This is a genomic window from Clostridiales bacterium (assembly GCA_025757645.1).
Taxonomy (GTDB): domain Bacteria; phylum Bacillota; class Clostridia; order Oscillospirales; family Oscillospiraceae; genus CAG-103.
In genome coordinates, this window is the sequence record CP107216.1 from 729780 (window position 1) to 960465 (window position 230686).

Consider the following 230686-nt stretch of genomic DNA (forward strand, 5'->3'; position numbering starts at 1 on the left):
GAGGACGTCAAGGCCAAGAAGGCCGCTGCAAAGGCTGCGAAGAAAGAAGCAAAGGAGGCTGCTGCAAATGGCTGAAAAGACTGAAAAGAAATCCGGCGGCGGCCAGATCATCAAACTCGCGCTCGTGCTCTTTGCCGTGTCCGCCATCATGGCGCTGGCCCTCGGTCTCGTCAATGAGCTGACGAAGGACACCATCGCCATGCGCGCGGCCGAGACGACCAAGAAAGCATATGCCAACGTCCTCGCGGCCGACGAATACACCGAGCAGGCCGATTTTGAGAACGATGGCACCATCACCAAGCTCAGCACCGCCACCACCGGCGGCCAGCAGGCCGGCTACGTCGCCGAGACCACGTTCTCCGGCGCGCAGGGCATGATCACCATGGTCGTCGGCCTGGACGATGATTATAACTGCACCGGCGTGTACGTCACCAAGCACTCCGAGACCTCCGGCCTCGGCGCCAAGGCGGCGGACACGAACGAAGGTGCCTGGCGCGACAACCTCGTCGGCCAGGGCGACGGTATGAAGCTTGCCAAAGACGGCGGCGACATCACCGCCATCTCCGGCGCGACGATCACGTCCCGCGCTGTCGTTACCGAAGTGCAGACCGTCATCAACGCGGCCAAGTCGCTGGGTTAAGGAGGGCTGAAACATGAATATCAAACAACAGTTCAAGGAAGGCCTCATTACCAATAACCCGGTCCTCGTGCAGCTCATCGGCATGTGCGCCACCATGGCCATCACGACTAGCCTCTTCAACGGCATCGGCATGGGCCTGTCCGTGCTCGTCATTCTGACCTGCTGCAATGTGGTCATTTCCCTCATCCGCAAAGTCATTCCGAACGATATCCGTCTGGCCATCTTCGTGCTGGTCATCGCGGGCTTCGTCACCATCGTTGACCTGCTGCTGCAGGCCTACGTTCCCGCGCTGAGCGCGTCCCTGGGCGTGTTCATCCCGCTGATCGTTGTTAACTGCATCATCATCGGCCGCGCCGAGGCGTTCTGCCAGAAAAACCCCGTCGGCCCGTCGTTCTTCGACGGCATCTTCCAGGGCCTCGGCTACACGCTCGTGCTCATCGCCATGTGCGTCATCCGTGAGCTGCTCGGCAAGGGCTCGTTCGGCACCGGCATCATCAACACCATCGACGGTGTCATCGGCACCGGCAACGGCATTCAGATCTTCCCGTCCGAGTACGGCGCGCTCGTGCTCACGCTCCCGATCGGCGGCTTCATCACCCTCGGCTGCCTGATTGCGCTCATGCAGTACGCGCTGCGCAAGTCTGCCGAGAAGAAGGAAGCCAAGGAAAAAGCGCTCGCAGCGCAGGAAAAGGAGGCGGCATAACATGAGTTCTACGACCAGTATTTTTGCCATCATCCTCAGCGCCGTGCTGACGAATAACTTCATCTTCTCGCAGTTCCTCGGCTGCTGCCCGTTCCTCGGCTGCTCGAGCAAGATCGACACCGCCGCCGGCATGGGCCTCGCCGTCACGTTCGTTATGGGCCTGGCGTCCGCCATCTGCTGGCTCGTCAACTGCCTGCTCGTCAAGCTCGGCTTGGGCTTCCTGCAGACGATCGCTTACATCCTCGTCATCGCCGCGCTCGTGCAGTTCATCGAGATGTTCCTCAAAAAGTCTATCCCGTCCCTGTACTCCGCGCTCGGCATCTACCTGCCCCTGATCACCACCAACTGCGCCGTGCTCGGCGTCGTGCTGCTCAACACGCAGTACAGCTTCGGCTTTGTGCAGAGCGTGGTCTACGGTGTGTTCGGCGGCCTCGGCTTCATGCTCGCCATCTGCCTGTTCGCAAGCGTGCGCGAGAAGCTCGAGTTTGCCGACTATCCGGAGAGCTTTGAGGGCTTCCCGATCTGCCTCGTCTCCGCCGGTCTGCTGGCCCTGGCTTTCATGGGCTTCTCCGGCATGAAGATCGGCTAAGGAGGGCTGAAATATGGATTTTACTTTGATTCTCGAAGGGATCGCCGTCCTCGGCATCATGGGCGCTGTTTTCGGCGCGCTGCTGGCGTTCGCCGCTAAAATCTTCCATGTGGAAGTTGACCCCAAGCAGGAGGCCGTGCGTGAGTGCCTCGCCGGCGCCAACTGCGGCGGCTGCGGCTACCCCGGCTGCGACGGTTATGCCGCTGCGGTCGCGGCGGGTCAGGCTCCGGTCAACTGCTGCGTCGCCGGCGGCCAGGAAGCTGCCGACAAGATCGCTGCGATCATGGGCGTCTCCGCCGGTGCGGAGGAGAAGATGGTCGCGTTCGTGCCGTGCTCCGGCGCGGAGGGCGTCGCCGTCAAGCGCTTCAACTACAAAGGGCCCCAGGATTGCCAGGCTGCCATGCTGTTCGGCGGCAAGAGCAACAAGGAGTGCCGCTTCGCCTGCATCGGCCTCGGCAACTGCGCCAGAGCCTGCAAGTTCGGTGCGATGCACATCGTCAACGGTGTTGCCAAGGTCGACCGCGACAAGTGCGTCGGCTGCATGGCCTGCGCTGATGCCTGCCCGAAGAAAATCATCGAGAAGGTGCCGTATAAGCAGGCTGTGCTCGTCGGCTGCCGCAATCAGGACAAGGGCGCCGTCACGCGCAAGATCTGCGACGTCGGCTGCATCGGCTGCATGAAGTGCCAGCGCGAGTGCCCGGCAGAAGCCATCAAGATCGAGAACTTCGTGTCCACGATCGACTATGACAAGTGCGTCGGCTGCGGCCACTGCGCCGATATCTGCCCGCGCGGCATCATTAACCTTATGGATCTGGTCAAGCAGTAAGCTGCCGGCCGGTCAAAAAACCAACAGACAGACGGACATTTCGGTGTCCGTCTGTTTTTTTGCGCACGGGAGTGCCGAACGTCCCTTTTCCTGCGGCGCGCGATGTGTTACAATAGAAAAAATACGCGCAAGGAGGCTGCCATGTACCAGACCCGACCCGATGATTACGCTGCGTTCCGGTGCCTGGCCGGGGCATGTCCGCAGACGTGCTGCGCCGCGTGGGAGATCGTTGTCGATCCGGACGCGCAGGACGCTTACCTGCGCCTGCAGCATCCGCTGGTGGCAAAGCTGCGGCGCGTGCTGCGCGTAGACAGCGAGGGCGATACGTACTTTGCGCAGACGGACGGGCGCTGCCCGTTTCTGTGTGCCGACGGCCTGTGTGAGCTGCAGCGCACGCTCGGCGAGCAGAGCCTGTGCCGTACGTGCCGGGATTTTCCGCGCTGGGAGGTGCTGCTGTGCGACCGGGTGGAGCAGGGGCTATCACCCGCGTGCCCGGAGGCCGCGCGGCGGCTGCTGGAGCGCTCCGCGCCCCTGCGCTTTGTCTCCGCGCCGCTGCCGGACGACGGGTATGTGCCCGGCGCGCGTGAGCGGCGGCTGACGGCCGCCGTCACGGCGGTACGCGACCGGGTGCTTGCGCTGCTGGCGCGGCCGGGGCACACGGCGTATGAAAATCTCGCGGCCGCGCGCGCTTTCGCGTGCGCAGCGCAGCGCCTGCTCTGCCGGCACCGCATCACGGCGCTGGCCGCCGGGGATGTGCCGGGGGTGACGGTCGATGCAGCGCCGGAGCCCATGCCGCCGGCGGCGCTGGCGGCGGCGTTCGCGTCCCCGGAGCCGCTCGATGCCCGCTGGCCGGAGCTGCTGCGGCGCGCGGCGGCGCTCCCTGCCTGCCCGCCGCCCAGAATGACGCCCATGCAGCAGACATGCCTCGCGCAGACGATTGTCTGGCGGCACGGCATGGACGCGCTCGACGACCGTGACGTGGCCTTTCCCGTGCGGTATGCCGCGGCGACGCTGCGGCTGCTCGACTGTCTGGCGGCGGTGAGCGGCTGCACGGACGCGCAGCTCGTCGTGCTCGTCACGCGCGAGGTGGAAAATGACCCCGAAGCCCTGTCCCGGCTGCGCGCCGGGCTAGAACCAAAAATGAATGCTCAGGAGGCACTCGACCATGAAAAAATGTGATTGCAAGATCATGAACACCCTCGGCAAGTACCAGAAAATCTGGCCGTGGATCGGCGTGGCGGGCTACGCCATCGACGGCGCGGAGGCCGTGCTCAAGCACACGAAGTGGGGCAAAGCACACTACAAGCTGCGCATGCTCATCCACGGCGCGGGCGCGGGGCTGCTGTGCCTCGGCGCGGGCGTACACACGGTGCAGGCGTTTGCAACGGGCAAGACGGACGTGCCCGCCGTCGTCAGCGGGTCGGTCATCGGCTCAGGCATCCTCGGCCTGAACTACACGCACGCCGCGGCCAAGAAAATCGGCCCGAAGCAGGCGCGCGTCATGCACCGCGTGTTCTGCGGCGTGACGGGTCTCGGCATGGCGATGCACATTTTCGCCGTCAAGCAGCCGAAGGAGTAAGATACGCGGGGAAGAAAGCAGACCGCAGCCGCAGCGGAACTGACCGCTGCGGCTGCGGTTGTGCTGCGCGCGGATGTGTGGTAAGATGAGACACAGCGCGCCGGGAGGCGGAATTTACGGGAGGAATGACCATGACTGAGAAGGAGAAAATGCTGCGCGGGATGCTATATGACGCCGACGACAGCGCGCTCTGCGCCGACCGCGTGCGGGCCAAGGAGCTGTGCCATGCCTACAATCAGCTGCGGCCCTCAGACGCGGCCGGGATGCGGGAGCTCCTCCAGCAGCTTCTGGGGAAAACGGGCGAGACGTTTTGCGTGACGGCCCCGTTCTGGTGCGATTACGGCTACAACATCCGGCTCGGGGAGCACTTTTACGCCAACCACAATCTCGTCATTCTCGACTGCGCCGCGGTGACGTTCGGCGAGCACGTGTTCGTGGCGCCGAACTGCGGGTTTTACACGGCCGGCCACCCGATCGACGCCGAGTGCCGCGAGCGGGGGCTGGAGTATGCTTACCCAATCACCGTGGGCGATCATGTGTGGATCGGCGGCGGTGTGCAGGTCATGCCCGGCGTCACGATCGGGAGCAATGTCGTGATCGGGGGCGGCAGCGTCGTCGTCAAAGACATTCCGAGCGATTCGGTCGCTGTCGGCAATCCGTGCAGGGTCATTCGGCCGATCACGGAGGCGGACAAACAGACCTGCTGGGACAGATAGCGCGCGGCTGCATGGCAAGAGGAACGCAGGACGCAAATCAAAATGCAGAGGCCAGACAAAATGCAAAAAGAAAAGCGGTTTGAGATCGTATATCAGGAAGGCGGCTTTATGAGCGCAAAAACGATCTATGTGGACAAAGAGACCGGCGTGAATTATCTCTTTATCGTCAGCGGATATGCGGGCGGATTGACGCCGCTGCTGGATGCAGAGGGGAAACCCGTCGTCACCCAAGAAACGGCTGACTGAGAAGATCGCGCTTTCTTGTCCGGCGCGAAGCGGCGCTTTGATCGTGCGTACACAAACCCCCGCCCGGCGTGACCATTCGGTCACGCCGGGCGGGGGTTTCTTTGATGGGCCGGGGCTCACCCGGTGGTGACATAGCTGCCGGATTCCGGCGCCTTGGCAAGAAACGGCACGAAGCGCGTCGCGGCGTCAAAGCTGCTGTCGGCCGCGATGGCGCTCTGGAGCGTGGCGACGTTATCGGCCGAGGCGAACACGCACACGCGGTCAAACAGCTTCGGGAACACCGCCATGTCCTGCCCGGACTGCGCGGCCCTGCTTTGCAGGATGGAGTCCGCGCTCACGACGGCGCTCACGCGCAGGCCCGTGGCGGCCAGGTTCGCGCGCAGGTACTTTGCCAGCGACACGACCGCGTCCGTGCGCGAGGGCGTGCCGCTCTGGGACGCATATTTGACCTCCGTGTCGGACAGCGGCTGCTGCAGGTACGAGAACGTGACCTCGTCAAAGCCCAGGTCGTGCAGCTCCTTGCAGAGGCTGACGAGGTAGGTGCGGATGAACGTGTTGTACGGGTCGACCCAGCCGCCGGAGCTGTCGGTGTACTCGCTGCCGGACGCGGTCTGCAGCGCGGTGGCGGCGTAGCGTTCGGCCATGAGCGTGTCGACGCACGTGCTCACGACGGCGACGAGGTAGATGTTCTGCCCCTTGACGGTCTGGATCGCGTCGGCAAGCTCGGCCGTGCCGTTGACGCCGTAGGCCGCGGCATCCGAGACGCCGGACTTCCAGCTCAGCGTGCCGCCGGGGGCTTTCATCTGCAGCACGAGGGCGTTGCCGCCCGCCGCCTTCACGGCGGAGGCCGCGCGCGTGAGCCCGTCGGGCGTGATTTTGTCGGCCGTCAGATACTGCCCGTGCAGCTCGGTGAGGCCCTTGCCCGCGTCGGAGACGATGCCGGAATAGTCCGGGTCCTCGAGCACGAGCTCGGTGTCGACCGTCTCGGGCTGGCCGCTCTCGGTGACGGGGGCGGCCGTCTCCATGATGGGGAAGACGACGTGCAGAGAGCCGTCGCTGTCATAGACAATGTATTTCTGGCCGGCGAAGAACAAAATCACCGCCAGCACGATCAGCCCGGCGAGGATCCACAAGATCACCGGCCAGGCCTTGCCCCGGCTGCGCCGGGCGCGGTAAACGTCGTTGCGATGGGCGCGCATCGGCACACCTCCTTTGGGTCAGGCGGCGTCAGCCGCGGTTTTCAATGTCGCTGATGAGGGCGATGCGGCGCGCGTGGCGGCCGCCCTCAAACTCGGTGTTGAGGAACGTGTCCACGATCTTGAGCGCGAGGCCCGGGCCGAGCACGCGCGCGCCCATGGCGAGGATGTTCGCATCGTTGTGGCGGCGGGTCATCTCGGCGGAGTAGCAGTCGCCGCACAGGGCGGCGCGGATGCCCTTGACCTTGTTGGCGGAGATGGAGATGCCGATGCCGGTGCCGCAGATGAGGATGCCGCGCTCGCACTCCCCGCCCGCGACGGCGCGGGCCACGGCCTCGCCGTAGATGGGGTAGTCGCAGCTCTCTTCGCTGTACGTGCCGAAGTCCTTGTAGGCAAGGCCCAGCTCGTCGAGATGGCGCATGACCTCCTGCTTGAGGGCAAAACCGCCGTGGTCACATCCGATCGCAATCATAAACAATACCTCGATTTCTGTAATTTCCCCGGCGTTAAAACGGCCAGTCCGGGAGCCATTTGAGCACATTCCATGCATAGTCGCGCGGGATCGTCACGCCCGTGAGCACGGGGTAAAACAGCGCGAAGAGCACGCCGTTTGCTGCCGTGAAGGCATACACGATGCCGAGATAGCCGCGCTGCCGCAGCCGGTCGAACACGTACCCGAGTGCGAGCACGAGAAAGAGCGTCGCCGCGAAGTAGTGGTATTCGAACGTCAGGCGTGAGATGAACACCCACGGCAGCACCTGCGCCAGATAGCCGACGAGGAGAAACAGCGCCGTGCGGTCGCGCTTCGCCGCGCGGTATGCGAGCACCGGCAGCGCCAGCAGTCCGCCCCAGCACAGCAGGGGATTGACGAACGCGCCGATGGTCGACACCGTCCCGTCGCCATACGACAGGTAGTAGAGGATCGGCCGCAGGTCGAGCAGCCACTGCCACCAGCGCGAGGAATACGGATGCGTGGCGACAAGGCCGGAATGATAGGTAAACATGAAGCGCTGGTTTTCCAGCACGATGGCGGCGTATTCGCGCGTGAAGTACATGCCCGCGCCGTGCAGGCCGCGCGCCGCGCCGTAGGGGTAATAGCTCGCATAATAGATCATGCCCGGCACGAGCACGAAAAACACAAGGCAGAAGCCGATGTTGCCCAGCAGGCGGCGGAGATACCGGCGGCCGTCACCGGCCCGGTGCGCCTGCACGCCGGCAAAGATCCAGTGCAGCGCCCAGAGCACGCCGAGGCCCGCCCCGGCATAGAGACACGTCCACTTCGTGGCCGCGCCGATGCCGAACGTGACGCCGCAGGCGGCGAGGTGGCGCAGCCGCCCCTCCGTGAAGTACCGGTACAAAAACAGGTACATGAGCAGGATGAAAAACGTCGCAAAGCTGTCGATCGTTGCAATGCGCGTCTGCGTCAGGTGCATGAAGTCGAACGCCAGCAGCGCCGCGCCGCACAGGGCCACGCGGTCGTCGCGGAACATCCGGCGCAGCAGATCCCACATCAGCGGCAGCATGGCCACGCCGAAGAGCGTGCCCATGAAGCGCCAGCCGAACGGCGTCATGCCGAAGAGCACGATGCCGAGCGAGAGGATCTCCTTGCCGAGCGGCGGGTGCGAGACTTCATACGGATACACGCCGCGCAGGTGCTCATAGGCCGTGCGCGCGTGGTAGATCTCATCAAAATACGTACTGTTGTAGTACGTGGACGCGGCGGGCACGGTGTCCGCTTCGTCGCAGAGCGCGTCCGCGCTCGCAGGGCCGGTGATGGCGCGCACGCCGATGCGGCTGCCCTGCGGGTCGTAGAGTGCGAGCTCGCCGAGCTCCACGTGCGCGCTCGCCGTGATGCGCACATAGGCCGCCGCTGCGGGCGCAGTGTCGGCCATTTCCGGCTGAAGCCACTTGAAGAGGTCGGCGTAGCCCTGCGGCATCGTGCCGGCGGGCGTGAAGGTCACGCCGTCGGTCGAATAGGCGAGGGTGTATTCGCCGGTCGACAAACCGGGGTAGTACCACACGGCGAAAATTTCACTCTCGCGCTCGAGCGCGAGCACGGCGGATTCCCCCGCCTCGAACGAGCAGAACTGCTGCGGGTCGCGCGCAGAGCCGAGGCTAAAGAACGCTGCGACGGCGTACACCGCCGTCAGCGCCGCGATGCCAAGCCCGCCGCGGCGGCCCGTGCGCCGGGGGATAGGGCCGCGTGCGGGCAAAACCAGATGCGCCAGCAGCGCGAGCGTGAGCGTGATGGCGGCTGCGAGCAGAATGTACCGGAGCGCTGCCATACGCTGCCCCTCCCTTCGCCGGAATGCCGGATGGTCTATATTATAGTACAGCGCGGCGGCCCTGTCCAGAAAAGAATCCGCCGGAGGGGCGGCAGCACTTGACAACTGTCCGGAATAAAGTTAGAATAATGTGATTATATTTTTGGCGGCGGATGGAGCGCCGACACGAATATCGTTATGTTCCCGGCGGGTGCGCTTGATGGCCCGCCTTTTCCAACTTGAAAAAATATCGTAGAAAAAATCTGAAGAAACGGAGGATCACAATTTCATATGTCGTTACCAATAGCACTCGGTTGTATCATCGCAGCGCTTGTGGTTGGTTGTATCCTTGGCGGACTTTACCGCAAAAAGGTCTCGGAGCGCGAGATTGGCAGTGCGGAAGAGAAGGCCAAGCAGATCATAAATGATGCCTATAAGAGTGCCGAGAGCAAGCGGCGCGAGACCCTGCTCGAGGCCAAGGAAGAGATCCACAAGAGCCGGACGGAGTACGAACGCGAGGTCAAGGAACGCCGCGCGGAGCTGCAGAAGCAGGAGCGCCGCCTCCAGCAGAAGGAGGAGACCCTCGACCGCAAAACGGACACGCTCGACAAAAAGACGGACGCCCTCAACCAGAAGATCGCCGCGATCGACACCAAGCAGAATGAGATCAATCAGCTCAAAAAGACCCAGATGGAGCTGCTCGAGAAGATCTCCGGCTATACGGTCGAGGAGGCCAAGGCCTTCCTCATCAACAGCCTGAAGGACGACGTCGTGCATGAGCAGGCGCTCATGGTCAAGGAGGTCGAGGCCCAGTACAAGGATGAGGCCGATACCCGCGCCCGCGAGATCATCGCCACCGCCATCCAGCGCTGCGCCGCCGACCATGCCAGCGAAGTGACCGTGTCGGTCGTGCCGCTGCCGAACGACGAGATGAAGGGCCGCATCATCGGCCGCGAGGGCCGCAACATCCGCGCCATCGAGACGCTCACCGGCTGCGACCTCATCATCGACGACACGCCCGAGGCCATCACGCTCTCGAGCTTCGACCCCGTGCGGCGCGAAGTCGCGCGCATCGCGCTCGAAAAGCTCATTCAGGACGGCCGCATTCACCCCGCCCGCATCGAGGAAATGGTCGCCAAGGCCCAGAAGGAGGTCAACGCCACCATCAAGGCCGAGGGCGAGCGCGCCGTTTTCGAGACGAACATCCACGGCCTGCATCCCGAGCTTATCAAGCTGCTCGGCCGCATGAAGTACCGCACCAGTTACGGCCAGAATGTGCTCAACCACTCCATCGAGGTTTCGCACATTGCCGGCCTGCTCGCTGCCGAGCTTGGCGTCGACGTGGCCACCGCCAAGCGCGCCGGCCTCCTGCACGATATCGGCAAGGCCATCGACCACGAGGTCGAGGGCAGCCACGTGACCATCGGCGTCAACATCGCCCGCAAGTACAAGGAGTCGGAGGAAGTCATCCACGCCATCGAGGCCCACCACGGCGACGTGGAGGCCCACACCGTCGTCGCCTGCCTCGTTCAGGCGGCCGACGCCATCTCCGCTGCGCGCCCCGGCGCCCGGCGCGAGAACATCGAGAACTATGTCAAGCGTCTCGAAAAGCTCGAGGAAGTCACCAAGAGCTTCCCCGGCATCGCCAACTGCTTTGCCATTCAGGCCGGCCGCGAGATCCGCATCATGGTCAAGCCCGAGGAGGTCTCGGAGGATCAGATGGTGCTGCTCGCGCGCGACATCGCCAAGAAGATCGAGGACGAGCTGACCTACCCCGGCCAGATCAAGGTCAATCTCCTGCGCGAGACCAAGGCCATCGACTACGCGAAGTAAACCAGATCCCGAATCCCCAACGCCCGCCGGATATCCGGCGGGCGTTCGTGCATTTGCTGCCTTTTGGCGGCGGTGGGCGCAAGTGCCGGTTTCCCAACAGATGCATCAAAAAATCCATAAAAAACGAATCTGTTACAAAAAGGAAAGAAATACTTGACAAAAACGGTCGATTTATGGTAATATTTTTCTGGAACTGATAAAAATTGTTCAAAAACACGAAAGGAGAGTAAAATTCATGATTTGGGATTGCCCGTTTTGCTTCCTCGGATGGCTGCATGATCAGTGGGGCTGGGACCACGAAATGGCCGAGAAGTTCAGATCCATGTGCCCGAACAAGTAATTCATTTTTTGTGTGCTGTTAACCGGTAGCACGCTGTCAGCCCGCCCGGGGCTGAGCCAACCTTACGAGGCCTGACGCTTTGCGTCAGGCTTTGTTTTTTTGCCCGGTTTGACAGCCCGCGCGCGGGTGTGTAGAATGGGCGCAGAGACCGAAACGGACGGGCGGGGAGATGCGATGAAGCAAAAGTGGCATAAACTCTATGACAATACTGCGACTTACTATATATTTGGCATAGTCATGCTGATATTCGGGTCATTAACGGCGCTGAACATTTGGATATACAGGGAATGCAATGTTGTTTCAGAAAAAATCGCACTTATGCTTATATTAGATGTTCCAGGGGCAGCATTTTTCATCTTGGCGAATAAGCCGCAGGCATTCAGTCGATTTTTAACGCGCTGCAGCTTTGATGCCGAAGGCATCCATTGCCGGAGCCCGCGTTGGGGGCGCTTTACGCTTCGGTGGGATGAAATTCGTACATATGGCTTTGGCGTGAATTCATTTTCGTACATGTCTGCATCATTTTTGCATTTCTCACGGAACGAGGTGGAGTATGTGCCGAAAAACGGCATGGAGCTGCTGCGGATCGGCCGTGACCGGATCATTTTTCAGTATCGGGAGTCCATCTGGGCGGCGCTGACGGAGTATATGCCGAAGGACATGATCAAGCGGCTGGACGATGTGATCCGCAATGAACGCGGCGGGCATTTCCGGCGCAGGCCCGGCGCGTGAGCGGGCGAGCCTGCTGCACCGTGGATAGAGAAGAAAGCAGACAGCAAAAAATCCGGCGCCCGCATCGCGGGCGCCGGATCTTGCTTTGTCTGTTGTTTTGCAGGGGCAGGGGGGAATCAGTACATACCGCCCATGTCCGGGGCAGCCGGAGCGGCCGGAGCGGCCTTCTCGGGCAGGTCGGCCACGAGGGACTCGGTGGTCAGAACCATGGAGGAGACGGACGCGGCGTTCTCGAGCGCGCTGCGGCAGACCTTGGTCGGGTCGACGATGCCGTTTTCGATCATGTCGCCGAAGGTGTCGTGCGCGGCGTCGTAGCCGTAGTTGACGCTCTTGCTCTTGCTGACCTTGTCGAGGATGACCGCACCCTCAACACCGGCGTTGGCCGCGATCTGGCAGATCGGGGCGCGCAGAGCGGCTGCGATGATGTTCGCACCGGTCTTCTCATCGCCGGAGAGCTTGGCAGCGGTCGCCTGTGCGGCCTTGCTGGCCACGACATACGCCGTGCCGCCGCCGGCCACGATGCCCTCTTCGACGGCTGCGCGGGTCGCGTTGAGCGCGTCCTCGATGCGCAGCTTCTTTTCCTTCATCTCGGTCTCGGTTGCAGCGCCGACCTTGATGACCGCAACACCGCCGGACAGCTTTGCCAGGCGCTCCTGCAGCTTCTCCTTGTCGTACTCGGAGGTCGTCGTCTCGATCTGGGCGCGGATCTGTGCGATGCGGCCCTGAATGTCGTCCTTGGCCCCGGCACCCTCGACGATGGTCGTGGTCTCCTTCGTGACCTTGACCTGACGCGCGCGGCCCAGCTGAGCCAGCGTGGTGTCCTTGAGCTCCATGCCGAGGTCGGTCGAGATGACCTGGCCGCCGGTCAGGATGGCGATATCCTGCAGCATTTCCTTGCGGCGGTCGCCGAAGCCGGGGGCTTTGACGCACACGCAGGTGAACGTGCCGCGCAGCTTGTTGAGGATGATGGTGGCCAGCGCCTCGCCCTCGATGTCGTCGGCGATGATGACGAGCTTCTTGCCCGCGTTCAGCACGGCCTCGAGCACCGGCAGGATCTCCTGAATGTTCGAGATCTTCTTGTCCGTGATGAGGATGAGCGCGTCGTCAATGACGGCTTCCATCTTGTCGTTATCCGTGACCATATACGGGGTGACATAGCCCTTGTCGAACTGCATGCCCTCGACGACCTCGGAATAGGTCTCGGCGGTCTTGCTCTCCTCGACGGTGATGACGCCGTTCTGGCTGACCTTCTCCATCGCCTCGGCGATGAGCTGGCCGATGTGTTCGTCACTGGAAGAGATCGCGCCGACACGCGCGATGTCGCTCGTGCCGCTCACGGGCTGGGAGTTCGTGCGGATGGCGTCGACAGCCGCGTCGGCCGCCTTCTGGATGCCGCGGCGCATAACCATCGGGTTCGCACCGGCGGCCAGGTTCTTCAGACCCTCGCGGATCATCGCCTGCGCCAGAACGGTGGCGGAGGTGGTGCCGTCGCCCGCGACGTCGTTGGTCTTCGTGCTCACTTCGCGGATGAGCTGCGCGCCCATGTTCTCAAACGGGTCCTCGAGCTCGATCTCTTTTGCGATCGTCACGCCGTCGTTCGTGATCAGCGGAGCGCCGAACTTCTTGCCCAGCACCACGTTGCGGCCCTTGGGGCCGAGGGTAATCTTGACGGTATCTGCAAGCTGATCCACGCCGCGCTGCAGCGCCTTGCGTGCTTCTTCACCATAAATGATCTGTTTTGCCATAATGATAGCCTCCTAAAATCAAAGCGGTTGGATTACTCGACGACAGCCAGAATGTCGCCCTGACGCACGATGGAATATTCCTCGCCGTCCACTTTCACGGTGGTGCCGGAGTACTTGCCGACGATCACGCGGTCGCCCGCGGCCACGGTCATCTTCACTTCGTTGCCGTCCACCATGCCGCCCGGGCCGACTTCGACGACCTCGAACATCTCGGGCTTCTCCTGCGCGGATGCTGCCAGGATCAGGCCGCTCTTGGTCTTTTCCTCTGCCTTGAACTGCTTGAGGATCACACGGTCTGCCAACGGTTTGAGTTTCATAATCTATATGCCTCCTAATATTGAATACAAAAAAGCGATGCGTTAGCACTCAATTCCTCGGAGTGCTAACGCATCATACTATACCACAATTTTTCGGATTATCAAGCCCCTGGCGAAATTTTTTTGTAAACGTTTTGTGACCGCGTTTTTTCGTCAGGCGTGGACAAATTCGCGCGTCTCGTGGCCGCCCGTGGTCTCGGGGTGGAAGAAGGCCATGTTCGCCGGCACGAGGAAGTTCACGCCGCCGGGGATGAGGTCGAAGTTTACGTGCTTGCTCCAGAGCGCCTCACCGTCGATGTTCACGACGAGATCCTGCTCGCTGTCGATCTCAAGATGACCGCCCTCGAGATGGGTGATGAATTTTTCCAACTCACGGTAGCGGCCCTTGGCGTACTTGCCGACGAGCCGGATGAACTGCAGGCGCGACACGTCGCGCACGACGAGAAACTCCAGCTTGCCGTTATCTGGCCGGGAGTCGGTGATGGGGTTGAAGCCGCCGCCGTAGAACCGGCCATTGCACGCGCAGATGAGCGACGTGCCTCCGCTGTAGTCCATGCCGCAGCCGCGCACGGTCAGCGGCTGGGCGATGCCCTTGAAGAGGTTGGCCACGACGGACAGCACATAGCTGTCGTGATATTGGTGCACCTCGGTGCCAATGCGCGCGTCGATGCCGACGGAGCAGATGTTGACCGCGTAGCGCCCGCAGCACTCCATCACGTCGAGCGGACGCACTTCGCCGCGCACGAGATCGCTCAGGTCGAAAAAGCGGTCCTTTTCCTCGCCGAACATTTTGATGAAGTCGTTGCCCGTGCCGCAGGGGAAGTGGGTCACGGCGACGTTATCGTGCCCGACGGCGCCGTTGACGCACTCGTTGAGCGTGCCGTCGCCGCCGCAGGCATATACCCGCAGCTCCTCGCCGGAAGCGGCCTCGGCCTTGATCTTCGCGCACGCATCCATGGGCGCGGTCGTGATGTAGACCTCATAGGCGTCCGCGCTGCCCTCGAGCGCGAGGCGCGCCTGCTCGGCCACGTATTCATGCCGGTCCTTGCCGCCGGCGACGGGGTTGACGATGAACAGATGTTTCATAGCTCCATTCCTGCACTTTCGACAAAATAATACCATTACTATACCCCGGTCGGCGGGGACGCGCAAGAGGGGAATCGTGAATATTTGCGATTTTTTAACTACCGGTGTGAAATATATGCGGCCGTGCGTCGGATATGCGGCTTCACACGTCTTTCGTGTACTGGAACAGGTCACAGCGGAGCGTGCCGTTGTAGAGCTTGCGCTTCTTGTCTGCCGGGCGGCCGAACGCGCGCTCAAACTCCGTGTGCGAGCTCAGCAGGTAGAGCCGCCAGTGCTCCGTTTTGGCATAGGCCGCGCCGAAGGCGGTGTAGAGCGCCTCGGCCTCGCGCTTTTCCATCAGGCGCTCGCCGTAGGGCGGATTCGTGACGATAACGCCGCGGTCGGTCGTGCGGTCAAATTCCCGCGCGTCCGCCACCGCGAAGGTGATGCAGTCGTCCACGCCGGCGCGGCGGGCATTGTCGCGCGCCATGGCGACGGCGCGGGGGTCGATATCCGAGGCAAAGATGTGATACTCGCCGTGAAACTCGCGTGCGCGCGCTTCCTCGCGCGCCTGCGGCCAGACCCCGGCCGGCAGCCACGCCCACTGCATGGCCGCAAAGTCGCGGCTCAGCCCCGGTGCGCGGCCCTTGGCGGCCAGCGCCGCCTCGATGGCGATGGTGCCGCTGCCGCAAAACGGGTCGCAGAAATCGCCCCGGCCGCGGTAGCCCGCGATGTCCACGAGCGCGGCGGCCAGCGTCTCGCGCAGGGGCGCGGCCACGTGCGCCGGACGGTAGCCGCGCTTGTGCAGCGGCGTGCCGGTCGTGTCGAGATAGAGCGTGGCCGTGTCGTGCACGAGCGAGAACTGGATCTGGTACAGCGCGCCGGTCTCGGCAAACCACGTCACATGATAGCGCTGCTTGAGCGACTCGACGACGGCTTTTTTGATGATCTTCTGGCAGTCGGGCACGGAGTGCAGCGCCGACTCCAGACTGTAGCCCTTGACGGGGAAGGCCGCGTCCGCGGGCAGGTACTGCGCCCACGGCAGGGCCTTCACGCCCTCGAAGAGCGCGTCAAACGTCGGGGCGGGGAAGCTGCCCAGCTCGAGCAGCACGCGCTCGCCGAAGCGGCAGCGGAGGTTCATGCGCGCGATGTCCGCGTCCGTGCCCGTGCAGCGCACGCGGCCGTTTTCGGGCATGACGCCGCGCAGGCCCATGTGGCGCAGCTCGTTGCCGAGCGGGCCCTCGAGCCCGAACAGGCACGGCACGCACAGTTTGTGCTCAGGCATCGGGCGTGTCCTCGGTTTCGTCAGATTTTTCAGGCTCGGCCGGGGTTTCCGGGGCTTCCGGTTCGGCCGGGGTTTCCGCTTCCGGCTTGGCCTCGGGCGTTTCCTCCGGAGCGGTCTCCGGCTCGGCTGCGGCCTCCGGGGTCTCCTCCGGTGTGGTTTCCGGGTCGGCCGGGGTCTCAGGCGTCATGTCCACGAGCTCGAACGTGATGTCCGGCAGCTTCTGCTCGTCATACTTGCCGCAGAGGATGCGGATGAACACGACGATGGCATAGATCAGGCAGGCAACGGCCGCGACCGTCAGCCCCTCGACCCAGCCCTGCGGGATGCCGCCGACGTAGTCCACGCGCACGATGGCGTCGGGCAGGTAGTCGGCCGCGTCGTCACTGTCGCCGATCGCGCCGATCTTCTGCAGATAGTCATGGTTGTCCGTGTACCAACTGTAGATCTCGGACGAGACGGCCTCCGGCATGGCCTTGACCGTGCCGGTGACGCGGATGAAGCTGTCGATGGAGTAGCTCTGGCCCTGCAGGACGCTGGTGGTCGCATTGGCAATGGTCTTGACCGAGGCGTCCCACCGCGCGGGGAAGCGGAAGGCCACGAGCTGCCCGCCGATGGGCACGACGGCGTACTGCGCGCTGCCGCCGGCGGGGTCTTCGAACGTGTCGAGGATGAAGATGATGTCGTGCTGCACGAACGTGCCGGGGTCGGCGTCGAACGTGCCTTCGATACTCTGCGCGCCCTTAGCGATACGGAACACGCCGAAGCCGGAGGCCGCCAGCAGCACCACGGCCGCCAGCACGCCCGCGATGCCGCGCCAGAGCGCGTGACGCCAGCGTGCGCCATGCTCGGCCTTCTGCGCGGGGGCGGCTGTTTCCGGGGCCTCTGGGGCCTTCGGTGCTTCCGTGCCTTCCGAAGCCGGGGCGGTTTCCGGCTGGGTAGTCTGTTCGATGTTTGTGGTTTCCGGCGCGGCCGTATCGGGGGCCTGCTGAGCCGGGGTCTTGTTTTCGTCCATGAGGAACTCCTTTCTCAGATCGTGGCGGCGGTGTCAAGCATGGCGTCGAGCACGCAGCAGGCGAGCGCGGCCTCCATGACCGGGATCGCCCGCGGGGCGAGGCACGGGTCGTGCCGGCCGTTGATGCGCAGCGGCGTCTCCTCCATTGTGGCCAGGTCGACCGACGGCTGCTCGCACGCGATCGACGGCGTCGGCCGCAGGGCCATGCGCACGACGAGCGGCATGCCGTTGGTGATGCCGCCGTTGATGCCGCCGGCATTGTTCGAGGCCATGGTGATGTGCCCGTTTTTCAGGCGGATGGGGTCGTTGGCTTCGCTGCCGCGCATTTCGGCGAGGGCGAAGCCGCGGCCAAACTCCACGCCCTTCACGCCGGGGATGGCATAGAGCATGCCGGCGATGCGGCTCTCCATGCCGCCGAAGAGCAGCCCGCCGACGCCGGCGGGTACGCCCGTGACGACGCACTCGAGCTCGCTGCCGACGGAGTCGCCGGCGCTGCGCGCGTCGAGAATGGCGCGCTTCATGTCAAAGTTCAGCTCCCTGCCCGTCGCCTGGCCGACGCGCACGGCGTTGGCCGTGATCGTGATGCCGCGGCGCTCAAGGATCTGCCGGCAGACTGCTCCGGCGAACACGAGGCAGGCCGTGAGCCGGCCGCTGAACGGGCCGCCGCCGCGCAGGTCGGCGTGGCCGCCGAAGCGCACGGTCGCAGCGTAGTCCGCGTGGCTCGGGCGCGGGATCTCCGGGTGGTAGGCCGCACTGTTCTGGTCCTTGTTGCGGAAGATGGCCGAGATCGGCGCGCCGGTCGTCACGCCGTTGAGGATGCCGCTCATCACGAGCGGATCGTCCGTCTCTGAGCGGTGGGTCGTCAGGTCGGACGAGCCGGGGGCGCGCCGGCGCATCTGGATGCGCACGGCGTCCATGTCGATGGCCTCGCCGGCCGGGACGCCGTCGAGCACGACGCCGATCGCCGGGCCGTGCGACTCGCCGAAGATCGTCACTTTTACGCGTTCGCCATAGGTATTCATGCGTTTGCCTCGCTGTTCGTTCAAAATAAAGGATACAGATAACCATACAACATTTTTCCGGTCTTGTAAATGCCTTTTGCGTGCGCGCGGGGGTCATGGGCGCGCGGATTTTACAGATTGGACATGAAAACGCCGTGCCGGTTGTTTTATAATAAGAACAAATTGTGAAAATGATACCCGGCGCGCAAGTGCGCCGGCGAAGGAGGCAATATCACATGAGCCAGAAAGTGCTCGTCGTGGAGGACGACAACAACATCGCAGAGTTGCTGCGTCTGTACCTGCAGAAGGACGGGTTCGAGGTCTCACACGCGGCCGACGGCGGCAAGGCCGTCGAGATGGCCAAGGAGATCCAGCCCGACCTCGTGCTGCTCGATATCATGCTGCCCGTCATGGACGGCTGGCAGGTCTGCCGCGAGCTGCGCAAGACCATGAAAATGCCCATCATCATGCTCACCGCCAAGGGCGAGACCGAGGACAAGGTCTCCGGCCTGGAGATGGGCGCGGACGACTACATCGTCAAGCCCTTCGAGGTCAAGGAGCTGCTCGCGCGCGTGCACGCCGTGCTGCGCCGCACCGGCGACGACGGCAAGCCCAAGAGCAAGAAGCTCACGTTCGACAAGCTCGTCATCAACCTCGACTCCTATGAGCTGATCGTCGACGGCAAGAAGATCGACACGCCGCCCAAGGAGATGGAGCTGCTGTACCACCTCGCGGCGACGCCCAACCGCGTCTACACCCGCAACCAGCTGCTCGACGAGGTGTGGGGCTTTGACTACTTCGGCGACAGCCGCACCGTCGACGTGCACATCAAGCGCCTGCGCGAGAAGCTCGAGGGCGTGTCCGACAAGTGGGCGCTCAAGACCGTCTGGGGCGTGGGCTATAAGTTCGAAGCGGAAGAGACGTAAGTGAAGAGTATTTATTTCAAAAACTTCGCCGCGACCGCCGTCATGGTCATGTTCAGCTTCCTCATCCTCGGCACGGCGTTCGTGTTCCTCGGCCGCAGCTATGTCATCAGCGAATACCGCGACAACATGGTCTCCAACGCCGAGGAGGTCAGCCACGCCGCGCAGGCGCTTGTGCGCGACGGCGAGCTCTCGAACTGGGACCTGCGCATGGTCATCAGTACCCTGGCGCAGTCGACCGGCAACCACATCTTCATCACGGATACCGATGGGACGATCGTGTCCTGCTCGTGCCGCAACATCGCCTGCGAGCACCTCGGCCGCTCGGTCGGCTCGGCGCAGCTGACGCAGCTGCGCAGCGACGGCAAGCTCAACCTCATCACGAACCTCGGCGGGTTTTATGCCTCGCCGCACTACGTCGTCGCGCAGCCAATCACCATCGGCACGGACGCGCGCGTGATCGGCTACGTGTTCGTGGCCACGAACAGCGCCACGATCATCGACGGCTGGCGAACGTTCGTGTGGGTGTTTCTCGCCGCGTCTGCCGCCGTGATGATGATCGCGCTGCTGCTCTCGCTCGTGACGAGCAAGCGCATGGCTCAGCCGCTCGACGAGATGGCAGTCGCGGCCAAGAAGTTCGCCCACGGCGACTTTTCCGCCCGCGTCACGGACGACGGACGCACCGACGAGGTCGGCGCGCTCATCTCGGCCTTCAACACCATGGCCGACTCCCTTGAGACGAGCGAGCAGCGCCGCAACGCCTTCATCGCCAACGTCTCGCACGAGCTCAAGACCCCCATGACCACCATCGCCGGCTTTGCCGACGGTATTCTCGACGGCACGATCCCCAAGGATCAGGAGGACAAGTACCTCGCCACCATCGCCGACGAGACGCGCCGGCTCTCGCGCCTCGTGCGCAGCATGCTCGACATGTCGCGCCTTGAGAGCACGGGCGAGGATCTGACGCGCCGGCGCGAGTTTGACATCTCGGAGAAGATCGTCAGCACCATGCTCAGCTTTGAGGCGCGCGCCAACGACAAGCAGCTCGACGTCGATCTGCAGCTGCCCGAGGACTCCATGCCGGTGCTCGCAGACCCGGACGCCATCACGCGCGTGCTCTATAACCTGATGGACAACGCCGTCAAGTTCGCCGCGCCCGGCAGCACGCTGCGCGTCTCGCTCTGGAAGTCGGAGGGCAAGGCCTACGTCTCCGTGCGCGACCACGGCGAGACCATCCCGCCCGACGACCTGCCGTTCATCTTCGACCGCTTCCACAAGTCCGACCGCAGCCGCAGCCTCGACCGCGACGGCGTGGGGCTCGGACTGTACCTGGTCAAGAGCATCCTCGACGCGCACGGCGAGGACATCGCCGTCACGAGCCGCGACGGTGTGACGGAGTTCGTGTTCACGCTCACGCTCGCAAAGCCCGCGCCCAAGCCTACCGCCAAGCCCGAGAGCACCGGCCGCCGGGGCGGGCGCAAGAGTTCATGATTTGTTCGCGGAATTCATAAAATGTTTGTTTTCCATTCATAAGCAGCACAAAATCACGTGCTATCATCAAATCGTTCCTTGGGAGGGACACCACAATGTACGACAACGTCCGCAAACCGGAGTCCGACTGGTATGAGGCCGGCTACACCGCGCCCCGCACCGATGCCGCAGGCACCGGCTGCTACGACTCCTACTGGAGCCCGTCGCAGGCCGCCGCGCCGAAGAAAAAGCCCCATCAGGGGCTGAAGATCACGATGATCATCCTCGGCGTGCTCGTACTCATCATCGCGTCCTGCTATGTGTTCGCCGGCCGCGGCCGGGATTCCATCTCCGTCGACGGCGATCCGGGCCAGCACGGCAGCGTGACGCTCCCCCGCGAGGACACGGACGATGACACCACCGTCACCGGCAAGAATGAGCTGCCGACCGCGCCGACCGACCCCGGCGTGACCATGACGCTCCAGCCCGCCGGGGGCAGCGCGCTCACGCTGCAGAGCGTGTATGCCAAGTGCCTGCCGTCCGTCGTCGGCATCCATGCCGACATCCGCCGCGGCGAATACAGCACCGGCACGGGCATCGTGCTCACGGCCGACGGCTACATCGTCACGAATACGCACGTGCTCGACGGCGCCAAGGCCGTCACCGTGACGACCTCGGACGGTACCGAGTACACCGGCAAGCTCGTCGGTGCGGACGCCGTGAGCGACATCGCCGTGCTCAAGATCGAGGCGCAGGGCCTCACGCCCGCCGAATTCGGCGACTCCAGTTCCCTGCAGGTCGGCGACGACGTCGTGTCCATCGGCAACCCGCTCGGCGAACAGCTGCGCTGGACGATGACCAACGGCATCATCTCCGCCATCAACCGCGACATGGTCTATAACGGGCACAGCATGACGCTCCTGCAGACCAATGCCGCCATCAACGAAGGCAACTCCGGCGGCCCGCTCATCAATATGTATGGGCAGGTGATCGGTATCACGAACATGAAGGCCCTGTCCACGGGTGTGGAGGGCATCGGCTTTGCGATCCCGACCGCGTCCATCCGCCCGATCGTCAATGCGCTGCTCGCAGACGGCCGCGTTTCAGGCCGCGTGAGCATCGGCATCACCGTGGGCGCTGTGTCTTCCGCCGCTTCCGAATACTACGATCTGCCCGATGGGCTGTATATCAGCGCCGTCGCCGAGGGCTCGGACGCCGAAAAGCAGGGCATCCAGTCCGGCGATATGCTGTTGGCCGTCAACGGTCAGGCCGTGACCACCACCTATGATGTCAGCGCCGCGAAGGACGGGCTGAAGGTGGGCGACACCGTCACGCTGACCATCTACCGCGACGGCAAAACGTTCGACGTCGACGTCAAGCTCGTCGATACGAACGACATCTCTTAATTTGCTAGTTTCTCCCTCCTCATATTCTCCTCTCTATTGAACGAACCCCAGATGGGTAAAACCATCTGGGGTTTGTTCTATATTTGTTAGGATGGTGCTGCTGCGTTGCGGAATTGAGCAGCGGGGAAGCCCGAGGGGGCAAGGCCCGCCTCGGGTGGAATGACACGCGCTTGCGCAGCAAGCCGACGAACCCCAGATGGGTAAAACCATCTGGGGTTTGTTCTATGTTTGGGTAAAAATGATGCTGCTGCGCTGTGAAATTGAGCCGCAGGGGAAGGCTTTCCAGATCCGGACCTTCCGGCGTCCACGGTGATGCACTGCACCCCGTCACGCCAGCACAGCCGTGAAGCAGTGCCACTCCTCGAGCGTGTCGTGCGCCGTGACGGTGAAGCCCGCGCGCGTGAGCGCGGCGGCCACCTCGTCCTCGCGCCCGTCGATGATGCCCGAGCACACGAACGTGCCGCCCGGGGCGAGAAACGCCGGGGCGAGCGCGGCCAGCGGGATGATGACGTCGGCCACGATGTTCGCCAGCACGATATCATATCCCGTGCCGAGACGGCGGCGCAGACCGGCGTCGGCAAGAATGTCGCCCGCGCAGACGGTGAACTTGTCGTCATAAAACCCGTTGAGCGCAGCGTTGGCTGCCGCGACCTCCGGGGCTTTGGGGTCAATGTCGCAGCCGGTGACGTGCGCGCAGCCGAGCAGCAGCGCGCCGATGCCGAGAATGCCGCTGCCGCAGCCGAGGTCGAGCACCGTCTTGTCCACGCCGGCGCAGTGCTCGAGCGCGGCGAGGCACATGCGCGTCGTGGCGTGGCTGCCCGTGCCGAAGATGAGGCCGGGGTCGAGCCGCAGCGGCAGGCGGCCGTCCGCCGGCGCGTCGAGCCACTCGGGCACGACGACGAGCCGTTCGCCTGTCTCGATTGGCTGATAGTACTGCCGCCAGTTATTTTCCCAGTCGCTGTCGCGCACGGTTGCGGTCGTCAGCTCACGGCCGATACCGGCGCGGATGGCGGCCAGCTGCGCGCGGCCGTCGTCATCGTCGGCAAGGTAAAACTTGATGCGCGACACGCCGCGAAACTGCGCCTCGAGCGCGTCGTCCACATAGTCCCAGTACTGATGGTTCTGCTCCAAAAACTGCTGAAAATCCGTCTCATCCTCCACGACCATGCCGCCCGCGCCCAGCTCGGCCAGCTGCGCGCAGACGTCGTCGATCTCGTCGCTGCGGGTGGGGACGGACACTTCGATCCATTGCATTGGGCATTGCCTCCTTTGTGCGTTTTCCTGCGCCGATGATAGCACAGCGGGGCCGGGAATGCAAGAACGCGAAAAAGGTCCCTGCGGCAATGCCGCAGGGACCTTATGGGATCGGGATGCTGCTTACTCCGCTTCGTCGGAGATGAGGCCGTAGCCGCCGTTTTTGCGCCGGTAAACGACCGACACGGCGCCGTCGGCCGCGACATCGCGAAAGACGAAGAACGTGTGCTCGAGCAGGTCCATCTGCAAGATCGCTTCCTCGACGCTCATGGGCTTGATGGGGAAGCGCTTGCGGCGCACGACCTCGAACGCACCGGCCTCGACCGTGTCGTCCGCGGGGACGTACTCCGGCTGCACCTCGCGCTCAAACGCGCCCTCGCGCAGCTTTTTGGCCAGGCGGGTCTTGTTCTTGCGGATCTGGCGCTCGATCGTCGCCACGGCGGAGTCGACGGAGGCGTACATATCGCTCGTCGTCTCGTGGGCGCGGAAGAACGTGCCGTTGTTCTTGATCGTGATCTCGGCCGTGAAGCGGCCGCGCTCCGTGCTGAAGGTGACGTTTGCCTCGCTTTCGGTGCGGAAGAGCCGGTCGATCTTGCTGACCTTTTTCTCCGCGTACGCACGCAGGGAATCGGACGGGGCCATTTTCTTTTCGATGAACGTGAACTTCATAAAACGCCACTCCTTTCAGGTTTTCCACTCCGGGTCGCCCCGGATCTGTTGACTACAGTGTAACCGGTTTTGCGGCAAAAAGAAAGGGACATTTTGTGAATCTTTTTCCATGACCGCATCGCCGGTCGTCTTGGCGTTGGCCGGGCCTCAGCCCTTCTTGGCCTCTGCCTTGGCGAGGAACTTGTCCGCCATGATGAGAAAGCGCTCGTGCGTGCCCTGACCGATCGGGCCGGCGTCATCCTCCGCCGTGACGCGGAACACGAGGCGGCGGCGGTCGACCTCAACGAGCTCGGCCCTGGCCGTGACGTGCATGCCAACGGGCGTCGCTGCGTCGTGCGACACGTCGAGCTTCGTGCCGACGCTGCTCTGGCCTTCCTCCAGGCCATCGGCAATGGCGTTGCAGGCGGCGTTTTCCATCAGGGCGATCATATACGGCGTGGCGAACACCGGCAGCGCGCCGGAGCCGACCGCGGCCGCGGTATTTTCAGGCGTCACGACGGTCGAAGCAGTGCCGACGGCGCCAACGGAAATGGACATCGGAAATCTCTCCTTTACCTTTATGAGTACCCCCGGCTGACGGCTGGGGGTAAGGGTAGTTTAACATGGATTCCGGAAGAACGCAACCCAAATTGCGCGCCCGCGCCCGGCCCGTGTTAACGTTGTGTCATTCCTTGCAGGACGGTGGGCGCGGTGCTATAATATAAAATTGTCCGATCGGGCCATTTCCGGCCGGGCGCGTCCCGCCGAAGCCATCGGCGGAGATCATTTGGCTTCCGCCATCGCCATTGGCGGAGCAGGGAGGAAAAACAATGAAAAACACCGAAAAAACCATGGACAAGATCGTCGCTCTGTGCAAGAACCGCGGCTTTGTGTACCCCGGCTCCGAGATCTACGGCGGCCTCGCCAACTCCTGGGACTACGGCCCGCTCGGCGTGGAGCTGAAAAACAACGTCAAGCGCGCCTGGTGGCAGAAGTTCGTGCAGGAAAACCCCTACAATGTCGGGCTCGACTCCGCCATCCTCATGAACCCGCAGGTCTGGGTGGCTTCCGGCCACGTGACGACGTTCAATGACCCGCTCATCGACTGCAAGTCCTGCAAGATGCGCCACCGCGCCGACAAGCTCATCGAGGGCTGGCTGGCCGAGAACCCCATGCCCGACGTGAACGTCGAGGCCATGACCAACGACGAGATGGTCGCCTTCATCCGCGAGCAGAAGATCCCCTGCCCGGGCTGCGGCAAGAGCGACTTTACCGATATCCGCAAATTCAACCTCATGTTCAAGACCCACCAGGGTGTGACCGAGGACACGGCCGCCGAGGTGTATCTGCGCCCCGAGACCGCGCAGGGCATTTTCGTCAACTTCAAGAACATCCAGCGCACGACGCGCCGCAAGATCCCGTTCGGCGTCTGCCAGATCGGCAAGAGCTTCCGCAACGAGATCACGCCGGGCAACTTCATCTTCCGCATCCGCGAGTTCGAGCAGATGGAGCTCGAGTTCTTCTGCGAGCCGGACACTGACCTTGCGTGGTTCGACTACTGGCGCAGCTTCTGCCACGAGTGGCTCAAGGGCCTGAATATGCACGATGAGAACCTCCGCCTGCGCGACCACGAGAAGGAGGAGCTGAGCTTCTACTCCAAGGCCACGACCGACTTTGAGTATCTGTTCCCGTTCGGCTGGGGCGAGCTCTGGGGCGTCGCCGACCGCACGAATTACGACCTGACCCAGCACCAGAAGTTCTCCGGTCAGGACATGGACTATTTCGACCAGGAGAAAAACGAGCACTACATCCCCTACGTCATCGAGCCGTCGCTCGGCGCGGACCGCGTGACGCTCGCCTTCCTGTGCGAGGCGTATGACGAGGAGGTCGTGGACGCGGCCAAGAACGACACCCGCGTCGTCATGCACTTCCACCCGGCGCTCGCGCCGTTCAAGTGCGCGGTGCTGCCGCTGTCGAAAAAGCTCTCCGAGCCCGCGACCGAGCTCTACCACAAGCTGCAAAAGCGCTTCATGTGCGACTATGACGAGGCAGGCTCGATCGGCAAGCGCTACCGCCGCCAGGACGAGATCGGCACGCCGTACTGCGTGACGTTCGACTTTGAGTCCGCAGAGGACGGCTGCGTGACCGTGCGCGACCGCGACTCCATGCAGCAGGAGCGCATCCCCATGGAGCAGCTCGAGGACTACATCGCCGCGCGCATCCGGTTTTAAACCATGCCGAAGATCGTCCCGCCGCCGGACCCGACCGTGAAGGAAGAGCCCGGCGCGCAGATCGCCCGCTGGCTCGGGCCCGTGGGCGGCGGCTTCGTGCTGCTGCTGTCGGTGCTGATGATCGTGTTTTGCCTCACGCGGGGCGCAAATCCCGTGCCGGGCTACACCCCGCCGCACGACAGCGAGTACTACGCCCAGCACCTCGACGAGCTTGCGCAGGAGCTCAATGAAAATGTCCTGCCCGTGCTCGACGAGACCGCGCACGCCGAGGTGGGGGAGGACACCGTCACCGTCACGGCGTCGGAAAAGGAATACGTGCCCGTGCGCGGCGCGGTGCTGAAGTTTTACGATGCGGCGCTCTTTACATTTGAAAAAGCAAATCAGAATTAGAGAAAAGGAAGAATCAACATGAAACACGGATTTATCAAGGTTGCAGCGGCTGCTCCCGAGATCCGGGTAGCAGATCCGATGTTCAATGCGGATGCCGTCATCCGCGCCATGGACGAGCACGCACGCCTCGGCGTGAAGGTGCTCGTGTTCCCGGAGCTGACGCTCACGGGCGCTACCTGCGGCGATCTGTTCTACCAGAACACCCTGCTCGCAGGCGCGGCGGCCGCGCTCGAAAAGGTCGTCCAGGCGTCCGAGGGCAAGGACATGCTCGTGTTCGTCGGCTTGCCGGTCGCGCAGGGCGCGAAGGTGTATGACGCGGCGGCTGCCGTGTGCAACGGTGAGCTGCTCGGCGTCGTGCCGGCCAGCTGCCCGGGCGACAAGCACTTTGCCCTGCCCGGCGCGCTGCTCGACGACATTCAGATCGGCTCGCTCGGCCCGGTCGATTTCCACCCGCAGCAGCTGTTCCAGCACAGCGCAGTCAGCGAGCTGAACGTCGCCGTGCTCGTCGGCGCGGACGTGTCCGCCCCGGTGTCCCCGGCCGTGCGCCACGCGCTCGCCGGTGCGACCGTGCTCGTCGAGATGGCGGGCTTCCCGATGGCGACGGACTCCGCCTGCCGCGTGACCACCGCCGCGCGCGCCGAGAGCGCGAAGCTGCACGCCGGCGTCGTGCTGGCGGCTCCCGGCTTCGGCGAGTCGAGCACCGACGCGACGTATTCCGGCCTGTGCCTCGTCGCCGAGGACGGCAAGGTGCTCGAGAGCGCCGAGGACGGCTGCTCCGACGTCGTGACGGAGCTGGACGTGCAGCTGCTCATCGCCGCGCGCCGCAAGGACGCGACCTTCACCGGCGATGCTGCGTCCTACGTCGTCACCGAGTGGGGCGAGGGCGTGGAGGAGACCGTACTCACCCGCCCGTTCGGCAAGTACCCCTACCGTCCGGACGACCCGGCCGATTACCACGCCGCGGCCAAGCGCCTGCTGCACATGCAGGCAGCCAGCCTCGTGCGCCGCATGCAGTATGCCAATCTCAAGCACCCGGTCGTCGGCATTTCCGGCGGCGTGGACTCCACGCTCGCCGTCATCATCTGCGCCGAGGCCGTGAAGATGATGGGCCTGCCGGCCGACTACGTCACCGCCGTGACCATGCCGTGCTTCGGCACGACCGATCGCACGAAATCCAACGCCATCATCGTGTCCGAGCAGCTCGGCGCGACCGTGCGCGTCATCGACATCGGCGAGAGCGTCATGCAGCACTTCAAGGACATCGGCCACGACCCCGAAAACCGCAACGTCGTGTACGAAAACTCGCAGGCGCGCGAGCGCACCCAGATCCTCATGGACGTGGCCAACGGCTTTGCCGACGGCGGCATCCATGTCGGCACGGAGGACATGAGCGAGTTTGCCGACGGCTGGTGCACCTACAACGGCGACCACATCTCCATGTACGACGTCAACGCCGGCTCGACCAAGACCATGGTGCAGATGGTCGTGCGCTACGTCGCCGAGACGACGGACGACAAAGTGCTCGCCAAGGCCCTGCTCGACGTGCTCGACACGCCGGTCAGCCCCGAGCTGCTGCCCCCGACGCGCAACGGCGAGATCGCCCAGAAGAGCGAGGACTCCGTCGGCCCGTACAACCTCCAGGACTTCTTCCTGTACTACCTGGTCGATCACGGCTTCGCGCCCGAGAAGGTGCTGCGCCTGGCCGACATCGCCTACGGCGACGAGTTTGACCATGCGACGCTCAAAAAGTGGCTGCGCAGCTACTGCCGTCGCCTCTTCAGCCAGCAGTTCAAGCGCTCCTGCCTGCAGGACGGCCCGACGCTCAACGGCTTCAGCTTCTCGCCGCGCACCGGCTTCAGCATGCCGTCCGACGGGTCGGATGCCCTGTATCTGGCGACCGTGGATGCGCTGAAGTGATCCCGTCATAAAATTTTGTCATGGGCGGACGTGCAAACTTTGCGCGTCCGCTCTTGATTTTTTGTGCCGGATTGGGTAAGATACTCCTGCGCTATATCCCGCCCGGAGCGGGAACAGCAGCTTAGGAGGTATAAAAAATGAACAACAGCAATGGTAAGACCCGGCGTCTGGCTGGGCTTGCACTCTTCACCGCCATCGTCGTCGTGCTGCAGCTGCTCGGCAGCTTCATTAAGGTCGGCCCGTTCGCCGTGTCGCTCGTGCTGATCCCGATCGTGGTCGGCGCAGCCGTTTACGGCGTCAGCGCCGGCGCGTGGCTCGGCTTCGTGTTTGGCGTCGTCGTCACGATCGCCGTCGTCACCGGCGCCGATCAGGGCGGCTACATCATGTTTTCCGCGCGCCCGGTCATGACCGTGCTCGTCTGCCTCATCAAGGGCACGGCGGCAGGTTATGTGGCCGGTCTGCTCTATCGCGCCATCGGCAAAAAGCACCCGCTCGCGGGCGTCATCGTCGCGGCCGCGGCCGCCCCGGTCGTCAACACCGGGCTGTTCGTGCTCGCCATGGTGCTGTTTTATCAGCCGCAGCTGCAGGCATGGGCCGGCGGCACGGCTGTGGCAACGTATGTCGTTACGGGTCTCGTGGGCGTGAACTTCCTGCTCGAGCTGGGCGTGAACCTCGTCCTGAGCCCGACCATCACCCGGCTGATCGCGGCCGGCAAGAAAGGCCCGGTGGACTGATATGCTGCTGGCTCTGGACGTTGGCAATACGAATATTGTGATCGGTTTTCTCGACGAGTCCGGCATCCGCAACATTGCCCGTCTGGAGACCGACCGCGACAAGACCGCGCACGAGTACGCCATCTCGCTGCGGCAGGTGATCGAGTTTTCCGGCATCGCGCCGGAGAACATCGACGGCGCGATTTTGTCGTCCGTCGTGCCGCCGATCAACGGCGCGCTCATCGCCGCCGTGCGCATGATCGCGGGCATCCGCCCGCTCGTCGTCGGCCCCGGCATGAAAACGGGGCTGAACATCGCGCTCGACAATCCCGCCACCATGGGCAGCGACCTCGTCGTCGGCGCGGCCGCCGCGCTGGCCATCCACGACCCGCCGCTGATCATCATCGACATGGGCACGGCCACGACCATGACCGTCATCGACCGTGAGGCGCGCGTGCTCGGCGGGGCGATCATCCCCGGCGTGGGCATCTCGCTCGAGGCGCTCGCAAACGGCACGTCGCAGTTGCCGCACATCTCGCTCGACGCGCCGAAAAAGTGCATCAGCACCGACACGGTCGAGGCCATGCGCTCCGGCAGCGTCTACGGCACGGCGGCCATGCTCGACGGCATGATCGAGCGCATGGAGGCCGAGCTCGGCGAGCCCGCCGCCGTCATTGCGACCGGCGGCCTCGGCGGCTGCATCATCCCGTACTGCCGGCGCGAGATCACATACGACAAGAACCTGCTGCTCAACGGCCTGTGGGCCCTGTATCAGAAAAACAAGCGCAAGCGTTAAGTGCGCGCACCGACGCGGCGGCGTCACGGAGCTGTTTCCGTGACGCCGCTGTTGTTTTCCCGCCGCGGCGCGCCGCAGGAAAATCGACCGGAATGTCCCTTGACCGTTTCCGTGATTTCGGATATGATAGATAGATAACAACACGAAAGGAGGTGCGCGCGTGCGCAAAGACTGGTTTGAGGACGACAATGAGATCCGCCTGCTGCACCGCGGCAAGCGCCGGCTGCTCGACATTGTGTTCGGCCGTACGATGGTCATCACGCTGCTGCTCGTGCTGCAGATCGCCATCATGGTGCTCGGCGCGCACTATCTCGGCCGCTACTACCCCGCGCTGACGATCGTTTTGCGCGTGATGAGCGTCGCGGTCATCATCTACCTCGTCAACAAGTCCGGCAGCGCGACGACGAAGATCACCTGGATCATCCTCGTCATGGCGCTGCCCGCGTTCGGCGTGCTGCTGTACCTGTTCGTGCAGCTCGATATCGGCCACCGCTACGCCAACCGCCGCGTGCAGGAGAGCATCCTGAGCACCGTGCAGTACGTCCCGCGCCAGACCGAGCTCATGGCCCGCCTGCGCACCGAGCTGCCCGAGGTGCACAACCTCGCCGAGTACACGCTGCGCTCCGGCGACTACCCCGTGTATGAAAACACTGCCGTCACCTACTACCCCATGGGGCAGGACAAGATCGGCGCGCTCATCGAGGCGCTGCAGTCGGCCGAGCACTTCATTTTCCTTGAATATTTCATCATCGAGGAGGGCGACGTCTGGGGCCGCATCCTGAAGATCCTGGAGGAGCGGGTGCGCGCCGGCGTCGAGGTGCGCGTGCTCTATGACGGCACGTGCACGTTCTACCGCCTGCCGTACGGCTATCCCAAGCGCATGGAGGCGCTGGGCATCCGCTGCAAGATGTTCGCGCCGCTGCGCCCGCTCGTGAGCACGTATTACAACAACCGCGACCACCGCAAGATCGCCGTCATCGACGGGCGCGTCGGCTTCACCGGCGGCGTGAACCTCGCCGATGAATATGCCAATCTCGTGAGCGTCTACGGCGTGTGGAAGGACACGGCCGTGCGTCTCGAGGGCGAGGCCGTGCGCTCGCTCACGCTCATGTTCCTGCAGATGTGGGGCATGGACGAGCGCGAGCCGGACACCGATTCCTACGGCCGCTATCTCAATGTGCCCCTGCGCCCGCTGCCGGGCGCGGGCGGCTACGTCCTGCCGTATGCCGACAGCCCGCTCGACGACGAGCGTGTGGGCGAGTGCGTATATCTCGACATTCTCAACCACGCCGAGCGCTATGTGCGCATCTTCACGCCGTACCTCATCCTCGACGAGACGATGGTCATGGCGCTCACGTTCGCGGCCAAGCGCGGCGTGGACGTGGAGCTCATTTTGCCGCACGTGCCGGACAAGAAGTTCGCCTTCGCCCTCGCCAAGGGGCACTACCGCGAGCTGCTCGACGCCGGGGTGAAGATCTATGAGTATACGCCCGGCTTCGTGCACGCGAAGGTGTTCGTCAGCGACGACCGCAAGGCCGTCGTCGGCACGATCAACCTCGATTACCGCAGTCTGTACCTGCACTTTGAGGACGCGGTGTATCTCTATGACTGCCCGTGTATCAAGGACATCGTGGCGGATTTTGACGCCACACGCGCCCAGTCGCAGATCGTCACGCACGGCGACCTCGCGCGCATCCCGCTGCACACGCGCATCGCGGCCGCGCTGCTGAAGCTTGTCGCGCCGCTTATGTAAGCGGTTGTTTGAAGGAAAGGGGAACATCATCATGTCAAAATGCTATCTGCTGTTTGCCGAGGGGTTTGAGGAGTGCGAGGGTCTCGTCACGCTCGACATCCTCCGCCGAGCCGGCCTGGAGGCATACACGGTGTCCATTCAGGACGCACACACCGTCGTCGGCGCGCACGGCGTGCCCATCACGTGCGACCGCACGCTGCCGGAGCTGCTGGCAGCGCCGCCGGAGCTTGTCGTGCTCCCGGGCGGCATGCCGGGCACGACGAATCTGGCCAAGAGCCCGGCCGTGGAGGCGCTCGTGCGCCGCACGCTCGAGCACGGCGGCCGCGCGGCCGCCATCTGCGCCGCGCCGAGCGTGCTCGCGCAGTACGGCCTGCTCGCCGGACGGCGCGCCACGTGCTACCCCGGCTTTGAGAACCGGTGTACCGGCGCGCACATGGTCGATGCCGACGTCGTTACCGACGGGCCGATCACGACCGGCCGCGCCCTCGGCGCAGCGATGGCGTTCGCGCTCGAGCTCGTGCGCCTGCTCACCGACGAGCAGACCGCCGCGCGCACGGCCGAGGAGATCGTCTGGCGCACGTGACGGTTGACAACGCGCGCGCAAGTGCGTAAAATAGACAGGATAAAACCATCGTGAGGTCGCCGTCATGGATGAACTGAAACTCATCTTCGCCAGCAACCTGATCCGCCTGCGCACGGCCGCGGGCATGACGCAGGCCGAGCTCGGCGAACAACTGAATTATTCGGACAAGTCGATCTCCAAGTGGGAGCGCGGCGAGGCCATTCCCGACGCGGCCGTGCTCAAGCGCATGAGCGAGATCTTCGGCGTCACGGTCGATTATCTGCTCGACGAGCACGATGCCTGGCAGCCGGCACCCGATCCCGCCGACGTGCGCGACCGCAGCCACGCCTCCATCATTCAGGTCGCTCTCACGGGCATCGTCACGCTGGCGGTGCTGGTGTTTGTGGTGCTGTGGCTGTGGCTGGGCAAGGTGGAGTGGGTCGTGTTTCCCTGCTTCGTGCCGGCGGCGCTCATTACGTATCTTGTGCTCAACAGCGTGTTTTTTAACGGACGGGGAAACCTTTATGTCGTGCTCGGCCTTGTGGCGAGCGTGTTCGCCGTGGGCTACCTCGTGCTGCTGCGCTTCGGGATGAATTTCTGGCAGCTTTTCCTCATCCTCATCCCGGCGGAGGCCGTCGTGTATTTCAGTTTCAACATCCGCGCAAAGCATTGATATTGCAGACATTCTATGATTTGTAGAGTGCGTCTTTCGGGGCGTAGAGCAGGGCAGGGCCGTGTTCTACGCCCCGGTTCCATTTTGTAGGTTGCGCAATGCCGGCACGGCAGGTATGATACCACCATATTCATGTTGAGAAGGAATCACACCTGCCCGCCCGACGGGCAAATCGAAGGATGCAAAGGAGACCGACAAAATGGCCGATTTCGTACTGAGCTGCTGCTCCACCGCCGACCTGACCAAGGAGCATTTCCAGCAGCGTGACATTTCGTATATCTGCTTCCACTATGCGCTCGACGGCGTGGATTACCCGGACGATCTGGGCGAGACGATGCCGTTTGACAAGTTTTACGCCGCCATGGCAAACGGCGCCGAGACGCGCACCTCTCAGGTGAACATCTCGGAGTTCGTGGACTATTTCACCCCGTTTCTCGAGCAGGGCAAGGACATTCTGCACGTCTGCCTGTCCTCGGGCCTGTCCGGCGTGTCGAACTCGGCGGAGAACGCTGCGCGCATCGTCCGCGAGCGCTATCCCGACCGGAAGATCTACATCGTTGACTCGCTCGGCGCGTCCTCGGGCTACGGCCTGCTGATGGACCGCCTGGCTGACCTGCGCGACGAGGGCGTGTCCATCGACGGCGTGCGCGACTGGGCCGAGGCGCACAAGCTGGAGCTGCACCACTGGTTCTTCTCCACGGACCTGACGTTCTATGTCAAGGGCGGCCGCATCTCGAAGGTGGCCGGCGTGTTCGGCGGTCTGCTGGATATCTGCCCGCTGCTGAACATGGATAACCTCGGCCGGCTCATCCCGCGCTCCAAGATCCGCGGCAAGAAGCGCGTCATGAAAGAGATCGTTGCCCGCATGGAAGAGCATGCGCAGGGCGGCCTCGACTACTCCGGCAAGTGCTACATCTCGCAGTCGGCGTGCTATGACGACGCGCGCGCCGTGGCCGACGAGATCGAAAAGAAGTTCCCGAAGCTCAACGGGAAGGTCGAGATCTACAGCGTCGGTACCACCATCGGCAGCCATACCGGCCCGGGCACCGTGGCCCTGTTCTTCTGGGGCGACGAGCGCAAGGACTGATTGGTCGATAAATTCCCCCCTTTATTTTTCCCATCCCAAACAAAATCCCCTGACCGTTTGGTCAGGGGATTTTGTCGTGTTTGGGCTGGAACTTGCGGCGCTGCCGGTCAGATCTTCGGCACGGGCGTCGGGCGGGCATCGTCCCAGACAGTCTTGGTATCGAACAGGTCGTCGAGCAGATTCGACTGGTAGTACATCCGGTAGCCGTCGATGTTGCGCCGGCCCTGACGGACATACCCGTCGTGGATCTGCACCCAGTGCTCGGCCGAGTCCACGTTGCAGAAATAGCGGAAGCCCAGGCCGTAGAGCGTGTCAAACTTTGCGCCCTTGTAGGCCTCCACGCCGGCAATGTCGCTGCCGAAGGGGTAGAGCAGCACGTCGGTCTCGCCGATGACGGCCGCAATCTGATCGTTCCACTTCTGCGCGTCGCTGGCCAGACGCTCGGGCGAAATGTCGCCGTAGGTCAGGTGGCCGTAGCTGTGGCTGGCGATCGTGTAGCCCTCGGCGCGCAGGGCGTCGGCCACGGCGCGCGCGTCCGTGCACGCCTGCGCAAAGGCCTCGTCGCCGAGCTTTTCCTTATAATCATTGCTGATGCGGTAGCCGAACGCGCCCTGATACCCGGTCACGGCGATGGTCGCGCGCGCGCCGCGATAGGAAAAGTCCGGGTGCTGGTCCAGGAAATCATCCAGCAGCGGCACGAGGTCGTAGCTGCCGTAGAGCGTCTGGCCGTCGGCGTCTACGTATTCGCACGTGAGCTTGCCGTCTTTCACCAGCAGGCGCGAGGCAAAGCCGTCGCCGCCTTTGTCGGGCTTGCCGTCGCTGTCGCTGTCGGTCATATATTCGTAGTAGCACACGTCGTCCTGCGATAGGACGATGGGCTTTTTCCCGGCGGGGAGGTAGATGTCGCCTGCGACGTATTTCGTCGAGCCGTCGGCCTGCTGCTGCGGCCCGGCGACGTCGTGGATGTCCACGAGCACGAAGCCCCGCTCGTACAGGCTCTGCAGCACGGCGTTGAACTCCTTGATCGTGGCCATGAACTGGTTGTAGCCGCCCTGCTCGGGGTCGCCGTCAAAGGCGCGGGCAGTGTCCGCGATGAGCGTGTGGAAAAAGATGTGCGGAATGGTCGTGGGGTCAGCGTAGCGCACGGCCTGCGCCTTCTGCGCCTCAAAATCGGCCTTGGCCTGCTGCAGCTCCGGCACGTTCTCCCACCCGGCAAAGCCCGTCACGGCGGCGATGGCCTTGTCATAGTCATACTGCGCGGCGAGGTGCTTCGCCTCCGCGAGCACGGTGTCCTGCTCCGTGACCTGCGCGGTGGGCGTGGCCTGCGCGGCGGGATCGTTTTTGGGCGCGCGGTCATGCCGGCTCACGAGCACGAGCACCAGCACGGCCACCAGCACGATCACGACCAGCACGGCCGCGAACACCAGCGTCGACTGGCTCGGGCCGCGGCGCTGCGGCGCGCGGCGTCTGGCCGGGCGCGGCCGGTCGGCCGCGTCCGGCTTCGGCGTGTGTGCATCGCTGTCGGGCCGCGGGGTGCGGCGGGGGTCGGTTGTCTGCATACGAAGTCACCTCCGGGAGACCATTCGGTTTCCGAAAATCTGTTAATTACTGCCTTTACTATACGCGCTCCGGCGGGCATTTTGCAAGCGTGCGCGTAAAATTCAGAATTGTTAAGGATCGCGCCCGGCCGGTTGTTACCCGGCGGGCGTGATGTCTTTGAGCGTGCCTTTGTTCGTGATCTGGCTGTAGGAGAACGACAGGTGGAACGTGCCGTCCGGCTGCGTCTCAACGACGGCAAGCTGGTCGGCCGAGCACTTGACGTGCAGCGCCGTGCCGCCCTTCGTCACGGTCAGCAGACCGCCGTCGTCGGTCGCGGCGTACTGGTCGATGGTGTAGTCCCCAGTGCCGGACACGCGGTTCATCCCCACGAAGCCGCCGTAGGTCAGCAGACCCAGAATGGCGACGATGACGATGATGCGGATAATGGTGATGACGGTTTTCTTCATGCGCACACCCCCTTTCCTGCCAGTGTAACAGGCCGGGCGGCATTTGGCAAGTACCCGTTGAGAATTCCGCTTTACAAGACACGATGTCTGGCATATACTATTCTAAACTGGGTAGGCAGCACCATGCGCCGCCCGACGAGAGAATCCGAGAAAAGAGAGAAAAAGAGAAAAATGAATCTGTCCGTTGTTTTTGCCAAGATGGCCATGCTGGTTCTCATCATGCTCCTTGGCTACCTTTGTGCGCGCATCGGCATCACAGGGCCGGAGTTTAATAAGCGCGTGACGCCGCTGGTGATGAACGTCCTGCTCACGGCGACGATCCTCAATTCCGTGCTGAGCGTGCCGGATTTCACCGGCCGCGACATTGTCGATTACGTCCTCGTGCTGACGGCTGCGACCGTTTTGCAGATCGCCGCGGCGTGGTTTCTGCCGCGGCTGCTGCGCACACGCGGCGAGGACGTGGGTGCGACGCGGCTCGTGACGGCGTTTGGCAACGTGGGCTTTGTGGGCCTGCCCGTCGTCGCGGCGATCTTTGGCGATGAGATGGTCTTTTTCGCCTCGCTGGCGAACATCCCGTTCAACCTCGCGCTCTATTCCATCGGCGCGGCGCAGCTCTCTGGCGGCGCGGGCGCGCGCTTCGACTGGCGCAAGGTGCTCAATATGCCCGTCATTGCGACGCTGCTGTCGGTCGTGCTGCTGCTCTCGCGCATCCATGTGCCCGCCGTCATTGCCGACACGATCTCCACGCTCGCGGGCGCGACGATCCCGCTGTCGATGCTCATCATCGGCACGTCGCTCGGCGCGATCTCCGTGCGCGCCGCGCTCGCCGACTGGCGGGTCTACGTGGTGTCGGCGGTGCGGCTGCTCGTGTGCCCACTGCTGACGTGGTTGGTGCTGCGGCCGTTTGTCAGCGGCGCGCTGCTCGGCATTCCGGTGCTTCTCGCGGCGTGCCCGTCGGCCATGGTCGTCACGGCGCTGTGTCTGCAGTATGACCGGTCGGATGCGTTCGCGTCCAAGTGCATTTTTCTCAATACGATCCTGTCCGCCGTGACGATCCCGCTGCTGATCTGGCTGCTGTTCTGACCGGCGCGTGGGTGCTTTTTTCGCTGGTATTGTGCCCCTTGACTCCCTTGTGCAAAGGGAGCTGGCAGCCGTCAGACTGACTGAGGGATTGATAAATCGGCCCTTGCATGGATTTGTATTTACAACCCCTCCGTCAAAAATCTTCGATTTTGCCACTGCCCCTTGCACAGGGGAGGCATTGCCGAACGGCAATGTAGAATCCTACTCCCGCATATTCCTGATCGGAGGTTTTCCCCATGATCGATCCTTTGATGTTCATTGCGCTGCTGCCGGCCGTTGTGCTGGTGGTGTATATCTACCGAAAGGACCGCACGGACAAAGAGCCGCCGGCCCTGCTCGCCAAGCTCCTGGGCTACGGCGCGCTCTCGTGCCTGCCGGCCATCGTGGTCGAGCTCATCCTCAGCGCCGTCATCGAGCGGCTGAACGTGCGTAATGTCTACCTCGGCTATTTTCTCGAGGCGTTCGTCGTCGCGGGCCTGACGGAGGAGACGTGCAAGTTCCTCTTCCTGCGCACGACGTGGCGCAGCCCGGCGTTCGACTATCAGTTTGACGCCATTGTCTACGCCGTCATGGTCGCGCTCGGTTTCGCCGCGTTCGAGAACGTGAAGTACGTCTACAGCTATGGCTTCGCCACCGGCCTCGTGCGCGCGGTCACGGCCGTGCCCGGCCACGCGATCTTCGGCGTGTTTATGGGTTATTTCTACGGCTATGCCAAGCTCTCCGACTACTGGGGGCGCGATGAGGACAGGAAGGCCTACCTTGCGCTGAGCGTCGTCGTGCCGATACTGCTGCACGGGTGCTACGACTTTCTGGCTTTCGCGCAGGAGGGCGACAGCCGCTTCACGCTGCTGTTTTATGCGTATCTGATCGCGCTGTACGTGTTCGGCATCCGGCGCGTGAACCGCTCGTCACGCGACGACCGCCGCGTCACGCGCGAGACGGTGTTTGACTATTTCCGCCGCATGCAGTACCCCCTGCCGCCGCAGTACCGCGACCGGAACGACGACTTCTGGCGCTGAGCGGCGAGCAAATGCAAAGCCGCCCCTGTCGAACATGACAGGGGCGGCTTTTTGTTATTCTGCGTCCACAAACTGCCGGAACGCCGTCGGCAGCGAGATCTCCTCGCGCAGCTCGTCCGGCGTGGCCCAATGGTAGCGCGGCGGCATGGCCGAGCACTCGAGCGTGTAGCAGCGCATCGTCCAGACGATGTGCGTGAAGATGTGCCTGCCGTCGCGCGCGCTGCGCAGCCGCACATCGCCGAGGCCCTGCCCGCTGGCGTATTCGCCCGCCTGCCGCTCGTCGAGCAGGCCCGGCGTGTTCGGCAGCTCCCAGAGCCCGGCGAGCAGGCCGTGCTCCGGCCGCCGCTCGACGGCGAGCCGGTCGCCGCAGCGCAGGCAGAACACGGTGTAGTCCTCGGCGCGCTTGGCGCGCTTCGGCGCCTTGACCGGCAGGGCAGCCGCCGTGCCGTGCGCACGGGCGAGACACAGCGCTGCGATGGGGCAGACCTCGCACTGCGGCGCGCGGTTCGGGCCGCAGACGGTCGCGCCGAGCTCCATGAGCGCCTGCGTGAAGTCGCCGCAGTGCCCGGCGGGGTAGCACGCGCTCAGCGCCGCGGTGAGCGCGGCCTTGTGCGCGGCGGAGTCGATGGGCGTCGCGTCGTCGAGCACGCGCGCGCACACGCGCAGCACATTGCCGTCCACGGCGGCGGCCGGCCGCTCAAAGCAGATCGAGGCGATCGCCCCGGCCGTGTATGGGCCGATGCCCGGCAGGGCCAGCAGATCCTCCACCGTGTCGGGCCAGACGCCGCCGCGCGCCGCGACCTCCTGCGCGCAGGCCTGCGCCTTGCGCGCGCGGTTATAGTACCCCAGCCCCTCCCAGAGCTTGAGCAGCTGCGCTTCCGGCAGCGCCGCGAGCGCGAACACGTCCGGCGCGGCCGCGAGAAAGCGCGCGTAGTACCCGCGCACGGCCTCGACGCGCGTCTGCTGCAGCATGATCTCTGAGAGCCACACGTGGTACGGTTCGCGGTCGGCGCGCCAGGGCAGCGTGCGTGCGTGCGCCTGAAACCAGACGAGCAGCGGCTGTACCGTCTGGGAAAGTCTGTGCGTGTCCATGGCTGCACCTCCCGAAAAAAAGTCTGCGCCCATTATAGCAGAAATCCCGCGGCGCGCAAAGCCCGTATTTGCCCGCCGCATTGCCCCAGTGGTGCGCAAAAAACCGGCCGCAGTGTGCACTGCGGCCGGCTTTCTATGTTATTTACTCAGCGTTTTTTCTTGCTGCCGAAGATGCCGCTGCGTCCCTCGCTGACCGATTCGTTCATCGCGTCGGCATAGGCGCGCAGGCGCTCCTTCTGCTCGGATGTCATGTTCTTCGGCACGGTGACCGTGATCGTGACGAACTGGTCGCCGCGGCCGCCGCCCTTGCTCTGCAGGTACGGGATGCCCTTGCCGCGCAGACGGAACACACTGCCCGGCTGCGTCCCCTCGGGGATGGTGAGCTTGACGCGGCCGTCGATGGTCGGCACCTCGATCTCAGCGCCGAGCGCGGCCTGCGCGAACGACACCGGCATCTCCATGAGCACGGAGTTGCCGTCGCGCTCGAAGAGCGGGTGCGGCTTGACAAAGACCGTGATGAGCAGATCGCCCGCCGGCCCGCCGTCCAGCCCGGCGTTGCCCTTGCCGCGCAGATTCAGCGTCTGCCCGTCGTCGATGCCGGCCGGGATCTTGACCTTGATGGTCTGATTCTTGCGCACGGCGCCGCGGCCGCCGCAGCGCGGACACGGCTGGTGGATGATCTTGCCGTGGCCGCCGCACTTCTTGCACGCGCCGCTGGTCTGCACCACGCCGAACGGGGTGCGCTGCGTGGTGCGCACGCTGCCGGTGCCCTTGCAGTCCGGGCAGACCTCCGGCGTCGTGCCGGGGGCGCAGCCGGTGCCCTTGCAGTCCGGACACTGCTCGACGCGGCCGACGTTGATCTCCTTCTCGCAGCCGAACGCCGCCTCTTCAAAGGTGATATTCAGGCGCACGCGCAGGTTTTCGCCCCGGCGCGGGCCGCTGCGCTGGGTCTGTCCGCCGCCGAAGCCGCCGCCGAAGATATCCCCGAAGATATCCCCGAAGCCGCCGCCGAAAATGTCGTCAAAGCCGCCGAAGCCGCCGAAACCGGCGCCGCCGGGGCCGCCGGCGGACGGGTCGAACGCCGCATGGCCGAACTGGTCATACTTCGCGCGCTTGTCGGGATCGGACAGCACCTCGTAGGCCTCGTTGATCTCCTTGAAGCGCTCCTCGCATTCCTTATCGCCCGGATGCAGATCCGGGTGGTTGGCCTTGGCCAGCTTGCGGTAGGCTTTTTTGATCTCGTCCTCGGATGCACCCTTTTCGACACCGAGCACTTCATAATAATCTCGTTTTTCAGCCATACATGAACCTCAACTGTCTATGGATTCCCCCCGCGCGGGGGTCAGAAAGCTCCAAATGCGGGCGCGCTTGTTCGGCGCGCCCGCTTTGCTTTGCCCGTGACGGGGGCGGGGTGTTTACTTCTTGTCGTCGTCAACGACGGTGTAGTCCGCGTCGTAGTACTGCTGGCCGTCGCTGCCCTTGGAGCAGTCGCCGCTCTGGCAGTTCGGGTCACAGCCCGGGTTTGCGCCCGGCTGGCCGCCCTGCGGGTTGGCCTGCTGGTACATCTTCTCGCTGAGCTTGTAGAACACCTGCGTCAGCGCCTCGGTCGCGGCCTTGATGGCTGCGGTGTCGCTGCCCTTGAGGGTCTCCTTGAGCTCGTTGAGCTTGCTCTCAACCTCGGCCTTCTCGGCCGCGTCGACCTTGTCGCCCAGCTCCTCGAGCGTGCGCTCGGTCTGGTAGACCATCTGGTCGCCCTGGTTGCGGGTGTCGATCTCTTCCTTGCGCTTGGCGTCCTCGGCGGCGTACTGCTCCGCCTCACGGACGGCCTTCTCCACGTCCTCCTTGGACATGTTGGTCGAGGAGGTGATGGTGATGTGCTGCTCCTTGCCGGTGCCGAGGTCCTTGGCGGAGACGTTCACGATGCCGTTGGCGTCGATGTCGAACGTGACCTCGATCTGCGGCACGCCGCGGCGGGCCGGGGCGATGCCGTCGAGCTGGAAGCGGCCGAGGCTCTTGTTGTAAGCGGCCATCTCACGCTCGCCCTGCAGGACGTTGACCTCAACGGAGGTCTGGTTGTCGGCCGCGGTGGAGAACACCTGGCTCTTCTTGGTTGGGATGGTGGTGTTGCGCTCGATGAGCTTCGTGAACACGCCGCCGAGGGTCTCGATGCCGAGGGACAGCGGGGTCACGTCGAGCAGGACCACGCCCGCGACGTCGCCGCCGAGCACGCCGCCCTGGATGGCAGCGCCGTCAGCCACGCACTCATCGGGGTTGATGCCCTTGAAGCCTTCCTTGCCGGTGAGCTTCTTGACCATTTCCTGCACGGCCGGGACACGGCTGGAGCCGCCGACGAGCAGGACCTTCGTCAGGTCGGACGCGCTGATGCCGGCGTCGCTCATGGCCTGGCGCACCGGGCCTGCGGTCTTTTCGACGAGGTGGGCGGTCAGCTCATTGAACTTGGCGCGCGTGAGCGTCACGTCCAGGTGCTTCGGGCCGGTCGCGTCCGCCGTGATGTACGGCAGGTTGATGTTCGTGCTCGTCACGCCGGACAGCTCGATCTTCGCCTTCTCGGCAGCTTCCTTCAGGCGCTGCATGGCCACGCGGTCGCCCGAGAGGTCGATGCCTTCGCTCTTCTTGAACTCCTGCACGAGGTAGTTGGTGATGCACTGGTCAAAGTCATCGCCGCCGAGGCGGTTGTTGCCGGCCGTGGCCAGCACTTCGATGACGCCGTCGCCGATCTCCAGCACGGAGACGTCGAACGTGCCGCCGCCGAGGTCGTAGACCATGATCTTCTGGTCGGTCTCCTTATCGAGGCCGTAGGCCAGCGCGGCCGCCGTCGGCTCGTTGATGATACGCTTGACGTCGAGGCCGGCGATCTTGCCGGCGTCCTTCGTCGCCTGGCGCTGCGCGTCGGTGAAGTAGGCCGGCACGGTGATGACGGCTTCGGTCACGGGCTCGCCAAGGTAAGCTTCTGCATCAGCCTTCAGCTTCTGCAGGATCATGGCGCTGATTTCCTGCGGGGTGTACTTCTTGCCGTCGATCTCTACTTTATAATCCGAGCCCATCTCGCGCTTGATCGAGCTGATCGTGCGGTCCGGGTTCGTGACGGCCTGACGCTTTGCCACCTGGCCGACCATACGCTCGCCGGTCTTGGAGAACGCGACGACGGACGGGGTGGTGCGATGACCTTCCGCGTTGGGGATAACGGTCGCTTCGCCGCCCTCCATGACGGAGACGCAGCTATTGGTAGTGCCAAGGTCGATACCGATAATTTTACTCATAATGATTTCCTCCTGTATTGAAAGCAGATTGTGTATACGAATTTATATGGGATCAGTTTGCGACTTTCACGACGGAATACCGCAGCACGCGGTCGCCGATGCAAAAGCCCTTTTCAAACTCCTCCACGACAACGCCCTCGCCGTAAGCATCATCCTCGATGTGCATGACGGCGTTGTGGCGGTTGGCGTCAAATGGTTGGCCGACGGCTTCGATCGCCGTCACACCGAGCTGATTGAGCGCGGTGTTGTACTGGTTCATGATCCCCTCAAGGCCCTTGCGGGCGGGATCGTCTGCCGGGGTCTGCGCCAGAGCGCGGGACAGACTGTCGTACACCGGCAGGAACTTTTTGAGCGTGTCGCAGCGGACGTCCGCGTAGATCGCTTCGCGCTCGCGGGTGCTGCGGCGGCGGTAGTTGTCATATTCGGCGAGCAGGCGGAGGTACTTGTCTTTCTCCGCCGCGAGATCGGCTTCGATCTCTTTTTTCGTCTCTTTCTTTTCTTTGGATTCTTTTTCTTTTTTGGCTTCCTTCTTGTCGGCCTTTTTTTCGGCCTTCTTGACCGGGGCCTCTTCGGTCTCTTCGGTCTTGGCGGCCGTGTCGGCCTTTACGTCTTCAGCAGCCGGAGCCGTTTCCGGCGCCGTCTGCTTCGGGTCGTTCGTTTTCGTGCTCATCTGTATCGTCTCCCTTAATGATCAGCTTGTTGTCCAGCCCGGGGGGCGGAAGCGTGCCGCCGCCGAGCAGCTTGGAAAGGCCGGCCGCAATGAAGCTGAGCTTCGCGGCGACCTTGGAATAGTCCATGCGCGTCGGGCCGACCACACCGATCAGACCGCGCATATTTTCGCCCGCGTCATACGTTGCGAGCACGACGCTGCTGTCGCGCAGCTCCTCGGCCACATTTTCCGGGCCGATGAGCACGCGCACCTCATTGTCGCCGCCGAGCTGTTCCATCGGGATGTCGAGCAGGTTGCTGCCGTCGGACAGGTAGCTCATGAGGCGGTGCGCCTTGTCAGGGTCGCGGAACTCCGGCTGGTGCAGCAGCTGCGACTCGCCGACGAGGTACGTCTGCGCGGCGCCCGCGCCCGTGAGTACCTCGATGGCGAAGGCCGCGATCACGGCCGTGATGCCGAGGTTGTCCTGCGCGGCGCGCTCCGCCGAGCGGATCAGCACCGGGGTGATGTCGCTCTCGTGGATGCCCGTGAAGTGGGCGTTGAAGACGGTGGCCAGCTTCTGGATCATGCTCTGCTCGGCCGAGACCGGCAGGTGCACGAGCTTATTTTTCACCGTGTCGTCGCTCAGGAGCAGCACGATGATGAAGCTGTTCGCGTCGAGATAAATGAGGTCGAAGCGGCGGATCGTCACGCCGGCGCTCGTCGTGAGCGTCACGGCGGGGTAGTTCGTCAGCTGCGAGGCGAGACGGCTCGCGTCCGTCATGAGCTCGCCGCGCTGGTGGCGGCCCGTCAGGCTCTGCGTGATGGCCTGCGTCTCTTCGGCGGTGAGGTCCTTGTGCTCCATGAGCTCGTTGACGTACATCCGGTAGCCGAGCGGGGTGGGCACGCGGCCCGCCGACGTGTGCGGCTGCTCGAGATAGCCCATGGCGACCAGCTCCGCAAGCTCGTTGCGGATCGTGGCCGAGGAACAGCCGAGGTCCGCGCTCGCGGCGATGGCCTTTGAGCCGACCGGCTCCGCCGTGCGGATGTATTCCTCGATGACCGCGGCAAGTATTTTCTTTTTGCGGCTGCTGATGTCCATGATCTCCTCCGCTGGCACTCGGAGCTGCCGACTGTTGGCACTCCTGACCTTCGAGTGCTAATTTACACCCGGCCGGTCGGAAAGTCAAGGCCTTTTCCTATATTATTGATAGATTGTTCATAATTATTTTTCCGACTGTTTCGGGGTGGGGAAATGGGCGGTTTTGCGGCGGCAAAACCGGGCGCGGGACGGCATCAACGCACCGCCGGCGGCGCTGAGATTTTTGGGCAGGCTGGATCGCTTTCTCTGCAGGAAGGTCTGGACGCACAGAAAAAATCCGGGCGCGGCGGGCTGACCCGCCGCGCCCGGAGGGCGCTGTTCTATCCGGACTCAGTTCAGGAAATCGCGCAGCTTCTTGCTGCGGCTGGGGTGGCGGAGCTTGCGCAGGGCCTTCGCCTCGATCTGGCGGATGCGCTCGCGCGTGACGTTGAACTCCTTGCCGACCTCCTCGAGCGTGCGGGTGCGGCCGTCGACGATGCCGAAGCGCAGCTCGAGCACCTTCTTCTCGCGCGGGGTGAGCGTGTCGAGCACCTCCATGAGCTGCTCCTTGAGCAGCGAGAAGCTCGCCGCCTCGCTCGGCTCGGAGGCGTCCTCGTCGGGGATAAAGTCGCCGAGGTGGGAGTCCTCCTCCTCGCCGATCGGCGTCTCGAGCGAGACCGGCTCCTGCGCGATCTTGAGAATGTCGCGCACCTTGTCGACCGGCATGTTCATCTCCGCCGCGATCTCCTCGGCGCTCGGGTCGTGGCCGAGCTCCTGCAGGAGCTGACGGGAGACGCGGATGACCTTGTTGATCGTCTCGACCATGTGCACGGGGATGCGGATGGTGCGCGCCTGGTCGGCGATGGCGCGGGTGATGGCCTGCCGGATCCACCACGTGGCGTAGGTGGAGAACTTGTAGCCCTTTGTGTAGTCGAACTTTTCGACGGCCTTGATCAGGCCGAGGTTGCCTTCCTGGATGAGGTCGAGAAACAGCATGCCGCGGCCGACATAGCGCTTGGCGATCGACACGACCAGACGCAGGTTTGCCTCCTCCATGCGGTGCTTGGCCTCCGCGTCGCCCTCGGCCATGCGCTTGGCCAGTTCCTGCTCCTCCTCCGGGGTGAGCAGCGGCACTTTGCCGATCTCCTTGAGGTACATGCGCACCGGGTCGTCGGTCGAGAACGTGTCGGCCATGGCCTCGGTCTCGTTCATCTCTTCCTCGGTGACTTCCTCGATCTCCTGGAGCTCCTCGAGCTCAGGCAGCGCGTCCTCGTCCACCGGGGGCAGCGCGTCGTCGCTGAGCACGTCGATGTTCAGGCTCTCGAGCCGGTCATAGAACTTTTCCGTCTCCTCGCTCGAGAGGTTCATGTCCTCGAGCACCATGAGATCCTTGCTCGAGAGTTTGCCCGCCTTTTTGCCCTTTTCCACGAGCTCGTTGAGCTTTTCTTCCGTGGTCTTTTCCGATTCCGGCTTTTCGGCTACGGGCTTGTCCTCCGCGGGCTCGTCCGCGGCGGGAGCGGCTTTGGTTTCCGCCTGCTTGGCGTCGTCGGCTGCGAGCAGCGCGTCGGCCATGGCGTCGAGTTCTTCAGCCGAGAGGTTGTTAAGTTCTTTCTGTTCCATCTTTACCACCATACCCTTTATGTTCTTTGAGTTGCTTTGCAAAGGCCAGCAGGTCTGCCTCCGACGACGCTGCGCCGGCGGTGGCCTGGGTCTGTAGGATGCTTATGTAGTCGTCGAGCGCGCGCGCACCGTTTGCCAGTTCCGCCGGCTGCTGGATGATGCCGGTCAGCAGGGCCAGCTCGTCCGGGCTCAGCTCGCCCGAGAGCGCCGCGATCTGCACCGTGCCCGTGCCGCCGTGGGCGAGCAGGACGGTGTAAATGTGCCGCAGCTCCGGCGAGGAAAACTGCGCCGCGTCCGGCACGTTCGCCCGGCCCCGGAACAGGCCGGGGTCGAGATACAATAATTTAATGATGCCCTGTTCGGCGGCCGCCGAGCGGGGATTGTCGAAGCGGATGCTCCGCCCGGGCGGCTGCATCGCCGTCGCGGGGCGCAGCAGGTCGCGCTCGCGCTCCTTGCGCGCGCGGCTGAGCCGCCGCTTGCGCTGGCGCTGCACCTCGTCGGTCACGACTGCGGCGGGCATGCCCGCCGTCTCCGCGACGCGCATGGCGTACACCTCGCGCTCGACGCTGCCGAGCAGCTCGGCCACCACGCCCGCCGCCTCCTTGACGAAGGCCACGCGCTGCTCGTCGACCTGGAGGTCGTATTTTCGCTGCACCGCGCCGAGCCGGTAGTCGATGTGGTTTTCCGACTGTTCGAGCAGGTTTCGGAATGCGTCCGCGCCGAAGGTCTTGATATATTCGTCGGGGTCTTTCGCCCCCTGCATCTGCAGGACGCGCACGCGCACCTCGAGCTTTTCGAGGATGCCGATCGCGCGCTGCGACGCCTTTTGCCCCGCGCCGTCGTTGTCGTAGGCGATGACGATCTCGCTCGTGTAGCGCGAGAGAAGCCGCGCCTGCTCCGGCGTGAGCGACGTGCCGAGCGAGGCGACCGCGCTGTCAAACCCCGCCTGATGCAGGCTCGCCACGTCGATGTTGCCCTCTGCCAGTATGATATACCCGCATTTCGACTTTTTAGCCAAATTGAGCGCAAACAAATTGTGGCTCTTGCTGAAAACGATGGTTTCCGGGCTGTTCATGTACTTGGGTTCTCCGTCGCCGAGGATGCGCCCGGAGAAGCCGATGACGTTGCCGCGCACGTCGATGACCGGGAACATGAGCCGGTTGCGGAACGTGTCGTACACGCCGCCGGAGCGGCCGTGGCGCACGAGCCCGCCGTCAAACAGCTCCTGCTCGGAGTAGCCGAGCGCCTTCATCGCGCGCACGAGGCTGTCCCACGTGTCGGGCGCGAAGCCCAGGCCGAAGCGCGTCACGGTCTGCGCCGTGAGCTGCCGGCGGGCGAGATAGTCCCGCGCCGGCTGGCCGGCCGGGGTCTTGAGCTGCGCGTGGAAAAAGCGCGCCGCGTCCCGGTTGAGCGCGAGCAGGCGCTGGCGCTTTTTCGCGCCGGGGTCGTCCGACTGCTCGGGCAGCTGCATGCCCGCGCGGTTGGCCAGAAACGCTACCGCCTCCGGGAACGAGAGGTTCTCGATCTCCATGATGAAGCTGATGACGCTGCCGCCCTTTCCGCAGCCGAAGCAGTGGTAGATCTGCTTATCCGGCGAGACGGAAAACGACGGCGTTTTTTCGCTGTGAAACGGGCAGAGCCCGAAGAGGTTCGACCCGCTCTTTTTCGTCAGGCGCACGTAGCCGCTCACAACATCGACAATGTCGTTGCGCTCGGCGAGCTCCTGCAGAAAGGATTCCGGAAAGGCCACGTGCGTCACCTTCTTTCTGTGGTTTCCGTTGTATGTACTTCCTTATTTAATGGTCCAGGCGGCGGGGATGAACAGTTCCGAATACACCTCCAGCGCATAGCTGTCGGTCATGCCGGACACATAGTCGCACACCGCGCGCTGCGGCCCTTCGTCGTCCGCGATGGACTGATAGACCACCGGGAGCTCGTCAATGTGGTTGACATAATATTCCCAGATGCTCCCGAGGATATTCTGCACCTTGCGCTCCTCGCCCTTGGCGATGGGGTTGTAGTACACGCCCTCGTACATGAAGGTCGTGAACACGTCCACGGCCTCGCGCATATCGGGCGACATGCGCAGCTCGCCGTCGCCGCTGTGGGCGATGATGTCCGTGAGGATGGAGTTGATGCGCACGCTGTTGCGCTCGCCCACGCGCTCGCGCACGATGGCGGGCACGTCCTCCGGCTGCACGATGCCGCCGCGCATGGCGTCGTCGAGGTCGTGATTGATGTAGGCCACGCGGTCGGCCAGGCGCACGACGTCGGCCTCGAGCGTGCCGCGCGGCTGCCCGGTCGTGTGGTTGAGGATGCCGATGCGCGTCTCGTTGCAGAGGTTCAGGCCGCGGCCGTCGCGCTCGATGCGGTCGACGACGCGCATGCTCTGCTCATAGTGCCGGAAGCCGACGCCGGTATAGATCGCGTTGAGCGCGCGCTCTCCCGCGTGGCCGAACGGCGTGTGGCCGAGGTCGTGCCCGAGACTGATGGCCTCGGTGAGATCTTCGTTGAGTTCGAGCGCGCGGGCGATCGTGCGCGCGAGCCGCGCGACCTCGAGCGTGTGCGTCAGGCGCGTGCGGTAATGGTCGCCCTCCGGGCGCAGGAACACCTGCGTCTTGTGTTTCAGGCGGCGGAACGATTTCGAGTGCGTGATGCGGTCGACGTCGCGCTGGAAGCACGTGCGCATCTCACACGGCGGCTCGGGCGTCGGGCGGCCGGTGGACTGCGTGCTCAGCAGGCCGTGCGGGCCGATGAGCAGCGCCTCGGCGGCCTCGCGTTTTTCTCTTGGGCAGGGCACAGGGATCCCTCCATTTCCACATAAAATCCATGGTTGCGGCCGGAGCGCCTTGCGCCATTTCCGGCTGCAATACTCTGATACGACATTGCCGTGCATTTCCCTCTTTTTTTTGAAAAAATGCAGAAAAAAAGTTTCCAAATCGAGTGCCAATTTTTTCACGATCGTTTTTGGCCTGCAAGCGCGGTAAAGATCCGCAGAAAATGGATGCGGATAGATATTCGTCAAGCAGAATGTTTATGCAATATTTTGGCTGGGATTCCGTGTGCGTTCGACGCGCACCTCATCCGTCGCGGCGTGGCTGCCGCGATGCCTTCCCCTCAAGGGGGAGGCATCGCCAGAGGGCGATGCAGGATTTCATCCGAGGCGGGCCTTGTCCCCTCGGGCTTCCCCGCGGCTCAAATATTTCAAAACCGTCGATCATTCGCGCCGCAAGGGGGAAGGCAAAAGGTGCGCAGCGGCACGAAAGCCCTCCCGATTTGGGAGGGCTTTGCGATACTTATATACGCCTATACTCCGGCGTGCGGCGCGCACAGGTATTGTGCACACGCGCTCACAAGCCCGCGCCGGCGAGGGGGACGGCGCGCTCCGTCTCGCCGACGGGGCGCACGGCGCAGCGGCCGGCGGTCAGGTCGCGCACCTGCGCGGCAAAGGCCTCGCCGGCTTCCTCCGGCAGCAGGGCGCAGACCGTCACGGCGGCGGCATACTGCGTCTCCTGCACGACGCCGCCGAGCGCGGCGACGGCCGCGCGCACCGGCTCATAGAGCGCGTAGGGCGTGCTGACCTCGCAGGCGAGCCAGCGGCGCACCTCCGAGATGCCGGCGTCGGCGAGGGCATCGGCCGCGGCGGCGGTATATGCCCGCAGCAGGCCGCCCGTGCCGAGCAGCACGCCGCCGAAGTAGCGCGTGACGACGCAGACAACGTTCGTCACACCCGCGCGGCGGAACACCTCCAGCATTGGGATGCCGGCCGTGCCCTGCGGCTCGCCGTCGTCGGAGTAGCGTTCGGTGCCGTCGCGCAGCAGGTAGCACCAGCAGTTGTGCCGCGCGTCGTGATACTGCTTTTTGCACGCGGCGATGATTGTACGCGCCTCGTCCTCGGAGCCGACCGGCCGCACGAGGCCCAGAAAGCGCGAGCGTTTGTCCACGTACTCCGACGCGCCGGATTTCGTGGGAATGCGGTAGCTGTCCATATTACCCCTCCTCGCCCGCGATGACGAACGGCTCGAACCGCGTCCACTGCTCCGGGTGGATGATGACCTCGAGCGCGATGCCGTCGTCGCGGTAGTCGGTGTGCAGCACGGCACAGTCGCGGTGCAGCGTTTCGAGCAGCGCGCCCTGCGCATACGGCAGCAGCAGCGTCACATGGTGGTCGGCCCGGCCGAGGATGGCGCGCACGCACTCGGTCAGCTCTGCCGCACCCTCACCGCTGCGGGCCGAGATGCACACGATGTTTTCCCCGTGCGGCAGGATGCCGAGATAGGCATCGCACTTATTGAACACGCGGATGCACGGCGTCTGCGCCGCGCCAAGCTGGTCGATGAGCCGGTCGACGACCTCCGCCTGCGCCTCCCACTCGGGGTTCGAGAGGTCGATCACGTGCAGGAGCACGTCGGCATACGTCAGCTCCTCGAGCGTGGCCTTGAACGCCTCGACCAGGTGCGTCGGCAGCTTGCGGATGAAGCCGACCGTGTCCGAGAGCAGCACCTCCTGCGCGGCGTCGATGCGCCAGCGGCGGGTCGTGGTGTCGAGCGTGTCGAACAGGCGGTCGTTGGCCGGGATGTCCGACCCCGTCAGGCAGTTGAGCAGTGTGGATTTTCCGGCGTTCGTGTAGCCGACGAGGGCCACGACCGGCAGGGCGTTTTTCTCGCGGCGGCGGCGCTGCGTGCGGCGGATCTTGCGCACGTCCTCGAGTTCGGCCTGCAGCTTCTGGATCTTGCGGCGGATGTGGCGGCGGTCGGTCTCAAGCTGCGTTTCGCCCGGGCCGCGCGTGCCGATCGGCGACGAGCCGCCGGAGGCCGTCTGCCGTACGAGGTGCGTCCACATACCGGTCAGGCGCGGCAGAAGGTACTGGTACTGCGCCAGCTCCACCTGCAGCTGGCCCTCGCGCGTCTGGGCGCGCTGGGCGAAGATGTCGAGGATCAGGCCCGAGCGGTCGAGCACGCGCACGCCGAGTTCCTCCTCCAGCACGCGCATCTGCGACGGGGAGAGCTCATTGTCAAACACCGCGAGGTCGCAGTCGTTGGCGACGATGCGTTCGTGCAGCTCCGCCACCTTGCCCTCGCCGAGGAAGGTGCGCGGGTCGGGCGTGGGCTTATTCTGCAGCAGCGTCACGACGGGCTGGCCGCCGGCTGTCTCCACGAGCGCGGCCAGCTCGGCAAGGGAAATGTCCGTTGAGCGCTCGCGTTCGTCCATGCTCGCCGCGGCGAGACCAGCCAGCGCGGCGCGTTCGATCTTCTGTTTGGTAGATTGCATAGGGGTCATCCTTTGAAATGAATATTTATCGGGTTTGCGGCCGGAAATGCCCGGCGCGGCGGGGCGCTTGTGTCACGGGTACGGTGTGTGTACGTCACGTGGCACCGTACCATACCGTACAGTACCGTACCGTACCACACCGTGTCTTACCCTGCAGCAGGAACACACGGCAAAGCATATCTTACCCTGTCTCTCTCAAAGAAAGCCAGGGGGAAAGAAAGCCGCTGTGGGAAACCAGCGAAAATGTGGAAAACTATGTGGAAAGATTGTGGAAAACTAGAATTATGCAAAATCAGCAATTCTCGCTTGACAAGTAATGCAAAAGCATACTAGACTGGAAGTGGGGCAAACGACCGGCCTGCTCACGACGAGGGCAGCGGCTCGGCCGTTTCGGAAGCGTCCGGCAGTGCCGGCGCGGCGAAGCGCTGCACGCCCCAGATGCCGACGAGGATGGCGGCCGAGGCCGCGGCGCTGACCCAGCCGAACGGCTCGTGCAGGAGGAGCACTCCGGCGAGCACGGATACGACGGTCGAGAAGTTGATGAGCGCTGCGGTGCGCGCGACGGGCAGCACCTCCAGCGCCCGGTTGAGCGCGAGGTAGGACAGCACCGAGGCCACGACGCTCAAAAACACGATGGCGAGCGCAAACGGCGCGTGCGTCATCGGCAGCACGACGGCGCTCAGGTCGTGCCGGTGCTCGAGCACGGACAGCACCCCGAACGCGGCGGCGTCCATGCCGCAGGTGATGTACGTGCACTCAAAGGCGGTGAAGCTGCCGGAACAGGCGCGGCAGGCCACCATGTAGCCCGCGCCGGCAAAGACCGTGCCGAGCAGGATGAGAAAGCCGAGAAAGCTGCCCGCGTCGATGCCGGTGGCGTAGACGGCCAGCACGATCACCCCCGCGACGGAGAGGACCGAGAACACGACCTGCCGCCACGTGGCCTTTTCGTGCAGGAAGATCGCCCCGTAGACGAGCGAGCACAGCGGAATGAGCGCGACCATGACGCCGGAAAACGACGTGCTCGTGAGCTTGAGGCCATACTGCTCGCAGGGGAAGTAGAGCACGGGCTCGAACAGGCCCGCCAGCAGCACGGGCCAGAGCTTCCGAGAGCGAAAGCGCACGGGGAAGCGTCCCGTCAGGCGCAGCAGGTTCAGCACCAGGAATGCCAGCGCGAAGCGCCAGAACAGCAGCACGAACGGCGTGCCGTAGTCCTGCGCGATGCGCGAGGCGAGGAACGTGAAGCCCCAGATGAAATACGTGAACGCGGCGAGCCAGAACGCGCCCGCCGCCGAGAGGGTGCGGTGCAAGGGGATCAGCCTTCTTTCTCGGTGGTGAAGGTGAGGTCGACCCCATCGGAGCGGCAGACGATCGTGCCGTTAAGGTCCGTGCGGTAGACGGTCACGTCCGCGTCGCGCAGGCGGCTGAGCGTGTCGTCGTGCGGGTGGCCGTACTCATTGTCCGCGCCGCAGCTGATGACGGCGTACTTCGGCTGCGCCTCGTACAGCAGGCGGTAGCCCGTGGAGGTGCGGCTGCCGTGGTGGCCGGCCTTGATGACGTCGCAGCGGACGTCCTCGCCCGCGTCAAGCACGTCCGTCTCGCTCTCGTACTCGGCGTCGCCGGTGAAGAGGAAGGCGTTGCTGCCGTAGTCCACGCGCAGGATGAGGCTCTGGTTATTGATGTCGCTGTAGTGCTTTTGCGGGCCGAGGACGGTCACGGTCGCGCTGCCGAGGGAGAACGTGTCGCCCACGTTCGGCACGGTGATGGCGAGGTTTGCCGTTTCGGCCGCGCGCATGACGCGCTGGAACGCGCCGTTGCTGCTCGAGGTGACGGAGCTGTAGAGCGTGCGCACCGGGAAGGCCGCGATGACGGCCTTCATGCCGCCGCAGTGGTCGGCGTGCGCGTGCGTGCAGACGAGGTAGTCGATGGCCGTCACGCCGTGCTGCTTGAGGTAGGCCGTGATCTTGTTGGCCTGGTTGCCCTCGGCCGCGTCGATGAGCATGACCTGCCCGTCGCACTGCAGCAGCGTACAGTCGCCCTGGCCGACGTCGAGATACGTCACGGTCAGCCCGTCGCCGGGCATGGCCGTCGCGGTGACGCCGGGCGCAGCCGTGGCGCTCGGGTCGGCGGCTGCGTGGTCGCGGCCGTAGCCGAACCACGTGGCGAGGACCGCGATGATGAGCGCGAGCACGATGGTGATCAGATGATTTTTGGCCTGCGAATTGCGGCCGCGAGTGGGTTGGGCCATGGGTCACATCTCCTGTTTGATGATAAAAGCGTGGGGGTGTCGGCAACCCCTCCGTCACGGCGCAAAGCGCCGCGCCACCTCCCCTTGCACAGGGGAGGCCAGGACTGCGCGCACCTGCGGCGGCGTGCGTTGTGCTCTGACTGCATACCGCCACCTCCGCTCCGAACCGGCGTGCCCCCCGTTTCCTGCGCTGGGAATGCCCGCGTCGGGCGGGGAACGCAAAAATGTCTGCGTAAGCGAATACGCAGACATTTTCTCATATCCCAGGTGAAATTGCAACCCCGCGGCTGTCCGCTGCATGGGACAGTGCGGGGGCTTCCGGCCGGGTTTTTATCCGTTTTCGCGCCAGAGTTTTACCGCGCGGATGCGCGCGTGGGCACGCGCGCGGGCCGCCTCGGCCGTGGAGACGTTCATCTCCATGCCGCGCACCTCCAGATCCGACTCGGCCCGGCGCAGCGCCGCCTCGGCGCGGGGCAGGTCAATGTCCGGCGCGGGCTCGGCCGTGCGGGCGAGCACGGTCACGGTGTTGGTGGCGACGTTCACCGTGCCGGGGCTCACGGCGCAGTAGTGCTCCGCGCCGCCGGAAGTATAGCGCACGACGCCGCTCACGAGCGCGCCGAGCAGCGGCGCGTGGCCCGGCAGGATGCCGGCCTCCCCGTCGGCGAGGGGGAGCGTGACCTGTTGGGCCTGCGTGTCCACGGCCGCGCCGCCGGCCGTGACGATCTCCAGATGCAGTGTGTCCGCCATGGCGCACCTCACTGCAGCGCGTCGCGCTTGCGCAGCACGTCGTCGATCGAGCCGCAGAACAAAAACGCCTGCTCGGGAATGTCGTCGCACTCGCCGCCGAGGATGGCCTCGAAGCCGCGGATGGTCTCGTCGAGCGGGACGTACTTGCCGGCCATGCCCGTGAAGTTTTCCGCCACGTGGAACGGCTGCGACAAAAAGCGCTGGATGCGCCGCGCGCGGTTGACGGCGGCCTTGTCCTCCACGCTCAGCTCGTCCATGCCGAGCACGGCGATGATGTCCTGCAGGTCCTTATACTTTTGCAGCACGCGCTGCACGGCGCGCGCGGTGTCATAGTGCCGGCGGCCGAGAATGTCCGGCTCGAGGATGCGCGAGGTCGAGCCGAGCGGATCGACGGCCGGGTAGATGCCCAGCTCCGAGATGCTGCGGTCGAGCACGGTCGTGGCGTCGAGGTGGGCAAAGGTCGTGGCCGGGGCAGGGTCGGTCAGGTCGTCGGCGGGGACGTAGATCGCCTGCACGCTCGTGACCGAGCCGTTGCGCGTGGAGGTGATGCGCTCCTGCAGCTTGCCCATCTCGGTGGCGAGCGTGGGCTGATAGCCGACGGCGGAGGGCATGCGCCCGAGCAGGGCCGACACCTCGCTGCCCGCCTGCGTGAAGCGGAAGATGTTGTCGATGAACAGCAGCACATCCTGCCCGGACTCGTCGCGGAAGTTTTCCGCGATCGTCAGGCCCGAGAGCGGCACACGCAGACGCGCGCCGGGCGGCTCGTTCATCTGGCCGAAGACGAGCGCCGTCTTGCTGATGACGCCGGATTCGTTCATCTCGTTCCAGAGGTCGTTGCCCTCGCGCGAGCGCTCGCCCACGCCGGCAAAGACGGAGTAGCCGCCGTGCTCGTAGGCGATGTTGCGGATCAGCTCCATGATGAGCACGGTCTTGCCGACGCCTGCGCCGCCGAACAGACCGATCTTGCCGCCCTTGGCATAGGGCGCGAGCAGGTCGACGACCTTGATGCCGGTCTCGAGCAGTTCGGTCGCGGGGGCGATGTCCGTGAAGGCCGGGGCCTCGCGGTGGATGGGCAGATATTCCGTGGCGTTGACGGGGCCTTTGCCGTCGATCGGCTCGCCGATGACGTTGAACATGCGGCCGAGCGTCGCCTCGCCGACGGGCATTTTCACGCTCGTGCCGGTGTCCACGGCGACGCAGCCGCGCTGCAGCCCGTCGGTGGAAAAGAGCGAGATGCAGCGCACCGCATTGTCGCCGAGCTGCTGCACCGCCTCCATGACGATGCGGCGCTGGCCGGCGTGCACCTCGATGGCGTTGTTGATCTCCGGCAGCTTTCCGGCCGGGAACTGCACGTCCACCACCGGGCCGATGACCCTTTTGACGATACCGTTTTCCATACGTTCTCCCTTCGTGGGACGCGGCGCTGCCGCCGCGGTGTTAGTCCGATTTGTCCGATTTTTTCAGCGCGGCGCTGCCGCCGACGATCTCGGAGATCTCCGTCGTGATCGCGGCCTGACGCGCGCGGTTGAACTCCAGATTCAGGTCCTCGATGAGCTCCGCCGTCGAGTCCGTGGCGGCGGTCATCGCGGTCATGCGCGCGGCGTGCTCGCCCACGCGGGCCTCGAGCATCACGGCGTAGACCGTGTTGTTCAGGTACAGCTCGAGCACGTTGTCGAGCACGGTCTGCGCGTCCGGCACGAACAGATAGTTGTTGTTCGCGGCGGGCGCGTCGGCCTCCGGCGCGGCGGGCAGCAGCTGCCGGTGCGTCGGCGTCTGGTGCAGCACGGAGTCAAAGTGCTGGTAGACGAGGTGGATCTCGTCCGCCTCGCCGGTGCGGTAGAGGTTTTTGAGTTCCTCGGCGATCTCGAGCGCCTCGGCCATGGTGGGCGTGTCGCTCAGGTCGGAGAAGATCTGCCGCACGGGCAGGTCGGTGCCCGCGAGCACGTCGCGCCCCCAGCGGCCGCACACGATCACGGAGCAGGGGCGCGCCTCGGCGCGCACGAGCCCCTCGAGGTGGCGCAGCAGCAGCTGGTTATACGCTCCGCACAGCCCGCGGTTGCCCCAGAAGACCACGTAGCACACGCGGCCGACGTGCCGCCGGGGCGTGAGATACGGGTGCTCAAAGTTCGCGTCGCCGGCGAGCAGGGCGTTGAGCACGGCCTGACTCTTGTCCGCGAACAGGCGCACGCCCGCAAGGCTCGTCTGCGTCTTGCGCAGCTTCGACACCGCGATCATCTTCATCGTGCGGGTGATCTGCTGCGTGCTGTTCACGCTGCGGATGCGCGCGCGGATCTTATGCAGGTTCGTCAAGGGGCGTCAACTCCTTTCTGCCGGCGGCGGGGATGATGGTTCATAGATTCTTCAGGGTCTCGGCGGCAAGCTCGCGCAGGCGCTCGAGCGCCTCGGGCGGGAGCTTTTTGCCGCTGTGCACAAGCGCGTGCAGCTCCGGATACGTCCGGTGGATGCGCGCGAGCAGGGCGTCGGCGTAGCGCGGCACGTCCTCGACGGCGATCGTGTCCGTGTACCCCTCGCCGGCGGCGAAGAGCACAGCGACCTGATCGGCCGCGTCCATGGGCGCGTACTGCGGCTGTTTCAGCAGCTCGGTCATGCGGCTGCCGCGCGCGAGCGTGTCGCGCGTGGCCTTGTCGAGATCGGAGCCGAACTGCGCGAACGACGCCAGCTCCCGGTACTGCGCCAGATCCATGCGCAGCCGGCCGGCGACCTGCTTCATCGCGCCGAGCTGCGCCGCGCCGCCGACACGCGACACGGACAGGCCCACGTTGATGGCCGGGCGCACACCGGCATGGAACAGATCCGTTTCGAGGAAGATCTGCCCGTCGGTGATGGAGATGACATTCGTCGGGATATAGGCCGAGATATCGCCCGCCTGCGTCTCGATGATGGGCAGGGCGGTCATGCTGCCGCCGCCGGCTTCTTCGCTCAGGCGCGCGGCGCGCTCGAGCAGGCGGGAGTGCAGGTAAAACACGTCGCCGGGGTAGGCCTCGCGTCCGGGCGGACGCTGCAGCAGCAGGGAAATTTCACGGTAGGCCACGGCCTGCTTCGACAGGTCGTCGTAGACGATGAGCACGTCGCGCCCGCGGTACATGAAGTACTCGCCGATGGCGGCGCCCGCGTAGGGCGCGATGTAGAGCATGGGCGCGGTCTCGGATGCGTGCGCGCACACGACGGTGGTGTAGGCCATGGCGCCGCGGTCGCGCAGTTTCTGCACGACGCCCGCGACGGTCGATTCCTTCTGGCCGATGGCGACGTAGATGCACAGCACGCCGGTGTCCTTCTGGTTGAGGATGGCGTCGATGGCGATGGCGGTCTTGCCGGTCTGGCGGTCGCCGATGATGAGCTCGCGCTGGCCGCGGCCGATGGGCACGAGCGCGTCGATGGCCTTGATGCCGGTCTGCAGCGGGACGCTCACGCCCTTGCGCGCGATGACGCCGGGCGCGGGGCTCTCGATGGCGCGGCGCTCCGTCGTGCGGATCGGGCCGAGACCGTCGATCGGCCGGCCGAGCGCGTCGACGACGCGGCCGGTCATTTCTTCGCCCACGGGCACGGACATGATCTGCCCCGTGCGGCGCACGCGGTCGCCCTCCTGCAGGTGGCCGTAGGGCCCGAGCAGGACGACGCCGATGTCCTCGCGGCCGAGGTCCATGACCATGCCGCGCAGCGTGCCGTCAAAGGCCAGCAGCTCGCCGGCCATGGCGTCGGCCAGACCGCGGATGCGGCAGATGCCGTCCGACAGGCTCGTGACGACGCCGGACTGGAACACGTCGATGCCGACGTGCGTGTCCGCGAGCTTGGCGCGGATGCAGTCAGCGAGGTCGGGCGTTTCCTGCGTGGTGTGCAGGACGCTGTTGGCCGCGTCCTGCTCGAGCAGGTCGAGCGCGTGGCGCAGCGTGCCGTCATAGTGCGTGTCGCCGATGCGCAGGCACACGCCGCCGATCAGCTCCGGGCGCACGGTCGTCATGACGGTGACGTGGCCGTAGGCGCGCGTGAGCGCGTCGGTGAGCGCGTCGAGCGCGGCGGCGCTCAGGGGCTCTGCCGATTCGACCGTCACGGTCAGCGTGCCGGTCTCGGCGAGGGCGAGCGCGTCGCTCGGCTGGGTGGTCAGGTGCTCGCCGATGTGGGCGAGAAAGTCGTCAACGAGACTCGCGCGCGCGGGTGCGAACGCATCCTGCGCCAGCACGCCGGCGGCGGCCGCCGTGATGCGGCCGATGGCCGCGTCGCTCACGCGGTCTTCCATGTCGCTGCGCAGCTGCGCCTCGGTCTGCTGCGCGCTGCGGCGCACGGCCTCGGCCTGACGGGCGGTCTCGGCGTCGGCGGCCGCGGTGTTGGCCGCGGCCTGACGCTGCGCGTCCGCAAGCTGGCACTGCGCCTGCGCGTCGGCCGCCTGCTGCGCCTCGGCAATGTCCTCGGCGGTGTGGCGGGCCTGATCCTGCGCGTCGGCCGCGCGGCCGAGCGCCTCGGCAATGCGCTCTTTCCGGTCGCGGAAGAGCTTGCGGATGCGCTTGCGCGTCAGGAAAAACAGCGCGCCTGCCAGCAGCAGGAAGTTGAAGACGGGGCCGATGGCTCTCAGAAATTCCATGGCGTCGGCGCCCCCTTTCGATTCATTTCATTCATGGTTCAGCCCTCATGCGCGGGGGCGACCCATTGGCGGATCTGCGCGGCATTGCGCTCGGCTGCGTCGCTGCCGAGCAGCCCGCCGGTCAGTGCCGTGACGAGCTCGGGCAGTTTCGCGTCCACGGCGGCGGCCGCGGCGGTCTCTTCGTCGCGCACACGCGCCCGCATGGCGCGCGTGGCCTGCGCGGCCTCCTGGTGCGCGCTCTGCAGCGCCTGGGCGCGCGCGCGCTCGGCCGCGCTCTTGGCCTCGGCCAGCAGCGCGTCCGCCGCGGCGGCCTGTTTGCGCTGCGCCTCGCTGCGTACGCGCGCGGCCGCGTCGAGCTGCTGCTGGGCGGTGCGCCCGGCGTTGAGCCCGTCCTGAATGCGCGCGTCGCGCGCGGCCATGAACGACACCAGCGGGTCAAACAGCAGCTTTTTCAAAACCACCAGCAGCACGAAAAAGCAGATCACCGTCCAGATCAGTTCGGAGATGTTGATGCTCAAAGCGTGTGCCTCCCTTGTTCCGGGCTTCTCAGCCGAGCTTGCCGATCAGCAGAAACGCGATCAGCAGGCCGTAGATCGTCAGCGATTCGAGCAGGCCCATGGCGATGATCATGTTCGAGCGGATGGTGCCGGCGGCCTCGGGCTGGCGCGCGATGGCGTCCATGGCGTGGGCGGCGGCCAGACCCTGGCCGATGCCGGGGCCGATGGTGCTGATGGCGATGGCGAGCGCGGCGGCGATCGCAATGATTCCGGTTGACATAACTCTTTTCCTCCTAATGTTTCTTAACGATCGAATCTTCTTTCCTTGCGTGGTTATGGGATGCAGGGCGTCACTCCTCGATGGCTTCCTCGATATAGATCGACAGCAGCATCGTGAACACGACGGCCTGGATCAGGCAGAACAGCAGGCTCAGCACCTGCATGAGCAGCGGCAGCACGAGTGGGAAGAGGTTGCCGAGCTCGTGCGTGACCATTTCCTCGCCGTAGAGGTTGCCGTACAGTCGCAGCGCGAGGGAAAACGGCCGCACGATCTGCTCGATGAGGTTGAGCGGCAGCATGAGCAGGAAGGGCTTGATGAAGCTCTTGAGATAGCCCTTGAGCCCGCGGCGCTGGATGCCGACGGTGTGCGTCATGCAGAAGGCGATGATGGCCAGGCCCGCCGTGACGGACAGCGTGGCCGTCGGCACGGTGAACACCTGCCCCGCGCCGGGCAGCAGCCCGATGTAGTTGGACACGACGATGAAGATGAAAAACGTCGCCATCATCGGGAAGTAGCGCCGGGCATTGGCCGGGCCGAGGATGCCGCCGTAGAAGCCCTGCAGCTTTTCGACGGCCATTTCGGCGGCGTTTTGCAGCGGGCCGGGCACGTCGCGCAGCCTGCGCGTGGCCAGCCACGACAGCAGCGCCAGCACGGCGATGATGACCCACATGGTCACGACCGCGCCGGTCACTTCCAGCGGGCCGATGGAAAACAGTACATTCGTCTCACCCATTGGTGTCGTCCCTCCGTTCGTCCGCCGGGTCAGTGTCCGGCGTGGATTCCTGCGCAGCGTCTTCGGGCAGCTCGGCCGTCTCCGCGTCCGGCACTTCCACGCCCTCGGCGGGGATGGTGTCGTCCATTTTCCGCGCGAGGATCCACACGCCGGCGATGCTGCCGCCCGACAGGCCGACGGCCGTGCCGATGAGCGTGCCGGCCAGGGGCAGCGGCACGACCTTGCGCAGCAGGTACACGAGCACGAGCGCGGCGAGGTTGATGACCTGCCGCAGGCCGCTGGTGCCCATGACGGTGGCCTGGCTCTGCTTGGCGCGCTGCAGGCTGCGGCGCGTCAGCAGCGTGTTGCCGGCGGCCACGAGCAGGCCGAACACCAGTCCGGCCACGCCGCCGAGCAGATATTGTCCGATCGACATTTGCTGTCCCTCCCGATCTGCGGAAAACCCCGGCAATGCCGGGGCAATTTCTTAGCGAAAACTTAGCGGATACTTAACAGTATTCTACTATATCATGATGACGAAAAATTGCCAATACCTAATTTAATGATTTGAATAATTTTGTTGAATTCTACAAATAGCAGCAAAATGCCCCGGAACGCGCCATGCCGCTTCACAAACCGGGGGAAATAGTATATACTGTGGGGCAGAAAAAACCGCGGGTCCCGGCATCCCACAGGGCACCCCGCGGCGAAAAATCTTCCGAAAAGAGGGATACAGTATGAAATACATTCTCGTCATCGGCGACGGCATGGCCGACCATCCGCTCGACACGCTCGGCGGCCGCACGCCGCTCGAAGCATCGAAAAAAGACGCGATCGATGCCCTCGCGCGTCACGGCATCCTCGGCAGCGTGCGCAACGTGCCCGAGGGCTTCGCCCCCGGCAGCGACACGGCCATCATGTCCATCTTCGGCTGCTCGCCGCGCAAGTACTTTTTCGGCCGCGCCCCGCTCGAGGCGGCGGCGTCCGGCATCCGGCTCGCCCCCGGCGATGCGTGCTACCGCTGCAACATGGTCACGTATGCCGATGAGGACGTGCCGTTCGAGCACAAACACATCATCTCCCACAGCGCGGGCAGCATCGAGGGCCGCGAGTCGGACGAGCTCGTGACGATGCTCTTTGACCACCCCGACTTCCGCCCGCTGGCCGAGCAGGCCGGCATGGTCATCCACAAGGGCTCGTCGTTCCGCCACCTCGCGGTGCAGAGCCACGTGGACATCAAGGGCATTCAGCTCGCTCCGCCGCACGACCACCTCGGCGAGGAGATCGGCCCCATCCTGCCCACCGGCTGCCCGAACGCCGACGTGCTGCGCGAGCTCATGCGCCGCGCGTTCGACATTCTCGACCAGCACCCGATCAACGTCGCGCGCCGCGCCGCCGGCAAGCTCCCGGCCAACGGCGTCTGGTTCTGGGCCGAGGGCACGGCGGCCGCGCTGCCGAACTTCCCCGAGCACTACGGCTCGGACGGCGGCGTCGTCTCGGCCGTGCCGCTGTGCCACGGCATCGGCATCCTGACGGGGCTTGAGGCCGTCACCGTCCCGACCGCGACCGGCGAGTGGGACACCGACTACGCCGCGAAGGTCGCCGCCGCGCTGGGCGTGCTCAAAAAGCACGACTTCGTGGCCCTGCATCTCGAGGGCCCGGACGAGGCCACGCACAACCACGACCTCGAGCACAAGATCTACTCCATCGAGCGCCTGAGCGCCGACGTCGTCGCCCCCGTGACCGAGGCGCTGCGCGCCGCGGGCGAGGACTTCCGCCTGCTGCTGCTCTCGGACCACATGACGTATATGGCCAACGGCGCGCACGGCGCCGATCCCGTGCCGTTCGTGCTCTATGACAGCCGCGTGAGCGAGGGCTCCGGCCTGCCGTATTCCGAGGCCAACGGCCGCAAGGGCCCGTACGTGGACGACGGCGCGGAGCTGATGGACCTGCTCTTCGAGCTGAAAAAACTGTGACCGGCACGACGACGGAGGCCGCGTGGGCGAAGCTGAACCTGTCGCTGGACGTGCTCGGTGCGCGCTCCGACGGGTTTCACGACCTACGCATGGTCATGCAGAGCGTGGATCTGCACGACGACGTGACCGTCACGCTCGACGACACGGGCGTCTGCCGTGCCGAGACCAACCGCAGCTATCTGCCCTGCGGGGCGGACAATGTGGCCGTGCGCGCGGCGCAGGTGTTTCTCGCGCGCGCGGGGCTGAAGTGCGGCGTGCACATCCGGCTGCACAAGCGCATCCCCGTGTGCGCGGGGCTGGGCGGCGGTTCGTCGGACGCGGCGGCCGTGCTGCGCGCGCTCGAGCGGCTGACCGGCGCAGGATTCACCCGCGCGGAGCTCGAGGAGATGGGTGCGCAGGTCGGCTCGGACGTGCCGTACTGTGTCGCGGGCGGCACGATGCTGGCCGAGGGCCGCGGCGAGCGGCTCACGCCCGTCACGCCCATGCCGCGCATGCCGGTCGTGATCTGCAAGCCGGATTTTCCGATCTCGACGCCGGAGCTGTTCCACCGCGTGGACGCGCGCACCTCGCGCTGCCACCCGGACACGGAGGGCATCTGCGCCGCGCTCGCCGACGGGGATATGCCCCGGCTCGCCCGCCGGATGTACAACGTCTTTGAGGACGTGCTCACCCACCGCGAGGGCGAGATCGCGGCCATCAAGAGCCGCCTGCTCGACGGCGGCGCGCTCGGCGCGGTCATGAGCGGCACGGGCTCGGCCGTGTTCGGCATCTTTGCCGATGCCGACAGCGCGGCGTATGCCAAGCGCCGGCTCGCGCGCGATTATGCCGAGTGCTTCCTGACCGAGACCATCGGCCGCCTGGAGATCTGAGCGTCCCCGGATTAAAACCGAACAAAACTGCCGATACTGAGCACAGATGCCCGGTACCGGCAGTTTTTTCATCACAGAAAGGCGGACATACGATGCATACCCATTCTCTCTCCATAAATTCCGATCCCGGCCGCGCGCTGCGTCCGTGGGAGCTGGCGCTGCTGCTGACCGTGTGCGTGACGCTGCTGACCGGCACGTGGGCGCAGGCGCGCAGCCAGCTGCTCGCGGCCCGGCTCGTGCGGCTGCACGTGATCGCCGTCTCGGACGACGACGCCGAGCAGGCCGTGAAGCTGCAGGTGCGCGACGCGGTGCTGGCCTATCTCGAGCCGCAGCTGCAGGGCGTGACGGACGTCGATGCGGCGCAGCAGCTCATCGCGGGCGACCTCGACGGCATCGCCCGCGCGGCGCAGGCGGCGGCGGGGGAGCGGCCGGTGCGCGTGGCGCTGGGCCCCGAGCACTACCCGACGCGCGACTACGGCACGTTCGCCCTCCCGGCAGGGGTGTACACCTCCTTGCGTGTAACGCTCGGCGCGGGCGCGGGGCACAACTGGTGGTGCGTCATCTTCCCACCGCTGTGCGCGCAGGCGGCGGGATTGTCGGAGCAGGCGGTGCAGGCGCTCTCGGACGACGATGTGCGCCTCGTCACGGAGTCCGACGGCGGCTATGTCGTGCGCTTCCGGCTGCTGGAGCTGTGGGACGCGCTCGTGCAGCGGCTGAGCTGACGGCGCGGCGCGCAGATGGGACAGACAAAACAGCACCCGATCCTATGGGATCGGGTGCTGTTTTTTATCGTCCGCTCAGTAGCTGTACACGCCGCCGCCGATGAACTCGCGCAGCATGCTCTCGGGCGCGAGCAGGGCGGGGTCAATCGTCTCGAAGCGCTCGAGCGCCGGCAGGATGCTGCGGATCTCCGCATAGCGCTCTGCGCCCTCGGGCACGGCCGCGAGCAGGGGCGCGGCAAAGTTTTTCATAATGGACACCTCGCACGGGAACGACGAGTCGAACATCAGATTCGCGCGCTCCTTGAACGGGGAGATGAAGCGCTTCTCGCCGCGGCGGACGTTGGCCCACATATCCAGCGTCGCGGCGGCGGGCGTGCCGCGGAAGTTGCTGTCGCGCACGAGGCGGCGCAGCAGGCGCATCCACGTGCCCTTGAATATCTCCTGCCCGTCACCGTCGACGACGACGGAGCGCGCGCTGATATACAGCCGGAACGCATCCGGGCAGTAGGCGGCGATGTCGTCATTGAGTGCGTGGATGCCCTCGCACACGACGACCTCGTCCTTGCCGAGACGCATGGGCCGGCCGATCGGGCCGGACTGCACGCGCGTGACGAAATTGTAGCGCGGCAGATGGATCTCCTCGCCGCGGGCGAGCGCGTTGAGGTGCTTGCCGAGCAGGTCCATGTCCAGGCACGCGGGGGACTCGAAGTCGATGTCGCCCTCCGGCGTGCGCGGCGCGGTGCGCGGGTTCACGGTGCGGAAATAGTCGTCCATGGCGAGACTCTGGCTGCCGATGCCCATCCCGCGCAGAGCCTCGGCAATCTTCATGGCCGTGGTGGTCTTGCCGCTGCCGGACGGGCCGGACAGCAGCACGATCGGGCACGTGCGCACATTCTCGGCGATGGCGCGGGCCGCGCGCTCGATCTTTTCGGCATAGGCCGCGTCGCACGCATCCACGAATTCCTTGGGGTTAGCCTGGATGCGGCGGTTGATCTCCTGGATCTGATAGCTCATAGGAAAAATGCCTCCAGTTTTGCCTTGGCCGCGCAGATGCGGTCGATATTGGCGATGTATTCCGTGGGATATTTGGGGTCGATGTGCCGCTCGAGCCGGCCGCCGGAGCACACGAGCTTCGTCGAGGCGCCGCCGCCCATGGCGAGGATGCTGCACAGCTCCTCCATGATGCAGATGTTGTAGAGATTCTCCTGTCCAGGCCGCGTCCAGCCGACGTTTTCAAATCCGCCGGACATGAACTTCTGCCGGTAGAGGTAATACGGCGCGTAGCCCGCCGTGTCGAGCGCGGTATTGGCAAAGTCGAGCATCTCACCGACCTGCGCCCCGTCGGGGACGGGCGCCGTCTGCTGCGAGAGGTCTGCCCCGCGCTTGCGCGAGAGCGTGTGCACGGTGATATTTTCGGGCGCGAGCGCGAGCACCTGTTCGAGCGTGGTGCGAAAGCCGTCCGGCGTGTCGCCGGGCAGGCCGGCGATCAGGTCCATGTTCACGGCAAAGCCGCCGGTCGCGCGCACGAGCTGCAGCGCGTCATAGATGTCCTGCGCCGTGTGGCGGCGGCCGATCGTTTCGAGCACGCGGTCGTCGAGCGTCTGCGGGTTGACGCTGATGCGGTCGACCCGGTGCGCGCGCAGCACGTGCAGCTTGTCGGCCGTGATGGTGTCGGGCCGGCCGGCCTCGACGGTGAACTCGCGCAGGGCGCTGAGGTCGAATGCTGCGTCGAGCTGCGTGCACAGTGCGTCGAGCTGGCGCGCCGAGAGCGTGGTCGGCGTGCCGCCGCCGATGTAGAGCGACACGACGCGCAGACCGGCGCGGTGCACGGCCTCGGCGGTCGCCGCAATCTCGCGCGCGAGCGCCTGCAGAAATTCCGGCACGAGCGCCATGCTCTTTTCCACCGACTGGCTCACAAAGCTGCAGTAGGCGCAGCGCGTCGGGCAAAACGGGATGCCCACGTACAGGCACACGTCCTTTTCGCCGAGCGAGTCCATGGCGCGCAGCGTAGCGTGGGCGGTGCGCACGACGAGCGCGGCGCGCGCGGGCGCGACGTCGTAGTGCCGCTCGAAATAGCGCGCGGCCTGCACATCGCCCATGCCCTGCGCGAGCAGGGGGGTCATGAGCTTGCCGGGGCGCACGCCCGTGAGCATGCCCCACGGCCGGTGCGGCAGGCCGATGCCCATGGCCGCGCGGTAAAACGCGCGCTTGACCGCACCCTGCAGCCGCCGGTCGGTCTCGTTGGGGTCGGTCAGTTCCTCGTTGGGCACGCTCGTGCGGCCGTTGGCCGTCCGGCCCTGATAGACGAGCACGCACGTCGCGGTCGTCACCTTTGCGCCGGACATGAGCCGCAGCTCCGCGCGGTCGCCGGTCGGCCGGCCGTCCGGATACACCGGGCGCTCATCCGGAAACAGCGTCAGCAGCATCTGCTCCGCCGCGTAGCGGTAATCATGTCCGATCAGATAGAGATTCATGGTTTTCAGTTATCTCCTTTTCCCGTGTCAGGTCAGGAGCGGTCCTTGGCCTTGTTCTTGAGTTCTCTGGCCTTTGCCTTCAGGGCTTTGGCCAGCTGCTTGCGGCGCTGCGCGTGCTCATGCACGCGCGTGAAGGCCGGGCCGTTGGTCTTGCCTTCGCGCAGCGCCGGGAACGCCTGCGCGATACGCTCGTGCACGATGTTGCGCTGACCCAGCAGCTCCTCGCGGCGCTGCAGCAGTTCGCTGCGGCGGGCCAGCAGTTCGCTGCGGCGCATGAGCGAGTTCTCGGCGCGCTTTTCTGCGATCTCCGCGCCTTTTTCCTTCGCGTCGGTGTAAACCTCCATGCTGCGGTCCTTCACGTCCGAGGCGCGAATATAGATCTCCTCGCCGATCTCGTCGGAGATGGCCGTGAGCGAATCCTCGATGGCCTGCAGGGCGCGCAGCTTCTTCGGCAGCTTGCGGATCTCCATGGCGGTGATGATGTTGTCCGTGATCCACAGGACGCTGAACGTGCCGAGCAGCGCCCAGCCGAGCTTTTTCGGGATGAGGTCGACGACCTTGGCCACGAGCGGCTGGAACACATCGACCACGAACACGCACGCCAGCCCCCACAGCACCGAAAACTCCAGACACACGTAGCCCTTGATGTTCAGCGGGCGCTTGGAGTAGTCCCACCACTTGTCGTGGAACACTTTTTCGAGCACCCAGCCGGTGAGGTATTCGATGGCGCTCGTGAACAGTACGCTGCCGCCGAACAGCAGCCAGAAGCTGCTCTTGAGCGGCCCGAGCACGAGCAGTACGCTCATCACGCCGAAGCCGTAGATGGAGCAGATCGGGCCGTTGACGAAGCCGCGGTTGACGAACTTGCCGTGCGCGACGGCGGCGAAGGCCACCTCGGAGCACCAGCCGAGAAAGCCGTAAATGTAGAAGTACCAGAGGATCTGGAACCAGGAATAGGGCACAAGCACGGAAAAAACTCCTCTCAGATCTGGGTGCCTGCGGTGATACTGACCCAGTCTCATCATGATGGTTCAAAGATTATAACATAATGCTCCGGGCATTTCCAGTCTTTCCGGCGCGGATGGGGACAAAAGCAGCAAAATGGACAAAAACACAGCGGAGTGCCTTTTCAAGCCTTCCCCTTTGAGGAGAAGGCTTGAAAAACTGCCATCTGCCTTTGTTTTTTCGCGCGCAAAAGCGGAGCGCACGACGGTGCGCTCCGCTTGGAAAACCGGGGATTTACTTGATCGTCAGCAGCAGCTCGCCGGCCTTGACCGTCTGACCGCCCTTGACAAAGACCTCGTCGATCGTGCCGTCCATGCGGGCGACGACGCTCGTCTCCATCTTCATGGCCTCGATCACGGCGAGCACGTCGTTGACCTTGACTTGGTCGCCGGGCTTGACGTTGACCTTCGACACCATGCCCGGAATGGACGCGCCGGCCTGGCTCTTGTCGTTCGGGTCGGCCATGACGACGGTCTTGGCCGTGTCGGTCGCGGTCGGGTCGGGCACGGAGACCTCGCGGCGCATACCGTTGAGCTCGAACTGCACGTTGCGCGTGCCGTCGTCGTTGCGGTCGCCGAGGCCGATGTACTTGATCATGAGGGTCTTGCCGTCCTCGATGTTGATCTTGTTCATCTCGCCGACGGCCATGCCGTTGAAGAACACGTGGCTGCCCATGCGCATGATGTAGCCATACTCCTTGCGGTGGCGGATGTACTCCTCATAGACCTTCGGGTACATGGCGTAGGAGATGAGGGAGCGCGGCTCCTCGTAGTTCGGGTAGAACTTGCGGATCTCGCTGCGCAGCTGATCCCAGTCAACGGGCGGCAGCAGGTCGCCGGGGCGGCCGGTGATCGGCTTCTCGCCCTTGAGCACGACGCGCTGCAGATCCTTCGGGAAGCCGCAGGGCGGCTGGCCCATCATGCCCTTGAAGTAGCTCACGACGCTGTCGGGGAAGGCGAGGGTCTCGCCGCGCTCGACGATGTTTTCGGGCGTGAGGTCATTCTGCACCATGAAGATCGCCAGGTCGCCGACCATTTTGGACGACGGCGTGACCTTGATGATGTCGCCGAGCATGATGTTGACGGTGCGGTACATCTCCTTGACCTCCGCGAAGCGGTGGCCGAGGCCGAGCGACTCGACCTGCGGCTGCAGGTTCGTGTACTGGCCGCCGGGGATCTCGTAGCGGTAGATATCGGTGACGGGCACTTTGAGGCCCTTGTCGAAGCTCTCGTAGCGCAGGCGCACGTCGGCCCAGTAATCGGCCAGCTCCTGCAGGCGCTGCGGGTCAAAGCCGGTGTCGCGCTCCTGACCGCGCAGGGACTCGACGACGGCGTTCATCGACGGCTGGCTCGTGAGGTTGGCCAGCGGGCCGATGGCGGTGTCGACCACATCCACGCCGGCCTCGGCCGCCATGAGATAGGTCGCGATCTGGTTGTCGGTGGTGTTGTGCGTGTGCAGGTGGATGGGGATGCCGATCTCCTGCTTGAGGGTGCTCACGAGCTTCTTGGCGGCGTAGGGCTTGAGCAGGCCGGACATGTCCTTGATGGCCAGCATGTGCACGCCGCGGCGCTCGAGCTCCTTGGCGAAGTTGACGTAGTACTCGAGCGTGTAGCGGTCGCGCGTCGGGTCGAGGATATCGCCGGTGTAGCACACGGTGCCCTCGAGGAACTTGCCCTGGCGCAGGACCTCGTCCATGGCGGTCTCCATGTTCGGCAGCCAGTTGAGCGAGTCGAACACGCGGAACACGTCGATGCCCTCGCGGGCAGACTCGGCGATGAAGGCGCGCACGAGGTTGTCCGGATAGCTCGCGTAGCCGACGAGGTTCGAGCCGCGCAGCAGCATCTGGAACGGGATGTTCGGGATCTTCTCGCGCAGCATCTCCAGGCGCTCCCACGGGGACTCGTGCAGGAAGCGGTAGGCGGTGTCAAACGTCGCGCCGCCCCACATCTCGAGCGAGAAGCAGTCGGCGAGGATGTCGGCCGTGCCGTCGGCGCCCTTGAGCATGTCGCGGGTGCGCAGGCGGGTGCTCAGCAGGGACTGGTGCGCGTCGCGCATCGTCGTGTCGGTGATGAGCAGCTTCTTCTGGCCGAGGACCCAGTCCTTGACGGCCTCGGGGCCGTCGGTGTCGAGCAGGAGCTTGAGCCCGTCCTGCTTCGTGATCTCGCGCTGCGCCTTCGGGAAGCGCGGCGTGTCGTACTGGTGGCGCTCGGCGTCGGGATTGTTGACCTGGATGTTGGCGATGTATTTGAGCACGCGGGTCGCGCGGTCGCGCGATTCGGTGAACTCGAACAGCTCCGGCGTCTCGTCGATGAACTTCGTGTGGCACTTGCCGGCGATGAACGTCGGGTGCGTGAGGATGTTCGTCACAAACGGGATGTTCGTCTTGACGCCGCGCACGTGCTCCTCGTTGATGGCGCGGGTAGCCTTGCGGCAGACGGCGGGGAAGGTGCAGTCCCAGCTCGTGACCTTGACGAGCAGCGAGTCATAGTACGGCGAGATGATCGAGCCCGTGCCGGCGTTGCCGCCGTCGAGACGCACGCCGAAGCCGCCGCCGGAGCGGTAGGCCTCGATCTTGCCGTTGTCGGGCGCGAAGTTGTTGGCCGGGTCCTCGGTGGTCACGCGGCACTGGATGGCGTAGCCGTTGACCTTGAGATTGTTCTGGTCGCCCAGACCGATCTCCGGATGGCTGATCGGCTGACCCTCGGCGATGAGGATCTGCGCGCGCACGAGGTCGATGCTTGTGACCATCTCGGTGACGGTGTGCTCGACCTGGATGCGGGGGTTCATCTCGATGAAGTAGTGGTTGCCGTCGCGGTCGACGAGGAACTCCACCGTGCCGGCGTTGACATAGCCGACGGCCTCGGCGATCTTCACGGCGTCAGCGTGCAGCTGCTCGCGGATGCTCTCGGGCACGCTCCACGCGGGCGCAAACTCCACGACCTTCTGGTAGCGGCGCTGCAACGAGCAGTCACGCTCGCCGAGGTGGCGCACGTTGCCGTACTGGTCGGCGAGGATCTGCACCTCGATGTGCTTGGGCTGCACGAGGTATTTCTCGATGAAGATGTCGTCATTGCCGAAGGCCTTGCGCGCCTCGTTCTTGACGAGCTCGAACGCGGGGATGACGTCCTCGGGCATCTCGCACAGGCGCATACCGCGGCCGCCGCCGCCGGCTGCCGCCTTGAGGATGACGGGGAAGCCGAAGCTGATGGCCTTCTCGAGTGCCTCCTGCCCGTCGCGCAGAGGCTCGGAGCAGCCGGGGATGACCGGCACGCCGCATTCCATGGCGATCTGCTTGGCCGAGAGCTTGTCGCCCATCTTGCCGAGCACGTCGCTCGGAGGCCCGATGAACGTGATGCCGGCCTCTTCGCAGGCGCGGGCAAAGTCCGCGTTTTCGGACAGGAAACCGTAGCCCGGATGGATGGCGTCGACGCCGCGGCGCTTGGCCAGGTCGATGATCTCGGGGATGTCGAGATACGCACCCAGAGGGCTCTTGTTTTCACCGACGAGATACGCCTCGTCGGCGCGGGTGCGGAACAGACTCAGTTCGTCTTCCTTGGAGTACATGGCCACGGTGTGGATGCCGAGGTCATAGCACGCGCGGAAGATACGCACCGCGATCTCGCCGCGGTTGGCGGCAAGGACCTTGTTGAAAACCTTTTCTGACACGGTCGTGTCTCCTTTCTGACTGCGGCGGGGCCGCAGAGGTGGGGGCGGCAGCGGCGCGGGGGAGATCCGGCGTGCTGCCAACGTCGGAATTATATCATATATCAGTAACAATAGAAATAAAATTTTTGATTTTTGGCGAGTTTAAAATCTAACAAATACTGTTTACATGCAATTCTTTTCTCGTCGCGCGGAATGTGGTACAATATCGGACGAAAATTCAGGAAAGCTGGAATGAATTTGGAAAACATTTGCTATATCGTCGGCGCGGCCAGTCTTGACGGCGTGCGCCTGAGCTCCCGGCCGGGAGACTACGTGATCGCGGCCGACGGCGGCTACCGCACGCTGAAGGCGCGCGGCATTGAGCCGGACTTCGTCATGGGCGACTTTGACTCCCTCGGCTACCGGCCGGACCACCCGAACGTGGAGACGCATCCGGTCATGAAGGATGACACCGACCTCGGCCTCGCCGTGCGCTGGGCGCTGGCGCACGGGTACCGGCGGCTCGTGATGGCGGGCGCGCTCGGCGGCCGCCTCGACCAGACGATCGCCAGCCTGCAGACGCTGCGCGGGCTCACGGACGCGGGCGCGCAGGGCTGGCTCATCGGCTGCGGCTGGGTGGTCACGGCGGTGCAAAACGGCACGCTGGCCTTTCCCGCCGGCATGGAGGGCACGGTGTCCGTGTTCAGCAGCGGCGATGCCGCGCGCGGCGTCACGCTGCGCGGCCTGCTCTACGAGATCACGGACGCGGAGCTGCGGTGCGCCATGCCGCTCGGCGTGAGCAATTCGTTCACCGGCGCGGCGGCCACGGTGCGCGTCACGGACGGCACGGTCTTTGTCCTCTGGCAGGGCAACGCGCTGCCGGACGGGCTGGAGGTGCGCCATGGAGCGGATTGACCTGCACACGCACACGCTCGCGTCCGACGGGTCGGACACGCCGGCCGCCGTCGTGCAGCAGGCGGCGGCGCTCGGCCTGCGGGCCGTGGCCGTCACGGATCACGACACGTTCGCCGGCCTGCCGGAGGCCCTCGCGGCGGGGCAGCGCTGCGGCATCGAGGTCGTGCCCGGCGTGGAGCTGTCCACCGTCTGGGGCGGCGAGGAGGTGCACCTGCTCGGCTACTTCATGGACACGGGCAATGCCGCGCTGCGCGCGCTCATGACCCGCGCGACCGACGAGCGCAATGCCCGCAACGAGACCATGGTGCAGCGCCTGCACGACGCAGGCTACCCCATCACGATGGACGACCTGCACGCGGCCTTCCCGGGGCAGACGGTGCTCGGCCGGCCGCACATCGCGGCGCTGCTCGTGCAGCGCGGGTGCATCCCCTCGGTGCCGGACGGTATGCGCGGCCTGCTCGGCCGGGGCAAGGCGTTTTACGTCCCGCGCTATAACATCCCGCTCGCGGATTCCATCCGCGCCCTGCGCGCGGCGGGCGGCGTGCCGGTCGTGGCGCACATCTTCAAGTACCGCTTTGACGATGCGCAGCGCGCCGCCATGCTCGCCGCGGCGGCGGACGCCGGAGCCCTCGGCGTCGAGGTGCGCTATACGACCTATACGCCCGAGCAGACGGAGATCGCGCAGGCGCTGGCCGCGCGCTTTGGCCTCGCGCCCTCCGGCGGCTCGGACTATCACGGTCTGCGCAAGCCGGACATCGCCCTCGGCTCCGGCCGGGGCGGGCTGCGCGTGCCGTATGCGTACCTCGCCGGGCTCAAAGCCCTTGCCGGGCACGAATGTGTGTGATACACGAACAAAATTCAGTCCATTTTTGAAATTTTTCCGGAGGTGGTTTCGTGAAAACCCTTCTGCGCCCCTATGAGGGCACGCTGCCGTATCTCTTCGTCAGCTACGCGCACAAGAACGACGCGGCCGTGCTCGAGATCATCAGCACCTTGCAGTCGCGCGGCTTTCGCGTCTGGTACGATGAGGGCATCGAGGCCGGCAGCGAGTGGCCGGAGAGCATCGCGTCGCATCTTGAGCGCGCGCAGCTCGTGCTGGCGTTTTTGTCCCCGGCGTACCTGCGCTCGGACAACTGCCGCAAGGAGATGCACTATGCCCTGACCAAGCGCAAGCCCGTCATCAACGTCTACCTCGAGCCGACGGAGCTCTCTCCCGGCATGGAGATGCAGATCGGCAACCTCTTCGCGCTCATGAAGTATACCTATCCGAGCGAGGAATATTTCTACGACAAGCTCTTCTCGGCCGAGCTGCTCGATGCGGGCAAATTCGCCGGCGAGCCGCCGGAGCTGCCGGACGCGCCCGCGCCCGCGAAAAAGGCGAAGGAGAAAACGCCCCGCGGCGAATCTCCCCGCCGGGCCAGGCGCGAAAAGCCGCCCAAGGCGCCGAAGCCCGCGCGGCCGAAGAAAAGACGCCGCGGCCTCGCGGCGGCGATCATCGCCGTCGTGCTCGTCGGCTGCCTGATCGCGGCCGGCATCGTCGGCCACTTCACGGGCCTGCTCTACCGCTTCACGGTCAAGACCGTCGCGGTGCAGACGCTCGCGGACGACACGGTCGCCCAGTTCCAGAACCCGCTGCTCGAGCAGGCCGCGCGCGACTATGCCGGCAAGCCCGCGGGCGAGCTCACGGTCGCGGACCTCAAGGGCCTCACGGCGCTGTACGTCTGCGGCGACCGGTACTGGTTCGCCGCCCCGCAGCAGGGCGTGGACGCGGCGGCCGCCGGCGTCGAGACGGCGGAGATGATCGACCCCTCCGGCCAGACCGTCACCGTGCGGCGCGGCGACATCCGCGACCTGTCCGACCTCGCGTATTTTCCGAGCCTGACGGCGGTCTCGGTGCAGTTTCAGTCGCTGACCTCGCTCGAGAGCCTGCCCGCCTGCGGTGTGGAGGTGTTCGATGTCAGCGCCAACCGGCTCACGAGCCTGTCGGGCATCGAGCAGCTGCCGAAGCTCACGGCCCTCACGGCCGACGGCAACGCCGTCACCGACCTCACCGGCCTCGGCCGCTGTCTGAACGTGCGGAAGCTGAGTCTCAACGGCGCGAATGTGTCGGATCTGTCCGAGCTGCGCGCGCTCACGAAGCTGCAGGACGTCACGCTCTCGCACTGCACGCGCCGCGAGCTGCTGATCCCGCTGCACAAGTCCTCGCTCACGCGCGTCACGCTCGTGGACTGCGATCTGCGTGGCGATTTCTTCCACAGCTTCGACCGCGAGCGGGCGCTCACGGCGCTCTCGCTCACCGACTGCGAGCTGGACAGCACGTCCGGGCTGGAGGATTTCACCGGGCTCACGGAGCTGACGGTGCGCGGCGTTTCCGGCACGCTCGACTGGTCGGCGCTCGGCAGTCTGCCGCTGCAGACCGTCACGGCCGACGCCCTGCAGGCGGACGCCATCGCCGCGGCCACCACCGTGGCCGTCACGGTCGTGGATTGACCGCCGTGGCATGATCTCAAGTGAAAAGCGGCCCTCCCGATCCGGGAGGGCCGCTTTGTCTGTTAGTGGCGTTATCGTTTTCCCCGGCGCGGCCGTCCCGCACCCTTGGCTCCCTTGTGCAAAGGGAGCTGGCAGCCGTCAGGCTGACTGAGGGATTGACACGTCAAAATCTTACACCGCAGCCGGTATTCACAACCCCTCCGTCAAAAATCGGAGATTTTTGCCGCCTCCCCTTGCACGGGGGAGGCATTGGCAGCGCGCCGGTCGTGCGGGGTAAATCTGACAAATATCTTGCCCACGCAAATCTCCCGCAAAACGGAAAACGCCCCTGCCGGAACGGACAAACCGGCAGGGACGTTTCCATAGGAGAAATGGAGTTGGAAAAAGGAATTATCATGTTGCTTGGGGGAGAGATTGCGTGTTTTGTCAGCGGGCGGAGAGGCTCGTGTGCGGTCACGAAAATTCCCGCTTGCTATCTGACAGTGCCCATTATATAATGCCTTTATGGATAAGTAAAGCAAATGTTTCTGATAGTTAAATTAGCGTTTCTAATTTGTGAGGTGCTTATGAACCGATACATCGCCTTTTTGAAGGCCTTTGAGCGCAACAGTTTTTCGGACGCGGCGCGCGATCTCGGCTACACGCAGTCGGCCGTCAGCCAGATGATCAAGTCGCTGGAGGCGGAGCTGGGCGTGACACTGCTGGTGCGTTCGCGCTCGGGCGTGACGCTCACCTACGAGGGCCGCCACCTGCTGCCGTACATCCGCGACACGGTCAACGCCTACCGCATGCTCCAGTCGCAGGCGGCGGGCTTCAGTGGGCTGGAGCAGGGCACGATCCGCCTCGGCACGTTCACGAGCGTGTCGAGCTTCCTGCTGCCGCCGGCCATGGAGCGCTTCCGCCGGCAGCACAGCCGCATCCGCTTCGAGCTCTACCAGGGCCTGTATTACGAGATCGAGGACTGGGTGCGCGAGGGCGTGGTCGATTTCGGCTTCACGGACATGTCGCGCACGACGCCGTTTGCCTGCGAGCCGATCTATCAGGACACCATGCTCGCCGTCCTGCCCGAGGGCCATCCGCTGGGCGAGAACATCTTCATCCAGATCGATGAGCTGGCGGCCGAGCCCTTCATCCTCCTTGAGGAGGGGCGCGGCGGCGGCTGCATCCGCGAGCTGCTCGCGCGCCATCCGCAGATCAACGTGCAGTACCGCGTGGCCGACGACTACACGATCCTGAACATGGTTGAGAGCCGGCTCGGCGTGTCCATCCTGCCGGAGGCCGTGCTGCGCCGCAGCGGCCAGCGCCTCACCGCGCGCCGGCTCTCTCCGGAGCTGCAGCGCACCATCGGCGTCATCTATAAGCAGAAGACTGGCCTGTCCACTGCCGGGCAGCTGTTTTTGAATGAGCTCAAAGCGTCCAGGATCCCACCGCGCGGCTGAATTTGCCGCATTTGGGTGTTTACACCGCCGGCGGTTGTGCTATCGTAGAGCGGTACATTTGCAGGTGCGCCGTGCCCGGTATGGATACCTTATTTAAATAAGGCGGACACGAAATAAGGCGGACGCGGCGGGAAGGAGCGGATATTCATGAGCATGACAGGCGCCATCGTCAACGCGCTGGCCATCGTGGCCGGCGGTGCGGTCGGTCTGCTGTTTCAGCGGGGCATCCCCGAGCGCGTGAGCAAGACGGTCATGATCGGCCTCGGGCTGTGCGTGCTGTATATCGGCATCTCGGGCGCGTTTGCGTGCCAGAGCATCCTCATCGTCATCGTGGCCATGACGCTCGGCGCGGCCGCGGGCGCGCTGCTGAACATCGACGGGGCGATCCACCGTCTCGGCACGTGGGTCGAGGCGCACGTTCACCGGCACGAGGGCGGCCCGTCGCTGGCCGAGGGCTTCGTGACGGCGAGCCTGCTGTGCTGCGTGGGCGCCATGGCGGTCAACGGCTCGCTCGATGCCGGCATCCGCGGCGACAACAGCATCCTGCTCACCAAGTCGATGATCGACCTTGTCTTTTGCGCCATGCTGGCCACAACGCTCGGCGCGGGCGTCATGCTCGCGGGCGCGGCGGTGTTCGTGGTCGAGGGGGCGCTCACGCTGCTGGCCGGGGCGATCGCGCCGCTGCTCTCGGAGGCGGCGGTCGCAGACCTCACGTGCGCGGGTTCGCTGCTCGTGGCGGCCATCGGCCTCAATCAGACCGGCGCGACGAAGATCAAGGTGGCGGACTATTTGCCGGCGCTGCTGTTCGTGCCGCTCATCCGCTGGCTGGTCAGCCTGCCGGTCTGGCAGCAGATCACCGCGTGGTTTTGAGCGATACCATTTAAATATAGAAACACCCCGCCGGTCGCGGCGGGGTGTTTTTTTTGCATATTCAGGAGATGGCCAGCGCGCGGATGCGGCCGAGGCCCGGCAGCACGCGGCCGAACAGCGACACGAGCGGCCCGACGATCAGCGCCGACACGACCGTGCCGATGCCGACGCCCTGCAGCCGCTGCACGGGAGAGAAAAAACGCGCGCGGAGGGTTGTTTTTCCCGCGCGGTTGTGTTATGATACTCTTTCCCGCGGGAAGAAAGGGTGTGGGCACATGGGTTTCTGGCTCAACCAGGCGCTGGGTCTGCTCGGCAGCCTGATCGTGTTTGCTTCGGTACAATTCAATAACCGCCGCGTCATCCTCGCCGCGCAGGCCGCCGCCTGCCTGATGTGGATCGTGCACTACGGGCTGCTCGGTGCGACGACCGCCGCGACCATCAACATCCTGTCGTTCGCGCGCAGCGTCGTGTTTTACTTCAACGACCGCAAGTGGGCGCAGAGCCGCGCGTGGCTGTGGGCGTTTCTGGCGCTGTACGTGGTCAATACCGTCCTCACGTGGGCGGGGCCGATGAGCCTGCTGCCCGGCATCGCCATGAGCATGACGACGGTCGCGCTCTGGACGCGCGATATGCGCCGCACGCGCCTGCTCTACCTGACGAATTCGCCGTTCTGGTTCACGTATGATATCCTTGCGCGCTCGTACTCGTGCATGGTCATCGAGGCCATCGCCTTCGTGTCCTACGCCGTCGCCGTGTGGCGGTTTGATATCAAAAAACAGCCGCAGGCATGAAAAATATGCAAAAATGCCCTGCCTTCTGGCAGGGCATTTTCCTGTTTTAAAGGGTGCGTTGGAGTGGCTTACCACGTCAGCGCGTCGTCAAAGTCCACGAGGTCGGGCCGCACGGGCTCCTCGCCCATGACGGTCTGCATGTAGAGGTTGACCTGGCGGCGCATGTCACGCTTGGAGATCGTGCGCGAATCGAGCAGATCCTGCGCCACCCAGAGCATATGCACGCCGCGCGCGGCCGCCTGCTCCTCGAACACGCCGCGCAGACCGTCCATGCCCTTGCAGGAGATCTGGTCGTACATGAGCACCATGTCGGCGTTGTACTGTTTGCAGACGATCCACAGCTCGTCGAGCACGTTCGCGTAGCCGCCCTTCGTGTGCTTGCGCATGGTGGTGCGCTGGTAGCTGCGGGCGAGGTCGGCGAGCGCCTGATCGGGATCTTCCGTGTTGATGATGATGTCGGAAATGAGCGACTCCATGCTCGCCACGACGTTGATGCCCCAGCAGTTTTCCGCCCAGACAGAGAAGTCGGGGTAGAAGTTCGCCGGGCACGACCACTCGACGCAGCGGTGGCGCATCGCGGGCGCGCAGGGCTTTTTCTGCTGGTAGCCGCGCATCATGATGCGGTTGACGCGGCGGTCGGTGTCGAGAAAATGCGGGTCCATGCCGCCGGAGAGGTGGTAGAAAAACATGCGGTAGATCCAGAACGTCTCGCCCGTCATCTGCGGGTAGGGCGTGCGGTTGACCTCCCACTTCTGCAGCTCGTACTCCGTCTCCTGATTGTAGACCTTCATGGCCCTGAAAAAGGCGTCCCAGTCGAACGTCTCGCCGGTCTGCTCCTCGATGAAGCGGATGAGCCCCCGCAGCTCCTCGACGGCGTAGTCCTGTACGGCCTCCTCATTGTAGCGGATGGGCACGCCGAAGTAGTACGTCGGGAGGTTGAAGTACCGGTCCTGATACGACGTCGTGGCGACGCTGCCGTCGCACGGCATGTTGCAGGCGACAAAGCACGTGCCGACCTTGGGATACTCGTCGCGCAGGGCGCAGCCGGCCTCGGCCGAGGGCAGGGGGCAGACGTCGGCCGGGATGCCGAAGTTCTCGGCCGCGTCGAGGTACGGCGGGGTGATCTGCTGGTCGAGGATGGAGCACAGAAACACCGGCAGCACCTGCGCCGGCAGGTAGATGAGGTTCGGGAAGCCGGCCATGATCTCGCCGGGGACGAGCTCGTCAAAGAGCACGACCTTCTTGGACAGCTTGTTGCCGGGGTGGAAGTGCTCGTCGGCCACGAACGAGATGCGCAGCAGGTCGGTGGCCTTTTTCACGATGCGGTCGTACTGCGCGCGGGCCATGCGCAGCTGGTTGCCGCGCATACCGAGCGTGCCGCGGTCGACAAAGTTCGGGTAGGTCAGATAGGTCGCAAACCACTGGTAGCGAAACAGCGCGCGCACGGCCGACACCGGGCACTTGGCCACAAAGGCGACCATGTCCTTCCAGCACTTGAGCCACATGTAGAAATCGAACGCCGTGTCGCGCACGCCGCGCAGCTCGCGGTAGCGAAACTGGCCCTTCTCGGGGTTGAAGCGGTAAGTATAGTCATTGATGTGGCGGAGAAATTCCCGCAGGGAGCGTTTTTCCTTGTCAGCCATGGTCACTTGCCTCCTCTCTGCGCCTGGAGCTGCTTGATCTCCAGGCTCTCGACGAATGCCTGCACGCGCGTGCGCAGCTGGCCGTTGCCGCCGGTGGCGTTCTGCCGGTCGACCGCGACGGACGGGATGCCGTAGTCGTGCGTGATGACGTGGCTCGCCAGCGCGCGCTCATAGCCCCAGTACTCGCAGAACTTGAGCTGTTCGTACAGCACGCCCTGCGCGTGGTACTCCTCGCACAGGTCACGCACGAGCTGCCAGCGGCCCTCCACCTTCTCGCGCTGCATGTAGCGCGGGCACTGGCTCGTAGTGAGGTAGTGCCGGGCGATGCTCTCGAGCACCGGCAGGTCGGGGTCGAGATGAATTTCCTCGCGGCCGGGCGTCGAGCCGAAGCAGAAGCGGTCGACCACGACGAGCGCGCCCGCCTCCTCCACGAGCTTGGTAAAGCCGGGGTCGTCGATCTCGCTGCCGACGACGGCAATCTTCACACGGAAGTTCGGCCTAGCGTCGGGCTCGCGGTGCCGCAGCTCCTCGAGCGTTTCGCGCAGCTTATCAACGATGAGGTATTTCGGGCAGCAGTAGCTCACGAGGTTGAGAATGTGGTACTCGTAGCCTGTGATGCGCGGGTTTTCCTCCTTGCGCAGCTGGCCGATCTCGGTCAGGATGCGGCAGACCTCGTTGTGCTCGGCCACAGCCTTGCGCAGCGCGTCGTCCGACACGTCCACGCCGTAGACCTCATGCAGCGGCTCGAGCACCTTGCGCCGGAGCTGGTCGACATAGTGGCGCACGGTATTGTCCGTGACCTTGAAGGGCATATCGAGGAAGGTCACGAAAAACTGCTCGTTGTCCACGAGGTGCAGCAGCTCGAAGTGCTCGAGCGCGCGGTTCATCTCCGAGCAGGTCTCCGTCGCCAGCAGGGCGGACAGGAAGTTGTAGCCCCCCTCGATGCCGCGCTCGAGCAGCGACTTGCAGTAGTCGCAGATGAAGTTGGACATGTAGTACGACGAGATGTCCAGCGATCCCGTCAGCGGCGCGCGCAGCCGCACCGAGAAGCAGTCGCCGGTGTTGAGCAGCACCTCGGGCATGTGGTAGCAGGTGTAGGCCAGCGCGTGCTTCCCCTCGGCACACGCCTGCTGCACGAGCGGGTTGTTCGCGCTCTCGAGCAGCTTTTCAAATTCGTAAAGATACTTCAGGTCTTTCAAACGGCTCTCCCCTCCATGTTAAAAAAGTCGCATACTGGTAGACACATTATACAGGAAATTGTCCCATACCGCAATAGATTTTGAACATCTTTCCCGATAATGTGCAAAAATCACCCACCCGTTTCCGTCGCCGCTGTGGTATAATGGGCGCAGAAAATCTGCAGGAGGTGCGCATCATGAAGCCCCAGTTTGCCAATGTGTTCAACGTCTCGGTCAATGACAACCGCTCGGAGTGCTCGCTGAGCTTTTACCATATGTATATGCAGCACAATTACACGCCCCAGCCCAAGGGTCTGATCGACATGCCGGAAAAGACGGTCGGCGAGGTCGCGAGCATCATGCTCACGCGCGACGGGGCGCACGCGCTCACGCGCCTGCTCATCCAGAGCTTCGGCCTGCCGGAGGACAACGCATGAGCGCGGCACAGACGCTCCGCCCCGGCCGCTACCGGCACTTCAAGGGGAAGGAATACGAGCTGCTCTTTGTCGCCACGCACTCGGGAACATTGGAGCCGATGGTCGTCTACCGCGCGCTCTACGGGGAGCGCGGCGTGTGGGTGCGCCCCGCCGCCATGTGGAGCGAGATGATCGAGCGCGGTGGGCAGACCGTCCGCCGCTTCACGTATATTGGAGAATGATATTTCCAATGAGATGGGTTCTCGTTGGAAAGGGCTGCGGCCCGCTGTCGTGGTTTTGGGATTGACCCGCCGCCGGAAACGTGATACCATATTTTTGGTCACTATGTGCCGAAACCTGTCACCGAGGATGTGGGGATATGCGAAAAGCTCTCAAAACCGTCTTGTGCGTCGCACTTGTGCTGGCGCTGGCCGTGGTCATCGCGCTGCGCGTGCTGCCGCCGATGAATGCCCCGGCGCAGTCCGCCGCCGCCACGCCCACCCCGGTCGTGACCGTCGCGCCCACCCCCACGCCCGAGCCGGATAACGGCCTGCCGAAGGTCAACACCGGCAGCTGGGAGCTCACGCTCGTCAATGCGCAAAATTCCATCGGCGAGGCCGTGCCGGAGGATCTGGCCGAGCTCGAGAGTGGCCGGTATTTTGACGCCCGCGCCGTGGACGCGCTGAAAGATTTCATCGCCGGCGCGCGCGCCGAGGGGCTGAGCGTGTGCCTGTCGAGCGCGTACCGCAGCTATAACGAGCAGACATATCTCTTTAACCGCAAGGTCAGCCAGTGCGGCGGCGACGAGGCTGCGGCCGCCCGCATCGTCAACCGTCCCGGCACGAGCGAGCATCAGCTCGGCCTGTGCGCCGACATCACGGACAAGTTCTACGAGGTCAAGACGAAGGAGCTCGAAAAGACCGCGCTCTACCAGTGGATGTACGCCCACTGCCAGGACTACGGCTTCATCCTGCGCTACCCCGCCGACAAGCAGGACATCACCGGCGTCATGTATGAGCCGTGGCACTTCCGCTACGTCGGCAAGGAGGCGGCTGCGTACATCATGGGCAACGGCCTCTGCCTCGAGGAGTTCCTCGACCTGTACAAATGAATCTGACCGGGGCGCTTCCTGCAGGAAGTGCCCCGGATTTGTGCGTTTTGCTGCAAAATTTTAGGCAAAAGCTGTAGGAATTGTGAAAACATTCGCTTGTAATCTTGCATTTTCTCTGGTAAACTATAAGTAACTGAAAAAGAAAGGAGCGTGATAACGTTATGCGTACCAACCAAGTCCAGGACCTGGACGATTTGATCTTCTCGGGCAGCAACTGGCAGCCCAGCAGCAAGTGAGAAGCCATAGAGCCGGATGACGCCACGCCATGTGCGTGGATTTTTTATATTTAAAATGCGATTCCCAGCCGGCCTCCGCGCGAAAAACGGTTGCAATTTTCGCGGCCGTGTGCTACGAATAGAGCAGAAACGAAACAGGAGGCTGATCTCTATGGCATTCATCCGCAAGCTCCCCGACACGCCCGAGCGCCTTGAGCACCTCAAGGGCGGCGCCGGCCACCTTGAGCGCTATGCGCTCCTCTCCCCGGAGGAGATGCTCGGCGCCGGCACGGTCTGCGCCCGCATGGTGCTGCAGCCCGGCTGCGAAGTCGGCGAGCACACCCACCACGGCAACTACGAAGTGTACTACTTCCTCTCCGGGCACGGTGTTTACCGCAGCAACGGCGAGACGACGACCGTGGACGCCGGCACCGTGACCTTCACGGGCGACGGCGAGCGTCACGCCCTGCGCAACGACGGCCCGGAGCCGTTGGAGTTCATGGCCTTTGTGCTCAATCTCCCCGCGCAGGCATAAACGACGGAAATGAAAAGCCTTCCCTTTCATGGGAAGGCTTTTCTGATGTGTGTGCCCCTCAGGACAGATCCGCTTTGCACTACCGGTCGCGCAGGAAAAGCCTCCCCTGCGTAAGGGGAGGTGGCACGGCGCTCTGCGCCGTGACGGAGGGGGTGCAGATACGAAGCCAGTGCAAGAATCAACGTGTCAATCCCTCAGTCAGCCTGACGGCTGCCAGCGCCCTTTCCACAAGGAGCCAAGGGGTGCGCGCCTGTTCCGCACCCCAAGTACTGCTCCCGAAGGGGAAGGCTACCAGTTTGAAAACCAAGCAGCGGGCATCCGACGGATGCCCGCTGATCTTATGTATGCACTTACTTGCTCTTGATGTATGCGTCGATGGCAGCGGCGGCCTTCTTGCCGGCGCCCATCGCCTTGATGACGGTGGCCGCACCGGTGACGGCGTCGCCGCCGGCGAACACGCCGTCCTTCATGGTCGTCACGGTGTCGTCCTTGACGACGATGCCGCCGCGGTCGCTGTACTCGAGGTCCGGCGTCGCCTTGCGCAGCAGCGGGTTGGGGGAGGTGCCCAGCGCCATGATGACGGAGTCGCAGGCCATCTCAAACTCGCTGCCCGGCACTTCGATCGGACGGCGGCGGCCCTTCTCGTCGGGCTCGCCGAGCTCCATACGGATGCACTTGAGGCCGCGCACCCAGCCTTTGTCATCGGCCAGGATCTCGACCGGGTTGCACAGCAGGTGGAAGTTGATGCCCTCTTCCTTCGCGTGCTCGTACTCTTCCTTGCGGGCGGGGATCTCCTCCTCGCCGCGGCGGTACACGACCGTCACGTCCGCGCCCAGACGCTTGGCGCAGCGCGCGGCGTCCATGGCGACGTTGCCCGCGCCGACGACGGCCGTCACGTGGATGGGCATGAGCGGGGTGTCGTAGCGCTCGTCGTAAGCGTGCATGAGGTTGATGCGGGTGAGGAACTCGTTGGCGGAGAACACGCCGCAGTAGCTCAGACCCGGGATGTTCTGGAACTTCGGCAGGCCGGCGCCCGAGCCGATGAACACGGCCTCGTACTTGTCGTCGCCGAGGAGGTGGTCGGCGTCCTTGCCGAGCAGCTCGTCGATGCTCATGCACTTGCCGATGGTCGCGTCGCACACGATGTTGACGCCCATGGCCACGAGCTTGTCGATCTCCTTCTGCACGATGGCCTTCGGCAGACGGAACTCGGGGATGCCGTAAGCCAGCACGCCGCCGGCCTTGTGGAAGTGCTCATAGACGGTCACGTCGTAGCCGAGCTTGGCCAGGTCGCTCGCGCAGGCGAGGCCGGACGGGCCGGAGCCGATGACGGCGACGCGGTGGCCGTTCGTGGCGATCTTCTCGGGCATCTCGTCGGCGTTCTCGCGGTTCCAGTCGGCGACGAAGCGCTCCAGACGGCCGATGCCGACGGGCTCGCCCTTGATGCCGCGCACGCACTTGCTCTCGCACTGCTTCTCCTGCGGGCAGACGCGGCCGCAGATGGCGGGCAGGGAGCTGTCCTCGAGGATCTTGTGGTAAGCGCCCTTGAAGTCCTGCTCACGGACGCGGGCGATGAACTGCGGGATCTTGACATTGACCGGGCAGCCGGACATGCAGGCCGGGCGCGGGCAATTCAGGCAGCGGTTGGCCTCATCGACCGCCATCTCGACGGTGTAGCCAAGCGCGACTTCTTCAAAATTCTTATTGCGGACGTTCGGGTCCTGCTCCGGGATCGGATTCTTTTTGGGAGACATATTCGCCATGATTACTTCTCCTCCTTCTTCTGCGCGGCTTCCTCGGCGTCGGCCATGGCCTGCAGATTGCAGTAGTGGTGGCGGCGCTCGAACACCTTCTGCTCCTGTGCCTCATAGATCTTGGAACGGGCGATCGCCTCGTCAAAATCGACGAGGTGGCCGTCGAACTCCGGCCCGTCGACGCAGGTGAACTTCATCTTGCCGTCCACGGTCAGGCGGCAGCCGCCGCACATGCCGGAGCCGTCGATCATGATGCAGTTCATATCGACCATCGTGGCCACGCCGTATTCCTTCGTGATCTGGCAGACGAACTTCATCATCGGCAGCGGGCCGATGCAGATGCAGTGGTCGTACTGCTGGCCCTCGGCCTTGGCCTTCTCGAGCAGCTCCTTGAGCTTGACGGTCGTGAAGCCCTTTTCGCCGTAGGTGCCGTCGTCGGTCATCATGTACAGATGATCGCAGCAGGCGCGCATCTCGTCCTCGAGCACGACGATGCCCTTGGTGCGGAAGCCCGCGATGATGTCGACATCGCAGCCGAGGCGGTGCGCCTCTTTGGCCTGCGGCCACGCGATGGCGCAGCCGGAGCCGCCGCCGACGACCACGACCTTGTGCATGTTGTCAAACTCGGCGGGGTTGCCGAGCGGGCCGACAACGTCGGCCACATAGTCGCCGGCCTTCTTGCTGGCGAGCAGGGCCGTCGTGCTGCCGACGCGCTGCATGATGACCGACACGGTGCCGGCCTCACGATCGTAGGAAGAGATCGTGATGGGCATGCGCTCGCCGAACTCGTCGACGCGGAACATCAGGAACTGACCCGGCTGTGCCTTGCGGGCGACGAGCGGGGCCTCGAACGTGACGCGGAACATATTGTCAGATAATCTTTCGTTATTGACGATTTTGAACATGAAAATCACCTCAAGGCACTATTATAGCGGAATTGCATATTTTCCACAAGGGAGAAACGGAAAATCTAAATTTTAACATGAAAATTGACGAAAAACTGTGGACTTGCACAAAATTTTCCCTGCTTTTCTGGGCAGAAAAGCGGATGCTTTCGCGGGAAAATCGCGGAGTGCGCCGAGTCATTCGGTGTGTTTTGCAGCCGGAAAACGGAAAAATCGGCCGGGTGGAATGGAAAAGAAAGCCGCCCGCCCCATCCGGGGCGGGCGGCGCAGCGTGCCAAAAAGCCTCGCAGAGTTTGCCGCCTACAGGCGGCAAAAAAGTGCAAGCCCTTTGTCGGAAAACCCTCCGGGGTTTTTCGACAGTCTCAGCGCTCGGAGCTCGTGGCGGCGCTGGTGCTGCCGGTCCACTGCCAGTTGGCGATCTCGGGCAGGTCGACGCCGTGCGCGGCGATATACTGCCGGTGCTCGACGAGCTTGTCGCGCATCTGCTGCACGGCGTAGGCGCCGCGGTTGCCGAGCTGGGGCAGGCGCTTGATGACGTCGATGACGAGGTGGAAGCGGTCGAGCTCATTGAGCACGCGCATGTCAAACGGCGTCGTGATCGTGCCCTCCTCGACGTAGCCGCAGACGAACATGTTCTGGTTGTGGCGGGTGTAGGTCAGCTCGTGGATGAGCTTCGGGTAGCCGTGGAAGGCGAAGATGACGGGCTTGTCCTTCGTGAAGATGAGGTCGTAGTCCTCGTCCGTGAGGCCGTGCGGGTGGTCGGCGTGCGGCTGGAGCTTCATGAGGTCGACCACGTTCACGACGCGCACGCGCACCTCCGGCAGCTTCTCGCGCAGGATGGTCACGGCGGCGAGCGTCTCGAGTGTCGGCGTGTCGCCGCAGCAGGCCATGACGACGTCGGGCTCTGCGCCCTGGTCGCTGCTGGCCCACTCCCAGATGCTCACGCCCTGCGTGCAGTGGCGCACGGCCTGCTCCATGGTCAGCCACTGCGGCCGCGGGTGCTTGGAGGCCACGATGACGTTGATATAGTTCCGGCTGCGGATGCAGTGGTCAAAGCAGCTGAGCAGGCAGTTTGCGTCCGGCGGCAGATAGATGCGCACGACGTCGGCCTTCTTATTCGCCACGTGGTCGAGGAAGCCGGGGTCCTGGTGCGTGAAGCCGTTGTGGTCCTGCTGCCACACGTTCGAGGCGAGCACGTAGTTGAGCGAGGCAATGTCCTGCCGCCAGGGCAGCTGGTTGCAGACCTTGAGCCACTTGGCGTGCTGCGCGACCATGGAATCGACGATGCGGATGAAGGCCTCGTAGCTGTTGAAAAAGCCGTGGCGGCCGGTGAGCAGGTAGCCCTCGAGCCAGCCCTCGCACATATGCTCCGAGAGCATGGAGTCCATGACGCGGCCGTCCGGGTCGAGAAACTCGTCGTTGTCCGTCGCCTCGGCGACCCAGCGGCGGCCCGTGACCTCGAACACCGGGCTCAGGCGGTTGGAGGCCGTCTCGTCGGGGGCGAAGATGCGGAAGTTGCGCGCGTCCATGTTCTCGCGCATGATGTCGCGCACGAACGCGCCGAGCACGGTCATGTCCTGCGCCTCGACGGCACCGGGCGCCGGCACGGGCTGCTCATATGTGCGGAAGTCCGGCATGCGCAGCTCGCGCAGCAGCAGCCCGCCGTTGGCGTGGGGGTTCGCGCCCATGCGGCGCTGCCCCTTCGGCGCGAGCGCCTGCAGCTCGGGGATGAGCGTGCCGTTGTCGTCAAAGAGCTCCTCGGGGTGGTAGCTGCGCAGCCACTCCTCGAGCTGCACGAGGTGCTCGGGGTTGTCCATGGCGATCGGCACCTGGTGCGCGCGGAATGACCCTTCCACCTGCTTGCCGTCCACTTCCTTCGGGCCGGTCCAGCCCTTCGGCGCGCGGAACACGATCATCGGCCAGTAGGGGCGCGTGGTGTCGTGCGCGGTGCGCGCGTGCTGCTGGATGGCGTGGATCTCCTCGATGGCCCAGTCCATCGTCTCGGCCATTTTGGCGTGCATCTCGGCGGGGTCGTCGCCCTCCACGAAGCGCGGCTCCCACCCGCAGCCGCGGAAGAACATCTCGAGCTCCTCGTGGCTGATGCGGGAAAAGAGCGTCGGATTTGCGATCTTGAAGCCGTTGAGGTGCAAAATCGGCAGCACTGCGCCGTCCGTGATGGGGTTGACGAACTTGTTGCCGTGCCACGCGGTGGCGAGCGGGCCGGTCTCGGCCTCGCCGTCGCCGACGACGCAGGCGGCGATCAGATCGGGGTTATCCATCACGGCGCCGAAGGCGTGCGCGAGCGAGTAGCCCAGCTCGCCGCCCTCGTGGATCGAGCCCGGCGTTTCGGGCGCGACATGGCTCGGGATGCCGCCGGGGAACGAAAACTGTTTGAACAGGCGCTGCATGCCGGCCGCGTCGCGCGTGATGTTCGGGTACACGTCGGTGTACGAGCCGTCGAGATAGTCCTGCGCGACCATGGCGTTGCCGCCGTGGCCCGGGCCGGAGAGGTAGATCATGTCGAGGTCGTATTCGTTGATGACGCGGTTGAGGTGCGTGTAGATGAAGTTCTGGCCGGGCACAGTGCCCCAGTGGCCGACGATCTTCTTTTTGATGTCGCGCTCGGTCAGCCGCCGGCGCAGCAGCGGGTCGTCGAGCAGGTAGAGCTGGCAGGCGGACAGATAGTTCGCCGCGCGCCACCAGGCGTCCATTTTGGCCAGCAGCTCCGGCGTGGGTGCAAACGCTTCGTTTTTCATCGTGGAAACCTCCTTATAGATATTAGGATGTGCCGTTCGGCACAGGTCATGCTTCGTTTTGCAGCGCAGCGAGCACGCTCTCGGCGCAGCGCAGCCCGTCCACGGCGGCGCTCGTGATGCCGCCGGCGTAGCCCGCGCCCTCGCCGCAGGGGTAGAGGCCGGGCACACCGGTGCTGCACCGATCTTCCCCGCGCACGATGCGCACGGGGCTGCTCGAGCGGGTCTCGGGCGCTGTGAGCACGGCGTCCGGGTCGTCAAAGCCGCGCAGCTTCCTGCCGAAGGCGGGCAGCGCCTGCGCGAGGGTGTCCGTGATGCGCGCAGGCAGCATGTCGTGCAGGTCGCACCACGTCACGCCGGGGCGGTACGTCGGCTGCACGCGGCCCGGGCCGGTGCTCGCGCGCCCGGCGAGAAAGTCGCCCGCCAGCTGCGCGGGGGCGTGGTAATTGCCGCCGCCGCGCGCAAAGGCGCGCTGCTCGATGCTGCGCTGCCAGTACATGCCGCCGAGGGTGCTTTTGTCCGGGAAGTCCTCCGGCCGCAGCGTCACGAGCACGGCGGCGTTGGCATTTTCCCCGTCGCGGCGGGAATTGCTCATGCCGTTGGTGCACACGCCGCCCGCCTCCGACGCGGCGGCGAACACCTCGCCGCCCGGGCACATGCAGAACGTGTACGCGCTCGACCCGTCCGGCAGGTGGCAGGAGAGGGAATAGTCCGCCGCCGGCAGACGCTCCGCCGCCGCACCGTACTGCGCGGCGTTGATATCGGCCTGCCGGTGCTCGATGCGTACGCCCATGGAAAACGGCTTCGGCTCCATCGGCACGCCCTGCGCATGCAGCATTTCAAACGTGTCGCGCGCGCTGTGGCCGATCGCAAGGATGACCTGCCGCGCCGGGAGCGTGTAGCTACCGGCCGGCCCGGCCACGGTCAGCGCCGCGATGTGTCCATTCTCCGTGGACAGCCCTGTCACGCGGTGGCCGAAGCGCACCTCGCCGCCGCGGTCGATGACCTCGTGCCGGAGGTTCTGCACGACCTCGACGAGCACGTCCGTGCCGATGTGGGGCTTGGCGTCGTAGGTGATGTGCTCCGGCGCGCCGTGCGCCGCGAACTCCGCGAGCACGAAGCCGATGCGCGCATCGTGTGTGCCGGTGTTGAGCTTGCCGTCGGAAAATGTGCCCGCGCCGCCCTCGCCGAACTGCACGTTGCACTCCGGGTCGAACGGCCCGCCCGCGCGAAACGCCGCGATCTGCGCACTGCGCGTCTGCGCGTCCGGCCCGCGCTCGAGCACGATGGGCCGTGCGCCCGCGCGCGCGAGCAGCAGCGCCGCGAACATCCCCGCCGGGCCGAAGCCCACGATCACGGGGCGCGTCTGCGGCGGCGCGATGCGGGGGATGGGGTAGGTCTTGTCCTGCACGATCGCGGCGGTGCGGCAGCGGCGGACGAGCTTTCGCTCATCCCCGCGCACGGTCACGCCGACGGTGTAAACATAGTGAATATCGTCTTTTTTGCGCGCATCGAGCGACTTTTTGCGGATGCGTAGGCCGGTGATATCCTGGGGCTGGACTTTCAGCGCCCCGGCGGCCAGCGGGAGCAGCTGCGCCTCGTCCGCGCCGGGGGCGAGCTTCAGGTTCGAAATTGCGATCATCGGCACGCCCTCCCGGCCGCGCGGCCGCTGGCCCACGCCCACTGCAGGTTGTAGCCGCCGCAGTCGCCGTCAATGTCCAGCACCTCGCCGCAGGCGTACAGCCCCGGCACGAGAAGGCTGCCCATCGTCGCGGGGTCAAATTCGTCCGTGCGGATGCCGCCGGCCGTGACCTGCGCGCTCTCGAAGCCCTCCGTGCCGCGCACCGGCAGCGCGAAGCCCTTCGCCGCGCGCACGAGCGCCCTGAGTTCCTGGTCCGTCACGTCGCCGAGCGGCCGCCCGCCGGGGACGGCGGCGTAGCGCAGCAGCATCTTGCCCACGCGGTTGTGCACCGTGCCGGTCAGCACCTCTTCGCACGGGAGCGTGGGCGCGGCCGCGCGCCGCGCCTGCAAAAACGCCAGACAGTCCGGCGCGCTGTGTGCGCGCAGCAGGTCGAGCGTCACGGTCTGGCCCTCGCCGCCGCAGCTCGCCGCACGGGAAATTTCAAAGATCGCCGGGCCGGACACGCCCTTTTCCGTGAACTGCACCTCACCCGCGCTGCGCGCGAGGATGGCCCGGCCGCGCGTGAGCGTCACGCGCGCGTCGGCGCGCACGCCCTTGAGCGCGCGGGGATACGTCGGGTCGGTCGTCAGCTGCACGAGCGCGGGGTGCAGCGCCGTGCGCCGGTGGCCGAGACTCTGCAGCAGGGTATACCCGTCGCGCACGCCGCCGGCCTTCGCCCCGGCAGCGCCGCCGCACGCGATGATGACGCGGTCGGCGGGGATCGTTTCGCTTTCCGTCTCGATGACAAAGCCGCGCCCCTGCCGGCGCACGGCCGTCACGGCCTCGCCCGCGCGCAGGGTGATGTTCGGCCGCGCGAGCGCGAAGCGCAGCACGTCCACGACGCTGTTGGCCGCGTTCGAGAGCGGGTACACGCGCCCGCCCGGCTCCGTCACGGTCATGAGCCCGTGCGCGGCGAACCAGCGCAGCGCCGCCTCCGGCGGGAAGGCCGCGAGCGCCGGCGCGGCAAAGTCCGGCTGCGCGCCGTGGTAGTTTTCAGGCGCGGCGCCGGTGTTCGTCAGGTTGCAGCGGCCGTTGCCGGTCACGGCGAGCTTGCGCCCCACGCGCGCCTGCCGCTCGAAGAGCAGGATTTTATTTTCCGGTTGTTCGGCGGCGGTCAGCGCGGCCATCATGCCGGACGCGCCCGCGCCGATGACTGCGATCGTCATGGCGATGCTCCGTTTCTATCGTTTTCTTTCCTTATTAAACCACACTTCGCCCGCAAATACAAGAAAACGGAGGGCGTCCCTGACGTCACGCACGCAGGCGATCGTCCTTGTGCCTCCGCTCGACCGGGATTGAGGCCAAAGCCTCCCCTTACACAGGGAAGCCAAGGGCGTATCACCGAAACTGCCAACAGGAATCTCTGCCTGCCCCCGCAAACAAAAAACCGGCGGCAGCCAATCTGGCTGCCGCCGGTCTTCCGGGCGTGTGGTCACTTTTTCGGCACGTCGCACTCGGGCATCAGCTCGTCGCTCATGACGGCCAGCACGTGCTCGAACGTCGCCAGTTCCTCGGGCGTGAACCGCTCGTGGATGCGCGCCATCACCGTGTCGATGTAGCTCTGCATGAGGCCGTTGTAGCAGTAGAACTTGTCCGACAGCTTCAGGTGGTATTCGCGCCGGTCGGTGTCGGAGTTCTCCTTGACGATGTAGCCCTTGCGGATGAGATTGTTGACCTTATAGGTCGCGTTGGACTGCGAGATGCCGAGAAAATCCGCAAACTGACCGATGGTCGGCGCGTCGAGCTCGTGGATGACCTCGACGGAGAACGCCTCCATCGCGCTCAGCGAGCCCTCGCGCTCGCGCACCTGCGAAAACAGGCGGCGAAAAAATTGCAGCTTAAACTTCTCGTACACACTCTGAAAATTCTGCTCCAGCATCGGAAGCTCCCCCCTTACTTCTTCGATTCGCAAGATATTTTCTTTTTTACACCAAAGTGGCAAAAAAGTAAAGAGCCGGACGCGGAGAAATTCCCGCGTCCGGTAAAATTAAGCAGAATTTAACGCCTCACGGCGCTTTCGGCCCTTCGTCGGGCTTGGACTGGGGTGCGTCCTCGCCGAGGACCTCGCCCGTCGTCTCGACGGCGGTGGCGTCGTCCACGAAGTCGTGCACGGCGGCCTTCACGTCCTTGACAAAGATGGCGGCATACACGACGGTGCACAGGTTCTGCACGCCGTCGACGATGAGCGACACGCCCATCATGATCGTGAGCACCTGCTTGCCGTCAAAGGGGTTGAACACCAGCAGGATGCCCAGCACCAGGCACACGACCGTGCACACGAGCGTGACCCACCACGAGTGCGCGCCCATGCGCCGCGAATCGACGGCGACCTGCAGCTTAAAGACGCTGTCGACGAGCACGAGCAGGCCGATCATGACCGAGAGGATGTCCGTCAGCGCCGGCGCGCGCCAGAGCATGAGCGCGCCGAGGATGATGCAGAACAGGCCGACTGCAAAGTCGAACCGGATGGCCACACCCTCGACCTCGCGGATGAAATAGAGCACGATCTTCATCACGCCGAACACGGCCATAGCCGCGCCGAGAATGCGGCAGATCATGACCAGCGACGTCTCGGGGTTCACGACAAGATAGATGCCGAGCAGCAGGAACATCGCGCTGAGCACGACGTAGCTCCACTTGATGCGCTTGAATACCTTCATGCCTTTCCTCCTTACAGGCCGAGCGGCTCGTCGATGAGCACGACCTCGACCTTGGCCATGTCCATCATCTGTCCCCAGAGCACGAGCAGCGCGTTGCAGCCGCGGCTCTTGCTGCGGCAGTCGAGGCAGCGGCCGGCTGTGTGGCACGGCTGGTCGCCGTCAAAGCGCTGCATGTTCTGCACGGCGGCGGTGTTGCGCGCGCGCGACAGGGCACTGTCAAAGTCCGGGCAGATCTTGTTCGTGCCCGCGACGATGTACACCGTCTTGCCGATGCCGTAGACCATGGCGGCAAGACGGTTGCCGCGGCCGTCGATGTTGAGGATCTGGCCGTCTTCCGTAATGGCGTTGGCGCTGCTGAGGTACACGGGCGCGGTCAGCGCGTGGTCGAGCGTGTCAAAGCCCGGCGTGCGCCAGTGCCACCAGACGGTGTTGTGCTTGGTGAGCCGGTCGTACAGGCCGATCTGGTCGATGGTCTTGCTGCCGCCGATGCCGACGGTCGTGCCGTCGATCGCGCCGTCGAGATAGTCCGCCGCCTCGCGCCCGGTGGCGAAGTGCTGCACGGCGAAGCCGCGGCCGGTCAGCGCACGGATGGTTTTTTCGATGTCCATGGGACATGCCTCCATTTTGATATATTCTGCCCTTATCCTACCATTGTCATTCGCCGCTGTCAATTTCCTTTGCGGTTGAATCCGGCGGCGCGCTTTGCTATAATGGCGGCAGACAGACACAGAGGGGAGAAACGTTTCATGCAGTTACTTTATGCACTGGCCAAGCTGCGCACACCGTTTTTGGACACGGTGCTCGGCGCGCTCACCAACTGCGGCGGCGAGATCGTGTTCATGGCCGTCGCCATCATCGTGTTCTGGTGCGTGAGCAAGTCCTGCGGGTACTATATGCTCACGGTCGGCTTCGTCGGCACGATCGTCAACCAGCTTCTCAAGCTGGTGTTCCGCATCCCGCGCCCGTGGGTGAAAAACCCGAATTTCCAGATCGTCGAGAGCGCCCGGGCCGAGGCCACCGGCTACTCGTTCCCGAGCGGGCACACGCAGAATGTCTTCGCCTCCTTCGGCTGCCTCGGCCGCTGGACGAAGCGGACGTGGCTGCGCGTGGTCTGCGCCGCCGTGATCGTGCTCACGGCGTTCTCGCGCATGTACCTCGGCGTGCACACGCCGCTGGATGTCGGCGTGTCGTTCGGCCTCGGGCTTGTGCTGGTGTTTGCGCTCTACCCGCTCTTTCGGGACATTGACAGCCACCCGAACCGGCTTTACTGGCTTTTCGGCGTCATGGCCGTGCTGGGCCTTGCGTATCTGCTCTTTGCCGAGCTCTGGCCGTTTCCCGCGGACGTGGACGCCGCCAACCTTGCCTCCGGCCGCAAGAACGCCTACACGCTGCTCGGCGCGGTGCTGGGCATGACGTTTTCCTACTGGCTCGACCGGCGGTACGTGCACTTTGACGTGCGCGCCGTCTGGTGGGCGCAGGTGCTCAAGGCCGTGCTCGGCCTCGCCATCACGATCGGCCTGCGCACCGTGCTCAAAGCGCCGCTGCTCGCGCTGTGCGGCGGGCACAATATTGCCAATCTCATCCGCTATGCGCTCATGGTCATTTTTGCCGCCGGCATCTGGCCGATGACCTTTGGCTGGTTCGGCCGCCTCGGGCGGAACAAACCTGTGCCCGGCACGTCAGATTGAATTGACTTGTCGTCATAAGTGTGTTACTATTTATAAAGTTATGTAAACATGCCAACACGGACATAAAGAGGTGCGTATCACATGGACAAACACGCATTGGATCCTGCCTGCCTGCTCGGTGATCGGCTGCAGACGCTCTCGCGCGCGGAGCTGACCGCGCTGGCCGAGGCGCTGTGCCGCATCCTGGCGGAGCGCGGGACATATCACGGCGGCATCCGCCCGGACAACATCAGCCGCGCCGCAGACGGCACGGTCGGTCTTGGCGCGCCCGCCCGCACGGACACGAAGGACTGGACGACCGAGGAGCTGGAGTTCATGGCGCCCGAGGTGTTCTGGAGCGGCACGCTCGACGCCTCGGCCGATGTGTATTCGCTCGGCCTGCTGCTGTATGCGGGCGTGTCGGGCGGCCGTCTGCCGTTTTACCCGGACGACCGTGCGCCGCTGCCTGAGGACCAGACCGACGCGCTGCGCCGCCGCATGAACGGTGAGGCGCTGCCCCCGGCGCGCAAGGCCGGGCGCGGCCTGCAGGAGATCATCGCGCGCGCCACGCAGTGCAAGCCGGACGACCGCTACGCCACGCCGGCGGAGCTGTGCGCCGCGCTCGAGCAGTATGACGCCGAACAGCGCCGCAGTGTGCCGACCGCGCAGGAGATGTTCAACAAGCCCGAGCAGGAGCTCAGCGAGGTCGAGCGCATGATGCTCGACATCCTCGCCGAGGAGGCCGCCGCGCCTGTGCCGGAGGCTGAGCCGGAGATCGCGGCCGAGCCCGAAGCGGAAGCTGAGTCTGAGCTGAAGTTTGAGCTGAAGACCGAGGCGGAGGAAGCCCCGGTCATTGAGCCGGAGGCCGAACTCGAGTCGGAAGCAAAGCCAGAGGAAACCCCGGCTGCCGAACCGGAAGCAAAGCCAGAGGAAACCCCGGCTGCCGAACCGGAAGCAAAGCCGGAGGAAACCCCGGCTGCCGAACCGGAAGCAAAGCCCGAGGAAGCCCCGGTCACCGAGCCGAAACCGCAGCCCGAGCGCAAGCCCGAACCGCAGCCGCTGCCGAATAAATTCCGCCCCGAGAAGCGGCCCGTCCAGCCGGAGACCCCGGCGAAGCCGAAGTCGGAAAAGAAGCCGGAAAAGCCGCCTGTGAAAAAGCCGGAGGCCTACCGTCCCGCCCCGTCCAAGCCGAAAAAGCAGCCGTCGGCCGAGCAGCGCCAGTCGCACAAGGCGGGCATCCTGCTGACCGTGCTCATCATCTGCGCGGCCGTGCTGGCCGTGCTGCTGCTGCGCTCGCTCGGCGTGTTCGGCACGCCCGCCACGGCGGAGGCCACCCCGACGCCGACCGTCCCCGTCGAGACCGTCGTCCCGACCGAGACGCCCACGCCCACCCCGACGCCGAAGCCGGAGCCAACATATGAAGTCGTCACGGCGGACGTCTCCTGGGCCGACGCCGAAGCGGCGGCCGAGGCCAAGGGCGGCCACCTCGTTGTGATCGACAGCGCCGAGAAGTGGACGCGCGTCGCCCAGCTGGCCGACGAGTCCGGCCTGACCTATGTCTGGATCGGCCTGCACCGTACCGACAGCGGCGAGCTCGCCTGGGTCAAGGACAACGTTGACCCGGTCTATAACTGGGCGTCCGGCGAACCGTCCGTGCACGATACCAACGGCGCCGCCGAGGATTACGTGCTCATCACGAGAACGTCCAGCGGCTGGTATTATAACGACTGCATCGGCGATCCCGCCGGCCGTTACCCGCAGTTCTACAGCGGAAAGATCGGCTATATCATCGAGATCGACCCGTAAAATGTGCAAAAAGCTCCCCGGCCATCCGGCCGGGGAGCAATTTTTTTGCGCAGCGTTCAGGTCTGCCAGTCGGTGACTGGTTTGCCGTCGCTGTCGGTGAACGTGCCGCAGGCAATCATGATCAGGTCGACCAGCGCGCCGATACCGAAGCAGCCGGCCGTGAGCAGCCAGAGCACGCCCGTGCCGATCTTGCCGACGTAGAACCGGTGGATGCCGAGTCCGCCGACGAAGATGCACAGCAGCAGCGCGATCAGGCGCGATTTCGGGCTGGCGTTCGGGTCAACGGTTTTTGTCGGTGCCACGGCGCAGCCGCACTTTGGGCAGACGACGGCCTCGTCGACCAGCTGCGCGCCGCAATGAGCGCAGTATTTCATGGTGTTTCCCCTCCTTCGCTGCCGCCGCAGCGGCCGCGATACTTGTCACATGGCGGCGATACCTGTCATGTGATAAAATCAGTGTAGCATTCCGCCGGTGGCTTGTCAATTCCGGCGCAGCGCTCGCAGCCGAAATTTGCCGCCTGCGGTCAAAAAACCGCCCCGGGAGCATCTGCTCCCGGGGCGGTGGTGGATGATTTTAAATTTTATCTTCTGACCTTATATGTATCGGCAATATCGTCCCAACGGGGGATGGTTAATTTCTTTCCGTAAAAGGTCTCGTAACTTGCGAGAAATTCTCTTTTCCAGCTTGCAGAATGGATGCGGGTGTCAGGATTCTGCCATACAGTCTGCTCAACAGCGGACAGAAAATCTTCCAGACTACGGAACATTACAAAATCTCTCGGATTGGCACTATACCAAGTTCCGGGGCGAATTTTGTGAACGACATTGTTTTTCACTTGCAGGTTGAGAGGCCAGTTTTCCATTCGTCTTGTAATTTCCCAAACCTTTTTCAGCCATACATCTTTGATGGTTACAATACCATTTTCATCCATATCATAGCCGAAAATAAGATAATCGGCGTGAAGCATATAAGGATGTTCGACAATCTCCTTTTGGTATGCTCTGAAATCAGCAATATCAAATCCCGGACTTGCAGAGCGGTTGAATGCCTTAACTTCCAGAAGGTTCTGTGTTAAATCGTCTGGGTTGAGAAAGAAGTCAGGTGGCATCTGAGTGTTTTCACTTGGCGCGTATTCAATATGGTTCTTATCTAACCAGCCTTGTACCCATTCTTGAATAATGTTGCCTACAACATCTTTTTGCTTTACAGTGATATTGACATCCCCAAAATCGAAGGTGATTCTCCCTTCGATTTCAAGAATGCGGTCATCGTTTATCAGCTTGTCATATACTTGTTGCGCAGATAATCTCATTTCCCGTAGTCCTCCTCGTATATATCAAGAACGCGACCTGCAACTGCCTTAATAACTGGAACAACAACAGTATTTCCCAAAAGATCATAACCATTTTCGATGGTTGTATCGAATTTATAATCATCCGGATAGCCAAACAGTCTCAACCCCTCTCGGAGCGTCAACTGTCTAATTCCGTCTCCGTCAGGTACAAACAAGTGCTGCATATCCATTGCAACAAGTGTCGGTGCAATGCCGTGCGGGTCAAGCACTTTTGAAACTTCAAAGGACATTTTTCCAGCGACAATGTTATAGCCAAGGGGCAAAGAAGTGTCCTGCTCTCGTCTGTTGCCCACCTTCTTTTTTGGATGCTCTTTACGAATATATTTTAGTTTTACAAGGTGTTCAAGCATTTCTTCAAGTTCCGGAACATCATAAAACGTTCTAATTTGATCGATTGTCAACGGCATACCGTCCATCCAGTCGATGCCGAATTCTTCCGCCCACTTTTTCTTTCTCCGTTCCTTCAGCATGCGGTTAAGAAGGTCTTTTTCTTGCTGAGTGGTAACTCCTTTATAATCAATATCCCAGCTATGAATATTGTTTTCTCCGCCTCTTTTATCCTTGATTGCCTTGCCGTACAGTTCATTCACGGTGTAATGAGATAGCAGCAGTTTGACAAATTTGCTCTCGGATGTGGGCAAACCGTTTTCAAGAACATCGGACAGTGTGGAATGTACCGGCTTGAATTTACTCAATGCAGGAGCGGACTTTTTTGTTCCTACGATGTAAATTCTCTTGCGGTCTTGCGGAACACCAAATTCTTTTGCATTGAGGACTTTCCACGAAACGTGATAGCCTAGTGCGTCCAGATGCTCAAGAATCGTTTTCAGCGTTTTACCTATCTTGTCGTGGGGGTTCTCTCGATCGTGATTTACAAGCCCTTCTACATTTTCTAAAACAAAACCGTATGGGCTTTTTTCTGCCAGAATTCGCTCAACATCAAAGAAGAGCGTCCCTCTGGTATCTTGAAATCCAAGCCTTTTCCCGGCGGCGGAGAATGCCTGACAAGGAAAGCCGGCGAGAAGGAAATCGAAAGCGGGAATATCTTTTGCACCCACCTTTGTGATATCTCCGGTAATGGTTTCAGATGGATGGTTTTGCGCCAGAACATCTACAGCATACGGTTTTATCTCGGAAGTGAATACACATTCCGATTTGTACCCTTTTTCTGCACAGGCGAGTTCAAAACCCTTTCTGATACCGCCAATGCCAGCAAAAAGGTCAATGAATTTAATCGTATGCATTGCTATCTTCCTCCTGAAGATAATGATTGACAATATATTTTGCCATAAAACGACCGCTTTTTCAAGCAGTCAGAACGAAAAACGGCATAGCGGAAAGCGCAAATTGTTTCATTCTGTTTTTGCTATAAGAATAAGCGAAACGAGATTGTCAAATATTGAAAAGAGTGGTCCGGCAGAAGCCGGACCACTCTTAAATTTACAAATGCAAGGTTTCTTACTCGCCGAAGTAGCGCTTGAGCAGACCCTCGAAGGCCTTGCCGTGGCGGGCTTCGTCGCGGGCCATCTCGTGCACGGTGTCATGGATCGCGTCGAGATTGTACTGCTTGGCCAGCTTCGCGAGCTGGAACTTGCCGTCGGTCGCGCCGTTCTCGGCGTCGACGCGCATCTCGAGGTTCTTCTTCGTGCTGTCGGTGATGACCTCGCCGAGGAGCTCGGCGAACTTCGCGGCGTGCTCGGCTTCCTCGTGGGCGGCCTTCTCCCAGTACAGGCCGATCTCCGGGTAGCCCTCGCGGTGCGCCACGCGCGCCATGGCCAGATACATACCGACCTCGGAGCACTCGCCCTCGAAGTTGGCTCTCAGGCCGTCGATGATCTCCTTCTGCACGTCGGCCGGAACGTCCGCGCCGAACGCCTTGCCCACGCCGACGACGTGCTCGGCAGCCCAGGACTTCTCAGCCTTCTGCTCGATGAACTTGGAGCCGTCAACATGGCACACCGGGCACTCGACCGGCGGCTGCTCGCCTTCGTAAACGTAACCACAGACACTGCAAACCCATTTTTTCATAGTCAAATTCCTCCTGATGTTTTGATTTCGATCGTTGGTTGTTTTATTCGGAAGCGGATCCCTTGTCCGCTTGCTGACAAGTTTTGCACAGCCCCGTGAACGTGATGCTGCACCCGAGCACCTGCGCGTCCGTCACGCCCTGGGCGAGGGCACACAGCTGCGCCTCCGGCTCGCCGGGCAGCGGCACGTCGATGACCCGGCCGCACTGCACACAGTGCAGGTGCGCGTGGGGGTTCGTGCGGGCGTCGAACCGCTCCTGCCCGCGGAACACGCCGACGCTCATCGCGTCGCCCTCTTCGGCGAAGAGGCTCAGGTTCCGGTACACCGTGCCGAGGCTCAGGTCGGGATAGTCCGGCTTGAGCTGCTGGTAGAGCTCCTGCGCGGTGGGGTGGGCGGTCGTCGCTGCGAGGGCTTCGAGGATGACCTGCCGCTTTTTGCTGTTTTTGCGTGTGGGCATCGAAGCACCTCCTTGAAAATCAGTAACAAGAATTATTACTGATATGAAGATACCACAGGAAACCGCATTTGTAAAGCCCTTTTTGCGAATGATTCTCAAGATTGTGCATTCTGCTGCATTTCCCGCGCCCGGTTTTGGCATTTGTGCGCAAAATGATCGGCCGCGCGGTGGCCGCGCGGCCGGAAGGGAGGAGAAAAATTTGCGCATATGCGCAGGGAGAGCACATGACCGGTGCCGCGGCGGCCACGCCGCGACGGATGAGATGTCGTGGGATATGCGGTGCACGACCGGCGGCGCTGAAGAAACCATGACCTTTCCACCGCATCCGCTTCGCTGCGCTCAGCACCTTCTCCTCAAGGAGAAGGCTTTGCACGCCCCGGCCGAGGCCACAAGGAGAAGGCTTAGGGTGCGCGTCGGACACGCAGTGCGCCGCGCACCTCACCGCCTGCAGACATTGGCCGTGATGCCGCACAGCGCCTGCGCGCACTCCATGTCCCACCTGCCCGAGCGGGCGATGTCGTCGATCGAGAGGATGCCTGCGAGCTTGCCGCCCTCGGTCACGGGCAGGCGGCGCACCTGCGCCGCGCGCATGGTCTCCATCGCGCGGCGGATATCCGCGCCGGCTTCGACCGTCACGGGGTCGCGCGACATGATGCTGCGCACGGTCACGGCGCCCGGGTCGTCCCCGGACGAGACACAGCGCACCACGATGTCGCGGTCGGTGAGCATCCCGGCGAGCGTGCCGTCGTCCTCGCACACGGGCAGCGCGCCGATGCCGCGCATGCGCATCAGCCGAGCGGCGGCGACGACCGGCTCGTCCGGATGCGTCACGGCGGCAGCGCCGGTCATGTAATTGCGGACCTGCATGAAAACACCCCCTTTGGCCGGAAGCTCCGTCTGCGGAGATTCTCGCCCGCCGGGGGTGGTTTTATACCTATTATAATATGTCGCACCGTGTCGGGCCCGGTCACTGCACGAGCCGGGCGAGCGCCGGGCCGGCGCTCTCGCCGAACAGGCGCACGGCGCGTATGGCCTCCTGCAGCGTGTTGCCGCTGCTGCCGACCTCGATGATGAGCGACCCGCGCGTGAGGTGCTGGTTGTAGCGCTCGTTGACGAGCGTGATCGGCCGCATCAGCGTCGGGTGCGCCGCATTCACCGCATCCTGCAGATACACCGCCAGGCGCAGGTTCTCCTCCCAGTACGGGTGGTAGAGCCCCGAGGCGTTCGTGCCCACGAGCAGCATCACCTGCGAGCACGCGGCATCGGGCAGCTCGGCCACGGTCTTATAGACCACGCTGTCCGAGCACAGCGCGTCGCGGTGCAGGTCGATGACGATGCGTAGGCTCGGGTACTGGTTCAGGTACTCCTGCACGGCCGCGCCCGAGCGGTTGTACGAGCCCGTGTAGCTCGGGTAGTCGTAGATCGTCCGGTCGTGCAGCACCTGCAGCCCGGCGGACGCGAGCGTGTTGGCCAGCACGTCGCCCACGTGCACAATATTATAATTGGTGTCCTCCGTGCGGCACGTGTCGCTCGCGGGATAGAGGTCGCGCCCCGCGGGGGTGAAGGCTTCGCTCGCGTGCGTGTGCATGATGAGGATCTGCGGTTCGCCTGCCGGCAGCACGACGGCCGGGCCCTGCTGCAGCAGCGCGGCCGCATCGACCGCGATGTCTGTCTCGTTTTTGATGCTCAGCCCGCCCGCGATGTTCGTCGCCACGATCGGCAGCCCGTCGGCCGTCGTGGTGGGCGCGTCCTCGTCGGCGTCGGCGTCCGCGGTGGGGGCGGGTGTCGCGGCCGGCGCGGGCGTGGCCGCGCTGAGCGCCGCTGCCGCCTCCGGTGTGGGGGATGCGTCCACCGGCGGCGCACCCAGCTCCATGCGCACCGATGCCAGCAGCAGCTGCTCCGGGTCGAGCCAGAGCCGCAGCCTGTCCGCGAGCGGCGCGCCGCCCGCCGCAGCCGATGCGATCTGCAGGCCGAACACGGTCAGCCCCACGCAGGCCAGTTTTTGCCGCAGCGTCATATCTGCTCACCTCCGATTGCATTCTCCACAATATATATGGTTTCGGGGGTGGAATTATGTCACCGTATCTGCTATACTGAGCACCGGAATTTTTCAAAGGAGGCGTCGTCATGACGATCACATACCGGCCGAAGGGTGTTTGCTCCCGCCTGATGCGGGTGGAGGTGGAGAACGGAATTATCCGCAAAGTTGAGGTGCAAGGGGGGTGCAGCGGCAACCTGCAGGGCATTTCGCGGCTCCTGGTGGGGATGCCGGTGCAGCAGGCCATCGAGCGCATGGAGGGCGTGCGCTGCGGCAGCAAGCTGACCTCCTGCCCGGATCAGCTTGCCAAGGCGCTGCGTCAGGCGCTGTGAGGCGGGAAAAAGATTAACATAATTCTTTCAAATAATAAAAATAGTTGACATAATGCAAGTTTGCAAGAATTTTTTGCGAACTTGCATCTTTTTATTTTGGTCACTTTGCGTCGAATTGACGGTTTTAGTCAAAGTAAACAACACAATTTCTTGCGCATAATGGTGTCATATAACGCTATATTTTGTTGTTTACGCATTTTTTTGTGGATATTATTCAGAACTTAAAAAGACGCTTTGTGCAATTTGCCGATTGCGTGGGGTTTGAAAAATGAATATAATTATCCATAACGGGGCGCGTGGATTGAAATGTTTGCGCCCTGTGATGAATCAGCAAAGGAGGCTGCACGTCATGAATCGAACGAAAAAAGCGGGCCTGTCCGTGAAGTCGGGCCTGTCGCTGATGTGCGTCGTCTGCCTGCTTTGCGGCTTATTGTGCGGATTTTTCTGGCTCGCCGGTGAAAGCTCGGCGCTGGCCGCCGGGCCGGACGGCAGCGCGCCGGCGGCAAAGACGGTCGTGAGCGGGGATGTGTCCCTGGCCGCGCCCGAGCACGACGAGAAGCTCGCGGTGCAGGCAGCCGCGCAGGCGACCTCGCCGGTCGTGCGCACGGTCGCCGTCGGCATGGACGCCGGCGACTACACCGAGACCGTCACCTGCGACTACACGCCCGTGTATGTGGACGACCGCTTCGGCGGCTACTGCTACGTGCTCGACGATGCGGTCTGGCTCCCGGCGGATGCGTTCGCCGAGATGCTCGGCCTCGAGAGCGACACGGTCACGGACGGCGACACCGAGACCGTCACGGTCGATGGCGCGGACATCGCGGCGACCTACGGCGAGACGTACTACACGGCCAACGGCCGCTGCTTCTACGCGCCCGACGGCGTGTATGCCCTCGACGGGGAAGTGGTGCTGCCGCTGGCGGATCTGGAGAAGATCTTCGGCGTCACGGCCGTGCTCAGCGAGGACCATACCAGTCTGCGCGTCGATGCCTCCGAGCAGGCGCTGCTCGAGAGCGGCGAGAGCTATTACGGCGCGCGTGATGTCTACTGGCTCAGCCACATCATCAATGCCGAGGCCGGCAACCAGCCCATGGACGGGCAGATCGCGGTCGGCAACGTCGTGCTCAACCGCGTGGCGGACGAGCGCTTCCCCAACAGCGTCAAGGAGGTCGTGTTCGACCGGCGCGGCGGTGTGGCGCAGTTTTCGCCCACGGCCGACGGGCGCATCAGCCTCACGCCGGACGAGGATGCCGAGCTCGCGGCGAAGCTCGCTTTTGAGGGCTACGACCCGGTGGGCGAGAGCCTGTATTTCATCAATCCCTCGGCCTGCAACGCCTCGTGGTTCAACAGCCGCCTGACCTACACGGCCACGATCGGCGACCACGTCTTTTACGCATAATAGCTGCACAGACAGCACAGCCGCCCGCACGGAGACCCGTGCGGGCGGCTTTTGTGCCGTTACGCGCCATGGCGATCCCGTTACCGTGCATGCTCGACCGGTGCCAAGCCTTCTCCCTACCGAGAAGGTGCTGAGCGCAGCGAAGCGGATGCGGCGGAAGAGGTCTGCTTTACCCGGCGTGCCTGCTCACCCGCACCCGCCCGGGACTGGACGCGCGGGGGAGAATGTGATAAGATGGCGGCAACCGATCATTTTTGGAGGCAAGCATGGACGAACTTCTGCGCGCGGGGTTTGCCGCGCTGGGTCTGCCGCTCGACGCGGCGGCGCTGGCCCGTTTTCAGACATATTACACGCTGCTCGACGAGCGCAGCAAGGTCATGAACCTGACGGCCATCCACGGCGAGACCGACGTGGCGCAGCTGCACTTTCTCGATTCGGCTGCCCTGCTGACGGTCGAGCCGCTTGCCGGCAAGTCGGTCATCGACGTCGGCACGGGCGCGGGCTTTCCCGGCCTGCCGCTGAAGATTGCGCAGCCGGACATTTCGCTCACGCTGCTCGACAGTCTGGATAAGCGCGTGCGCTTTCTCGGCGACGTCTGCGCCGCGACTGGCCTCACGGACGTGACGTGCCTGCATACGCGCGCCGAGGAGGCGCCGGAGCTGCGCGGGCAGTTCGACGCGGCGGTCTCGCGCGCGGTCGCGCGGCTGTACCTGCTGTGCGAGCTGTGCCTGCCGTTTGTGCGCACGGGCGGGGTGTTTCTCGCCATGAAAGGGCCGGACTGCGCCGAGGAGCTCGACGAGGCGCGCAGCGCCATCCGCAAGCTCGGCGGCACGTATGAGCGCACGACGCGCTACACCATCCCCGGCACGGACGTGACGCACAGCGTCGTCGTCATCCGCAAGACGGCGCCCACACCGCCGAAGTATCCCCGCCGCTGGGCGAAGATGCAGAAGGAACATTTGTAAAGCAGAAAACACGCCCGACGCAGATCGCGTCGGGCGTGTTTCCGTATTTCGATGTTGTGCGCTTAGTCCAGCACCTGCGCCAGCACGGCCAGCAGCGCGTCGACCTGCGCGTCCGTCGTGGCCCACGAGGTCACGAACCGCACGGCCTGGTGCGCGGCGTCCACGCGGGCGGTCGTGTAAAACGCGACCTGCTCCTGCAGCCGCGCGATCTGCGCATCCGACAGGATGGGGAAGATCTGGTTCGTCGGCGAGGGCACGTACATTGCGATGCCGCGGTCCGAGAGCGCGGCGGCGATGCGCTGCGCCTGCGCGTCCGCGTGCCGGCCCAGCTCGAGCCAGAGGTCGTGCGCCATCGCGGCGGCGAACTGCACGCCGAGCAGGCGGCCCTTGGCGAGCATGGCGCCGTTGCGCTTCATCGCGCGGCGGAAGCCCGGCTTGAGCGCGTCGTTGACGATGACCATTGCCTCGCCGAAGAGCAGGCCGTTTTTCGTGCCGCCGATGTAAAACGCATCGCACAGCCGCGGCAGATCCTCCGGCTGCAGGTCGCTGCCCGCGGCCGTGAGCGCCTGCGCCAGCCGCGCGCCGTCGAGATACAGGTACATCCCATGCGCGTCGCACGCCGCGCGCAGGGCGGTCAGCTCCGCCCTGGTATAGACAGTGCCGAGTTCCGTCGCGTCGGACACGTACACCATGCGCGGCAGTACCATGTGTTCGTCATACACGCCGGGGGCAGCGCAGTGCTGCGCGGCGACGTCGGCGATGGCGGCGGGGGTGAGCTTGCCGTCCGCGCCGGGCACGGCGATCACCTTGTGGCCGGTGGCCTCGATCGCGCCGGTCTCGTGCACATTGATGTGGCCGGTGTCGGCCGCGACCATGGCCTCCCACGGGCGCAGGAAGGCGGCCGCGGCGAGCTGGTTTGTCTGCGTGCCGCCGACGAGGAAGTGCACGTCGGCGTCCGGGCAGGCGAAGCGGGCGCGGATGGCGTCAGCCGCGCGGCGGCAGTCGTCGTCGAGCCCGTAGCCCGGCGTGGAGCAGAGGTTGGTGTCGCACAGGGCGCGCAGCACGTTCGGGTGCGCACCCTCGGAGTAATCGTTCTGAAAGCGGAGCATGGCGGATCACCTTTCGTTTGGACAGGATTCGGCACACTGCGCGTGCCGCTGAGGCTTATCATAGCCCCGGCGGCGGGGGCTTGTCAATGCGGCGCGGCTTTTTCGGTGGCCACGCCGCGACGGATGCAATCTGGCTTTTTTCTTGTCAGAGGCAAGAAAAAAGCCGGCAGCTTTCGCTGCCGGCCAGCCCGCCAATGCCGTGTGAGCCCAGTTACAACCTGCACAAGAAGGCAGGTGGGTCGCCTCTCTGCTGTTTCTCTGCTTCCAACGTCCAACCGGCATCTTTCAGCCGGCCGGGAGGCCTGCAATCCGCAGCGGAAGTTCTGGCATCCCTTATAAGAGATGTGGGTTTAAATGAGCTCTGAGCACTCAGTCGTGCTCCACGCACACAGCAGGACTTATTCCCATGCTATGCGCCGCGCGGGAACTTATTCCTCCGCGCCGCCGTCAGATCCTTCGTCCTCGTCGGCGAAGATCTCTTCCATATAGTAATTGTACACCTTGTCCAGCTCGTCGTCATCGTCGATGGAGCCGAAGAGCTCCTCGCCGTTTTCCTCCATGATCTTGAGCAGGATGATGCCGAAATCGGGGTCGTCCTCGTCCATATCGGCGGGGAGCGCCGCGAGATAGTCCTGACCGTCGAGTTCAAACTCGTTGAGCACTTCCAGCTCGAACTCGTTGCCGTCCTCGTCCTCGATCGTCAGATAATCGCTGCCGAATGCTTCACTCATCGGGGTGTCCTCCAGTTGTGATCGTTTTCTGGTTTCAGTGTACCCCATCTGGCGTGTAAAATCAAGTCCTTTTACGACCCCAGATCCTCCAGCAGCAGCAAAAGCTGCTCCTGACTGCCGACGGTGATGCCGCCGCGCAGCAGCTCCTGGTCGGCGCGGCGCAGTCCGGCGACCTCGATGCCGGTCACCTGCAGCGGCCTGCGGTCGGCGTCGGAGGCGAACACGCTCACATAGCCCTCGTAATCCCGCAGGATATATTCCGCCTGCGCGCCGTCGTAGGACGTGGCCGGCGCGTCCGCGCCCGGCTGCTGCAGGGAGGACATCGCCGCCCCCGCGACGAACGGCGACACGGCGCACAGCGCCGTCACGACCGTTAGTGCCAGCGTTCGTTTCATATGCCTCGCTCCTTTCACCGGAAAGTTTGTCCAACGTGCGCGCATTTCATACCCGCCGGACAAAAACGCGCGAAAGACTATCCCCAGTTGACAGAGTGTGCTATAATATCATTTAACCGTTTTTATGCGCTGAATATCGACCGGGTTTTTGACCCGATAATGTGTATTATCAGGGAGGTGCGTCACTGCCTATGGCAAAACGACCGAAACCATCATCATCCGCCCCGCGCGCGGCCCAGGCCGCGGATGCGACCGTGAGCGTCGCGGGCGCTGTGCTGCGCGTGCTCGGCACGATCCTGCTGATCGTGCTCGTCACGGGGCTGCTGTTTTTGTGCATCTTCGCGTACTATGTGAAAAACTGCCTGTCCACGGATCTCGACGTGCAGCTCTCGGACTTCACGGTCTCGCTCTCAAGCTCGATTTTGTATGAGGATTCCGACGGCAACTGGCAGAACCTCACGAACCTCTCGAGCACGGAAAACCGCGTCTGGATCGACTATGCCGACATCCCCAAGGACATGGAGCACGCGGCCGTCGCCATCGAGGACAAGCGCTTTTACAAGCACAAGGGCGTGGACTGGTACCGTACGACCGGCGCGTTCATCAACATGTTCCTGTCGATGAAAAACGACTTCGGCGGCTCGACCATCACGCAGCAGCTGATCAAAAACCTCACCAAGCAGGACGATATCACCGTGCAGCGCAAGCTGCTCGAGATCTTCCAGGCGCTCGAATTTGAGAAGTCCTATGATAAGGAAGAGATCATGGAGTGGTACCTGAACATCGTCTACTTCGGCGAGGGGTGCAACGGCGTCTATACCGCCGCCGAGACCTACTTCGGCAAAGAACCGAAGGATCTCACGCTCGCCGAGTGCGCGAGCATCATCGGCATCACGAATAACCCCTCAAAATACGACCCCTTCATCAGCCGCGAGAACAATAAGGCCCGGCAGGAGACCATCCTCAAGCAGATGTACGAACAGGGCTACATCAACAAGGAGCAGTACGATGAGGCCGTGGCGCAGGAGCTCGTGTTCGTGCGCAGCGAGTCCGACGATGCCACCCAGACCATCTACAGCTACTACGCCGAGGCCGTCATCAACGACGTGCTCAACGACCTCGTCGAGCAGAAGGGCGTCAGCCGCGACACGGCGCGCACGCTGCTCTATTCCGGCGGCTATCAGGTCTATTCCTGCTACGATCCCAGCATCCAGCAGGCGATCGACGACGTTTATACCGACCTCGACAAGATGCCGCAGCGCCCGTCGGCCTCCGGCCAGCAGTTCGAGTCCGCCATCGTCATCATGGACCCCTACACCGGCGAGATCAAGGGCCTGTCCGGCGGCACGGACAAAAAGACCATCAACTTCGGCACGAACCGGGCCACGCAGTCCAAGCGCCCGCCCGGATCGTCCATCAAGCCGATCGCGACCTACGGCCCGGCCATGGAGCTCGGCCTCATCACGCAGTACACGCAGGTCAACGATTCGCCGGACATCAAGCTCTCCGGCACGAGCTGGTATCCGAAAAACTCCGGCGGCGGCAACTACGGCGTCATCACCATCCGCGAGGCGCTGCAGCGCTCGCTCAACACCGTGTCCGCGCAGATCCTCGACAAGCTCACGCCGCGCGCGTCGTATGAATTTTTGAAGGACAAGCTCGGCGTCACGAGCCTTGCCGAGTCCGACTGCGACTACGCGCCGCTCGCCCTCGGCCAGCTCACGAACGGCATCACCGTCCGCGAGATGACGCAGGCGTACTCCGCCTTCGTCAACGACGGCGTGTTCACCTACGGCCGCACGTATTCGTATGTCAAGGATTCCAGCGGTGAGGTCGTGCTCGAAAACCCCGCGCGCACGATCGTGGCCTTCAAGGCCAACACCGCGTGGAACATGGCCGACATGCTCTGCAACGCCGTCAACAGCGGCACCGGCACCGAGGCCCGCCTGACCGGCATGCCCGTCGGCGGCAAGACCGGTACGACCACGAACAACTGCGACCGCTGGTTCGTCGGCTTCACGCCGTACTATGTGGCCGCCGTCTGGACCGGCTACGATATGCCCGAGTATATGAACTTCTCCGGCAACCCCGCCGCCCAGATCTGGAAGCTCGTCATGGAGTCGATCCACAAGGATCTGCCGACCAAGAGCTTCCCGACGCCGACCATCGGCTCGCCGACCGGTATCTTCGGCAATTTCTCCGGCCAGTCGCAGGACACCGGCGGCGATGCCGATGACGCCGGCTGAGCCGCGCAAATGTCTGCCCCATCGCGTGTCCCCGCGCCGAAACGACAGCGCGGGGCATGCGGTGTTGACAAAAAGATTGAAATGTGTTACAATTCGAAAACAGTGGTATCGGAGGTGTATCTCATTGGCAGCAAAATCGACCGAACTGTGCTACAAAGGCCATCCGCTGCGCCGGAAAGACAACCTGCTCTATTACGGCAGCATGGCTGACAAGTACATCATTATGATGCAGATCCTCGACACGAAAAAGATCAAGGACCTCGACGTGGCGACGCGGGTCTCCGTGCAGCTTCAGCTCACCGACCCGGATCTGAAATCCCGCGACCGTGTGGTCAAAAAGACAGAAAAGGACGGCCTGTACAACGCCATGGATGTGGCGGCTGTGTGGCTGGACCGCGCGCTTGCGAATAACTAAGCAAAGGATGATTCTATGGCGAAACGATTTCTGAAAACAGCCGTTGTTTCCGCGCTCTTCGCGCTCACGCTGGCCGTTTCGGCTTCCGCGGCGAGCGCCGGCGGTGCGACGACGACGACGGCCGTCAACTTCCGAACGGGCGCCGGAACGAATTACGGCATTATCTCCACGCTCCCGGCAGGCACCCACGTCGTGGTGTCCACGCGCTCGAGCGGCGGCTGGGCCACGGTGGTCTACAACGGCACCGTCGGCTACATATCTTCCGATTACCTCAAACGCGCCAATGAAATGGATGCCAGCTTCGGTACCGGCACGATCAACGGCAGCTACGTGCGTATGCGCTCGGGTGCGAGCACGAGCAGCTCCATCCTCGGCACCTACAACTCCGGCACGACCATGACGATCACCGGCGTCAACGGCGCCTGGTACAAGGTCAGCTACAACGGCACCACCGGCTATGTCCACTCGGACTATGTCTCGCTCTCGGGCGTGACGAACGGCGGCAGCAGCACGGGCAGCTCCAACGGTTCGGTCAAGGGCAGCGATGTGCGCATGCGCTCCGGCCCGAGCACGAACTACTCCATCCTCGGTACCTACCAGAACGGCACGCCCCTGACCATCACCGGCACGGAAAACGGCTGGACGAAGGTCACCATCGGCGGCGTGAGCGGCTACATCCGCTCGGACTATGTCTCCGGCGGCGGGGCCGACAGCAAGGCCGGCTACATCAAGGGCACCGGCGTGCGTATGCGCTCGGGTGCGAGTACGACCAGCTCCATCCTCGGCGTGTATAACACCGGCACGAAGATGACCATCACCGGCGAGAGCGGCAACTGGTACAAAGTCAGCTACAGCGGCAGGGACGGTTATGTCAGCAAGGACTACATGACCACGACCAAGCCTGATAACGGCGGCGGCTCTACGAGCCAGACCGGCTACATCAAGGGCAACGACGTGCGTCTGCGTTCCGGTGCCGGCACGAATTATTCCATCCTCGGCACGTATAACAACGGCACGCCGCTGACGATCACCGGCACGAGCGGCAACTGGACGGCTGTCACCATCAACGGCGTCAAGGGCTATGTCAACAGCGCCTACGTCACCACCACGAAGTCGGACGGCGGCAGCAAGCCCAGCGGCTCCATCGGTGAGACCATCGTCGCCACGGCCAAGCAGTACATGGGCGCGCCGTATGTCTACGGCGGCATGAGCCCCTCGGGCTTTGACTGCTCCGGCTTTGTCAACTACGTGTACAAGCTCTGCGGCTATTCCATGAGCCGTGTGGCCAGCAGCATCTACAATAACAACGGCACCTATGTCGAGAAGGCCAACCTCCAGCTCGGCGACCTGGTGTTCTTTGCGAGCAACAGCTCCAGCATCGGCCACGTCGGTATCTATATCGGCAACGGCCAGTTCATCCACAGCAGCTCCGGCGCAGGCTGCGTCGTCATCAGCGACCTGAGCTCGAGCTACTACCTGAAGAATTACGTGGGCGCCAAGCGCATCGCGGGTTAACAGGCTTTTCTTTGTCCCCCGGCGAACCACCGGGGGACATTTTTTATCTTGTGGTATGGCCGGGAATATGGTACATTGAGGAAAACGATTTGTGTGTGTGAAAGGGCAGGTGAAGCCAATGCAGTGTCCCTACTGTGGACGAGACATCCCGGATGATGCGCGCTGGTGCCCCTACTGCGGGGGCGAGCAGACGCCGCCGGAAGATGATTTACAGAATGAAATCCTCCCGCCGGAGGATCAGCAGGATGCATCCGCGCCGCCGGATGATGGAAACGGGGAGCATTTCCCTTCCGGCTGGCAGGACAGCGCCCCCGCCGACGACTGGGACGATGAAGCCGAGCCGCAGGACGATCCCTGGGCAGACGACCCGCCCGTGCCCGGCTGGGAGGACGATGCGCCGTATGAGCCCGCGCCGGAGGACCGGGACGCGCCGCGCAGCAAGGCGCTGCTCATCGCCATCTTTGCCGCGCTCGGCGTGGCACTGATCGTGCTGCTCATTGCGCTCAACGTCAAGCCCAAGCCAAAAGACCCGGTCGTGGCCGCGACCCCGGCCGTGACGGCGACGGTAGAGCCGTCCGCCGCGCCGACACCGACGCCCACCCCGACCCCGACGCCGAGCCCCACGCCGACGCCTTCCGCCGGCAGCTACATCCTGCCGGACAGCGCCGCGCGCCGGCTCACGCAGGCGGACGTGGCGAACCTCACCTGGGAGCAGTGCTGCCTTGCCCGCAACGAGATTTTTGCACGCCACGGCCGCATCTTCCAGACGCCGCAGATCGCGGCCTATTTCGAGGCCCAGAGCTGGTATCACGGCACGGTGCCCGGCGCGTCGTTCGATAACAATTCGCTCTCGCCGACCGAGCGCGCGAACGCCGACTTCCTCGCAAATTACGAAAACGCCACCTGGGGGCACTCGTACTATTGAGCATATGCTCCATAGAGAACCGCCTCGCCGGTTCACGAATGAATATGAAAAAACCTCCGCAGCCGAAGCTGCGGAGGTTTTTCATGCGGTTTGAATCACACGTTCGTCTCGGCGACGGCGGCGCGCAGGGCGTCGGTGCGGTCGGTGTCCTCCCAGCGGACGCCGAGCTCCTCGCGGCCCATGTGGCCGTAGGCGGCGAGCTGGCGGTAGATCGGGCGGCGCAGGTCGAGGTCGCGGATGATGGCCGTCGGCCGCAGGTCGAACACCTGCTGCACGGCAGCGGCGATCTGTGCATCCGGCACAGTGCCCGTGCCCTGCGTGTCGACGAGCACGCTCACGGGCTCTGCCACGCCGATGGCATACGCCAGCTGCACGAGGCAGCGGCGGGCAAGCCCGGCCGCCACGATGTTCTTGGCCACGTAGCGCGCGGCGTAGGCGGCGCTGCGGTCGACCTTCGTCGGGTCTTTGCCGGAGAACGCGCCGCCGCCGTGCGGGGCGCTGCCGCCGTAAGTATCGACGATGATCTTGCGGCCGGTCAGGCCGGAGTCCGCCTGCGGGCCGCCGACGACGAAGCGGCCGGTGGGGTTGATGAGGTAGCGGGTGTCGTCATCGAGCAGCTCGGCCGGGATGGTCGGGCGGATGACGAGCTCGATCATGTCCTTGCGCAGCTGCTCCATGTCCACCTCCGGGGCGTGCTGCGTGCTGAGCACGACGGTGTGCACGCGCACGGGGCGATTCTGCTCGTCGTACTCGACCGTGACCTGCGTCTTGCCGTCGGGCCGCAGATAGTCGACCAGACCCTGCTTGCGCACGGCGGTCAGGCGCTTGGCCAGCTTGTGGGCCAGCGAAACGGGCAGCGGCATGAGCTCAGGCGTCTCGTCGCAGGCGAAGCCGAACATCATGCCCTGATCGCCCGCGCCGTTGTCGAGCGCGCTGTCGCCGGTCTCCTTGCTCTCGAGCGACTGGTCGACGCCGAGGGCGATGTCCGCGCTCTGCTCGTCGATGTTCGTGATGACGGCGCAGGTCTCGCAGTCAAAGCCGTATTTTGCGCGGTCGTAGCCGATCTCGCGCACGGTCTGGCGCACGACCTTCGGGATGTCGACGTAGCAGTCGGTCGTGATCTCACCCATGACGTTCACGACGCCGGTCGTGACCGTGCATTCGCAGGCGACGCGGCCGTTCGGGTCCTGCGCCAGAATGGCGTCGAGGATCGCGTCGGAGATCTGGTCGCAGATCTTGTCGGGATGTCCTTCCGTCACGGATTCGGATGTAAAAAGATGATGAGCCATTGCTATTCCTCGCTTTCTGTTGTGCCGGGCAAAGAAACAAGCGCCCCGACAGCCGACGGAGCGCTTGGAAAAGGCGAAGATCCTCATCTCTCGATTTGCACCGCCGGATTTGGCACCTTGCAGGTCTCTGCAGGTTGTCGGGCTTCACAGGGCCGGTCCCTCCGCCACTCTTGATAAGGCTGTGAAATTGTAAGGCACATTATACGCGCTTTTGCGCGCTTGTCAAGTCCAAAATTCCGAATTTCGTCAATTATTTTTCAGCCAGATCCACAGCCGCCGCCACCACGGGAGCTTTTTTCGTGGCTGGGGCGGGGCAGGGGGCGCGGGCTTTTCGACGGTGCGCCCGGCAAAGTACGTGTGCAGATACGCCTGACTGACAAACGGCTCGCCCGCGCCCTCGGGACGGAGGTAGCTGCCGTCCGGCTGCATGATCCACGCCTGCCGGTTGTCGCGCCGCATGGCGCTGAGCACCTCGAGCACCTCCGCGCGCGCGTTGGGGTCGGTCACGGCGGTAAAAGCCTCGATCCGGCGCATGGTGTTGCGCTCGAGCAGGTCGCCCGAGCCGATGAACACCTCCTGTGCCTCCCCGCGGCCAAAGACGAAAATACGCTCGTGCTCCAGATACCGCCCGATGATGCTGCGCACCGAGATGTGTTCCGTCCGCCCGGGCACGCCCGGCCGCAGGCAGCAGATGCCGCGCACGAACAGTTCCACCTCCGTGCCCGCCTCGCTCGCGCGCACGAGCCGCGCCATAACGTCCGCGTCGTTCATGGAGTTGACCTTGATGCCGATGTATCCCGCCGGGCCGAGGCGCGTCTGCGCCTCGATGTGCGCCATCAGCTGCGGCTTGTAGCCCTCCGGCGCGAGCCAGAGCGCCTCCGTCTCGCCGACGGTCTCGCCGCGCGCGAGCCGGTCGAACGTTTTCGCCGCGTCGCGCCCGATGGCCGGGTCGCTCGTCAGCAGCATGAGGTCGGTGTACTGTTCGGCAGTCTTTTCGTTGTAGTTGCCGGTGCCGACCTGCGTGTAGTAGCAGATGCCGCCGGGACACCGCCGCGTGATGAGGCACAGCTTCGTGTGCACCTTGTATTTCGTCAGGCCGTAGAGGATGCCGCACCCCGCGTCCTCGAGCATGCGCGAGTAGTCGATGTTGCTCTGCTCGTCAAAGCGGGCGCGCAGCTCGAGCAGGCACTGCACCTGCTTGCCGTGCTCGGCCGCGTAGGCCAGCGCCGCCGCGATGCGGCTGCTGCCGGCGAGCCGGTAGAGCGTGATCTTGATCGACACGACGTCCGGGTCGTCCGCCGCCTCGTACAGCAGGTCGACGAACGGGTTGATGCTCTGGTACGGCAGCGCGAGCAGCAGGTCGTGCTGCGCGAGATAGGCAAAGTAGTCGCCCTTTTGCAGCGCCACGTTTTTGGCCGGCGGGATCTCGGGACACGTCAGCCCCGCGAGGTCAAACTCCCCCGGCATCGTGAGCACGAACGACAGATCCGTCGGCGCGCTCGTCACGAACAGCTGCCGCTTCGGCAGCCCGAGCAGCTCGCGCGCGAGCGCGCGCATCTCGTCCGAGATGCGGCCCTGCACCTGCGCGCGCACCGGCTCGAGCCGGCGGCGCCGCCGCAGCAGCCGCTCCATCACGGCGCGCAGATCCGCGTCGCACCCGTCCATGATGTCACGCACGGAAATGTCGGCGCTGCGCGTCACGCGCACGATAGCCGTCTCGCGCACGCGCCGCTCGCCGAAGAGCAGGGGCGCAAAGTGCGCTACCAGCGGCGCCGTGAGCGCGAGCTTCTGCACGCCGTCGACCGTGAGCTTAAAAAACTTCGGCAGCTGCGTCGTCGGCACGAGCCCCGCGCCGCCGCGCTTGCCCGCAAAGCGCACGAGCACATACTGCTCGCGGTTGCGCAGAAACGGCAGCGGGTGCTCGGCGTCGAGCACCTGCGGGCTCAGCAGCGGGCGCAGCGCGTCGAACCGCCGCCGCAGCAGCACCTCGTCCGCCTCGTCGAGCCGGTCAAAGTCCAGGATCTCCACGTGCTGCTTTGCCAGCGCCGCCGTCACTTTGCGCCAGAGCGCTTCAAAATCTTTTTGCTGCCGCGCCGTCTCGTCATAGATCGCGCGCAGCTGCTCGCGCGGCGTCAGGCCCGTGATGGTCTCCGTGTGCCACGGCTGCAGCAGCGCCCGGTCGAGCAGCCCGCCGACGCGCACCATATAAAATTCATCGAGATTCGAGCAGTAGATGGACAGAAACTTCAGCCGCTCATAGCCCGGCAGCGTCTCGTCGGCTGCCTCGGCCAGCACGCGGCGGTTGAATTGCAGCCAGCTCAGCTCGCGGTTCAAAAACAGGCCGGCATAGGCCGGGTCGGGCGCGCGGTCGGAAAACAGGCCGCGGCTGTCGCTCTGCGCGGCCATCTGCCGCAGCGCCTGCGCGCCCGGCAGCTCGGCGCCGGAATGGTGGGGCATACCATCGCCTCCTTGGGTTTCGCACGATATTAAACCATTATACCCGAACTGTCCAACATTGGCAATCCCCGCGCAAAAAGGTTGCAAAACCGGGGCGAGACTGCTATAATTTTGGCATACAAAACCCCGTGAACATTCTGGAGGTAAGATCATGGATGCATTCCGCGTGCTCGAAATCAAAAAGAGCGTTTTTGAAAACAACGACCGGCAGGCAGATCTGCTGCGCGAAGAACTCAAGCGCAATCACACCTTCCTGCTCAATCTCATGTCCTCGCCCGGCAGCGGCAAGACCACGACCCTCATGGCGACCATCAACGCCCTGAAGGACGATCTGCGCATCGGCGTCATGGAGGCCGATATCGACTCCGACGTTGACGCCGCGACCATCTCCACCAGCGGTGCGAAGGTTATCCAGCTGCACACCGGCGGCATGTGCCACCTCGACGCGGGCATGACGCGCCAGGGCCTCGAGGGCCTCGGCACCGAGAACATCGACCTCGCCATCCTCGAGAACGTCGGCAACCTCGTCTGCCCGGCGGAGTTTGACACCGGCGCCGTGAAAAACGCCATGATCCTCTCCGTGCCGGAGGGCGACGACAAGCCGCTGAAGTACCCGCTCATGTTCTCGATCTGCGACGTGCTGCTCGTCAACAAGATCGACGTTGCGCCGTACTTCAACTTCGACCTCGACAAGTGCGTCGAGCGCGTCAAGAAGCTCAACCCGAACATTCAGGTGTTCCCGATCTCCGCGCTCAAGGGAGAGGGCATCGAGCCGTGGGCCGACTGGCTGCGTGAGCAGACAAAGACCTGGAACGCATAAGCGCCAGAAACAAAAACCGGGACGCTCCCGTCGGAGCGCCCCGGTTTTTTTATATGGGCCGGGTCGTTTCCCGTCACGGGTTGGCCTGCGCCCACGCGCGCACAAAGGCGGCGAACGTGCGCACGAGCGGCTTGCCCTCGCTCTCCGGCGGGATGGCCATGGCGATCGTGCGGTGCGCCGGGGGATCGAGCGGGCGCACGACGACGTTGTGGTGGTCCGAGCGCAGCACGAGCTCGTGCGCGATGCAGATGCCCAGCCCGCTCTCGACCATGGAGATCATGGCGTAATCGTCCGCCGTCTGAAAGCGGATGTCGGGGTGCACGTGCGCGGCGTCGAGCACGCGCAGCGCGTCGCGGTTCGTGCTGTCGATCAGGCTCACGACCGGTTCCGTGCCGAAGGCCGCGACGGGCACGGCCTCGCACGCCGCCAGCGGGTGGCCCGCCGGCAGCACGGCCAGCAGCCGGTCGCTGCACACGGGCACGATCTCGCCCGGCAGCTCGCTCGGCAGCGAGATGAAGCCCATGTCCACCGTGCCGCTGCGCACGTAGGCGTCCACCTCGGCGTACGCCCCGTCGAACAGGCGGAAGCGCGCCTCCGGATGCTGCACCTGAAACTGCTTGATCATCGGCGGCAGCCAGTTGACCGCCACGCTCTTGAACGTCGCAATGCGGATCGTGCCGCCGGCGCGCTCGCGCACCTCCTGGATGCGGCCGCGCAGGTGCGCATCCGCCGCGCACACCTGCTGCACGGCCGGCAGCAGCGCCTTGCCCGCCGGGGTCAGGTGCACGCCGCCGCGGTTGCGTACCAGCAGGGGAAAGCCGCAGTCGCGCTCGAGCCCCGCCAGCAGCTGCGTCAGCGCCGACTGGGACACGCCCAGCGCCTGTGCCGCGGCCGACACGCTCGCGCACTCCACCGTTTTTAAAAACGCCTCATATTGCCGCAGTGTCACACGTACCCGCTCCTTGTCCGAACTTTATCGCTTAAAATAAGATTATCTTATATTATACGCGCGGTTTCCAAAAAGTCAAGCGCAGAAATTTTCCCTGATATTGCAGCGGAAACGCCGCTTTTTTCCCGAAAAGTATGAAGAAATTGTTGACACGGCGGGGAAAGTGGCGTATCATACACACATATTGTTTTTACGGGAATTATATAAGGTTTCCTAATGAAAGGGGCAAAACATCATGGGTACTGCTTCGAGCGGTGAATGGATCGCCATATTACTGTATTTCGCGCTGGTCATCGGCGTCGGCGTGTATTTCTTCTTCCGTGACCGCCATCAGGAGGGCGAGAAGGAGTACTTCCTCGGCGGCCGCAGCATGGGCGGCTGGGTCGCGGCGCTGTCTGCCGGCGCGTCGGACATGAGCGCATGGGTGCTCATGGGCCTGCCCGGCTCGATCTATCTGTACGGCATCGGCAAGGTGTGGATCTCCGTCGGCCTGCTCATCGGCACGGTCTGCGCGTGGATCTTCGTCGCGCCGCGTCTGCGCCGGTACTCCATCCGCGCGAACGACTCGATCACCATCCCGCAGTTTCTCACCAACCGCTTCCTGTCCAAGAACAAGGGCCTGCAGATCATCTCGGCCATCGTGTTCGTCGTGGTCTACTGCGTTTACAGCGCCTCGAGCATTTCGGCCTGCGGCACGCTGTTCAACACCGTCACGGGCATGAGCGCCAAGACGGCCATGATCATCGCCACGGCCATCATCCTCGTGTACGTGTTCCTCGGCGGCTTCAACGCCGTGTGCTGGACGGACTTCTTCCAGGGCATGCTCATGCTTGCCGCGCTCATGCTCACGCCGATCCTCGCGCTGTTCGTCATGAAGGGTGCAGACTTTGTCGCACCGGTCATGGCCGTTCCGGAAAACTACTATAATGTGCTCTCCGGCGGCGGCTTCAACTGGAAGAGCATTTCGGACATTCTCTCCGGCCTCGGCTGGGGCCTCGGCTACTTCGGCATGCCGCACATCCTTGTGCGCTATCTGTCCATCAAGTCCGAGCACGAGATGCGCAAGAGCCAGATCATCGGCTGCAGCTGGATCCTGGTCATCCTGGCCATGTCCGCCGTCGTCGGCGTGATCGGCCGCCAGTTCCTCGGCGAGATCGACAACGAGAACCTCGTGTTCGTGCACATGGTGCGCCGTCTGTTCCCGGCGTTTATCTCCGGCGTGCTGCTCTCGGCCATTCTGGCCGCGGCCATGAGCACGGCCGACTCCCAGCTGCTGGCGAGCAGCAGCGCCTTCGCGTCCGATATCTATAAGCCGGTCATCCGCAAGGACGCCACCGACCACGAGATGCAGTGGGCGGGCCGCATCATCGTCATCCTCATCTCCGTCGTCGCGTACTTCATCGCGGCTGACCCGAACTGCGGCGGCATCATGGCGCTCGTCGAGTGCGCATGGGCTGGCTTCGGTTCCGCGTTCGGCCCGGTCATCCTGCTCTCGCTCTACTGGCGCCGCCTGACGTATTCCGGCGCGGTCGCGGGCGTGTGCGTGGGCTTTGCGGTCGACGCTTTGTGGTATGCGTTCCTGTCCACGCCGACCGGCCTGTATGAGATCATCCCCGGCTTCCTGTGCGGCCTGATCGCGGCGGTCGTCGTGTCGCTGTGCAGCAAGGCCCCGTCGAAAGAGGTCACGGACCTGTTCGACCGCGCCTTCGAGCCCACGGACTGAAACAAAATCGTGCCTGACAGCCGTCCCTCTCCGGAGGGACGGCTTTTTGCACATTTTCGCCAAAATGTCCTGCGTGATACTTGACATCGGGACAGGGAATCTGTATTATCTAATGGTAAAAGGAAACGGTATTAGTGAAATATCCATTTTTCACCCGGCCGCGGCCGGAGAAACGGAGCGAACCGATCATGGATTTTTTTGAACAGATCGCGCGCGAACAGGTGCGCGCGATGATCCTCAACCACGCGCGCCGCGAGGACCTCAGCCAGATCTTTTCGCAGGGCGAGATGCGCCTGCTCGGCTGCCTCAATGCCGGGGCGGACGGCCGTACGGCCGGCGAGCTGAGCACGCTGCTCGACCTGAGCACGGCGCGCATCGCGGCCATGCTCAACAATCTCGAGCGCAAGGGCGCGATCACCCGCGCGCGCGACACGGCCGACCGCCGGCGCGTCGTCGTGCGCCTGACCGAGCAGGGGCGGCACGAGGTGCAGACGTCGCTCGACGAGGCAGTCGCGTGCCTGTCGGAGGTCTACCGCCGCATGGGCGAGGCGGACACGCGCGAGCTGCTGCGCCTGAGCGACCGGGCGGGGGAGATCGCCCAGCAGATCTATGAAGAGCAGAAGGAGGACGCGCCATGCGGGTGCTGAAATACCTGCGCGGGCACATCCCGGCCGTGGCGCTGATCGTGCTGCTGCTCGTGGCGCAGTCGTTTTGCGAGCTGTCGCTGCCGGCGTACACGAGCCGCATCGTGGACACCGGCATCCAGAGCGGCGGCATCGAATATGCCGCGCCCCTCGCGCTCACGGACAAGACCATGGACGGCGTGCGCCTGTTTTTGTCGGATGACGACGCCGCCGCGGTCAGCGCCGCCTACACGGATGCCGACGGCGTCTGGACGATCAACGACACGGCGCAGCTGCCGGAGCTGGAGGGCATCTTCATCCGGCCGCTGGTCATGTATGCCCGCCTGTCGGAGCAGGGGGCGAACACCGTGCTCGCCCTGCGCCAGCAGATGCAGGGCGGCCTCATCACGCACGAGGAGATCCTCGCGCGCGGCGAGGAAGCGCTCAGCGGCATGGGCACGCTCACCGACAGCGTCCTGCACAGCGCGGCCGTGCAGTTTCTCAAGACGGAGTACGCCGTCGCGGGCCTGAATGTCAACCACATCCGCAACAGCTACCTGCTGCGCACCGGCGGGAAAATGCTCCTGCTCACGCTCGGCATGATCGCGGCGGCCGTGCTCTGCAATTTTGTCGGCGCGCGGATGTCTGCCGCCATCGGGCGCGACCTGCGCGCGCAGGTGTTCCGCAAGGTGCTGTCGTTCTCGTCCGCCGAGATGGACAAGTTCTCGACGGCCTCGCTCATCACGCGCACCACGAACGACGTCACGCAGATCCAGGCGGTGTGCGTGCTGATCGTGCGCGTCGTGCTCTATGCGCCGGTCATCGGCCTCGGCGGCATTATCATGGTCGCGCGTACGAAAACCGGCCTCGGCTGGATCATCGCGCTGGCCGTCGCGGCGATGCTGCTGCTCGTCGGCGTGCTCATGAAGATCGCCATGCCGCAGTTTCGCACCATGCAGCAGCGCGTGGACGACGTCAACCTCGTCAGCCGCGAGGTGCTGACCGGTCTGCCGGTCATCCGCGCGTTCCACCGCGAGCGGCACGAGGAGGAACGCTTCGACACCGCGAGCGCGGCGCTCATGAAAACGCAGCTGTTCGTCAACCGGACCATGGCGTTCATGGGCCCGGTCATGACGCTCATCATGTACGGCGTCACGGTCATGATCGAGTGGTTCGGCGCGAAAAGTATCAACGCCGGCAATATGCAGATCGGCGACATGATCGCCTTTTCGACCTACGCCTCGCTCATCATCATGGCCTTCATGATGATCACGATCGTGGCGGTGCTCCTGCCGCGCGCCGAGGTCTCGGCCACGCGCGTGGACGAGATCCTGCGCACGCGCGCGAGCGTGCGCGACCCGCGCAGCCCCGAGCCCGTGCCCGCGGACGCGACCGTCACGTTCGACCACGTGTCGTTCCGCTATCCCGGCGCGGAGGACGACGTGCTGCACGACATCAGCTTCACGGCGCGGCCCGGCGAGGTCACGGCCATCGTCGGCTCGACTGGCTGCGGCAAATCGACGCTGCTGAATCTCATTCCGCGCTTTTACGATGCGACCGGCGGCACGGTCAGCATCGGCGGCGTGAACGTGCGCCGCCTGCACCAGACCGACCTGCGCGCCATGCTCGGCTACGTGCCGCAAAAGGGCGTGCTCTTCACGGGCGACATTCTCTCGAACCTCGAGTTTGGCGGCGACGTCTCGGAGGCCGACGCCATCCGCGCCGCCGCCACGGCGCAGGCCGAGGACTTCATCTGGTCGCGGCCGCACCACTTCCTCACGCCGGTGGCGCAGGGCGGGGCGAACGTGTCCGGCGGGCAGCGGCAGCGCCTGTCCATCGCGCGCGCCATCGCCAGACACCCGCAGGTGTACCTGTTTGACGACAGCTTTTCCGCGCTCGACTATCAGACGGATGCCGCGCTGCGTCAGGCGCTGGCCAAACAGACGCACGACGCTACGGTCATCATCGTGGCGCAGCGCCTGAGCACGATCCTGCACGCGGATCAGATCCTCGTGCTCGACGGCGGGCGCATCGTCGGCCGCGGCACGCACAGCGCGCTGCTGCGCAGTTGCGAGACCTACCGCGAGATCGCGCTCAGCCAGCTCAGCGCCGCGGAACTCGGAGAGGAGGGGTGACCATGGCGGGTCCCAGACGCGGACCGGGCCGCATCCCGGAAAAACCGAAAAACTTCAAAGGCACGATCACGAAGCTCTTCCGCTGCCTCGGCCGCTACCGGCTGCCGCTTGTGCTTGTGCTCGTGCTCGCACTGGCGAGCACGGCCTTCGGCATCGTCGGGCCGAAGATCCTCTCGACGGCCACGACGGAGCTGGCCACCGGCCTTGGGCGCAAGCTCTCGGGCCTCGGCGGCATTGACTTCGGCAAGATCGGCAAGATCCTGCTGACCGTGCTCGCGCTCTATCTCGTCAGCGCGGCGTGCAGCTTCTTCCAGTCGTGGATCCTCGCCGGCATCACGCAGAAGCTCGCCTACCGCCTGCGCGGCGAGATCAGCGCCAAGATCCACCGCATGCCCATGCGCTACTTCGAGCGCAACACCGTCGGCGACGTGCTCTCGCGCATCACCAACGACGTCGACACCATGTCCTCCGGCATGGCGCAGTCGGTCACGCAGCTTGTCACGAACGTCACCATGCTCGTCGGCGTGCTGGTCATGATGCTGCGCATCAGCTGGCTCATGACGCTCATCGCGCTCATCGTGCTGCCGGTCACGGGCGTGCTCACGGGCCGGATCGTCAAGCGCAGCCAGCGCTATTTTGTCGCCCAGCAGAAGAACCTCGGCGATATCAACGGCAAGGTCGAGGAGACTTACGCCGGGCACAACGTCATCTGCGCCTTCAACCGCGAGGGCGCGACACAAAAGGAGTTTGACGCCATCAACGCGCGGCTCTACCGCTCGGCGTGGAAGAGCCAGTTCCTGTCCGGGCTCATGTCGCCGGTGACGACGTTTGTCAGCAAGCTCGGCTACGTGTGCGTGGTCGTGCTCGGCGGCTCGCTCGCCGCGCGCGGCACCATCACGATCGGCGACATTCAGGCATTTCTCAACTACATGGCGAACTTCACGCAGCCGATCACGCAGCTGGCGCAGATCAGCACTCAACTGCAGACCATGGCGGCCGCGGCTGAGCGCGTGTTCGCCTTCCTCGACGAGGCGGAAGAGCCGGCCGACCCCGCGCTGCCCGCCCCGGCGGAGCACATCCGCGGCGACGTGTCGTTCCGGCACGTGCGCTTCGGCTACGATCCCGCGCAGCCGGTCATCCATGACTGGAGCTGCGACGTGCCGGCAGGCAGGACCGTTGCCATCGTCGGCCCGACCGGCGCCGGCAAGACCACGATGGTCAAGCTGCTCATGCGCTTTTACGATGTCGACGCCGGCGCGATCTTCGTCGACGGGCGCGACGTGCGCGACTATGCGCGCGGCGACCTGCGGCGCGCCTTCGGCATGGTGCTGCAGGACACGTGGCTCTTTAAGGGCACAATCATGGAAAACATCCGCTACGGCCGCCCCGAGGCGACGGACGCCGAGGTCATCGCGGCGGCAAAGGCCGCGCGCGCCGACGCCTTCATCCGCACGCTGCCCGGCGGCTACCAGATGGAGCTCAACGAGGAGGCGACGAACGTCTCCCAGGGACAAAAGCAGCTGCTGACGATCGCACGCGCCGTGCTGGCAAACGCCCCCATTCTCATTCTCGATGAGGCGACCAGCTCGGTCGACACCCGCACCGAGCAGCTCATCCAGGAGGCGATGGATCACCTCATGCGCGGCCGCACGAGCTTTGTCATCGCGCACCGCCTGAGCACCATCCGCAATGCCGACTGTATCCTCGTCATGCGCGACGGCAACATCGTCGAGCAGGGCACGCACAGCGAACTGCTCGCGCGCGGCGGGTTCTATGCCGCGCTCTACAACAGCCAGTTCGAGGACGTGGTCGCGTAAAATATTCGGTGTTATGACAACCAAAACCGCGCAGGAATGCTGATTCCTGCGCGGTTTTCCCATTCAAATACGATGTTATGTAAACAGAAAAGCAAAATATACAGTTATGGTAACTGCATTATGAAAACCAAATACTTAGAAAATGCTTATAATTTCAGCAAGAATGATGAAATATAATTGAATTATGTAAACTGAATTATGTAAATGCAACGGAGCGACATGGGTGCTTGCGCTATTTCAGTTATGGAAACAGGATTATGACAACCAAAATTAAGAAAAAATATTGATATTTCAGTATATTTTTATATTTATTTATCATTTATGTAAATATCATTATGTAAACATATCGCATAATAACCAGCCCCGCGCAAAGATTCTCGCGCGGGGCTGGGGAGCCTGGTGTATTTTCCGGTGGCTTTCCGGCGCGCTCGACTGCGGCGCGCCAAGGCCGCCCCTTCGGTGCGGCGCGCTGCGGCTGTCCGGCCGGCCTTGGCGCGGCCGTGTGCCGGGGTGCGCTGCGTACCCGCCGCACACCCCGGCAGCCTTATGCGTACTCGACCTTGATGGTGTTCGTGTTGCCGCTGCGGCCGTTGATGATGCCGCCGGTGATGATGACCTTGTCGCCCTTTTCGAGCTGCATCACCTGCCGGCTGACCTGCAGCGCGTGGTAAAACAGCACGTCGGTGCTCTCGTACACCTCGCTCATGACGGGCGTGATGCCCCATGAGAGGGCGAGCTTGCGGTAGGCGCGCTCGTTCGTGGTCAGGCCGATGATGTCCGTCGGGCCGCGGAAGCGCGAGATCAGCCGCGCGGTGCGCCCCGTGATGGAGCAGACGGTGATGACCTTCGCGCCGATGTCGATGGCCATGCCGCACGTGGCGTGGCTGATGGCGTCGAGCGTGTCGTGGATCTCAAACTGCGTCTTGGGGAAACGTTTGGCGTAGTTGATGTGCGCCTCGGTGTATTCGGCGATGCGGGCCATGGCGCTCAGCGCCTCGACGGGGTGCTCGCCCGCGGCCGTCTCGCCGGAGAGCATGATGGCGCTCGTGCCGTCGTAGACGGCGTTGGCCACGTCGGCGATCTCGGCGCGGGTGGGGCGGATGTTGTGCGTCATGCTCTCGAGCATTTCGGTCGCGGTGATGACGCGCTTGCCAAGCAGGCGGCACTTGCCGATGAGCTCCTTCTGGATGCTCGGCAGCTCCTCATACGGCACCTCGACGCCCATGTCGCCGCGGGCGATCATGATGCCGGTGCACTCGGTGAAGATCTCCTCGATGTTGTCGATGCCGGGCTGATTCTCGATCTTGGCGATGACGGAGATGTCCTCGCCGCCGTTGGCGCGCAGGAAGGCGTTGAGGTCGGCCAGGTCCTGCTTGCGCGACACGAAGGACGCGGCCACGAAGTCCACGTCGTTTTCGATGCCGAAGAGCAGGTCGCTCTTGTCCTGCTCGCTCAAAAACGTCTGCTTGAGCACCTTGTTCGGGAAGCTCATGCTCTTGCGGTCCGAGAGCACGCCGCCGGCGGTGACGCGGCAGATGACGTCCGTGTCGGTCGTGGCGGTGACGGTCAGGGCGATGAGCCCGTCGTTGACGAGCACGGTGTCGCCCGGCTCGAGATCCTGCGCAAGCCCGGCGTAGCTCACGGACACGCGCTCGGCGCTGCCGGTGACAGGTTCGGTCGTGAATGTGAACGTGTCGCCGTTGTGCAGCTCGATCTTCCCGCCCTCGAACGTGCCGATGCGGTACTCCGGGCCCTTCGTGTCGAGCATGATGGCGATGGGCAGGTCGAGCTCCGCGCGCAGCTTTTTGATCCGGTCAATGCGCACCTGGTGCTCGGCGTGCGTGCCGTGGGAAAAGTTCAGGCGCGCGACGTTCATGCCCGCGAGCATCATGGCGCGCAGCGTCTCCTCGCTGTCGCAGGCGGGGCCGATGGTGCAGACGATCTTCGTTTTTCTCATATCCGACTCCCTCTCCGCATGTTGCGGTTTACTTTTTCTTCTTGCCGAACCAGCGGCGCTCCTTGCGGTTGCGGCCCTCGGGCTCGTCAGCGGCGGTGATGTTCCGGGCGGCCTCGGCCACGGCGTCGGCGTCAAAGTCGACGCCCATTTCGGCCGCGGTGTTGCGCATCTGATCAAAGAACTCGAGCTGGGCCTTGAGCGTCTGGAGCATTTCGCGCGTGAGCGCAAGGCCGCTGCCGACGCCGGGGTCGATGATGATGCCGGTGTCGTTCGAGGAGAGCACGAGCGGGGCGTAGTCCTTCACGCCGAGCTCGACGCTGCCCATGTTGCGCCACTGCAGCAGGCGCGCGCGGTCGGTGAACGCGCAGAAGAACGTGCGCCCGTCGTCGGTGCGCACCTTGCCGAACTGCAGGTGCTGCTGGCCGTCGGCCGGGGCAGCTTCGCCCTCGGGCCGCTGGGCGGGGAAGAACAGCGGCGCCGCGATCATGGTCGCGGCCAGGCGCTGGAAGTTCTCCTTCGAGGCGTTGATCTTGCACGCGTCGAGCGCGTCGCGCAGATCCTCGGCCAGCGCGGCGCGCATGGCCTGCTCGGGCGTGCGCTCGCTGAGCTCGATGTGGAAATCGGGGTAGGCCACGCGCAGCATGTCCAGCGCGGTGCTCAGGCCCTGCACGTCTTCGTCGGGGCGGTCGTTGGCGGCCACGACGAACAGGCGCGGGCGGTGATTGGCGCTGCGGTCGACGATGCCGGAGGCGTAGAGCTCCTCGAGCTTCGTCTGGATGCACAGGGCGATGCAGTTGGGGCGCTCGCTCGTGGCGGTCACGGCGATGGCGTAGGTCTCGTCGCCGTCCTGCACGGGCATTTTCGCCGCTTCGAGAATGTGCGGGCGGCCGAGACCGTAGGCGGCCTCGGCCTTGTGCTGCTCGCGCTCGGCGTCGGTCATGTCGTCGATGTTGTCCGGCTCCGTGTAGGCGCCGGCGGCCAGCAGCTCCGCCACGGCCTTGCGGCGGATGTCCTGAATGCCGAGCAGCTGCATGGCGCGCGAGCGGTCGGCGGCGACGTGGTCGTACAGATCGTTAAAATTACTCATATGCTTCCTTCCCGGGGCCCTGGGCGCCCCTTGGTTTTCTTTGCCGCCATTATAACACACCCCGCGCCAAATGCAAAGCGCCGATTCACCGCGGCAGATTGCACAAACATTGCCGTAGGGCGCAAAAAAATTTTCTTGCCGCAGATCGCCGGTTTCTCTTTGCAAGCGGCAAAAATGTTGCTATAATGATTTTGTATGAAAACTTGGGTTTTGGCGTCCGCACGCAGGACGCGGAGATTTTCAAAAAGAGAGGAAGTTACGATATGATTCCACACGGCAAAGAGATCAAGGTGTTCACCGGCTCGTCCAACCCCGACCTGGCGGACATGATCTGCAAGAACCTCGGCATCTCCCTGGGCAAGAGCACGGTCACGGCGTTTGCCGACGGCGAGTGCTCCATCTCCATCAACGAGCCCGTCCGCGGCGTGGACGTGTTCATCGTGCAGAGCACCTGCAAGCCGGTCAATGACAGCCTCATGGAGCTGCTGGTCATGATCGACGCAATGAAGCGTGCCTCCGCCGGCCGCATCACCGCCGTCATCCCGTATTTCGGCTATGCCCGGCAGGACCGCAAGGCCAAGGCCCGCGACCCGATCTCGGCCAAGCTCGTGGCGAACCTGCTCACCGTCGCCGGGGCCGACCGTGTGCTGACCATGGACCTGCACGCAGCGCAGATCCAGGGCTTCTTTGATATCCCGGTGGACAACCTTTACGGTGCGCCGCTGTTTGCCACGCACTACCTGCGCCGCTTCGGCTACGGCCGCGAGGACATGGTCGTCGTCTCGCCGGACGTCGGCAGCGTGGCGCGCGCGCGTTCCTTCGCCATGAAGATGGGCCTCGGCCTCGCCATCGTGGATAAGCGCCGCGAAAAGGCCAACAGCTCCGAGGTCATGAACATCATCGGCAGCGTCGAGGGCAAGACCTGCCTGCTGCTCGACGACATGGTCGACACGGCCGGCAGCCTGTGCGGCGCGGCCAAGGCCATCGTTGAGGTCGGCGGCGCGAAGGAAGTGTATGCCTGCGCGTCCCACGGCGTGCTCTCCGGCCCGGCCATCGACCGCATCAACGACAGCGTCATCGACGAGCTGCTCCTGCTCGATTCCATTCCGTATCCGAAGGACAAGCCGGCCTGCGACAAGATCCACTATCTGCCCGTCGCACCGATGTTCGCCGAGGCCATCAACCGCATCTATGAAGAGATGAGCATCTCCTCGCTGTTCGAGTGATGTTTTTTTCCGATCACGGCGGCGTGCAGTGGCTGGTCGTGTTTCTCGGCAACCCGGGGCTGAAGTATCAGAATACACGGCACAACGCGGGCTTTCTCACGGCGAACGTCGTGGAAAAGGACTGCGGCGTGCACATCGACCGGCTGCGCTTTCACGCGCTCACGGCACAGGCGGAGCTCGGCGGGCAGAAGGTCCTGCTCATGAAGCCGCAGACGTTTATGAACAACTCCGGCGAGGCCGTGGCGCCGGCGGCAAAGTTTTATAAAGTGCCGCCGGAGCATATCCTGGTCGTGTCGGACGAGATCCACCTGCAGCCGGGCCGCCTGCGCATCCGCACGAAGGGCTCGGCCGGCGGGCACAACGGGCTCAAGAGCATCATTGCCTGCCTCGGCACGGACGCCTTTCCCCGCATCCGCATCGGCGTCGGCGCGCCCCCGCACCCGGACTATGACATGCCCGACTGGGTGCTTGGCACGTTCCGCGGCGAGGACAAGACCGCCATGGACGACGCGGCCGTGCGCGCGGCCGAGGCCTGCGCGGTCTACATCCGCGACGGGGCGGACCGCGCCATGAGCCGCTTTAACTGAACACCTGTCAGGGGTTTCCCACGTCCACTGGAACCGCCGCAGCCGACCGTGGGGGCATTGCCGCCGGGCCGCACGCGAAACCGGTCGAGGCGCGGGAGGCCCCTGATCTATTCGCAACTGGAGAAAAGGAGGAGCGCATCCCTTGAAAAAACACTGTATCGCCATGCTGCTCGCGGGCGGGCAGGGCTCGCGGCTGTATGCCCTCACGGCGAAGGTCGCCAAGCCCAGTCTCCCGTTCGGCGGCAAGTACCGCATCATCGACTTCCCGCTGTCCAACTGCGCCAACTCCGGCATCGACACCGTCGGCGTACTCACGCAGTACCAGCCCCTGCTGCTCAACCGCTACATCGGCAGCGGCCAGGCATGGGACCTCGACAGCATCGACGGCGGCGTGTACATCCTGCCCCCGTATCAGAGCGCGGGGGAGCGCGGGTCGTGGTTTTCCGGCACGGCCAACGCCATCTATCAGAACATGGACTTCATCGAGATGTATGACCCCGACTGCGTGCTCATCCTCTCGGGCGACCATGTGTACAAAATGGACTATGACAGGATGCTCCGCGCGCATGAGCAGGCCGGCGCGGCCTGCACGATCTCGGTCATCCAGGTGTCGATGGACGAGGCCTCGCGCTTCGGCATCATGAACGTCGGGCCGGACGGCTTCATCGAGGAATTTGAGGAAAAGCCCGCCCACCCGAAGAGCGACCTTGCGAGCATGGGCATCTACATCTTCGACTGGAAGGTGCTGCGCAGGTATTTGATCGAGGACGAGGCCGACCCCAACTCCGACAAGGACTTCGGCAAGAACATCATCCCCAAGATGCTCGCCGCCGGGGAAAAGCTCCTGCCGTACCGGTTCGAGGGCTACTGGCGCGACGTCGGCACGATCGTCAGCCTCTGGGACGCGAACATGGATATGCTCTCGCCCACGCTCATCAATCTCTATGACCCGAAGTGGCCCATCCGCGCCAAGAGCCCCATCCGCCCGCCGCACAGCATCGGTCGGCAGGCGGAGGTCGTGCACTCGATCATCACCGAGGGCTGCACGATCGAGGGCCATGTGGAAAACTCCGTGCTCTCCAACTCCGTCACCGTGGGCGCGGGCGCGCGTGTGCTCTACAGCATCCTGCACCCCGGCGTCGTCGTGGAGCCGGGCGCCGTGGTGGAGTATGCCATCCTCGGCGAGGGCACGGTCGTCGGCGCGGGCGCGCACGTCGGCGCGCAGCCGGACGGGACGGACGCCTGGTGCGTCGCCACGGTCGGCCCGGACGTGGCGGTGCCCGCCGGGGCAACGGTCCCGGCCGGGGCCATGATCTATGACGGAGCGGAGGTGCACGCATGAGCAAGGTACACGGCATCGTTTACGCATATCACAGCTCCCCGCGGCTTGGGGACCTGACACGCTACCGCACGAACGCATCGCTGCCGTTTTGCGGGCGCTACCGGCTGATCGACTTTGCGCTCTCGTCGCTCTCGAACGCGGGCGTGCACAGCGTCGGCGTCATCATGCAGCGGGACTATCAGTCCCTGCTCGACCACCTCGGCAGTGGCAAGGCGTGGGATCTGTCGCGCCGCAGCGGCGGGCTGCACCTGCTGCCGCCGTTCGGCGTCAATACGCGCGGCGACTATACCGGCACGGCCGAGGCGCTCAACGCGGTCATTTCCTACGTGCGCAATATTCCGGAGTCGGAGATCGTGCTCATGCCGGCGGACATCGTCTGCAATCTCGACCTTGCCGCCGCCATCGCGCAGCATGACGCCTCCGGCTGCGGCATCACGGCCATCTGCCGCGGCGGCGCCGTAACGGGAGAGCACCACCGCTACCTCACGGACGCGCACGGCCGCGTCACGAAGCTCATCACGAGCGCGTCGGCCGGCGCGGGCGTCGCCGCCATGGAGATCTACATCGTCAATAAGGACGTTCTGCTCTCGATCCTCGATTTCTGCGCGCAGGAAAACCGCTTCCACTTCCACCGCGACGGGCTGTTTGAATACCTCGGCCGCGGCGGCACGATGGACGTATTCCTGCACACGGGCTACGCCGTGCGCGTGGACGCGGTCGCGGACTATTTTGCTGCCAGCATGGATATGCTCGATCCGGACGCGCGCGCATCGCTCTTCCCGGCTGACCGCCCGGTGCGCACGAAGGAGCGCGCGGACGTGAGCACGTACTACGGCGAGCACGCGCACGTGGAAAACTGCCTTGTGGCCGACGGCTGCTTCATCGAGGGCACGGTCACGGACTGCATCCTGTTTCGCGGCGTGCGCGTCGCGCGCGGGGCGCATCTGAGCCGCTGCATCGTCATGCAGGACACCTGCATCGCGGCGGACGCCATTTTGCAGTACGCCATCGCGGACAAAAACGTCCGCATCGGCCCGGCCGTCACGCTCACCGGCTGCGAGGCCCTGCCGATCGTGATCCCCAAGGGCAGCGAGCTCTGACCCGAACGAACCCAGAAAAGGAAGATTCGATTTTATGCCAATGACCAATCAGATTTCCCGCGATGAGCTGCGCGGCGCCATTGCCGACAAGCTCAGCGCACACTTCGGCGTCACGGCCGAGAACGCGACCGATGAGCAGGTCTTTCAGGCTGCGGCCATCGTCATCCGCGAGATCCTCTCGCGCCTGCACACGTTCGACAGCCGCACCGCGCCCGAGCGCGAGGTGCACTACCTGTCGATGGAGTTTCTCATGGGGCGCTCCCTGATGAAGGACGCGTTCAACCTCGGCATCGGCGACGCGCTCATCGGCGCGCTCGAGGATCTCGGCCGCAGCGCTGCCGACATCTTTGAGACCGAGCCGGACGCCGGCCTCGGCAACGGCGGCCTCGGCCGCCTCGCCGCGTGCTATATGGACAGCCTCGCCACCGAGGGCATCCCCGCCACGGGCTATTCGCTGTGCTACGAGCTGGGCATCTTCCGGCAGCGCATCGTCGACGGCCGCCAGACCGAGGTCGCGGACAACTGGCGCACGGCCGCGTCGAGTTGGCTCGTGCCGTGCCATGAGGACACGGTCGAGGTGCGCTTCGGCGGCCGCGTCGAGCCGCACTGGGACGCCTACGGCCACTACCACGGCGAGCTGCACGGCTATGAGAGCGTGCTGGCCGTGCCGCGCGATATGCTCATCGCCCCGTATGGCGACGGGCGCGTCAACACCCTCCGCCTCTGGGAGGCGCACAGCCCGAACGACCTCGACATGTATCTCTTCGCCGCCGGCAGCTATGTCCAGAGCCTCGAGCAGCGCACGATGGCCGAGGTCATCACGAAGGTGCTCTACCCGGCGGACGACCACATCGAGGGCAAGACCCTGCGCATCCGCCAGCAGTATTTCTTCGTCTCCGCGACGGCGCAGAGCATCCTGCGCGCCCACCGCGCGCGCTACGGCACGGTGCGCAACTTTGCCGAGCACCACGTCATCCAGATCAACGACACGCACCCGACGCTCATCATCCCCGAGCTCATGCGCCTGCTGCTCGATGACGACGGCCTCGGCTGGGACGAGGCGTGGGATATCGTCACCGCCTGCGTCAACTATACGAACCATACCGTCATGTCCGAGGCGCTCGAGACGTGGCCGCAGGGCCTCATCCAGAGCCAGCTGCCGCGCGTGTGGGAGATCATCTGCGAGATCAACCGCCGCTGGTGCGACGAGCTGCGCGCCCGCTTCGGCGACGATGTGCGCGTGGGGCGAAACCTCATCATCGCGGACGGCTGCGTGCACATGGCAAACCTCTGCCTTGCCGCGTGTAAGACCATCAACGGCGTTTCTGCCCTGCATGGGGAGATTTTGCGCCGCGACCTCTTCCGCGATGTCTGCGCGCTCAACCCCAGCCGCTTCACCTATGTCACAAACGGCATCGACCACCGCCGCTGGCTCGCCCAGTGCAACCCCGGCCTGCACGCGCTCGTGTGCGACGTGCTCGGCAGCGATCGCTACCTCCTGCACCCAGAGGAGCTCGCGGGTCTGGAGCGCGCGGCGGACGACCCCGCCGTGCTCGCCCGTCTCGAGGAGATCAAGGCGCTCAACAAGCAGCGGCTGGCCGCGTGGGTGTTCCGCACCGACGGCTTCTCGCTCAACAGCGACGCGATCCTCGACGTGCAGGTCAAGCGCCTGCACGAGTATAAGCGCCAGCTTCTGTGCGCCATGCGCATCACGCAGCTGCAGCTCATGCTGCACGACGACCCGGATCAGCCCTTCCAGCCGCGCACGTTCCTGTTTGCGGCCAAGGCCGCGCCCGGCTACGCGACGGCCAAGCGCATCATCCAGCTGCTGTGCTCGCTCGCGGCCGATGTGAATGCCGACCCCGTCTGCCGCGGGAAGCTGCAGGTGTATTTCCTGCCGAACTACCGTGTCTCCGCCGCCGAGATGCTCATGCCCGCCGCGCAGGTGTCCGAGCAGATCTCGACCGCCGGCAAGGAGGCCAGCGGCACCGGCAACATGAAGCTCATGATGAACGGCGCCGTCACGATCGGCACGCTCGACGGTGCGAACGTCGAGATGTTCGAGCAGCTCGGCGCGGACAATATGTTCCTCTTCGGCCTGCATGCCGACGAGGCCGAGGCCCTGCGCGCCGCGGGCTACGACCCGCAGGCGTACGTCCGCCGCAGCCCGTGGCTGGGCCGCGTGCTCGAGCGCATGAGCCGCGGCTATGCCGACGGCGAGAGTTATGCCGACCTCGTCAGCAGCCTGCTCTACGGCGGCGACCCGTACCTGCTCCTCGCCGACTTTGATGATTACGCCGCCACGCATGAGCGGCTGTACGCCGCGATCGCAGACTCCGCCGCGCGCGCGCGTCTGTCGCTCGTCAACATTGCCCGCAGCGGCATTTTCGCCGCCGACCGCGCCGTGCGCGAATATGCCGAGCGCATCTGGGAGGTGCACGCATGAAGCCCTATGTCTGTGTTGTCGGCGCCGTGAATCTGGACATTTGCGGCCGCCCGGAAAAGAAGCTCATCTTCCGCGACTCCAACCCCGGCGCCGTCACGCTCACGCCCGGCGGCGTCGGGCGCAACATCGCGCACGACCTGCGCCTGCTCGGCGTGGAGGTCAAGTTCCTCACCGCCTTCGGCGGCGATTCACACGCCCAGCTCCTGCGCAACGACTGCGTGGAGCTCGGCATGGATCTCAGCTGCGCGCTCGACGTGCCCGGCGGGCGCACGTCGACGTATCTCTACATCACGGACGAGCGCGGTGAGATGCAGCTCGGCCTGTGCGATACGGACATCTCCGCCGCCATCACGCCGGCGTATCTCCAGCGCCATCTCGATGTGCTCAACAGCGCGGCCGCCGTCGTGCTCGACGGCAACCTGACGGCCGAGACCATCACCTGGCTCGGCACGCACTGCAGCGCCCCGCTCTTTGCCGACCCCGTCTCCGTCACGAAGGCGGAGCGGATGCGCGCGGCGCTCGGTGCGCTGCACACGTTCAAGCCCAACCTCACCGAGGGTCAGAACCTCACGGGCGAGTCCACGCCCGAGGGCATCGTCGCGGCGCTGCTGGCGCAGGGCGTGCAGCGCGTGTTTCTCAGCATGGGGGCCGACGGCATCCTCGCCGGTACGCGCGAGGAGCTGGTGCACCTGCCGTGCCTGCCCACCTGCATGGTCAACACGACCGGCGGGGGCGACGCGGTCATGGCGGCGCTCGTCTGGGCGTATCTGCAGGGGCTCGACCTGCGCGAGAGCGCGGCGGCCGCCCTGCGCGCCGGCAAGGCCACGGTCGAATACCCCGGCACGAACAATCCCGACCTCGGTGCGCTCGTCCACGGCTGAGGCAGGTCAAAAACGGCAAAAACAGCAGGCTTCCGGTTTTGGAAGCCTGCTGTTTTCTCATATCAGGATGGCGATGCGGTAAACGACCGCCGCCGCGCACCATGCCGCGGCGCACGACCCGGCCGCCGCGGCCAGCGTGCCGAGCCTGCTGCCAAGCTCCTGCCGCATGGCCGCCTGCGCCGCCACACACGGCGCGTACAGCGCCGTGAACACGAGGTAGCTTGCCGCCGCGGCTGGGGAGAACACGCCCGGCAGCGCCGCCGTCAGGTCGCCGCCGAGCAGCACGCCGAGCGTGGACAGCACCGTCTCCTTGGCCAGCAGCCCGGTCACGAGCGCGGTTGCGGCGCGCCAGTCGCCGAAGCCCAGCGGCGCGAACACCGGCGCGAGCGCCTGTCCCACTACGGCCAGCAGGCTCTCGCCGGCATTTGCCGCCACGCGCCACGCGGGTGTGAACGTCCGCAGCACCCACACGCCCACGCTCGCCGCGAGGATGATCGTGAACGCCCGCGTGAGAAATTCGCGTGTCCGCACCCACATCCGCCGCAGCACGCTGCGCGCGTTCGGCCAGCGGTAGTCCGGCAGCTCCATGACGAAGGACGCCGCCTCCCCGCGCAGGGCCGTCCGGCCGAGGAGCCGGGCTGCGACGGCGGCCGCCAAGATGCCGAGCGCGTACAGCGCCAGAAACACGACGGCGCTCCGCCCCGGAAAGAACGCGGCCGCGAAGGCGGCGTAGACCGGCGCTTTCGCGCTGCAGCTCATGCACGGCGTGAGCACGATCGTCAGCGCCCGGTCGCGCCGCGTGGGCAGCGTGCGCGCGGCCAGCACCCCCGGCACGCTGCACCCGAAGCCCAGCAGCAGCGGCACGGCGCTCTGCCCGCTCAGCCCCAGCCGCCGCAGCGGCCGGTCCATTACGAAGGCCACGCGCGCGAGATAGCCCGTGTCCTCGAGCAGGGAGAGGAAGAAAAACAGCGCCAAAATCACCGGCAGAAACGCCGCCACGCTCCCCACGCCTGCAAACACGCCCTCGCGCACCAGACTGTGCAGCAGCGGCCCCGCGTCCAGCGCCGTGAGCGCGCCGTCGGCCGCGTCCGCCAGCCAGGCGATGCCGCGCGCGAGCAGGCGGCTCAGGCACGGGCCAATGATATGAAACGTGAGATAAAACACCCCGCCGAGCAGCCCCGCCATCGCGGGGTAGGCCGTGTACCGTCCCGTGAGCACGCGGTCGATGTACGTGCTGCGCCGGCTGGCCGGCAGTGCCCGCGGCAGGGTGAAAAACCGCGTCAGCCTGTCCACCTGCGCAAAGCGCGCCGTGGGCAGCGCCTCGTCGCGGGGCATGCCGCTCTCGCGCACCATGCGCGCCGCCGCCGTTTCGGCCGCCGGCGCGTGCAGAGTGCTGCCGCCGTCGAGCCACTGCGTCGCCGCAAACACCGGCGGCAGCCCCGCCGCGTGCGCCGCCGGGGCGAGCAGCCGCGCGATCGTCCGCACGCAGGTCTGCACTGGGCCGGACACCAGCGCGCGCCACGGGTCGGGCGGCGGGCCGTGTGCTGCCTGCACAGCCGCGTCCAGCAGTGCGTCGAGCCCCTCGCCCAGTGCCGCGCTCACCGGCACGACCGGGATGCCCAGCGCCCGCGCCAGCCCCGCCGTGTCCACCGACCCGCCGCCTGCGCGCAGCGCGTCCATCACGTTCAGCGCCAGCACGACCGGCACGCCCAGCTCCAGCAGCTGCAGCGTCAGATACAGGCTGCGCGCCGGGCACGTCGCGTCTGCGATGCTGATGACCGCGTCCGCCGCGCCGCCGAGCAGATAGCTGCGCGTGACGCGCTCCTCGTCCGAGTACGGCCGCAGCGCGTAAACGCCCGGCAGATCGACGAGCGTGATCTCCGGCCGCGCGCGGCACACGCTCTCGCTGCGCGTGACGGTCACGCCCGGGAAGTTGCCCGTGCGCGCGTTTGCCCCCGTGAGGGCGTTGAAAAGCGTCGTTTTGCCGCAGTTGGGGTTGCCCGCGAGCGCGAGGATCATGGCCGTGCCTCCTTTTTTCGGATAGCACAGCCTATGCGCAGACAAAATGCGGTAGACTTGTACACGCGCGGGATGGTAAAATAAAGCCGCGGCAAATGAAAATGCCGCCCGAAAGGGCGGCGTGCCGTTTGCTGAGAGGATTCGATCCCGGGCAGGATGACAGAGCGGCGGGGGCGCTCGAGGGGGCGAAGGGCCCGCCTCGAATGAGATCTGATTGCTGCCTGTGCGCGGATCTATCCGGGCACAGGCAGCAAAAAAGCCGCCCTTTCGGGCGGCTTGATTCGGCTTTGACCTCAGCGGAAGGTGGCGGCGCAGTCGCAGATGTGCACGTCGATGCCTTTGCCGGCGGCGTACTCATTGAGCTTGCGCATGAGCTTCTCGCGGTTGGCGTTGACGATCTTCGTGGCCAGACGCTGCTTCTGATCCTGCGACATGGTGCGCAGGATGCCCTTGACGATGCGCGACGAGGCCTCGGGCGTGTTGCAGGCGAGCTTGAGCACGGGGTTGATATTGCCGCTCTGGCTCAGCGCCTCGAGCACGAGCGGGAGCTGGGAATCCAGCTTGTCGGTATAATCCAGACTTTCGATCCGGAAAGTAACTTCGATCATGATAAAAACTCCTTTGATATATACGTGAATGGGCAGCATTATAGCAGAAACTTTTTGCGATTTCCACCGTTGCGGCACAAAAAAGCTGACAACATTTCCACAATCACACGCGGGAGGTGACCCGGATGTACGATAACGATCACTTGGATGAGCAATGGCTGCGTCAAACGCCGCCGCCGCGCCGCCGCGGTGCGGGCTGCGGGCTGACGCTACTGCTGGTGCTGCTGCTTGTGCTGGCGGGCGCGGTGTTTTATCCGCGCATCCGCGCACGGCTCACGCCGGTGCCGGCCGTGCAGATCCGGGTGGAGTCGTCCGTCCTGCCGGACACGGCACCGAACTGCACGGCCAACCCGCGCACGGCCGCCGTGCTGCGCTCAGCGATGCGCGACCAGACGGACGCCGCGGTCTACGACTGCGACGCCGCCACGCTCGAGGCCTGCATGGCAGAGCTGCTCGATGACCCGGAGCTCTGGGTGCGCTCCTATCAGTACACGGTCCACGGCGGGCTGAACGCGCACATCACTGTTACCTTCGACTGGGTCTATCCCGACGACGGCCCGGCGCGCCGCGCGCAGCTTGCCCGGACGGCGGACGGCCTGCTCGCCGCCGCCCCGGCGGGGGACTATCCCCGCGCGCTGTATCTCTACGACTGGCTGCTTACGCACGTGCGCTACGTCGCGCGCGAGACGTATGACCAGACGGCCTACGCCGCCGTCTGCGAGGGGGAGGCCGTCTGCGGCGGCATCGCCGACGCCTACGTCTACCTGCTCGAGCGCGGCGGCATCCCGGCGCGCGTCATCACGGGCACGTCCCGATCGGCTGACGGCACGGCCGACAGCCACGCCTGGGTCGCGGCGGAGCTCGACGGCGCGGTCTATTACTTCGACCCCACCTGGGATCTGCAGGACGACGAGAGCGAGACGGCGCTGCCGGGCTACCTCAGCCACACGTGGTTCGCCCTCACGGCCGAGCGCATGGCCGTGCGCCACACGGCCGACGATCCCGCCCTCTGGCCGGACAGCCGCGCAAACGCCGATAATTACTACGTCCGCAGCGGCTACACGGCGGCGGAGGCCACCGTCGCCGCCGCGGCTGCCGCCGTGCGCAGCCAGTGGGACGACGGGCGCGCCGTGCTGGAGTTTCGCTGCGAGACGCCGGAGGTCTACGCCGGCATGCAGTCCCTGCTCTTCGAACGCGACCGGCTCTGGGATGTCTACCGCGCGCTCGGCAGCTACGTGTCCTCGTCCGGCTACCAGTGCGCGGACGACCAGCAGATCATCCGCCTTATCCCCGCGCGATGAGCCTGCCGCCTGCGGGCGGCAAACGCTGCGAGGCTTTTTGATGCACAAAGCGCCGCAGCCTGTCCGGCTGCGGCGCTGTTACGTCGATAGATTATTTGTTCTCCTTGTCGGCGTTCATGCTCAGGTAGGCGTTGATGAAGCCGTCAATGTCGCCGTCCATGACGGCCTGAATGTTGCCGTTTTCATAGCCAGTGCGGTGGTCCTTGGCCAGCGTGTACGGCATGAACACGTACGAGCGGATTTGGCTGCCCCACTCGATCTTGAGCTGCACGCCCTTGATGTCGGAGATTTTCTCGAGGTGCTCGCGCTCCTTGATCTCGGCCAGGCGCGCGCGGAGCATGTTCTTGCAGTTTTCGAGGTTCTGGAAGTGGCTGCGCTCGACCTGGCTGGACACGACGATACCGGTCGGGATGTGCGTCAGACGCACGGCGGACGAGGTCTTGTTGACCTTCTGGCCGCCCGCGCCGGACGAGCGGTACACGTCCATCTTGATGTCCTCGTCGCGCAGCTCGATCTCGCTGTCCTCGGTGATCTCGGGCATGACCTCCACGGCGGCGAACGACGTGTGCCGGCGGCCGGAGGCGTCAAACGGGCTGATGCGCACGAGGCGGTGGATGCCGTTTTCGCTCTTGAGGAAGCCGTAGGCGTTCTCGCCTTCGATCATGATCGTCGCGCTCTTGATGCCGGCCTCGTCGCCGTCGAGATAGTCCATGAGCTTGACGGTGTAGCCGTGGCGCTCGGCCCACATGTTGTACATGCGGTAGAGCATGCTCGTCCAGTCCTGCGCCTCGGTGCCGCCCGCGCCGGCGTGGAAGGTGAGGATGGCGTTGTTCGCGTCATACTCGCCGGTCAGCAGCGTCTCGAGCCGCATGGATTCGAGCGTCTCCTCGAAGCTGTGAAATTCGCTCTCAAGGTCGGGCAGCATCGAGTCGTCGTCCTCTTCGATGGCCATCTCGCACATGGTCAGCATATCCTCCCACGCGCCGGAGAGCTTGGCGTAGCGATCGAGCTTGTGCTGGAGCGTCTTGATGCGCTTTTGCACGCGCTGGCTGTTTTCGGTGTCGTTCCAGAAGCCGTCCTGCGCGCTCTCTTCCTCGAGCTTTTCGACCTCGTTGCGCGCCTCGTCGAGATGCAGCGCGCCGCCCAGATCGTCCAGCGCCGGGCGGAGGTTGTTGAGCTTGTTTTTATACTCTTCAAATGCAATGGATGCCATACGTTGAATCCTGCCTTTTTTCAGTCTAACTTACTTATTATAATCAAAATCGCCGCGCTTGTAAAGCAAAACCGCGCTCATTCGGCCTCAGCCTTCGGCTGGATGGACTCGTCGTTGACGATCCAGTTCTGCACGTCGATGATCTCAATGCCGTCGTCGCCGATGCGGTTGACGACGCGCGTGATGCCGGAGTTGATGATCATGCGCCGGCACATGGCGCACGAGGTCGTGTCGTGCAGCAGCTCGCCGCTGGCGGCGTCGCGCCCGACGAGGTAGAGCGTGCCGCCGATCATGTCGCGCCGGGCGGCGGAGATGATGGCGTTGGCCTCAGCGTGCACGCTGCGGCACAGCTCGTACCGCTGGCCGCTGGGAATGCGCAGCTGCTCGCGGTTGCAGTAGCCGAGCTCGGAGCAGTTGACGCGCCCGCGCGGCGCGCCGTTGTAGCCGGTGGAGAGGATCTCGTCGTTCTTGACGATGATCGCGCCGTATTTGCGCCGCAGGCAGGTCGAGCGGTCGAGCACCGCGTCGGCGATGTTGAGATAATATTTGTCCTTACTCATGCGCTGGTCCATGACGGACGCGCCTCCTTTGCATAATTTCCTACTTTATATCATATCGGAAATGCCCCGCCGCGTCAAGGCCCGCACTGGTATTCTGCGCGCGGGTGTGCTATACTGTCCGGCAGGTGACGCTTATGAAAGAAAACTATCAAAAACAGCTCGATGCGCTGCTCGCTGCCCTCCCGCCGGAGGGCAAGCCGCGCCTGCTGCTGCAGAGCTGCTGCGGCCCGTGCAGCAGCTACGTGCTCGAGTACCTCACGCGGTATTTTCGCGTGACCGTGCTGTATTATAACCCGAACATCCAGCCGCGGGACGAATATGACCGCCGCCTCTACTGGCAGCGGGAGCTCATCCGTCAGCTCCCGACGCCGGAGCCGGTGGACCTGCTCGCGTGCGATTATGACGGGCAGCGCTACATCGACGCCGTCCGCGGCCTCGAGCGCGAGCCGGAGGGCGGCGCGCGCTGCACGGTGTGCTTCCGCCTGCGTCTGGAGGAGACGGCGCGGCAGGCGCGCGCGCACGGGTTCGACTTTTTCGGCACGACGCTCACCGTCTCGCCGCACAAGGACGCGCAGCGGCTCAACGCCATCGGCGCGGAGCTGGCGCAGCAATACGGCGTGCGCTGGCTGCCGTCGGACTTCAAAAAGCGCGAGGGCTATAAGCGCAGCATCGAGCTGTCCAAACAGTACGGCCTCTACCGGCAGGAATACTGCGGCTGTCTGTACAGCAAACCGGTTGACAACGCGGCGGCGGGGGAGTAAAATAGCCGCCGTCACAATTCATCATGCGCAGGTGCCATACCCCTGCGCGCACAACGTGTGCAACGAAAAAAATGGGAGGAATTGAATTATGCACATCACCACGAGAAAGCTGACCGCCGCGGCGGTCACGGGCGCGGCCTATGCCGCATTGACGATGCTTCTGGCGCCGATCAGTTACGGAGCGATCCAGTGCCGGGTCTCGGAGGTGCTGTGCATTTTGCCGTTTTTCATCCCCTGCACGGCGTGGGGGCTGTTCGTCGGCTGCGCGATCGCCAATCTGCTGAGCGCGGCGGGCATTTTTGACGTGGTTTTCGGCTCGCTCGCAACGCTGCTGGCGGCGCTGTGCACGGCGTGGCTCGGCCGCGGCCGCGGTGCGCAGTCGTGGGTGCGGTGCATCCTCGCCGCGCTCATGCCGGTCGTGTTCAATTTCCTGCTGGTCGGCGCGGTGCTCACGTGGTCGCTCACGGACGCCGTGTTTCCGCACCTGAATGCATCGTTCTGGGTCTTCGGCGGCCAGGTCGCGCTCGGTGAGGTCATCGTGCTCGGCGTGCTGGGCCTGCCGCTCATGCGCCTGCTGCCGCGCAATCCGAAGTTCCGCGAGATCATCCGCAGCTATCAAAAGGAGTGACGGAGCATGGACCGTTCCAGCGGTATCCTGCTGCCGGTGTCGGCCCTGCCGGGGCCGTGCGGCATCGGCGACCTGGGTGCAGACGCCCGGGATTTTATCGACTTTCTCGCTGCCGCCGGGCAGCGCTATTGGCAGATCCTGCCCCTCAACCCGCCGGACGGTGCGCACTCGCCGTACCTGTCGGCCTCGACGTTTGCCGGCAGCACCGACCTGCTCTCGCCAGAGCCGTTTCTGGCGCGCGGCGCGCTCACGGCCGGCGAGGTGCGCGCCATCGACTGGGGCGCAGACCCCATGCGCGTGGACTATGATCGCGTGTACGCGGGCAGGACCGCGCTCTGGGACGCGGCGTTCGCGCGCGAAAAGGCATCCGCCGCGCCCGCGCTGCGCGCCGCGCTCGCGGCTGAGCCGTGGCTGCGCGACTACTGCCTGTACATGGCCGTGAAGGAAGAGCAGGGCGGCGCGCCGTGGTATGCCTGGCCGCAGCCCCTGCGCGACCGCTCATCCGCCGCGCTCGCGGCCGCGCTCGAGCGGCTCGACGACCGCGTGCTCCTGCACGCTTATCTCCAGACGGAGTTCACCCGCCAGTGGGACGCGGTGCGCGCCTACGCGCACGCGCACGGCGTGCGCATCATCGGCGACCTGCCCATGTACGTCGCGCCCGACAGCGCGGACGTCTGGGCGCAGCCGGCGCAGTTTCGCCTCGACCCCGACGGGCAGCCGAGCGCCGTCGCCGGTGTCCCGCCGGACTATTTCAGCGCCGACGGCCAGCTCTGGGGCAACCCGCTCTATGATTGGGATGCCATGCGTGCGGACGGCTTCCAGTGGTGGAAAGACCGCATTCGCGGCGCTGCAAAGCGCTATGATGTGGTGCGCCTTGACCATTTTCGCGCCATTTCAAGCTATTGGGTGGTGCCACGTGGCGAACTGACCGCCCGCGGCGGCCACTGGGCGCCTGGCCCCGGCCCGGCGCTGCTGCAGGCGCTGCACACGGCAGCGCCGGAACTGGAGCTGATCGCCGAGGATCTCGGCACGATCGACGACGACGTGCGCCGCCTCGTCGCGCGCTCCGGCTGCCCCGGCATGCGCGTGCTGCTGTTCGGCTTTGACCCCAGCGGCACGTCCGAGCACCGGCCCGACCGCGTGCGCGCGCACAGCGTCTGTTACGTCGGCACGCACGACAATGCGCCCGCCGCCGCATGGGCGGCGCTCGGCGGCGCGGACGCGGACTATGCCATGCGCTGCCTCGGCGTGTACGACGTTGCGCGCCTGCCGGAGGCGCTGCTGCGTGCCGGCATGGGCTCGCGCGCGGAGCTGTTCATCGCGCAGATGCAGGACGTGCTCGGCCTCGGCGCGGAGAGCCGCATGAACACGCCCGGCACGGCCTCCGGCAACTGGGTCTGGCGGCTGCTGCCCGGTCAGGCGGACGCGCAGACGGCCGCGCGCCTGCTCGCGCGCACGCAGGCGGCCTGCCGCGCATAAGAACGAAAAAGGAGCGGACACCGTGATCGGTGTCCGCTCCTTTTCTATGGATCTCAGATGATTGCGCGCACCTGCTCGATGAGCGCGCCGTAAAACAGCCGGTATCCTTCCTCCGACAGGTGGATGCCGTCGTCCGCGTTGAGCGCGTGGGGGTCGCCCCCGTCGAGAAAGCGCTCGCGCGGGTCGGCGCACGGCACGTCCAGCTCGGCGGCGATGGTGCGCACGAGCCCGGAATAGCGCTCCTGCGTGCGGTAGATGCGCCGCACGTCGCCCAGCCACTGCATCACGCCCGCGGCGCTCGCGCCGTTGTGGTCGATGCAGGCGAGGTACTTCACCTCGTCGATGGGCGGCAGGGTCGTGAAGATCGGGCGGATGCCGGCCTCGCGCAGCATCTGCACGATGGCGGTCATGTTCGCGCGAAATTCGTCCGCCAGCACCACGGGGTCGTGGTCCTGCTCCGGGTGCGCGGCCACGTCGGGCCAGTCATAGTTGCAGTCGTTGCCGCCGTATTCCACGAGCGCCCAGTCATAGCGGTGGCCGCGGGCGAGGTCGCGTTGCACGAGCGTGACGCCCTTGCGCGAGGTCGCGCCGAAGACGGACTTGTTCGTCACCTCGGCGTGCAGGCCGGCGAGTGGCGCCTCGAACAGGTCGGTGTGAAAATGATACCGCAGCTGCTCGTCCGGCAGCGTGCCCTTCATCAGCGAGTCGCCGAATACGGCGATGCGCAGCATCTCGTCCATCGCGGGTGCCTCCTGAAACTTTGGTTACTTTATCATACCGGGAGACACTTAAAAAACCATTAGAAATTTGTAAAGAAATCGCGGCGATCGGACAGATCGCCGCGATTGGCAGTTTCGGCAGATTTACTTCCACAGCGCCGGGGGATACGTCCCGTCGGCGTGCAGGGCGCGCAGCGCCGCGACGACGCCGGGCTTGTCGTCCTGATACGTCAGGCCGAACCAGCGTTCGCTGGTCTGCAGCACGCGCGTGTTTACGCGCCCCTGCGCCGTGAGCGCGTCCATCATCACGGGCAGCAGACACTCGCGCTTCTCGTCGCCGGGGGCAAGATCGCGCACAAAGGCGTCAAAATACTGCGCCATCACGTCCAGCATCGCCGGGTGATAGCCCCACATGTTCATGCTCACGAGCGCCTCGGGGTCGAGCGCGACGCCCGCGCCCGCGCCGGACGTGTCGCGGATCGTGCCGTCGGGGCACAGCTGGATCTTGTACGTCTCGTGCACCTTGCGCAGCAGGCCGTTTTCGGTCGCGCACACGCCGCGCGTGACGGTGCCGAAGGGGCTCACGGTGTTTTTCAGCCGGTAGCCGACCATGGCGGCGTCCTGCGCGCCGCGCAGCTCCGGCAGCGCGGCGGCAATGGCGTCGATTGCGCCGCGGCCGTAAAAATCATCGGCGTTGATGACGGCGAACGGCGTTTCGATCGCATCGCGCGCGCACAGCACGGCGTGCACCGTACCGAGCGGCTTCTGCCGCTGCGCCAGCTCCGGCCGCGCCGCGGTGAAGCGCTCCGGCGTCTGAAACGCATAGTCGATCCGGATGCCGGTGCGCTGCTCGATGCGGTCGCCGAAGAGGGCGCGCACGTCCTGCAGCATCTGCGGCTTGATGATGAGCACGATGCGGTCAAACCCGGCGCGCAGCGCGTCGTAGATCGCGTATTCCATGAGGATCTCGCCGTCGGGGCCGAGACGCTCGATCTGCTTGACGCCGCCATAGCGCGAGCCGAGCCCGGCCGCCATCACTACCAGAGTCATATCCATGTATGCAACCTCATTTTGTCATAGAGTATTACACAGCATAGCACAACCCGGCGGGAAATGTCAAACTTTGCTGATTGCCTTAAATTTCTGCCGCTGACATTCTATGCCCTTGCAAAAGCGGGAAGGATGGGGTACAATCAGCTTCGACAAAGGTTGTCATAATTCCCAAGAAGGAGGGCGGACGCGCACGCGGCGCGTCCGGAGAAGCGATGAAACGAATCCTATCTATCTTTCTCTCGCTGGTGCTGACGGCGGCGCTGCTGTGCCCGGCGGCTGCGGCGGCGAACGAGACGGACGACAATGACACCGGCTGGCTGTACATCACGCTCGACCCCGGCCACGGCGGCGACGGCGCGGGCGGCAACGACTCCGGCGCGATCAGCAACACCTATGGTTATCACGAGGCGGATCTTGTGCTCAAGATCGGCCTGTACTTAAAAGAGGAGCTCGAGACCTACCGCAATGTCCACGTGGACATGACGCGCTCGGACCGCTACGGCACGAGCGCCACCGCGCCGCTGAGCAAGGTGGAAAACCGCGTGCTCTTTGCAGCAGGTCAGCACTCCGATCTGCTCGTGAGCCTGCATCTGAATTCCTCGCCCAGCCAGTCGGCGCGCGGCGCTGAGGTGCTCGTCAGTAACGGCAACTACCGGCCCGAGATCGCCAATGTGCTCGACAGTATCGGCGGGAATATCCTCGTACAGCTCGAAAAGCTCGGCATTTATAATCGCGGCCTGGTCAAAAAGAGTTCGCAGGACAACACGCTCTATCCCAACGGCAAGCTCGCCGATTACTACGGCATCGTCCGCTACGGTGTGGAGAACAATGTCCCGTCCATGATCGTGGAGCACTGCTTTATCAGCAGCAACAGCGAGTGTGAGCAGTTCCTGTCGAGTGACGCCAAGCTCCGGGCCATCGCGCAGGCGGACGCGCGCGGCATCGCGGCCTATTATGGTCTTCAGAAGAAAGCCCCCGGCGAGGTTGATGTCGAGCCGACGTTCTATGACTGCCGCCATCACTGGGCCAAGACGTCCATTGAGGCCGCGGCGAGCGCCGGCTGGGTCAACGGCGTGAGCGCAGGGGAGTTCCAGCCGAACGGCACGCTCACGCGCGCCGCGTTTGTGACGATGCTCGGCCGCATGGCGGGCGTCAAGGATACGGACTATACCACCAGCGTGTTTCGGGACGTCCCGGACGGGGAGTGGTACACGTCGTTTGTGGCCTGGGCCACGGAAAACGGGATCGTGGACGGCTACGGCGACGGGATATTCCTCCCGCAAAACAACATCACCCGTCAGGAAATGGCGAAGATCATGGCAAAATACCTGAACTGGAAGGGACTGGACACCACGCCGTCGTCCGAGATCTCGTCGTATCCGATCAACGACCTGAACACCATCGGCGGTTGGGCGATCGAGCCGGTCTGCTTCTGCTATGAGCAGGGCCTGCTCAACGGCCGCGGTTCCAATTTTGCCCCGCAGGCCAACGCCACGCGCGCCGAGGCGTGTGTGGTGCTCTGCCGCCTTCAGAAGTATGTGGACGCACAGTCCGCGCAGCCGGCCGCAGCAGAGCCGGCAGCGCTTGCCGGTTGACTTCCTGCACTTTCAGGGTATAATAAGATTAACATACTGTTGAAATGGAGGAATCCACCACAATGAGTGACAATCACAACGAAGCACCCGAAAACTGCACGCACGACTGTTCGACCTGCGGCGAGGCCTGTGCCCAGCACGAGCCGGAGTCCCTGCAGCAGCCGCTGCGTCCCGGTTCCCGCGTCGATAAGGTCATCGCGGTCGTGTCCGGCAAGGGCGGCGTCGGCAAGAGCCTCGTGACGAGCCTGCTCGCCTGCGAGATGCAGCGCCGCGGCCATCAGGCCGCTGTGCTCGATGCCGACATCACCGGCCCGTCGATCCCGCAGGCTTTCGGCGTCCACGGCGGCGCCATGGGCGGCGAGGACTTCCTGTATGCCAACCGTACCCGCACCGGCATCGAGATCATGTCCATCAACCTCCTGCTTCCGAACGAGACCGACCCCGTCGTCTGGCGCGGCCCGGTCATCGCCGGCGCCGTGACCCAGTTCTGGACCGACGTGCAGTGGGACAACGTGAACTATATGTTCGTCGACATGCCTCCCGGAACGGGCGATGTGCCGCTGACGGTGTTCCAGTCCCTGCCCGTGGCGGGCGTGGTCGTCGTCACGTCCCCGCAGGAGCTCGTCGGCATGATCGTCGACAAGGCCGTCAACATGGCCGACATGATGCACGTGCCCGTGCTCGGCATCGTCGAGAACATGGCCTACTACACCTGCCCGGACTGCGGCAAGCAGCACGCCATCTTCGGTGAGAGCCACATTGAGGCCATTGCCGCCAAGCACGGCATCCCCAACACGGCCAAGCTGCCCATCGACCCCGCCATCGCGGCGGCGTGCGACGCGGGCCGGATCGAGGACGTGCAGGGCGACTGGCTCAGCAGCCTCGCCGATGCCATCGAGGGCAAGTAATTGTCTGCATAACAAAAACCGCTCTGCATTTTGCAGAGCGGTTTTTCTGCGCAGCCCCAAAGCCCCGCAGAGTTTCGCCGCCGGCGCGGCGAAAGAAAGTGAAATCATTTTCTCCGGCGACATGTGCGGCGGAGAAAATACTGCTCAGGCTGCAAGTGTGGAATTTGCGTGCCGCCGGCACACAAATTATGCGCGCAGCAGGCTGCAGGCCTTTTGTCGGAAAACCCGGAGGTTTTCCGACAGACTCAAAAACCGCTCTGCCGTCGGCAGAGCGGTTTTTGACTTTACCATTTGTTGATGACCTTCTCGGCAAAGCCGGGGAGGTCTTTCACGTTCAGCACCGTGCCGTCGTCGAGCACGGCGCGGCCGTTGAACACGCCAAACACCTGGTGCTGGTCGGACTTGATGAGGCCCACGTCCGAACAGCTCGCGCGGTCGAGCACGGGGGTGTAGTCCATCTCGAAGCGGCCGTCGTCGCTCGTGAAGGTCCAGGGCCGCATATAGTCCGGCGTGGCCTTGCCGCCGTCGCCGGGGATGTGGAAGATGACCTGGCTGAGCTTGTGCGCCCGGCCCTTGTAAAAGAGCATGTTCTCGCTCGCGGCGCTCGTGTTGCCGAAGCCGTAGCCGATGTTGAAGCCGAACCGCTCCCCGTCCACGAGACCGGAGGCGCTGCCCCAGTACCACGTGTTTTTATACGTCCACACGCCGCGGCCCCAGTCGAGCACGGCGAAGCTGTCCGCCGGGTCAAAGGTGTACGTGCGGTTGTGGTAGCCGTAAGTCACAGTACCCTCGGCGCGCATGCAGTTGATCTTCTGGTTGTAGTAAAAGTGCTTGTCCTTGTCAAAGGGCGTGGCGATGACCATGGACTCGGCCGGGATGTCCGTGAGCGTCACCTTCGCGTACAGCGAGCCCTCCGGGCCGAAGTTTTTCATCTGCGCGATGAGCACGCGGCGGTCTCCCTCATTCTTGAAGAGGATGCTGTAGTTGCGCCCGGCGCTGTGCACATCGCCGCGTTCACTGCTCTCGGGCAGGCAGACCTTGCCGTTCGTGAAGGCCTTCATCGGGCTTTTCGTGATCTCCCACCCCTCGTCGAGGTTGAGCAGGGAGATGGAGTCGAGCCCCATGTAGCTGTTGTCCGCGATGGTCAGGGCGAGGGCGAAGTGGCCGTTGTTGATGCAGTAGTAGTCCCATTCCTTGATGCGCAGCTTGTTGGCCTTGATGTCGCCCCGGCGGTAGACGGGCAGCAGGGACTTCGCATAGCCGGGTTCCGTCAGGTTGCCGCTCGCATCGAGCAGGGGGCGGCGCTCGGTGATCTCGTGCTGATTCATGCTTCGCGCTCCTTTTTGATCTGCCGGATGTCCCGCCCCACGAACGGGAGCGTCTGGTATTCGCCCTCGATGCGCGACAGGATCTGCGGCGTGTATTTTTTCTGCAGCTCCTCGTTGGAGCAGTTCGTGCTGATGATGGTGGCCTTGGCGCGCGTCAGGCGCGTGTTGATGAGCGTGTAGAGCGCGCTCGTGGAGTAGGCCGTGATCATCTCGGTGCCGAGATCGTCGAGGATCATCAGATCACAGCCGAGATACTGTTCCACGCGCTGCGCGGCGGCCTCGCCGTCGGCGCTGCCGCGCTGGAACTTCGCGCACTCGAACGCATCGAATGCGCTCGCGGCCGTCTCATAGGCGACGGCGTAGCCCGCGCCCGCGACGACGCGCGCGATGCACGCCGACAGATACGTCTTGCCCAGCCCCGTGCCGCCCTGCAGCAGCAGGTTCATCGTGCCGGGGCGGAACGTCTGCGCAAACGAGCGGCAGACCTGAAACACGCGCTCCATCTTCGGCCGCGCGTTCTCGTCGTAGAGCGTCAGGTCGAAGTGCTCGAACGACTCGTCGCCGTGCTGCAGCAGGCGGCTGAGGTCGCGCGTGAGCTCGGCGTTGTAGCGCCGCAGCAGGCACTCGCACGGCTGCCCCTGCACATAGCCCGTGTCATGGCAGCGGGGGCAGGTGTAAATGTCGTCGGTATAATCCACCGGCAGGTGGTACGCCGTCAGCAGTTCGGCGCGCTGCGCCTGCGTGTCGAGATTCGCGCGCTCGAGCGCGCGCAGCTCCTCCGTCGGGTCGCTGCCGTGGCGCATCGTCAGGCCGACGAGCGCGATCATCTGCTGCTGCAGCGTCTGATCGAGCGCGCGCAGGCCGGGCACGCGGCGGTAGGCGTCGTCCACGCGGCGGCGGTGCTCGCGCTCATTTTCCGCGCGCTGCTGCGCGATCTGCTCGCGGGCGCGCGCCAGATAGATCCCATTGCGGGCCATGCCGGTCCCTCCTTAGGTGTTGGTCTGCTCCATCTTGCGGAGCAGCTGCTCCACGCGGTCGAGATCGTCGCGCTCGGCCGCCGGCGCAGCCGGATTGGCCGCGCGGCGCTTGCCCGCTGCGCGCGGGTCGCCGGTCTCGATCTCCTCGGGCGTGTGCAGCCCTTTTTCGTGCCAGCTCATGAGGATGCGGTTGAGGTACGCCCACTTGCGCGCCCCGGTCGCCACGACCGTGCGGTCGTATGCCTCGGCGATGGCGTCGCAGCCGAAGCCCATATCCAGCCAGCTCGTGATGTAGCCGCGCTCGGTGCGGCTCGGCGCGCGGTCCTGGATCTGCAGCACCTGCAGCACCTGCTGCGCCAGCTCCCGCCGCGCCTGTCTGCGTTGTAAATATTCCTCCGCCTGCGCCGTCGTGTGGATCTCCTGATCGGCCCACGCATAGGCCTCCTTTTCGATCCGGCGCATCGTCGGCGTGCCGGCGTGGCCGCGCTCGGCGCGGTATTCCTGAAACACGTAGTGGATCAGCTCCATGAGCACGTCGGCCGGGAGACCCAGATAGTCGCGCAGGCCCAGGAGCATATTCATCTCGGGCGTCGTGAGCTTGCGGCCGTAGAGCTGCTCGGCCTCGCGGCGCACGGTCTGCATCGGCTCGTCGCTGAGCATCCGGCTGGCGATGTCCTCGGCCGTGTACTGCGGCAGCTCGGCCGCCGGCACGAGCTTCGGCTCGGCCGCGCCCGGCTTGTCTGCCGCGGGCGCTGTACGGCCGGCCGGGGCAGGGGACGACTTCCCGGCGGCGGAGACGAGCCCGAGCGCGCACAGCCGCTCCATCGTCTGGCGCAGTTCGCGCTCGGTCAGGCCAATGCTTTCGGCGGGAAACGGCTTTCCGCCGGCGCGCAGCAGCGCCAGATATACCAGGGCGCAGCGCCCGTCTTTTTCCCGCAGCAGCTTGTCCACTTCCTCGACCGGCAGCGACAGACACACCGGCCGCGACAGCGTAAATTCGGCTCGATCCATGCAATTACCCCTCGGGTCACTAGAAATTCATGATAGGTTCACATTATAGCATGAAAATTGACTTGTAGCAAGAGCACCTGCTGTGCTATAATGCTATATGTATGACTATAACTGGGAGTGGGTCTATGCTGGAATTGCTGGCGCCCGCGGGCAACCTCGACGCCGTCATCGCGGCGGTGCAAAACGGGGCGGACGCGGTGTATATGGGCTTTGGCGACGGATTCAACGCGCGCCGGAGCGCCGATAATTTCACACGGGAGTCGTTTGCCAAGGCCGTGCGCTACTGTCACATCCGCGGCTGCAAGGTCTACGTCACGCTCAACACCCTCGTGGGCGACCGCGAGATGGACGCCGCCGCCGCGCTCGCGCAGCAGGCGTCGGACGCCGGGGCGGACGCGATCCTTGTGCAGGATCTGGGCCTCGCGCGCGTGCTGCGCGCCGCCCTGCCGGACATTCCGCTGCACGCCAGCACGCAGATGAGCATCCACAATCTCGCCGGGGTCGAGGCCGCGGCCGAGATGGGCATCACCCGCGCCGTGCTCGCGCGCGAGCTCTCGCTCGAGCAGATCCGCTTCATCTCGCAGCACGTGAGCATCGAGACCGAGGTGTTCGTGCACGGGGCGCTGTGCTTCTGTTATTCCGGCCAGTGCTATATGAGCGCGCTCATCGGCCGCCGCAGCGGCAACCGCGGCGCGTGCGCGCAGCCGTGCCGCATGCAGTACAGCATGGGCGGCCGCATGGATGAGTATCCGCTGAGCCTGCGCGACAACTGTCTGGCTGACTATCTGCAGCAGCTCGAGGACGCGGGCGTTGCCTGCGTGAAGATCGAGGGCCGCATGAAGCGGCCGGAGTACGTCGCCGTGGTCACGGACGTGTATGCCCGCTGCATCCATGAGCACCGCGTGCCCACGCAGGAGGAAAACGACCGGCTCGCGCTGGCGTTCTCGCGTCAGGGCTTCACGCAGGGCTACCTGCTCGGGGAAAAAGGGCCGGACATGCTCGGCACACGCGCCGCTGAGCCCGACCGCGAGGCGGAAAAAATGTTCACCGCCGCGCGCAAGGCGTATGCCGACGGCGAGCGCCGCCGCGTGCCCGTGAAGTTTTATGCCAAGGTGCAGACCGGCGAGCCGGTCATGGCCGCCGTCATGGACGAGGAAGGCCACCGCGCCGTGCTCACCGGCCCCGTGCCGGAGCCCGCGCAGCGCGCGCCGCTGACCGCGCAGAGCCTCGCCGACCAGTTTGCCAAAACGGGCGGCACGCCCTATTATTCCACCGGCACCGAGAGCCGCATCGACCCGGATCTCTATCTTCCGGCGGCCGCCGTCAACGACCTGCGCCGCCGGCTCATCACCGGCCTGAAGGAGGAGCGCGCGGCCCTGCCCGAGCGGCGGAGCCTGCCGCTGCCGCTGCGTCCGGAGGGCAAGCGCTATTTTGCCGACCCCGCGCTCATCGTGCAGGTGCATCAGGCCGAGCAGCTCACGCAGGAGCTTGCCGCGCTGCACCCGGCGTATGTATATGTGCCGGTCGAGATCCTCGACAGTGATTTTCCGCGTCTCGCCCCGTTTCTGGAGCAGGGGGCGCAGGTCGTGGCGGTGCTGCCGCGCGTCATCACGGACGATCAGGCCGAGGACATGCACGCCATGCTCTCTCGCGCCGCCGAAAACGGCGTGCAGGAAGCGCTCGTCGGCAACATGGGCCATATCTTCTTCGCCCGCCGCGCGGGGATGCGCGTGCGCGGCGACTTTGGACTCAATGTCTTTAACTCCTTCACGGAGGAAGTGCTGCAGCAGGCCGGTCTCGTGAGCGCGACGGCGTCGTTCGAGCTGCGCGTGGCGCAGATCCGCGACCTTGCCAAAAGCATCGACACGGAGATGATCGTCTACGGCCGCCTGCCGTGCATGATCACCGAGCAGTGCATCATCCGCAACAGCGCGGGCCGCTGCAACTGCAGCGTGCCCAACAATCTGGCCGACCGGCGCGGGGCGCTGTTCCCGGTGCTGCCGGCGTTCGGTCACCGCAACCAGATCTTCAACGCGCACAAGCTCTACCTCGCCGACAAGCATGAGGACTATGAAACGGCGGGCCTCTGGGGCGTGCGCCTCATGTTCACGACCGAGACGCCGCGTGAGTGCGTCGCGGTCACGCAGAGCTATCTGGGCCTGACGGATTATCGCCCGAACGGGCTGACCCGCGGCCTGTATTATCGGGGCGTGGAATGACCCGCCCGGGAGGAACGACCATGAACTGGATTCTAGCCTCCGGCTCCCCGCGCCGGCGGGAGCTGCTGGAGATGCTCGGCGTGCCGGACCTGACGATCCGGCCGGCAAAGGGACCTGAGCGCGCGACGCCGGGCGCCGGCCCGGAGCAGACCGTGCGCGAGCTGGCGCTGCACAAGGCGCAGGAGGTCGCACAGACCTGCGCGCCGGAGGACATCATTATCGCGGCGGACACGATCGTCTATCTCGACGGCGCCATCCTCGGCAAGCCGCGAGATCATGACGACGCCGTGCGCATGCTCACGGCCCTGTCCGGGCGCGAGCACATCGTCTACACCGGCGTCGCCGTGCTGCGCGGCGGCGAGCTGCGGCAGGCGGCCGAGCGCACGGCCGTGCGCTTTCGCCCTCTCACGTCCGGGGAGATCGAGCGCTACATCGCCACCGGCGAGCCGATGGACAAGGCCGGCGCTTACGGCATTCAGGGCCGCGGCGCGCTGTTCATCGCGCATCTGGACGGCGATTATTTCAACGTGATGGGCCTGCCGCTGTGCAGGCTGGGACAACTGCTGAACGAACTGGGAGTCGAGCTGCTTTGAACTGGAAAACGTATCTGAAAAAGAAAGGCGCGCGCGTCGGCGCGATCGTGGTCGCGGTCGTGCTCGTGCTCGCGCTGATCGCCGGGGCGCTCGGCGGCAAGGCGGGATTCCTCACGAATCTCGACGGCATCGTGCGCGCGCCGCTGCAGAAGGCCGCGACCGTCACGGCGCAGTGGCTCGAGAGCATCTACGGCTACATTTATAAATATGACCAGCTCCGGGCCGAAAACGAGCAGCTACGCACGCAGCTGGCCGAGGCTCAGGCGCAGGCGCGTGAAGGGCAGGAGGCGATCGCGGAAAACGAGCGCTATCGTGACCTGCTGGGCTTCACGCAGCGGCACACGGACTTCGAGCTCGAGCCCGCGAACGTCGTGTCCTACGGCGCGTCGAACTGGTCGAGCACGCTCACGCTCAGCAAGGGCAGCGACAGCGGCATCGAGGTCGGCGACTGCGTCATGAACGAGTCCGGCGCGCTCGTCGGTCAGGTCATCGAGACCGGCAGCACCTGGGCGACCGTGCGCACGGTCATCGACGTGGATATGAGCGTCGGCGGCTATGTCAGCGGCAGCGGCGCGACGGCCATGGTCCTCGGCGACTTCACGCTCATGCAGCAGGGCTGCGCCCGCTTCGGCTATCTGGCCGAGGGCATGAGCATCTTCACCGGCGACACCGTGCTCACGTCCGGCAAGGGAGGCGCGTTCCCGGCGGGCCTCGTTGTCGGCACGATCACGGACGTGCGCACCGAGGCCGGCGGCCAGCAGACCTACGGCGTCATCACGCCTGCGTGTGACCTCGGCGAGCTGCTGCAGGTGTTCGTCATCAAAGACTTTGACGTGGTGAGCTGACATGTGGGCCGATCTCATCAACAAGGATAAGGTACACCGCGTGCTCTGGTGCGCGCTGTACATGGCCGTGACGCTCCTGCTGCAGAACACGGTCTTTGCGCACATTGCGCTCTTCGGCGTGCACGCCATGTTCGTGCCGGCAGTCGTTGTGGCGGTCGGCGTGTTCGAGGGCGGCACGTGGGGCGCGGTGTTCGGCCTCATCGCGGGCTATTTTGGCGCCATGGGCTACCCCGGCACGGGGATGCTCTTCGCCGTGCTCTTCGCGGTCATCGGCTTCGGCGCCGGTATGCTCGCGCAGTATCTCATCAACAACAGCCTGCTGCCGTTTCTCGTGACGTGCCTGGCTGCGTTTCTGCTCACGGCCTTTTGCCAGATGTTCCGCCTGTGGATCTTCCACGGCGCGTCGTTCTGGCGGCTGCTGGCCGTGGCGCTGGGGCAGAGCGTGTTTTCGCTGCCGCTCGCCATCCCGTATTACTATATCAGCCGTGCGTTTCACCGCCGGCGTGCCCTGCGCTGAGCCTGCCAGCGCGCCCGACCCCCGAAAGGATCTTCGCCATGGAAAAACCCATCAAACCCGGCCGCGTCACCGCGCTCGCGTGCATCCTTATGCTGCTCGTGATCGTGTTCGTCGTCGCGCTCTATAAGCTGCAGATCGTCGACGGCAAGGCGTATTATGAGGAAAACCGCAACAGCGTCGCCAGCTCCCAGACCGTGGAGGCCGCGCGCGGCAGCATCCTCGACCGCTACGGCCACGTGCTCGTGTCGAACACGAGCTGCAATAACCTCGTCTTCAATCCCGACGACCTCTTCGAGCAGGACGATCCGAACGGCATCCTCCTGCAGATGGCGCGCACCGTCGCCGCCTGCGGCGACACGTATGTCGACGAGCTGCCGATCACGGCCGAGCCCCCGTTCGAGTACACGGACATGAACGACACGCAGCGCACCCAGCTCAAGGGCTTCCTCAAATACGCCGGCCTCGACGAGGAGGCCACGGCCGTGGAGCTCATGAGCTACTGCCGCGAAAAGTTTGAGATCAACAACAACTATTCCGCGGCCGATATGCGCATCATCGCCGGCCTGCGCTACTCGATCAAGACGCGCTATATCGACAAGCTCTACCTGCCGGACTATGTCTTCGTTCAGGGCGCGAGCATGGAGCTCATCACGTCGCTGAAGGAAAATAACGTCCCCGGCTTCGAGGTCACGGTGTCCTATACGCGCCAGTACCACACGAATCTCGCGGCGCACCTGCTCGGCTACACGGGCAAGATGAACGCCGAGGAATACACGACCTATAAGACCCAGGGCTACCCCATGAGCGCGACCGTCGGCAAGGACGGGGCCGAGCTCGCCTTTGAGAAATACCTCCACGGCACGAACGGCACGGCCATCGTGACGAAAAACGCATCCGGCACCGTCACCGGCACGACGTACACCAAAGAGCCGGAGCCGGGCGATCAGGTCAGCCTCACGATCGACCTCGATCTGCAGGCGGCGGCCGAGCAGTCGCTGACCAGAGGCATCGAGAACATGAAGTCCAAGTCGACGGAAACCAGCGATGCCGTCGGCGGCGGCGCGCTCGTGGCGGTCGATGTCGCCACCGGCCAGCCGCTGGCCATCGCCAACTATCCGACGTTCGACCTGCAGACGCTCTTTCAGAGTCAGGAGAGCTACGACGCCGTCAAGGACGCCGAGAACGAGCCGCTGTTCAACCGTGCGCTGCTCGGCCAGTATTCTCCCGGCTCGACGTTCAAGCCCTGCACGGCCATCGCCGGCCTGACCGAGGGTGTCATCACCACCGGCACGCGCATCCAGTGCACCGGCACGTTCCGCAAGTATGAGGACACCGGCTACGCCCCCAAGTGCTGGATCGCCTCGTCCGGCGCGACGCACGGCAATGACAATGTCACCGAGGCCATCCGCGACTCGTGCAACATCTTCTTCTACACCGTCGGCGACAGTCTGCCGATCGACACGCTCGCGCGCTATGCCGCGGCCTTCGGTCTCGGCGAGCACACCGGCATCGAGCTGCCGGAGAGCACCGGCCAGATGGCCACGGAGGCCGTGAAGAAAAAGCTCGAGAACACGAACTGGTACGTCGGCGACTCGCTGCAGGCGGCCATCGGCCAGTCGTACAGCCTGTTCACGCCGCTGCAGTTGGCGGAGTACTGCGCCACGATCGCAAACGGCGGCACGCGCCACAGCGCGTCCATCCTGAAGTCCGTGCGCAGCTACGACGGCAGCGAGCTCATTTACGAAAATCAGGCCGAGGTGCTCAGCGCCGTCGAGACCAGCGACTATAACTGGGCCGCTGTGCAAAAGGGCATGTACCTCGTCGCCAATGACCGCGCCGGCAGCGCGTATGAGACCTTCGGCGACTACGGCGTGAAGGTCGCCGCCAAGACCGGCACCGCCCAGCTCGGCGACAACCAGGTCAACAACGCCATTTTCATCTGCTACGCACCGTATGACAATCCCAAGGTCGCCGTGGCGGTCGTCGTGGAGCACGGCAGCGCCGGCGCTTCCATCGCGTCCATCGCGCGCGATTTTCTCGACGCATATTTCACCGTCAAGACCGTCGACACCGCCCCCGAGAGCGAGCTCTCGCTGCTGCAGTGACGGCCCCTGACCAGACAGAGAGGAGTTATCCATATGAACATTGCACTCATCGCTGACGACGGCAAGAAGGAACTCATGGTCCAGTTCTGCATCGCATACTGCGGCATTTTGGCCAAGCACGACCTGAGCTCGACGTTTACGACTGGGCGGCTCATCTCCGAAGCCACCGGCCTGAAGGTCCGCACCTACCTGCACTCGGCGCAGGGCTGCCAGCAGCTCGACGCGCGCATCAGCTATAACGAGATCGACCTCGTGCTGTTTTTCTGCGACGCCGAGAGCGGCCATTTTGACGAGGTCAACCGCATGGCGCGCCTGTGCGACCAGCGGCAGATCCCGTTTGCCAGCAACGTGGCCACGGCCGAGGTGCTCATTCTGGGCCTGAGCCGCGGCGACCTCGACTGGCGCGACATCGTCAACCCGAAAAAGAAATTGTAAGCCCGAAAGGAATCATCATCACCATGGACAAGATCAAACCCCGCACCCTGTCCGGCTTCATGGAGCTGCCGCCGGACAAGCAGGTGCAGATGGACAAAATGCGCGCCGTTCTGGCCGAGACCTACGCCCGCTACGGCTTCACCCCGCTCGACACGCCCGCCATCGAGGCGGCCGAGGTGCTGCTGGCCAAGGGCGGCGGCGAGACGGAAAAGCAGATCTACCGTTTCACGAAGGGCGACAGCGACCTCGCCCTGCGTTTTGACCTCACGGTGCCGCTGGCGAAGTACGTCGCGGCCAATTACGGCCAGCTCACGTTCCCGTTCCGCCGCTATCAGATCGGCAAGGTCTGGCGCGGCGAGCGCGCGCAGCGCGGCCGCTTCCGCGAGTTTTATCAGGCGGATATCGACATCATCGGCGACGGTGCGCTCGATATTTTGAACGAGGCCGAGATCCCGGCCATCATCTACGACACATTCACGCGCCTGGGCCTGCACCGCTTTCGCATCCGCGTGAACAACCGCAAGGTGCTCAACGGCTTTTTCGCCATCCTCGGCCTGAGCGAGCAGGCGGGCGATGTGCTGCGCACCATCGACAAGCTCGACAAGATCGGCGCGGACAAGGTGCGCGAGCTGCTCACCGACACCTGCGGCGTCACGGGCGAAAACGCGGACGAGATCCTGCGCTTCATCGCCTGCCCGGGCACGAGCGCGGACAAGCTCGCCTTTCTCGAGCAGTACCGCGGCCGGAACGAGACATTCGATACCGGCCTCGACGAGCTGCGCACCGTCGTGGGCTACCTGCCCGCGTTCGGCGTCCCGGAGGAGAACTTCGAGCTCGACCTCACGATCGCGCGCGGCCTCGATTACTACACCGGCACGGTGTACGAGACCGTTCTGCTCGACCATCCCGAGGTCGGCAGCATCTGCTCCGGCGGGCGCTACGACGACCTCGCGGGGTACTATACGAACAAGTCCCTGCCCGGCGTCGGCATCTCCATCGGCCTGACGCGCCTGTTTTACATCCTGCAGGAGCAGAACATGATCTCCGACGCCGTGCTCACCGCGCCGGCGGATGTGCTCATCCTGCCGATGACGGACGACCTGTCCGCGGCCGTGGCGCTGGCGTCCGAACTGCGCGCCGGCGGCCTTCGCGTGCAGATCTACAGCGAGAAGAAGAAGTTCAAGGCCAAGATCGGCTATGCCGACAAGCTCGGCATCCCGTTTGTGATCTTCCTCGGTGAGGATGAGGTCGCGCAGCACGTTTGCGCGCTCAAGAACATGGCCACCGGCGTGCAGGAGGCCGTGACGCAGGAGACTGCGCTCGAGACCATCCGCGCGGAGATCGCCCGCCGCAGCGCCGGCGCAATTTTGCGCGAGCCGTGACCCGGTAAACCCACCGCCGCCGCACCGCCGGAGGCGATATTCGATAGAAAGAAAGGGAATCAGGAGTATGTTTCAGTCCCGCACACACACTTGCAACGAGCTGCGGCTCGAAAACGCCGGCGAGCAGGTCCGCATCGTCGGCTGGATGGAAAATGTCCGCGAGGTCGGGCAGAATTTTGCCTTCGTCGTCGTCCGCGATTTTTACGGCACGACCCAGGTCGTCATTGAGACCGAGGACATGATGAAGGTCGTCAAGTCGCTCAACAAGGAGTCCACCATCGCCGTGGAGGGCACCGTGCGCGAGCGCGCGAGCAAAAACCCCAAGCTGCCCACCGGCGACATTGAGGTCGTGCCCACGAAGATCGAGGCGCTCGGCCGCTGCCGCTACAACGAGCTGCCGTTCGAGATCAACCGCAGCCGCGACGCCGACGAGGCGCTGCGCCTGAAGTACCGCTATCTCGACCTGCGCAACCCCGCCGTGAAGAAAAACATCATCCTCCGCTGCCAGGTGGTGGCCGCGCTGCGCGCCGCCATGACCGAGCACGGCTTCCTCGAGATCACGACGCCCATCCTCACGGCCTCCAGCCCCGAGGGCGCGCGCGACTATCTCGTGCCCGCGCGCAAGCACCCCGGCAAGTTCTACGCGCTGCCGCAGGCGCCGCAGCAGTTCAAGCAGCTGCTCATGACGGCGGGCTTTGACCGCTATTTCCAGATCGCCCCGTGCTTCCGCGACGAGGACGCCCGCGGCGACCGCAGCCCCGGCGAATTCTATCAGCTCGACATGGAGATGGCCTTCGCCACGCAGGACGACGTCTTTGCCGTGCTCGAGGACGTGCTCCCGCCGATCTTCGCCAAGTACGGCAAGTATGACATTGCGTCCGAGGCGCCCTTCCGCCGCATCTCCTATCGTGATGCGATGGAGACCTACGGCTCTGATAAGCCCGACCTGCGCATCGACCTCACCGTGCAGGACATGACGGCGCTCGTCGCCGGCAGCGAGTTTGCGCCCTTTGCCGCGGGCAACACGGTCAAGGCCGTCGTCGTGCCCGACTGCGCCATGGCGCGCAAGGCCATTGACAAGCTCTGCGCCGACGTGGAGGTACAGGCCGGCAGCAAGCCTTACTGGTTCAAGGTTGACGAGCAGGGCAGCTTCGCCGGCGGCATCGCCAAATTCCTCACGGACAAGACGGCGGAGATCACCGCGGCCCTCGGCCTGAAGCCGGGCTGCTTCGTCGGCGTGACGGCCGGCAAAAAGACCGCCGCGCAGAAGGCGGCGGGCGTGCTGCGCACAAAGCTCGGCACGGCCGTGCCGGGCCACATGGACACCGAGCGGTACGAATTTTGCTGGATCGTCGACTTCCCGATGTACGAGATCGGCGAGGAATCCGGCGAGCTGGAGTTCTGCCACAACCCGTTCTCGATGCCGAACGGCGGCCTCGAGATCCTCGAAAAGGCCGAGCGCGGCGAGGTCGATCCGCTCGACATCTACGCCTACCAGTACGACCTCGTGTGCAACGGCGTCGAGCTCAGCTCCGGCGCGGTGCGCAATCACGACCCCGAGATCATGGTCAAGGCGTTCGAGCTCGTGCGCCTCGGCGAGGACGATGTCAAGGCCAAGTTCCCGGCCATGTACAACGCCTTCTGCTACGGTGCGCCCCCGCACGCCGGCATCGCCCCGGGCGTGGACCGCATGGTCATGCTCCTTGCGGGCGAGGACTGCATCCGCGAGATCATTCCGTTCCCGATGAACAAGAACGCGCAGGACGTCATGATGGGCGCGCCCGGCACCGTCGAGCCGCACCAGCTTGAGGAGCTGCACATCGCCGTCGTCGGCGACACGGAGCCCGATACCGAAGCGTGACCCAAAACGATGCGACGGTGCCCCGGCGTTCGGCCGGGGCTCGTCCGTGAAAGAAGGCGAGCGGCTTGCTGTCCAAAATCCAGTCCCTCGGCTGCCGGGGCGTGACCGGCTACGCGGTCAGCGTAGAGTGCCACGTGTCCAACGGCCTGCCGGGGTTTGATATCGTCGGCCTGCCGGATGCGGCCGTCAAGGAGGCGCGCGAGCGCGTGCGCAGTGCCATCAAGACCAACGGCATGAAGTTCCCGGTCAGCCGCCTGACGGTGAACCTCGCCCCGGCGGACACGCGCAAGGCCGGCACGCTCTATGACCTGCCGGTGCTGCTGGGCATCCTGTGCGCCACGGGGGAGATCCGCCAGCCGCCGGCCACGGCGGCGTTTCTCGGCGAGGTCAGCCTCGCGGGAGACATCCGCCCCGTCACCGGCGCGCTCACGATGGCGCTCGCGGCCGAGCAGATCGGCCTCAAGGAGCTCTACGTCCCGGCGGGCAACGCGGCCGAGGCCGCTTTTGCCGACCGCGTGACCGTCTACCCGGTCGAGAACATCGCCCAACTCGTGCACCATCTGCGCGGGGACAGGCGCATCGCGCCAAAGACAGCGCCGCGGCTCGAGACCGAGCCGCGCTTCCCGGTCGATTTTGCCGAGGTCAAGGCGCAGGAGAACGTCAAGCGCGCGCTCGAGGTGGCCGCCGCCGGCGGGCACAACATCCTGCTCATCGGCCCGCCGGGCGCGGGCAAGTCCATGCTCGCCAAGCGCCTGCCGACCATTCTGCCCGCGATGAACCGCGCCGAAATGATCGAGACCACGCAGGTCTATTCCGTCCTCGGCCTCACGACGCCGGATGACCCCGTCGTGCGTACCCGGCCGTTTCGCGCGCCGCACCACACGGTGTCGAACGTCGCCATGTCCGGCGGCGGCAGCGCGCTGCAGCCGGGCGAGATGAGTCTGGCGGACAACGGCGTGCTCTTTCTCGACGAGCTGCCGGAGTTTTCGCCCGCCGTGCTCGAGACGATGCGCCAGCCGCTCGAGGACGGCAGCATCACCATCTCGCGCGCGAACGGCTCCGTGACGTATCCGAGCCGCTTCATGCTCGTGTGCGCCATGAACCCCTGCAAGTGCGGCTGGTATGGGCATCCTTCTGGCCGCTGCCGCTGCTCGCCGCGCGACGTGCGCCGTTACCATGCGCGCGTGTCCGGCCCGCTGCTCGACCGCATCGACATCATTGTCGAGGTCCCGGCGCTGGAGTTTGACGAGCTCACCGAGCCGTCGGCCGGAGAGCCGTCGCGCGCCATCCGCGCGCGCGTCAACGCCGCCCGCGCCGTGCAGCGCGCCCGCTACGGGGACGACACCACCACGACGAACGCCCACATGGGCCCGCGTGCGCTCGCGGAGTTCTGCGCGCTCTCGCCCGAGTGCGAGCAGCTCATGCACCAGGCGTTTGACAGCATGGCCCTCACCGCCCGCAGCTATGACCGCATCCTGCGCGTCGCGCGCACGATCGCCGATCTCGACGGGGCGCAGACCATCGGCCTTGCGCACCTGGCCGAGGCCATCCAGTACCGCACGTATGACTTTTCCGTCGCCGAGCCGTGAGCCCGGCCCGACAGAAGGGAGCTTCCTCATGTACAACAATAACTACAACTACAACCCCAACTGGTATCAGCCGCCCGGCCCGCAGCCCGGCAAGCATGAGGCCACCGTCGCCATGGTGCTCGGCATCGTCTCGTGCGCGCTGCTCATCTTCGGCTACACGGCGCTCGGCTCGATCGTCACGGGCATCATCGGCCTGATCTATGCCTCCCGCGCCAAGAGCCTCGGCTTCAACGGCACGCCGCGCACCGTCGGCTATGTCTGCTCGCTCATCGGGCTCATCCTCGGCGTGCTCGTGTGCCTGCTGCTCGTGTGGCTCGGCGCGTGGTCGATCGGCATGTTCATCACGCTCATCGAGCGCTGCCTGTGATATCCTGAAAGAAAAGGAACGAACGATTTATGAAGGATCTGCTGCTCTGTAAGCCCGGGGAGATCTTCCTCAAGGGGCTCAACAAGCACTATTTTGAAGAGAGGCTGGTCGCAAACGTCAAGCGCCGGCTCAAACCCATCGGCCACTTCCGCGTGACGTATCTGCAGTCGGCGCTGTACATCGAGGCCGCCGACGACGCGGCTGACCTCGACGCGGCGTATGACGCCGTGCGCAAGGTATTCGGCATTGCAACGATCACGCGCGCGGCCGCCTGCGAGAAGGACAAGGACGCCATCACGGCGCTTGCCAAGTCGTACCTGCACGACGCGATGACGGCGGCGCACAGCTTCAAGGTGGAGACCAAGCGCTCGGACAAGCGCTTTCCCATGACGAGCATCGAGCTGTCGCAGTATGTCGGCGGCGAGCTCGCCGAGGCGTTTCCCAATACGGCCGTCGACGTGCACGACCCGGAGCTGACCGTGCGCCTTGAGGTGCGCGAGCAGGCGGCGTATGTCCACGCGCAGGCCGTCGAGGCGGCGGGCGGCATGCCCGTCGGCTGCAACGGCGCGGCCGTGACGCTGCTGTCCGGCGGCATCGACAGCCCCGTGTCCTCGTACATGATCGCAAAGCGCGGCGTGCGCCTCGTCCCCGTGCACTTTTTCTCCTTCCCGTACACGTCGGAGCTCGCCAAGGAGAAGGTCCTCTCGCTGGCCAAAGAGCTCACGGCCTACACCGGCCGCATGACGCTGCAGATTGTGCCCTTCACGCACATCCAGGAGGAGATCCGCCGCGCCTGCCCGGAGGAATACTTCACGCTCATCATGCGCCGGTTCATGATGCGCATCGCCGAGGACATCGCCGCGCACAACGAGTGCAAGGCCATCGTCACCGGTGAAAATCTCGGCCAGGTCGCCAGCCAGACCATGGAGGCCATGGCCTGCACGCAGGACGTGACGCACTTGCCCGTGCTCCAGCCGCTCATCGGCATGGACAAGCGCGATATCGTGAAGATCGCGCGCGAGATCGGCACATTTGACACATCCATCCTCCCGTATGAGGATTGCTGCACGGTCTTCACCCCGCGCCACCCCAAGACCCGCCCGACCGTGGCGGAGGTCGCGGAGGCGGAGTCCGCGCTCGACATCGACGCGCTCGTGCACGAGGCAGTGGACGGAATTGAAAGGATCCGGATCGATTTATGAATGCAGAACTCATTGCCGTCGGCACCGAACTGCTCCTCGGCGACACCATCAATACCGACGCGGCCGCGGTCGCGCGCCTGCTCTCGGAGCTGGGCATCAACGTCTACTGGCAGACCGTCGTCGGCGATAACCGCGCGCGGCTCGAGCAGGCGGTGCAGCTTGCCCGCACGCGCGCCGACCTCATCATCACGACCGGCGGCCTCGGCCCGACGTGCGACGACCTGACCAAGGAGGTCGTGGCCGGCGCGTTCGGTATCCCGCTTGAACTCAACAAGGCCGAGGAGGAGCGCCTGCGCGGCCTGTACCGCGAGCGTCACACCTACATGACGGAAAATCACCTGCAGCAGGTCATGCTGCCGCGCGGCTGCACCGTGCTGCAAAACGACTGGGGCACAGCCCCGGCCTGCGCGTTTGAGGCCGACGGCTGTCTCGTCATCATGCTGCCCGGCCCGCCGCTGGAGTGTGAGCCGCTGCTGCGCTACCGCGTGCGCCCGCTGCTCGCCGCGCGCGGGGACGGCATCATTGTCTCGCACAGCGTCAAGATCTTCGGCATCGGCGAGGGCACGATGGAGTACCAGCTGCGCGATCTCATGAACGAGATGCAAAATCCGACGCTCGCGCCCTATGCCAAGGAGGGCGAGTGCCTCGTGCGCGTCACGGCCAAGGCCGCCACGGAGGCCGAGGCCGAGACCATGATCGCCCCGTGCCTCGCGCGCGTGCAGCGCGAGCTCGGCGCTTTTGCCTACGGCGTCGACACGCCGAATATCGAGACGTGCGCGGCTGAGCTCCTGCTCGCGCAGCACAAGACCATTGCCGTGGCCGACAGCTGCACCGGCGGCCTGCTCGGCGACCTGCTCACGAATGTGCCGGGTGCGTCGGCCGTGTTTGCCGGCGGCATCATCGCCTATAACGACGAGACCAAGACCCGCCTGCTCGGTGTCGACCCCGCGCTCATCGCGCGCTGCGGCGCCGTCAGCCCCGAGGTCGCGGCCGCGATGGCCGAGCATGTGCGCGCCGCTTTCGGCACGGACCTCGGCCTGAGCATCACGGGTCTTGCCGGCCCGGACGGCGACGGTGTGCACACCGTCGGCACGCTCTTCGTGGCCCTCGCCACGCCGGACGGCACGTTCCACCGCACGCTGCACAAGGACAAGTGGGGGCGCGTGCGCATCAAGCACGCGGCGGCCAACCACGCCTTCGACATGCTGCGGCGCTACCTCACCGGTCTGCCGGTGGAGATGGAGGAAAACCGCTGATGCGATCATCTGCTTTTTTCTGCGGCCGGGGCAGCTGTCCCGGCCGCGTTGTGACCCATGCATGATTTGAGAAACCGGAGAATGCCTATGAACATCACCGTAGCCGGTGTGGGCTATGTCGGCCTGGCGCAGGCGGTGCTGCTCGCGCAGCACAACGCCGTCACCGCCGTGACCACGACCCCCGCCAAAGCCGAACAGATCAACCGCGGCGTCTCGCCGATCGTCGACGCCGAGATCACAGACTTCCTGCGCACGAAGCCGCTGACGCTCACGGCGACCGTGGACGCCGAGCAGGCCTACCGCACGGCCGACGTAGTCGTCATTGCCACGCCGACGGACTATGACCCCGAGCGCAACCTCTTCAACACCTCGACCGTCGAGGCAGTGCTCACGCTCGTCGGCCGGGTCAACCCCGGCGCGCTCGTGGTCATCAAGTCCACGGTGCCGGTCGGCTATACGGAGCGCATCGTGGGCAGGTTTTGCTGCGCACGGCTGCTGTTCTCGCCGGAGTTTCTGCGCGAGGGCAGGGCGCTGTATGATAACCTGCACCCGAGCCGCATCGTGGTCGGCCGCCCGCACGGCGGCACGGCGACGGAGGCGGACGCGCGCCGGTTCGCGTCTCTGCTGCAGCAGGGCGCGGCGGAGCGCGACATCCCCACGCTCTACCCGAACGCGACGGAGGCCGAGGCCATCAAGCTCTTTGCCAACACGTACCTCGCCGTGCGCGTGAGCTATTTTAACGAGCTCGACACCTACTGCGAGCTCAAGGGACTCGACACGCGCCAGGTCATCGACGGCGTGTGCCTTGACCCGCGCATCGGCGCACATTACAACAATCCGTCGTTCGGCTACGGCGGCTACTGTCTGCCGAAGGACACGCGCCAGCTGGTGGCGAACTTCGGCGACATTCCGAACCGCATCATCAGCGCCGCCGTCACGGCCAATGACGAGCGCAAGGATCACATCGCCCGTCAGATCCTGCAAAGGGCGGCGGGCGGCGTCGTCGGCGTGTACCGCCTGACGATGAAGGCGGACTCCGACAATTTCCGCGAGTCGAGCATCCGCGGCGTTATCGAGCGGCTGCGCCGCGCGGGCGCGAGCGTCGTCATCTATGAGCCGACGCTCAAGGCGGCCGCCTTCGACGGCCTGCCGGTGATCGCGTCGCTCGCGGAGTTCAAGCGCATGGCGGCCGTGATCGTTGCCAACCGCACCGAGTCCGCGCTCGACGACGTGCCGGAGAAGGTATACACCCGCGACCTGTACCGCAGAGACTGAAAAGGGAGGCACAGACGATGAAAGGCATCATCCTCGCCGGTGGCTCCGGCACGCGGCTGTACCCGCTCACGCGGGTCACGTCCAAGCAGCTGCTGCCCGTGTACGACAAGCCCATGATCTATTACCCGCTCTCGACGCTCATGCTCGCGGGCATCCGCGACATTCTCATCATCTCCACGCCGGAGGACACGCCGCGTTTCGAGCGCCTGCTCGGCGACGGGAGCCAGTTCGGCATCCGCCTGTCCTACGCGGTGCAGCCGCACCCGGACGGGCTCGCGCAGGCGTTTCTGATCGGGGCAGACTTCATCGGCGGCGACACGTGCGCCATGATCCTCGGCGACAATATTTTCTACGGCAACCGCTTTCGCAGCAACCTGTGCGAGGCGGTCGCAAATGCCGAGGCGGGCTATGCCACGATCTTCGGCTACCACGTCAAAGACCCGGAGCGCTTCGGCGTTGTGGAGTTTGACCAGGACAAGCGCGTGCTGTCCGTGGAGGAAAAGCCGGCGCACCCGCGCTCGAACTACTGCGTCACGGGCCTGTATTTTTACGACAACCGCGTCGTGGACATGGCACGGCAGGTGCGCCCGTCCGCCCGCGGCGAGCTGGAGATCACGGATCTCAACCGGCTCTATCTTGATGCCGACCGGCTGAAGGTGCAGCTGCTCGGCCGCGGGTTTGCCTGGCTCGACACCGGTACGGTCGAGAGCCTCATGGACGCGGCGGTCTTTGTCCAGACGGTGCAGAACCGCCAGGACGTGATCATTTCCGCGCCGGAAGAGGTGGCCTATCACATGGGCTGGCTCACGAAGGCGCAGCTGCTGGCCGCCGCTGCGCGCTATGACCACTCGCCCTACGGCACGCACCTGCGCGCGGTCGCGGAGGACAAACTTGTGTTTGAGAGGGAGCTGCATGACTAGATTCGTCACGGGCGGCGCCGGCTTCATCGGCGCAAACTACCTGTTTTATCTGCGCGGGCACTACCCGGACGACCGACTCGTGTGCATCGACAAGCTCACCTATGCCGGCGACCTCTCCACGCTCGCGCCGCTGCTCGGGCAGCCGAACTTCCGCTTTGCCAAGGTGGACATCTGCGACCGGGAGGCGGTCTACGGCCTGTTTGAAGAAGAACATCCCGACGTGGTCGTGAACTTCGCGGCCGAGAGCCATGTGGATCGCTCGATCGCCGACCCGTCGCTGTTTCTGCAGACGAACATCATCGGCACGTCCGTGCTCATGGATGCCTGCCGTAAATACGGCAATGTGCGCTTTCATCAGGTCTCGACCGACGAGGTCTATGGCGACCTGCCGCTCGACCGGCCGGATCTGCTGTTCACCGAGCAGACACCGCTGCACACCAGCTCACCCTACAGCAGCTCCAAGGCCGCGGCCGATCTGCTGGCGGGGGCGTACGGGCGCACGTACGGCCTGCCGGTCACGATCTCGCGCTGCTCGAATAACTACGGGCCGTATCAGTTCCCGGAAAAGCTCATCCCGCTCATGATCGTAAATGCCCTCGCAGACCGGCCGCTGCCGGTGTACGGCCGGGGGCTGAACGTGCGCGACTGGCTGTATGTCGGCGATCACTGCCGGGCCATCGACCTTGTGGTCAACCACGGCCGCATCGGCGAGGTGTACAACATCGGCGGCCACAACGAGATGCGCAACATCGACATCGTGCGCCTGATCTGCCGCAAGCTCGGCAAGCCCGAGCGCCTCATCACCTACGTCGCCGACCGGCAGGGGCACGACCTGCGCTATGCCATCGACCCCACGAAGATCCACACGGAGCTCGGCTGGCTGCCGGAGACGCGCTTTGCCGACGGCATTGGCCGGACGATCGACTGGTATCTCGCCAACCGTCCCTGGTGGGAGGAGATCCTCAGCGGGGCTTACCGCACCGGCTATGAACGGCTGTGCGGCGGCAGCCCCACGCCGTGAGCGCCAAGATCCAAAAACCGCAGGCCCCGGAGCGCGCTCCGGGGCCTGCGGTTTTCTTTATACGGTCTCGCCGTTATGGTTCGCTGCCCATCCACTTTTCCAGGCACACGAGCGCGACGCCGTCGATGCCGTTGAACGTGCACGGTACGATCCCGGCCTCGCGGTAGCCGAGATAGGCGTAGAGCCGGCGGGCGTTGGCGTTTTTCGCGTTCGTGTCGATGCGCAGCTCCGGGCAGCCGTGCTCCCGGGCGTATTGTTCATAAAAACGCACGAACTGCGTGCCGTAGCCGTGCCCGGCGGCCGCCGGGTCAACGACGAGCGTGTGCAGCACGAGCACCTGCTCCGGCGCTGCGTCGTGCGCCCACGGCACCTCGGCATACACCGGCACCTGTTCGCGGTTGATGCGCCCGGCGGCATAGACAGTGCCGTCGCTCTCCAGCACGAACAGCTCGCCGGCGTCCAGCGCGGCCTGTGCGGTCGCGCGCGTCGGGTACACGCCGCGCACCCAGCCGATGCTGACGTTCCCGGCCTCCTCGGCCGTGTGGATCGCGTCATAGATCTCTTCAATGCGCGCAAGGTCGTGCGCAGCTGCTGGGCGGATGATCGCCCTGGGTACTGCCTCCTGTCTCATGTCACAAAGATGTCTTCCGGGATCAGCGCGGCGAGCGCCCGCTGCCCGGCCGGGGTGTGGTGCACGCCGTCGGTCGTGTAGGCCGGGACGAGCGCGTCCGGATCGTTGGGGTCGGCCAGAGCGTCGAGTGGGATGTACCCGTCGGCGGGGCAGTCCGCGCCCTGAAACCAGGCGTTGAGCTCCAGCCGCAGCGCGTCATATTCCGGCGACCACTGAATGTCGTCCCCGCGGCCGAAGAGGTTGCGCGTGTAGCCCTTCCACGGCGTGAGCTCGCAAAACCAGATGCGCATGCCCTGTGCGTGGGCCATGTCGGCAAGTGCGCGGTAGCCCGCCGTCATCTGCGCGAACGTCACCGGGGTCAGCAGCCCCTGCTTGCTCTGGCAGTGCGGGTGGATGAGATCGTTCGCGCCGAGCTTGACGAGCACCATGTCCGCGCCCGCCTGCGCGAGCACATCGCGCGCGAAGCGCTTTACGCCCGCGCCGCCGAGCAGCTTTGCCGCGCGGCCCACGCCGTCGGCCACCAGCCGGTCGCCCTTGATGGCGGCCTGCGTCACGCTTACGTTTTCAATGCCATCGGCGCGCAGGCGCGCGGCCAGCAGGCGCGGCAGCTCGTTTGCCACGGTCGAGTCGCCGAAGATGACGCACGCATGCGTCCCGGCCGCGGCCAGCACGTCGATCTCCGTGAGCGCGGGGATGACCTCATACGCGCCGGAGTCCGCCGTGTGCTGCATCGGCACGGCCATGTGCAGCAGAGTGCGGCGCGTGCAGTTGCCGAGCTCGGCATGGCTGCATCCGCCGATGAGTCCAATCGTGCGCATGGCGTTGATGCCGCGGTAAAAGACCGTCACGGCCAGCGTCTGCCCGGCGGCGACCGGCAGCGCGGCCGCGTCGGACGTGCAGCTTTCTCCCGCGCCGATGCGCACGTGCGTCTGCCCGCCGAAGGTCACGGTGCGCAGCGTGGCGGGGTCAATGCCGCGTGCATCGTCTGCGCCGATGGCGATGGTACAGGCCGCCACGTGCAGCGGCAGCACGCCGAAGATGTTCGAGAGCGTCAGGCGCACGTGCGTGCCCCCGGCCGTGAGCTGCACGGCCGTGCGCGCGGATACATCCGTCACGGCCACGCCGAGCCGGTCGAGCACGCCGGACTCGGACAGGCTCGCGTCGATGGGGCTGGTGCTCCACGCGCTGACCCAGCGGGCGGCAGTTTTGGAATCGTCCATGGCAAAACCTCCGAAAACGTAAGGATATGTAGTTACAATAGGATGGTTTTCCGTAAAAGTCAACCGTGATCGTGCTCGCGCTGGTGAACAAGATGCTCGCGCAGGTCAAGGAGGACCCGGCGAGCGTGCTGGCAATCTATAACAACATCCGCCGCAACACGACGACGAACATCAACACCGCCATGATGGTCTATCTGGCGCAGCAGGCAAGCGGGATGCACTTCTCGGGCGATATCGTCAACGTGCCCGGCACGTCGGTCATGGGCGCGCAGAAGCACGCAGAGTATCAGGTCGATCCCGATGCGCTGTTGGAGATGGTCCTGGATATTTTCTACGAGCCGGTGGATGGTTGACTGAAAACGGTTATTTTTTGAAAATAACCCTTGCATTTTACACCGTTTCGGTGTAAAATTATGCTACTATTAGAAGCTGTAAGTTTATGAATGGAGGAGTTACACAATGAAGCGTTTTGTGGCCATTCTTCTGATACTCGTGCTTGTGTTTGCACTGTCGGCGACGGCGTTTGCTGCCAGCAATGTTACCAGCCCGGAGAAGGGCAACACGAATCCGAATGTCAATCCCGATTCCGGCAAGACCTCTCCGCAGACCGGTGAATCCTTCAGCATCCTGTGGGTAATCCTGGCGGCCGTTGCTGCGGTCGGAGCGGTGCTGTTTTGCGGCAAAAAGCTGGTTCGCGCCAAGTAAGATGGCATAACTATGATAACAAAGCTCCATGATTCGTTCATGGAGCTTTTGTTTTATGAGGTGAACGATGAAAACGAAAAAGATCCTTGTGCGCAGCGTGCTGGTGCTTGTGGCGCTCGCGGCGCTGTGCGCGTGCGCGTGGTGCGTGTGGTACATCATTCAGTACTATCAGGGCCAGTCCTTCGGCGACCGGATGCGCACCAACGCCCCGGACGACACCGGCAGCTTCCAGCTCGAGCGCGTGAAGATTCCGGTCGATTTCGACGAGCTGCAGGCCATGAACCCGGATATCTATGCCTGGGTCACGATCCCGGATACGGACATTAGCTACGCCGTGCTCCAGCGTGAAGGGGACGAGGAGTATTACTCCAAGCACAGCGAAAACGGCGCGTACTACAGCGGCGGCAGCATCTTCAGTCAGGACTACAACCAGAAGGATTTCAGCGACCCCATGACCGTGCTCTACGGGCACAACCTGCGCAACGGACGCATGTTTGCCCAGCTCAACGACTTTTCGGATGCCGAGGTCTTTGAGGCGCACCGCTACATCTATGTCTATCTCCCGGACCGGATGCTTGTCTATGAGATCTTCGCGGCCTATCCGCATTCGAACGAGCACCTGCTGCTGTGTCACGACTTTGCGGATGCGGACGATTTCACGGCGTATTTTGATGCCGAGCAGGCGCAAAAGAGCCTGCAGTCCAACTTCCGCACCGACGCCTGGCCCGAACCGGGCGACCGGGTGCTGACGCTCTCGACCTGCTTCCGTGGGGACAATCACCAGCGCTACCTCGTGCAGGGCAAGCTCGTGGCGGAGGCCCACGCCAAATAACTGCATACGAAAAGGAAAACCCGGCAGAGCAAATGCTCTGCCGGGTTTTGCGTCCGGAAGATCAGCCGTGCAGGCCGTTTTCCTGACGCTCCATGTTTTCGATGACGACGTCGTGAATGTCGCCCAGGCCCGCGCAGTATTCGAGCACCTTCCAGGGCGTGTTCGTGTGGAAGTGGATCTTGATGAGATCCTCGTCGCCAACGGCCAGCAGGCAGTCGCCCGCGATATTGCGCTGGATGTAGTCGTGGATCGCGTCCTCGTCGAGGCCGTGGCCCTCGATGAGCAGCTGGGTGTCAAACCGGAATTCGAGCATGCTTTGCTTCCTCCTTATTCATCGAGCTTGAGCACGGCGAGAAATGCCTCCGTGGGGATCTGGACCGTGCCGAGCTGGCGCATTTTCTTCTTGCCTTCCTTTTGCTTTTCGAGCAGCTTTTTCTTGCGCGTGATGTCGCCGCCGTAGCACTTGGCGAGCACGTCCTTGCGCAGGGCCTTGACGGTCTCGCGCGCGATGATCTTGCCGCCGATCGCGGCCTGCACCGGGATCTCGAACAGCTGCCGCGGGATGTTCTCCTTGAGCTTTTCGCACAGCTTGCGCGCCCGGCCGTAGGCCTTGTCCTTGTGGGCGATGAAGCTCAGCGCGTCGACCTGGTCGCCGTTGAGCAGCATGTCCACTTTCACGAGCTCGCTCGGGTGGTAGCTGGAAAATTCATAGTCGAGCGAGGCGTACCCCTTCGTGCGTGCCTTGAGCGTGTCGAAGAAGTTGTAGACGATCTCGTTGAGCGGCATCTCGTAGTGCAGCTCCACGAGCCGGCTGTCGAGATACTGCATATTTTTGTACTCGCCGCGCAGATCCTGGCACAGCGGCATGATGTTGCCGACGAATTCCTGCGGCGTGATGATCGACACGTTCACGAACGGCTCTTCCGCGACCTCGATGGACGCGGGGTTCGGGTAGTCGTGCGGGTTGTCGATCATGAGCACCGTGCCGTCGGTCTTTGTGATGCGGTAGATGACGCTCGGCAGCGTCGTGATGAGGTCAAGGTCAAACTCGCGCTCGAGCCGCTCCTGAATGATCTCCATGTGCAGCATACCGAGAAAGCCGCACCGGAAGCCGAAGCCGAGCGCGACCGACGACTCCGGCTCGAACGAGAGCGAGGCGTCGTTGAGCTTGAGCTTTTCGAGCGCGTCGCGCAGATCGGGGTACTTCGAGCCGTCCTCGGTGTAAATGCCGCAGTAGACCATCGACCGCGCCGGGCGGTAGCCGGGCAGCGGCTCAGCGGCGGGGCGGGCCGTTTCGGTCACGGTGTCGCCCACGCGCGTGTCCTCCACGTTCTTGATGCTCGCCGTGAAGTAGCCCACGTCGCCGCAGCCGAGCTCGTCGCACGGGTCGAGACCGATGGGCCGCAGGTGGCCGACCTCCAGCACCTTGTACGACGCGCCGGTGGACATCATCGTCACCTCCATGCCGCGCCGGAGCGTGCCGGCCACGATGCGCATGAGCACGATGACGCCGCGGTAGCTGTCATACTGGCTGTCGAATACGAGCGCCTGCAGCGGGGCGTTCGGGTCGCCCTTCGGGGCGGGGACGTGGTCAACGATGTCGTCGAGCACGGCCTGGATGTTGATGCCCTGCTTGGCCGAGATCTCCGGCGCGTCCATGGCCGGGATGCCGATGATGTCCTCGATCTCGGTCTTGGTGCGCTGGGGGTCGGCGGCCGGCAGGTCGATCTTGTTGATGACCGGCAGGATCTCGAGATCGTGCTCGAGCGCCAGGTAGGTGTTGGCGAGCGTCTGCGCCTCCACGCCCTGCGAGGCGTCCACGATCAGCACGGCGCCCTCGCACGCGGCGAGCGAGCGGCTGACCTCGTAGTTGAAGTCCACATGGCCCGGCGTGTCGATGAGGTTGAGCGTGTAGGTCTTGCCGCCGCGGTGATACGTCAGGCCGACGGCGCGCGCCTTGATCGTGATGCCGCGCTCGCGCTCGAGGTCCATGTTGTCGAGCAGCTGCGGCTCCATCTCGCGCTGATCCACGGCGCCGCACAGCTCGATGAGCCGGTCGGACAACGTGGACTTGCCGTGGTCGATGTGTGCGATGATCGAAAAATTGCGGATGTCTTCTTGTGGGATCATAGGGCAATCTCCTCCAGTGCGGCCTCGGCGCGGTCGGCGGCGGTGCGCACGTCCTGCACGAGCACGCGCAGCGCCTCGAGCTGCTCGGGCGTGCACGTCGGGCTCGGCGCGCGGCCGAGCAGAAAGTCCGCGCTCACGCCGTAGTAATCGCACGCCCGGCACACGAACGCCAGCCCCGGCTCGCGCGCGCCGTTTTCATAGTGGGACAGCAGCGCCTGGCTGATCTTCAGATCGGCCGCGACCTTGCGCTGGGACAGCCCGCGCGCGTGGCGCAGCTCCGACATGACGGCAGCAAAATTGCGTTCCATGCCGCACCTCCTGTAACATTCATGATAACGGACTGTATTTTACCACGCCCACGCCCAAACGGCAACAGCCTCTTGATAAAATCGCGCGCAAGACTTGAAAAACGTCGAAGGGGGTGTTACACTATTTACTTGTGAAACCATGTTCACAGCAAACAGAAAATAGATGAACATATTGGAGGAAAACACCATGTTTGAAAATCTGGTTGAAGTTCTCAAAGCCAATCCGCGCAAGATCGTCTACACCGAGGGCACCGACGCCCGCATCCTCGAGTCCGCTGCCCGCCTGAAGCAGGGCGGCTTCCTGACGCCGATCCTCGTCGGCAACGTCGATGACGTGAAGGCTGCGGCCAAGGCCGGCAGCTTCGACATCGAGGGTCTCGAGATCATCGACCCCGCCAACTACGACAAGATGGACGAGATGGCCCAGTGCATGTTTGACCTGCGCAAGGGCAAGATGACCATGGAAGAAGTCCGCGCCAACCTGCAGAAGGGCAACTACTTCGGCACGATGCTCGTGAAGATGGGCGTGGCCGACGCGCTGCTCGGCGGTGCGACCTACTCCACCGCGGACACCGTCCGTCCGGCGCTGCAGCTCATCAAGACCAAGAAGGGCGCCCACCTCGTGAGCTCCTGCTTCATCATGGTCCGCGGCGACGAGATGCTCGCCATGGGCGACTGCGCCATCAACATCGACTATCAGGACACCGTCGACAAGGCCACCGGCGAGGTCACGTTCTCTGCCGCGCAGAAGCTGGCCGAGGTCGCCATCGAGACCGCCAAGACCGCCGAGACCTTCGGCATCGACCCGAAGGTCGCCATGCTGAGCTTCTCCACCAAGGGCTCCGGCAAGGGCGGCACGGTCGCGCTCAGCCACGACGCCACCGTCATCGCCAAGGAGCTCGCGCCCGAGCTGAAGCTCGACGGCGAGATGCAGTTCGACGCGGCCGTTTCCCCGGTCGTCGGCCAGCTGAAGTTCCCCGGCTCTCCGGTCGCGGGCCACGCCAACACCTTCATCTTCCCGTGCATCGAAGCCGGCAATATTGGCTATAAGATCGCGCAGCGCCTCGGCGGCTTCGCGGCCTACGGCCCGATCCTGCAGGGTCTGAACGCCCCGATCAACGACCTGTCCCGCGGCTGCGACGCCGAGGAAGTCTACCAGATGTCCATCATCACGGCGGCTCTGGCCTGATCGGTTTTTCGTCCAAAACGTGTTTCCGGCGCTGTTAACGATGACAGCGCCGGTTTTTTGAAAGGGGAGAGCGCTTGTGGAGCGCGAGGAATATATGCGCGCAGCGCTCGCGCTCGCGCACGAGGCGGCGGCCGACGGCGAAGTGCCGGTCGGCTGCGTGATCGCCGACGGCGCGGGCCGCATCATCGGCCGCGGGCGCAACCGCCGCGAGCGGACGCACCGGGCCGACGCCCACGCCGAGATGGAGGCCATCGCCGAGGCATGCCGCGCGCGCGGCACGTGGCGGCTTGACGCATGCACGCTCTATGTCACACTTGAGCCGTGCCCCATGTGCGCCGGGGCGATCATCAACGCCCGCGTGCCGGTCGTCGTCTACGGCGCGAGGGAGCCAAACTTCGGCTCGTGCGGCAGCGTGCTCAACCTCTTTGAGGAGCGCTACGGCCACCATCCCGCCATCTACGGCGGCGTGCTGGCAGATGACTGCACGGATGTCCTGCGCGCGTTCTTCGGCGGCCTGCGCGGATAAAAAAACATGCGTCCCGATCGTTCGGAACGCATGTTTTTTATTTCTGAATCTCTTCCATCAGCTCGTGGTAAAACACGTCGAGCACGCCGACATAGTGCGGTTTCCACGGCTTGAGCCGGCCGCAGTAGTGGATGATGACCGTGTGCGCGCGCACCCAGTCGAGGTCGACCGGGGCGTTTCGCAGCTCCGCGTTGTGCAGCGCGAGGATGCGGTCGCTGAGATTATAGACCATGCTGTCGAGCAGGTGCACTCGGTCGCCGTAGAGCGCGGTGAGTATGTCCTGATCCGGCAGCAGGAACACATCCTGCTTCTCGTCGGCGAAGGCGCGCACACGCTCCATATCCAGATCGGCCCGCAGGGCGGGGAGGTTATACAGCAGCACGCCGGTGTTGATGTACGGCGCAGCCTCGTCCATGCCCAGACGCGCGGCGTTGAGCTTTTCGAGCAGCTTGCGTGTGTGCGTGCAGGCCATGAAGTACGCATCGCCGAACGGCGTGGCATACAGCGCCGTCAGCGGGTTGATGATGACCGTGTCCGCGTCGAGATAGAGGATGCGCTCGAGCGTGTCCGGTAGCAGCAGGGGCGCCGCGATGCGGTAATAGATCTGGCGCGGGTAGCGCTTCGATTCCGGAAAGCCATCGAACATCGCGGGGTCGACGAACACGAAGTGGAAATCCACGTCCGGCAGCGCTGTGCGGATGTCCGCCTCGTCGCCGTCCGTGAGGTCGGAGTGCAGGATGAACACCTCGTAGTGGCTCGCGCCGCCGTGCAGCAGCACGCTGCGCATGCAGCCCAGAAACGTGGGGATGTAGCCCCCATTGATCGCAAAGAGCAGGTTCATGATGATCCCTCCTGAAAAAAACAGACGCGGGCGCTGCGTTGGCAGCGCCCGCGTGTCCTGTGCGTCCGGATTACGCTTTCGGCGTGCCGTCGGGGTTGAACAGCGGCAGCTTGCCGAGCACGGTGATGTCGGGGCGGTCGTTGGCGTCGCCTTCGGCGAGCACGGCCATCTTGCCGACGATGATGCCGCCGGCCTCGTTGACGAGCTCCTCCATCGCGCGCAGCGACTCGCCGGTCGAGATCACATCATCGACGATGACGATGCGCTTGCCGTGGATCAGCTCCGCGTCCGTCTGGTCGAGCACGAGCGTCTGTACGCCCTGCGTCGTGATGGACTTGACGTGTACCTGGAACACGCTGCTCATGTAGGCTTTGGCCTTTTTGCGGGCGACGAAATATTTGTCCGCGCCGCTCTGGCGGGCCATTTCGTACACCAGCGGGATGGCTTTCGCTTCGGGTGCGATCAGGTAGTCATATTCGGGCGTCAGCTTGAGAAGCTCGGCTGCGCAGTGCACGGTCAGCTCCACGTCGCCGAACATGACGAACGCGCCGATGTACAGGTCGTCCGTGACCTTGCACAGGGGCAGATCGCGCTTTAGCCCGGCGATATCCATCTCATATGTCATTTGAAATTCCTCCTAAGTAAAATAAACAGAGTAACAAAAGTATTATACATGATTGCCGGAAAAATGCAAGGCTTCCGGCGGTAGAAAATACCGGGGCGCTCGTGTCATATCGGCGGGAGTGTTTCGCATATGTTTCAGTAATAGCATCCATTCGGAAACAAAATAGCAAAATAATGGGAGTTGCCATTTTGCTAACGCCGTCAGATTATCTAAAAAGCGGTTCCCTTTTTGTGCCCTTATCCATTGCATTGGCTAAAATTGAACAGTTTGTGAACAAAATCGACGAAAAACAGTTGCGAATTTTGCGATTTTAGTGTAAATTAGCAATAACTTGATCGTGAATTTCCCGCTTGCGGTTATGGACAGCGGACGAAGCGGTTATCGTCCGGCGTCATTTGGGGGGGAGTTCCGGGAAAAGCGAATTTGAAATTGGAGGAAAAACAATGGACGAAAACAAACGTGGTTCATTTGGCAGCACAATCGGCTTTCTGCTCTCTGCCATCGGTTCTGCCGTCGGCCTCGGCAACATCTGGGGCTTCCCGTACAAGATGGGCAGATGCGGCGGCTTTACTTTCCTGATCGTTTACCTGGCTCTGGCGGCATTTGTCGGCTTTGCCATCATGCTCTCTGAGCTGGCGATCGGCCGCAGCACCGGCTTCGGCCCGGTCAACGCCTACAAGAAGGTCTCGAAGAAGTTCAAGTGGATCGGCTGGCTGGCCATCATCGCCCCGTTCCTGATCATGACCTTCTACTCGGTCCTCGGCGGCTACTGCATCTATTACATGGTCATCAACGTCGTCGGCATGTTCAGCGGCATGCCGGACAGCAGCTCCTTCGCGGCTCTGCTCACCAACCCGTGGGCCAGCATCGGCTGCATGGTTCTGTTCATGGTCATCTGCTATCTCATCAACCGCGGCGGTGTCGGCGGCGGCATTGAGAAGTTCAACACGATCGGCATGCCCGCACTGTTCGTCATGCTCGTCATCGTCATCATCCGTGCCTGGACGCTTCCGAATGCGGACGTCGGCCTCAAGTATATGTTCGTCCCCGGCTACGCTCTGAAGGCGGGCTTCTTTGACAAGGCGCCCGGCTTTATGGAAGTTCTCGCAACGGCCGGCGGCCAGATGTTCTTCTCCCTGTCTCTTGCCATGGGCGCCATGATCACCTACGGCTCCTACCTCGGCAAGAATGAGAACCTCCCGAAAAACTCCGTCATCATCGTTATCTCCGATACCCTCGTTGCCATCATGGCCGGTCTCGCCGTTATCCCGGCGGCCGTCGCCAACGGCATCGCCAAGGGCATGGCCGTCTCTGATATCAAGCTCGGCGGCCCGAACCTCCTGTTCGCCACGCTGCAGGACGTGTTCCATGACATGGGCACCATCGGCGGTATCTTCGGCCTGATCTTCTACGCCCTCGTTCTGATCGCGGCCATCTCCTCCGCCATCTCCCTGATCGAGGCGGTCTCCGTCACCTTCATCGACCACGCCAGCGCCAAGGGTCACGAGCGTGACCGCAACAAGGTGCTCGCCGTCGTCTGCCTCGCCATCACCCTGCTGGCCTGCCTCGTCGCGGTTGACGGTCTCGGCTCCAACGGCATCGCTCCGAAGGATCTGTTCCACATCAACTCCAAGGCTGACTGGTGCGCTGACTGGCTCGACTTCATGGATATGCTCTCTGAAGGCATTGCCATGCCGCTCGGCGCCCTGCTCATGTCCATCATGGTCGGCTGGGAGATCAAGCCGAAATCCCTGTACGGCGAGATCGACAGCGGCTACAACGGCCACATCCACGGCTACTACACCTTCTGCATCAAGTATCTCTGCCCCGTGATCATGTTCTTCATCCTGCTTGTGCAGATCAGCACGTTCTTCGGTCTGGGCTGGTTCAACTGATCGCAGCAGCGGAAACCTTTCGTACAACGAAACAAAACAACCGCAACCGGCAGCCTTTTTGGCTGCCGGTTTTTGTTGCGCTGTCCGCCGTGTGGCAGGGATGGCTACGTTGTTTCTCCGGGCGGGGAAGAGGAACCGCCGCTTCCGGCCGTTTGTTCTGACCGCCGCAGCGGAAGAACGGAAAAAGCGCCGTGCAGATGGCTCTGCGCGGCGCTCTTCCGCTGGGGAAAATGAAGATGGGAGAAAGAAAAAAGAGGATTGGTAAGTTTGCGGCGGCGGGGCGGTTACCCGCCGCCGATGGACGATAGAGAGGGGATGCACTTACTTCGTGCTGTCGCTGGCGCGGTCGAATGTGACGGTCAGCGTCAGCGTCTCGCCGTTGCGCGAGACGGTCAGCGTGGCGCTCTCGCCGGCGGAGTAGCCGCGCAGGGCACTGCGCAGCGCGTCGCCGGAGGAGACGGCCGTGTCGTCTATGGCGGTGATGATATCGCCCGCCTTCAGGCCGGCCTTCTCGGCGCAGCTGCCGCTGTTGACGGAATTGACATACGCGCCGTCCGGCATGTTGTAGTACTGCGCGGCGCTCGACGGGATGGCCTGCAGCGTGATGCCAAGCTGAGCGCGGTCAGTCACGGTGCCGTTTTTCATCAGGTCGTTTGCGATGGCCACGGCGTCATTGACCGGGATGGCGAAGCCCAGACCCTCCACGCCGGAGGAGCTGTATTTCGCGGTCACGATGCCGATGACCTGACCGGAGGTGTTGTACACCGGGCCGCCGGAGTTGCCGGCGTTGACGGCAGCGTCGATCTGGAACATGTTGATGCCGCTGTCGGTGCCGTCGGAGGTGGTAATGGTGCGGTCGAGCGCGCTGATCATGCCGCTCGTCATGGTGAACTCCAGCTCGCCGAGCGGGTTGCCTACAGCATACACCGTGTCGCCGACGGCCATGCTGTCGCTGTCGCCGAAGGTGACGGGCGTCACGCCGCTGGCGTCGATCTTGAGCAGGGCAATGTCGTTGTCCTCGTCCACGCCGACGATGGTCGCCTGATAGGTCGTGCCGTCGTAGGTGAGCACGGACACGCTGTAGCCGTACTGGTGCGCGGTGGAGATGACGTGGTAGTTTGTGAGCACATAGCCGTCATCCGTGATGAAAAAGCCGCTGCCGCAGCTCGCCTGGGAGCTCGTCTGGCCGAAGTAGTTGGTGTAGGTCACTTCCGTCGTGATGGCGACGACCTGCTTGCATGCCAGATCATAGATCGACGAGGCGGAGCTCGGGTCGGAGCTGACCGGCTGCGTCACGAGCGTGCCGTTGGAGCTCGAGGCGGTGCTGCCGCCGGTCCTGGCGGAGCGGGTGATGAGCCCCGCGATCGCGCCGCCGCCAAGGCCGCCGAGCAGCGCGCACACGAGACACAGGCACGCGATGCGCGTGATGAGCCGCTTTTGCTCCGGCGTGCGCACGGTCTTGGGCTTTCTCGGGTGGTGCTTGTGCTTGGGCTTCTCGGCCCAGGCGTCGTCGTTCGGCGTGTAGTAGCGCGGCGGGGTGCTGCCCGCGTCGTCGCTGGGGTGGAAGTTCGCGTCCTCGTAGCTGTGCTCGGCCTCGGGGCGGACGATGTGGTACGTCATGTCCTCGCTGTCGTCGATCTTTGCGCCGCAGCTCGTGCAGAAGCTCGCGCCCGGCTCGAGCGCCGCGCCGCACTGCGGGCACACGCGGCCCGGTGCGGTGGTGTTCTCGGCATCCGCCTGCGCGGAAGTGTTTTCAGCTTCCGGCTGTTCGTTTTCGGGGAAATTGGAAGCGTCGTTCATGTTATCTGCCTCCCGGCTGATTGGTTTTTTGAAGTGTCTATATCGTAGCCGATATTTGTAACAGAGGCATGAACAAAGGGCGAAGATTTTTCGAATATTCCCAAAAGCATTTGTGAACACTGCGTCCGATTTGTGAACGCGCGGCAAAAAACCGTCCGCACATCGTCGGATGTGCGGACGGTAGGGCTTTGCGGGTGTTACCGGCCGAAGCTGCTGTCGGTCGTTTCATAGGTGTTGATGGCCGGCTGCGTGTCGGCATCGCCGCCGTACTTGATCGAGTCACCCTCGAGCAGCGGCTCGATGCCGTGCGCGCGCAGCCACGCGAGCGTGCGCGTGGAATCGGTCAGCGGGGTGTAGTCGACGTCGGCGTAGGTCGTTTCGCCTGTTGCCGGGTCGTACTGGCTGAGCTGATAACTGATGGTCACGGCGTAGGCCGTGCTCTGCCGCGTGCCGCTGTCGGTCAGCCAGGCGCGGCCCATGGTGCCGTCCGCGCAGTCGGGCACGATGGCGTTTTCGTACAGGTCGAGCGCCTGCTCGGCCGTGAGCTCCATGTAGAGGTAGTCGCCGCTTTCGGTCTCATAGCCGATGTTTGTGTAGGTGAGGTGCTCGAGCGTCACGGCCAGCTCCGGCGTGTTGCGCGTGGTGCGCGCTTCGTCGCAGTTGAGCACCTGCTCGATCTGCGCCAGACGCGTGCTCGTGTTGGGGAGCACGTATTCGCGCATCAGCACCTTGCCGTTCGAGAGCTTGTAGGTCAGCTGCAGACTGGTGATGCTGGTGTCGTCCGTGATCTTTTCGCGCTCCGCCACGACGGCGCGGTGGATGTCCTCCACGGCCTGAATGTTCTCCGCCTCGGTGAGCGTGGAGTTGTAACCGTTGCAGATGATGCGCACGCTTTTGACCTGCGCGGTATCCGGGATGCGGCGGGCGTAGCCCGAGAGGTCGCACTTTGCGCCGACCACGACGAGGCAGCACACGACCGCCGTGATCACGCAGCCGCGCCAGACCGTGCGCGGCACGCGCAGGGACTTGCGGATGACCATCTCGCTGATGACAAAGCCGAGCGCCGCGCCAAGAACGGTCAGCAGCAGGAACGGCGCCAGATGTGCCCGGTAGGCCGGCACGTTGAGCAGCATGCCGTACACGCCGACCGGCATTGCCAGCCCGGCGAAGAGCGCCACGATGTACTTCAGCACCGGCTTGAGCACCGGGATGGCGACGGTGTCGCCCGCGCTCTCCATGCGGCGGCGGCGGTAGAGCTGACCCGCGCATACGAGCAGCAGCAGCGCGAACGCCGCCCAGACGAGCGGATAGGTCCAGCCGGAGAAGTTGGCAATGGCGACCTCCGCCCCCGTGCCGCTGATCGGACGCACCAGATCGGCGTGACCGACACTTGTGCGCCGCATGAACAGCACCAGCGGGGAGAGCCAGTCGACCGGCAGATCCACCATGCCCGACATGCCGTACACGAACATGTAGAGCACGGTCTCGACGAGCAGCTGGAAGCCCACGGCGATGAAGTTCACGAGCAGGTACAGGAACGGCAGCATGACCACGTGGCCGGTGAACATGGCGCACAGCACGGCGATGCCGTAGAATACGACCGTCTCAAGCGCGAGTATGCCCAGCCAGATGAGCAGCGGCTCGATGACGAGTTCGAAACGCGTCGCCTCGATGAGCACGGCGAGGCCGAAGATCACGGCCTCAGCCGAAAGCAGCATTAAAAGGCCCGCCAGCAGATGCGTGCGGAACATGCATCCGCGCCGGATCGGCAGGGAGGCGGCCAGTCCCGCGCCGCGCGGCGTGTACAGATAGCCGAACATGGCGGCGGCTGCGAGCAGACCCGCGCAAAACGCTGTCAGCGGCAGCAGCATCTGCGTCTCGGAGAGAATGACGTTCGAGAGATAGCTGCTCTGCTCGGCCGACACATACGGTATCGTCGAGCGCGCGTTGAGCAGCACACCCGGCAGCATGATAAACAGAATCACGCCGTATATGACCCACAGCGGCCACCAGCGCGACAGGCACTTGCGAAACTCCGTTCCGTTACAGAAGGATGTCTTTGACGGCATAGTCCGCACCTCCCAGTTCATAAATAAAGATCTCTTCAAGCGTCAGCGGCACCACGTCGAGGTACTGCGGCTGCGCGGTGGACAGGCGGTTCGTGACCTCGGCGGCGTCGCCGTGCACGATCAGCGTGTGCAGGTGGCCCTGACTGCTCTGGTGCAGGATGTCGAGCCCCTCGGGCAGCTTCGCCTCGTCCGGCAGGGCGACGAGCACCTTGACGATGTTGGCCTGCAGCTCCGCGAGCGGGTGCTCGAGCAGGACCTTGCCGTCGTTCATGATGCCCACGTGGTCGCACACGTCCTCGAGCTCGCGCAGGTTGTGCGACGAGATGAGCACGGTCGTGCCGTTTTCGGCCACGTCGGCCAGCACGAGGTTCCAGACCTGGCGGCGCATGACGGGGTCGAGCCCGTCGACCGGCTCGTCGAGGATGAGCACGTCCGGCCGCAGGCTCATCGCCAGCCAGAACGCGGCCTGCTTCTGCATGCCCTTGGACAGGCGGCGGATCTGCCGCTTCGGGTCGAGCTGAAACACCTCGCCGAGCTTCTGATAGCGCTCGGCGTCAAACTTCGGGTAGATGCCGCGGTAGTAGCGCATCATGTCCGGGATCGTCGCCTGCGGGAAATAGAACACGTCGTCCGGGATGTAGGCGATGCGCGCCTTGACGGCCGGGTTTTCGTACACGGGCTGGCCGTCGATGTCGATCGCGCCGCTGTCCGGGCGGTAGATGCCCGTCAGGTGGCGGATGAGCGTGGACTTGCCCGCGCCGTTCGGCCCGACGAGGCCGTACACCGCGCCGCGCGGCACGGTCATGGTCACGCCGTCGAGCGCGCGGAAGCCGTCAAACGTTTTGACGACATCTTTGACTTCAATCATGGTTCGTTCCTCCTTCGGGAATGCGGCGGCGCAGCTCCTCACTGCGCATGCCGAGGTACAGCAGCTCCTGCACGGCCGCGTCGAACTGCTGCAGCAGGGCGACCTGCCGCGCGGGATCGTCCGGGATCTGGGCGCAGACGTAGCTGCCGCGTCCGGCGACGGAGCAGATGTAGCCCTCCGTCTCCAGCTCGTGGTAGGCGCGCTGGATCGTGTTCGGGTTGATGGTCAGCTGCGTGGACAGCTCGCGCACCGAGGGCAGCTTTTCGCCCAGCGGCAGCGTGCCGGACACGATCAGCCGGCGCAGCCCGTCGCGCACCTGTTCGTAGATCGGCCGGGAATCGCGGTAATTGATCGAGATCGTAGTGCAACACCAACTTTCTGTAGCGTATTAACTGTATTAACCGTGTTGGTACAGTTAAGGTACCATGCGTCGGCGCATCTGTCAAGGGGTAAGATGGATTTCGGCATAAAAAGTTCCCGGACGGCGTTGCGCCGTCCGGGAACTGCTCTATTTATTTCTGCCCCTCGCGGCTTTCGAGATAGACCATCAGCGTCGCAATGTCGGCGGGGGAGACGCCGGAGATGCGGCTGGCCTGGCCGAGGCTCGCGGGGCGGATGTCGCTGAGCTTCTGCCGCGCCTCGAGCCGCAGACAGGACACCTGCCGATAGTCGAGATCCGGCGGCAGCAGCCGCTCTTCGAGCCGGGTGAACTCCGCCACCTGCCGCAGCTGGCGCTGGATGTAGCCCGCGTACTTGAGCCGGATCTCCGCCTGCTCGGTCACGACGCGCGGCAGCTCCGGCCGCGCGGGGTCGAACGGCGCGAGGTCGGCATATGTGATCTGCGGCCGGCGCAGGAGGTCGGCCAGACTCACGCCCGAGCTCGTCGGCGCGGTGCCGCGCGCGGTGAGCATCGCGGCGAGGGCGTCCGACGGGGCGAGGTGCGTTTTCTCCAGCCGGGTGCACTCGGCGTCCACCAGCCGGTATTTTTGCTGCACGGCGGCAAAGCGCTCGTCCGATACCAGCCCGATCCGGTGGCCGATGGCGCTCAGGCGCTCGTCGGCGTTGTCCTGCCGGTGCAGCAGGCGGTACTCCGAGCGGGAGGTCATGATGCGGTACGGTTCGTTCGTGCCCTTGGTCACGAGGTCGTCCACGAGCGTGCCGATGTACCCGTCCGAGCGGCGGAGGATCATCGGCTCACGCTCCAGCAGCTTCAGCGCCGCGTTCACGCCCGCGACGAAGCCCTGCACGGCCGCCTCCTCGTAGCCGGACGAACCGTTGAACTGCCCCGCGCCGTAGAGGCCGGGCACTTTCTTGGCCTCGAGCGTCGGCAGCAGCTCCGTCGGGTCTACGCAGTCATATTCGATCGCGTAGGCGCAGCGGGTCATCTCCGCGTGCTCGAGTCCCGGCAGCGTGTGCAGCATTGCGACCTGCACGTCCTCCGGCAGGGAGGAGGAGAAGCCCTGGATGTAGAGCTCTTCCGTGTCCAGCCCCATCGGCTCGATGAACAGCTGGTGCCGCGGCTTGTCGGGAAAGGTCATGATCTTCGTCTCGATGGACGGGCAGTAGCGCGGGCCGACGCCCTCGATCACGCCGGAGTAGATGGGGCTGCGGTCGAGGTTCGCGCGGATGATGGCGTGCGTGCGCTCGTTGGTATAGGTCAGGTAGCACACGGCCTTGTTCTCGACCGGGTGCGTGGTGGAAAACGAGAACGGCTCGATCTCCGCGTCGCCCGGCTGCAGCTCCATGCGCGAGAAGTCCACCGTGCGCGCGTTCACGCGCGGCGGCGTGCCGGTCTTGAACCGGCGCATGCGCAGCCCCAGCGCCTTGCAGCACTCGGCCAGCGGCCCGGCGGCCGCCAGCCCGTCCGGCCCGGAGTCGCGCAGCACATCGCCCACGATCGTGCGCCCGTGCAGATACGTGCCCGTGGCGAGCACGGCGGCGCGGCAGCGGTACACGGCGCCGTTTGCCGTCACGACGGCGCTGACGCGGCCGCCCTCCGTCTCGACGGCCACGACCTCCGCCTGCTTGACGCGCAGGTTCGGCTGCAGCTCGAGTGTGTGCTTCATCACGGCCTGATACTTCCGCCGGTCGGCCTGCGCGCGCAGCGAGTGCACGGCCGGCCCTTTGCCGCGGTTGAGCATCCGGCATTGGATGCAGGCCCGATCGGCTGCACGCGCCATCTCGCCGCCGAGCGCATCGAGCTCGCGCACGAGGTGGCCCTTGCCCGTGCCGCCGATGGCGGGGTTGCAGGGCATATTGCCGATGGCGTCCATATTGATGGTAAAGCAGACGGTGTCCAGTCCCAGCCGCGCGGCGGCCAGCGCGGCCTCAATGCCCGCGTGGCCAGCGCCGACGACGGCGACGTCACAGCTTCCGGCATCATAACGCATGACGAGATCCCTCCGGATTCTTATTAGAATAACAACAAAACTTTATTTTACCCGTTTCGCGCCCCGAATGCAAGAGCGGCGGGGCATGCGCGGGGGCAAAAACGGTTGTGCAGCATCCGCACAACAAAATTTGAAAAAGGTCTTGCTTTATCGTGCTAATGTGGTAATATAACAGCGTGCTAACAAGCAAAACAAAATTTTGAGAATATGACGAAGGAGAACCGACATGAAAAAGATGACGAAAGTGATCTCGCTGGCGCTCGCGCTGGTGATGTGCCTGGCGCTGTGCGCCTGCGGCAGCAAGACGGACGACGGCAACACCGCTGCCGACGGAAAGAGAACCTTTATTATGGGCGTCGATCCGGAATACCCGCCGTTCAGCTATCTGGGCGACGACGGCAAGTACACCGGCTTTGACGTGGAGATCGCTCAGGCCGCCTGCGATCTGCTCGGCTGGGACCTGCAGGTCTTTGGTGTGAACTGGGATCAGAAGCTGGTGCAGCTCGATGCCAAAGAGTGCGACTGTGTCTGGTCCGGCATGACCATCCTCGACAGCATGAAGGATGCCGGCTATGTGCTCTCCAAGCCCTACTACGATAACACGCAGGTCATCATGGTCAAGGAAGGCAGCGACATCAAGTCCTCCGCGGATCTGGCCGGCAAGAACGTGGCCGTGCAGCTGGGCACCTCCGGCGAGTCCCTCCTGTCCGAGGGCGGCGACCTTGAGAGCCTGGCCAAGACCTTCGGCAAGCTCACGACCTGTGACAGCTTCCTCAAGTGCTTCACCGAGCTGGGCGGCGGCGCCGTGGACGCCGTGATCGTCGACAAGCCCGTGGCGACTTCTTATGCGCAGGAAAACGCCGGCTTCACCATCCTCGACGAGGAGCTGGGCGCCGAGCAGTACGGCATTGCCTTCCGCTCCGGCGATCAGGAGCTGTGCGACGCCATCGAGGGTGCGGTGCAGCAGCTGGTTGACAACGGCACTTACGCGAAGATCGCTGCGAAGTATCCCGACATCGTCAACAACCTGACCTACCTGAACAAGTAAGCACGACAGAAATTCCATCACGTCTCCCGGAGGCTTTTGCGGCCGCCGGGAGCGTGTGCGTAACAGTGAGGATCCTTTATGACTTTACTTACGATGATCATGAAAATGAGCGAGGGCCTCGGCAAGACCTGCGCCATTTTCTTTCTGACGATCCTGTTCTCGCTCCCGCTGGGCATGCTCATCACGCTGCTGCGTATGAGCAAGAACAAGGTCGTTTCCAGCGTGACCCGTTTTGTGATCGCGGTTTTGCGCGGCACGCCGCTGATGCTGCAGCTGCTCGCCGTGACCTATGGCCCGTACTACCTCTTTGGTACGGCCGTCGCCAAGAATAAGCTCATCCCCGTCGTTATCGCCTTCGCCATCAACTACGCGGCCTATTTTGCCGAGATCTACCGCGGCGGCATCGAGTCCATCCCCGTGGGGCAGTATGAGGCGGCGAACGTCCTCGGCTACACCAGGGCGCAGACTTTCCTGCGCATCATTCTGCCGCAGGTCGTCAAGCGCATCATGCCCAGCATCACCAACGAGGTCGTCACGCTCGTCAAGGACACGTCCATGGCCTTCACCGTCTCCTATCAGGAGATGTTCACCATCGGCAAGCAGATCGCAAACTCCCAGACCAGCTTCATGCCGTTCCTTGTGGCGGGCGTGTTCTACTTCGTGTTCAATGCCATCGTTGATTTTGTCATGGGCAAGATCGAAAAGCGCATGGACTACTACAAATAAGGAGGTGCCGTCATGAGCGTATTGGAACTCAATCACGTCAAAAAGTCGTTTAATAACGGGACGCTGCACGTCCTCAAGGACATCAGCCTGAGCGTCGAAAAGGGCGAGGTCGTGGCCATCATCGGCCCGAGCGGCAGCGGCAAATCCACGCTGCTGCGCTGCGCCACGCTGCTCGAGCGCATCGACTCCGGCGAGGTCTGCTTTGACGGGCACTACGCCGCGCGCACGGGCGACGACGGCGCCGCCGTCTACGCCGACAAGGCGGAGCTCAAGCAGATCCGCAACTATTTCGGCCTCGTTTTTCAGCAGTTCAATCTCTTCCCGCACTACTCTGTACTCAAAAACGTTATGGACGCGCCCATCTGCGTGCAGAAGCGCGACCGCGCGGAGGTCGAGGCGTCCGCGCGCAAGACGCTCGAGAAGATGGGCCTCGGCGACAAGGCCGACGCCTATCCGTGCCAGCTCTCCGGCGGCCAGCAGCAGCGCGTGGCCATCGCCCGCGCGCTGGAGATGAACCCCGAGATCCTGTTTTTCGACGAGCCGACCTCCGCGCTCGACCCCGAGCTCACGGGCGAGGTGCTCAAGGTCATCCGCGCGCTCGCCGAGGAGCACATGACCATGGTCATCGTCACGCACGAGATGGCCTTTGCCCGCGCCGTGGCTGATAAGGTCATTTTCATGGACGGCGGCGTCATCGTCGAGCAGGGCGCGCCCGAGGCGGTCTTTGGCGATACGCAGCAGGAGCGCACGAAGCAGTTCCTCGCGCGCTACAATGAGCGGCCGTGACAAAAATGTAAGAGAAAATTCAGCTTTTCCCTCTTGCACCGCCGTGCAAGATTCGGTATGATAAAAAGCGCATCGGGTTCCGATGCGCTTTTTTGATTTTTCATTTGGGAGGGCTTCCCTTGAAGCATACAAAACGGATCGCGGCGCTGCTGCTTGCGCTCGCGCTGTGTTTTTCCTGCGCAGCGTGCAGCAAGACGGTCGGCAGCTACCGCGTGGTCAAGACGCTCGGCACGGAACAGTTTCGCATCGGCTTTCGGGACGGGGATCAGGCGGCGGTGTATGTCAATGCTGCGCTCAAGGTCCTCGCGGCCGACGGGACGATCCACAGCCTCGCGCTCAAGTGGTTCGGCACGGACAACACGACCTTTGACAGCGATGCCAATGCGCTCGACGCGCTCGGCGACATTCCGCAGCGCACGTTCATCATGGGCCTGAACGAGGAGCGCTTTCCCATGAGCTACGCCGACGGCGACGGTTACAGCGGCTTTGACGTCGAGCTCGCGCAGGCGGTCTGCGCCCGCCTCGGCTGGACGCTGCAGTATCAGCCGATCTCGAACCAGAACGCCTATGTCGAGCTCTCAAGCGGCAATGTCGACTGTGCCTGGGGCGGCATGGTGCTCGACCAGACCGACAGCAAGGACAGCAAGAACAAGAAAAAGCAGAAGATGACGCTCACCGCGCCGTATCTCGAAAATGAGCTGCAGCTCATCGTGCGCGGCGACTCGAAATACCGCACGGCCGGCAGCCTCAAGAGCACGACCGTCCTGCTCGGCACGGACGAGACGTACATGACCGCCCTCTCGGCCGACGAGAAGCTCATGAAAGCCTTCGGCGCGGCTCAGCGCGTCACCGGCGGGTCGAAGGCCTGCTTCGAGGCGCTCTCGGCCGGAGACTGCGCCGCCATCGTGGCCGACAGTACGGCGCTCGCTTATTATACGCACTGACCGTCTGGCCGCCCGCGCGGGGCTCTGCGCGGGCGGCTTTTTGTGCGGCGGAGTGCGCTTTTTCGCCGCGATCCGCAAAAAGAGCTCCCGCTTTCGCGTCAACTGTGCTATACTGGCTATGTCCGCGCCTGCCAGACCGGCGGAAATTTTTTACTCGCGCGGGCAGAAACACAGGTACGCCTATGTCGAACAGCAACAATAAATATAAAACCCTCGTGTCCAACACCATGCTCATCAGCCTCGGCACCTTCGGCAGCAAGCTGCTGGTGTTTTTCATGGTGCGCTTTTACACGAGCTATCTCACCCCCGCGGACTACGGCACCGCCGACCTCATCACGCAGACGGCCAATCTGCTCTTCCCGCTCATCAGCCTCGGCATCACGGACGGCGTGTTCCGCTTCGCCGTGGACCACACCGAGCAGCGGCGCAACATTTTCTCCGTCGGCGTGTATACGATCCTGGCGGGCGCTGTGCTGCTCGTGGCCATTTTGCCGCTGCTGGGGCTCTTCCCGCAGTTTGACGGGTTCCTCTGGCTGATCGCGCTCTATACGATGTGCTCGTGCTTCCACTCGCTGTGCGCGCAGTTTGTGCGCGCCGAGGGACACACGGCGCTCTACGCCGTGCAGGGCATGATCAATACCGTGCTCGTCATCGGACTGAATGTGCTCTTCCTCGTCGGCCTGCGCATGGGCATCACGGGCTATGTGCTCTCCGTCGCGCTGGCGGATCTGGCGTGCACGCTGCTTTTGTTCGTGCGCGAGCGGCTCTGGCGTCAGCTCATGCTCCGCCCGGGCTGGGCGGCCGCGCGCGAGATGCTGGCCTACAGCATCCCCATGATCCCGACGACGGTGTTCTGGTGGATCACGAGCGTGTCCGACCGCTACATGGTCACGGCCTACCTCGGCGTGGACGCCAACGGTATTTACGCCGTGTCGTACAAGATGCCGACGATCCTGTCGCTCGTGTCGAGCATTTTCATGGAGGCGTGGCAGTTTTCCGCCGTGTCCGAGGCGCAGGGCAGCCGGCGCGAGCACATCCGCTTCTTCTCGAAGGTCTGGTGCTCGTTCCAGTCGGTGATGTTCCTCGCCGGCGCGTGCATCATCGCCTTCGCCGTGCCGGAGATCCACGTGCTCACGACCGAGCAGTATTACGGCGCGTGGCTGTATGTGCCGGTGCTCGGCATGGCCATGGTCTTTTCCGCGTTCGTGAGCTATCTCGGCAGCGTCTACATGGTCGAAAAGTGCAGCAAGCGCACGTTCGTCACGTCCATGATCGGCGCGCTGCTCAACATCGCGCTCAACTTCCTGCTCATCCCGTCGAAGCTCGGCGTGCAGGGCGCGGCCATTGCCACGTGCGTGAGCTATTTTGTCGTGTTTGTCATCCGGGCGGTGGATGCGCGCAAGTTCATCCCGTTCCGGTTTTACGTTGTCGGCGTCACGGAAAACTGCATCCTGCTGACGGTGCAGACGCTCTTCATCGTCCTGCAGCTTCCGGGCTGGAAGATCGCGCAGGCAGTGTGCATTTTGCTGCTGCTCCTGCTCAACCGCAAGCCGCTTCTGGACGGCGCGGGCAAGATCGTCCGCTTCCGCCGCTGACGCAACTTTTTGGAGGATTTGTGATTTGAAGATTTGGAACAGCCTGTTTGGAAAGATCATCCTGACCTTCCTCATCTCCATGGTGCCGGTGCTCGAGCTGCGCGGCGCGATCCCGATCGGTGTGGCGCACGGCCTGGATTACCGCATCGCCATCGCGGTGTCCATCCTCGGCAACCTCGTGCCGGTGCCGTTCATCGTGCTCTTCATCCGCAAGATTTTTGCCTGGCTGCGCACGAAGAGCGAGCGGCTCAACGGCTTTGTCACGCGCATGGAGCAGCGCGCGCTCAAAAAGTCGGACACCGTGCGCCGTGCGCGCTTCTGGGGCCTGTTCATTTTTGTGGCCATTCCGCTGCCGGGCACCGGCGCGTGGACGGGCTCGCTCATCGCGGCCATGTTGGAGATGCGCGTCAAGGAGGCCTTCCCGCCGATTGCGCTCGGCGTCGTCACGGCCGGCATCATCGTTGCCGTCGTGACGTATGGCGCGGCGTCGCTGCTGTTTTAATTCCAACGAGGACCGCTTCGCCGGGCTTTTTGGCGCACGCAAAAAAATCCCGCTGTCCGATGGGACAGCGGGATTTTTCTGTTTTTCTGTACGGCTTACTCGGCAAACGCTTTTTCCAGCGCCTCGAGCTCCTCGCGCAGCTCGTGCGGCAGCTTGTCGCCGAACTGCTCGAAGTATTCGCGGATGCCCGCGCAGTTTTCGCGCCAGCTCTTCGCGTCGAGCGTCAGCAGCTCCTTGAGCGTCTCGATCGTCACGCCGCTGCCGTCGAGGTCAATGTCCTCGGGCTTCGGCTCGTAGCCGATGACCGTCTCGTCCGCGCCCACCTCGTCGAAGCAGCGCTTGAGGATCCACTCGAGCACGCGCAGGTTGTCGCCGAAGCCCGGCCACAGGAAGCGGCCGTTGTCATCCGTGCGGAACCAGTTGACGTTGAAGATCTTCGGTGCGTTCGGCAACTTCTCGCCCATGTCGAGCCAGTGCTGCCAGTAGTCGGCCATGTTGTAGCCGCAGAACGGGCGCATGGCCATCGGGTCGCGGCGCACGACGCCGACAGCGCCGGTCGCGGCGGCCGTCGTCTCGGACGCCATCGTTGCGCCGACGAACACACCGTGCGCCCAGTCGCGGGACTGGTAGACCAGCGGGGCGGTCTTTGCGCGGCGGCCGCCGAAGATGATCGCGCTGATCGGCACGCCTGTGCCCTTGAAAAACTCCTCGCTGATGCACGGGCAGTTCTCCGCCGGAGCGGTGAAGCGGCTGTTCGGGTGCGCGCCGCGCGTGCCGTCGCTACCGTCCCACACTTCGCCCTTCCAGTTGCGCAGGTGGCCCTTGGGCGGCCGCTTGGTCATGCCCTCCCACCAGACGGTCATGTCGTCCTCGTTGAGCACGACGTTCGTGAAGATGGTGTTTTTGCTCGTGGAGGCAAGCGCGTTCGGGTTAGATCTCTCGCTCGTGCCGGGGGCAACGCCGAAGAAGCCGTTTTCAGGGTTCACGGCCCAGAGGCGGCCGTCCGGGCCGACGCGCAGCCAGGCGATGTCGTCGCCGACGGTCCAGCACTTCCAGCCGTTTTTGCGGTAGCCCTCGGGCGGGATGAGCATGGCGAGGTTCGTCTTGCCGCACGCAGACGGGAACGCGCCCGTCACATAGCGCACTTCGCCTTTGGGGTTCTGGATGCCGAGGATGAGCATGTGCTCTGCCAGCCACCCCTCGCGGCGGCCGAGTACGGAGGCGATGCGCAGCGAGAAGCACTTTTTGCCCTGCAGCACATTGCCGCCGTAGTTGGAGTTGACGGAGATGATCTTGTTCTCCTCCGGGAAGTGGACGATGTAGCGGTTCTCGGGATCGAGCGTGACCTTGGAGTGCACGCCGAGGATGACGTCGCTGCTGTCGCCGAGCGCGTCGAGCACCTTCGTGCCGATGCGCGTCATGATGGCCATGTTCAGCACGACGTAGATCGAGTCCGTGACCTCGATGCCGTACTTGGCAAACGGGGAGCCGATCACGCCCATCGAGTAGGGGATGACGTACATCGTGCGGCCAGCCATGGCGCGGCGCAAAATCTCGTGCAGCTTGGCCTTCATCTCGTCCGGATCCATCCAGTTGTTCGTGGGGCCGGCCTCTTCGCGGGTTCTGGAGCAGATAAATGTCCGGCCCTCGACACGCGCCACGTCGTTGACGTCGCTGCGGTTGAGATAGCAGCCGGGCAGCTTTTCTTCATTGAGTTTGATGAGCTCGCCGGTTTCCACGGCGATTTTGCGCAGGGATTCGAGCTGGGCCTCCGAGCCGTCGATCCAGACGATCTCTTTCGGGGTCGTGAGTTCGGCAGTTTGCCGCACCAGCTCCAGTACGGACGGGTTTTGCGTCAGTTCCATGTTGTCAGGTTCTCCTTTTTGACTAAAATTTCTCGACCTTGATCCGTATCTATACTACAATTCTCTGAAAACACCTTACACCATCCCGCCGCGCCTGTAAACCCCAAAACGGAAACTTTTCCTGTGAACCTTTTCACACAGGCGCATTTGTGCTACAATGCGCGCAGACATCTCTGACCCGAGGAGGGGAGCGCCATGTGGAAAACCATTGTGCCGGCGGCGGCGGTGCTGGCAGCCGAGGCGGTCATCCGGCGGAAGATCAACGCCCTGCCGGCCGAGACCTTCCCGCTGCGCATCGGGCAGCGCGTGCAGCTGCGCCGGGCGCATAACCGCGGCCTGTTGTGCAGCAAGTTTGCACGAAAGCCGCGAGCGGCCGCCGCGCTGCAGACTGCGTCCGCCGCAGCGCTCGCGGCGGTGGCGGCCGTGTGCGCCTGCCGCCGGGGCGGCACGGCGTTGCAGATCGGCATGGGCCTGATGCTCGGCGGCGCGCTGGCCAATCTCATCGAGCGCTGGGCGCGCGGGTCGGTCACGGACTATGTGTACCTGCCGCGGGCGGTCATCCCGTTTTTCCGGCGCATCATCTGGAACGCGGCCGACCTGAGCATCCTGACCGGCTGCACCACGGCAGTGATCGCACTGCTGTGCGAAGAATTGTGATTATGTGAGCCGAATTATGTAAACTGTTTGGATACAACAGCAAATCATTTCTTACAGAAAACGCTTTGTAGTGCACAGTGACAGGATAGGTAAGTTGTTGTTTCGCAAAGGCATTTCTAATATTATGTAAATTAGAATTATGTAAACTGTTAAGTGTGAAGACAAGGACGCCTGATCGAAAATGAGGCTATCTATTATTCTGCGCTTTGCGCAGAATAATAGATAGCCCCTTGCTCCAACCTCGGAACAAGGGGCTATCCTGCCGTGTTCGGTTCCATCACCCGAACCTCCTTTTTGTTTCGTTTTCCCGCCGTGTGCAGAGGCCTTTGTGCTACACGCGGACTCCGACCGCTGTGAAGGGAAATGCGTATGCAAGATTCCGCACCACTGCGTGCCGACTCCGGAGTCACAGAACCCTGTCTGCTTCCGGACGATTCAGTACATCGGACTCACCTCCGTCGATTTCGCTGAACCTGTATTCTAAAGGCGCTGCCCCTCGTGAGGGGCTGCTGCTCTTCTCTGGTTCTGGCTACAGTATAGCAGTTCGTTTTCTTTTTGTCAATGATTTAATAAACAAAAATCAGGCAGAATGTTCGGCAAAAACGCCGAATTTTCCTGCCTCGCGCCAACGCCCCCTGCAACGCGGGGCGCTGGCAGATCCTCTGCGGCGGCGCGCAAAAGGAAAACCGCCGTGCGTGTCCGTCGGCGCACAGCGGCAGCAGCTTCGGTTCAGCGGTCGCTCGGAGCGGCGCTCTGACCGCCGAAGATCCAGTCGTCCAGGTCCTGGCCCATGTGTTTTCACCTCCCGTTGAATTCGCATATGGCCATTCTATGCGCTGCGGTGCGAAAAAATGCACGAACCCGCGCCGTGGAAATAGAAAGAACTTGAAACCATTGGCCGATTGCGCTATAATCTATGCATATTTTCCGTAATCGGAGCCTGTCTCCGCGGGCAACACTATTTTCAAAGGATAAGGTGAATCACGAATGAGTGCATCCCAGGACAAAAAGCGCCGCACAGACGAGCGTGCGCTGGGTACGGAGCGCCGCCAGGTCGCCTCGCAGAAGGAAGCCAAAGAGCGCAAGCAAAGCAAGATCAAGTGGACGGTCGGTTCGATCATCGTCGTGCTGCTCGTTGCCGCCATCCTGATCGGCAACTCCAGTCTCTTTTACACCGCGCGCCCCGCGCTGCAGGTCGGCGATGTGAAGTATTCCTCGGCGGAGGTCAATTATGCCTACCGCTCCGCCTACCTCACGTTCTGCAACCAGTACGGCAGCTATCTGAGCTACGTTGGCCTCGACACCAGCAAGGCGCTCGATGAGCAGGAGTGCCGCATCAGCGAGGATTTCGACACCTGGGACGATTATTTCAAGGATGCTGCCGAAAAGAATCTGGTGCAGGTCACGGCGCTGTGCGATGCCGCGCAGAAGGCCGGCGTCACGCTCGACGAGGACGATCAGCATGAGATCGACGAGCAGTTTTCCTACCTCGAGCTCACTGCCAAGCAGTATAAGTACAACTCCGTCAGCAAGTATCTGCAGGCGGCCTATGGCAACGGCGTGACCAAAAAGGTCGTGCGCCATATGCTCGAGCTCAGCGAGCTCGCCACGAAGTACTCGCAGCAGCAGTATGACAGCTACACCTATACGCCCGAGGAGATCGCGGCCAGCTACGCCGAGAATAAGAACAGCTGCGATACGTTCAACTATCAGTACTATTTCGTCCAGGCGGATACCGAGGACAGCACGGACGACGACGGCAACGCGACCTCCAAGACCACGGACGCCACGATGGCGGCCGCCAAGGCCACGGCCGACAAGATCGCCGCCGCCACGCATGACGCGGAGAGCTTCACTGCCGCCGTCACGGCCAATGTTCCCGCCAAGACGTCCGAGGACGGCACGAGCACCGCGCCGAGCGTCACGGACAACGCCGATACCAAGGGCTCAAACTTCAGCTCCGCTGTGTACGCTGACTGGCTCTACAGCGCCGACCGCACTGCCAACGACGTGACCGTCGTGGAGCAGGAAAACAGCGGCTACTACGTCGTGCTCTTCGAGAGCCGCGATGATAATGCCTACAACACCGTCAACGTCCGCCACATCCTCATCAAGGCGGAGGACAGTGACGGCGACGGCACGTATTCCGACGAGGAAAAGCAGAAAGCCAAGGCCGCGATCGACGATGTTTACGCCCGCTGGGAGCAGAGCGACCAGACCGAGGACGACTTCGCGCAGCTGGCCAACTCCTTCAGCCAGGACAGCGGCTCGAACACGAAGGGCGGCCTGTACGAGAACGTCTACAAGGGCCAGATGGTGCAGGAGTTCAACGATTTCTGCTTCGATCCCGCGCGCAAGCCGGGCGATGTGGGCATCGTCTTTAACGAGAGCGATTCCTACTGCGGCTATCACCTTGTGTATTACGTCGGCCAGGGCGAGCGCTACTGCGACTACCTTGGCGATCAGGCGCTGCGCACGGATGATTTCAACGCCTGGGAGGGCACGTTCTTTGACGGCTGGACCAGCACCGAGCTCAAGGGCATGAAGTACGTCGGATAAATCAGACACGCGAAAGATATGCGACAGAGCCGCCCGCCGGGCGGCTCTGCGTCTATCTGAAAGCAGGGCTTCAACGTTTCCATGTTTCCACGGAGGGATCACCATGATCAAGACAAAAACGCAGCGCTATGACACGACCGTGCTCGACGCGCGCGCCCTTGCCGACGCGCTCGAGATCGAGGAGAAGGCCGGCTGGGAGGTCGCGGAGGCAGGCTATGACGGCACGGACTTCGTCGTGACCTTCGAGCGGGAGGACGCGCGATGACCGAGCAGACCATCCGCACGCAGATGCTCCTCGGCGAGGCCGCGCTCGCGCGCCTGCGCAGCAGCCGCGTCGCCGTGCTCGGCCTCGGCGGCGTGGGCAGCTGGTGCGCCGAGGCGCTGGCCCGCGCCGGCGTCGGCGCGCTCACGCTCGTGGACGAGGACACCGTCAGCGAGAGTAACCTCAACCGCCAGTGCTGCGCGCTGCACTCCACGATCGGCCAGCCGAAGGCGGCCGTCATGGCCGCGCGCGTGCATGATATTGACCCCAGCATCGCCGTCGACGCGCGCGCCGAGCGCTACGAGGCGGCGACGCGGGAGCGGTTTTTCGACACGGAGTATGATTATATTGCCGACTGCATCGACCTCGTGTCGTGCAAGGTGGATCTGATCCGCACCGCGCACGCGCGCGGCATCCCGATCGTGTCGGCGCTCGGCACCGGCAACAAGATGGATGCGAGCCGGTTTGAACTCTGCGACATCAGTCAGACGAGCGGCTGCCCGTTCGCGCGCGTCATGCGCCGCGAGCTGCGCAGCGCCGGCATCACGCACCACGCGGTCGTGTTCAGCCCCGAGCCCGCCATGACGCCCGAGGCGCTGTGCGCCCCGCCGCCGGGCCGCCGGAGCGTGCCCGGCTCGCTGCCGTGGGTGCCGGCCAGCGCGGGACTGCTGCTGGCGCAGAAGATCGTGCTCGATCTGTGCGCCGCGCCGGAGGAGCGGGCATGAAGCCCGTCTGGATCGTGCTGCTGTGCCTGCTGGGCGCGGCGGTGCTGGCGGCGCTGGTGTGGTTGCTCGTGTGGTACATTGAGCAGCGCGTGCTGGCAAAGTCGCTCGGCCGTGCGTCGGAGGGCGCGGACGCGCAGGCCGCGTGGGAGCAGCACATCCTGCGCAAGCAGGACTGGACGGCCGACTCCGAGCCGGGCAGGGCGGCGCTCGCGCGCGTGCGCGCCGGCGTCGCTGCCATGCAGGAGCAGCCGCACGAGGATGTGTTTCTCCCCGCGCTCGATGGCGCGCGCCTGCACGCGCGGCTCTACCGCGTGCCCCACGCCCACGCCACGGTCATCCTCTGCCACGGCTACCACAGCCACGCCGAGCATGATTTTTCCGCCCAGTTCCCGGCGCTGTATGCCTCCGGCGGCTGCAACCTGCTGCTCATCGACGAGCGCGCGCACGGCCTGAGCGAGGGCAAGTGCCTCACGTTCGGCCAGCTCGAGCGCTACGACATCGCCCAGTGGGTGCACTGGGTGCGCGAGCACTCGCGCGTGCAGCGGCCCATCGCGCTCTACGGTGTATCGATGGGCGCGGCGTCGGTGCTGCTGGCGGCGCAGCTCCCGGAGCTGAGGGACGAGATCGCCTGCGTCATAGCCGACTGCGGCTATTCCAGCTTCGAGCTGGAGGTCACGGACGCCGTGCACCACGGTACAAATGCGCCGCGCTGGCTGCAAAAGCCGCTCGCGCGCGCCTGCGTGCGCATCCTGCGCCGCAGCGGGCTGGACTTCGCCGCCGTCGATACCACGCCCGGCATGGCGGCGCTCGATCTGCCCATCCTGTTTTTCCACGGCGACGCGGACACTTTCGTCCCCCTGCACCACAGCGAGCGCAACCTCGCCGCCTGCAGGCGGCCGCAGCGGCTCGTCGTCATCCCCGGCGCGGAGCACGCCATGTCCGCGCAGGTCGACCCCGAGCGCTACCGGCATGAGCTGCTGACCTTCCTGTGGCGCAACACGAACTACCTCTGGGACGAGCGCAACAAGCCGCTCAAATGAACCCGCAGGTCCGAAACGGAGCCGGAAAAGAGCATGGGCCGGATGCGAACGTTTCCCCACTCATTGCATGGTTTTGCGCCATATTCGTCAAATCATCACCACTTAGACGCAAAAAGCCGGATGTCTGTGACATCCGGCTTTTTCTGCCTTGTATCAGTCCTGCAGCAGGGACGCGGCGGCCGTGCCGATGGCGGAAGCGTTCGGTACGGGCTTGCACACGCAGTAGCGCTGGTGCTTCTGCACGAGAAATGCCTCGAGCTCTTCGCTGACGGCCGGGCGCAGGAGCGTCGAGTAGCGAAACAGCGACCCGTCCACGGCCACGACCATCGGGCGGTAGCGGTTTTTCGCGCCGTCGGTCAGAAAGACGATGGCCGCGATGTTTGCGACGATCGCTTTCGCCGCGCGGCCGAACACGCTCTGAATGACCATGGCGGCGGTCTTGCGGTCGGCATCCGCCGCATCGCTCAGCGCTGCGATGGCGCCGCAGTCCGGGTCTGCGCCGAAGGCGTCCGCGTCGGCGGCGGTCAGCACGTCGAGCGCGCGGAGCTTGTCCGCCGTCTCGGGCGCGAACAGCCCGTCTTTTGCCGCGGCGATGAGGGCCAGGCGGCTGAGCTTGCCGAGGTAGCGGCCGCTCGTCATCTTCTCGAACCGGTACGCGCCCGGTGCGGCCGAGGCCGCGTCGAGCGCCTTGTCAAACGCGCTCTGCGGCACGTCGGTGAACGAGCCGGACTCGAGGTTGACGAGCATCTCGCCGTCAGCGTCGCGGCCGAGCTTTTCGATCGCGCGCACCGGCAGCAGGCAGCATGTGTTCGTGCCCGTGCCGTTGACGAGCCCGGCAAAACCGTTGGCGTAGTTGTTGGCGATGGTGGTCGAGCCGCTCAGGTACGTGGCGGGGGTGTCGTTGATGACCGTGATGGGCAGCTTCGTGCAGCCGCGGCGTTCGAGCTCTTCGGCCAGGTCCGCGCCCACGAGGTGATCCTCCCACCCGGTCAGCTGCACCTCTTTGGTCATGCCGAGCACCTTTGCATCCAGCTCCGGCGTGTTCTCCGCCGGGTAGCTGAAGCAGATGCCGATCTGCGTGACCCGGTCGAGCAGCGGCTCGAGCGCGTCGGCTGCCAGCCGGATGAAGTCCATCCAGTCGGCGTCGCGCTCCGAGCCGGGCATGGGCAGCGTGCGCTCGTCCTCGAGGATCGGCTGGCCGAACTCGTAGTGCACGGTGGCGACGCGGAAGTTCGTGCCGCCGGCGTCGATGACGGCGACGCGCTTGCCCTCCGGGGCGGCGACGTGGCCATGCGGCGCGAGGTAGGCCGGCAGCATCGGCAGGCCGCCCGCCTCGCCGCGCAGGCCGCGCTGCATCGCGGCGAGCAGGGCATCGGTGAGCTCCTGCGTGTCGAGCTGGTCGGGCGCGGCGCCATACTTGCGCAGGAAGGCGAGCACGCGCGTGTCGATGTGGATCGCGGGCACGGGCTCGTCCTGCTCCGGCGCGGCGAAGGGGAACGGCGCGCGCGGCGCGGCCGGGGCCTCCGGGGCGGGGGCGGGCTTGCTTTTCTTGAAAAACGGAAGCTTCATATGTGTTCTCTCTCTTTCTTACCGAAAACCCCGCGCCGGGCCCGGCGCGGGGACGGTGATGATTCGGTTGCAGGTCAGGCGTTCGGGGCGTCGCCCTTGGCGCTCTCGACCAGGCCGGCCGCCAGCGCGGCAACGCCCTGGATCTCGGACGGGATGATGATCTTCGTCGCGCGGCCGTCCGCGGCGGCGGCAAAGGCCTCAAGACTCTTGAGCTTGATGACGGCGTCGGACGGCATGGACTCGTTGATGAGCCGGATGCCCTCGGCGGTCGCGCGCTGCACGGTCAGAATGGCCTCGGCGCGGCCCTGCGCCTCAAGGATCTGCTCCTGCTTTTTCGCGTCGGCGCGCAGGATGGCCGATTCCTTTTCGCCCTCGGCCGTGAGGATGGCGGAGCGCTTCTCGCCCTCGGCGCGCAGAATGGCCTCGCGGCGTTCGCGCTCGGCCTTCATCTGTTTTTCCATGGCGCTCTGGATCTCCTTGGGCGGGAGAATGTTCTTGAGCTCCACGCGGTTGACCTTGATGCCCCAGGGGTCGGTGGCCTCGTCGAGGATCTGGCGCATCTTGGTGTTGACGATGTCGCGGCTGGTCAGGCACTGGTCAAGCTCCAGGTCGCCGATGAGGTTGCGCAGCGTCGTGGCCGAGAGGTTCTCAATCGCAAGGATCGGCTGCTCGATGCCATAGGTGTAGAGCTTCGGGTCGGTGATCTGGTAGTAGACGACGGTGTCGATCTGCATGGTGACGTTGTCCTTCGTGATGACGGGCTGCGGCGGGAAGTCCGCGACCTGCTCTTTGAGCGACAGACGCTTGGCGACCGACTCGATGAACGGGATCTTCAGGTGCAGGCCGACGCCCCATGTGGTCTTGTAGGCGCCGAGGCGGGTGATGACGTAAGCCTGTGCCTGCGGGACGATGCGGATGTTGCGCACGAGAATGATGAGCGCGATCAGGATGATTCCGTAGAGAACGTATGGCATGGTGATTCCTCCTTATTCTTTTGCGCCCGCGGTCACGCAGGCGGGTGTGACGATGAGCTTGACGCCCTCGATGCGCAGCACGATGGCCGCAGTCCCGGCGGGGATGGGGGCATCGGTCTGCGCGCGGGCGGTCCATACTTTTCCGCCGATGGCGACGGCGCCGCGGCCGGCCAGGTTGTCGATATCCTCCGTGACGAGACATTCCTGCCCGATGAGCATATCGGCATTCGTGGGCTGGGTACGGTTGTTGATATATTTTTTCACCAGCGGGCGCGTCACGGCGAAGGCCGCGATTGACACGGCGAAAAACCACACGAGCTGCAGCCACAGCGGCGCGTGGAACATGGCGGCGATGAGCGCGGCGAGCGCGCCCACGGCAAACCAGATCGTGACCAGACCGGCGGTCAGGCCCTCGACGATCAGAAAGATCACGATCAGGCCAATCCAGATGGCCGGCATGGTGCATGGGATCCCGGCGATGACCATAGACAAAACCTCCTGTTGAGAATGCGCGGCAACTGTTTGCCATAGAAATATCATATCTTATTTACAGGATAAAAGCAAGCAAAACACCCGGAATTCCGGCACATGAAATTTCCGGGCGGTTTTCCTCTTTACTTTCCTAAATAATTAGAGTAAAATAGTATCCGAAAAATCGTGTTTCAGCATCCATATATCTGATGAGAAATAAGGAGCGCATATGAATAAACAGCATAAAAAACCGCGCTGCGATGACATGTATCGTGCCATCCTGACGCTCAAGACCGTCGATGAGTGCAAGCAGTTTTTCGATGACCTGTGCACGGTCACGGAGCTGCAGGCCATGGAGCAGCGCTATCAGGTGGCGCAGTATCTCGACGCGGGCCTGATCTACAACGACATTCTGGAAAAGACCGGCGCCTCGAGCGCGACGATCAGCCGCGTCAACCGCAGCCTGCAGTACGGCACCGGCGGGTACGAGATCGTGTTCGGCCGGCTCAAGGAGCAGGCGGAAAAAGCTCCGGAGGAGCAGGCGTGAGCGCTTACGGCGCCCTTGCCGCATGGTACGATGCGCTGACCCGCGATGTGGATTATGCCGCGTTCGCGGACTTTTATGAGCAGTGTTTCCAGCAGGGGCGTGGCGCGTGCCACACCCTGCTGGATTTTTGCTGCGGCACCGGCACGCTCACGCGCCTGATGGCCGCGCGCGGGTATGAGATGATCGCAACCGACGGCTCGCCCGATATGCTCATGCAGGCGCAGGCGCACAATGCCGATCTGCCCGCGGACGCGGTGCAGCCGCTGCTGCTGTGCCAGGAGGCGGCGCAGCTCGATCTCTACGGCACGGTCGACGCGGCCTACTGCTCGCTCGACGGGATCGACTACCTGCCGCCGGAGGAGCTGCCGGAGGTGCTGCACCGGCTGCACCTGTTTGTGCGTCCGGGCGGGATGCTCATTCTGGACATCCGCGATCCGGCGTCGTTCCGCGCGCTCGACGGCGGCACGTTCGTCGACGAGACGGACGATGTCCTGTGCCTCTGGCGGGCGGAGTTTGACGCGGCGGCCCAGACCATGCACTACGGCATGGATCTGTTCACGCGCGCGGGGGAACTCTGGTCGCGCGCGTCGGAGGAGCACATCGAGTATGCGCACACGCCGGAGCGGCTCGCGCAGTTGCTCACGCAGGCGGGCTTTCTGGACGTGACCGTCCGGCGCGACGGCCCGCAGGCGGATGCCGGGCGCATTTTCCTCACGGCGATGCGCAGCCTGGAATACGGCGTCTGAATTGTGCAAAAACTCCGGATGCGGCTCAATGCGGGCTGCACCCGATTCCAAGATTTCTGAGGTGAAAACAATGGATGAGATCATCCGCGCCGTCTCAAAAGACGGTTTTGTGAAAATTTCGGTCGTCACCGCGCGCGACGCGGTGCAGCGTGCCAACGCCATCCACCACTGCAGCCCGACGGCGATCGCCGCCCTCGGCCGCAGCCTGTGCGCGGCGTCGATGCTCGGCGACCTGCTCAAGGAGGAAAACGGCACGCTCACACTGCGTATCAGCGGCGGAGGAGGCCTCGGCGGCATCATCGCCGTGTCGGACAGCGAGGGCAATGTGCGCGGCATGGTCTCGAACCCCGCGTTCGACCTGCCCACGCGCCCGGACGGCAAGCTCGACGTCGGCGGCGCCGTCGGCAAGGACGGCATGTTCACCGTCAGCCGCGACATCGGCCTGCGTGAGCCGTATGTCGGCAGCACGGAGCTCGTCAGCGGCGAGATCGCGGAGGACTTGTCCGCCTATCTCGTCGAGAGCGAGCAGATCCCCGCGGCCTGCGGCCTCGGCGTGCTCGTCGATACCGACCACAGCGTCAAGGCGGCCGGCGGCTTTCTCGTGCAGCTCATGCCCGGCGCGCCGGAGGAGCTGATCACAAAGCTCGAGGACAACATTTTCATGATGGACCAGCTCACGACCATCCTCGATGAGGACGGGGCGGACGCGATTATTCCGCAGGTCATGCGCGGTCTCGAGCCCGAGACCGTCCTGCGCCACCCGATGGCCTATCGCTGCGCGTGTTCGCGTGCGCGCGTGGAGCAGGCGCTGCGCCAGTGCGGCGTGCAGGAGCTGCAGGACATGATCGCAGACGGCAAGAACACGCAGGTGCACTGCCAGTTCTGCGACGCGGAGTATGTCTTCACCCCGGCGGAGCTGCAGACGCTGCTCGATGCCGAAAACGCTGACGCCGCAGCGGATTGACTGTGTTCGGGGCGGCGCTGCCGCCCCGAAAATGTACATTTGCCGAAAAAATTACCGAAAATCCCTTGACAATTTTTTTGGCGTCTTGTATAATGAGCAAGCTGCGAAACGGGAGCATAGCTCAGCCGGGAGAGCACTTGCCTTACAAGCAAGGGGTCACAGGTTCGAGCCCTGTTGTTCCCACCAGTTTTTGAATTGCATACGCCTCTGTAGCTCAGTTGGTAGAGCAGGGGACTGAAAATCCCCGTGTCGTTGGTTCGATTCCGACCGGAGGCACCATTTTGCGGGCATAGCTCATTTGGCAGAGCGCCACCTTGCCAAGGTGGAGGTAGCGAGTTCGAATCTCGTTGCCCGCTCCATTTTTTTGGCGCCATAGCCAAGTGGTAAGGCATGGGACTGCAAATCCTTGACCCCCGGTTCAAATCCGGGTGGCGCCTCCAGAAAAAGAGACACGCGAGCGCGTGTCTCTTTTTTCGTGTCTCTTTTTCGGAGACGCCGATGGCGAAGATCGAAAACCGAGAGCGGAAGCCCAGACGTCGCGGACTGCATGTTGCTCGCGGCGATTTTTCATGCTCCGCATCCCAAAATCATTGTGCATTCATCTGCTGCACCTCCTTTCCAAACCGAGCCTGCTCCGTTGGGCTTCGATCAGCTGATTGCCGGTGTCAGCCCGGATACTGCACGGCCGCCTGCATGAAAAACTGCGCACCCGACGGTGCGCAGTTTTTAAATGTGCGGATCAGCTCAGCACTTCTGGTGCTTTTGCAGCAGCATGGGCACGCACTCGGCACCCGCAGCGCCGCCGAGGATGAGCACCGCGCCGAGCGCGTGCAGCGGCTGCACTATTCGCAGTCGGGTGTCAGCCGCATGATCGCGGATCTGGAGCAGGAGTGGGGCGTGACGCTGCTTGAGTGCGGCAAGGCGGGCGTGGTGCTCACGGGCGACGGCGCGAGGCTTTTGCCGCACGCGCGGGCGCTGTGCGCGGAGTATGCGCGCCTTTCGGCGGAGGTGGGCGCGCTGCCCGGCCGGGCGCATATTTCGGCCGCGACGCGCCAGTTCCTGCGCTATCTGGACCGGCGGAATGCGCTGGAAGTCCCCGCCGGCTGCACGGGATTTGACAATCAGGCGCGATTTGTGTATAATCACTACAAAATCTCTGATTTTTTGTGAAATCTGTCCTCCGGCTTCCGGAGACAGGGAGGAAAGCAACGTGACATACACTGTGGACGACACGATGAAGAAGCTGCTCGGCGCGCCGGAGGCGGTCGCGGTCCTCGAGCGGTTCTTCCCCAAGATCCTGAAGAATCCGGCCCTGCAGATGACCGCCGCCATGACGCTGCGCCAGGTGGCCGGGTTTGCCCAGTCGGGCCTGACGGCCGACTCGCTCGCGGAGATCGACGCGCAGCTGCGCGCGCTCCCGTCGTCCGATGCCTGAGCCATTTCCACGCGCCCCCGGTATCTTGCCGGGGGCCGTCTGCTGGATACCATTCTGAAAAGGACTGAGGTCATTCTATGGACAACACGTTACCGCCGCTCAAGCGCATTGCCGCCATCCACGATCTGTCCGGGCTCGGCAAGTGCTCGCTGACCGTGGCGCTGCCGGTCATCTCTGCCACGGGCGTGGAGTGCGCCTGCATTCCGACGGCCGTGCTCAGCACGCACACGGGCGAGTTCACCGGCTGGACGTTCCGCGATCTGTCGGATGATATGCTGTCCATCGCACACCACTGGCAGCGCATCGGCGTGCGCATCGACGGCGTGTATTCCGGCTACCTTGCTTCGCCGGAGCAGGCGCAGCTGCTCGCGCAGACGCTTGACTGCATCGCCGCGCCGGATACCCTCGTCGTGATCGACCCGGTCATGGCCGACAACGGCAGCTATTATTCCAAGATCGACGACCGGATGTGTGCAGCCTTCCGCCGCCTGCTCTCGCGCGCGGACGTCATCACGCCGAACGTTACGGAGGCAGCGCTGCTGGCTGGTCTGCCGTACGAGCCCGGCACGCACAGCGACGCCTATCTCGCGCAGCTGTTTCAGGCGCTCGGCGCGCTCGGCGCCGGCATCGTGACGGTCACGGGCGTGCGCCCGCAGCCGGACGTGATCGGCAATGTCGCCTGCGACTGCCGCACGGGGGAGATGCACGTGAGCATGCGTCCGGCGCATCCCGGCGTGTTTTACGGCACGGGCGATGTGTTCGCCTCCGCCCTCGCCGCGCTGCTCGTGCGCGGCGCTCCGCTGAGCGCCGCCCTCGAAACGGCCACCGCGCTCACGGACGAGAGCATCTGCCGCTCGCTCTGGCGCGACACGCCGCGCCGCTTCGGCGTGGACTTTGAGGGCGCGCTGCCGGCGTATATCCGCCGCGTGGAAAAGATATTTGAAGCATGAAAAAGTTACAAAATTCGACCCGACGGGATCCAATCTTGATTCCGACGGGTCGATTTTTGTTACCGTTTTTCGACGCTGTTTTGCAGGAATATGTCACCGTGTGGTACACGCGGCGAGAAAAAGACGCGCGGTTGATTTCCTGACGAAGCGTCTGATTTTTTGCAGAACCGGCGCGAAAATGCTTGCATTTCCTTGAAGTTGTGGAAAAAAGTTAAGGAAAATTGCGGGAAAAATCGTTTTCGCGGTTGACATCGTGTTTTGGATATCGTATGATACAAAAGAATCCGTAATTGTTTATGTTAACTTTGCGCCGTTACACGCAAAAATGACGAGGAAACACATTTTGTTACTGTTTTTTAACTTTTTGTGTAACCGGTTTTGATCGGGCGCGCAGAGGAATCCCGGGCGGGAGAGCCGTCCGATGAGGGGCTGGGGTATGAAGAAGTCGTTTATGGAGCGTCTGGCGGCGTTCATTGTGGACAAACGGCGGCTGTTTGTGGTGCTGTTTGCCGTGGCGTGCGTGCTGTCGATCTTCTCGGCGAGCAAGACGGACGTCAACAATGAGCTGACCGATTATCTGCCGGACTCCACGCAGACGCGCCAGGGGCTGGAGATCATGAACCGTGAGTTCATTACTTACGGGGATGCGAAGGTCATGGTGTCCAACGTGACGCTCGCGCAGGCGGAGGAGCTTGCCGAGATGCTGCGCGGTGTGGACGGCGTCAAGGACGTGGAATTTGAAAAGGACACACACCATTATAATAGTGCCTCGGCGCTCTTTGAGGTCACGTTTGACGGCGAGAAGCTCGATGAGATCAGCATTCAGGGCGTGAAGAACGTCCGCGCGGCGCTCAGCGGCTATGATACCTATATCACAACCGAGATCGGCAACCCGACCGGCGAGATCCTCGAGCATGAGATGCGCATCGTGCTCATCATCCTCATGTGCTCGATCTTCGTGGTGCTCCTGCTCACGAGCCGTACTTACGCGGAGGTCCCGGTGCTCATCATCACCTTTGGCGTGGCCGTCTGGGTCAACAAGGGCACGAACTACTGGTTCCATGAGGTCTCGTTTATCACCAACTCCATCGCGGCGGTACTGCAGCTCGGTCTCGGCATCGACTACGCGATCATCATGTGCCACCATTACACGGAGGAGCGCGAGCTTTTCGCGCCCCGTGAGGCGACCATCCGTGCGCTGACGCTGGCCATTCCGGAGATCTCGGCCTCGAGCCTGACGACGATCTCGGGCCTGCTTGCGCTCTCGTTCATGAAGATCAAGATCGGCGAGGACATGAGCCTTGTGCTCATCAAGTCGATCCTGTTTCTGATGCTGACGGTGTTTTTCCTGATGCCGGCGCTCATCATGTACATGAGCCCGTGGATCGACAAGACGCACCACCGCAAGTTCCTGCCGCGCATCGACGCGCTCGGCCGCTTTGCCATCCGCAGCCGTTATGTCGTGCCGCCGATCTTTCTGGTCATCATTGTTGCGGGCTTCCTGCTGAGCAGCAAGTGCCCGTACGTGTTCGGCTACAGCACGCTCGACACCATCAAGCAAAACGACTATAAGATCGCCGAGAAGAAGATCAACGCCACCTTCGGCGAGACGAACCAGGTCGTGCTCATCTTCCCGTTCACGGACTTTGAGAGCGAGGCGAGCCTGCTCGACGATCTCAACGAGCTCAAGGGTGTCGATCACATTCAGGCGCTCGCGGGCGAGGAGGCCAAGGACGGCTACATGGTCACCGATTCGCTCACGCCGCGCAAGTTCGCCGAGCTCACGGATATCGACATCGGCGTGTCGCGCGCGCTCTACACGGCCTACTGCACGGCAAACGATGATTATACGAAGGCCCTCGGCCAGCTCGTGGATCTGAGCAATATTGACAACTGCTCCGTGCCGCTCATCAACATGTTCAAGTTCCTGTATGAACAGCGCGACATCTACCGCTCGAAGATCGATGCTGAGACCATGAACGACCTCGAGGAGATGTATGACCGCCTCATCGACGGCGAAAAGCAGCTGCATTCCGAGCATTACTCGCGCATGATCCTCTATCTCAACCTCCCGGTCGAGAGCGAGGAGACCTACGATTACCTGACGGTCATCAAGGGCGCCGTCGGCAAATACTACGACGAGTCCTATTTCGTCGGCGAGACGGCCAAGGACAAGGACTTTTCCGACGCCTTCAGCACGGACAACACGCTCATCAGCATCCTCACGGTCGTGTTCGTCATCCTCGTGCTGCTGGTGACGTTCAAGTCGGTCGCACTGCCGCTGCTGCTCATTCTCGTGATCCAGGGCAGTGTGTGGATCAACTTCTCGTTCCCGGCGCTCCTGCACAACAACCTGTATTTCCTGGCGTATCTGATCGTCAGCGCCATCATGATGGGCGCCAACATTGACTACGCCATTGTCATCTCGAGCCGCTACCTCCGGCTCAAAGAGGAGATGCCCTATAAGGAAGCCATGATCGAGGCGCTCAACCAGGCATTCCCCACGGTCGTGACCTCCGGCACGATCCTCGCCGCAGCCGGCATGTCCATCGGCTTTTTGTCCTCGGAGAACACGGTCGCGTCCATCGGCATCTGCCTGGGCCGCGGCACGCTGATCTCGATGGTGCTGGTCATGTGCGTCCTGCCGCAGATCCTGCTGCTGGGCGATTCTCTGGTTGAAAAAACATCCTTTACGATTGGCCACCACGCCGCGCCGCAGCATCTGCAGGGGGCCATGCGTGTCAATGGACACGTGCGCGGCTATATCAACGGTTACGTCGATGCGGAGATCCACGGCCGCGTGAACGGCACGGTTAGCGCTTCGATCGATATCGGAAATGTGCAGATGGAGGAGGCTCCGGCGCAGACTGTGCCGGCGGCGGATCTGCACGGTGAGGAGGGTTCCGATGAAAAAACATAATGTGCGCCGTCTGCTTGCGCTGGTGCTCGTGGCGGCCCTGTGCCTGCTCTGCGGCGCGGCTGCCCAGCCGAACGCCACGGAGATCCACATCTACTCTGCGGACGATCTTGTGCAGCTGAGCAAAAGCTGCAAGCTCGATACATACTCGCAGGGCAAGACGGTCTATCTGGACAATGATGTGGACCTGAGTGGGTCAGACTTTGTGCCGATCCCGACCTTCGGCGGCATGTTCGAGGGGCAGGGCCACACGGTCAGCGGGCTGGAGCTCTCGGGCGATGCGTCCCATATGGGCCTGTTTCGCTATGTGCAGGCGGTCGGTACGGTCCGTGATCTGAAGATCACCGGCAACATCGACGCTGCCGGTACCCTCAACGAGATCGGCGCTGTCGTCGGCACGAACTACGGCACGATCTCCGGCTGCTCGTTCAACGGCACGATCTCCGGCGAGAACAACGTCGGCGGCATCGCGGGCACGAACGAAAGCAGCGGCATGATTTATAACTGCAAGACCGAAGGCTTTGTCGAGGGCGACCATTACGTCGGCGGCATCGTCGGGCAGAACATCGGCACGATCTCCTACTGCTCGAACACCACGGGCGTGAACATCAACGCCAGCGAGGCCGTTGACAGCGCGGAGGATCTCGACTCTCTGACGCTCCCGACCGCCTCCGACGACGAGGACGACGATGCGCCGAAGAAGGCCAACACGTCCACGGACGTCGGCGGCATCTGCGGCTTCTCGTCCGGCGTCATCATCGGCTGCACGAACTGGGGCGGCGTCGGCTTTGAGCACGTCGGTTACAACATCGGCGGCATCGTCGGCCGCCAGAGCGGCCTGGTCTCCGGCTGCACGAACTGGGGCACGGCCTCCGGCCGCAAGGACGTCGGCGGCATCTGCGGCCAGATGGAGCCGTTCATCACGCTCGATGTGGAGTCCGGTTCGATCGGTGCGATGGCCAAGGAGCTCAATACGCTCCATGATCTGATGGATACCCTGCTCAACCACACGGGCGCTGCAACGTCGTCCCTGGCCGCCACGGTCGGCGTGCTCAGCGACAGCGCGGCCCGCGCCACGGAGAGCGCGCGCTATGTGGCCGAGCGCACCACGGACTACGTGGACAACACGGTCTCGACCGTCAACGAAGTGTTCATCCGCATCAACACGGCGGAGAAAATGCTCGCTCCCGCGATCACGGAGTTTTCCACGGCGGCCGTGTCGCTCGACAAGGCGATCGACTACTTCAACAAGGGCTTTGATTATCTCGACATCGTCGATGAAATGACCGAGGCCGACAAGACGGCGTTCAAGGACGCGGCCAAGGACCTGAGCACTTCGTCCGACCAGCTCAACGCGGCCATGGACTACTGCGCCTGGCTCATGAAGGTCATGGACAACGCCTACGGCACCGGCTCTTACGACCTGATCGCCAGCCGTCCGGACAACTGGCAGCAGATGTCCGATAAGTACGGCTATGAGTACAACCCCGACAACCTCGGCACCTATGAGTCGCAGCGTGACGCCCTGCTCAAGGGCATGGGCGACGCCGCCAAGGCGATCGGCGCGATCTCCGGCGATATCTCCACGATGACAAAGATCATCAATCTGTACTACCTCACTGAGGACTCCACCGGCCACACCCGCCTGGATTACATGAGCGCCGCGTTCAAAAATGCGTTCGACGCGCTCAAAGCTTCGAGCGGCAACTTCTCGACCGGCATGAGCTACCTCGACCAGGTCACGAAATACCTTGCCAGCAACGATCCGCTGGATCTGCCCGATATCAGCAGCGATTACCGCACCGCGATGGAGCAGATGTTCGACGATCTCGGCAGCATTTCGGCCGGCCTGTCCCGCCTGAGCGTGGAGACGGCCACCTACAGCAACCAGATCGTCAGCGACATGAAGGCGGTCAACGACCAGTTCAACGTCGTCATGATGCGCCTGTGTGATATCCTCGAGCTTGCCCTGAGCAAGGACAAGAAGGACATCATTGAGGACGTCTCGGAGGAAGAGCTCTCGAGCACGACGGACGGCAAGGTCTATAACTGCGACAACTACGGCAAGGTCGACGGCGACGTCAATGTCGGCGGCGTTGCCGGCACGATGGACATCGAATACGATTTCGACCCGGAGAGCGACTCCAACGTCATCAAAGACTCCACGCTGACGGCCAAGTACTTCACCAAGTGCGTGCTGCTCGACAGCAAGAACTACGGCGACGCCACCTCGCGCAAGGACTGCGCCGGCGCAATCTGCGGCTACGCGGATCTGGGCGTCATCAGCGGCTGCGAGGGCTATGGCACGGCCGAGAGCACGGCGGGCGATTACGTCGGCGGCGTCGTCGGCCAGTCGAAGGGCTCCGTGCGCAACAGCTTTGCCAAGAGCGAGCTGACCGGCCGCAACTACATCGGCGGCGTCGCCGGTTACGGCATGAACGTCAGCGGCTGCAACACGCTCGTGAACCTCAACGGCTCCGGCAACTGTGTCGGCACCATCGCCGGCGAGATTGACCCCGACGGCAGCGCGTCCGATAACTACTTCGTCCACGAGACGGAGGCCGGCATCGACGGCATCAGCTATGCGGGCAAGGCAGAGGGCATGAGCTATGAGGCATTCATGGCGCGCGACGGCATCCCGGCGGAGTTCTCCAGCTTTGCCGTTACCTTCACGGCCAACGGCGAGGTTGTCAAGACGATCACGTTTGCCTATGGCGGCTCGATCGACGAATCTCAGATTCCCGACTGCCCGACGGTGGAGGGCAACTACGGCACGTGGCCGGAATATGACTACAGCCACCTGACCTTCGACCTCGAGGTCAAGGCAGAGTACACCGCCGTCTCGACGGTCGTGGCCGGCGACCTGTATGCCGACAACAGCCGTACGCCGATCGTGCTGGCCGAGGGCGCCTTTGACCCGGCGACGGATGTGCACATCACATCGGCCGAGGCCGACGGCCCGACGCTGCGCGGCAACCAGAAGCTGTACATGAAGTACAACGTCGAGATCCTCAACGACACGGTCGAGGACGACACGGACAACACCGTCTCCCTGCGCGTCTACGCACCGGATACCGGCGCGAGCTACACGGTCTATACCTACCAGAACGGCACGTGGGCGAGCACGTCCAGCAGCCGCGACGGCAGCTACCTCGTCTTTAAGACCATGGACCGCGACCTGCAGTTCGCCGTTGTCAAGGCGCACCACGGCCCGCTGTTCTACATCCTCATCGTGCTGATCGTGCTGGCCGTGATCGTTGCGGTGCTGCGCCTGCTGTACTACCGCAAGCTGAAAAAGGCGGTGGCAGCCGGAACGATGACCGAGGAAGAGGCCGCCACGTTGCGCAAGCGGGGCTGGCGGATGTGGCTGGCCGAGGAGCACGCGAAGCTCCAGGCCAAGCACGCCGCCTCCAAGGAGGCCAAGGAAGCCAAGCGCGCCGCCGCAGCGGAGGCGAAGGCGGCCGCCGAGGCGCAAGCCGCGGCCAAGGCCGCGGAAGAAGCGGCGGAAACTGCGTCGGCAGACAGCGCCGAGGCAGCGCAAGCTCCGGCGGAGGAAGCGGACACGGACGACGCCGACGCGCCGCAGCATCCCTGACGCGAATCATCCCTTACCCCATAAACTGCGAAAATCCCCGATTGGTCTCCAATCGGGGATTTTTGTGCGCACGCGGCGGCAAAACCGCCCCGGCCATACCGGCCGGGGCGGTCGTCAGATATCGGATCGGGTCAGCTTATGCGCGCTTCCACTTGACGCCCTGCGGGGTGTCCTCGAGCACGATGCCGGCGGCCTTGAGCTCGTCGCGGATGCGGTCAGCCTCGGCCCAGTTCTTGGCCTTGCGGGCGGCCTGACGCGCGGCAATCTTCTCCTCAATGGCCTTTGCCTCGGGGTCCTCGCTGCTGTCGGAGCCGAACGGGATGCCCAGCACGTCGCACAGCTCGAGGAAGCGGTCAAGGCACGCCTGCGCCAGCGCCTTGCTCGGGTCGGCGGCGGGGGAGACGGCGGTGTTGATCTCGCGCACCATCTCGAAGATGACGGAGATCGCGTCGGCGGTGTTGAAGTCGTCGTCCATGACGGCGTCGAACTTCTCGCGGTACTGGTCCAGCCCCTGTACGAAGGCGGCGTCCGCCTCGCTCAGCGCACCGTCGCGGCCGTTGGCGATGAAGAACTCGAGGTTGCTCTTGGCGGTGCGCAGACGCTCGAGCGCGGCCTTGGCCTGCATGAGGATCTCGCCGGAGTAGTTGAGCGGGCTGCGGTAGTGGCTCATGAGCATGAACATGCGGATGCAGTCATAACCGTAGACGGCGGCGGCCTCGCGCACGGTGAAGAAGTTGCCGAGCGACTTGCTCATCTTCTTGTTGTCGATGTTGATAAAGCCGTTGTGCAGCCAGTAGTTGACGAATTTGCAGCCGTTGGCGGCCTCGGACTGCGCGATCTCGTTCTCGTGGTGCGGGAAGGCGAGGTCGCTGCCGCCGCAGTGGATGTCGATCGTCTTGCCGAGGTAGCGGTTGGACATGGCCGAGCACTCGATGTGCCAGCCGGGGCGTCCCTTGCCCCACGGCGAGTCCCAGGACGGCTCGCCGGGCTTGGCGGCCTTCCAGAGCGCGAAGTCGAGCGGGTTCTCCTTGATGTCGTTGACGTCGATGCGCGCGCCGGACTGCAGATCCTCGATCGGCTGGTGGCTGAGCTTGCCGTAGTCCTTGAATTTCAGCGTGCGGTAGTACACGTCACCGTTGACCTCGTAGGCGTAGCCCTTGTCGATGAGCGTCGTGATGAGGTCGATGATCTGCTGGATGTTCTCGGTGGCCTTCGGGTGCACGGTCGCCTCGCGGACGCCGAGCGCATGCGCGTCGGTAAAGTACTCGGCGATGTATTTTTTGGCGACCTCCTCGCTGGAGATGCCCTCCTCGTTGGCACGCTTGATAATCTTGTCGTCCACGTCGGTGAAGTTCTGCACGAACGTTACCTCGTAGCCGCGGTACTCCAGATAGCGGCGCAGCACGTCGAACATGATGATCGGGCGCGCGTTGCCGACGTGGATGTAGTTATACACCGTCGGGCCGCAGGCGTACATACGCACTTTGCCCGGCTCGATCGGCACGAACTCTTCTTTCTGCATGGACATGGTGTTGTACAGTTTCATATTCAGGCTCCTTTGAGACGTATTTGCAATAAAAAAGCGCCCCCATGCCGTCCGGCATGAGAGGCGAAGTCCTTCGCGGTTCCACTCTCGTTTCTCGCTCGCCGCACCGTAACGCGGTGCCTTCGGGCAGGCATTTCCTCCCGCCGCGCTCCCGGACGCACGTTCCGCCCCGCCGGCCAGCACCCTCGCAGCGTCCGGGCGCCTCTCTGAGACCGGGTGATAGGCGTACTCTTTCCGTTCATCGCATCCATCATCTTAGCATATGCACCCGGCAATGTCAAGGTTGCGCGCCGCGCGCCGGTGTGGTATGCTGGAAAAAACAGCGGTCGGCGCATCATGCGCGGCTGCATAGGAGGATCGCACATGAAAAAATATCTTTCGCTCCTGCTCGCGTGCGTGCTGGCGCTGGCGCTGCTGTGCGCCTGCGGCAAAAAGGACGCGGCGGAGCAGACCCCCGCGCCGGAGACACCGCCGACGCAGACGGCCGCCACCGGCGGCGTGGACACGTCCTGCAAGCTCTATTTTCCGAACGACGCGGCTGACGACCTGAGTGCCGACACGGCGCAGATCCCGGACACGGAGCCGGCCGTCACGGTGGCGTATGCGCAGGCGATCGTCGCGCAGCTCATTGCGCATGACGCCCTGCCGAAGGACAGTGAGGTGCTCGCCATCTCGAAAGACGGCGACGCGCTCAGTCTCGACATGAATGAGGCCTTCCTTGCCGGCCTGCGCGCGAGCGGCTCGACGGGCGAGTTCCTGTATATGGGCAGCCTTGTCAACACCTTCCTCGATAACTTCAACTGCACGACCGTGCGCGTCACGGTCGAGGGGCAGCCGTTCTCCACCGGCCACACGGAGTACGACAAGCCGCTGCAGGCGTTCACGTTCTGAGCCGGCCACGGATACTGTGACATTTCGGGAAGCCGGGCGCGCGGCTGCGGCCGTCTGGAGTGGTGGTGTCTGGACTGGAACCGGCCGAGCATCGACTTTTACCGCTCCCTCGGCGCGCAGCCGATGAGCGACTGGACGGTCTACCGCATCGACGGGCAGACGCTGCAGGACATGGGCCGCAGTGAGTGACAGACAAAATGAACCCCCGGCGGGTGCAATCAGCACCCGCCGGGGGTTCTCATGTATTCAGGCGGCTTTCCGGAACACGTCGTGGTTTTTCACGAAGTACTCCACGCCGGAGTACACCGTCGTCACGACGATGACGACCCAGCACACGGTGTTGAGCCAGGGAATGTTCCACAGCAGCATCAGGCAGATGGCCACCATGGTCGAGGCGGTCTTGATCTTGCCGGACCAGGCAGCGGCGATGACGCGGCCGTTGTCCACGGCGATCAGCCGCAGGCCGGTCACGGCAAACTCGCGCGCGACCACGAGCAGCAGCGCCCATGCGGGCATCCGGTGCTGCTCGACGAACAGCAGCATGGCCGCCACGACCAGCAGCTTATCGGCCAGCGGATCCATGAACTTGCCGAAATCCGACACCTGATTGTAGTGCCGCGCGATGTAGCCGTCGGCGAAGTCGCTCAGGCTCGCAAGCACGAACACGCCGAACGCCCAGTAGGTATGCCCGGGGAAGCGCAGGTACATCAGCACCAGAAATACGGGAATCAGGATCACGCGGAAGATGGTAATTTTGTTTGCAGTCGTCATGTCAGCACCTCATTCGTGGATTTGTTCGCCGGCAAGATCGCCGTCGTCGCAGCCGGTGATGTGCACCGTGACCATGTCGCCGGGCCGGGCCGCGCCGGTGAAGTAGACCGTGCCGTCGATCTCCGGCGAGTCGGCATACGTCCGGCCGGAGCACATGCCGCTCCTGGCCCGGTGCTCGCACAAAACGGTCATGTCCCGCCCGATGCAGGCGGCGTTGTAGTCGTCCATGATGCCGGCCTGCAGCTCGAGAATGAGATCGGCGCGGCGCTGGGCCTCGTCCGGCTCGCAGCGGTCGGTCATCACGGCGGCGGGCGTCCCCTCCTCGGGGGAGAACGGGAACACGCCCACGCGCTCGAGCCGCACCTCGCGCAGCCACGTGCACAGCTCCTCAAACTCGGCCTCGCCCTCGCCGGGCAGGCCCGTGATGAGGCTCGTGCGCAGCACAAGACCCGGAATGCGCGCGCGCAGCTTCTGCAGCAGCGCGCGGATCTCGTCGCCGGTGCAGTGGCGGTTCATGCGGCGGAGAATGTCGTTGTCGATGTGCTGGATGGGGATGTCGAGATACTTGACGATCTTGTCTTCATTTGCAATGAGGTCGATGAGCTCGTCGTCGATGATCTCGGGGTAGAGGTAGTGCAGGCGGATCCAGCGGATGCCGTCGATCTTCGCCAGTTCCCGCAGCAGCAGCGCGAGACTCGGCTTTCCGTAGAGGTCCATGCCCCAGCGGGTGATGTCCTGCGCGATGACGATCAGCTCTTTCACGCCGAGGTCGGCGAGCTCCCGCGCCTCCTGCACGATGGCGTCGAGCGTGCGGCTGCGGTAGCGGCCGCGGATGGCGGGGATGGCGCAGAACGCGCACCAGTTGTCGCACCCTTCGGCGATGCGCAGGTACGCCCAGCCCGGCCCGGTCGTGACCACGCGGCCGATCTCCTCGATCGGGCCGCTCTTGTCGCCGAAGTACAGCGGCTTTCCACCGTGCATCACGTCCTCGACGGCCTGGCAGATCTGGCCGAAGCTGCCGGTGCCGAGCATGCCGTCCACTTCCGGCAGGCTCTCGAGAATGTCCTTTTCGTACCGCTGCGACAGGCAGCCGGTCACGAGAATTTTCTTCAGTCCGCCGGCCTTTTTCACCTCGGCGAGCTGCAGGATCTGGTCGATGGCCTCGCTCTTGGCGCTGTCGATAAAGCCGCAGGTGTTGACGATGGCGACGTCGCACCCGTCCACCTCGCCGACCACCTCGTGGCCGGCCTGATTGAGCAGATAGAGCATCTGCTCGCTGTTGACCTGATTTTTCGCACAGCCGAGCGAGATCAGGCAGATTCGATATGGCATGGGTCAATACTCCTCAAAGTTATCCTGATAGCGCGCGATGGCCGCGCGGATCTCGTCGCGCCCGAAGCCGCGGCGGTAGAGATAGTCCGACGCGCGGCGCAGCTCGTCGCGGTCGGGTGTGTCGCTGCGCAGGCGGCGGCGCAGCAGCGTGTCGATCTGATCGTCCTGCTCCGGCAGCTCCTGCAGCGCATCGTCCCACAGCTCGCGCGGGATGCCGCGGCGGTAGAGCTCGCTGCGGATGCGCCCGGCGCCGTAGCCCTTGGCGGCATAGTGCCGCACGCACATGGCGGCGTACTGCGCATCGTCGAGCAGGTGCATCTCCTGCAGCCACGCGGCGGCGTCCTCGGCGTTTTCCGGGCTCTCGCCCTTTTCCTTCAGCCGGTCGGTCAGCTCCTTGACCGACATGGCGCGCGCGCCGATGATGCGCAGCGCCCGCTGCCGGCAGCGCGAGCGCTCGGAGGCCGCGCGCAGCGCGCCCAGCTCCGGGCTCGTCAATTCTTTTCCGCTGCGCAGGTGAAAATCCGTCACGACGGCGAGCGTCGTGCGCACCTCCTCGCCGGTGTCAAACCGCGCCAGAAAGCGCTCCGGCGCGGTCTGTTTGAGCTCAATGAGCCGGGCCATCAGCCCTGAAAGTCATCGGCTGCCACTTCGACGGCGCGGCCGGAGGCAATGGCGGCCTTGCGCGCCTGCGGGCTCATGAGCTTGTGGGCGTTGGCGCGGATCTCCGCCTCGATCTTGTCCGAGACGTCGGGGTGCTCGCGCAGATATTCCTTCATGCTGTCGCGGCCCTGCACGCGCACATCGCCGTAGGTGTACCACGCGCCGGCCTTGTCGATCAGGTCGAGCTTGACGCCGAGGTCCACGATCTCGCCGATCTTGGAGATGCCTTCGCCGTAGATGATGTCGAACTCCGCCTCCTTGAACGGGGGCGCGACCTTGTTCTTGACGATCTTGGCGCGCGTGCGGTTGCCGATCATCTCGCCGCCGACCTTCAGCGTCTCGATGCGGCGCACGTCGATGCGCACGCTGGAGAAGTACTTCAGCGCGCGGCCGCCGGGCGTCGTCTCTGGGTTGCCGTACATGACGCCGATCTTCTCACGCAGTTGGTTGATAAACACGACGATGCAGTTTGTGCGGCTGACCGTGCCGGCCAGCTTGCGCAGGGCCTGGCTCATCAGGCGCGCGATCACGCCGACGGACGACTCGCCCATCTCACCCTCGAGCTCGCTGCGCGGCAGCAGCGCCGCCACGGAGTCGACGACCACGACGTCGAGCGCGCCGGAGCGCACGAGCTGCTCCGTGATCTCGAGCGCCTGCTCGCCGGTGTCCGGCTGGGAGATGAGCAGGCTGTCGATGTCCACGCCGAGGGCACGGGCGTAAGCGGGCTCGAGCGCGTGCTCCACGTCGATGAACGCGACCTCGCCGCCCTCTTTCTGGGCGCTGGCGAGGATGTGCAGCGCGAGCGTCGTCTTACCGGACGACTCGGGCCCGTAGATCTCGACGATGCGGCCGCGGGGCACGCCGCCGATGCCGAGCGCGAGGTCGAGCGACAGGGAGCCGGTGGAGATGGCCTCCACGTTCACGGGAATGTCGTCGCCGAGGCGCATGATGGCGCCCTTGCCGAAGTTCTTCTCGATCTGGGCGAGCGCGGTCTCGAGCGCTTTTTTCTTGTCCTCCGGCTTGACGGGGCCGGTGGACACGGGTGCGGATTTTTTCTTTTCAGCCATAGTGATTCACCTCTAAGTATCAGATGCGGCCGACGACGACGCGCCGGATGCCGGCGGTGTCCTCTAGGGCGGTCACATCGGTGTATTTTTCTTCTGTCATCAGCGCCATGACGGCGTCCGCCTGATCCTCACCGACCTCGAACATGAGCCAGCCGCCGGGGCGGAGGATCTGCGTCCAGTGGCGCACGATCGCGCGGTAGAACATCAGCCCATCCTCGCCGCCGTCGAGCGCGCCGAGCGGCTCGTAGTCGCGCACGGAGCTGTCGAGCGTGAGGATGTCCATGCTCGCCACATACGGCGGGTTCGACACGATGAGGTCGAACGTGCCAATGCCCATAGGGGGCTTTTCGAGCGCGTCGGCCTTGAGGCAGATGGTGCGGTTCTGGTGGTTGCGGCGCAGGTTTTCCTTGCTCACGGTGAGGGCCTCGTCGCTGATGTCCACCATGACGACGCGCGCGGCCGGCAGCTCATGCGCCAGCGCGCAGCCGATGCAGCCGCTGCCGGAGCAGAGGTCGAGAATGCGGGCGTTCATCTTCCGGCCGACGAGCACGCGCAGCGCCGCGTCCACGAGCACCTCGGTGTCCATGCGCGGGATGAGCACGTCGGGCGTGACCACGATCGGCAGGCCGTGAAACTCCCACTCGCCGATGAGATAGGCCAGCGGCTCGCCGGCGATGCGGCGCTGCAGCAGGGCCTCGATCTTCTGTTCATTTTCGTCGGAGGTGTACAGGCGCAGGTCGCGCACGAATTCCTCCTTCGTCTTGCCGACGGCATAGGCCACCAGCAGCCGCGCCTCGAGCGCGTAAGCCTCCACGCCGGCGTTTTTCAGCGCCGTGCGCGTGGCCAGATACAGGTCGTTATAGGTCTTTGGCATCTCTCTATCTTCCAGTCCTTTGCTGACGGATTACCAGGCGTCGCTGCCCTTCTGCTCTGGGATGACGAGCTCGAGCGCACGGATGGCGCACTCGATCATGCTGTCGTCCGGCTCGTTGGTGGTCAGGCGCTGCAGCCACTTGCCCGGCGCGGACAGAATGCGCGAGCAGAGGTTGTCGTGCCGGCCGACCCAGCGGTTGATCTCATAACTGATGGACACGACGACCGGCAGCAGCAGCAGCCGCAGGCCAATGCGCACCCACGGATTGTCCCACAAGCCGACGCGCAGGCTCACGAGCGAGAACACCAGAATGCTGATGATGACGACGACGAACAGAAAGCTCGTGCCGCAGCGGGGGTGGAAGCGCGACTGTGGCCGCACGTTCTCGACCGTCAGCGGCAGGCCCTTTTCGTAGCAGAAGATGGTCTTGTGCTCCGCGCCGTGGTAGGCGAACATACGCTCGACGTCCTTCATGTGCGCCACGCCCCACAGATACAGCAGGAAAATGACGATGCGCAGCAGGCCCTCAAAGAGGTTGCGCACAACGGGGCTGTGGATAAAGCCCTTGGTCAGGCCGGCGAGCAGCGTCGGGATCAGGATGAACAGCACGATCGACAGCGCGATGCCGAGCACCACGGCCGTACCGATGATGATGTCCTTGGCCTTCTCCTCGCCGAAATGCTTTTCGATCCAGAGGTCGATCTTGCCGGGCTCCTCCTGCTCGTCCTCGGGCAGCAGGTCGGCCGAATAGGTCAGCGCCTTCATGCCCTTGACCATCGAGTCGAGAAACACGATGACGCCGCGGATGAGCGGCCAGCCGAGGATCGGGTGCTTTTCGCGGACCCAGTGCAGCTCCTCGACCTTCTCGACCATGCCGTCCTGCGTGCGGCAGACGATGGCCTGCCGGGTCGGGCCGCGCATGAGGATGCCCTCGATGAGCGCCTGCCCGCCGATGGATGTGCGGAACGAGACGCTGGTATCGGGTTTTGCGGATTCGGTTTTGCTCATATGGTTACCTCGGTTAGAATGAAATTACGAAGTTAATTGCCGCTCTCCGGCGCGAACGGCAGGCGCACCGAGACCAGTGTGCCGCCGCCGGGGGCGTTGGCGATCGTCAGCGTACCGCCGGAGCGGGTGATGATCTCGTCGCACACGGCCAGACCGATGCCGCTGCCGCGGGCCTTGTGCTTCTCGCCCTTGAAGAATTTCTCCTTCACGTGCGGCAGCTCGTTTTCCGGGATGCCGGGGCCATGATCCCTAAATTGAATGGTAGCAGCTTCACTGTCCGAAAGAACGGACACTTCGATCGTCTTGCCGTCGCGGGCGTACTTGGCGGCGTTGTCGAGGATGTTGAGAAACACCTGCTTGAGGCGCTCCGGGTCGCCGGGCACGAGCGGGATCTCCTCCTCGGGCGGGTTGTAGATGAGTTGCATCCCGTCCTGCCGCAGCAGCTCCTGATAGGTGAAGATGGTGTCCTCGAGCTCGCTCTCGATGTCGAGCAGCTCCATGCTCAGGTTGAAGCGGCCGTCCTGGATGCGGGTGAACTCCAGCAGCTCTTCGACGAGACTCGTCAGGCGCGCGGCCTCCTTGGAGATGATGGCGATGCCGCGGCGGGAGTCGCCCTGGATGGCGGTGTCGAACATGAGCGTCTCGCTCCAGCCGGTGATGGCGGTCAGGGGCGTGCGCAGCTCGTGCGAGATCGACGAGATGAACTCCGACTGCATTTTTTCGCTGCGGCTGATCTCCTGTGACAGCTCATTGATCGCGGTCGCAAGGCGGCCAAGCTCATCGTCGCGCTGCACCGGCAGCTCCGTGCCGTAGCGCCCGCCGGCGATCGTGCGCGTGACCTCCGTGATCTGCTCGACCGGGCGCGACACGTGCCGGCGAAACCACAGCGCGCAGACCACGGCACCGGCGGCTGCCGCGAGGATGCCGAGTATGATGCCCAACGCCGTGCTGACGCGCCCGGCGCTCAGACCGATGGCCGCGCCGATGGCGACGCACAGCGCCGCGTGCACACATTGGCCCATGGCCATGCGCGAAAACAGGCCGCGGAAGGTGTTTTCCTGTTTGGGTTCGCCTGTGGGGGTGGGGGTGACGTCCTGCATGGCCTCAGTAGCCCCACTTATAGCCGTAGCCCCAGACGGTGGTGATGTATTCCGGTTCGGTCGCGTCGTCCTCGATCTTGATGCGCAGGCGGCGGATGTTCACATCGACGATCTTGACCTCGCCGTTGTAGTCCGCGCCCCAGACGGCGTGCAGAATGTCCTCGCGCGAGAGCGCGCGGCCGGGGTTTTCCATGAACAGCTTCATGATGGCAAACTCCGTCTGCGTCAGGCGGATGTGCTCGCTGTTTTTGTCGAGCGTGCGCGAGCGCAGGTGCAGCACGAACGGCCCGCTCGAGAGCACGTCCTCGGTGTTCTCGCTGCCGCCGATGCGGCGGTAGAGCGCGTCCACGCGCGCGAGCAGCTCGGCAGGGGAGAAAGGCTTGGTGACATAGTCGTCCGCGCCGGTCATGAGGCCGGTGATCTTGTCCATCTCCTGGCTCTTGGCGCTGAGCATGAGGATGCCCATCTTCGAGCCGGTCGCGCGGATGCGGCGGCAGACCTCAAAGCCGTCGATATCCGGCAGCATCACGTCGAGCAGCGCAACGAGCGTGTCCGGATTCTGCTTGAGCTTTTCGAGCGCCTCCTCGCCTGTGGCCGCCTCAATGGGCTCGTAACCGGACCGGCGCAGGTTGATGACGACGAAGCTGCGGATGCTGGGCTCATCCTCAAGTACGAGAATTTTCTTCATGTAGTCCATATTCCTTTCCAAAGGCAGTGTGTGGGCGCCTTTGCGGTTAGTGGCGTCTGCTTTCCGGGAAAGCAGGAGGTTTGCAGAAATATTCATTTCAGTATATCACACAATTTACAATAGTGGTAGCAAAAAATTACGAATCGTGTTATTCTGTGACACAGGAAATGAGGTGGGCCATATGGAGCTTTTCTGGACGCAGATCACGGACGCGCAGCCGGCGCGCCCTGCGCGCACGAAGGCGCACGGGAGTGCGTGGGGCGTGTCGCTGCTGGCGTATGCGGTGCGCGCGGTCTGGGGCATCGACCTGCCGGAGACGGCGGAGCTGCCGGGCGGCAAGCCGTATTTTCCGGCGTGCCCGCAGCTGCACTTTTCCGTCAGCCACACGCGCACGGCGGCGCTCGTGGCGGTGTCGGCCGCGCCGGTCGGCGCGGATGTGGAGCAGGTGCGCCCGCTGCACCCGGCCATGGCGCGGCGGCTCGCGCAGGCGGACTGCGGCGACCTGCAGCCGTTCGAGCTCTGGACGCTGCGCGAGAGCTGGTTCAAGCTCACGGGCGCGGGCGACCTGCGCACGATCCCGTTCCGGCGCACGGCCGGGGTGCTCGTCCCGCCGGAGGCGGGGGCGCTCTGCCGCGTGTATGATGCCATTCCCGGCTGCGCGGCCGCCGCGTGCTCGCTTGCCGAGCAGCCGCCGGAGCGGCTGCGGTTCGTGCCGCCGCGCGAGATTTGCACTTGAAATGTGCGCCCGGCTGTTGTATAATCAAACAGCCGAATTTGCCGGTGTGATGGAATTGGTAGACGTGCTTGACTCAAAATCTACTTCGCCGCTTCATACCACCTTGGTGTAAACCCTTGATTTTGCAAGGCTTTTTGAAAACTGAATATGCAATTTGGTTTTAATGTCCCTCCATGATGTCCCTCCGTTTTCTCGGATGGGGATTGGGAGATGACTTAAAATAATAGATGCCGGTGTGTTGGAATTGGCAGACGAGGCGGACTCAAAATCCGTTGGGCTTATAACCCGTGCGGGTTCGACCCCCGCCACCGGCACCACACCTCAAAGGCTCGCAAACCCTTGATACGACTGGGTTTGCGGGCTTTTCTTTATGTTATGTGTGCTTATGTACTGTCCCTCCTACATCATCAGATTTGCCATTTACGGGCTGATTTTAGGAGGGACATTGGAGGGACATAAAGCATCATGAGGAGGGATATACGCCCAAAATCGCATTGGCAGATGCAATCTTCGAGTTGAAATTCAAGTGCGTGTAAATGTTTGAGGTGGTCGAAATATCACTGTGCCCCAACCATTCCTGAATTTCTTTCAGGCTGACACCGTTTGCATACAACAGACTTGCGCAGCTATGACGAAGATCGTGAAAGCGGATCTTCCGCATACCGTTCTTTTGCAGGATCAGCGGGAAATGCTGTGTGATATAGCCGGGCTTCACGAGTTCACCGATTTCATTGACATAGATATAATCAGCAAACTTCCTGCAATAAGATTTTCCGCACAGCTTTCGGTTCAGCTCCTGTTCCGCTTTCAAGCGGTGCAGCAATTCCTCAAACGGCGGAACAAGCGGCAGACTGCGGTAGCTGGCCTTTGTCTTTGTTCTGTCCTTTTGAATGATCTTGCTCTTGCCGTCTATTGTCGCCTGCGTAACGGTGTGCCGAATCGTAATGGTCTTTTTCTTGAAGTCGATGGCGTCCCATTTCAGGCCTACCGCCTCGCTTCGGCGCAAACCGTAAAATGCACCGAGGATCACGCCAAGCTCAATGGGATCACCACGGACAACTTCAAAAAGATGGTTCAGCTCATCCTCCTCATAGAAGCTGCCAACGAACTTTTCCTTCTTGGGCCGTTCAATCCGGTCTGCCGGATTCGAGTCAATCAGGCCGAGTTTGAAAGCGTGCTGCAAGGCTTTACGAATATTGGCGTGACGGTGTATGACCGTATTGGCAGAAACACCTCGCACCGTCAATTCGTAGGTGTAGTAGTCCTGTATGTGCTTGGGTGTAACATCCTGCAATGCAAGACCGGGGTGGTGTTCCTCAAAGTACGGGATGATTTTGCTTTTGATTCCCATGGAATACGCGCCATAGGTGGTTTCCTCCACATTCTTTTTTGTCATTTCCAGCCAGTCGAGCAGGAACGCAGTAAAAAGAATCGTGCCAATGGGGGCTTTACCCGTACTGCGTTCGATTGCTCTTGCTTCCAGCTCTGCTTCCTTGGCGGCACGAGCCTCAGAAAGCATCTTTTCGGCACGCTTTTTGTTTCCCTTTACCGTCAGACCTGTAGACTTGGGCGGCGTGTGCCGTTTGCCGTATTCGTCCACATAGTTCAGTACCATATGATAGTACCCGTTTTTCTCTCGCAGATGTCCTGCTACCATAATAAGACCTCCTTTGATTGGTACAGCGCTGATCCATCTGCCATTGACAGCAATATTGTAGCAGATAGAAGTACATCGGCCAAATGTGCAAACGAGGTTTTACGCAGTAGATTTTTCTATCAAGTCCAAGTATTCCAAAATGTTGAGCTTCGGGATTCGATAGCGGCGACCAACAATAAAGCTCTTGATCTTGCCGGACTTTAAAAGCCGATAGGCAGTTTTATCGCAGATGCCGCCGAGCATTTCACACATTTGCTCAACATTGACTACATCGGGATATTCAGCAAATAACAGTTTGTAGGCTGTCTGTGATTCCATAGGCCGCCTCCTTACCGTTTTTTCGGCAAAGTTCATAGTCATACCCTTTCCGCTGATTACAGTAGGTGCAAGTGTCTTTTGCCGTTTGGTGCGGGTCAATCCTGCGCAAATAATAAGCACCCGTGCCGTAGAAATTGTCGGCGCAGGTGCTGCAAAGGCAGAGGATCAGTTTTTTCGGGACGCTTTCAATCAGACCGATGCTGACCGCCAGCGCATGATTGATGCCGCAAATGTGCTTTTCGGACAGATGCCCAATGAAGTTGCCCAAGCGGCGCTTATCGACGGTGCGCAGCTGTTCCAGCAGGACGATAGAGGGCAGCTTCAAGCCGTCCTCGGCGTCGATGTAGTAGTGGGTAGGAAGTTTGGCTTTCACGCCGGTTTTGCTTGTAATGGAAGCGATAATGACCGTGGGGCTGTGTTTGTTCCCGACATTATTCTGAATGATCACGACGGGACGGTAGCCCTCCTGCTCAGAGCCGATGCCCCGGCCCAGATCAGCGTAATACATATCGCCGCGCAAATATGTGTGGTTCATTCTGTGATGACCTCCTTTGTGTATTTAGGCGTTTCCGCCTATGTAGAGGTCAAGCGGCAGAACAGAATTGAGGTTGGTGAGAGATAAAACATTCTCTGTTTCGTCTGACCCGTCCCGCCGCTTGACCGTAGTATTTTGAAGAAAATCTATTTGTCCTCGACACCCCGATTTCCTATTGGGAAGTCATCAAGCGGCCGATGGCTGTCGGCTCCACGGGGATTTCACCCTCACGAGGTTCTCTCATGACCGCCCCCATTGCCTGCGACGGCTTCACGGTCGAAATGCCGCTTATCACGCTCGGACTGTGGCTGGACGGGAGTATCGTTAGCCCTATTGCCGGTCGTCGCTGGGGCGGGAGCCACCCGCCCGTGATAGCCGACTGCATATCGCTCCCCGCAGTGCGGATTGTGGCGCAGCCGCTAATGTGGCTCATGCTTTCGCAATGGCAATAGGAATGTGCTTGATGAATGGGTATTCGGTTGTCAAAGGCCATCCCTGCTTGCCGAAAAGGAAAACAGGCAGAGAGTTTTCGTACCTCTCCACCTGTTTCCTCACTTAAAGGCTATTTTTCAACCACCTATTCCAAAAAATTTTTTCAATCTTTTTTCGGCGGCCGCAACCGATTTTGCAACGGCCTGAAAAGTGCATCCCTCCATTCCTGCGATCTGCTCATAGGTCAAGCCTTGAAAATAGTAGAGGATCAACCTCCGCTTTTGTATTTCGGGCAGTTCGGAGATCGCTCTATGTAACTGCGCATATTCCATGCTCTGCAAAGCGCTTTCTTCGACCGTCGCCGGACGATGCACGGCCCGGTCATACAACGATGCCTCCGTAAGCTCCGATTGCTCATAGTGGCGATCCACTTCGTTCAGATAGGAGAGGTCGTCCAGCTCAAAGGAATCAAACAACGCAAACACGGCAGCGCTGATCTCAAAATGATGCCGATTGCCTTGTCCGTCCGAAAAGGTCAGCCAGTGGCGGCCGTCCCCGGTCGTGCCGATGGTATAGGGATTGTATTTGTCCTTCCTTCGTTTCGGATGGTTTCCATCCATGATATTTTCCTCCGTTTCGATTTGAATTTTGAAAATCCAAATCGTGCGGAGGACTGCGGCAGCCTACGCTGCAGACCGAAAAGCGCAGACATAGGAAAATGCATCTGCAGAAAGCGAAGGCCTGCAAAACAAGTGAGTATAATCTATATGGGGTGGCTGTTTTTACTACATATTTCATTGCTCGGAGAGCGCTTTTTGAGGAACTCACCATTCGCAACGCAGGCTATAGAATGAAATAAAATTTGCTACTTTTTACAGGGAAGGCGGTTTGCAAACAAATAAACACAAAAAATCCCTCCAATCTAAAAAACTCAGATTGGAGGGATATACGCGCAGTGAATCAGCCCGCCAACATTCGTTTTTTTATTTGGCGGGATATATGATTTCGTATTTGTTGCATCGCTTATTTGCCGATACTTGTACAGTTGACATGAATGGCGCTGCTATAACAATTACTTACTATAATGAAGTTCCATTAACAAAAGTCAAGCCCAAAAACAAAAAAACATGCGAACATCATAGCGGAGAGAAGGAGATCATTTTTCATGGTCATCTTTTGGAATTATATTTTCTAATAAATTCTATCAAAAATATAAAAACAGTATTGACAGAGGAAAACGGGTTTATCATAATTACACCAATACGTTTCATTTTTTTACAGAAACGTACAAAATTTTACTTTGTGGGGTAAAGAACCATGAAAGAAGGCGTAAAGAAGAGCATATCCCTCATCCTTGTGCTGACGCTGCTGGTGCAGCTGCTGCCGGTGGTGGCATTCGGTGTCGGCGACGAAACAAACGATCTGGACATCAGTACAGACAGCGAAACGGTGTCCATGAAAGACGACGATGCGGAGATCGTCGGCGAGGAGGACGCGCTGCGCGAGGAATCCGTCAAGCATTTCCGGTTGCGGGACGGGGGCTACATGCTGGTGGAGTACGAAACGGCAGTGCACTACCAGACGGCGGACGGGTCCTGGGAGGAGATCGACAACACACTGCAGAAAACCGGTCAGCAGTATGTTGCCAAGGCGGGAGACATGACGCGGAAATTTGCCGCGTCGCTCGACAGCGGCTTCCTGTTCGAGACGGCGTATCAGGGGCAGAGCGTGTCGATGTCGCTGGCGCGGCGCAGCAGCCGCGACGTTGTGGCGGTCGCGCCGGACGTTCCGGCAGCGGAGGAAACGGCAGCCCCCGAAGAAACAGCGGTGCCGGAGACTGCCGACCAGCCGCAGGAGGCGGAGCAGACGGAGGCAGACCAGACGCAGGAGCCCGCGGAAGCCGCGGCGGAGACGGATGTGCCGCAGCAGGAGACGGATGCGCCGCAGCAGGAGACGGATGCGCCGCAGCAGGAGACGGCAGAGGAGCTGCCGCTGCTGGACGACGCGGCGTATACGTTGGTCACGTCCACGGCGGCGGCCAGGATGGAAAACCCGGGGGCCAAAATGCGCACCTTCAGCAAGCTGGCGGAGAAAGACAAGATCCAGCCGCAGAAAATCCGCTCCAGCGTTGCGTTCGACAACGTGATGGACGGTGTCAGCCTGCTGTACCAGAACTATGGATATAACGTAAAAGAGAGCATCATCATTGACAAACAGCAGGAGCAGTATGCCTACTCGTTTGTGCTGAATATGCAGGGCCTGACACCGACGCTCGAGGCCGATGGTTCCGTGCTGCTGCGCAGCGCCGGCGGCGAGGTGATCTACGAGATCCCGGCGCCGTCTCTGGCGGATGCCAACAACGTCACATCGGTGGAGGACGCCGCCTATCGGCTCGAGCGCATCCAGGGCGGCTATCTGCTGACCGTGGAGGCGGATCCGGAGTGGATGAACGCGCCGGAGCGCGCCTATCCCGTAACGCTCGATCCGACGATCCTGCTGCACAACAAGGGCAATGTCCTGACGACGTATATCCGTTATGCAGCCCCGAACTCCGTTGCCCCGAATGCAGCGGATCAGTATTGCGGTTATATTGCGGATGATTCATACGGTGCGTGCGACATTTACATGAAATTGACTCTGCCCAAGATCCCCAGCGGTTGTGTTCCTGTGCGGGCAGAGATTGCGCTGTATCATGCAGGCTTCTTCGCTTCCAACCACTTTGGCGGAGCTGCACCCGACGGAAATCTAACAGTGGAAGCACATATATGTGACGGAACAGTGTCAAATGTGTCAAGCTTGACATGGAACGATGTATATGCTGGTGCATTATCTTTCGATCGCACGATATTGGATTACCAAAAGGTTAGTAAAGGCACACTCGGGGAATATATCACATGGGATATTTCACGAGCGATTGTTGAACGTTCCGTCACTGGTTCAGAGACAATCGGCCTAATACTCGAGACAATGGACTGCATCGAGAATTACCGTGTTGCCAACCTGATCGGCAGCGGATACCACGACTACAGCCCGTATTTTGCGGTGTACTACCGCAACCCGGTCGGGCTGGAGAGCTACTATACCTATCAGGAGGCCTCGGCAGCAAAAGCGGGTGATCTCTCCATCCAGAATTTCACGAACCAGTTCACGCTGGACCGCACGGATGTCTCGCTCTCTCTCGAGCCGGCATCCTACGCGCTGCGCCACATCTACAACAGCGCATATTCCGGAAGCTGGTTTTCGGAGAATGGATCGGTCGGCCTGCACACGCGGAATTTTTCTTCCATGCGCATCGGCATCGGCTGGAAGCTCTCCGCGCAGCAGACGGTGGTGGAGTGTAAGGTCGGCGACAAGACGTACCTGGTCTATAACGACGAGGATGGCACCGAGCATTACTTCAGCGAGACGGCAACTAACACGTATGAGGACGAGGACGGCCTCGGCCTGAAGATCGTCAGGTCCACCAGCGGCGGCAACACGATTTACACCATGACGGACATGGACAAGTACCGCACATGGGTGTTCCACAACGGCTACCTGATCTCCATCACGGACAACAACAGCAACACGATCTATTTTGCCTACAATGCGGCATACGGCAGCGGCAGCGCGTGGAAGCCGGTCAAGGACGCTTCCACCAACCGGCTCGTGCAGATCGTCATGGCCATTCACGACGGCGCAAGCCAGACGGTCGCAAACCTGACCTACAGCGGCGACCGGCTCTCCAGCGTGACGGACTACGCCGGCCGCACCACGAGCTATACCTACGACTCTGCCGGACACCTGACGCAGGTGACGTATGCGGACGGCACGTGTGCGTACTACCAGTACGATCCGGCGAACGGGACCATGATCACGCTGTATGACGGCGAGGCGCAGTACGGTCTGGAGATCTCGTACATTTTCAATTTCGGCGTCCGATCCACGTTCCGCGTGCGGGAATTCACCGCTGGCAGCGCGCCGGCGGACGGTCAGCGGCAGTATGGCAGTGCCTTCCACGCCTACCGCGACGGTGTGCGGCAGACATCGTACCGTTTCTACGGCCCGGATCATACCCGAGATACCGCGGACGACACGATCACCAGCTACATTCTCGACTATACCGGCAAGACGATCTGCGCCTTTGACAGCAACACGGACCGCTCGGAGCTGCTCGGCGTCAGCGCCGCCAACTACACGAGCAACAACGGCACCAGCAAAACGAACAACCGCCTGACCGGCGCAGCGGCCATGGGCACATCGTCGCCGAACCTGCTGTCCAACTCCGGCCTGGAGACCTGCACCGGCAGCGCCGCAGACGGCTGGGCGCAGCTGCCGTTCAGCACGTCCGCCTCGGCGGGCACACAGTCCGGAGACCGGACGCACCTCGGCAGCGCCTCGATCCAGACCACGGCGCGCGGCAGCGGCATGTATCAGGAAGCCACCCTGCAGGCAGGCACGACCTACACCTTCTCCGGCTAC

The 230686-nt window shown here is 63.8% G+C and carries 209 protein-coding genes, 5 tRNA genes, 4 pseudogenes and 1 riboswitch (2 of these 219 only partly in view); of the genes and pseudogenes, 113 read left to right on the plus strand and 105 right to left on the minus strand.

What is annotated here, in order from left to right; all coding sequences use genetic code 11:
* The 9 genes from OGM61_03390 to OGM61_03430 form a co-directional block, all read left to right on the plus strand.
* A protein-coding gene (locus OGM61_03390; GenBank protein ID UYI85126.1) for an RnfABCDGE type electron transport complex subunit D crosses the window boundary here: on the plus strand, nucleotides 1-75 show its final stretch. Its footprint begins 984 nt before the window's first position; the window shows 75 of its 1059 coding nt (coding positions 985-1059); the start codon falls outside the window, past its left edge; the stop codon is at nucleotides 73-75.
* Entirely contained in the window at nucleotides 68-640 is a 573-nt protein-coding gene (locus tag OGM61_03395; GenBank protein UYI85127.1) for an RnfABCDGE type electron transport complex subunit G, read from the plus strand. The genes OGM61_03390 and OGM61_03395 overlap by 8 nt, the downstream gene beginning before the upstream one ends.
* A gap of 13 nt (nucleotides 641-653) precedes the next feature.
* Nucleotides 654-1343 (plus strand): electron transport complex subunit E, encoded by a 690-nt coding sequence (locus OGM61_03400; GenBank protein ID UYI85128.1) that lies wholly within the window; start codon nucleotides 654-656, stop codon nucleotides 1341-1343.
* 1 nt (nucleotide 1344) lies between these two features.
* Nucleotides 1345-1932: an RnfABCDGE type electron transport complex subunit A gene (locus tag OGM61_03405; GenBank protein UYI85129.1), complete on the plus strand. Its 588-nt coding sequence runs from the start codon at nucleotides 1345-1347 to the stop codon at nucleotides 1930-1932.
* Nucleotides 1933-1945: 13 nt separating this feature from the next.
* Nucleotides 1946-2758, plus strand: coding sequence for an RnfABCDGE type electron transport complex subunit B (locus OGM61_03410; GenBank protein ID UYI85130.1), 813 nt, complete (start codon nucleotides 1946-1948; stop codon nucleotides 2756-2758).
* Nucleotides 2759-2899: 141 nt separating this feature from the next.
* The gene (gene fliB / locus OGM61_03415; protein UYI85131.1) at nucleotides 2900-3937 is read left to right on the plus strand and encodes a flagellin lysine-N-methylase; all 1038 of its coding nucleotides are present in this window, start codon (nucleotides 2900-2902) and stop codon (nucleotides 3935-3937) included.
* Nucleotides 3924-4337: a hypothetical protein gene (locus tag OGM61_03420; GenBank protein ID UYI85132.1), complete on the plus strand. Its 414-nt coding sequence runs from the start codon at nucleotides 3924-3926 to the stop codon at nucleotides 4335-4337. The genes fliB and OGM61_03420 overlap by 14 nt, the downstream gene beginning before the upstream one ends.
* 131 nt (nucleotides 4338-4468) lie before the next feature.
* Nucleotides 4469-5053 carry a sugar O-acetyltransferase gene (locus OGM61_03425; GenBank protein UYI85133.1) on the plus strand — a complete coding sequence of 195 codons (585 nt, stop codon included), beginning with the start codon at nucleotides 4469-4471 and terminating at the stop codon, nucleotides 5051-5053.
* 60 nt (nucleotides 5054-5113) lie between these two features.
* On the plus strand, nucleotides 5114-5299 hold the full coding sequence (locus OGM61_03430) for a DUF6440 family protein (protein ID UYI85134.1): 186 nt from the start codon (nucleotides 5114-5116) through the stop codon (nucleotides 5297-5299).
* Between the two features lie 116 nt (nucleotides 5300-5415).
* Here the strand turns inward: OGM61_03430 and OGM61_03435 are convergent, their stop codons facing one another.
* Genes OGM61_03435 through OGM61_03445 form a run of 3 tightly spaced genes read right to left on the minus strand, consistent with a single transcriptional unit; the run spans nucleotide 5416 to nucleotide 8780 of the window.
* Entirely contained in the window at nucleotides 5416-6498 is a 1083-nt protein-coding gene (locus OGM61_03435; protein ID UYI85135.1) for a putative glycoside hydrolase, read from the minus strand.
* Nucleotides 6499-6526: 28 nt separating this feature from the next.
* Complete coding sequence (rpiB, locus tag OGM61_03440; GenBank protein ID UYI85136.1) at nucleotides 6527-6973, minus strand: ribose 5-phosphate isomerase B; 447 nt, start codon at nucleotides 6971-6973, stop codon at nucleotides 6527-6529.
* Nucleotides 6974-7001: 28 nt separating this feature from the next.
* A complete protein-coding gene (locus OGM61_03445; protein ID UYI85137.1) occupies nucleotides 7002-8780 on the minus strand; it encodes a glycosyltransferase family 39 protein in 1779 nt (592 codons plus the stop codon).
* Nucleotides 8781-9050: 270 nt separating this feature from the next.
* Here OGM61_03445 and rny point away from each other — a divergent pair, with 270 nt between their 5' ends.
* Both rny and OGM61_03455 read left to right on the plus strand, forming a co-directional pair.
* Entirely contained in the window at nucleotides 9051-10592 is a 1542-nt protein-coding gene (rny, locus tag OGM61_03450) for a ribonuclease Y (protein UYI85138.1), read from the plus strand.
* A 514-nt stretch (nucleotides 10593-11106) separates the two neighbouring features.
* The gene (locus OGM61_03455) at nucleotides 11107-11664 is read left to right on the plus strand and encodes a hypothetical protein (GenBank protein ID UYI85139.1); all 558 of its coding nucleotides are present in this window, start codon (nucleotides 11107-11109) and stop codon (nucleotides 11662-11664) included.
* A gap of 116 nt (nucleotides 11665-11780) precedes the next feature.
* Here the strand turns inward: OGM61_03455 and groL are convergent, their stop codons facing one another.
* From groL to OGM61_03485, 6 genes are all read right to left on the minus strand, one after another.
* On the minus strand, nucleotides 11781-13409 hold the full coding sequence (groL, locus tag OGM61_03460) for a chaperonin GroEL (GenBank protein UYI85140.1): 1629 nt from the start codon (nucleotides 13407-13409) through the stop codon (nucleotides 11781-11783).
* Between the two features lie 32 nt (nucleotides 13410-13441).
* Entirely contained in the window at nucleotides 13442-13726 is a 285-nt protein-coding gene (locus tag OGM61_03465; GenBank protein UYI85141.1) for a co-chaperone GroES, read from the minus strand.
* 153 nt (nucleotides 13727-13879) lie between these two features.
* A complete protein-coding gene (locus tag OGM61_03470) occupies nucleotides 13880-14812 on the minus strand; it encodes a diacylglycerol kinase family protein (GenBank protein ID UYI85142.1) in 933 nt (310 codons plus the stop codon).
* Between the two features lie 142 nt (nucleotides 14813-14954).
* Nucleotides 14955-16076, minus strand: a complete 1122-nt coding sequence (locus tag OGM61_03475) for a class I SAM-dependent RNA methyltransferase (protein UYI85143.1) — start codon at nucleotides 16074-16076, stop codon at nucleotides 14955-14957.
* A complete protein-coding gene (locus OGM61_03480; protein ID UYI85144.1) occupies nucleotides 16069-17088 on the minus strand; it encodes a hypothetical protein in 1020 nt (339 codons plus the stop codon). The genes OGM61_03475 and OGM61_03480 overlap by 8 nt, the downstream gene beginning before the upstream one ends.
* Nucleotides 17089-17102: 14 nt before the next feature.
* Nucleotides 17103-18110, minus strand: a complete 1008-nt coding sequence (locus OGM61_03485; protein UYI85145.1) for a chorismate synthase — start codon at nucleotides 18108-18110, stop codon at nucleotides 17103-17105.
* A 215-nt stretch (nucleotides 18111-18325) separates the two neighbouring features.
* Here OGM61_03485 and OGM61_03490 point away from each other — a divergent pair, with 215 nt between their 5' ends.
* The 3 genes from OGM61_03490 (at nucleotide 18326) to OGM61_03500 (ending at nucleotide 21888) form a co-directional block, all read left to right on the plus strand.
* Nucleotides 18326-19015, plus strand: a complete 690-nt coding sequence (locus OGM61_03490) for a response regulator transcription factor (GenBank protein ID UYI85146.1) — start codon at nucleotides 18326-18328, stop codon at nucleotides 19013-19015.
* Nucleotides 19016-20503 (plus strand): HAMP domain-containing histidine kinase, encoded by a 1488-nt coding sequence (locus OGM61_03495; protein ID UYI85147.1) that lies wholly within the window; start codon nucleotides 19016-19018, stop codon nucleotides 20501-20503.
* 95 nt (nucleotides 20504-20598) lie between these two features.
* Nucleotides 20599-21888, plus strand: coding sequence for a S1C family serine protease (locus OGM61_03500; protein UYI85148.1), 1290 nt, complete (start codon nucleotides 20599-20601; stop codon nucleotides 21886-21888).
* A gap of 327 nt (nucleotides 21889-22215) precedes the next feature.
* On the opposite strand, the gene prmA is transcribed toward OGM61_03500, so the two are convergent.
* The 3 genes from prmA to OGM61_03515 all read right to left on the minus strand — a co-directional run bounded on the left by prmA (nucleotide 22216) and on the right by OGM61_03515 (nucleotide 24348).
* Nucleotides 22216-23142: a 50S ribosomal protein L11 methyltransferase gene (gene prmA / locus OGM61_03505; GenBank protein ID UYI85149.1), complete on the minus strand. Its 927-nt coding sequence runs from the start codon at nucleotides 23140-23142 to the stop codon at nucleotides 22216-22218.
* 123 nt (nucleotides 23143-23265) lie between these two features.
* On the minus strand, nucleotides 23266-23811 hold the full coding sequence (gene raiA / locus OGM61_03510; GenBank protein ID UYI85150.1) for a ribosome-associated translation inhibitor RaiA: 546 nt from the start codon (nucleotides 23809-23811) through the stop codon (nucleotides 23266-23268).
* A 147-nt stretch (nucleotides 23812-23958) separates the two neighbouring features.
* Nucleotides 23959-24348, minus strand: a complete 390-nt coding sequence (locus OGM61_03515; GenBank protein UYI85151.1) for a thioesterase family protein — start codon at nucleotides 24346-24348, stop codon at nucleotides 23959-23961.
* Nucleotides 24349-24620: 272 nt separating this feature from the next.
* On the opposite strand from OGM61_03515, the gene OGM61_03520 reads away from it, so the two are divergent.
* From OGM61_03520 to OGM61_03560, 9 genes are all read left to right on the plus strand, one after another.
* Entirely contained in the window at nucleotides 24621-26021 is a 1401-nt protein-coding gene (locus tag OGM61_03520; GenBank protein UYI85152.1) for a glycine--tRNA ligase, read from the plus strand.
* A gap of 3 nt (nucleotides 26022-26024) precedes the next feature.
* Complete coding sequence (locus OGM61_03525; protein ID UYI85153.1) at nucleotides 26025-26411, plus strand: hypothetical protein; 387 nt, start codon at nucleotides 26025-26027, stop codon at nucleotides 26409-26411.
* Between the two features lie 18 nt (nucleotides 26412-26429).
* Nucleotides 26430-28328 carry an NAD(+) synthase gene (locus OGM61_03530; GenBank protein UYI85154.1) on the plus strand — a complete coding sequence of 633 codons (1899 nt, stop codon included), beginning with the start codon at nucleotides 26430-26432 and terminating at the stop codon, nucleotides 28326-28328.
* Between the two features lie 137 nt (nucleotides 28329-28465).
* Nucleotides 28466-29062, plus strand: a complete 597-nt coding sequence (locus tag OGM61_03535; GenBank protein UYI85155.1) for an ECF transporter S component — start codon at nucleotides 28466-28468, stop codon at nucleotides 29060-29062.
* A 1-nt stretch (nucleotide 29063) separates the two neighbouring features.
* Nucleotides 29064-29837 (plus strand): type III pantothenate kinase, encoded by a 774-nt coding sequence (locus OGM61_03540; protein UYI85156.1) that lies wholly within the window; start codon nucleotides 29064-29066, stop codon nucleotides 29835-29837.
* A gap of 160 nt (nucleotides 29838-29997) precedes the next feature.
* Nucleotides 29998-31590: a cardiolipin synthase gene (gene cls / locus OGM61_03545; GenBank protein UYI85157.1), complete on the plus strand. Its 1593-nt coding sequence runs from the start codon at nucleotides 29998-30000 to the stop codon at nucleotides 31588-31590.
* A 31-nt stretch (nucleotides 31591-31621) separates the two neighbouring features.
* The gene (locus OGM61_03550; GenBank protein UYI85158.1) at nucleotides 31622-32173 is read left to right on the plus strand and encodes a DJ-1/PfpI family protein; all 552 of its coding nucleotides are present in this window, start codon (nucleotides 31622-31624) and stop codon (nucleotides 32171-32173) included.
* A gap of 64 nt (nucleotides 32174-32237) precedes the next feature.
* Nucleotides 32238-32825, plus strand: coding sequence for a helix-turn-helix domain-containing protein (locus tag OGM61_03555; GenBank protein UYI85159.1), 588 nt, complete (start codon nucleotides 32238-32240; stop codon nucleotides 32823-32825).
* A gap of 199 nt (nucleotides 32826-33024) precedes the next feature.
* Complete coding sequence (locus OGM61_03560; GenBank protein UYI85160.1) at nucleotides 33025-33912, plus strand: DegV family protein; 888 nt, start codon at nucleotides 33025-33027, stop codon at nucleotides 33910-33912.
* A 107-nt stretch (nucleotides 33913-34019) separates the two neighbouring features.
* On the opposite strand, the gene OGM61_03565 is transcribed toward OGM61_03560, so the two are convergent.
* Together OGM61_03565 and OGM61_03570 are read right to left on the minus strand one after the other, a co-directional pair.
* Nucleotides 34020-35471: a polysaccharide deacetylase gene (locus tag OGM61_03565; GenBank protein ID UYI85161.1), complete on the minus strand. Its 1452-nt coding sequence runs from the start codon at nucleotides 35469-35471 to the stop codon at nucleotides 34020-34022.
* A gap of 135 nt (nucleotides 35472-35606) precedes the next feature.
* The gene (locus OGM61_03570) at nucleotides 35607-35918 is read right to left on the minus strand and encodes a hypothetical protein (GenBank protein ID UYI85162.1); all 312 of its coding nucleotides are present in this window, start codon (nucleotides 35916-35918) and stop codon (nucleotides 35607-35609) included.
* 171 nt (nucleotides 35919-36089) lie between these two features.
* Between OGM61_03570 and OGM61_03575 the strand changes: the two genes are divergently transcribed.
* Both OGM61_03575 and OGM61_03580 read left to right on the plus strand, forming a co-directional pair.
* Nucleotides 36090-37001 (plus strand): AEC family transporter, encoded by a 912-nt coding sequence (locus tag OGM61_03575; protein UYI85163.1) that lies wholly within the window; start codon nucleotides 36090-36092, stop codon nucleotides 36999-37001.
* A 236-nt stretch (nucleotides 37002-37237) separates the two neighbouring features.
* Nucleotides 37238-38020 carry a PrsW family glutamic-type intramembrane protease gene (locus OGM61_03580; protein UYI85164.1) on the plus strand — a complete coding sequence of 261 codons (783 nt, stop codon included), beginning with the start codon at nucleotides 37238-37240 and terminating at the stop codon, nucleotides 38018-38020.
* A 54-nt stretch (nucleotides 38021-38074) separates the two neighbouring features.
* Here the strand turns inward: OGM61_03580 and OGM61_03585 are convergent, their stop codons facing one another.
* From OGM61_03585 to OGM61_03685, 21 genes and pseudogenes are all read right to left on the minus strand, one after another.
* Nucleotides 38075-39112 (minus strand): A/G-specific adenine glycosylase, encoded by a 1038-nt coding sequence (locus OGM61_03585; GenBank protein ID UYI85165.1) that lies wholly within the window; start codon nucleotides 39110-39112, stop codon nucleotides 38075-38077.
* Between the two features lie 146 nt (nucleotides 39113-39258).
* Complete coding sequence (gene dnaJ / locus OGM61_03590) at nucleotides 39259-40413, minus strand: molecular chaperone DnaJ (protein ID UYI85166.1); 1155 nt, start codon at nucleotides 40411-40413, stop codon at nucleotides 39259-39261.
* Nucleotides 40414-40527: 114 nt separating this feature from the next.
* Nucleotides 40528-42393, minus strand: coding sequence for a molecular chaperone DnaK (gene dnaK, locus OGM61_03595; GenBank protein UYI85167.1), 1866 nt, complete (start codon nucleotides 42391-42393; stop codon nucleotides 40528-40530).
* A 52-nt stretch (nucleotides 42394-42445) separates the two neighbouring features.
* On the minus strand, nucleotides 42446-43063 hold the full coding sequence (grpE, locus tag OGM61_03600; GenBank protein ID UYI85168.1) for a nucleotide exchange factor GrpE: 618 nt from the start codon (nucleotides 43061-43063) through the stop codon (nucleotides 42446-42448).
* Complete coding sequence (gene hrcA, locus OGM61_03605) at nucleotides 43005-44141, minus strand: heat-inducible transcriptional repressor HrcA (GenBank protein ID UYI85169.1); 1137 nt, start codon at nucleotides 44139-44141, stop codon at nucleotides 43005-43007. The genes grpE and hrcA overlap by 59 nt, the downstream gene beginning before the upstream one ends.
* A 330-nt stretch (nucleotides 44142-44471) precedes the next feature.
* Nucleotides 44472-45740 (minus strand): RNA polymerase sigma factor RpoD, encoded by a 1269-nt coding sequence (gene rpoD / locus OGM61_03610; protein ID UYI85170.1) that lies wholly within the window; start codon nucleotides 45738-45740, stop codon nucleotides 44472-44474.
* Nucleotides 45721-47490, minus strand: coding sequence for a DNA primase (gene dnaG, locus OGM61_03615; protein UYI85171.1), 1770 nt, complete (start codon nucleotides 47488-47490; stop codon nucleotides 45721-45723). Before dnaG ends, rpoD begins: the two co-directional genes overlap by 20 nt.
* 42 nt (nucleotides 47491-47532) lie before the next feature.
* Nucleotides 47533-48546 carry a deoxyguanosinetriphosphate triphosphohydrolase gene (locus tag OGM61_03620; protein ID UYI85560.1) on the minus strand — a complete coding sequence of 338 codons (1014 nt, stop codon included), beginning with the start codon at nucleotides 48544-48546 and terminating at the stop codon, nucleotides 47533-47535.
* A 544-nt stretch (nucleotides 48547-49090) separates the two neighbouring features.
* Nucleotides 49091-49729, minus strand: coding sequence for an IMPACT family protein (locus tag OGM61_03625; protein UYI85172.1), 639 nt, complete (start codon nucleotides 49727-49729; stop codon nucleotides 49091-49093).
* 1 nt (nucleotide 49730) lies between these two features.
* Nucleotides 49731-51011 (minus strand): GTPase HflX, encoded by a 1281-nt coding sequence (hflX, locus tag OGM61_03630; GenBank protein ID UYI85173.1) that lies wholly within the window; start codon nucleotides 51009-51011, stop codon nucleotides 49731-49733.
* Between the two features lie 362 nt (nucleotides 51012-51373).
* Nucleotides 51374-52318, minus strand: coding sequence for a DMT family transporter (locus OGM61_03635; GenBank protein ID UYI85174.1), 945 nt, complete (start codon nucleotides 52316-52318; stop codon nucleotides 51374-51376).
* Between the two features lie 5 nt (nucleotides 52319-52323).
* A complete protein-coding gene (locus tag OGM61_03640; GenBank protein UYI85175.1) occupies nucleotides 52324-53256 on the minus strand; it encodes an MBL fold metallo-hydrolase in 933 nt (310 codons plus the stop codon).
* 330 nt (nucleotides 53257-53586) lie between these two features.
* The gene (atpC, locus tag OGM61_03645) at nucleotides 53587-54003 is read right to left on the minus strand and encodes an ATP synthase F1 subunit epsilon (GenBank protein ID UYI85176.1); all 417 of its coding nucleotides are present in this window, start codon (nucleotides 54001-54003) and stop codon (nucleotides 53587-53589) included.
* A gap of 8 nt (nucleotides 54004-54011) precedes the next feature.
* A complete protein-coding gene (atpD, locus tag OGM61_03650; protein ID UYI85177.1) occupies nucleotides 54012-55400 on the minus strand; it encodes a F0F1 ATP synthase subunit beta in 1389 nt (462 codons plus the stop codon).
* A gap of 40 nt (nucleotides 55401-55440) precedes the next feature.
* The gene (gene atpG / locus OGM61_03655) at nucleotides 55441-56313 is read right to left on the minus strand and encodes an ATP synthase F1 subunit gamma (GenBank protein ID UYI85178.1); all 873 of its coding nucleotides are present in this window, start codon (nucleotides 56311-56313) and stop codon (nucleotides 55441-55443) included.
* A 40-nt stretch (nucleotides 56314-56353) separates the two neighbouring features.
* Nucleotides 56354-57787: pseudogene (gene atpA, locus OGM61_03660) on the minus strand (F0F1 ATP synthase subunit alpha).
* A 156-nt stretch (nucleotides 57788-57943) separates the two neighbouring features.
* A pseudogene (locus tag OGM61_03665) lies at nucleotides 57944-58600 on the minus strand (F0F1 ATP synthase subunit delta).
* Nucleotides 58601-58638: 38 nt separating this feature from the next.
* Entirely contained in the window at nucleotides 58639-59118 is a 480-nt protein-coding gene (locus OGM61_03670) for a hypothetical protein (GenBank protein UYI85179.1), read from the minus strand.
* Nucleotides 59119-59146: 28 nt separating this feature from the next.
* Entirely contained in the window at nucleotides 59147-59377 is a 231-nt protein-coding gene (gene atpE, locus OGM61_03675) for an ATP synthase F0 subunit C (protein UYI85180.1), read from the minus strand.
* 70 nt (nucleotides 59378-59447) lie between these two features.
* The gene (atpB, locus tag OGM61_03680; protein UYI85181.1) at nucleotides 59448-60110 is read right to left on the minus strand and encodes a F0F1 ATP synthase subunit A; all 663 of its coding nucleotides are present in this window, start codon (nucleotides 60108-60110) and stop codon (nucleotides 59448-59450) included.
* A complete protein-coding gene (locus OGM61_03685; GenBank protein ID UYI85182.1) occupies nucleotides 60103-60525 on the minus strand; it encodes a hypothetical protein in 423 nt (140 codons plus the stop codon). Before OGM61_03685 ends, atpB begins: the two co-directional genes overlap by 8 nt.
* A gap of 301 nt (nucleotides 60526-60826) precedes the next feature.
* Here OGM61_03685 and OGM61_03690 point away from each other — a divergent pair, with 301 nt between their 5' ends.
* The 3 genes from OGM61_03690 (at nucleotide 60827) to OGM61_03700 (ending at nucleotide 63656) form a co-directional block, all read left to right on the plus strand.
* Nucleotides 60827-62065, plus strand: coding sequence for an alkaline phosphatase family protein (locus OGM61_03690; GenBank protein ID UYI85183.1), 1239 nt, complete (start codon nucleotides 60827-60829; stop codon nucleotides 62063-62065).
* A complete protein-coding gene (gene ispE, locus OGM61_03695; GenBank protein UYI85184.1) occupies nucleotides 62062-62934 on the plus strand; it encodes a 4-(cytidine 5'-diphospho)-2-C-methyl-D-erythritol kinase in 873 nt (290 codons plus the stop codon). The genes OGM61_03690 and ispE overlap by 4 nt, the downstream gene beginning before the upstream one ends.
* Nucleotides 62935-63026: 92 nt before the next feature.
* Nucleotides 63027-63656 carry a stage II sporulation protein R gene (locus OGM61_03700; protein ID UYI85185.1) on the plus strand — a complete coding sequence of 210 codons (630 nt, stop codon included), beginning with the start codon at nucleotides 63027-63029 and terminating at the stop codon, nucleotides 63654-63656.
* Nucleotides 63657-63731: 75 nt separating this feature from the next.
* Here OGM61_03700 and OGM61_03705 read toward each other — a convergent pair whose 3' ends face one another.
* The 4 genes from OGM61_03705 to OGM61_03720 all read right to left on the minus strand — a co-directional run bounded on the left by OGM61_03705 (nucleotide 63732) and on the right by OGM61_03720 (nucleotide 70801).
* Nucleotides 63732-64670: a nucleoside kinase gene (locus tag OGM61_03705; GenBank protein UYI85186.1), complete on the minus strand. Its 939-nt coding sequence runs from the start codon at nucleotides 64668-64670 to the stop codon at nucleotides 63732-63734.
* Entirely contained in the window at nucleotides 64667-66130 is a 1464-nt protein-coding gene (gene hemZ, locus OGM61_03710) for a coproporphyrinogen dehydrogenase HemZ (protein UYI85187.1), read from the minus strand. Before hemZ ends, OGM61_03705 begins: the two co-directional genes overlap by 4 nt.
* A 32-nt stretch (nucleotides 66131-66162) precedes the next feature.
* Nucleotides 66163-67098, minus strand: a complete 936-nt coding sequence (locus tag OGM61_03715) for a hypothetical protein (protein ID UYI85188.1) — start codon at nucleotides 67096-67098, stop codon at nucleotides 66163-66165.
* A 271-nt stretch (nucleotides 67099-67369) separates the two neighbouring features.
* Complete coding sequence (locus OGM61_03720) at nucleotides 67370-70801, minus strand: pyruvate carboxylase (GenBank protein ID UYI85189.1); 3432 nt, start codon at nucleotides 70799-70801, stop codon at nucleotides 67370-67372.
* A 231-nt stretch (nucleotides 70802-71032) separates the two neighbouring features.
* Between OGM61_03720 and OGM61_03725 the strand changes: the two genes are divergently transcribed.
* The 5 genes from OGM61_03725 (at nucleotide 71033) to OGM61_03745 (ending at nucleotide 76494) form a co-directional block, all read left to right on the plus strand.
* Nucleotides 71033-71695 carry a thiamine diphosphokinase gene (locus OGM61_03725; protein UYI85190.1) on the plus strand — a complete coding sequence of 221 codons (663 nt, stop codon included), beginning with the start codon at nucleotides 71033-71035 and terminating at the stop codon, nucleotides 71693-71695.
* The gene (locus OGM61_03730) at nucleotides 71682-72539 is read left to right on the plus strand and encodes a PHP domain-containing protein (GenBank protein ID UYI85191.1); all 858 of its coding nucleotides are present in this window, start codon (nucleotides 71682-71684) and stop codon (nucleotides 72537-72539) included. Before OGM61_03725 ends, OGM61_03730 begins: the two co-directional genes overlap by 14 nt.
* Before the next feature lie 50 nt (nucleotides 72540-72589).
* Entirely contained in the window at nucleotides 72590-74185 is a 1596-nt protein-coding gene (locus OGM61_03735) for a TIR domain-containing protein (protein UYI85192.1), read from the plus strand.
* 566 nt (nucleotides 74186-74751) lie between these two features.
* Nucleotides 74752-75624 (plus strand): LysR family transcriptional regulator, encoded by an 873-nt coding sequence (locus OGM61_03740; protein UYI85193.1) that lies wholly within the window; start codon nucleotides 74752-74754, stop codon nucleotides 75622-75624.
* 147 nt (nucleotides 75625-75771) lie between these two features.
* The gene (locus OGM61_03745; GenBank protein ID UYI85194.1) at nucleotides 75772-76494 is read left to right on the plus strand and encodes a DUF554 domain-containing protein; all 723 of its coding nucleotides are present in this window, start codon (nucleotides 75772-75774) and stop codon (nucleotides 76492-76494) included.
* Between the two features lie 61 nt (nucleotides 76495-76555).
* Here the strand turns inward: OGM61_03745 and OGM61_03750 are convergent, their stop codons facing one another.
* Entirely contained in the window at nucleotides 76556-76681 is a 126-nt protein-coding gene (locus OGM61_03750) for a hypothetical protein (GenBank protein UYI85195.1), read from the minus strand.
* Nucleotides 76682-76769: 88 nt separating this feature from the next.
* Here OGM61_03750 and OGM61_03755 point away from each other — a divergent pair, with 88 nt between their 5' ends.
* The gene (locus OGM61_03755; GenBank protein ID UYI85196.1) at nucleotides 76770-77285 is read left to right on the plus strand and encodes a YgjV family protein; all 516 of its coding nucleotides are present in this window, start codon (nucleotides 76770-76772) and stop codon (nucleotides 77283-77285) included.
* A gap of 68 nt (nucleotides 77286-77353) precedes the next feature.
* Here OGM61_03755 and OGM61_03760 read toward each other — a convergent pair whose 3' ends face one another.
* Both OGM61_03760 and OGM61_03765 read right to left on the minus strand, forming a co-directional pair.
* Complete coding sequence (locus OGM61_03760; GenBank protein ID UYI85197.1) at nucleotides 77354-78928, minus strand: 2-hydroxyacyl-CoA dehydratase family protein; 1575 nt, start codon at nucleotides 78926-78928, stop codon at nucleotides 77354-77356.
* A gap of 2 nt (nucleotides 78929-78930) precedes the next feature.
* Nucleotides 78931-80127: a 2-hydroxyacyl-CoA dehydratase family protein gene (locus OGM61_03765; protein ID UYI85198.1), complete on the minus strand. Its 1197-nt coding sequence runs from the start codon at nucleotides 80125-80127 to the stop codon at nucleotides 78931-78933.
* Between the two features lie 176 nt (nucleotides 80128-80303).
* Between OGM61_03765 and OGM61_03770 the strand changes: the two genes are divergently transcribed.
* The 4 genes from OGM61_03770 to OGM61_03785 all read left to right on the plus strand — a co-directional run bounded on the left by OGM61_03770 (nucleotide 80304) and on the right by OGM61_03785 (nucleotide 82383).
* The gene (locus OGM61_03770) at nucleotides 80304-80543 is read left to right on the plus strand and encodes a hypothetical protein (protein ID UYI85199.1); all 240 of its coding nucleotides are present in this window, start codon (nucleotides 80304-80306) and stop codon (nucleotides 80541-80543) included.
* The gene (locus tag OGM61_03775) at nucleotides 80540-80764 is read left to right on the plus strand and encodes a DUF1653 domain-containing protein (GenBank protein UYI85200.1); all 225 of its coding nucleotides are present in this window, start codon (nucleotides 80540-80542) and stop codon (nucleotides 80762-80764) included. The genes OGM61_03770 and OGM61_03775 overlap by 4 nt, the downstream gene beginning before the upstream one ends.
* Nucleotides 80765-80901: 137 nt before the next feature.
* Entirely contained in the window at nucleotides 80902-81633 is a 732-nt protein-coding gene (locus OGM61_03780; protein ID UYI85201.1) for a D-alanyl-D-alanine carboxypeptidase family protein, read from the plus strand.
* A gap of 387 nt (nucleotides 81634-82020) precedes the next feature.
* Nucleotides 82021-82383, plus strand: a complete 363-nt coding sequence (locus OGM61_03785; GenBank protein ID UYI85202.1) for a cupin domain-containing protein — start codon at nucleotides 82021-82023, stop codon at nucleotides 82381-82383.
* Nucleotides 82384-82733: 350 nt separating this feature from the next.
* On the opposite strand, the gene gltA is transcribed toward OGM61_03785, so the two are convergent.
* The 8 genes from gltA to OGM61_03825 form a co-directional block, all read right to left on the minus strand.
* On the minus strand, nucleotides 82734-84146 hold the full coding sequence (gene gltA / locus OGM61_03790) for an NADPH-dependent glutamate synthase (GenBank protein ID UYI85203.1): 1413 nt from the start codon (nucleotides 84144-84146) through the stop codon (nucleotides 82734-82736).
* 2 nt (nucleotides 84147-84148) lie between these two features.
* Entirely contained in the window at nucleotides 84149-85042 is an 894-nt protein-coding gene (locus OGM61_03795; GenBank protein UYI85204.1) for a sulfide/dihydroorotate dehydrogenase-like FAD/NAD-binding protein, read from the minus strand.
* A 362-nt stretch (nucleotides 85043-85404) separates the two neighbouring features.
* Nucleotides 85405-87798, minus strand: a complete 2394-nt coding sequence (locus tag OGM61_03800; GenBank protein ID UYI85205.1) for a phosphoketolase family protein — start codon at nucleotides 87796-87798, stop codon at nucleotides 85405-85407.
* 46 nt (nucleotides 87799-87844) lie between these two features.
* The gene (locus OGM61_03805; GenBank protein UYI85206.1) at nucleotides 87845-89437 is read right to left on the minus strand and encodes a hypothetical protein; all 1593 of its coding nucleotides are present in this window, start codon (nucleotides 89435-89437) and stop codon (nucleotides 87845-87847) included.
* The gene (locus OGM61_03810) at nucleotides 89434-90642 is read right to left on the minus strand and encodes an aminoacetone oxidase family FAD-binding enzyme (GenBank protein ID UYI85207.1); all 1209 of its coding nucleotides are present in this window, start codon (nucleotides 90640-90642) and stop codon (nucleotides 89434-89436) included. The genes OGM61_03805 and OGM61_03810 overlap by 4 nt, the downstream gene beginning before the upstream one ends.
* A 266-nt stretch (nucleotides 90643-90908) precedes the next feature.
* The gene (locus OGM61_03815) at nucleotides 90909-91355 is read right to left on the minus strand and encodes a MarR family transcriptional regulator (GenBank protein UYI85208.1); all 447 of its coding nucleotides are present in this window, start codon (nucleotides 91353-91355) and stop codon (nucleotides 90909-90911) included.
* 127 nt (nucleotides 91356-91482) lie between these two features.
* Nucleotides 91483-92136 (minus strand): DUF308 domain-containing protein, encoded by a 654-nt coding sequence (locus OGM61_03820; GenBank protein UYI85209.1) that lies wholly within the window; start codon nucleotides 92134-92136, stop codon nucleotides 91483-91485.
* Nucleotides 92137-92147: 11 nt separating this feature from the next.
* Complete coding sequence (locus OGM61_03825) at nucleotides 92148-92744, minus strand: lactate utilization protein (GenBank protein ID UYI85210.1); 597 nt, start codon at nucleotides 92742-92744, stop codon at nucleotides 92148-92150.
* 138 nt (nucleotides 92745-92882) lie between these two features.
* On the opposite strand from OGM61_03825, the gene OGM61_03830 reads away from it, so the two are divergent.
* Nucleotides 92883-93824, plus strand: a complete 942-nt coding sequence (locus OGM61_03830) for a phosphatase PAP2 family protein (GenBank protein ID UYI85211.1) — start codon at nucleotides 92883-92885, stop codon at nucleotides 93822-93824.
* A gap of 81 nt (nucleotides 93825-93905) precedes the next feature.
* The gene (locus tag OGM61_03835; protein ID UYI85212.1) at nucleotides 93906-95609 is read left to right on the plus strand and encodes a hypothetical protein; all 1704 of its coding nucleotides are present in this window, start codon (nucleotides 93906-93908) and stop codon (nucleotides 95607-95609) included.
* A gap of 56 nt (nucleotides 95610-95665) precedes the next feature.
* On the opposite strand, the gene OGM61_03840 is transcribed toward OGM61_03835, so the two are convergent.
* The 8 genes from OGM61_03840 to OGM61_03875 form a co-directional block, all read right to left on the minus strand.
* Nucleotides 95666-95983, minus strand: a complete 318-nt coding sequence (locus OGM61_03840; GenBank protein UYI85213.1) for a TM2 domain-containing protein — start codon at nucleotides 95981-95983, stop codon at nucleotides 95666-95668.
* A gap of 206 nt (nucleotides 95984-96189) precedes the next feature.
* The gene (locus OGM61_03845) at nucleotides 96190-96921 is read right to left on the minus strand and encodes an NgoBV family restriction endonuclease (GenBank protein ID UYI85214.1); all 732 of its coding nucleotides are present in this window, start codon (nucleotides 96919-96921) and stop codon (nucleotides 96190-96192) included.
* A complete protein-coding gene (gene dcm / locus OGM61_03850; GenBank protein ID UYI85215.1) occupies nucleotides 96918-98207 on the minus strand; it encodes a DNA (cytosine-5-)-methyltransferase in 1290 nt (429 codons plus the stop codon). Before dcm ends, OGM61_03845 begins: the two co-directional genes overlap by 4 nt.
* 214 nt (nucleotides 98208-98421) lie before the next feature.
* Nucleotides 98422-98991 carry an NADH peroxidase gene (locus OGM61_03855; protein ID UYI85216.1) on the minus strand — a complete coding sequence of 190 codons (570 nt, stop codon included), beginning with the start codon at nucleotides 98989-98991 and terminating at the stop codon, nucleotides 98422-98424.
* Between the two features lie 43 nt (nucleotides 98992-99034).
* On the minus strand, nucleotides 99035-99448 hold the full coding sequence (locus OGM61_03860; GenBank protein ID UYI85217.1) for a transcriptional repressor: 414 nt from the start codon (nucleotides 99446-99448) through the stop codon (nucleotides 99035-99037).
* Between the two features lie 19 nt (nucleotides 99449-99467).
* Nucleotides 99468-99869, minus strand: coding sequence for a hypothetical protein (locus OGM61_03865; GenBank protein UYI85218.1), 402 nt, complete (start codon nucleotides 99867-99869; stop codon nucleotides 99468-99470).
* Between the two features lie 17 nt (nucleotides 99870-99886).
* Nucleotides 99887-100315 carry a CBS domain-containing protein gene (locus OGM61_03870; protein UYI85219.1) on the minus strand — a complete coding sequence of 143 codons (429 nt, stop codon included), beginning with the start codon at nucleotides 100313-100315 and terminating at the stop codon, nucleotides 99887-99889.
* Nucleotides 100316-100415: 100 nt separating this feature from the next.
* A complete protein-coding gene (locus tag OGM61_03875) occupies nucleotides 100416-101465 on the minus strand; it encodes a stage II sporulation protein P (GenBank protein UYI85220.1) in 1050 nt (349 codons plus the stop codon).
* A 110-nt stretch (nucleotides 101466-101575) separates the two neighbouring features.
* Between OGM61_03875 and OGM61_03880 the strand changes: the two genes are divergently transcribed.
* The 3 genes from OGM61_03880 to rsmG all read left to right on the plus strand — a co-directional run bounded on the left by OGM61_03880 (nucleotide 101576) and on the right by rsmG (nucleotide 104182).
* On the plus strand, nucleotides 101576-101818 hold the full coding sequence (locus tag OGM61_03880; GenBank protein UYI85221.1) for a TIGR03905 family TSCPD domain-containing protein: 243 nt from the start codon (nucleotides 101576-101578) through the stop codon (nucleotides 101816-101818).
* Nucleotides 101819-102167: 349 nt separating this feature from the next.
* Nucleotides 102168-103217 (plus strand): cell wall hydrolase, encoded by a 1050-nt coding sequence (locus tag OGM61_03885; protein ID UYI85222.1) that lies wholly within the window; start codon nucleotides 102168-102170, stop codon nucleotides 103215-103217.
* Nucleotides 103218-103483: 266 nt separating this feature from the next.
* The gene (gene rsmG, locus OGM61_03890) at nucleotides 103484-104182 is read left to right on the plus strand and encodes a 16S rRNA (guanine(527)-N(7))-methyltransferase RsmG (GenBank protein ID UYI85223.1); all 699 of its coding nucleotides are present in this window, start codon (nucleotides 103484-103486) and stop codon (nucleotides 104180-104182) included.
* Between the two features lie 62 nt (nucleotides 104183-104244).
* Here rsmG and OGM61_03895 read toward each other — a convergent pair whose 3' ends face one another.
* The 3 genes from OGM61_03895 to OGM61_03905 all read right to left on the minus strand — a co-directional run bounded on the left by OGM61_03895 (nucleotide 104245) and on the right by OGM61_03905 (nucleotide 106417).
* Nucleotides 104245-105291 carry a beta-eliminating lyase-related protein gene (locus OGM61_03895; protein ID UYI85224.1) on the minus strand — a complete coding sequence of 349 codons (1047 nt, stop codon included), beginning with the start codon at nucleotides 105289-105291 and terminating at the stop codon, nucleotides 104245-104247.
* A gap of 428 nt (nucleotides 105292-105719) precedes the next feature.
* On the minus strand, nucleotides 105720-106022 hold the full coding sequence (locus OGM61_03900; protein UYI85225.1) for a DUF1292 domain-containing protein: 303 nt from the start codon (nucleotides 106020-106022) through the stop codon (nucleotides 105720-105722).
* Nucleotides 106023-106093: 71 nt separating this feature from the next.
* Complete coding sequence (locus OGM61_03905) at nucleotides 106094-106417, minus strand: hypothetical protein (protein ID UYI85226.1); 324 nt, start codon at nucleotides 106415-106417, stop codon at nucleotides 106094-106096.
* 191 nt (nucleotides 106418-106608) lie between these two features.
* Here OGM61_03905 and OGM61_03910 point away from each other — a divergent pair, with 191 nt between their 5' ends.
* The 4 genes from OGM61_03910 to OGM61_03925 all read left to right on the plus strand — a co-directional run bounded on the left by OGM61_03910 (nucleotide 106609) and on the right by OGM61_03925 (nucleotide 111518).
* A complete protein-coding gene (locus OGM61_03910; GenBank protein UYI85227.1) occupies nucleotides 106609-108663 on the plus strand; it encodes a PBP1A family penicillin-binding protein in 2055 nt (684 codons plus the stop codon).
* A gap of 124 nt (nucleotides 108664-108787) precedes the next feature.
* The gene (locus tag OGM61_03915; GenBank protein ID UYI85228.1) at nucleotides 108788-109078 is read left to right on the plus strand and encodes a hypothetical protein; all 291 of its coding nucleotides are present in this window, start codon (nucleotides 108788-108790) and stop codon (nucleotides 109076-109078) included.
* 15 nt (nucleotides 109079-109093) lie between these two features.
* Nucleotides 109094-110593 (plus strand): SH3 domain-containing protein, encoded by a 1500-nt coding sequence (locus OGM61_03920; GenBank protein ID UYI85229.1) that lies wholly within the window; start codon nucleotides 109094-109096, stop codon nucleotides 110591-110593.
* Nucleotides 110594-110711: 118 nt separating this feature from the next.
* Entirely contained in the window at nucleotides 110712-111518 is an 807-nt protein-coding gene (locus tag OGM61_03925) for a YARHG domain-containing protein (GenBank protein ID UYI85230.1), read from the plus strand.
* 95 nt (nucleotides 111519-111613) lie between these two features.
* Here OGM61_03925 and metK read toward each other — a convergent pair whose 3' ends face one another.
* Together metK and ppk1 are read right to left on the minus strand one after the other, a co-directional pair.
* Nucleotides 111614-112807 (minus strand): methionine adenosyltransferase, encoded by a 1194-nt coding sequence (gene metK, locus OGM61_03930; GenBank protein UYI85231.1) that lies wholly within the window; start codon nucleotides 112805-112807, stop codon nucleotides 111614-111616.
* Nucleotides 112808-112887: 80 nt separating this feature from the next.
* Nucleotides 112888-112987: riboswitch (SAM riboswitch) on the minus strand.
* A gap of 66 nt (nucleotides 112988-113053) precedes the next feature.
* Nucleotides 113054-115264, minus strand: coding sequence for a polyphosphate kinase 1 (gene ppk1, locus OGM61_03935; protein UYI85232.1), 2211 nt, complete (start codon nucleotides 115262-115264; stop codon nucleotides 113054-113056).
* Between the two features lie 151 nt (nucleotides 115265-115415).
* Here ppk1 and hypB point away from each other — a divergent pair, with 151 nt between their 5' ends.
* Nucleotides 115416-116084: a hydrogenase nickel incorporation protein HypB gene (hypB, locus tag OGM61_03940; GenBank protein ID UYI85233.1), complete on the plus strand. Its 669-nt coding sequence runs from the start codon at nucleotides 115416-115418 to the stop codon at nucleotides 116082-116084.
* Nucleotides 116085-116157: 73 nt separating this feature from the next.
* On the opposite strand, the gene OGM61_03945 is transcribed toward hypB, so the two are convergent.
* Nucleotides 116158-117033 (minus strand): LysR family transcriptional regulator, encoded by an 876-nt coding sequence (locus OGM61_03945; protein ID UYI85234.1) that lies wholly within the window; start codon nucleotides 117031-117033, stop codon nucleotides 116158-116160.
* A 235-nt stretch (nucleotides 117034-117268) separates the two neighbouring features.
* Between OGM61_03945 and OGM61_03950 the strand changes: the two genes are divergently transcribed.
* The 4 genes from OGM61_03950 to OGM61_03965 all read left to right on the plus strand — a co-directional run bounded on the left by OGM61_03950 (nucleotide 117269) and on the right by OGM61_03965 (nucleotide 123331).
* A complete protein-coding gene (locus OGM61_03950; protein ID UYI85235.1) occupies nucleotides 117269-118756 on the plus strand; it encodes a sodium/proline symporter in 1488 nt (495 codons plus the stop codon).
* 188 nt (nucleotides 118757-118944) lie between these two features.
* A complete protein-coding gene (locus OGM61_03955; GenBank protein UYI85236.1) occupies nucleotides 118945-119403 on the plus strand; it encodes a MarR family winged helix-turn-helix transcriptional regulator in 459 nt (152 codons plus the stop codon).
* A complete protein-coding gene (locus OGM61_03960; GenBank protein ID UYI85237.1) occupies nucleotides 119391-121514 on the plus strand; it encodes an ABC transporter ATP-binding protein/permease in 2124 nt (707 codons plus the stop codon). Before OGM61_03955 ends, OGM61_03960 begins: the two co-directional genes overlap by 13 nt.
* 2 nt (nucleotides 121515-121516) lie before the next feature.
* Nucleotides 121517-123331, plus strand: a complete 1815-nt coding sequence (locus tag OGM61_03965; GenBank protein ID UYI85238.1) for an ABC transporter ATP-binding protein/permease — start codon at nucleotides 121517-121519, stop codon at nucleotides 123329-123331.
* A 544-nt stretch (nucleotides 123332-123875) separates the two neighbouring features.
* Here the strand turns inward: OGM61_03965 and pyk are convergent.
* The 3 genes from pyk to OGM61_03980 are packed head-to-tail and all read right to left on the minus strand — an operon-like array spanning nucleotide 123876 to nucleotide 126650.
* Complete coding sequence (pyk, locus tag OGM61_03970; GenBank protein ID UYI85239.1) at nucleotides 123876-125288, minus strand: pyruvate kinase; 1413 nt, start codon at nucleotides 125286-125288, stop codon at nucleotides 123876-123878.
* Nucleotides 125289-125316: 28 nt separating this feature from the next.
* Nucleotides 125317-126375 carry an SseB family protein gene (locus OGM61_03975; protein ID UYI85240.1) on the minus strand — a complete coding sequence of 353 codons (1059 nt, stop codon included), beginning with the start codon at nucleotides 126373-126375 and terminating at the stop codon, nucleotides 125317-125319.
* On the minus strand, nucleotides 126372-126650 hold the full coding sequence (locus OGM61_03980) for a hypothetical protein (protein UYI85241.1): 279 nt from the start codon (nucleotides 126648-126650) through the stop codon (nucleotides 126372-126374). The genes OGM61_03975 and OGM61_03980 overlap by 4 nt, the downstream gene beginning before the upstream one ends.
* On the opposite strand from OGM61_03980, the gene OGM61_03985 reads away from it, so the two are divergent.
* From OGM61_03985 to OGM61_04010, 6 genes are all read left to right on the plus strand, one after another.
* Nucleotides 126639-127601 carry a ribose-phosphate pyrophosphokinase gene (locus tag OGM61_03985; protein UYI85242.1) on the plus strand — a complete coding sequence of 321 codons (963 nt, stop codon included), beginning with the start codon at nucleotides 126639-126641 and terminating at the stop codon, nucleotides 127599-127601. The genes OGM61_03980 and OGM61_03985 overlap by 12 nt on opposite strands.
* Nucleotides 127601-128188 carry an aminoacyl-tRNA hydrolase gene (pth, locus tag OGM61_03990; protein UYI85243.1) on the plus strand — a complete coding sequence of 196 codons (588 nt, stop codon included), beginning with the start codon at nucleotides 127601-127603 and terminating at the stop codon, nucleotides 128186-128188. The genes OGM61_03985 and pth overlap by 1 nt, the downstream gene beginning before the upstream one ends.
* Before the next feature lie 163 nt (nucleotides 128189-128351).
* A complete protein-coding gene (locus OGM61_03995; GenBank protein UYI85561.1) occupies nucleotides 128352-129530 on the plus strand; it encodes a glucose-1-phosphate adenylyltransferase in 1179 nt (392 codons plus the stop codon).
* On the plus strand, nucleotides 129527-130630 hold the full coding sequence (gene glgD, locus OGM61_04000; GenBank protein ID UYI85244.1) for a glucose-1-phosphate adenylyltransferase subunit GlgD: 1104 nt from the start codon (nucleotides 129527-129529) through the stop codon (nucleotides 130628-130630). The genes OGM61_03995 and glgD overlap by 4 nt, the downstream gene beginning before the upstream one ends.
* A gap of 40 nt (nucleotides 130631-130670) precedes the next feature.
* On the plus strand, nucleotides 130671-133076 hold the full coding sequence (glgP, locus tag OGM61_04005; protein ID UYI85245.1) for a glycogen/starch/alpha-glucan family phosphorylase: 2406 nt from the start codon (nucleotides 130671-130673) through the stop codon (nucleotides 133074-133076).
* Complete coding sequence (locus OGM61_04010; GenBank protein ID UYI85246.1) at nucleotides 133073-133957, plus strand: PfkB family carbohydrate kinase; 885 nt, start codon at nucleotides 133073-133075, stop codon at nucleotides 133955-133957. Before glgP ends, OGM61_04010 begins: the two co-directional genes overlap by 4 nt.
* 57 nt (nucleotides 133958-134014) lie before the next feature.
* Here the strand turns inward: OGM61_04010 and feoB are convergent, their stop codons facing one another.
* The gene (feoB, locus tag OGM61_04015; protein UYI85247.1) at nucleotides 134015-135976 is read right to left on the minus strand and encodes a ferrous iron transport protein B; all 1962 of its coding nucleotides are present in this window, start codon (nucleotides 135974-135976) and stop codon (nucleotides 134015-134017) included.
* A gap of 293 nt (nucleotides 135977-136269) precedes the next feature.
* Nucleotides 136270-136584 (minus strand): hypothetical protein, encoded by a 315-nt coding sequence (locus OGM61_04020; GenBank protein UYI85248.1) that lies wholly within the window; start codon nucleotides 136582-136584, stop codon nucleotides 136270-136272.
* Nucleotides 136585-136709: 125 nt separating this feature from the next.
* On the opposite strand from OGM61_04020, the gene OGM61_04025 reads away from it, so the two are divergent.
* The gene (locus tag OGM61_04025; GenBank protein UYI85249.1) at nucleotides 136710-137885 is read left to right on the plus strand and encodes a lasso peptide biosynthesis protein; all 1176 of its coding nucleotides are present in this window, start codon (nucleotides 136710-136712) and stop codon (nucleotides 137883-137885) included.
* A gap of 91 nt (nucleotides 137886-137976) precedes the next feature.
* Here the strand turns inward: OGM61_04025 and prfB are convergent, their stop codons facing one another.
* Nucleotides 137977-139098, minus strand: coding sequence for a peptide chain release factor 2 (gene prfB / locus OGM61_04030; protein ID UYI85250.1), 1122 nt, complete (start codon nucleotides 139096-139098; stop codon nucleotides 137977-137979).
* A gap of 77 nt (nucleotides 139099-139175) precedes the next feature.
* Nucleotides 139176-139670 (minus strand): dCMP deaminase family protein, encoded by a 495-nt coding sequence (locus OGM61_04035; GenBank protein UYI85251.1) that lies wholly within the window; start codon nucleotides 139668-139670, stop codon nucleotides 139176-139178.
* Nucleotides 139671-139792: 122 nt separating this feature from the next.
* Between OGM61_04035 and OGM61_04040 the strand changes: the two genes are divergently transcribed.
* The 3 genes from OGM61_04040 (at nucleotide 139793) to malQ (ending at nucleotide 142526) form a co-directional block, all read left to right on the plus strand.
* On the plus strand, nucleotides 139793-140419 hold the full coding sequence (locus tag OGM61_04040; protein UYI85252.1) for an epoxyqueuosine reductase QueH: 627 nt from the start codon (nucleotides 139793-139795) through the stop codon (nucleotides 140417-140419).
* A gap of 88 nt (nucleotides 140420-140507) precedes the next feature.
* Nucleotides 140508-141047, plus strand: a complete 540-nt coding sequence (locus OGM61_04045) for a QueT transporter family protein (GenBank protein UYI85253.1) — start codon at nucleotides 140508-140510, stop codon at nucleotides 141045-141047.
* A gap of 6 nt (nucleotides 141048-141053) precedes the next feature.
* Nucleotides 141054-142526 (plus strand): 4-alpha-glucanotransferase, encoded by a 1473-nt coding sequence (gene malQ, locus OGM61_04050; GenBank protein ID UYI85254.1) that lies wholly within the window; start codon nucleotides 141054-141056, stop codon nucleotides 142524-142526.
* A 53-nt stretch (nucleotides 142527-142579) separates the two neighbouring features.
* Here the strand turns inward: malQ and OGM61_04055 are convergent, their stop codons facing one another.
* Together OGM61_04055 and OGM61_04060 are read right to left on the minus strand one after the other, a co-directional pair.
* The gene (locus tag OGM61_04055) at nucleotides 142580-143266 is read right to left on the minus strand and encodes a GDSL-type esterase/lipase family protein (GenBank protein ID UYI85255.1); all 687 of its coding nucleotides are present in this window, start codon (nucleotides 143264-143266) and stop codon (nucleotides 142580-142582) included.
* Nucleotides 143267-143389: 123 nt separating this feature from the next.
* Complete coding sequence (locus OGM61_04060; GenBank protein UYI85256.1) at nucleotides 143390-144301, minus strand: NTP transferase domain-containing protein; 912 nt, start codon at nucleotides 144299-144301, stop codon at nucleotides 143390-143392.
* A gap of 209 nt (nucleotides 144302-144510) precedes the next feature.
* Between OGM61_04060 and OGM61_04065 the strand changes: the two genes are divergently transcribed.
* Together OGM61_04065 and OGM61_04070 are read left to right on the plus strand one after the other, a co-directional pair.
* Nucleotides 144511-145893, plus strand: coding sequence for an S-layer homology domain-containing protein (locus OGM61_04065; protein ID UYI85257.1), 1383 nt, complete (start codon nucleotides 144511-144513; stop codon nucleotides 145891-145893).
* A 62-nt stretch (nucleotides 145894-145955) separates the two neighbouring features.
* Nucleotides 145956-146801, plus strand: coding sequence for an Mrp/NBP35 family ATP-binding protein (locus OGM61_04070; GenBank protein ID UYI85258.1), 846 nt, complete (start codon nucleotides 145956-145958; stop codon nucleotides 146799-146801).
* A 284-nt stretch (nucleotides 146802-147085) separates the two neighbouring features.
* On the opposite strand, the gene OGM61_04075 is transcribed toward OGM61_04070, so the two are convergent.
* The 3 genes from OGM61_04075 to OGM61_04085 are packed head-to-tail and all read right to left on the minus strand — an operon-like array spanning nucleotide 147086 to nucleotide 150117.
* Complete coding sequence (locus OGM61_04075) at nucleotides 147086-148129, minus strand: DUF2804 domain-containing protein (protein UYI85259.1); 1044 nt, start codon at nucleotides 148127-148129, stop codon at nucleotides 147086-147088.
* Nucleotides 148126-149106, minus strand: coding sequence for an ATP-binding protein (locus tag OGM61_04080; GenBank protein ID UYI85260.1), 981 nt, complete (start codon nucleotides 149104-149106; stop codon nucleotides 148126-148128). Before OGM61_04080 ends, OGM61_04075 begins: the two co-directional genes overlap by 4 nt.
* Nucleotides 149107-149118: 12 nt before the next feature.
* Nucleotides 149119-150117, minus strand: a complete 999-nt coding sequence (locus tag OGM61_04085) for a DnaD domain protein (protein ID UYI85261.1) — start codon at nucleotides 150115-150117, stop codon at nucleotides 149119-149121.
* A gap of 125 nt (nucleotides 150118-150242) precedes the next feature.
* Between OGM61_04085 and OGM61_04090 the strand changes: the two genes are divergently transcribed.
* From OGM61_04090 to rfbB, 15 genes are all read left to right on the plus strand, one after another.
* A complete protein-coding gene (locus OGM61_04090) occupies nucleotides 150243-152336 on the plus strand; it encodes a U32 family peptidase (GenBank protein ID UYI85262.1) in 2094 nt (697 codons plus the stop codon).
* A 20-nt stretch (nucleotides 152337-152356) separates the two neighbouring features.
* Nucleotides 152357-152929: a Maf family protein gene (locus OGM61_04095; GenBank protein UYI85263.1), complete on the plus strand. Its 573-nt coding sequence runs from the start codon at nucleotides 152357-152359 to the stop codon at nucleotides 152927-152929.
* On the plus strand, nucleotides 152926-153774 hold the full coding sequence (gene mreC, locus OGM61_04100) for a rod shape-determining protein MreC (GenBank protein ID UYI85264.1): 849 nt from the start codon (nucleotides 152926-152928) through the stop codon (nucleotides 153772-153774). Before OGM61_04095 ends, mreC begins: the two co-directional genes overlap by 4 nt.
* Before the next feature lies 1 nt (nucleotide 153775).
* Nucleotides 153776-154291, plus strand: coding sequence for a hypothetical protein (locus OGM61_04105; GenBank protein UYI85265.1), 516 nt, complete (start codon nucleotides 153776-153778; stop codon nucleotides 154289-154291).
* A gap of 38 nt (nucleotides 154292-154329) precedes the next feature.
* On the plus strand, nucleotides 154330-156396 hold the full coding sequence (locus tag OGM61_04110; GenBank protein UYI85266.1) for a penicillin-binding transpeptidase domain-containing protein: 2067 nt from the start codon (nucleotides 154330-154332) through the stop codon (nucleotides 156394-156396).
* Nucleotides 156397-156429: 33 nt separating this feature from the next.
* A complete protein-coding gene (locus OGM61_04115; protein ID UYI85267.1) occupies nucleotides 156430-156831 on the plus strand; it encodes a methylglyoxal synthase in 402 nt (133 codons plus the stop codon).
* Between the two features lie 23 nt (nucleotides 156832-156854).
* On the plus strand, nucleotides 156855-158213 hold the full coding sequence (hisS, locus tag OGM61_04120; protein ID UYI85268.1) for a histidine--tRNA ligase: 1359 nt from the start codon (nucleotides 156855-156857) through the stop codon (nucleotides 158211-158213).
* Between the two features lie 67 nt (nucleotides 158214-158280).
* A complete protein-coding gene (gene aspS / locus OGM61_04125; GenBank protein ID UYI85269.1) occupies nucleotides 158281-160074 on the plus strand; it encodes an aspartate--tRNA ligase in 1794 nt (597 codons plus the stop codon).
* 65 nt (nucleotides 160075-160139) lie between these two features.
* Complete coding sequence (locus tag OGM61_04130; GenBank protein UYI85270.1) at nucleotides 160140-161663, plus strand: YifB family Mg chelatase-like AAA ATPase; 1524 nt, start codon at nucleotides 160140-160142, stop codon at nucleotides 161661-161663.
* A gap of 28 nt (nucleotides 161664-161691) precedes the next feature.
* Nucleotides 161692-162030, plus strand: coding sequence for a hypothetical protein (locus OGM61_04135; GenBank protein UYI85271.1), 339 nt, complete (start codon nucleotides 161692-161694; stop codon nucleotides 162028-162030).
* A 29-nt stretch (nucleotides 162031-162059) separates the two neighbouring features.
* Nucleotides 162060-163232 carry a tRNA 4-thiouridine(8) synthase ThiI gene (thiI, locus tag OGM61_04140; protein UYI85272.1) on the plus strand — a complete coding sequence of 391 codons (1173 nt, stop codon included), beginning with the start codon at nucleotides 162060-162062 and terminating at the stop codon, nucleotides 163230-163232.
* The gene (locus OGM61_04145) at nucleotides 163229-164488 is read left to right on the plus strand and encodes a competence/damage-inducible protein A (GenBank protein UYI85273.1); all 1260 of its coding nucleotides are present in this window, start codon (nucleotides 163229-163231) and stop codon (nucleotides 164486-164488) included. The genes thiI and OGM61_04145 overlap by 4 nt, the downstream gene beginning before the upstream one ends.
* 87 nt (nucleotides 164489-164575) lie before the next feature.
* Entirely contained in the window at nucleotides 164576-165763 is a 1188-nt protein-coding gene (locus tag OGM61_04150; GenBank protein ID UYI85274.1) for a nucleotide sugar dehydrogenase, read from the plus strand.
* A gap of 17 nt (nucleotides 165764-165780) precedes the next feature.
* A complete protein-coding gene (gene rfbA / locus OGM61_04155; GenBank protein UYI85275.1) occupies nucleotides 165781-166683 on the plus strand; it encodes a glucose-1-phosphate thymidylyltransferase RfbA in 903 nt (300 codons plus the stop codon).
* A complete protein-coding gene (gene rfbB / locus OGM61_04160; GenBank protein UYI85276.1) occupies nucleotides 166676-167704 on the plus strand; it encodes a dTDP-glucose 4,6-dehydratase in 1029 nt (342 codons plus the stop codon). The genes rfbA and rfbB overlap by 8 nt, the downstream gene beginning before the upstream one ends.
* Nucleotides 167705-167777: 73 nt before the next feature.
* Here the strand turns inward: rfbB and OGM61_04165 are convergent, their stop codons facing one another.
* Nucleotides 167778-168335, minus strand: coding sequence for a GNAT family N-acetyltransferase (locus tag OGM61_04165; GenBank protein UYI85277.1), 558 nt, complete (start codon nucleotides 168333-168335; stop codon nucleotides 167778-167780).
* Nucleotides 168332-169555 (minus strand): GDSL-type esterase/lipase family protein, encoded by a 1224-nt coding sequence (locus tag OGM61_04170; GenBank protein UYI85278.1) that lies wholly within the window; start codon nucleotides 169553-169555, stop codon nucleotides 168332-168334. Before OGM61_04170 ends, OGM61_04165 begins: the two co-directional genes overlap by 4 nt.
* Nucleotides 169556-169620: 65 nt before the next feature.
* Between OGM61_04170 and OGM61_04175 the strand changes: the two genes are divergently transcribed.
* The 3 genes from OGM61_04175 (at nucleotide 169621) to OGM61_04185 (ending at nucleotide 171092) form a co-directional block, all read left to right on the plus strand.
* Nucleotides 169621-169908 carry a hypothetical protein gene (locus tag OGM61_04175; protein UYI85279.1) on the plus strand — a complete coding sequence of 96 codons (288 nt, stop codon included), beginning with the start codon at nucleotides 169621-169623 and terminating at the stop codon, nucleotides 169906-169908.
* A gap of 106 nt (nucleotides 169909-170014) precedes the next feature.
* Entirely contained in the window at nucleotides 170015-170260 is a 246-nt protein-coding gene (locus OGM61_04180; GenBank protein ID UYI85280.1) for an LPXTG cell wall anchor domain-containing protein, read from the plus strand.
* Nucleotides 170261-170327: 67 nt separating this feature from the next.
* A complete protein-coding gene (locus OGM61_04185) occupies nucleotides 170328-171092 on the plus strand; it encodes a class B sortase (GenBank protein ID UYI85281.1) in 765 nt (254 codons plus the stop codon).
* A gap of 61 nt (nucleotides 171093-171153) precedes the next feature.
* On the opposite strand, the gene OGM61_04190 is transcribed toward OGM61_04185, so the two are convergent.
* From OGM61_04190 to OGM61_04200, 3 genes and pseudogenes are all read right to left on the minus strand, one after another.
* Nucleotides 171154-171405, minus strand: coding sequence for a kinase to dihydroxyacetone kinase (locus OGM61_04190; GenBank protein UYI85282.1), 252 nt, complete (start codon nucleotides 171403-171405; stop codon nucleotides 171154-171156).
* Nucleotides 171406-171419: 14 nt separating this feature from the next.
* Nucleotides 171420-173222: a translation elongation factor 4 gene (lepA, locus tag OGM61_04195; GenBank protein ID UYI85283.1), complete on the minus strand. Its 1803-nt coding sequence runs from the start codon at nucleotides 173220-173222 to the stop codon at nucleotides 171420-171422.
* A gap of 110 nt (nucleotides 173223-173332) precedes the next feature.
* Nucleotides 173333-173530, minus strand: a pseudogene (locus OGM61_04200) (helix-turn-helix transcriptional regulator).
* Nucleotides 173531-173717: 187 nt separating this feature from the next.
* Here OGM61_04200 and pta point away from each other — a divergent pair.
* Nucleotides 173718-174719, plus strand: a complete 1002-nt coding sequence (pta, locus tag OGM61_04205) for a phosphate acetyltransferase (protein UYI85284.1) — start codon at nucleotides 173718-173720, stop codon at nucleotides 174717-174719.
* Between the two features lie 76 nt (nucleotides 174720-174795).
* Nucleotides 174796-175245 carry a nucleoside deaminase gene (locus tag OGM61_04210; protein ID UYI85285.1) on the plus strand — a complete coding sequence of 150 codons (450 nt, stop codon included), beginning with the start codon at nucleotides 174796-174798 and terminating at the stop codon, nucleotides 175243-175245.
* Between the two features lie 37 nt (nucleotides 175246-175282).
* On the opposite strand, the gene OGM61_04215 is transcribed toward OGM61_04210, so the two are convergent.
* Complete coding sequence (locus tag OGM61_04215; GenBank protein ID UYI85286.1) at nucleotides 175283-176086, minus strand: glycosyltransferase family 8 protein; 804 nt, start codon at nucleotides 176084-176086, stop codon at nucleotides 175283-175285.
* Between the two features lie 70 nt (nucleotides 176087-176156).
* Nucleotides 176157-176711, minus strand: a complete 555-nt coding sequence (locus OGM61_04220; GenBank protein UYI85287.1) for a phosphoribosyltransferase family protein — start codon at nucleotides 176709-176711, stop codon at nucleotides 176157-176159.
* A 443-nt stretch (nucleotides 176712-177154) separates the two neighbouring features.
* Between OGM61_04220 and OGM61_04225 the strand changes: the two genes are divergently transcribed.
* Complete coding sequence (locus tag OGM61_04225) at nucleotides 177155-178606, plus strand: sodium-dependent transporter (GenBank protein ID UYI85288.1); 1452 nt, start codon at nucleotides 177155-177157, stop codon at nucleotides 178604-178606.
* A 321-nt stretch (nucleotides 178607-178927) separates the two neighbouring features.
* Here OGM61_04225 and OGM61_04230 read toward each other — a convergent pair whose 3' ends face one another.
* The 5 genes from OGM61_04230 to mnmG form a co-directional block, all read right to left on the minus strand.
* Nucleotides 178928-180406, minus strand: coding sequence for a trypsin-like peptidase domain-containing protein (locus tag OGM61_04230; GenBank protein UYI85289.1), 1479 nt, complete (start codon nucleotides 180404-180406; stop codon nucleotides 178928-178930).
* Nucleotides 180407-180603: 197 nt separating this feature from the next.
* Nucleotides 180604-182475 carry a hypothetical protein gene (locus tag OGM61_04235; GenBank protein UYI85290.1) on the minus strand — a complete coding sequence of 624 codons (1872 nt, stop codon included), beginning with the start codon at nucleotides 182473-182475 and terminating at the stop codon, nucleotides 180604-180606.
* The gene (locus tag OGM61_04240) at nucleotides 182450-183343 is read right to left on the minus strand and encodes an ABC transporter ATP-binding protein (GenBank protein UYI85291.1); all 894 of its coding nucleotides are present in this window, start codon (nucleotides 183341-183343) and stop codon (nucleotides 182450-182452) included. Before OGM61_04240 ends, OGM61_04235 begins: the two co-directional genes overlap by 26 nt.
* Entirely contained in the window at nucleotides 183336-183659 is a 324-nt protein-coding gene (locus OGM61_04245) for a GntR family transcriptional regulator (GenBank protein ID UYI85292.1), read from the minus strand. The genes OGM61_04240 and OGM61_04245 overlap by 8 nt, the downstream gene beginning before the upstream one ends.
* 196 nt (nucleotides 183660-183855) lie before the next feature.
* Nucleotides 183856-185733, minus strand: coding sequence for a tRNA uridine-5-carboxymethylaminomethyl(34) synthesis enzyme MnmG (mnmG, locus tag OGM61_04250; protein UYI85293.1), 1878 nt, complete (start codon nucleotides 185731-185733; stop codon nucleotides 183856-183858).
* Nucleotides 185734-185959: 226 nt separating this feature from the next.
* Between mnmG and OGM61_04255 the strand changes: the two genes are divergently transcribed.
* From OGM61_04255 to OGM61_04280, 6 genes are all read left to right on the plus strand, one after another.
* Complete coding sequence (locus OGM61_04255; protein ID UYI85294.1) at nucleotides 185960-186781, plus strand: transporter substrate-binding domain-containing protein; 822 nt, start codon at nucleotides 185960-185962, stop codon at nucleotides 186779-186781.
* 78 nt (nucleotides 186782-186859) lie between these two features.
* A complete protein-coding gene (locus OGM61_04260) occupies nucleotides 186860-187507 on the plus strand; it encodes an amino acid ABC transporter permease (GenBank protein ID UYI85295.1) in 648 nt (215 codons plus the stop codon).
* Between the two features lie 12 nt (nucleotides 187508-187519).
* The gene (locus tag OGM61_04265) at nucleotides 187520-188293 is read left to right on the plus strand and encodes an amino acid ABC transporter ATP-binding protein (protein UYI85296.1); all 774 of its coding nucleotides are present in this window, start codon (nucleotides 187520-187522) and stop codon (nucleotides 188291-188293) included.
* Between the two features lie 119 nt (nucleotides 188294-188412).
* Nucleotides 188413-189237: a transporter substrate-binding domain-containing protein gene (locus OGM61_04270; GenBank protein UYI85297.1), complete on the plus strand. Its 825-nt coding sequence runs from the start codon at nucleotides 188413-188415 to the stop codon at nucleotides 189235-189237.
* A gap of 182 nt (nucleotides 189238-189419) precedes the next feature.
* Nucleotides 189420-190832 (plus strand): polysaccharide biosynthesis C-terminal domain-containing protein, encoded by a 1413-nt coding sequence (locus OGM61_04275; GenBank protein UYI85298.1) that lies wholly within the window; start codon nucleotides 189420-189422, stop codon nucleotides 190830-190832.
* Between the two features lie 25 nt (nucleotides 190833-190857).
* Nucleotides 190858-191334 carry a small multi-drug export protein gene (locus OGM61_04280; protein ID UYI85299.1) on the plus strand — a complete coding sequence of 159 codons (477 nt, stop codon included), beginning with the start codon at nucleotides 190858-190860 and terminating at the stop codon, nucleotides 191332-191334.
* Between the two features lie 95 nt (nucleotides 191335-191429).
* Here OGM61_04280 and OGM61_04285 read toward each other — a convergent pair whose 3' ends face one another.
* Nucleotides 191430-193199: a phosphoenolpyruvate carboxykinase (GTP) gene (locus tag OGM61_04285; GenBank protein ID UYI85300.1), complete on the minus strand. Its 1770-nt coding sequence runs from the start codon at nucleotides 193197-193199 to the stop codon at nucleotides 191430-191432.
* A 195-nt stretch (nucleotides 193200-193394) separates the two neighbouring features.
* Between OGM61_04285 and OGM61_04290 the strand changes: the two genes are divergently transcribed.
* The 5 genes from OGM61_04290 (at nucleotide 193395) to OGM61_04310 (ending at nucleotide 198442) form a co-directional block, all read left to right on the plus strand.
* Nucleotides 193395-193856: a signal peptidase II gene (locus OGM61_04290; protein UYI85301.1), complete on the plus strand. Its 462-nt coding sequence runs from the start codon at nucleotides 193395-193397 to the stop codon at nucleotides 193854-193856.
* Between the two features lie 987 nt (nucleotides 193857-194843).
* The gene (locus tag OGM61_04295) at nucleotides 194844-196415 is read left to right on the plus strand and encodes a peptidyl-prolyl cis-trans isomerase (GenBank protein UYI85302.1); all 1572 of its coding nucleotides are present in this window, start codon (nucleotides 194844-194846) and stop codon (nucleotides 196413-196415) included.
* A 103-nt stretch (nucleotides 196416-196518) separates the two neighbouring features.
* Nucleotides 196519-196680 (plus strand): hypothetical protein, encoded by a 162-nt coding sequence (locus OGM61_04300; GenBank protein ID UYI85303.1) that lies wholly within the window; start codon nucleotides 196519-196521, stop codon nucleotides 196678-196680.
* Nucleotides 196677-197402: a tRNA threonylcarbamoyladenosine dehydratase gene (locus OGM61_04305; protein UYI85304.1), complete on the plus strand. Its 726-nt coding sequence runs from the start codon at nucleotides 196677-196679 to the stop codon at nucleotides 197400-197402. The genes OGM61_04300 and OGM61_04305 overlap by 4 nt, the downstream gene beginning before the upstream one ends.
* Nucleotides 197399-198442: an alpha/beta hydrolase gene (locus OGM61_04310; GenBank protein UYI85305.1), complete on the plus strand. Its 1044-nt coding sequence runs from the start codon at nucleotides 197399-197401 to the stop codon at nucleotides 198440-198442. The genes OGM61_04305 and OGM61_04310 overlap by 4 nt, the downstream gene beginning before the upstream one ends.
* A 153-nt stretch (nucleotides 198443-198595) precedes the next feature.
* On the opposite strand, the gene OGM61_04315 is transcribed toward OGM61_04310, so the two are convergent.
* From OGM61_04315 to OGM61_04325, 3 genes are all read right to left on the minus strand, one after another.
* On the minus strand, nucleotides 198596-200011 hold the full coding sequence (locus OGM61_04315) for a hypothetical protein (protein ID UYI85306.1): 1416 nt from the start codon (nucleotides 200009-200011) through the stop codon (nucleotides 198596-198598).
* A 74-nt stretch (nucleotides 200012-200085) separates the two neighbouring features.
* Complete coding sequence (locus OGM61_04320; protein UYI85307.1) at nucleotides 200086-200985, minus strand: SPFH/Band 7/PHB domain protein; 900 nt, start codon at nucleotides 200983-200985, stop codon at nucleotides 200086-200088.
* Between the two features lie 12 nt (nucleotides 200986-200997).
* On the minus strand, nucleotides 200998-201471 hold the full coding sequence (locus OGM61_04325) for an NfeD family protein (GenBank protein UYI85308.1): 474 nt from the start codon (nucleotides 201469-201471) through the stop codon (nucleotides 200998-201000).
* 214 nt (nucleotides 201472-201685) lie between these two features.
* Here OGM61_04325 and OGM61_04330 point away from each other — a divergent pair, with 214 nt between their 5' ends.
* The 12 genes from OGM61_04330 to OGM61_04385 all read left to right on the plus strand — a co-directional run bounded on the left by OGM61_04330 (nucleotide 201686) and on the right by OGM61_04385 (nucleotide 212610).
* On the plus strand, nucleotides 201686-202003 hold the full coding sequence (locus OGM61_04330; protein UYI85309.1) for a YerC/YecD family TrpR-related protein: 318 nt from the start codon (nucleotides 201686-201688) through the stop codon (nucleotides 202001-202003).
* The gene (locus OGM61_04335; GenBank protein ID UYI85310.1) at nucleotides 202000-202749 is read left to right on the plus strand and encodes a class I SAM-dependent methyltransferase; all 750 of its coding nucleotides are present in this window, start codon (nucleotides 202000-202002) and stop codon (nucleotides 202747-202749) included. Before OGM61_04330 ends, OGM61_04335 begins: the two co-directional genes overlap by 4 nt.
* 70 nt (nucleotides 202750-202819) lie before the next feature.
* Nucleotides 202820-203713, plus strand: coding sequence for an Hsp33 family molecular chaperone HslO (gene hslO / locus OGM61_04340; GenBank protein ID UYI85311.1), 894 nt, complete (start codon nucleotides 202820-202822; stop codon nucleotides 203711-203713).
* 110 nt (nucleotides 203714-203823) lie between these two features.
* A tRNA-Val gene (locus OGM61_04345) sits at nucleotides 203824-203899 on the plus strand.
* A 17-nt stretch (nucleotides 203900-203916) separates the two neighbouring features.
* Nucleotides 203917-203992: transfer RNA gene (locus OGM61_04350), tRNA-Phe, on the plus strand.
* A 4-nt stretch (nucleotides 203993-203996) separates the two neighbouring features.
* A tRNA-Gly gene (locus tag OGM61_04355) sits at nucleotides 203997-204072 on the plus strand.
* Nucleotides 204073-204079: 7 nt separating this feature from the next.
* A tRNA-Cys gene (locus OGM61_04360) sits at nucleotides 204080-204153 on the plus strand.
* A 253-nt stretch (nucleotides 204154-204406) separates the two neighbouring features.
* On the plus strand, nucleotides 204407-204883 hold the full coding sequence (locus OGM61_04365; protein UYI85312.1) for a LysR family transcriptional regulator: 477 nt from the start codon (nucleotides 204407-204409) through the stop codon (nucleotides 204881-204883).
* A 40-nt stretch (nucleotides 204884-204923) separates the two neighbouring features.
* Nucleotides 204924-205148: a hypothetical protein gene (locus OGM61_04370; protein UYI85313.1), complete on the plus strand. Its 225-nt coding sequence runs from the start codon at nucleotides 204924-204926 to the stop codon at nucleotides 205146-205148.
* A gap of 77 nt (nucleotides 205149-205225) precedes the next feature.
* Nucleotides 205226-206098, plus strand: a complete 873-nt coding sequence (locus OGM61_04375; GenBank protein UYI85314.1) for a pyridoxamine kinase — start codon at nucleotides 205226-205228, stop codon at nucleotides 206096-206098.
* Nucleotides 206099-206534: 436 nt separating this feature from the next.
* The gene (locus OGM61_04380; protein ID UYI85315.1) at nucleotides 206535-209018 is read left to right on the plus strand and encodes an MMPL family transporter; all 2484 of its coding nucleotides are present in this window, start codon (nucleotides 206535-206537) and stop codon (nucleotides 209016-209018) included.
* Nucleotides 209005-212610, plus strand: a complete 3606-nt coding sequence (locus OGM61_04385; GenBank protein ID UYI85316.1) for a hypothetical protein — start codon at nucleotides 209005-209007, stop codon at nucleotides 212608-212610. Before OGM61_04380 ends, OGM61_04385 begins: the two co-directional genes overlap by 14 nt.
* A 136-nt stretch (nucleotides 212611-212746) precedes the next feature.
* Here OGM61_04385 and cysS read toward each other — a convergent pair whose 3' ends face one another.
* A complete protein-coding gene (gene cysS, locus OGM61_04390) occupies nucleotides 212747-214156 on the minus strand; it encodes a cysteine--tRNA ligase (protein UYI85317.1) in 1410 nt (469 codons plus the stop codon).
* Between the two features lie 363 nt (nucleotides 214157-214519).
* On the opposite strand from cysS, the gene OGM61_04395 reads away from it, so the two are divergent.
* The gene (locus OGM61_04395) at nucleotides 214520-215047 is read left to right on the plus strand and encodes a GerMN domain-containing protein (protein UYI85318.1); all 528 of its coding nucleotides are present in this window, start codon (nucleotides 214520-214522) and stop codon (nucleotides 215045-215047) included.
* A 39-nt stretch (nucleotides 215048-215086) separates the two neighbouring features.
* Nucleotides 215087-215236, plus strand: a pseudogene (locus OGM61_04400) (GNAT family N-acetyltransferase).
* Between the two features lie 57 nt (nucleotides 215237-215293).
* Here OGM61_04400 and pgsA read toward each other — a convergent pair.
* The 8 genes from pgsA to OGM61_04440 are packed head-to-tail and all read right to left on the minus strand — an operon-like array spanning nucleotide 215294 to nucleotide 222547.
* Complete coding sequence (gene pgsA / locus OGM61_04405; protein ID UYI85319.1) at nucleotides 215294-215818, minus strand: CDP-diacylglycerol--glycerol-3-phosphate 3-phosphatidyltransferase; 525 nt, start codon at nucleotides 215816-215818, stop codon at nucleotides 215294-215296.
* Nucleotides 215819-215827: 9 nt separating this feature from the next.
* Nucleotides 215828-217150 carry a 30S ribosomal protein S12 methylthiotransferase RimO gene (gene rimO, locus OGM61_04410; GenBank protein ID UYI85320.1) on the minus strand — a complete coding sequence of 441 codons (1323 nt, stop codon included), beginning with the start codon at nucleotides 217148-217150 and terminating at the stop codon, nucleotides 215828-215830.
* A gap of 3 nt (nucleotides 217151-217153) precedes the next feature.
* A complete protein-coding gene (locus OGM61_04415; protein ID UYI85321.1) occupies nucleotides 217154-217771 on the minus strand; it encodes a recombination regulator RecX in 618 nt (205 codons plus the stop codon).
* On the minus strand, nucleotides 217771-218877 hold the full coding sequence (gene recA, locus OGM61_04420; protein ID UYI85322.1) for a recombinase RecA: 1107 nt from the start codon (nucleotides 218875-218877) through the stop codon (nucleotides 217771-217773). The genes OGM61_04415 and recA overlap by 1 nt, the downstream gene beginning before the upstream one ends.
* A 19-nt stretch (nucleotides 218878-218896) precedes the next feature.
* Complete coding sequence (gene prmC, locus OGM61_04425) at nucleotides 218897-219751, minus strand: peptide chain release factor N(5)-glutamine methyltransferase (GenBank protein ID UYI85323.1); 855 nt, start codon at nucleotides 219749-219751, stop codon at nucleotides 218897-218899.
* Nucleotides 219752-219781: 30 nt separating this feature from the next.
* Nucleotides 219782-220759, minus strand: coding sequence for a DUF1385 domain-containing protein (locus OGM61_04430; protein ID UYI85324.1), 978 nt, complete (start codon nucleotides 220757-220759; stop codon nucleotides 219782-219784).
* Between the two features lie 32 nt (nucleotides 220760-220791).
* A complete protein-coding gene (locus OGM61_04435) occupies nucleotides 220792-221859 on the minus strand; it encodes a HAMP domain-containing histidine kinase (GenBank protein UYI85325.1) in 1068 nt (355 codons plus the stop codon).
* 4 nt (nucleotides 221860-221863) lie between these two features.
* Complete coding sequence (locus tag OGM61_04440; protein ID UYI85326.1) at nucleotides 221864-222547, minus strand: response regulator transcription factor; 684 nt, start codon at nucleotides 222545-222547, stop codon at nucleotides 221864-221866.
* Between the two features lie 181 nt (nucleotides 222548-222728).
* Here OGM61_04440 and OGM61_04445 point away from each other — a divergent pair, with 181 nt between their 5' ends.
* Both OGM61_04445 and OGM61_04450 read left to right on the plus strand, forming a co-directional pair.
* Nucleotides 222729-223283, plus strand: coding sequence for a hypothetical protein (locus tag OGM61_04445; protein ID UYI85327.1), 555 nt, complete (start codon nucleotides 222729-222731; stop codon nucleotides 223281-223283).
* Nucleotides 223284-223512: 229 nt separating this feature from the next.
* Nucleotides 223513-223600: transfer RNA gene (locus OGM61_04450), tRNA-Leu, on the plus strand.
* Nucleotides 223601-223746: 146 nt separating this feature from the next.
* Here OGM61_04450 and OGM61_04455 read toward each other — a convergent pair.
* The 4 genes from OGM61_04455 to OGM61_04470 all read right to left on the minus strand — a co-directional run bounded on the left by OGM61_04455 (nucleotide 223747) and on the right by OGM61_04470 (nucleotide 226845).
* Nucleotides 223747-224940, minus strand: a complete 1194-nt coding sequence (locus OGM61_04455; GenBank protein ID UYI85328.1) for a site-specific integrase — start codon at nucleotides 224938-224940, stop codon at nucleotides 223747-223749.
* Between the two features lie 99 nt (nucleotides 224941-225039).
* A complete protein-coding gene (locus OGM61_04460; GenBank protein UYI85329.1) occupies nucleotides 225040-225258 on the minus strand; it encodes a helix-turn-helix domain-containing protein in 219 nt (72 codons plus the stop codon).
* Nucleotides 225221-225793, minus strand: a complete 573-nt coding sequence (locus tag OGM61_04465; GenBank protein ID UYI85330.1) for a type II toxin-antitoxin system PemK/MazF family toxin — start codon at nucleotides 225791-225793, stop codon at nucleotides 225221-225223. The genes OGM61_04460 and OGM61_04465 overlap by 38 nt, the downstream gene beginning before the upstream one ends.
* Nucleotides 225794-226362: 569 nt before the next feature.
* Nucleotides 226363-226845, minus strand: coding sequence for a sigma-70 family RNA polymerase sigma factor (locus OGM61_04470; GenBank protein ID UYI85331.1), 483 nt, complete (start codon nucleotides 226843-226845; stop codon nucleotides 226363-226365).
* Nucleotides 226846-227542: 697 nt separating this feature from the next.
* Here OGM61_04470 and OGM61_04475 point away from each other — a divergent pair.
* Nucleotides 227543-230686 carry the beginning of an AHH domain-containing protein gene (locus tag OGM61_04475; protein UYI85332.1) on the plus strand. 3540 nt of this gene lie beyond the right edge of the window, so 3144 of the gene's 6684 nt are visible here — the first part of the coding sequence; the start codon lies at nucleotides 227543-227545; the stop codon falls past the right edge of the window.

Coding starts and splice junctions, on each gene's coding strand:
- OGM61_03395 (UYI85127.1), top strand. CDS start 68: ATGGCTGAAAAGACTGAAAAGAAATCCGGCGGCGGCCAGATCATCAAA.
- OGM61_03400 (UYI85128.1), top strand. CDS start 654: ATGAATATCAAACAACAGTTCAAGGAAGGCCTCATTACCAATAACCCG.
- OGM61_03405 (UYI85129.1), top strand. CDS start 1,345: ATGAGTTCTACGACCAGTATTTTTGCCATCATCCTCAGCGCCGTGCTG.
- OGM61_03410 (UYI85130.1), top strand. CDS start 1,946: ATGGATTTTACTTTGATTCTCGAAGGGATCGCCGTCCTCGGCATCATG.
- fliB (UYI85131.1), top strand. CDS start 2,900: ATGTACCAGACCCGACCCGATGATTACGCTGCGTTCCGGTGCCTGGCC.
- OGM61_03420 (UYI85132.1), top strand. CDS start 3,924: ATGAAAAAATGTGATTGCAAGATCATGAACACCCTCGGCAAGTACCAG.
- OGM61_03425 (UYI85133.1), top strand. CDS start 4,469: ATGACTGAGAAGGAGAAAATGCTGCGCGGGATGCTATATGACGCCGAC.
- OGM61_03430 (UYI85134.1), top strand. CDS start 5,114: ATGCAAAAAGAAAAGCGGTTTGAGATCGTATATCAGGAAGGCGGCTTT.
- OGM61_03435 (UYI85135.1), bottom strand. CDS start 6,498: ATGCGCGCCCATCGCAACGACGTTTACCGCGCCCGGCGCAGCCGGGGC.
- OGM61_03445 (UYI85137.1), bottom strand. CDS start 8,780: ATGGCAGCGCTCCGGTACATTCTGCTCGCAGCCGCCATCACGCTCACG.
- rny (UYI85138.1), top strand. CDS start 9,051: ATGTCGTTACCAATAGCACTCGGTTGTATCATCGCAGCGCTTGTGGTT.
- OGM61_03455 (UYI85139.1), top strand. CDS start 11,107: ATGAAGCAAAAGTGGCATAAACTCTATGACAATACTGCGACTTACTAT.
- groL (UYI85140.1), bottom strand. CDS start 13,409: ATGGCAAAACAGATCATTTATGGTGAAGAAGCACGCAAGGCGCTGCAG.
- OGM61_03465 (UYI85141.1), bottom strand. CDS start 13,726: ATGAAACTCAAACCGTTGGCAGACCGTGTGATCCTCAAGCAGTTCAAG.
- OGM61_03470 (UYI85142.1), bottom strand. CDS start 14,812: ATGAAACATCTGTTCATCGTCAACCCCGTCGCCGGCGGCAAGGACCGG.
- OGM61_03475 (UYI85143.1), bottom strand. CDS start 16,076: ATGCCTGAGCACAAACTGTGCGTGCCGTGCCTGTTCGGGCTCGAGGGC.
- OGM61_03480 (UYI85144.1), bottom strand. CDS start 17,088: ATGGACGAAAACAAGACCCCGGCTCAGCAGGCCCCCGATACGGCCGCG.
- OGM61_03485 (UYI85145.1), bottom strand. CDS start 18,110: ATGAATACCTATGGCGAACGCGTAAAAGTGACGATCTTCGGCGAGTCG.
- OGM61_03490 (UYI85146.1), top strand. CDS start 18,326: ATGAGCCAGAAAGTGCTCGTCGTGGAGGACGACAACAACATCGCAGAG.
- OGM61_03500 (UYI85148.1), top strand. CDS start 20,599: ATGTACGACAACGTCCGCAAACCGGAGTCCGACTGGTATGAGGCCGGC.
- prmA (UYI85149.1), bottom strand. CDS start 23,142: ATGCAATGGATCGAAGTGTCCGTCCCCACCCGCAGCGACGAGATCGAC.
- raiA (UYI85150.1), bottom strand. CDS start 23,811: ATGAAGTTCACGTTCATCGAAAAGAAAATGGCCCCGTCCGATTCCCTG.
- OGM61_03515 (UYI85151.1), bottom strand. CDS start 24,348: ATGTCCATTTCCGTTGGCGCCGTCGGCACTGCTTCGACCGTCGTGACG.
- OGM61_03520 (UYI85152.1), top strand. CDS start 24,621: ATGAAAAACACCGAAAAAACCATGGACAAGATCGTCGCTCTGTGCAAG.
- OGM61_03525 (UYI85153.1), top strand. CDS start 26,025: ATGCCGAAGATCGTCCCGCCGCCGGACCCGACCGTGAAGGAAGAGCCC.
- OGM61_03530 (UYI85154.1), top strand. CDS start 26,430: ATGAAACACGGATTTATCAAGGTTGCAGCGGCTGCTCCCGAGATCCGG.
- OGM61_03535 (UYI85155.1), top strand. CDS start 28,466: ATGAACAACAGCAATGGTAAGACCCGGCGTCTGGCTGGGCTTGCACTC.
- OGM61_03540 (UYI85156.1), top strand. CDS start 29,064: ATGCTGCTGGCTCTGGACGTTGGCAATACGAATATTGTGATCGGTTTT.
- OGM61_03550 (UYI85158.1), top strand. CDS start 31,622: ATGTCAAAATGCTATCTGCTGTTTGCCGAGGGGTTTGAGGAGTGCGAG.
- OGM61_03555 (UYI85159.1), top strand. CDS start 32,238: ATGGATGAACTGAAACTCATCTTCGCCAGCAACCTGATCCGCCTGCGC.
- OGM61_03560 (UYI85160.1), top strand. CDS start 33,025: ATGGCCGATTTCGTACTGAGCTGCTGCTCCACCGCCGACCTGACCAAG.
- OGM61_03565 (UYI85161.1), bottom strand. CDS start 35,471: ATGCAGACAACCGACCCCCGCCGCACCCCGCGGCCCGACAGCGATGCA.
- OGM61_03570 (UYI85162.1), bottom strand. CDS start 35,918: ATGAAGAAAACCGTCATCACCATTATCCGCATCATCGTCATCGTCGCC.
- OGM61_03575 (UYI85163.1), top strand. CDS start 36,090: ATGAATCTGTCCGTTGTTTTTGCCAAGATGGCCATGCTGGTTCTCATC.
- OGM61_03580 (UYI85164.1), top strand. CDS start 37,238: ATGATCGATCCTTTGATGTTCATTGCGCTGCTGCCGGCCGTTGTGCTG.
- OGM61_03585 (UYI85165.1), bottom strand. CDS start 39,112: ATGGACACGCACAGACTTTCCCAGACGGTACAGCCGCTGCTCGTCTGG.
- dnaJ (UYI85166.1), bottom strand. CDS start 40,413: ATGGCTGAAAAACGAGATTATTATGAAGTGCTCGGTGTCGAAAAGGGT.
- dnaK (UYI85167.1), bottom strand. CDS start 42,393: ATGAGTAAAATTATCGGTATCGACCTTGGCACTACCAATAGCTGCGTC.
- grpE (UYI85168.1), bottom strand. CDS start 43,063: ATGAGCACGAAAACGAACGACCCGAAGCAGACGGCGCCGGAAACGGCT.
- hrcA (UYI85169.1), bottom strand. CDS start 44,141: ATGGACATCAGCAGCCGCAAAAAGAAAATACTTGCCGCGGTCATCGAG.
- rpoD (UYI85170.1), bottom strand. CDS start 45,740: ATGGAACAGAAAGAACTTAACAACCTCTCGGCTGAAGAACTCGACGCC.
- OGM61_03625 (UYI85172.1), bottom strand. CDS start 49,729: ATGGACAGCTACCGCATTCCCACGAAATCCGGCGCGTCGGAGTACGTG.
- hflX (UYI85173.1), bottom strand. CDS start 51,011: ATGCAATCTACCAAACAGAAGATCGAACGCGCCGCGCTGGCTGGTCTC.
- OGM61_03640 (UYI85175.1), bottom strand. CDS start 53,256: ATGGCCCAACCCACTCGCGGCCGCAATTCGCAGGCCAAAAATCATCTG.
- atpC (UYI85176.1), bottom strand. CDS start 54,003: ATGGCGGACACACTGCATCTGGAGATCGTCACGGCCGGCGGCGCGGCC.
- atpD (UYI85177.1), bottom strand. CDS start 55,400: ATGGAAAACGGTATCGTCAAAAGGGTCATCGGCCCGGTGGTGGACGTG.
- atpE (UYI85180.1), bottom strand. CDS start 59,377: ATGTCAACCGGAATCATTGCGATCGCCGCCGCGCTCGCCATCGCCATC.
- atpB (UYI85181.1), bottom strand. CDS start 60,110: ATGGGTGAGACGAATGTACTGTTTTCCATCGGCCCGCTGGAAGTGACC.
- OGM61_03685 (UYI85182.1), bottom strand. CDS start 60,525: ATGTCGATCGGACAATATCTGCTCGGCGGCGTGGCCGGACTGGTGTTC.
- OGM61_03690 (UYI85183.1), top strand. CDS start 60,827: ATGAAATACATTCTCGTCATCGGCGACGGCATGGCCGACCATCCGCTC.
- OGM61_03700 (UYI85185.1), top strand. CDS start 63,027: ATGCATACCCATTCTCTCTCCATAAATTCCGATCCCGGCCGCGCGCTG.
- OGM61_03705 (UYI85186.1), bottom strand. CDS start 64,670: ATGAGCTATCAGATCCAGGAGATCAACCGCCGCATCCAGGCTAACCCC.
- hemZ (UYI85187.1), bottom strand. CDS start 66,130: ATGAATCTCTATCTGATCGGACATGATTACCGCTACGCGGCGGAGCAG.
- OGM61_03725 (UYI85190.1), top strand. CDS start 71,033: ATGAATTTGGAAAACATTTGCTATATCGTCGGCGCGGCCAGTCTTGAC.
- OGM61_03730 (UYI85191.1), top strand. CDS start 71,682: ATGGAGCGGATTGACCTGCACACGCACACGCTCGCGTCCGACGGGTCG.
- OGM61_03740 (UYI85193.1), top strand. CDS start 74,752: ATGAACCGATACATCGCCTTTTTGAAGGCCTTTGAGCGCAACAGTTTT.
- OGM61_03745 (UYI85194.1), top strand. CDS start 75,772: ATGAGCATGACAGGCGCCATCGTCAACGCGCTGGCCATCGTGGCCGGC.
- OGM61_03755 (UYI85196.1), top strand. CDS start 76,770: ATGGGTTTCTGGCTCAACCAGGCGCTGGGTCTGCTCGGCAGCCTGATC.
- OGM61_03760 (UYI85197.1), bottom strand. CDS start 78,928: ATGGCTGACAAGGAAAAACGCTCCCTGCGGGAATTTCTCCGCCACATC.
- OGM61_03770 (UYI85199.1), top strand. CDS start 80,304: ATGAAGCCCCAGTTTGCCAATGTGTTCAACGTCTCGGTCAATGACAAC.
- OGM61_03775 (UYI85200.1), top strand. CDS start 80,540: ATGAGCGCGGCACAGACGCTCCGCCCCGGCCGCTACCGGCACTTCAAG.
- OGM61_03780 (UYI85201.1), top strand. CDS start 80,902: ATGCGAAAAGCTCTCAAAACCGTCTTGTGCGTCGCACTTGTGCTGGCG.
- OGM61_03785 (UYI85202.1), top strand. CDS start 82,021: ATGGCATTCATCCGCAAGCTCCCCGACACGCCCGAGCGCCTTGAGCAC.
- gltA (UYI85203.1), bottom strand. CDS start 84,146: ATGGCGAATATGTCTCCCAAAAAGAATCCGATCCCGGAGCAGGACCCG.
- OGM61_03795 (UYI85204.1), bottom strand. CDS start 85,042: ATGTTCAAAATCGTCAATAACGAAAGATTATCTGACAATATGTTCCGC.
- OGM61_03800 (UYI85205.1), bottom strand. CDS start 87,798: ATGAAAAACGAAGCGTTTGCACCCACGCCGGAGCTGCTGGCCAAAATG.
- OGM61_03805 (UYI85206.1), bottom strand. CDS start 89,437: ATGATCGCAATTTCGAACCTGAAGCTCGCCCCCGGCGCGGACGAGGCG.
- OGM61_03810 (UYI85207.1), bottom strand. CDS start 90,642: ATGACGATCGCAGTCATCGGCGCGGGCGCGTCCGGCATGATGGCCGCG.
- OGM61_03815 (UYI85208.1), bottom strand. CDS start 91,355: ATGCTGGAGCAGAATTTTCAGAGTGTGTACGAGAAGTTTAAGCTGCAA.
- OGM61_03820 (UYI85209.1), bottom strand. CDS start 92,136: ATGAAGGTATTCAAGCGCATCAAGTGGAGCTACGTCGTGCTCAGCGCG.
- OGM61_03825 (UYI85210.1), bottom strand. CDS start 92,744: ATGGACATCGAAAAAACCATCCGTGCGCTGACCGGCCGCGGCTTCGCC.
- OGM61_03830 (UYI85211.1), top strand. CDS start 92,883: ATGCAGTTACTTTATGCACTGGCCAAGCTGCGCACACCGTTTTTGGAC.
- OGM61_03835 (UYI85212.1), top strand. CDS start 93,906: ATGGACAAACACGCATTGGATCCTGCCTGCCTGCTCGGTGATCGGCTG.
- OGM61_03840 (UYI85213.1), bottom strand. CDS start 95,983: ATGAAATACTGCGCTCATTGCGGCGCGCAGCTGGTCGACGAGGCCGTC.
- OGM61_03845 (UYI85214.1), bottom strand. CDS start 96,921: ATGAGATTATCTGCGCAACAAGTATATGACAAGCTGATAAACGATGAC.
- dcm (UYI85215.1), bottom strand. CDS start 98,207: ATGCATACGATTAAATTCATTGACCTTTTTGCTGGCATTGGCGGTATC.
- OGM61_03855 (UYI85216.1), bottom strand. CDS start 98,991: ATGAAAAAATGGGTTTGCAGTGTCTGTGGTTACGTTTACGAAGGCGAG.
- OGM61_03860 (UYI85217.1), bottom strand. CDS start 99,448: ATGCCCACACGCAAAAACAGCAAAAAGCGGCAGGTCATCCTCGAAGCC.
- OGM61_03870 (UYI85219.1), bottom strand. CDS start 100,315: ATGCAGGTCCGCAATTACATGACCGGCGCTGCCGCCGTGACGCATCCG.
- OGM61_03875 (UYI85220.1), bottom strand. CDS start 101,465: ATGACGCTGCGGCAAAAACTGGCCTGCGTGGGGCTGACCGTGTTCGGC.
- OGM61_03880 (UYI85221.1), top strand. CDS start 101,576: ATGACGATCACATACCGGCCGAAGGGTGTTTGCTCCCGCCTGATGCGG.
- OGM61_03885 (UYI85222.1), top strand. CDS start 102,168: ATGAATCGAACGAAAAAAGCGGGCCTGTCCGTGAAGTCGGGCCTGTCG.
- rsmG (UYI85223.1), top strand. CDS start 103,484: ATGGACGAACTTCTGCGCGCGGGGTTTGCCGCGCTGGGTCTGCCGCTC.
- OGM61_03895 (UYI85224.1), bottom strand. CDS start 105,291: ATGCTCCGCTTTCAGAACGATTACTCCGAGGGTGCGCACCCGAACGTG.
- OGM61_03900 (UYI85225.1), bottom strand. CDS start 106,022: ATGAGTGAAGCATTCGGCAGCGATTATCTGACGATCGAGGACGAGGAC.
- OGM61_03905 (UYI85226.1), bottom strand. CDS start 106,417: ATGAAACGAACGCTGGCACTAACGGTCGTGACGGCGCTGTGCGCCGTG.
- OGM61_03910 (UYI85227.1), top strand. CDS start 106,609: ATGGCAAAACGACCGAAACCATCATCATCCGCCCCGCGCGCGGCCCAG.
- OGM61_03920 (UYI85229.1), top strand. CDS start 109,094: ATGGCGAAACGATTTCTGAAAACAGCCGTTGTTTCCGCGCTCTTCGCG.
- OGM61_03925 (UYI85230.1), top strand. CDS start 110,712: ATGCAGTGTCCCTACTGTGGACGAGACATCCCGGATGATGCGCGCTGG.
- metK (UYI85231.1), bottom strand. CDS start 112,807: ATGGCTCATCATCTTTTTACATCCGAATCCGTGACGGAAGGACATCCC.
- ppk1 (UYI85232.1), bottom strand. CDS start 115,264: ATGCCCCACCATTCCGGCGCCGAGCTGCCGGGCGCGCAGGCGCTGCGG.
- hypB (UYI85233.1), top strand. CDS start 115,416: ATGGATGCATTCCGCGTGCTCGAAATCAAAAAGAGCGTTTTTGAAAAC.
- OGM61_03950 (UYI85235.1), top strand. CDS start 117,269: ATGGGTACTGCTTCGAGCGGTGAATGGATCGCCATATTACTGTATTTC.
- OGM61_03955 (UYI85236.1), top strand. CDS start 118,945: ATGGATTTTTTTGAACAGATCGCGCGCGAACAGGTGCGCGCGATGATC.
- OGM61_03960 (UYI85237.1), top strand. CDS start 119,391: ATGCGGGTGCTGAAATACCTGCGCGGGCACATCCCGGCCGTGGCGCTG.
- OGM61_03965 (UYI85238.1), top strand. CDS start 121,517: ATGGCGGGTCCCAGACGCGGACCGGGCCGCATCCCGGAAAAACCGAAA.
- pyk (UYI85239.1), bottom strand. CDS start 125,288: ATGAGAAAAACGAAGATCGTCTGCACCATCGGCCCCGCCTGCGACAGC.
- OGM61_03975 (UYI85240.1), bottom strand. CDS start 126,375: ATGAGTAATTTTAACGATCTGTACGACCACGTCGCCGCCGACCGCTCG.
- OGM61_03985 (UYI85242.1), top strand. CDS start 126,639: ATGATTCCACACGGCAAAGAGATCAAGGTGTTCACCGGCTCGTCCAAC.
- pth (UYI85243.1), top strand. CDS start 127,601: ATGTTTTTTTCCGATCACGGCGGCGTGCAGTGGCTGGTCGTGTTTCTC.
- OGM61_03995 (UYI85561.1), top strand. CDS start 128,352: ATGCTGCTCGCGGGCGGGCAGGGCTCGCGGCTGTATGCCCTCACGGCG.
- glgD (UYI85244.1), top strand. CDS start 129,527: ATGAGCAAGGTACACGGCATCGTTTACGCATATCACAGCTCCCCGCGG.
- glgP (UYI85245.1), top strand. CDS start 130,671: ATGACCAATCAGATTTCCCGCGATGAGCTGCGCGGCGCCATTGCCGAC.
- OGM61_04010 (UYI85246.1), top strand. CDS start 133,073: ATGAAGCCCTATGTCTGTGTTGTCGGCGCCGTGAATCTGGACATTTGC.
- feoB (UYI85247.1), bottom strand. CDS start 135,976: ATGATCCTCGCGCTCGCGGGCAACCCCAACTGCGGCAAAACGACGCTT.
- OGM61_04020 (UYI85248.1), bottom strand. CDS start 136,584: ATGATCGAAGTTACTTTCCGGATCGAAAGTCTGGATTATACCGACAAG.
- OGM61_04025 (UYI85249.1), top strand. CDS start 136,710: ATGTACGATAACGATCACTTGGATGAGCAATGGCTGCGTCAAACGCCG.
- prfB (UYI85250.1), bottom strand. CDS start 139,098: ATGGCATCCATTGCATTTGAAGAGTATAAAAACAAGCTCAACAACCTC.
- OGM61_04035 (UYI85251.1), bottom strand. CDS start 139,670: ATGGACCAGCGCATGAGTAAGGACAAATATTATCTCAACATCGCCGAC.
- OGM61_04040 (UYI85252.1), top strand. CDS start 139,793: ATGAAAGAAAACTATCAAAAACAGCTCGATGCGCTGCTCGCTGCCCTC.
- OGM61_04045 (UYI85253.1), top strand. CDS start 140,508: ATGCACATCACCACGAGAAAGCTGACCGCCGCGGCGGTCACGGGCGCG.
- malQ (UYI85254.1), top strand. CDS start 141,054: ATGGACCGTTCCAGCGGTATCCTGCTGCCGGTGTCGGCCCTGCCGGGG.
- OGM61_04055 (UYI85255.1), bottom strand. CDS start 143,266: ATGGACGAGATGCTGCGCATCGCCGTATTCGGCGACTCGCTGATGAAG.
- OGM61_04060 (UYI85256.1), bottom strand. CDS start 144,301: ATGGATATGACTCTGGTAGTGATGGCGGCCGGGCTCGGCTCGCGCTAT.
- OGM61_04065 (UYI85257.1), top strand. CDS start 144,511: ATGAAACGAATCCTATCTATCTTTCTCTCGCTGGTGCTGACGGCGGCG.
- OGM61_04070 (UYI85258.1), top strand. CDS start 145,956: ATGAGTGACAATCACAACGAAGCACCCGAAAACTGCACGCACGACTGT.
- OGM61_04075 (UYI85259.1), bottom strand. CDS start 148,129: ATGAATCAGCACGAGATCACCGAGCGCCGCCCCCTGCTCGATGCGAGC.
- OGM61_04080 (UYI85260.1), bottom strand. CDS start 149,106: ATGGCCCGCAATGGGATCTATCTGGCGCGCGCCCGCGAGCAGATCGCG.
- OGM61_04085 (UYI85261.1), bottom strand. CDS start 150,117: ATGGATCGAGCCGAATTTACGCTGTCGCGGCCGGTGTGTCTGTCGCTG.
- OGM61_04090 (UYI85262.1), top strand. CDS start 150,243: ATGCTGGAATTGCTGGCGCCCGCGGGCAACCTCGACGCCGTCATCGCG.
- OGM61_04095 (UYI85263.1), top strand. CDS start 152,357: ATGAACTGGATTCTAGCCTCCGGCTCCCCGCGCCGGCGGGAGCTGCTG.
- OGM61_04105 (UYI85265.1), top strand. CDS start 153,776: ATGTGGGCCGATCTCATCAACAAGGATAAGGTACACCGCGTGCTCTGG.
- OGM61_04110 (UYI85266.1), top strand. CDS start 154,330: ATGGAAAAACCCATCAAACCCGGCCGCGTCACCGCGCTCGCGTGCATC.
- OGM61_04115 (UYI85267.1), top strand. CDS start 156,430: ATGAACATTGCACTCATCGCTGACGACGGCAAGAAGGAACTCATGGTC.
- hisS (UYI85268.1), top strand. CDS start 156,855: ATGGACAAGATCAAACCCCGCACCCTGTCCGGCTTCATGGAGCTGCCG.
- aspS (UYI85269.1), top strand. CDS start 158,281: ATGTTTCAGTCCCGCACACACACTTGCAACGAGCTGCGGCTCGAAAAC.
- OGM61_04135 (UYI85271.1), top strand. CDS start 161,692: ATGTACAACAATAACTACAACTACAACCCCAACTGGTATCAGCCGCCC.
- thiI (UYI85272.1), top strand. CDS start 162,060: ATGAAGGATCTGCTGCTCTGTAAGCCCGGGGAGATCTTCCTCAAGGGG.
- OGM61_04145 (UYI85273.1), top strand. CDS start 163,229: ATGAATGCAGAACTCATTGCCGTCGGCACCGAACTGCTCCTCGGCGAC.
- OGM61_04150 (UYI85274.1), top strand. CDS start 164,576: ATGAACATCACCGTAGCCGGTGTGGGCTATGTCGGCCTGGCGCAGGCG.
- rfbA (UYI85275.1), top strand. CDS start 165,781: ATGAAAGGCATCATCCTCGCCGGTGGCTCCGGCACGCGGCTGTACCCG.
- rfbB (UYI85276.1), top strand. CDS start 166,676: ATGACTAGATTCGTCACGGGCGGCGCCGGCTTCATCGGCGCAAACTAC.
- OGM61_04165 (UYI85277.1), bottom strand. CDS start 168,335: ATGAGACAGGAGGCAGTACCCAGGGCGATCATCCGCCCAGCAGCTGCG.
- OGM61_04170 (UYI85278.1), bottom strand. CDS start 169,555: ATGGACGATTCCAAAACTGCCGCCCGCTGGGTCAGCGCGTGGAGCACC.
- OGM61_04180 (UYI85280.1), top strand. CDS start 170,015: ATGAAGCGTTTTGTGGCCATTCTTCTGATACTCGTGCTTGTGTTTGCA.
- OGM61_04185 (UYI85281.1), top strand. CDS start 170,328: ATGAAAACGAAAAAGATCCTTGTGCGCAGCGTGCTGGTGCTTGTGGCG.
- OGM61_04190 (UYI85282.1), bottom strand. CDS start 171,405: ATGCTCGAATTCCGGTTTGACACCCAGCTGCTCATCGAGGGCCACGGC.
- lepA (UYI85283.1), bottom strand. CDS start 173,222: ATGATCCCACAAGAAGACATCCGCAATTTTTCGATCATCGCACACATC.
- pta (UYI85284.1), top strand. CDS start 173,718: ATGTTTGAAAATCTGGTTGAAGTTCTCAAAGCCAATCCGCGCAAGATC.
- OGM61_04215 (UYI85286.1), bottom strand. CDS start 176,086: ATGAACCTGCTCTTTGCGATCAATGGGGGCTACATCCCCACGTTTCTG.
- OGM61_04220 (UYI85287.1), bottom strand. CDS start 176,711: ATGACATATGAGATGGATATCGCCGGGCTAAAGCGCGATCTGCCCCTG.
- OGM61_04225 (UYI85288.1), top strand. CDS start 177,155: ATGGACGAAAACAAACGTGGTTCATTTGGCAGCACAATCGGCTTTCTG.
- OGM61_04230 (UYI85289.1), bottom strand. CDS start 180,406: ATGAACGACGCTTCCAATTTCCCCGAAAACGAACAGCCGGAAGCTGAA.
- OGM61_04235 (UYI85290.1), bottom strand. CDS start 182,475: ATGCCGTCAAAGACATCCTTCTGTAACGGAACGGAGTTTCGCAAGTGC.
- OGM61_04240 (UYI85291.1), bottom strand. CDS start 183,343: ATGATTGAAGTCAAAGATGTCGTCAAAACGTTTGACGGCTTCCGCGCG.
- mnmG (UYI85293.1), bottom strand. CDS start 185,733: ATGCGTTATGATGCCGGAAGCTGTGACGTCGCCGTCGTCGGCGCTGGC.
- OGM61_04255 (UYI85294.1), top strand. CDS start 185,960: ATGAAAAAGATGACGAAAGTGATCTCGCTGGCGCTCGCGCTGGTGATG.
- OGM61_04260 (UYI85295.1), top strand. CDS start 186,860: ATGACTTTACTTACGATGATCATGAAAATGAGCGAGGGCCTCGGCAAG.
- OGM61_04265 (UYI85296.1), top strand. CDS start 187,520: ATGAGCGTATTGGAACTCAATCACGTCAAAAAGTCGTTTAATAACGGG.
- OGM61_04275 (UYI85298.1), top strand. CDS start 189,420: ATGTCGAACAGCAACAATAAATATAAAACCCTCGTGTCCAACACCATG.
- OGM61_04285 (UYI85300.1), bottom strand. CDS start 193,199: ATGGAACTGACGCAAAACCCGTCCGTACTGGAGCTGGTGCGGCAAACT.
- OGM61_04290 (UYI85301.1), top strand. CDS start 193,395: ATGTGGAAAACCATTGTGCCGGCGGCGGCGGTGCTGGCAGCCGAGGCG.
- OGM61_04295 (UYI85302.1), top strand. CDS start 194,844: ATGAGTGCATCCCAGGACAAAAAGCGCCGCACAGACGAGCGTGCGCTG.
- OGM61_04300 (UYI85303.1), top strand. CDS start 196,519: ATGATCAAGACAAAAACGCAGCGCTATGACACGACCGTGCTCGACGCG.
- OGM61_04305 (UYI85304.1), top strand. CDS start 196,677: ATGACCGAGCAGACCATCCGCACGCAGATGCTCCTCGGCGAGGCCGCG.
- OGM61_04310 (UYI85305.1), top strand. CDS start 197,399: ATGAAGCCCGTCTGGATCGTGCTGCTGTGCCTGCTGGGCGCGGCGGTG.
- OGM61_04315 (UYI85306.1), bottom strand. CDS start 200,011: ATGAAGCTTCCGTTTTTCAAGAAAAGCAAGCCCGCCCCCGCCCCGGAG.
- OGM61_04320 (UYI85307.1), bottom strand. CDS start 200,985: ATGCCATACGTTCTCTACGGAATCATCCTGATCGCGCTCATCATTCTC.
- OGM61_04325 (UYI85308.1), bottom strand. CDS start 201,471: ATGGTCATCGCCGGGATCCCATGCACCATGCCGGCCATCTGGATTGGC.
- OGM61_04330 (UYI85309.1), top strand. CDS start 201,686: ATGAATAAACAGCATAAAAAACCGCGCTGCGATGACATGTATCGTGCC.
- hslO (UYI85311.1), top strand. CDS start 202,820: ATGGATGAGATCATCCGCGCCGTCTCAAAAGACGGTTTTGTGAAAATT.
- OGM61_04365 (UYI85312.1), top strand. CDS start 204,407: ATGAAAAACTGCGCACCCGACGGTGCGCAGTTTTTAAATGTGCGGATC.
- OGM61_04375 (UYI85314.1), top strand. CDS start 205,226: ATGGACAACACGTTACCGCCGCTCAAGCGCATTGCCGCCATCCACGAT.
- OGM61_04380 (UYI85315.1), top strand. CDS start 206,535: ATGAAGAAGTCGTTTATGGAGCGTCTGGCGGCGTTCATTGTGGACAAA.
- OGM61_04385 (UYI85316.1), top strand. CDS start 209,005: ATGAAAAAACATAATGTGCGCCGTCTGCTTGCGCTGGTGCTCGTGGCG.
- cysS (UYI85317.1), bottom strand. CDS start 214,156: ATGAAACTGTACAACACCATGTCCATGCAGAAAGAAGAGTTCGTGCCG.
- OGM61_04395 (UYI85318.1), top strand. CDS start 214,520: ATGAAAAAATATCTTTCGCTCCTGCTCGCGTGCGTGCTGGCGCTGGCG.
- pgsA (UYI85319.1), bottom strand. CDS start 215,818: ATGACGACTGCAAACAAAATTACCATCTTCCGCGTGATCCTGATTCCC.
- rimO (UYI85320.1), bottom strand. CDS start 217,150: ATGCCATATCGAATCTGCCTGATCTCGCTCGGCTGTGCGAAAAATCAG.
- OGM61_04415 (UYI85321.1), bottom strand. CDS start 217,771: ATGGCCCGGCTCATTGAGCTCAAACAGACCGCGCCGGAGCGCTTTCTG.
- recA (UYI85322.1), bottom strand. CDS start 218,877: ATGGCTGAAAAGAAAAAATCCGCACCCGTGTCCACCGGCCCCGTCAAG.
- prmC (UYI85323.1), bottom strand. CDS start 219,751: ATGCCAAAGACCTATAACGACCTGTATCTGGCCACGCGCACGGCGCTG.
- OGM61_04430 (UYI85324.1), bottom strand. CDS start 220,759: ATGAGCAAAACCGAATCCGCAAAACCCGATACCAGCGTCTCGTTCCGC.
- OGM61_04435 (UYI85325.1), bottom strand. CDS start 221,859: ATGCAGGACGTCACCCCCACCCCCACAGGCGAACCCAAACAGGAAAAC.
- OGM61_04440 (UYI85326.1), bottom strand. CDS start 222,547: ATGAAGAAAATTCTCGTACTTGAGGATGAGCCCAGCATCCGCAGCTTC.
- OGM61_04445 (UYI85327.1), top strand. CDS start 222,729: ATGGAGCTTTTCTGGACGCAGATCACGGACGCGCAGCCGGCGCGCCCT.
- OGM61_04455 (UYI85328.1), bottom strand. CDS start 224,940: ATGGTAGCAGGACATCTGCGAGAGAAAAACGGGTACTATCATATGGTA.
- OGM61_04460 (UYI85329.1), bottom strand. CDS start 225,258: ATGGAATCACAGACAGCCTACAAACTGTTATTTGCTGAATATCCCGAT.
- OGM61_04465 (UYI85330.1), bottom strand. CDS start 225,793: ATGAACCACACATATTTGCGCGGCGATATGTATTACGCTGATCTGGGC.
- OGM61_04470 (UYI85331.1), bottom strand. CDS start 226,845: ATGGATGGAAACCATCCGAAACGAAGGAAGGACAAATACAATCCCTAT.